Origin of the sequence: Nitrospira japonica, from assembly GCF_900169565.1 — a bacterium.
GTDB lineage: Bacteria > Nitrospirota > Nitrospiria > Nitrospirales > Nitrospiraceae > Nitrospira_C > Nitrospira_C japonica_A.
In genome coordinates, this window is record NZ_LT828648.1 from 2,507,844 (window position 1) to 2,736,689 (window position 228,846).

216 protein-coding genes, 2 tRNA genes and 1 pseudogene (2 of these 219 running past the window's edge) are annotated in these 228,846 nt (G+C 59.6%); 108 read left to right on the forward strand and 111 right to left on the reverse strand.

Annotation, left to right across the window (positions count from 1 at the left end; all coding sequences use genetic code 11):
- The 7 genes from NSJP_RS12030 to NSJP_RS12060 form a co-directional block, all read right to left on the reverse strand.
- Positions 1-3 carry the start of a uracil-DNA glycosylase gene (locus NSJP_RS12030; RefSeq protein ID WP_080887128.1) on the reverse strand. The gene continues 642 nt to the left of window position 1, outside the view, so only the first 3 of its 645 coding nucleotides appear in the window; it begins with the start codon at positions 1-3; its stop codon lies beyond the left edge, outside the window.
- A 55-nt stretch (positions 4-58) separates the two neighbouring features.
- Entirely contained in the window at positions 59-1,375 is a 1,317-nt protein-coding gene (locus NSJP_RS12035) for a hydroxysqualene dehydroxylase (protein ID WP_172834307.1), read from the reverse strand.
- The gene (hpnD, locus tag NSJP_RS12040) at positions 1,372-2,238 is read right to left on the reverse strand and encodes a presqualene diphosphate synthase HpnD (RefSeq protein WP_080887130.1); all 867 of its coding nucleotides are present in this window, start codon (positions 2,236-2,238) and stop codon (positions 1,372-1,374) included. The genes NSJP_RS12035 and hpnD overlap by 4 nt, the downstream gene beginning before the upstream one ends.
- Positions 2,235-3,170, reverse strand: a complete 936-nt coding sequence (locus tag NSJP_RS12045; RefSeq protein ID WP_080887131.1) for a TroA family protein — start codon at positions 3,168-3,170, stop codon at positions 2,235-2,237. Before NSJP_RS12045 ends, hpnD begins: the two co-directional genes overlap by 4 nt.
- 13 nt (positions 3,171-3,183) lie before the next feature.
- A complete protein-coding gene (locus tag NSJP_RS12050) occupies positions 3,184-3,876 on the reverse strand; it encodes an HAD family hydrolase (RefSeq protein WP_080887132.1) in 693 nt (230 codons plus the stop codon).
- A gap of 114 nt (positions 3,877-3,990) precedes the next feature.
- The gene (locus NSJP_RS12055; protein ID WP_080887133.1) at positions 3,991-4,731 is read right to left on the reverse strand and encodes an SH3 domain-containing protein; all 741 of its coding nucleotides are present in this window, start codon (positions 4,729-4,731) and stop codon (positions 3,991-3,993) included.
- Between the two features lie 117 nt (positions 4,732-4,848).
- Entirely contained in the window at positions 4,849-6,609 is a 1,761-nt protein-coding gene (locus tag NSJP_RS12060) for an adenosylcobalamin-dependent ribonucleoside-diphosphate reductase (RefSeq protein ID WP_080887134.1), read from the reverse strand.
- 105 nt (positions 6,610-6,714) lie between these two features.
- On the opposite strand from NSJP_RS12060, the gene NSJP_RS12065 reads away from it, so the two are divergent.
- The 3 genes from NSJP_RS12065 to NSJP_RS12075 all read left to right on the forward strand — a co-directional run bounded on the left by NSJP_RS12065 (position 6,715) and on the right by NSJP_RS12075 (position 9,067).
- The gene (locus NSJP_RS12065) at positions 6,715-7,128 is read left to right on the forward strand and encodes a secondary thiamine-phosphate synthase enzyme YjbQ (protein WP_080887135.1); all 414 of its coding nucleotides are present in this window, start codon (positions 6,715-6,717) and stop codon (positions 7,126-7,128) included.
- 121 nt (positions 7,129-7,249) lie between these two features.
- Entirely contained in the window at positions 7,250-8,263 is a 1,014-nt protein-coding gene (locus NSJP_RS12070) for a hypothetical protein (protein ID WP_080887136.1), read from the forward strand.
- Positions 8,264-8,440: 177 nt separating this feature from the next.
- Complete coding sequence (locus NSJP_RS12075) at positions 8,441-9,067, forward strand: cysteine rich repeat-containing protein (RefSeq protein ID WP_080887137.1); 627 nt, start codon at positions 8,441-8,443, stop codon at positions 9,065-9,067.
- A gap of 12 nt (positions 9,068-9,079) precedes the next feature.
- Here NSJP_RS12075 and NSJP_RS12080 read toward each other — a convergent pair whose 3' ends face one another.
- Genes NSJP_RS12080 through folB form a run of 5 tightly spaced genes read right to left on the reverse strand, consistent with a single transcriptional unit; the run spans position 9,080 to position 13,885 of the window.
- A complete protein-coding gene (locus tag NSJP_RS12080; protein WP_080887138.1) occupies positions 9,080-9,784 on the reverse strand; it encodes an FHA domain-containing protein in 705 nt (234 codons plus the stop codon).
- 21 nt (positions 9,785-9,805) lie between these two features.
- A complete protein-coding gene (locus tag NSJP_RS12085) occupies positions 9,806-10,618 on the reverse strand; it encodes a Stp1/IreP family PP2C-type Ser/Thr phosphatase (RefSeq protein WP_172834308.1) in 813 nt (270 codons plus the stop codon).
- Between the two features lie 17 nt (positions 10,619-10,635).
- Complete coding sequence (locus NSJP_RS12090) at positions 10,636-12,036, reverse strand: serine/threonine-protein kinase (RefSeq protein WP_080887140.1); 1,401 nt, start codon at positions 12,034-12,036, stop codon at positions 10,636-10,638.
- 56 nt (positions 12,037-12,092) lie between these two features.
- Positions 12,093-12,938 (reverse strand): PHP domain-containing protein, encoded by an 846-nt coding sequence (locus NSJP_RS12095; protein ID WP_080887141.1) that lies wholly within the window; start codon positions 12,936-12,938, stop codon positions 12,093-12,095.
- The gene (gene folB, locus NSJP_RS12100) at positions 12,935-13,885 is read right to left on the reverse strand and encodes a dihydroneopterin aldolase (RefSeq protein ID WP_172834309.1); all 951 of its coding nucleotides are present in this window, start codon (positions 13,883-13,885) and stop codon (positions 12,935-12,937) included. The genes NSJP_RS12095 and folB overlap by 4 nt, the downstream gene beginning before the upstream one ends.
- A gap of 121 nt (positions 13,886-14,006) precedes the next feature.
- Between folB and moaC the strand changes: the two genes are divergently transcribed.
- From moaC to recN, 10 genes are all read left to right on the forward strand, one after another.
- A complete protein-coding gene (gene moaC / locus NSJP_RS12105; protein ID WP_080887143.1) occupies positions 14,007-14,528 on the forward strand; it encodes a cyclic pyranopterin monophosphate synthase MoaC in 522 nt (173 codons plus the stop codon).
- Positions 14,525-15,220: a molybdenum cofactor biosynthesis protein gene (locus NSJP_RS12110; protein ID WP_080887144.1), complete on the forward strand. Its 696-nt coding sequence runs from the start codon at positions 14,525-14,527 to the stop codon at positions 15,218-15,220. Before moaC ends, NSJP_RS12110 begins: the two co-directional genes overlap by 4 nt.
- 120 nt (positions 15,221-15,340) lie before the next feature.
- Entirely contained in the window at positions 15,341-16,408 is a 1,068-nt protein-coding gene (gene moaA, locus NSJP_RS12115; protein WP_080887145.1) for a GTP 3',8-cyclase MoaA, read from the forward strand.
- Positions 16,409-16,573: 165 nt separating this feature from the next.
- Positions 16,574-17,281: a HoxN/HupN/NixA family nickel/cobalt transporter gene (locus NSJP_RS12120; protein WP_080887146.1), complete on the forward strand. Its 708-nt coding sequence runs from the start codon at positions 16,574-16,576 to the stop codon at positions 17,279-17,281.
- A gap of 206 nt (positions 17,282-17,487) precedes the next feature.
- A complete protein-coding gene (gene accD / locus NSJP_RS12125) occupies positions 17,488-18,324 on the forward strand; it encodes an acetyl-CoA carboxylase, carboxyltransferase subunit beta (protein WP_080887147.1) in 837 nt (278 codons plus the stop codon).
- Positions 18,325-18,351: 27 nt separating this feature from the next.
- Positions 18,352-19,641: a bifunctional folylpolyglutamate synthase/dihydrofolate synthase gene (locus NSJP_RS12130; protein ID WP_080887148.1), complete on the forward strand. Its 1,290-nt coding sequence runs from the start codon at positions 18,352-18,354 to the stop codon at positions 19,639-19,641.
- A 1-nt stretch (position 19,642) separates the two neighbouring features.
- Positions 19,643-22,093 carry an LPS-assembly protein LptD gene (locus NSJP_RS12135; protein ID WP_080887149.1) on the forward strand — a complete coding sequence of 817 codons (2,451 nt, stop codon included), beginning with the start codon at positions 19,643-19,645 and terminating at the stop codon, positions 22,091-22,093.
- 26 nt (positions 22,094-22,119) lie between these two features.
- Positions 22,120-22,668: a hypothetical protein gene (locus tag NSJP_RS12140; RefSeq protein ID WP_080887150.1), complete on the forward strand. Its 549-nt coding sequence runs from the start codon at positions 22,120-22,122 to the stop codon at positions 22,666-22,668.
- A gap of 96 nt (positions 22,669-22,764) precedes the next feature.
- On the forward strand, positions 22,765-23,112 hold the full coding sequence (trxA, locus tag NSJP_RS12145; RefSeq protein ID WP_080887151.1) for a thioredoxin: 348 nt from the start codon (positions 22,765-22,767) through the stop codon (positions 23,110-23,112).
- 160 nt (positions 23,113-23,272) lie between these two features.
- Complete coding sequence (recN, locus tag NSJP_RS12150) at positions 23,273-24,979, forward strand: DNA repair protein RecN (protein WP_080887152.1); 1,707 nt, start codon at positions 23,273-23,275, stop codon at positions 24,977-24,979.
- Here the strand turns inward: recN and NSJP_RS12155 are convergent.
- From NSJP_RS12155 to NSJP_RS12190, 8 genes are all read right to left on the reverse strand, one after another.
- The gene (locus tag NSJP_RS12155; protein ID WP_172834310.1) at positions 24,970-26,124 is read right to left on the reverse strand and encodes an HD domain-containing phosphohydrolase; all 1,155 of its coding nucleotides are present in this window, start codon (positions 26,122-26,124) and stop codon (positions 24,970-24,972) included. The two genes, recN and NSJP_RS12155, sit on opposite strands and share 10 nt — an antisense overlap.
- Positions 26,125-26,340: 216 nt before the next feature.
- Positions 26,341-27,759: a sigma-54-dependent transcriptional regulator gene (locus tag NSJP_RS12160; RefSeq protein WP_080887154.1), complete on the reverse strand. Its 1,419-nt coding sequence runs from the start codon at positions 27,757-27,759 to the stop codon at positions 26,341-26,343.
- 27 nt (positions 27,760-27,786) lie between these two features.
- On the reverse strand, positions 27,787-29,064 hold the full coding sequence (locus NSJP_RS12165; protein ID WP_080887155.1) for a two-component system sensor histidine kinase NtrB: 1,278 nt from the start codon (positions 29,062-29,064) through the stop codon (positions 27,787-27,789).
- A 96-nt stretch (positions 29,065-29,160) separates the two neighbouring features.
- The gene (locus tag NSJP_RS12170; RefSeq protein WP_080887156.1) at positions 29,161-33,354 is read right to left on the reverse strand and encodes a PilZ domain-containing protein; all 4,194 of its coding nucleotides are present in this window, start codon (positions 33,352-33,354) and stop codon (positions 29,161-29,163) included.
- 330 nt (positions 33,355-33,684) lie between these two features.
- Positions 33,685-34,692: a hypothetical protein gene (locus NSJP_RS12175; protein ID WP_080887157.1), complete on the reverse strand. Its 1,008-nt coding sequence runs from the start codon at positions 34,690-34,692 to the stop codon at positions 33,685-33,687.
- 69 nt (positions 34,693-34,761) lie between these two features.
- Positions 34,762-35,658, reverse strand: coding sequence for a YybH family protein (locus NSJP_RS12180; protein WP_172834311.1), 897 nt, complete (start codon positions 35,656-35,658; stop codon positions 34,762-34,764).
- A gap of 57 nt (positions 35,659-35,715) precedes the next feature.
- Positions 35,716-36,522 carry a Stp1/IreP family PP2C-type Ser/Thr phosphatase gene (locus tag NSJP_RS12185; RefSeq protein WP_080887159.1) on the reverse strand — a complete coding sequence of 269 codons (807 nt, stop codon included), beginning with the start codon at positions 36,520-36,522 and terminating at the stop codon, positions 35,716-35,718.
- Positions 36,519-37,325: a ribonuclease H-like domain-containing protein gene (locus NSJP_RS12190; protein WP_080887160.1), complete on the reverse strand. Its 807-nt coding sequence runs from the start codon at positions 37,323-37,325 to the stop codon at positions 36,519-36,521. Before NSJP_RS12190 ends, NSJP_RS12185 begins: the two co-directional genes overlap by 4 nt.
- A 98-nt stretch (positions 37,326-37,423) precedes the next feature.
- Here NSJP_RS12190 and NSJP_RS12195 point away from each other — a divergent pair, with 98 nt between their 5' ends.
- The 6 genes from NSJP_RS12195 to NSJP_RS12220 are packed head-to-tail and all read left to right on the forward strand — an operon-like array spanning position 37,424 to position 40,237.
- Positions 37,424-37,813 carry a cyclophilin-like fold protein gene (locus NSJP_RS12195; RefSeq protein ID WP_080887161.1) on the forward strand — a complete coding sequence of 130 codons (390 nt, stop codon included), beginning with the start codon at positions 37,424-37,426 and terminating at the stop codon, positions 37,811-37,813.
- A 3-nt stretch (positions 37,814-37,816) separates the two neighbouring features.
- The gene (locus NSJP_RS19865) at positions 37,817-38,098 is read left to right on the forward strand and encodes a DUF507 family protein (RefSeq protein WP_080887162.1); all 282 of its coding nucleotides are present in this window, start codon (positions 37,817-37,819) and stop codon (positions 38,096-38,098) included.
- 50 nt (positions 38,099-38,148) lie between these two features.
- Positions 38,149-38,424 (forward strand): DUF507 family protein, encoded by a 276-nt coding sequence (locus NSJP_RS19870; RefSeq protein WP_080887163.1) that lies wholly within the window; start codon positions 38,149-38,151, stop codon positions 38,422-38,424.
- Positions 38,425-38,431: 7 nt separating this feature from the next.
- Positions 38,432-38,887: a tetratricopeptide repeat protein gene (locus NSJP_RS12210; protein ID WP_172834313.1), complete on the forward strand. Its 456-nt coding sequence runs from the start codon at positions 38,432-38,434 to the stop codon at positions 38,885-38,887.
- Positions 38,888-38,926: 39 nt separating this feature from the next.
- Positions 38,927-39,394, forward strand: coding sequence for a thioredoxin-dependent thiol peroxidase (gene bcp / locus NSJP_RS12215; protein WP_080887165.1), 468 nt, complete (start codon positions 38,927-38,929; stop codon positions 39,392-39,394).
- A gap of 12 nt (positions 39,395-39,406) precedes the next feature.
- On the forward strand, positions 39,407-40,237 hold the full coding sequence (locus NSJP_RS12220; RefSeq protein WP_155970141.1) for a hypothetical protein: 831 nt from the start codon (positions 39,407-39,409) through the stop codon (positions 40,235-40,237).
- Positions 40,238-40,264: 27 nt separating this feature from the next.
- On the opposite strand, the gene NSJP_RS12225 is transcribed toward NSJP_RS12220, so the two are convergent.
- A complete protein-coding gene (locus tag NSJP_RS12225) occupies positions 40,265-40,666 on the reverse strand; it encodes a hypothetical protein (protein WP_155970143.1) in 402 nt (133 codons plus the stop codon).
- A gap of 191 nt (positions 40,667-40,857) precedes the next feature.
- On the opposite strand from NSJP_RS12225, the gene NSJP_RS12230 reads away from it, so the two are divergent.
- Positions 40,858-41,274 (forward strand): DUF423 domain-containing protein, encoded by a 417-nt coding sequence (locus tag NSJP_RS12230; RefSeq protein ID WP_231989374.1) that lies wholly within the window; start codon positions 40,858-40,860, stop codon positions 41,272-41,274.
- An 11-nt stretch (positions 41,275-41,285) separates the two neighbouring features.
- Here NSJP_RS12230 and NSJP_RS12235 read toward each other — a convergent pair whose 3' ends face one another.
- On the reverse strand, positions 41,286-42,248 hold the full coding sequence (locus NSJP_RS12235) for a hypothetical protein (protein WP_155970145.1): 963 nt from the start codon (positions 42,246-42,248) through the stop codon (positions 41,286-41,288).
- Between the two features lie 56 nt (positions 42,249-42,304).
- Positions 42,305-43,105, reverse strand: coding sequence for a dienelactone hydrolase family protein (locus tag NSJP_RS12240; RefSeq protein WP_172834314.1), 801 nt, complete (start codon positions 43,103-43,105; stop codon positions 42,305-42,307).
- A 358-nt stretch (positions 43,106-43,463) separates the two neighbouring features.
- On the opposite strand from NSJP_RS12240, the gene NSJP_RS12245 reads away from it, so the two are divergent.
- Positions 43,464-44,450, forward strand: a complete 987-nt coding sequence (locus NSJP_RS12245; RefSeq protein WP_172834315.1) for a Gfo/Idh/MocA family protein — start codon at positions 43,464-43,466, stop codon at positions 44,448-44,450.
- 27 nt (positions 44,451-44,477) lie between these two features.
- Here the strand turns inward: NSJP_RS12245 and NSJP_RS12250 are convergent, their stop codons facing one another.
- Positions 44,478-44,714 carry an Lrp/AsnC family transcriptional regulator gene (locus NSJP_RS12250; RefSeq protein WP_080887170.1) on the reverse strand — a complete coding sequence of 79 codons (237 nt, stop codon included), beginning with the start codon at positions 44,712-44,714 and terminating at the stop codon, positions 44,478-44,480.
- 22 nt (positions 44,715-44,736) lie between these two features.
- Complete coding sequence (locus tag NSJP_RS12255) at positions 44,737-45,291, reverse strand: hypothetical protein (protein ID WP_080887171.1); 555 nt, start codon at positions 45,289-45,291, stop codon at positions 44,737-44,739.
- A 186-nt stretch (positions 45,292-45,477) separates the two neighbouring features.
- Here NSJP_RS12255 and NSJP_RS12260 point away from each other — a divergent pair, with 186 nt between their 5' ends.
- Genes NSJP_RS12260 through NSJP_RS12270 form a run of 3 tightly spaced genes read left to right on the forward strand, consistent with a single transcriptional unit; the run spans position 45,478 to position 47,698 of the window.
- Positions 45,478-47,007 (forward strand): YifB family Mg chelatase-like AAA ATPase, encoded by a 1,530-nt coding sequence (locus NSJP_RS12260; RefSeq protein WP_080887172.1) that lies wholly within the window; start codon positions 45,478-45,480, stop codon positions 47,005-47,007.
- A gap of 9 nt (positions 47,008-47,016) precedes the next feature.
- The gene (locus NSJP_RS12265; RefSeq protein ID WP_080887173.1) at positions 47,017-47,232 is read left to right on the forward strand and encodes a hypothetical protein; all 216 of its coding nucleotides are present in this window, start codon (positions 47,017-47,019) and stop codon (positions 47,230-47,232) included.
- 37 nt (positions 47,233-47,269) lie between these two features.
- On the forward strand, positions 47,270-47,698 hold the full coding sequence (locus tag NSJP_RS12270; protein WP_080887174.1) for a hypothetical protein: 429 nt from the start codon (positions 47,270-47,272) through the stop codon (positions 47,696-47,698).
- Here the strand turns inward: NSJP_RS12270 and clpB are convergent.
- The gene (clpB, locus tag NSJP_RS12275) at positions 47,685-50,300 is read right to left on the reverse strand and encodes an ATP-dependent chaperone ClpB (RefSeq protein WP_080887175.1); all 2,616 of its coding nucleotides are present in this window, start codon (positions 50,298-50,300) and stop codon (positions 47,685-47,687) included. The two genes, NSJP_RS12270 and clpB, sit on opposite strands and share 14 nt — an antisense overlap.
- Positions 50,301-50,532: 232 nt before the next feature.
- Here clpB and NSJP_RS12280 point away from each other — a divergent pair, with 232 nt between their 5' ends.
- The 4 genes from NSJP_RS12280 to NSJP_RS12295 all read left to right on the forward strand — a co-directional run bounded on the left by NSJP_RS12280 (position 50,533) and on the right by NSJP_RS12295 (position 55,217).
- On the forward strand, positions 50,533-51,363 hold the full coding sequence (locus NSJP_RS12280) for a hypothetical protein (protein ID WP_080887176.1): 831 nt from the start codon (positions 50,533-50,535) through the stop codon (positions 51,361-51,363).
- A gap of 184 nt (positions 51,364-51,547) precedes the next feature.
- The gene (locus NSJP_RS12285) at positions 51,548-53,020 is read left to right on the forward strand and encodes a sensor histidine kinase (RefSeq protein WP_080887177.1); all 1,473 of its coding nucleotides are present in this window, start codon (positions 51,548-51,550) and stop codon (positions 53,018-53,020) included.
- Positions 53,017-53,790 carry a tol-pal system YbgF family protein gene (locus NSJP_RS12290; RefSeq protein ID WP_080887178.1) on the forward strand — a complete coding sequence of 258 codons (774 nt, stop codon included), beginning with the start codon at positions 53,017-53,019 and terminating at the stop codon, positions 53,788-53,790. Before NSJP_RS12285 ends, NSJP_RS12290 begins: the two co-directional genes overlap by 4 nt.
- 8 nt (positions 53,791-53,798) lie before the next feature.
- On the forward strand, positions 53,799-55,217 hold the full coding sequence (locus NSJP_RS12295) for a sigma-54-dependent transcriptional regulator (protein ID WP_080887179.1): 1,419 nt from the start codon (positions 53,799-53,801) through the stop codon (positions 55,215-55,217).
- Between the two features lie 78 nt (positions 55,218-55,295).
- On the opposite strand, the gene NSJP_RS12300 is transcribed toward NSJP_RS12295, so the two are convergent.
- Entirely contained in the window at positions 55,296-56,750 is a 1,455-nt protein-coding gene (locus NSJP_RS12300; protein WP_080887180.1) for a TolB family protein, read from the reverse strand.
- A 214-nt stretch (positions 56,751-56,964) separates the two neighbouring features.
- On the opposite strand from NSJP_RS12300, the gene NSJP_RS12305 reads away from it, so the two are divergent.
- A complete protein-coding gene (locus NSJP_RS12305; protein ID WP_155970147.1) occupies positions 56,965-57,540 on the forward strand; it encodes a hypothetical protein in 576 nt (191 codons plus the stop codon).
- 71 nt (positions 57,541-57,611) lie between these two features.
- On the opposite strand, the gene NSJP_RS12310 is transcribed toward NSJP_RS12305, so the two are convergent.
- Positions 57,612-59,162: a DUF748 domain-containing protein gene (locus NSJP_RS12310; protein ID WP_231989375.1), complete on the reverse strand. Its 1,551-nt coding sequence runs from the start codon at positions 59,160-59,162 to the stop codon at positions 57,612-57,614.
- 55 nt (positions 59,163-59,217) lie between these two features.
- Positions 59,218-60,093, reverse strand: a pseudogene (locus NSJP_RS12315) (YihY/virulence factor BrkB family protein); the annotation flags it as partial.
- 341 nt (positions 60,094-60,434) lie between these two features.
- Between NSJP_RS12315 and NSJP_RS12320 the strand changes: the two are divergent.
- From NSJP_RS12320 to NSJP_RS12350, 7 genes are all read left to right on the forward strand, one after another.
- Positions 60,435-60,749 (forward strand): ArsR/SmtB family transcription factor, encoded by a 315-nt coding sequence (locus NSJP_RS12320; RefSeq protein ID WP_080887183.1) that lies wholly within the window; start codon positions 60,435-60,437, stop codon positions 60,747-60,749.
- Between the two features lie 49 nt (positions 60,750-60,798).
- Positions 60,799-61,659, forward strand: coding sequence for an arsenite methyltransferase (locus NSJP_RS12325; RefSeq protein WP_080887184.1), 861 nt, complete (start codon positions 60,799-60,801; stop codon positions 61,657-61,659).
- Complete coding sequence (gene arsB, locus NSJP_RS12330) at positions 61,656-62,771, forward strand: ACR3 family arsenite efflux transporter (RefSeq protein ID WP_231989376.1); 1,116 nt, start codon at positions 61,656-61,658, stop codon at positions 62,769-62,771. The genes NSJP_RS12325 and arsB overlap by 4 nt, the downstream gene beginning before the upstream one ends.
- Positions 62,768-63,241 (forward strand): arsenate reductase ArsC, encoded by a 474-nt coding sequence (locus NSJP_RS12335; RefSeq protein ID WP_080887186.1) that lies wholly within the window; start codon positions 62,768-62,770, stop codon positions 63,239-63,241. Before arsB ends, NSJP_RS12335 begins: the two co-directional genes overlap by 4 nt.
- 193 nt (positions 63,242-63,434) lie before the next feature.
- Positions 63,435-63,509 (forward strand) — tRNA-Thr (locus NSJP_RS12340).
- A gap of 498 nt (positions 63,510-64,007) precedes the next feature.
- A complete protein-coding gene (locus NSJP_RS12345; protein WP_080887187.1) occupies positions 64,008-64,205 on the forward strand; it encodes a hypothetical protein in 198 nt (65 codons plus the stop codon).
- 175 nt (positions 64,206-64,380) lie between these two features.
- Positions 64,381-64,752 carry a DUF3015 family protein gene (locus tag NSJP_RS12350; RefSeq protein WP_080887188.1) on the forward strand — a complete coding sequence of 124 codons (372 nt, stop codon included), beginning with the start codon at positions 64,381-64,383 and terminating at the stop codon, positions 64,750-64,752.
- A 42-nt stretch (positions 64,753-64,794) separates the two neighbouring features.
- Here the strand turns inward: NSJP_RS12350 and cysC are convergent, their stop codons facing one another.
- The 14 genes from cysC to NSJP_RS12420 all read right to left on the reverse strand — a co-directional run bounded on the left by cysC (position 64,795) and on the right by NSJP_RS12420 (position 86,541).
- On the reverse strand, positions 64,795-65,334 hold the full coding sequence (gene cysC, locus NSJP_RS12355; RefSeq protein WP_080887189.1) for an adenylyl-sulfate kinase: 540 nt from the start codon (positions 65,332-65,334) through the stop codon (positions 64,795-64,797).
- 6 nt (positions 65,335-65,340) lie between these two features.
- Positions 65,341-66,603 carry a PepSY-associated TM helix domain-containing protein gene (locus NSJP_RS12360; protein WP_080887190.1) on the reverse strand — a complete coding sequence of 421 codons (1,263 nt, stop codon included), beginning with the start codon at positions 66,601-66,603 and terminating at the stop codon, positions 65,341-65,343.
- Positions 66,604-66,765: 162 nt separating this feature from the next.
- Positions 66,766-68,577, reverse strand: a complete 1,812-nt coding sequence (locus NSJP_RS12365; protein ID WP_172834316.1) for a tetratricopeptide repeat-containing sulfotransferase family protein — start codon at positions 68,575-68,577, stop codon at positions 66,766-66,768.
- 50 nt (positions 68,578-68,627) lie between these two features.
- Complete coding sequence (locus NSJP_RS12370) at positions 68,628-71,339, reverse strand: TonB-dependent siderophore receptor (protein WP_172834317.1); 2,712 nt, start codon at positions 71,337-71,339, stop codon at positions 68,628-68,630.
- Positions 71,340-71,511: 172 nt separating this feature from the next.
- The gene (locus NSJP_RS12375; RefSeq protein WP_080887193.1) at positions 71,512-72,513 is read right to left on the reverse strand and encodes a FecR family protein; all 1,002 of its coding nucleotides are present in this window, start codon (positions 72,511-72,513) and stop codon (positions 71,512-71,514) included.
- Between the two features lie 130 nt (positions 72,514-72,643).
- A complete protein-coding gene (locus NSJP_RS12380; RefSeq protein ID WP_080887194.1) occupies positions 72,644-73,141 on the reverse strand; it encodes an RNA polymerase sigma factor in 498 nt (165 codons plus the stop codon).
- A 242-nt stretch (positions 73,142-73,383) separates the two neighbouring features.
- Positions 73,384-75,147: a tetratricopeptide repeat-containing sulfotransferase family protein gene (locus tag NSJP_RS12385; protein WP_080887195.1), complete on the reverse strand. Its 1,764-nt coding sequence runs from the start codon at positions 75,145-75,147 to the stop codon at positions 73,384-73,386.
- A 62-nt stretch (positions 75,148-75,209) separates the two neighbouring features.
- Positions 75,210-77,984, reverse strand: coding sequence for a TonB-dependent siderophore receptor (locus tag NSJP_RS12390; protein ID WP_172834318.1), 2,775 nt, complete (start codon positions 77,982-77,984; stop codon positions 75,210-75,212).
- A gap of 284 nt (positions 77,985-78,268) precedes the next feature.
- Complete coding sequence (locus NSJP_RS12395; RefSeq protein WP_155970151.1) at positions 78,269-79,363, reverse strand: FecR family protein; 1,095 nt, start codon at positions 79,361-79,363, stop codon at positions 78,269-78,271.
- A 58-nt stretch (positions 79,364-79,421) separates the two neighbouring features.
- Complete coding sequence (locus NSJP_RS12400; RefSeq protein WP_080887198.1) at positions 79,422-79,934, reverse strand: sigma-70 family RNA polymerase sigma factor; 513 nt, start codon at positions 79,932-79,934, stop codon at positions 79,422-79,424.
- Between the two features lie 237 nt (positions 79,935-80,171).
- The gene (locus NSJP_RS12405) at positions 80,172-81,983 is read right to left on the reverse strand and encodes a tetratricopeptide repeat-containing sulfotransferase family protein (RefSeq protein WP_080887199.1); all 1,812 of its coding nucleotides are present in this window, start codon (positions 81,981-81,983) and stop codon (positions 80,172-80,174) included.
- A 55-nt stretch (positions 81,984-82,038) separates the two neighbouring features.
- A complete protein-coding gene (locus NSJP_RS12410; protein WP_080887200.1) occupies positions 82,039-84,759 on the reverse strand; it encodes a TonB-dependent siderophore receptor in 2,721 nt (906 codons plus the stop codon).
- Between the two features lie 152 nt (positions 84,760-84,911).
- The gene (locus NSJP_RS12415; protein WP_080887201.1) at positions 84,912-85,913 is read right to left on the reverse strand and encodes a FecR family protein; all 1,002 of its coding nucleotides are present in this window, start codon (positions 85,911-85,913) and stop codon (positions 84,912-84,914) included.
- Between the two features lie 130 nt (positions 85,914-86,043).
- The gene (locus tag NSJP_RS12420) at positions 86,044-86,541 is read right to left on the reverse strand and encodes an RNA polymerase sigma factor (protein WP_080887202.1); all 498 of its coding nucleotides are present in this window, start codon (positions 86,539-86,541) and stop codon (positions 86,044-86,046) included.
- Positions 86,542-86,748: 207 nt separating this feature from the next.
- Here NSJP_RS12420 and NSJP_RS12425 point away from each other — a divergent pair, with 207 nt between their 5' ends.
- Positions 86,749-86,979 (forward strand): hypothetical protein, encoded by a 231-nt coding sequence (locus tag NSJP_RS12425; protein WP_080887203.1) that lies wholly within the window; start codon positions 86,749-86,751, stop codon positions 86,977-86,979.
- 276 nt (positions 86,980-87,255) lie between these two features.
- Entirely contained in the window at positions 87,256-87,504 is a 249-nt protein-coding gene (locus tag NSJP_RS12430; protein WP_080887204.1) for a hypothetical protein, read from the forward strand.
- Positions 87,505-87,547: 43 nt separating this feature from the next.
- On the opposite strand, the gene phoU is transcribed toward NSJP_RS12430, so the two are convergent.
- Genes phoU through NSJP_RS12455 form a run of 5 tightly spaced genes read right to left on the reverse strand, consistent with a single transcriptional unit; the run spans position 87,548 to position 91,932 of the window.
- Positions 87,548-88,228, reverse strand: coding sequence for a phosphate signaling complex protein PhoU (phoU, locus tag NSJP_RS12435; RefSeq protein ID WP_080888585.1), 681 nt, complete (start codon positions 88,226-88,228; stop codon positions 87,548-87,550).
- Between the two features lie 19 nt (positions 88,229-88,247).
- Positions 88,248-89,033 (reverse strand): phosphate ABC transporter ATP-binding protein PstB, encoded by a 786-nt coding sequence (pstB, locus tag NSJP_RS12440; RefSeq protein WP_080887205.1) that lies wholly within the window; start codon positions 89,031-89,033, stop codon positions 88,248-88,250.
- Between the two features lie 4 nt (positions 89,034-89,037).
- On the reverse strand, positions 89,038-89,982 hold the full coding sequence (pstA, locus tag NSJP_RS12445; protein ID WP_080887206.1) for a phosphate ABC transporter permease PstA: 945 nt from the start codon (positions 89,980-89,982) through the stop codon (positions 89,038-89,040).
- The gene (gene pstC / locus NSJP_RS12450) at positions 89,948-90,892 is read right to left on the reverse strand and encodes a phosphate ABC transporter permease subunit PstC (protein WP_080887207.1); all 945 of its coding nucleotides are present in this window, start codon (positions 90,890-90,892) and stop codon (positions 89,948-89,950) included. Before pstC ends, pstA begins: the two co-directional genes overlap by 35 nt.
- Before the next feature lie 26 nt (positions 90,893-90,918).
- Positions 90,919-91,932 carry a PstS family phosphate ABC transporter substrate-binding protein gene (locus NSJP_RS12455; protein ID WP_080887208.1) on the reverse strand — a complete coding sequence of 338 codons (1,014 nt, stop codon included), beginning with the start codon at positions 91,930-91,932 and terminating at the stop codon, positions 90,919-90,921.
- Positions 91,933-92,216: 284 nt separating this feature from the next.
- Here NSJP_RS12455 and NSJP_RS12460 point away from each other — a divergent pair, with 284 nt between their 5' ends.
- The 4 genes from NSJP_RS12460 (at position 92,217) to NSJP_RS12475 (ending at position 95,703) form a co-directional block, all read left to right on the forward strand.
- Positions 92,217-93,782, forward strand: a complete 1,566-nt coding sequence (locus NSJP_RS12460; RefSeq protein ID WP_155970153.1) for a hypothetical protein — start codon at positions 92,217-92,219, stop codon at positions 93,780-93,782.
- A gap of 72 nt (positions 93,783-93,854) precedes the next feature.
- Positions 93,855-94,388, forward strand: coding sequence for a Slp family lipoprotein (locus NSJP_RS12465; RefSeq protein ID WP_172834320.1), 534 nt, complete (start codon positions 93,855-93,857; stop codon positions 94,386-94,388).
- Positions 94,389-94,447: 59 nt separating this feature from the next.
- Positions 94,448-94,774 carry a hypothetical protein gene (locus NSJP_RS12470; protein WP_080887211.1) on the forward strand — a complete coding sequence of 109 codons (327 nt, stop codon included), beginning with the start codon at positions 94,448-94,450 and terminating at the stop codon, positions 94,772-94,774.
- Positions 94,762-95,703, forward strand: a complete 942-nt coding sequence (locus NSJP_RS12475; protein ID WP_155970155.1) for a hypothetical protein — start codon at positions 94,762-94,764, stop codon at positions 95,701-95,703. Before NSJP_RS12470 ends, NSJP_RS12475 begins: the two co-directional genes overlap by 13 nt.
- Positions 95,704-95,711: 8 nt before the next feature.
- Here NSJP_RS12475 and NSJP_RS12480 read toward each other — a convergent pair whose 3' ends face one another.
- From NSJP_RS12480 to NSJP_RS12535, 12 genes are all read right to left on the reverse strand, one after another.
- Complete coding sequence (locus NSJP_RS12480; protein WP_080887213.1) at positions 95,712-96,794, reverse strand: PstS family phosphate ABC transporter substrate-binding protein; 1,083 nt, start codon at positions 96,792-96,794, stop codon at positions 95,712-95,714.
- 170 nt (positions 96,795-96,964) lie between these two features.
- Positions 96,965-97,912 (reverse strand): type II secretion system minor pseudopilin GspK, encoded by a 948-nt coding sequence (gene gspK, locus NSJP_RS12485; RefSeq protein ID WP_080887214.1) that lies wholly within the window; start codon positions 97,910-97,912, stop codon positions 96,965-96,967.
- Positions 97,899-98,450 (reverse strand): type II secretion system protein GspM, encoded by a 552-nt coding sequence (gene gspM / locus NSJP_RS12490; RefSeq protein WP_080887215.1) that lies wholly within the window; start codon positions 98,448-98,450, stop codon positions 97,899-97,901. Before gspM ends, gspK begins: the two co-directional genes overlap by 14 nt.
- Positions 98,447-100,021, reverse strand: coding sequence for a pilus assembly protein PilM (pilM, locus tag NSJP_RS12495; protein ID WP_080887216.1), 1,575 nt, complete (start codon positions 100,019-100,021; stop codon positions 98,447-98,449). The genes gspM and pilM overlap by 4 nt, the downstream gene beginning before the upstream one ends.
- A gap of 72 nt (positions 100,022-100,093) precedes the next feature.
- Positions 100,094-100,996, reverse strand: coding sequence for a type II secretion system protein GspN (gene gspN / locus NSJP_RS12500; RefSeq protein ID WP_172834321.1), 903 nt, complete (start codon positions 100,994-100,996; stop codon positions 100,094-100,096).
- The gene (locus NSJP_RS12505) at positions 100,993-101,610 is read right to left on the reverse strand and encodes a type II secretion system protein GspJ (RefSeq protein ID WP_080887218.1); all 618 of its coding nucleotides are present in this window, start codon (positions 101,608-101,610) and stop codon (positions 100,993-100,995) included. The genes gspN and NSJP_RS12505 overlap by 4 nt, the downstream gene beginning before the upstream one ends.
- The gene (locus NSJP_RS12510) at positions 101,585-102,019 is read right to left on the reverse strand and encodes a prepilin-type N-terminal cleavage/methylation domain-containing protein (protein WP_155970157.1); all 435 of its coding nucleotides are present in this window, start codon (positions 102,017-102,019) and stop codon (positions 101,585-101,587) included. Before NSJP_RS12510 ends, NSJP_RS12505 begins: the two co-directional genes overlap by 26 nt.
- Positions 101,997-102,659, reverse strand: coding sequence for a hypothetical protein (locus tag NSJP_RS12515; RefSeq protein WP_080887220.1), 663 nt, complete (start codon positions 102,657-102,659; stop codon positions 101,997-101,999). The genes NSJP_RS12510 and NSJP_RS12515 overlap by 23 nt, the downstream gene beginning before the upstream one ends.
- A gap of 71 nt (positions 102,660-102,730) precedes the next feature.
- Positions 102,731-103,285, reverse strand: a complete 555-nt coding sequence (gene gspG / locus NSJP_RS12520; RefSeq protein WP_269457670.1) for a type II secretion system major pseudopilin GspG — start codon at positions 103,283-103,285, stop codon at positions 102,731-102,733.
- A 46-nt stretch (positions 103,286-103,331) separates the two neighbouring features.
- Positions 103,332-104,573: a type II secretion system inner membrane protein GspF gene (gene gspF / locus NSJP_RS12525; RefSeq protein WP_080887222.1), complete on the reverse strand. Its 1,242-nt coding sequence runs from the start codon at positions 104,571-104,573 to the stop codon at positions 103,332-103,334.
- Complete coding sequence (gene gspE, locus NSJP_RS12530; protein WP_155970159.1) at positions 104,573-106,303, reverse strand: type II secretion system ATPase GspE; 1,731 nt, start codon at positions 106,301-106,303, stop codon at positions 104,573-104,575. Before gspE ends, gspF begins: the two co-directional genes overlap by 1 nt.
- A gap of 163 nt (positions 106,304-106,466) precedes the next feature.
- Positions 106,467-107,333, reverse strand: a complete 867-nt coding sequence (locus NSJP_RS12535) for a type II secretion system protein N (RefSeq protein ID WP_080887223.1) — start codon at positions 107,331-107,333, stop codon at positions 106,467-106,469.
- Between the two features lie 87 nt (positions 107,334-107,420).
- Here NSJP_RS12535 and NSJP_RS12540 point away from each other — a divergent pair, with 87 nt between their 5' ends.
- The 4 genes from NSJP_RS12540 to NSJP_RS12555 all read left to right on the forward strand — a co-directional run bounded on the left by NSJP_RS12540 (position 107,421) and on the right by NSJP_RS12555 (position 112,116).
- Positions 107,421-110,252: an FAD-binding and (Fe-S)-binding domain-containing protein gene (locus tag NSJP_RS12540; protein WP_080887224.1), complete on the forward strand. Its 2,832-nt coding sequence runs from the start codon at positions 107,421-107,423 to the stop codon at positions 110,250-110,252.
- Complete coding sequence (locus NSJP_RS12545; protein ID WP_080887225.1) at positions 110,249-110,488, forward strand: cytochrome c3 family protein; 240 nt, start codon at positions 110,249-110,251, stop codon at positions 110,486-110,488. The genes NSJP_RS12540 and NSJP_RS12545 overlap by 4 nt, the downstream gene beginning before the upstream one ends.
- An 87-nt stretch (positions 110,489-110,575) precedes the next feature.
- On the forward strand, positions 110,576-110,854 hold the full coding sequence (locus NSJP_RS12550) for a MoaD/ThiS family protein (protein ID WP_080887226.1): 279 nt from the start codon (positions 110,576-110,578) through the stop codon (positions 110,852-110,854).
- 32 nt (positions 110,855-110,886) lie between these two features.
- Positions 110,887-112,116 carry a TCR/Tet family MFS transporter gene (locus NSJP_RS12555; RefSeq protein WP_080887227.1) on the forward strand — a complete coding sequence of 410 codons (1,230 nt, stop codon included), beginning with the start codon at positions 110,887-110,889 and terminating at the stop codon, positions 112,114-112,116.
- Between the two features lie 1,741 nt (positions 112,117-113,857).
- On the opposite strand, the gene NSJP_RS12565 is transcribed toward NSJP_RS12555, so the two are convergent.
- Together NSJP_RS12565 and NSJP_RS12570 are read right to left on the reverse strand one after the other, a co-directional pair.
- Positions 113,858-114,820, reverse strand: a complete 963-nt coding sequence (locus NSJP_RS12565) for a tetratricopeptide repeat protein (protein ID WP_080887229.1) — start codon at positions 114,818-114,820, stop codon at positions 113,858-113,860.
- 96 nt (positions 114,821-114,916) lie between these two features.
- The gene (locus NSJP_RS12570) at positions 114,917-115,831 is read right to left on the reverse strand and encodes a transglycosylase SLT domain-containing protein (protein WP_231989378.1); all 915 of its coding nucleotides are present in this window, start codon (positions 115,829-115,831) and stop codon (positions 114,917-114,919) included.
- A gap of 114 nt (positions 115,832-115,945) precedes the next feature.
- Between NSJP_RS12570 and NSJP_RS12575 the strand changes: the two genes are divergently transcribed.
- Positions 115,946-117,787: a glycoside hydrolase family 15 protein gene (locus NSJP_RS12575; protein WP_080887230.1), complete on the forward strand. Its 1,842-nt coding sequence runs from the start codon at positions 115,946-115,948 to the stop codon at positions 117,785-117,787.
- A 61-nt stretch (positions 117,788-117,848) separates the two neighbouring features.
- Here the strand turns inward: NSJP_RS12575 and NSJP_RS12580 are convergent, their stop codons facing one another.
- Entirely contained in the window at positions 117,849-118,340 is a 492-nt protein-coding gene (locus NSJP_RS12580; RefSeq protein ID WP_080887231.1) for a PH domain-containing protein, read from the reverse strand.
- Between the two features lie 86 nt (positions 118,341-118,426).
- Positions 118,427-119,734 carry a hypothetical protein gene (locus NSJP_RS12585; RefSeq protein ID WP_080887232.1) on the reverse strand — a complete coding sequence of 436 codons (1,308 nt, stop codon included), beginning with the start codon at positions 119,732-119,734 and terminating at the stop codon, positions 118,427-118,429.
- A 275-nt stretch (positions 119,735-120,009) separates the two neighbouring features.
- Here NSJP_RS12585 and NSJP_RS12595 point away from each other — a divergent pair, with 275 nt between their 5' ends.
- Positions 120,010-120,606 carry a YqgE/AlgH family protein gene (locus NSJP_RS12595; protein ID WP_231989379.1) on the forward strand — a complete coding sequence of 199 codons (597 nt, stop codon included), beginning with the start codon at positions 120,010-120,012 and terminating at the stop codon, positions 120,604-120,606.
- A gap of 15 nt (positions 120,607-120,621) precedes the next feature.
- On the opposite strand, the gene NSJP_RS12600 is transcribed toward NSJP_RS12595, so the two are convergent.
- Positions 120,622-120,948 (reverse strand): PilZ domain-containing protein, encoded by a 327-nt coding sequence (locus tag NSJP_RS12600; RefSeq protein WP_172834322.1) that lies wholly within the window; start codon positions 120,946-120,948, stop codon positions 120,622-120,624.
- A 431-nt stretch (positions 120,949-121,379) separates the two neighbouring features.
- Here NSJP_RS12600 and NSJP_RS12605 point away from each other — a divergent pair, with 431 nt between their 5' ends.
- On the forward strand, positions 121,380-122,045 hold the full coding sequence (locus NSJP_RS12605) for a hypothetical protein (protein ID WP_172834323.1): 666 nt from the start codon (positions 121,380-121,382) through the stop codon (positions 122,043-122,045).
- 89 nt (positions 122,046-122,134) lie between these two features.
- On the opposite strand, the gene NSJP_RS12610 is transcribed toward NSJP_RS12605, so the two are convergent.
- The gene (locus tag NSJP_RS12610) at positions 122,135-122,632 is read right to left on the reverse strand and encodes an FKBP-type peptidyl-prolyl cis-trans isomerase (RefSeq protein ID WP_080887237.1); all 498 of its coding nucleotides are present in this window, start codon (positions 122,630-122,632) and stop codon (positions 122,135-122,137) included.
- Between the two features lie 332 nt (positions 122,633-122,964).
- Positions 122,965-123,321, reverse strand: coding sequence for a PilZ domain-containing protein (locus NSJP_RS12615; RefSeq protein ID WP_080887238.1), 357 nt, complete (start codon positions 123,319-123,321; stop codon positions 122,965-122,967).
- A gap of 422 nt (positions 123,322-123,743) precedes the next feature.
- Between NSJP_RS12615 and NSJP_RS12620 the strand changes: the two genes are divergently transcribed.
- From NSJP_RS12620 to NSJP_RS12630, 3 genes are read left to right on the forward strand one after another with little or no spacing between them, the layout of a single operon-like run.
- Positions 123,744-124,190: a cupin domain-containing protein gene (locus tag NSJP_RS12620; RefSeq protein WP_155970161.1), complete on the forward strand. Its 447-nt coding sequence runs from the start codon at positions 123,744-123,746 to the stop codon at positions 124,188-124,190.
- 25 nt (positions 124,191-124,215) lie between these two features.
- Complete coding sequence (locus tag NSJP_RS12625) at positions 124,216-124,809, forward strand: DedA family protein (RefSeq protein ID WP_172834324.1); 594 nt, start codon at positions 124,216-124,218, stop codon at positions 124,807-124,809.
- 34 nt (positions 124,810-124,843) lie between these two features.
- On the forward strand, positions 124,844-125,116 hold the full coding sequence (locus NSJP_RS12630) for a hypothetical protein (RefSeq protein ID WP_080887240.1): 273 nt from the start codon (positions 124,844-124,846) through the stop codon (positions 125,114-125,116).
- A gap of 86 nt (positions 125,117-125,202) precedes the next feature.
- On the opposite strand, the gene NSJP_RS12635 is transcribed toward NSJP_RS12630, so the two are convergent.
- On the reverse strand, positions 125,203-126,363 hold the full coding sequence (locus tag NSJP_RS12635; RefSeq protein WP_080887241.1) for a RuBisCO large subunit C-terminal-like domain-containing protein: 1,161 nt from the start codon (positions 126,361-126,363) through the stop codon (positions 125,203-125,205).
- A gap of 117 nt (positions 126,364-126,480) precedes the next feature.
- Between NSJP_RS12635 and NSJP_RS12640 the strand changes: the two genes are divergently transcribed.
- A complete protein-coding gene (locus NSJP_RS12640) occupies positions 126,481-127,128 on the forward strand; it encodes a DUF7002 family protein (protein ID WP_080887242.1) in 648 nt (215 codons plus the stop codon).
- A gap of 44 nt (positions 127,129-127,172) precedes the next feature.
- On the opposite strand, the gene NSJP_RS12645 is transcribed toward NSJP_RS12640, so the two are convergent.
- The 3 genes from NSJP_RS12645 to NSJP_RS12655 all read right to left on the reverse strand — a co-directional run bounded on the left by NSJP_RS12645 (position 127,173) and on the right by NSJP_RS12655 (position 129,194).
- Positions 127,173-128,192, reverse strand: a complete 1,020-nt coding sequence (locus tag NSJP_RS12645; protein ID WP_080888588.1) for a glycoside hydrolase family 3 N-terminal domain-containing protein — start codon at positions 128,190-128,192, stop codon at positions 127,173-127,175.
- Positions 128,193-128,215: 23 nt separating this feature from the next.
- Complete coding sequence (locus NSJP_RS12650) at positions 128,216-128,812, reverse strand: hypothetical protein (protein WP_080887243.1); 597 nt, start codon at positions 128,810-128,812, stop codon at positions 128,216-128,218.
- 106 nt (positions 128,813-128,918) lie between these two features.
- Entirely contained in the window at positions 128,919-129,194 is a 276-nt protein-coding gene (locus NSJP_RS12655; RefSeq protein ID WP_080887244.1) for a hypothetical protein, read from the reverse strand.
- A gap of 408 nt (positions 129,195-129,602) precedes the next feature.
- On the opposite strand from NSJP_RS12655, the gene NSJP_RS12665 reads away from it, so the two are divergent.
- The 3 genes from NSJP_RS12665 (at position 129,603) to NSJP_RS12675 (ending at position 131,736) form a co-directional block, all read left to right on the forward strand.
- Positions 129,603-129,920 (forward strand): hypothetical protein, encoded by a 318-nt coding sequence (locus NSJP_RS12665; RefSeq protein WP_080887246.1) that lies wholly within the window; start codon positions 129,603-129,605, stop codon positions 129,918-129,920.
- Between the two features lie 56 nt (positions 129,921-129,976).
- Positions 129,977-130,324, forward strand: coding sequence for a c-type cytochrome (locus NSJP_RS12670; protein WP_080887247.1), 348 nt, complete (start codon positions 129,977-129,979; stop codon positions 130,322-130,324).
- A 116-nt stretch (positions 130,325-130,440) separates the two neighbouring features.
- A complete protein-coding gene (locus tag NSJP_RS12675) occupies positions 130,441-131,736 on the forward strand; it encodes a glycoside hydrolase family 15 protein (RefSeq protein WP_080887248.1) in 1,296 nt (431 codons plus the stop codon).
- Positions 131,737-131,746: 10 nt separating this feature from the next.
- On the opposite strand, the gene NSJP_RS12680 is transcribed toward NSJP_RS12675, so the two are convergent.
- The 3 genes from NSJP_RS12680 to NSJP_RS12690 form a co-directional block, all read right to left on the reverse strand.
- Positions 131,747-132,328, reverse strand: a complete 582-nt coding sequence (locus NSJP_RS12680) for a DUF4136 domain-containing protein (protein WP_080887249.1) — start codon at positions 132,326-132,328, stop codon at positions 131,747-131,749.
- A gap of 15 nt (positions 132,329-132,343) precedes the next feature.
- Positions 132,344-133,015: a DUF4136 domain-containing protein gene (locus NSJP_RS12685; RefSeq protein ID WP_172834325.1), complete on the reverse strand. Its 672-nt coding sequence runs from the start codon at positions 133,013-133,015 to the stop codon at positions 132,344-132,346.
- 125 nt (positions 133,016-133,140) lie between these two features.
- Positions 133,141-134,442 (reverse strand): alpha/beta hydrolase, encoded by a 1,302-nt coding sequence (locus tag NSJP_RS12690; protein WP_080887251.1) that lies wholly within the window; start codon positions 134,440-134,442, stop codon positions 133,141-133,143.
- Positions 134,443-134,749: 307 nt separating this feature from the next.
- On the opposite strand from NSJP_RS12690, the gene NSJP_RS12695 reads away from it, so the two are divergent.
- Positions 134,750-135,268 carry a hypothetical protein gene (locus NSJP_RS12695; RefSeq protein ID WP_080887252.1) on the forward strand — a complete coding sequence of 173 codons (519 nt, stop codon included), beginning with the start codon at positions 134,750-134,752 and terminating at the stop codon, positions 135,266-135,268.
- Between the two features lie 34 nt (positions 135,269-135,302).
- On the opposite strand, the gene NSJP_RS19310 is transcribed toward NSJP_RS12695, so the two are convergent.
- Entirely contained in the window at positions 135,303-136,328 is a 1,026-nt protein-coding gene (locus tag NSJP_RS19310; protein WP_172834326.1) for an META domain-containing protein, read from the reverse strand.
- Between the two features lie 235 nt (positions 136,329-136,563).
- Here NSJP_RS19310 and NSJP_RS12710 point away from each other — a divergent pair, with 235 nt between their 5' ends.
- Positions 136,564-137,901, forward strand: coding sequence for a PrsW family glutamic-type intramembrane protease (locus NSJP_RS12710; RefSeq protein ID WP_197685414.1), 1,338 nt, complete (start codon positions 136,564-136,566; stop codon positions 137,899-137,901).
- A gap of 15 nt (positions 137,902-137,916) precedes the next feature.
- Here the strand turns inward: NSJP_RS12710 and NSJP_RS12715 are convergent, their stop codons facing one another.
- From NSJP_RS12715 to hrpB, 4 genes are all read right to left on the reverse strand, one after another.
- Positions 137,917-138,297, reverse strand: coding sequence for a cupredoxin domain-containing protein (locus NSJP_RS12715; protein ID WP_080887253.1), 381 nt, complete (start codon positions 138,295-138,297; stop codon positions 137,917-137,919).
- Between the two features lie 39 nt (positions 138,298-138,336).
- Positions 138,337-138,915 carry a thioredoxin family protein gene (locus NSJP_RS12720; protein ID WP_080888591.1) on the reverse strand — a complete coding sequence of 193 codons (579 nt, stop codon included), beginning with the start codon at positions 138,913-138,915 and terminating at the stop codon, positions 138,337-138,339.
- A gap of 109 nt (positions 138,916-139,024) precedes the next feature.
- Positions 139,025-139,654 (reverse strand): hypothetical protein, encoded by a 630-nt coding sequence (locus tag NSJP_RS12725; RefSeq protein WP_155970167.1) that lies wholly within the window; start codon positions 139,652-139,654, stop codon positions 139,025-139,027.
- 86 nt (positions 139,655-139,740) lie between these two features.
- Positions 139,741-142,266 (reverse strand): ATP-dependent helicase HrpB, encoded by a 2,526-nt coding sequence (gene hrpB / locus NSJP_RS12730; RefSeq protein WP_080887255.1) that lies wholly within the window; start codon positions 142,264-142,266, stop codon positions 139,741-139,743.
- Between the two features lie 61 nt (positions 142,267-142,327).
- Between hrpB and NSJP_RS12735 the strand changes: the two genes are divergently transcribed.
- The 8 genes from NSJP_RS12735 (at position 142,328) to NSJP_RS12770 (ending at position 149,670) form a co-directional block, all read left to right on the forward strand.
- Positions 142,328-142,525 (forward strand): hypothetical protein, encoded by a 198-nt coding sequence (locus tag NSJP_RS12735; RefSeq protein WP_080887256.1) that lies wholly within the window; start codon positions 142,328-142,330, stop codon positions 142,523-142,525.
- Between the two features lie 291 nt (positions 142,526-142,816).
- Complete coding sequence (locus NSJP_RS12740) at positions 142,817-143,500, forward strand: inorganic pyrophosphatase (RefSeq protein ID WP_080887257.1); 684 nt, start codon at positions 142,817-142,819, stop codon at positions 143,498-143,500.
- A gap of 106 nt (positions 143,501-143,606) precedes the next feature.
- Positions 143,607-145,343: a DEAD/DEAH box helicase gene (locus NSJP_RS12745; RefSeq protein WP_080887258.1), complete on the forward strand. Its 1,737-nt coding sequence runs from the start codon at positions 143,607-143,609 to the stop codon at positions 145,341-145,343.
- A 65-nt stretch (positions 145,344-145,408) separates the two neighbouring features.
- Entirely contained in the window at positions 145,409-145,741 is a 333-nt protein-coding gene (locus NSJP_RS12750; RefSeq protein WP_155970169.1) for a hypothetical protein, read from the forward strand.
- A gap of 112 nt (positions 145,742-145,853) precedes the next feature.
- On the forward strand, positions 145,854-146,225 hold the full coding sequence (locus NSJP_RS12755; RefSeq protein ID WP_172834328.1) for a response regulator transcription factor: 372 nt from the start codon (positions 145,854-145,856) through the stop codon (positions 146,223-146,225).
- Between the two features lie 21 nt (positions 146,226-146,246).
- The gene (locus NSJP_RS12760) at positions 146,247-146,585 is read left to right on the forward strand and encodes a PilZ domain-containing protein (RefSeq protein ID WP_080887261.1); all 339 of its coding nucleotides are present in this window, start codon (positions 146,247-146,249) and stop codon (positions 146,583-146,585) included.
- Positions 146,586-146,757: 172 nt separating this feature from the next.
- Positions 146,758-148,227 (forward strand): glucose-6-phosphate dehydrogenase, encoded by a 1,470-nt coding sequence (zwf, locus tag NSJP_RS12765; protein WP_172834329.1) that lies wholly within the window; start codon positions 146,758-146,760, stop codon positions 148,225-148,227.
- Positions 148,228-148,233: 6 nt separating this feature from the next.
- On the forward strand, positions 148,234-149,670 hold the full coding sequence (locus tag NSJP_RS12770; protein WP_080887263.1) for an MFS transporter: 1,437 nt from the start codon (positions 148,234-148,236) through the stop codon (positions 149,668-149,670).
- Between the two features lie 89 nt (positions 149,671-149,759).
- Here the strand turns inward: NSJP_RS12770 and NSJP_RS19315 are convergent, their stop codons facing one another.
- Positions 149,760-149,897 carry a hypothetical protein gene (locus tag NSJP_RS19315; protein ID WP_155970171.1) on the reverse strand — a complete coding sequence of 46 codons (138 nt, stop codon included), beginning with the start codon at positions 149,895-149,897 and terminating at the stop codon, positions 149,760-149,762.
- Between the two features lie 277 nt (positions 149,898-150,174).
- Between NSJP_RS19315 and NSJP_RS12775 the strand changes: the two genes are divergently transcribed.
- From NSJP_RS12775 to NSJP_RS12815, 9 genes are all read left to right on the forward strand, one after another.
- Entirely contained in the window at positions 150,175-150,942 is a 768-nt protein-coding gene (locus tag NSJP_RS12775) for a CBS domain-containing protein (protein WP_080887264.1), read from the forward strand.
- Positions 150,943-151,058: 116 nt separating this feature from the next.
- Entirely contained in the window at positions 151,059-151,418 is a 360-nt protein-coding gene (locus NSJP_RS12780; RefSeq protein WP_080887265.1) for a hypothetical protein, read from the forward strand.
- 160 nt (positions 151,419-151,578) lie between these two features.
- Positions 151,579-152,634: an aldo/keto reductase gene (locus tag NSJP_RS12785; RefSeq protein ID WP_080887266.1), complete on the forward strand. Its 1,056-nt coding sequence runs from the start codon at positions 151,579-151,581 to the stop codon at positions 152,632-152,634.
- A 105-nt stretch (positions 152,635-152,739) separates the two neighbouring features.
- On the forward strand, positions 152,740-153,753 hold the full coding sequence (locus tag NSJP_RS12790) for a methyltransferase (RefSeq protein ID WP_080887267.1): 1,014 nt from the start codon (positions 152,740-152,742) through the stop codon (positions 153,751-153,753).
- Positions 153,754-153,756: 3 nt separating this feature from the next.
- Positions 153,757-154,476 (forward strand): SDR family NAD(P)-dependent oxidoreductase, encoded by a 720-nt coding sequence (locus NSJP_RS12795; RefSeq protein ID WP_080887268.1) that lies wholly within the window; start codon positions 153,757-153,759, stop codon positions 154,474-154,476.
- Positions 154,477-154,496: 20 nt separating this feature from the next.
- A complete protein-coding gene (locus NSJP_RS12800; protein ID WP_080887269.1) occupies positions 154,497-154,769 on the forward strand; it encodes a hypothetical protein in 273 nt (90 codons plus the stop codon).
- Positions 154,770-154,793: 24 nt separating this feature from the next.
- The gene (locus tag NSJP_RS12805) at positions 154,794-155,201 is read left to right on the forward strand and encodes a secondary thiamine-phosphate synthase enzyme YjbQ (RefSeq protein ID WP_080887270.1); all 408 of its coding nucleotides are present in this window, start codon (positions 154,794-154,796) and stop codon (positions 155,199-155,201) included.
- A complete protein-coding gene (locus NSJP_RS12810) occupies positions 155,198-155,686 on the forward strand; it encodes an NUDIX domain-containing protein (protein ID WP_080887271.1) in 489 nt (162 codons plus the stop codon). The genes NSJP_RS12805 and NSJP_RS12810 overlap by 4 nt, the downstream gene beginning before the upstream one ends.
- 165 nt (positions 155,687-155,851) lie before the next feature.
- Positions 155,852-156,736: a HEAT repeat domain-containing protein gene (locus NSJP_RS12815; protein WP_080887272.1), complete on the forward strand. Its 885-nt coding sequence runs from the start codon at positions 155,852-155,854 to the stop codon at positions 156,734-156,736.
- A gap of 86 nt (positions 156,737-156,822) precedes the next feature.
- Here the strand turns inward: NSJP_RS12815 and NSJP_RS12820 are convergent, their stop codons facing one another.
- The gene (locus NSJP_RS12820; RefSeq protein ID WP_231989380.1) at positions 156,823-157,674 is read right to left on the reverse strand and encodes a DUF6279 family lipoprotein; all 852 of its coding nucleotides are present in this window, start codon (positions 157,672-157,674) and stop codon (positions 156,823-156,825) included.
- A gap of 219 nt (positions 157,675-157,893) precedes the next feature.
- Between NSJP_RS12820 and NSJP_RS12825 the strand changes: the two genes are divergently transcribed.
- The 3 genes from NSJP_RS12825 (at position 157,894) to NSJP_RS12835 (ending at position 161,668) form a co-directional block, all read left to right on the forward strand.
- Positions 157,894-158,280 carry a DoxX family protein gene (locus NSJP_RS12825; RefSeq protein WP_080887274.1) on the forward strand — a complete coding sequence of 129 codons (387 nt, stop codon included), beginning with the start codon at positions 157,894-157,896 and terminating at the stop codon, positions 158,278-158,280.
- Between the two features lie 110 nt (positions 158,281-158,390).
- Positions 158,391-160,034, forward strand: coding sequence for an acetolactate synthase large subunit (locus tag NSJP_RS12830; RefSeq protein ID WP_080887275.1), 1,644 nt, complete (start codon positions 158,391-158,393; stop codon positions 160,032-160,034).
- Between the two features lie 302 nt (positions 160,035-160,336).
- Complete coding sequence (locus NSJP_RS12835; RefSeq protein WP_172834330.1) at positions 160,337-161,668, forward strand: CotH kinase family protein; 1,332 nt, start codon at positions 160,337-160,339, stop codon at positions 161,666-161,668.
- A 140-nt stretch (positions 161,669-161,808) separates the two neighbouring features.
- Here the strand turns inward: NSJP_RS12835 and NSJP_RS12840 are convergent, their stop codons facing one another.
- Entirely contained in the window at positions 161,809-163,251 is a 1,443-nt protein-coding gene (locus tag NSJP_RS12840; RefSeq protein WP_080887277.1) for a hypothetical protein, read from the reverse strand.
- Between the two features lie 788 nt (positions 163,252-164,039).
- On the opposite strand from NSJP_RS12840, the gene NSJP_RS12845 reads away from it, so the two are divergent.
- Complete coding sequence (locus tag NSJP_RS12845) at positions 164,040-165,248, forward strand: tetratricopeptide repeat protein (RefSeq protein WP_231989541.1); 1,209 nt, start codon at positions 164,040-164,042, stop codon at positions 165,246-165,248.
- 161 nt (positions 165,249-165,409) lie between these two features.
- Here the strand turns inward: NSJP_RS12845 and NSJP_RS12850 are convergent, their stop codons facing one another.
- From NSJP_RS12850 to NSJP_RS12865, 4 genes are all read right to left on the reverse strand, one after another.
- Positions 165,410-166,462, reverse strand: a complete 1,053-nt coding sequence (locus NSJP_RS12850; RefSeq protein ID WP_155970175.1) for a hypothetical protein — start codon at positions 166,460-166,462, stop codon at positions 165,410-165,412.
- Between the two features lie 544 nt (positions 166,463-167,006).
- Positions 167,007-168,257: a tetratricopeptide repeat protein gene (locus NSJP_RS12855; protein ID WP_080887280.1), complete on the reverse strand. Its 1,251-nt coding sequence runs from the start codon at positions 168,255-168,257 to the stop codon at positions 167,007-167,009.
- 152 nt (positions 168,258-168,409) lie between these two features.
- A complete protein-coding gene (locus NSJP_RS12860; protein WP_080887281.1) occupies positions 168,410-169,573 on the reverse strand; it encodes a hypothetical protein in 1,164 nt (387 codons plus the stop codon).
- A complete protein-coding gene (locus tag NSJP_RS12865; protein WP_080887282.1) occupies positions 169,570-172,782 on the reverse strand; it encodes a tetratricopeptide repeat protein in 3,213 nt (1,070 codons plus the stop codon). The genes NSJP_RS12860 and NSJP_RS12865 overlap by 4 nt, the downstream gene beginning before the upstream one ends.
- Before the next feature lie 163 nt (positions 172,783-172,945).
- Between NSJP_RS12865 and NSJP_RS12870 the strand changes: the two genes are divergently transcribed.
- Complete coding sequence (locus NSJP_RS12870) at positions 172,946-174,208, forward strand: hypothetical protein (RefSeq protein WP_080887283.1); 1,263 nt, start codon at positions 172,946-172,948, stop codon at positions 174,206-174,208.
- Positions 174,209-174,295: 87 nt separating this feature from the next.
- On the opposite strand, the gene NSJP_RS12875 is transcribed toward NSJP_RS12870, so the two are convergent.
- Together NSJP_RS12875 and NSJP_RS12880 are read right to left on the reverse strand one after the other, a co-directional pair.
- Positions 174,296-175,648 (reverse strand): sigma-54-dependent transcriptional regulator, encoded by a 1,353-nt coding sequence (locus NSJP_RS12875; protein ID WP_080887284.1) that lies wholly within the window; start codon positions 175,646-175,648, stop codon positions 174,296-174,298.
- 33 nt (positions 175,649-175,681) lie between these two features.
- Positions 175,682-177,214: a sensor histidine kinase gene (locus NSJP_RS12880; protein ID WP_080887285.1), complete on the reverse strand. Its 1,533-nt coding sequence runs from the start codon at positions 177,212-177,214 to the stop codon at positions 175,682-175,684.
- 223 nt (positions 177,215-177,437) lie between these two features.
- Between NSJP_RS12880 and NSJP_RS12885 the strand changes: the two genes are divergently transcribed.
- From NSJP_RS12885 to NSJP_RS19320, 3 genes are all read left to right on the forward strand, one after another.
- The gene (locus NSJP_RS12885; protein WP_080887286.1) at positions 177,438-177,725 is read left to right on the forward strand and encodes a hypothetical protein; all 288 of its coding nucleotides are present in this window, start codon (positions 177,438-177,440) and stop codon (positions 177,723-177,725) included.
- Positions 177,683-178,222 carry a redoxin domain-containing protein gene (locus NSJP_RS12890; RefSeq protein ID WP_155970177.1) on the forward strand — a complete coding sequence of 180 codons (540 nt, stop codon included), beginning with the start codon at positions 177,683-177,685 and terminating at the stop codon, positions 178,220-178,222. The genes NSJP_RS12885 and NSJP_RS12890 overlap by 43 nt, the downstream gene beginning before the upstream one ends.
- A gap of 95 nt (positions 178,223-178,317) precedes the next feature.
- Positions 178,318-178,539 carry a hypothetical protein gene (locus NSJP_RS19320; RefSeq protein ID WP_155970179.1) on the forward strand — a complete coding sequence of 74 codons (222 nt, stop codon included), beginning with the start codon at positions 178,318-178,320 and terminating at the stop codon, positions 178,537-178,539.
- 456 nt (positions 178,540-178,995) lie between these two features.
- Here NSJP_RS19320 and epsC read toward each other — a convergent pair whose 3' ends face one another.
- The 17 genes from epsC to NSJP_RS12980 all read right to left on the reverse strand — a co-directional run bounded on the left by epsC (position 178,996) and on the right by NSJP_RS12980 (position 195,043).
- Positions 178,996-179,970, reverse strand: coding sequence for a serine O-acetyltransferase EpsC (epsC, locus tag NSJP_RS12900; protein WP_080887289.1), 975 nt, complete (start codon positions 179,968-179,970; stop codon positions 178,996-178,998).
- A gap of 5 nt (positions 179,971-179,975) precedes the next feature.
- On the reverse strand, positions 179,976-181,805 hold the full coding sequence (locus tag NSJP_RS12905; RefSeq protein ID WP_080887290.1) for a cysteine desulfurase: 1,830 nt from the start codon (positions 181,803-181,805) through the stop codon (positions 179,976-179,978).
- 5 nt (positions 181,806-181,810) lie between these two features.
- The gene (locus NSJP_RS12910) at positions 181,811-182,785 is read right to left on the reverse strand and encodes a family 2A encapsulin nanocompartment shell protein (RefSeq protein ID WP_080887291.1); all 975 of its coding nucleotides are present in this window, start codon (positions 182,783-182,785) and stop codon (positions 181,811-181,813) included.
- 119 nt (positions 182,786-182,904) lie between these two features.
- Positions 182,905-183,834: a cysteine synthase A gene (gene cysK, locus NSJP_RS12915; protein WP_080887292.1), complete on the reverse strand. Its 930-nt coding sequence runs from the start codon at positions 183,832-183,834 to the stop codon at positions 182,905-182,907.
- The gene (gene thiS, locus NSJP_RS12920) at positions 183,831-184,031 is read right to left on the reverse strand and encodes a sulfur carrier protein ThiS (protein WP_080887293.1); all 201 of its coding nucleotides are present in this window, start codon (positions 184,029-184,031) and stop codon (positions 183,831-183,833) included. Before thiS ends, cysK begins: the two co-directional genes overlap by 4 nt.
- 31 nt (positions 184,032-184,062) lie before the next feature.
- Positions 184,063-184,482: a hypothetical protein gene (locus NSJP_RS12925; RefSeq protein ID WP_080887294.1), complete on the reverse strand. Its 420-nt coding sequence runs from the start codon at positions 184,480-184,482 to the stop codon at positions 184,063-184,065.
- The gene (locus NSJP_RS12930) at positions 184,479-185,546 is read right to left on the reverse strand and encodes a sigma-54 interaction domain-containing protein (RefSeq protein ID WP_155970641.1); all 1,068 of its coding nucleotides are present in this window, start codon (positions 185,544-185,546) and stop codon (positions 184,479-184,481) included. Before NSJP_RS12930 ends, NSJP_RS12925 begins: the two co-directional genes overlap by 4 nt.
- Before the next feature lie 38 nt (positions 185,547-185,584).
- Positions 185,585-186,664, reverse strand: coding sequence for a sulfate/molybdate ABC transporter ATP-binding protein (locus NSJP_RS12935; RefSeq protein ID WP_080887296.1), 1,080 nt, complete (start codon positions 186,662-186,664; stop codon positions 185,585-185,587).
- Positions 186,661-187,575: a sulfate ABC transporter permease subunit CysW gene (gene cysW, locus NSJP_RS12940; RefSeq protein WP_155970181.1), complete on the reverse strand. Its 915-nt coding sequence runs from the start codon at positions 187,573-187,575 to the stop codon at positions 186,661-186,663. The genes NSJP_RS12935 and cysW overlap by 4 nt, the downstream gene beginning before the upstream one ends.
- Before the next feature lie 11 nt (positions 187,576-187,586).
- A complete protein-coding gene (gene cysT / locus NSJP_RS12945; protein WP_080888592.1) occupies positions 187,587-188,414 on the reverse strand; it encodes a sulfate ABC transporter permease subunit CysT in 828 nt (275 codons plus the stop codon).
- 21 nt (positions 188,415-188,435) lie between these two features.
- On the reverse strand, positions 188,436-189,506 hold the full coding sequence (locus NSJP_RS12950) for a sulfate ABC transporter substrate-binding protein (RefSeq protein ID WP_080887298.1): 1,071 nt from the start codon (positions 189,504-189,506) through the stop codon (positions 188,436-188,438).
- Positions 189,503-190,504: a sulfate ABC transporter substrate-binding protein gene (locus NSJP_RS12955; RefSeq protein WP_407938656.1), complete on the reverse strand. Its 1,002-nt coding sequence runs from the start codon at positions 190,502-190,504 to the stop codon at positions 189,503-189,505. Before NSJP_RS12955 ends, NSJP_RS12950 begins: the two co-directional genes overlap by 4 nt.
- 49 nt (positions 190,505-190,553) lie before the next feature.
- The gene (locus NSJP_RS12960; protein ID WP_197685418.1) at positions 190,554-191,354 is read right to left on the reverse strand and encodes an aspartate/glutamate racemase family protein; all 801 of its coding nucleotides are present in this window, start codon (positions 191,352-191,354) and stop codon (positions 190,554-190,556) included.
- Positions 191,355-191,437: 83 nt separating this feature from the next.
- Positions 191,438-192,169, reverse strand: coding sequence for a hypothetical protein (locus tag NSJP_RS12965; RefSeq protein WP_080887300.1), 732 nt, complete (start codon positions 192,167-192,169; stop codon positions 191,438-191,440).
- Positions 192,166-192,993: a molybdate ABC transporter substrate-binding protein gene (gene modA, locus NSJP_RS12970; RefSeq protein WP_080887301.1), complete on the reverse strand. Its 828-nt coding sequence runs from the start codon at positions 192,991-192,993 to the stop codon at positions 192,166-192,168. The genes NSJP_RS12965 and modA (NSJP_RS12970) overlap by 4 nt, the downstream gene beginning before the upstream one ends.
- A 42-nt stretch (positions 192,994-193,035) precedes the next feature.
- On the reverse strand, positions 193,036-194,694 hold the full coding sequence (locus NSJP_RS12975; RefSeq protein ID WP_080887302.1) for a hypothetical protein: 1,659 nt from the start codon (positions 194,692-194,694) through the stop codon (positions 193,036-193,038).
- 163 nt (positions 194,695-194,857) lie between these two features.
- Positions 194,858-195,043 carry a YezD family protein gene (locus NSJP_RS12980; protein ID WP_080887303.1) on the reverse strand — a complete coding sequence of 62 codons (186 nt, stop codon included), beginning with the start codon at positions 195,041-195,043 and terminating at the stop codon, positions 194,858-194,860.
- Positions 195,044-195,290: 247 nt separating this feature from the next.
- On the opposite strand from NSJP_RS12980, the gene NSJP_RS12985 reads away from it, so the two are divergent.
- The 12 genes from NSJP_RS12985 to NSJP_RS13045 all read left to right on the forward strand — a co-directional run bounded on the left by NSJP_RS12985 (position 195,291) and on the right by NSJP_RS13045 (position 206,660).
- On the forward strand, positions 195,291-196,466 hold the full coding sequence (locus NSJP_RS12985; protein ID WP_080887304.1) for a substrate-binding domain-containing protein: 1,176 nt from the start codon (positions 195,291-195,293) through the stop codon (positions 196,464-196,466).
- Positions 196,467-196,492: 26 nt separating this feature from the next.
- A complete protein-coding gene (gene modA / locus NSJP_RS12990; RefSeq protein ID WP_080887305.1) occupies positions 196,493-197,320 on the forward strand; it encodes a molybdate ABC transporter substrate-binding protein in 828 nt (275 codons plus the stop codon).
- Between the two features lie 48 nt (positions 197,321-197,368).
- Positions 197,369-198,031: a hypothetical protein gene (locus NSJP_RS12995; RefSeq protein ID WP_155970183.1), complete on the forward strand. Its 663-nt coding sequence runs from the start codon at positions 197,369-197,371 to the stop codon at positions 198,029-198,031.
- A gap of 66 nt (positions 198,032-198,097) precedes the next feature.
- Positions 198,098-199,879: a porin gene (locus NSJP_RS13000; RefSeq protein WP_080887307.1), complete on the forward strand. Its 1,782-nt coding sequence runs from the start codon at positions 198,098-198,100 to the stop codon at positions 199,877-199,879.
- 34 nt (positions 199,880-199,913) lie between these two features.
- Positions 199,914-200,708, forward strand: coding sequence for a molybdate ABC transporter substrate-binding protein (modA, locus tag NSJP_RS13005; protein ID WP_080887308.1), 795 nt, complete (start codon positions 199,914-199,916; stop codon positions 200,706-200,708).
- Positions 200,709-201,062: 354 nt separating this feature from the next.
- Positions 201,063-201,266: a TOBE domain-containing protein gene (locus NSJP_RS13015; protein WP_080887310.1), complete on the forward strand. Its 204-nt coding sequence runs from the start codon at positions 201,063-201,065 to the stop codon at positions 201,264-201,266.
- A 72-nt stretch (positions 201,267-201,338) separates the two neighbouring features.
- Positions 201,339-202,013, forward strand: a complete 675-nt coding sequence (modB, locus tag NSJP_RS13020) for a molybdate ABC transporter permease subunit (protein ID WP_080887311.1) — start codon at positions 201,339-201,341, stop codon at positions 202,011-202,013.
- Positions 201,998-203,095, forward strand: coding sequence for an ABC transporter ATP-binding protein (locus NSJP_RS13025; RefSeq protein WP_080887312.1), 1,098 nt, complete (start codon positions 201,998-202,000; stop codon positions 203,093-203,095). The genes modB and NSJP_RS13025 overlap by 16 nt, the downstream gene beginning before the upstream one ends.
- A gap of 451 nt (positions 203,096-203,546) precedes the next feature.
- Entirely contained in the window at positions 203,547-204,092 is a 546-nt protein-coding gene (gene lexA / locus NSJP_RS13030) for a transcriptional repressor LexA (RefSeq protein ID WP_172834332.1), read from the forward strand.
- Between the two features lie 23 nt (positions 204,093-204,115).
- Positions 204,116-204,364, forward strand: a complete 249-nt coding sequence (locus tag NSJP_RS13035) for a hypothetical protein (protein ID WP_080887313.1) — start codon at positions 204,116-204,118, stop codon at positions 204,362-204,364.
- Between the two features lie 171 nt (positions 204,365-204,535).
- Positions 204,536-205,258, forward strand: a complete 723-nt coding sequence (locus tag NSJP_RS13040; RefSeq protein WP_080887314.1) for a hypothetical protein — start codon at positions 204,536-204,538, stop codon at positions 205,256-205,258.
- A 463-nt stretch (positions 205,259-205,721) separates the two neighbouring features.
- The gene (locus NSJP_RS13045; RefSeq protein ID WP_172834333.1) at positions 205,722-206,660 is read left to right on the forward strand and encodes an ATP-grasp fold amidoligase family protein; all 939 of its coding nucleotides are present in this window, start codon (positions 205,722-205,724) and stop codon (positions 206,658-206,660) included.
- A gap of 422 nt (positions 206,661-207,082) precedes the next feature.
- Here the strand turns inward: NSJP_RS13045 and NSJP_RS13050 are convergent.
- Positions 207,083-207,158: transfer RNA gene (locus tag NSJP_RS13050), tRNA-Met, on the reverse strand.
- 82 nt (positions 207,159-207,240) lie between these two features.
- Entirely contained in the window at positions 207,241-207,939 is a 699-nt protein-coding gene (locus tag NSJP_RS13055) for a lipid-binding SYLF domain-containing protein (protein ID WP_080887316.1), read from the reverse strand.
- A 219-nt stretch (positions 207,940-208,158) separates the two neighbouring features.
- On the opposite strand from NSJP_RS13055, the gene NSJP_RS13060 reads away from it, so the two are divergent.
- Positions 208,159-209,658: a M48 family metalloprotease gene (locus NSJP_RS13060; protein WP_080887317.1), complete on the forward strand. Its 1,500-nt coding sequence runs from the start codon at positions 208,159-208,161 to the stop codon at positions 209,656-209,658.
- Positions 209,659-209,672: 14 nt separating this feature from the next.
- Here the strand turns inward: NSJP_RS13060 and NSJP_RS13065 are convergent, their stop codons facing one another.
- The 3 genes from NSJP_RS13065 to NSJP_RS13075 form a co-directional block, all read right to left on the reverse strand.
- Positions 209,673-210,119 carry a response regulator gene (locus tag NSJP_RS13065; RefSeq protein WP_080887318.1) on the reverse strand — a complete coding sequence of 149 codons (447 nt, stop codon included), beginning with the start codon at positions 210,117-210,119 and terminating at the stop codon, positions 209,673-209,675.
- 86 nt (positions 210,120-210,205) lie between these two features.
- Complete coding sequence (locus tag NSJP_RS13070) at positions 210,206-210,856, reverse strand: response regulator (RefSeq protein WP_080887319.1); 651 nt, start codon at positions 210,854-210,856, stop codon at positions 210,206-210,208.
- Between the two features lie 34 nt (positions 210,857-210,890).
- Complete coding sequence (locus NSJP_RS13075) at positions 210,891-212,381, reverse strand: PAS domain-containing sensor histidine kinase (protein ID WP_080887320.1); 1,491 nt, start codon at positions 212,379-212,381, stop codon at positions 210,891-210,893.
- Between the two features lie 454 nt (positions 212,382-212,835).
- Here NSJP_RS13075 and NSJP_RS13080 point away from each other — a divergent pair, with 454 nt between their 5' ends.
- The 12 genes from NSJP_RS13080 to NSJP_RS13135 all read left to right on the forward strand — a co-directional run bounded on the left by NSJP_RS13080 (position 212,836) and on the right by NSJP_RS13135 (position 228,443).
- The gene (locus tag NSJP_RS13080; protein ID WP_155970185.1) at positions 212,836-214,230 is read left to right on the forward strand and encodes a DUF4403 family protein; all 1,395 of its coding nucleotides are present in this window, start codon (positions 212,836-212,838) and stop codon (positions 214,228-214,230) included.
- A 59-nt stretch (positions 214,231-214,289) separates the two neighbouring features.
- Positions 214,290-214,688 carry a SemiSWEET family sugar transporter gene (locus NSJP_RS13085; RefSeq protein WP_172834334.1) on the forward strand — a complete coding sequence of 133 codons (399 nt, stop codon included), beginning with the start codon at positions 214,290-214,292 and terminating at the stop codon, positions 214,686-214,688.
- 9 nt (positions 214,689-214,697) lie between these two features.
- Complete coding sequence (gene pgm / locus NSJP_RS13090; RefSeq protein ID WP_080887323.1) at positions 214,698-216,344, forward strand: phosphoglucomutase (alpha-D-glucose-1,6-bisphosphate-dependent); 1,647 nt, start codon at positions 214,698-214,700, stop codon at positions 216,342-216,344.
- A 68-nt stretch (positions 216,345-216,412) separates the two neighbouring features.
- Complete coding sequence (pgi, locus tag NSJP_RS13095) at positions 216,413-218,053, forward strand: glucose-6-phosphate isomerase (RefSeq protein ID WP_080887324.1); 1,641 nt, start codon at positions 216,413-216,415, stop codon at positions 218,051-218,053.
- 13 nt (positions 218,054-218,066) lie between these two features.
- Complete coding sequence (locus NSJP_RS13100) at positions 218,067-219,038, forward strand: SMP-30/gluconolactonase/LRE family protein (protein ID WP_080887325.1); 972 nt, start codon at positions 218,067-218,069, stop codon at positions 219,036-219,038.
- 51 nt (positions 219,039-219,089) lie between these two features.
- Positions 219,090-220,139, forward strand: coding sequence for a glucose 1-dehydrogenase (locus NSJP_RS13105; protein ID WP_080887326.1), 1,050 nt, complete (start codon positions 219,090-219,092; stop codon positions 220,137-220,139).
- Between the two features lie 161 nt (positions 220,140-220,300).
- Entirely contained in the window at positions 220,301-223,054 is a 2,754-nt protein-coding gene (locus tag NSJP_RS13110; RefSeq protein WP_080887327.1) for an MGH1-like glycoside hydrolase domain-containing protein, read from the forward strand.
- Between the two features lie 40 nt (positions 223,055-223,094).
- Positions 223,095-224,567 carry an alpha-amylase family glycosyl hydrolase gene (locus NSJP_RS13115; protein ID WP_080887328.1) on the forward strand — a complete coding sequence of 491 codons (1,473 nt, stop codon included), beginning with the start codon at positions 223,095-223,097 and terminating at the stop codon, positions 224,565-224,567.
- Between the two features lie 15 nt (positions 224,568-224,582).
- A complete protein-coding gene (locus NSJP_RS13120; RefSeq protein ID WP_080887329.1) occupies positions 224,583-225,782 on the forward strand; it encodes a hypothetical protein in 1,200 nt (399 codons plus the stop codon).
- A gap of 17 nt (positions 225,783-225,799) precedes the next feature.
- Positions 225,800-226,591, forward strand: a complete 792-nt coding sequence (locus NSJP_RS13125) for a hypothetical protein (RefSeq protein ID WP_080887330.1) — start codon at positions 225,800-225,802, stop codon at positions 226,589-226,591.
- A 135-nt stretch (positions 226,592-226,726) separates the two neighbouring features.
- Entirely contained in the window at positions 226,727-227,443 is a 717-nt protein-coding gene (locus tag NSJP_RS13130; RefSeq protein ID WP_197685420.1) for a lipid-binding SYLF domain-containing protein, read from the forward strand.
- 58 nt (positions 227,444-227,501) lie between these two features.
- A complete protein-coding gene (locus tag NSJP_RS13135) occupies positions 227,502-228,443 on the forward strand; it encodes a hypothetical protein (RefSeq protein ID WP_155970189.1) in 942 nt (313 codons plus the stop codon).
- A gap of 80 nt (positions 228,444-228,523) precedes the next feature.
- Here NSJP_RS13135 and atpG read toward each other — a convergent pair whose 3' ends face one another.
- Positions 228,524-228,846, reverse strand: partial view of an ATP synthase F1 subunit gamma gene (gene atpG / locus NSJP_RS13140; protein WP_080887333.1) — the end only. Its footprint extends 574 nt past the window's final position; only the last 323 of its 897 coding nucleotides appear in the window; the start codon falls outside the window, past its right edge — the gene reads right to left on this strand; it ends in the stop codon at positions 228,524-228,526.

A 228,846-nucleotide genomic window follows, 5' to 3' on the forward strand; every position in this document is an offset into this window, starting at 1 on the left:
CATGCTTCTCAGCTGGAAAAGAAAAGCGATGGCATACTAGGAGGCGACAGGCGGATTGTCAATAAGCCGTGAGCGGCGTACCGGAAATGATCGAGGCGCAACGTTCCCCGCTGACGATCGCACTCTCCAGATTCGCCGGCCAGCCTGTATCGGTCCAACTTCCCGCGACCAGCAGGTTGGCGATGGGGCTGGTTTGGATGGGGCGGCGCACTTTGGTTCCCGGCGCCAGCGACAAGACGGAATCAGCGTCCTCGTCATTCCCGATCAGCGAGACCTCGGTGGACGGTCGGATCAGACCCGTGGCTTGAAGGAGTTGCGTGGCCTGTTCTCCCATATCCGCCTGCCGGCGCTGTCCATCGGTCGTGATCAGAGTGAAGAGATTCTGTCCATCCTCCTTGGGGTGAACCTGTACGCGTTGAAACGGTCCTTCGCGCAACAGCATGAGTCGTGGCGCCTGCGTAACCTGTCGAGCGACAAGGCGCACGACGCCCCGCGGCACAGGAGTCAGCTCGCTGATCTGTTGGAAATAGGCGAAGCGCGTCAGCCACCGTTCAGGCAGGAGGGCGGTGAGGTGACGGTAGGAGACAGCGGATACATACCAGTCGGCTTCCAGGACCGTGCCGTCCCGGAGGCGAACCCCTGTGACGTGCTCCTGGCGATAGAGGAGTTGCATGGCCTGCGTCTCCGGGCGCACGTCTGCTCCGGACCGGCGCAGACGGTCGAGGATCGGCTCGACGAAAAAGACGTTAGGCGAGCGGAGCGGGATCATGATTCGGCTATCGGAGGATCGCCGCAGAAAAACCGGAGCCAGGGCGCCGGCCAGCGCATCGGCGGACAGCATCCGCAGCCCGTTGCCGGTGAGCCATTGAGCGAGCGGGTTCCAAATGGCTTGTTGAAGCGAGACATCGTGTCCGAGGGACGTCAGCCATTCCTGCGCGGTCCGGTATTCGAGGTCTGTTCCCAGTTCGGACGACCCCTCCCAGAGTTCCTCCAGCCATGAGAGCAGTCGCCAGCGTGCGGACCAGGAGAGTCCCGCAAAGCGGCCGATGGTGAACAGGCTGTGCAGCGGAGTGGGAAACCGGCTGTGCGGATATCGGACGATACGTTCGTCGGGCAGCCGGAATTCGAGACCGGTTTGCTGAAACTCCGGTGATCTGGGGGGGAATTCCAGCGCCGTCAACAGCCGCCACGTAGCGTGGTGGCATCCGAGGAGAGTCGGCGGCGGTTGTCGCTCGTCGCCGAATCCGCCGCCCAGGCTCGCGGCCCGGTCGAGCAACGTGACGCGCAAACCCCTTTGGACGAGAGCGTACGCGGCTGAGAGCCCGGCCGGTCCGCCGCCGAGGACGAGAACGGTCTGAGCGCCCGGACCGGTCACGAGAATCGGCTTCGGAGCCAGACGCCGGCGGCCAACCGGAGGCGCTCCGAGGTGGTGAGTTTCACCCGGGGGCCGAAAACGACGTGGTCCGCGCGCTCGATGCGGAGGAGGATCTCGGAGTATACGGCGCGCATGATTTCCGCGACGGTCAACGCGCGGCGATCCGAAGACGGCAAGCTGTCCAGCGACGCCCGGGCCTTCGCGTAATAGGCGCGCGCGCGGCCCACTTCAAAGTCAACGAGGTCGCGGAGTTTCTGGGCGGGCTTGCGTTCCAGGATGTCGGATTCCGTCAAGCCGAAACGGGCGAGATCTTCCTGTGGGAGGTAAATCCGGCCTTGTTCCGCGTCCGTGCCCAGATCACGCAGGATGTTGGTGAGTTGAAATGCCATGCCGAGATCGACCGCATAGTCCTGGGCATGGGGCGAAGTCGGCCCGAATACGTGCAGACAGATCAAGCCGACCACCGACGCGACCCGATAACAATAAAGGGATAGCTCGTCAAACGTGGCATAGCGCGACGCGCTAAGATCCATTTCGACGCCCTTGATGAGTTCTTCGAAATACGCCTTGGGAATCGACAACTCCCTCACATGGTGCGCGAGGCTGATCATCAGCGGCCAGATCGGAGTGCCCTCGTAGGCGGCGTCGAGTTCGGACCGCCAGCGCCGCAGTTCTTCCTTGGGATCGCTGCCGGCCGGAGGTTCGTCGACCGCGCTGTCGACTCCTTTGCAGAACGCGTAAATCGTATACATCGCGTTGCGCCGGGCCTTGGGGAGGAAGAGGAAGGAGTAATAGAAGTTGCTCCCGCTTTTCTTCGTCAGCTCGGTGCAGTAGGCCTGAGCGTCTTTGACGGTCATCGTCATAAGGGTGAGGCCAATAGCGGGGAGGAGCAGGGTACGGCTCGAGCTGCCGTATCGTCCAGCTTCCCGGCGGACCCGGTCGCGAATATGGACGCGAGCAATTCTACTCCGTCCACCAGACGTGGACCGGGGCGGCTGAAATAGGACGCCGCATCCACGACGAAGGTCAGCGGCCAGGAGGCGATCGCGGAGGACCATCGACGGTCCGTGTGCTGCAAGGCGGCGAGTTCGCGCCATGCCCGGTCGACCGAAAAACCGCAGGGCATCAGGATCACGATGTCCGGTCGGGCCGACTCGACCTGCTCCCATGTCACCGGCCTGGACGGATGATGGGCTAGACCAAGCGCGTCCGAACCTCCGGCCAGTTCCACCATTTCAGGAACCCAGTGGCCTCCTGCATATAATGGAGACAGCCATTCCAAGCATGCGACCCGGGGTCTCTTGGACCGGTGACCGTGTTGGACGGACGCAAGACGCGTACGGAGCGATGCGGCAAGCACTTTACCCTCCGATGGCCGATCGATGGCCGCTCCGATCCGCTCGACGTCCGAGATGACGTCAGCGAGCGTCGTTGGATTCAGCGTGAGCCACGTGGGATGGATGGGCAGAGCGGCGACGGCCCGAGTCAGTTGATCGGGCGTGATCGCGCAGACATGACACAGATCCTGAGTCAGGATGACGTCCGGCTTGGAAGTGGCGAATGCTCGTTCGTTCAGGCGATACAGAGGCCGTCCCGAGGACACCAACGCTCTGACCTCCCGGTCGATGGCCGCGCTGTCCGTCGTGGTGGCCTCGATGCAAGGTTCGACCAATACGGGGGCATGACGGACGGAGAGGGGGAAGTCGCATTCGTGACTGATGCCGACCAGTCTGGATGCCTGGCCGAGCGCGGCGACGACTTCGGTCGCTCCTGGGACTAGCGAACAGATTCTCATGCGGCAGCCGTACTCATCGTGAGGGCCACAAACGGGCGTGAAGCTCCGATAGGTTCACCTGTTTGAGATTCGAGGTCATGGCATCGGCTTCGTGCAAATCTTGAAAGCTATGCGTATTCGCGACGGCCAGGACCTTCATGCCCGCAGCCTTGGCACCGCGGATTCCCGGCAGGGAATCTTCAATCACCAAACAGGAATTTGGTGTCAACGCGGGGTCGCGTAGCCGGCGCAGGGCTTCCATTGCCAACAGAAACGGCTGCGGATCCGGTTTGCCTCTGGTCACGTCCTCCGCGCTGGTGACGTGGCTGAACTCCTTTCGAAGTCCCGCCTGCTCCAGAATGTATTCGATCTCGTGACGAAGCGCACCCGACGCGATCGCCAACGGATGGCGCCCTGCGGCTTCCCGGACGAGTTCGGCGACTCCTGGGAAGATGACGGAGTGGTCCTTGACGGATTCCAAGTAGGCCGCCGCCTTTCGCTCCATGAGTTGTCTGAGCGTCGTGGGGTCGATCGGCCGTGCGTGAGCCGTCAATGCGGCGAGAAAACAGCCTCGGTCGTCGTAGCCCAAGTAATTGGCGAAATAGTCGGATTCGGTCAGGTCGATGCCGATCTCGCGGAGGGTCTTCTGCAAACCGGCAAAGTGCAGAGGCTCGGTATCGGCGATCACGCCGTCGAAATCGAAAATGAGGGCACGAAGCTGAGTCATGAACAAGGCCGTACTGCCGGAAGCGCGGGGTTGACGCGGGGGATTATAGCATAGCGCGGTCGGAAAGAAGGTCGTGCCTTCTGCCGGATCCTTGGCCCAACGGCGTGAAACCTTTTAGAATTTCATCCGGAGCCGCTTCTCGGAAACCCATCCCTTTACACCGTCGTCCGAACGAACGGAATAGACCCATCCGCTCGGTTGAAGGTCTCCGTCGAGAATGCTGAGCGTGGCTCCGGGGCGAATCGCCGGACCGGCTTTGGCTCCGGCCGGATCGAGCGTCAACTGGACCATTTCTCCCGGCGCGGTCGGATTGCCCATGACGGTGACGCGCTGTCCTTCTCCGAAGAGCGGAGAGGCAGTGGCCCGTCCCGGCGAAACTGAGGCCGGTGCATCCATCGGCGGAACCTGATGGGAGGCAGCCTGCGGCATCGTGGAGGAAGGCGGCATGGATGCCGGGTCTGCCGGAGCCGCGGGGGCCATGTCGGTGGTCGCCGGAGCCGGCGGTGGCGGTATGGGAAGATCCTCTTGCTGCGGACGAGGAGCGGTCGCGACCGGAGGCACAGTCTGTTTGGGAGTGCTGTCGCCGAGCAGCGGAGCGAGCCATACCGTCAATTGCTCCGGCTCCATGGCGACGTAGCCGATGCCCCCGATCAAGAGGAGGAGCAGCACCCACAGGAGCGGCCGGCCCCCTCCGCTCTTCTTGGGCTGTTTTGTCGGAGTCGCCGGTTTGGTGGCGGCGGTTTGATCCAACTCTTCCTCCGTGAACTCCAAATCCGGTTCCGGCTGGCGGGCGAAGAAGAGTGAACAATCAAGAGAATTCCCGACGGCGGTCAGGTTCCCTGCAAGCGAGGCCATCCAAACACCTCCAGGCTGAACGATCGAATGCGGTCGAATTGCGTGGGGAAATACTTATCACCAACGTCAAACCCTGTCAATTTATGCGGCAATTTCACCGCGCTGGAACCGCGTCTCTCAGCAGGTCTGAGTGACCGCGCAGGAAAGAACCTGTTGCGCGCGGCTGCCGGTTCGAAAGACGGTAAGCCCCTTGCATCCCAAGCGATAGGCGAGAAGGAAGGCATCGGCGACTTGGGCTGTGGTGGCGGCGTTGGGAAGATTGACGGTCTTGGACACCCCGCTGTCGCTGTAGTGTTGGAAAATCGCTTGCATTCTTACGTGATGCGCGGGATCAACGTCATGGGCCGTGACGAACAGGCGACGAAGGTGCGGCGGGACTCCAAAGTGATGCCGGATCGAAGGCGACTCGTTCAGGTGCGGCAGCAAACGGCTCACGTCGAGGCCGGCCGCCCGTGCCATCCTGCGGAATGCCGGATGGAGCGTGACCAGTCGAGTTCCGTCCATGATGGTCCGGACGGTTTGGACGGCATAGAGCGGCTCAATGCCGGGAGTACATCCCGCAAGGATACTGATCGTGCCGGTGGGGGCGATCGTGGTGACGGTGGCATGACGTCGCGGATCGCGCCGCCGAGCGAAGCGGCTGCCCTCGTAGCCTGGAAACGGTCCGCGTTCCTCGGCGAGCCGTCGGGACGCGTCATGAGCATGTGATTGTACGAAAGCCATCAATCGCGACGCGGTGCGGAGCGCCTCTTCCGTATCATAGGGAATGTCCAATGCAATCAGCAGATCGGCGAAGCCCATGATCCCCAGCCCGATTTTCCTCGTCCGCAGCGTCGCCGCTTCGATCTCGGGCAACGGATAACGATTGCGGTCGAGGACATCGTCCAGGAAGCGGACGGCAAGCGGGATGGTCTCGGCCAAACGCGAGTAGTCGATCTCGGTCCGGCCGTGTTGCCGCAAGAGATACCGGGCTACGTTGATGGATCCCAGCGTGCAGGATTCGTAAGGCAGCAAGGGTTGTTCTCCGCAGGGATTCGTGGCTTCGATCGCGCCCAAGTGAGCGACCGGATTCGCCCGGTTGATGGTGTCCAAATACAGGACGCCGGGCTCGCCGGAAGTCCAAGCCGCCGCCACCAGGCGGTCGAACACCGTACGGGCCGGGATCCGTCCGACGGGTCGACCGGTTCGCGGATTCAACAAGGGGTAGCGCTCGTTGCGGCGACGGGCCTCCATGAACGCGTCCGTCAGACCCACCGATAGGTTGAAATTGGTCATTTCGTGCGGGTTCGTTTTTAGTGCGATGAAATCGAGGATATCGGGATGATCGACGCGAAGCACGCCCATGTTCGCGCCGCGCCTCATCCCTCCTTGCTTGATGACGTCGGTGGTGAGGTTGAAGATACGCATGAAGGACAGGGGACCAGACGCGACGCCGCTGGTGGAGGCGACAAAATCGTCCTGCGGGCGAAGTCGACTGAAAGAGAAACCGGTCCCTCCGCCCGATTGATGGATGAGCGCCTGGTTCCTCACGCTCTCGAGAATCTCGGACAGCGAGTCTTCCACCGGCAGGACGAAGCAGGCGGACAGTTGTTGGAGAGGGCGGCCGGCGTTCATCAACGTCGGTGAATTAGGGAGGAAGTCGAGACTCGCCATCATCTCGTAGAAGCGCATGGCGGCCCGGGGAAGGCGCGTCTTGTCGGGATAGCGTCGTTCCGCGCGGGCCACGTCAGCGGCGATGCGCTTGAACATTTGACGGGGGGTTTCGATGACCCGCCCGTTTCCGTTCCGTGCGAGGTATCGCTGACGCAACACCATGCGGGCCCCGCGCGAGAGCGAGCGCTCATGACTCGGAAGGACTGACGAAGAGGTGTTCTTCATGCCGACTATTATATCGCCCGAGCCGCGGGTTCGCCGACAACCTTCCGGCTTGCATCCATCCCGGCCGTTTGAGGACAATGTCCGACCATACGGGGAGAATACCGCATGAAGTCCTATCGCGAAGAGCTGTGGTTCGAAACCAAGACGCGCCGGGAATACATCAATATTACCCGACACGTGGAAGCCGTCGTGCGGAAGAGCGGCGTTGCTGAAGGATTGGTGCTGGTGAACGCGATGCACATTACCGCCAGCGTGTACATCAATGACGATGAGGCGGGACTCCTGCAGGACTATGATCGGTTTCTTGAAGCCGTGGCTCCCCAGGATGCGGCCTATCGCCACAACGAAACCGGCGAAGACAACGGGGATGCTCATATCAAACGTCAATTGATGGGACGCGAAGTCGTGGTGGCAATCACCGGCGGCCGGCTCGATTTCGGTCCATGGGAACAGATCTTCTACGGAGAGTTCGACGGGCGGCGGCGCAAGCGCGTCCTGGTCAAGGTCATCGGCGAGTAGCGGCGCGTGGTTGACAGCGCTCGGGGGCGCGTTGCCGAACCGCTCCGACGCTTGCTCCCTGCGCAAAAGTTTGGCAACATGGTTCACTGTGAGTGAGCCACAACATCCCGAGGAAGCTGCCATGCTCGGTTGGTCCCGTCCCGATCCGTTGACCAGAGATCTCATCCACCTGATCAATGCCCGCCGTCACGATCACGGCGATACCGATGCCGCGATCGATACCTTGCAGGCATTTCTCGAGCAGGGGCGCGAACATGACCTGTTGACGGTACTGGCGGCGCTCGACGAAGACATGGCGGAATGGCTCTTCGACCTGGTCGCAGAGGCATCGTGCGCCATTCTGATGGACGGTCCGGCGGATGAAAAGCTGTCCTATGCCGTCATGGCTGCGTTGGAGCTGCCGCTTCAGGCGAATCTCACTCATCCGTTGAAGCTGAAAATCGATCCCGTGGCGACGGCCGAGCTGCTGCACCGCCACCTTCGGCTCCCGTCCGCAAGCGTCGTGCGCGTCGAAGCCAGGCTCCTCACGGATTCCACGCTGGAGCCGTTGAGCCTGCAGTCGCTCAACGAACATTTGAGCACCGTGGCCGATTCCCAACGCGTCCATTCCATCGCCGCCCGGCTGTACCCGCCGGTCGAGAACACGGCGTTCCTCCTCTTCGAACTGATCGGCGTTCCCGACGCAGGGCTGCCCGATTCACTCGAAGATCCTCATCGGCGGGCCCTGCTGGAGGGCCTGGTGGAGCAGTGTCCTGAGCTTGCGCATGCACCGGATTCGATCGAAGCTCCCGTCTACGCCGCCTATGCGATGTTCGACGCACAGAACGCCGTCCGGCTCCACCGGTTGGCGGATGAGACGGCGGCTGTCTGGCGGGACCTCGATCCTTTGGTTCGGGCGAGAACGATCGTCCATCTCCATACCCAGTGCGGCAACGGGGTCTATATGCCGGTCTGGACGGATTTGTTCGATCCTGAACTGCCGGAGGAGCACGGGCCGGTCTGGACTTCACCCGACGTGTGGGTCTTTACGGCCGATTTGCCGATCGAATGGCCCGGCGAAATGCTCACCAATCGTCTGCTCGCGGAAGGGTGCACCCGATTCGAGAACCATATCGTCGAAGCCCCGGAAAACTAGCCGATCCGCCTCACGACTCCGTACGTCCATTCCACCACACATGCTTCGATGAATCGACGCCCGCCTATCGTGTGACGGCTGTCTCGCCGGGCGCGAACGCATGCGGAATCATGACATTTCATCGATTTTTGAGAATCTCTATCTTATGCTGACCCGTAGCACGGCTTGGAGAGAATCGTGGCGCAACTGGATGCTTGGAGCAGGATCGCGGCCGGGGCGGTCACCGTGGTTGGACTGACGGCGGTGTGGCTTGCCGTCGTCACGAGTCTTCCGACGCAGGAGGAGCTGGCCGGCAACGCGTTGCGACCGGTTCGGGTTGCCACCGCGGCTTCGCCGGTTCGGGCCGAGCCGAGTCTGGATCTGTCCATTCCCGGTGTGGTTTCATCCGTCCCGTCCGCGGCGCAACCGGCCGCACCGGCGCCCTCCGAACCGTCCGGCGAATTTCGACGCGGTGCTCCGATGGTTGATGCCCGCGCCGCGCAGATCACACGGTTGAAGTGCGAGGCGGAGATCGAGCAGATATGTCCCGAGGGAATGGACGGGGGCGGTTTCCGCTGCGTGGAGCGGCGCATGAAAGATCTGCCGCCGTCTTGCCAGGGAATGGTTCGGGAGCGCTTCGTGAAATGGAAGGAAGATCGGAACCGTACCCTGGTTGCCTGTCGGGACGACGTGAGACGGCTGTGCGCGACGATGAGGCCAGGAGACGGCCGTGTGATGCAGTGTCTACAGGATCATGCGCAAGACGTATCCGACGGCTGCTACCAAACGCTGCCCAAAGGCGTGTTGCTGTTCCGCCAGCAGTAATCGTGCTCGCATCTATTTGCGGGAGCCGAGCCAGTAGAACGTCAGGCTGACGCCTGCAACCTGGATGTGGTCGCCGTTCCTGAGCTGTTGCTGTCCCGTCACGTCCCGTCCGTTGACCAGCAGCGTCTTTCCTCCCTGGGCCAAGCTCACGAAATAGGCTCCTCCCCGTTGGATGATCTGAGCGGCGAATTTCGGTGCAAACCAGCCGGTCAGGCGGATCGCCGCGCCTTGCTGGGAGCCGATGGAACTCACGGGCTTGTTCAGGAGATATTCCGGCCGTTCCGTACTGCCGTCGGTCACGACGACTTTGGCCGACAGGGATGCGGCCGGAATGCCCGACTCTCCGCCGCTGATCGCCATGGTCTCGTCAACGAAGGAGGACGGCGACGGGGGTGCTGCGGCCGGCGCGGCCGGTTCCTGAAAAATGATCCGATGCTGGCCGATCGTGATCACATCGGAGTCACGCAGCTGGTGCCGATCCACACGCATGCCGTTGACGGAGGACCCATTCGTGCTGTTGAGATCCTCGAGAAAGTAGACGGCCTGAACTTTCACAATGCGGGCATGGTGTCCCGATACGGTGTGATCGTCGATCGACAGGTCGTTCCCGGTTTTCCGGCCGATAGTGTAGACGTCGTGCATGATCTCGATCGTGCGGGAGCCTTGTCCGTGCAATTTCACGAGCAGTTTGGCCGGTGCGTCCGTCGTGTGAGCCATGGAAATTCTCCTCGTGCCGGATTAGGAAGCCATGGGGAACCATCGTTGTGTCAAGCGGCGCCAGAACGGACTCGATGCCTCGTCGAAGAGACTCAACAGCAGCACGGTGGTGTTGTCGTCGCCCCCTGCGTCGTTGGCCATGGCGAGAAGCCGGTCGGCGGAGTCTTCCACGTCCGATGCCGCTTCGACGGCACGAAGGATATCGGGAGTCCGGACGCCACGGGTGAGACCGTCCGAGCAGAGGAGGAACCGGTCTCCGTGCCGAACCGGAATCTCGCCGAGTTCGACGTCGACGACCCGCTCGACGCCGAGCGCTCGCGTGACGATGTTACGTTTGGAGGACCGCTCGGCCTCGCCTTCGGTCATCAAACCCCGCCTGACCTGTTCGGCGACCCAGGAGTGGTCCGCCGTCAAGGCGTCGATCTTGCCGTTACGGATCAGGTAGAGGCGGCTGTCACCGACGTGGGCGATGGAGAGGAGGTCGTTGGACAGATGGACCGCTACGATAGTCGTGCCCATGCCGGCATAGGACGGATTGGTCCAGGAAGCCTCGTGGATCGATTCGTTGGCGGCGCGGATCGCTCCAGCCAGTCGATGGGTATTGGGGGAAAGATTGGCGTCCGAACCCATCGACACGCGGTCGTCCTGTCGACCGGTCCGGAGATGAGCATGAATGGTCTCAACGGCTAGGGCGCTGGCGACTTCCCCCGCATTGCCACCCCCCATGCCGTCACAGACGGCGTAGACTCCGATCGCCGGGTCGGCCAGAAAACGGTCTTCGTTGTGCGTCCGCTTCAACCCCACGTCCGATCTGACACTATGGAGAGTTCTCATGGGCATGGGCTTCCCCATCAAGCCGCGAGGCTCTGGAGGCAGGCCCGGAGGTCGCGTGCAAACTCTCCGGCGCGGCGATATCGCTGAGGGAGTTCCTTCTGCAGCGCCCTGTCGAGTACTTCCTGGAACATCGGGGGAAGGTCCTTTCGCAGTGCATTCAAGGGCGGGTGCGGCTGGTGGGCAATGGCAAAGAGCAGCGCCGACAGGTTGTCCGCGATGAAGGGAGGCCGGCCGGTCAGCAGTTCGAACAAGACCACTCCCAGCGAAAAAATATCGGACCGGCCGTCCACTTTCTTTCCCGCGATCTGTTCGGGCGACATATAGGTCGGCGTGCCCAGTACGAGGTCGGTCTGGGTCTTGCTGCTCGAGGCCATCTTGGCGATGCCGAAGTCCATCACCTTCACGATCCGGTCCTTGGTCAGCATGACGTTGGCCGGCTTGACGTCCCGATGGACTACTCCCTGTTGGTGCGCATGGTCCAAGGCCTCCGCCACGGTGGTCAAGGCATGCACGACGTCCGCGACGGACATCAAGTTCGGCGGCCGCGACCATTGTTTGAGCGAGCTGCCTTCCAAGACTTCCATTGCGATGTATCCGAGTTCATCCTGTTCGCCTGCGTCGTAGATCGTGACGATATTGGGATGGGACAGCCGGCCGGCCGATTCCGCTTCGCGGAAAAATCGCGCCTTGACCTCCTGCAATTTTGTGCCGTCGTCGATCTGGTCCAAGCGCATGGTCTTGATCGCCACGAATCGTTGGATCGTCGGATCCTTGCCGAGATAGACGATGCCCATGGCGCCTCGTCCCAGCTCCTTTAGGACTTTGTACCGACCGAGCATGGAGGGAGGCGTTCCCGTCAGTAGCATAGTAGCCGAACCGTCCTGCGGCTCCTCCTCTTGAACGCCGTCCAGGTTCGTCTCGCCCGATTCGTCGTCGGCCGAGGCGTGCTGACCGGGGCGTTTGACGTGCCGCGCGGGACAGAAGGCCTCCCGCAGTGAGCCGAGATGACTCAGCCATGCCACGGTGAGCCATAGTCCGGAGGCGATGATCCCGGAGGTATAAGCCCAGAGATAGCGGACGGATCCGAAGCGTTCGACGAGAGGTAACCCGACTCCGCGAAATGCCTTGTCTCCATAGACGATGGCGGTCAACACCGCAAGCGGAATGACGATATGTCGGAGAAAACTCGAGCCCCGGCCGTTGTCGGGGATTTCCCGATAGGCGTTCAAGGCCAGAGACAGGAGGAGCGCCAGCGCGACGACGTCGGCGCCAAGGCGAACGGCCGCGTTTCCACTCAAGGAGAGAGCGGGGATGGAAAAGGCATGAACCGAGGCCAAACGGCCGAGAATCGGTCCGGCAAGGAGCGCCGCCAGAATTCCGAACATATGCGGAACGATCCAGTTCCAGGCCTTGGACATCGGATACGGTCTCGTGGTGGTGAATCGGATTCAGTGTAGCGAAACGGGTCGGGGAGTCAACGAATTGCGGCTTCTTTCATCGCCGCCAGGAGGTCCGGTTTGACCTTCAAATCGCCGCGTCCCGTTCCGACTTCGATATCGGGTTTGGTGACGCCGTGAAAATCGCTTCCCCCGGTGACAAGAAGGTTGAACTGGCGGCTGAGATTCAGGTAGGCGGTCGTCTGCGCTTTCGTATGGGTGCTGTAGTGGACCTCGATGCCGGCAAGGCCCTGGTCCTTCAGGGTCGCAACGCAGGAGGCCAGCTCGGAGCCGGCTGTTCTAACCCAGGTGGGATGAGCCAGGACCGCCAAGCCCTTGGCTTCGCGGATCCAGCTGATCGCCTCTGCCGGGTGCGGGAGTTCCCGGGCCACGTACGCCGGCCGGCCTTCCGCCAGATACCGGTCGAACGCTTCTTTCGCCGAAGTCACGTACCCTTTGCTCATGAGGAGTTGAGCGATGTGCGGTCTGCCGACGGCATCGGTGCCGGCGAGGGCTTGGACTTCTTCGTACGTCACGTCCAGTCCTGCGGCCCGTAAGCGCTCCACGATGAGGGGATTGCGGCGATGGCGGCTCGCGCGCAACGATGCCAGCCGGTCGTTGAAAAGCGGGTTCTGCCAATCGATGTAGTAGCCCAGAATGTGCAGTTCGCTCTTGCCGTCGAACGAGCTGATCTCGACTCCCGGGACGACCTCGATGCCGAGCTGCTCGCCGGTGGTCATCGCCTCGGGGAGCCCTGAGGTTATATCGTGATCCGTGATGGCCAAGGCGGTTACGGAGGCGGCCTTCGCCCGCGTGAGGACTTCGGAAGGGCGGTAGCTTCCGTCCGAGTGGGTGGTATGCAGGTGCAGATCGATGCGACTCATGCCGGCTCCCTGTCCGGCTCGGGGAGGGCCGCTTTGCGCGCCAGCAGTTGCGCGGTGAAAACCGTGTCCACTCCGGAATTCGTCGCATGCTCCCCCTCGTCGTACGAGAGGACCTGCAGAGCGGAGGTCAGCCGGAGCAGTTCGTTGTGTGCGAGGCAAAATTCCCAGCGGCGCGGATGGCGATGGCGCCGGTAGTTGTCGATGGTGAAGGTTTCATAGAGCAGGACGCCGTTGGGCTTGAGGGCATCGACGAGCCAGGAAAAGAGAGGCCGATGCAGATAAAAGCAGACGACGATCGCATCGTAGCGGTTTGCAGGAAATTCCGGCCGATCGTCGGTCGCACGTTCCAGATCGACGGTCTGCACGGTGAGATTCGGCAGATTCCGTTGCTTGGCGGTCGATGCCAGATCGAACACGGCCTCGGCGTCCCGATCGATCGCCTCGACGTCGAATCCCAGGTTCGCCAGGTAGAGGGCATGGCGGCCCTTTCCGCACGCCACATCCAAGACGCGGCCCTTCGGCACACGATGGATGTTCTGCAGCAGAAAACGGGAAGGAGTCAGGGGCTGCGAGCCAATCAGGTAGGCCGGTCGTATCCGATCAATTCTCAGGCCGACCGATGCGGTGGTTTGCGCGACCGGGGGCGCCAGCTTTCTCAGCCAGAGCCTGACCCGTTCGATCGGAAATTCTTCAAACAGCACGGCCAAAATGCGTTCCGCCAGCCGCTCCAGCAGCGCGCAATCCTCCGTGTGGCCGAGTGCCTCTACTCGCTCCAGCACCTTGGCATAGTCGACCGTATCGGCCAGCTTCTCCGAAGCGGCGGCCGAGCTCATATCGCAATCCAGCTCCAGGTCCAGGGCCAGCGGTTGGGGCCTGTGACGCTCCTCGCGTGTGACGCCGCAGCGTCCTTGGAATTCCAACCGTTCGATGACGATCTTGCCGACCATGCATGTCATTGTCCTGGATTAGATTTCGGAGTGTCAACCGGTGCATCTCTTGACTCCCTTTTTGACAGGCTCTTATAATGACCGACTGGCGCGATCGTAACCGGCTGATTCCACGAGGAAAATGGCTGAGTTAACACATTTCAACGAAGCAGGCCGCGCGCGAATGGTCGATGTGAGCGCCAAGGCTCAGACCGAACGTCTTGCCACGGCTCAAGCCAAAGTCTTTCTCCGACCGGAAACTCTTGAAAAAATTCAACAAGGCAAGATCGCCAAGGGCGATGTTCTCGCAGTCGCCCAAATAGCCGGGGTGATGGGGGCCAAGAAGACCCCGGACCTCATTCCGATGTGCCATCCGATTTTCCTCTCCAGTGTGGACATATCCTTTGCGGAAGACGCGCGGCCCAATCGGGACGGTCGATGTTCGATCACCGTGACCGCGACGGCCAAGACCACCGGCCAGACCGGGGTGGAAATGGAAGCGATGACGGCGGTATCGGTGGCGGCGTTGACGATCTATGACATGTGCAAGGCGATCGATCGGGACATGAGCTTCAGTGACATGTGCCTCCTCACGAAATCGGGCGGCAAGTCCGGATCGTACAAGCGCGACGGGACGGACTCGGTCGGCACAGAGGACACATGATTACGGTCAAACTGTTCGGCATGACGAAATCGCTGGCGGGCAATCAGTCTTCCCTGTCGCTGGAATTGCCGGCCGGGCGGAGCGTGAAGGACTTGGTCGAGCTGGTCAATAAGGGCTATCCGATGATCGGGGAATTGATCCAGAAGAAAAAGGTGCTCGTGTCCGTGAATCAGGAGATCGCCCACGAACACACCGCGATCGGCGACGGAGACGAGATTGCCCTGCTGCCGCCGTTTGCCGGAGGGGCGACGGAATCGCGCGTGGATGAGGCTCAATTCGTCCGCGTTCAGCGCGAGGATTTCTCTATCGACGCGGAGATCAACCGTGTCCGGAGCCGCTCGACGCGCATCGGAGGCATTGCCCTGTTCCTCGGCACGGCCCGCGATCGCTCCAAGGGACGGGACGTCGACGGCATCACGTTCGAACATTACGAAGGCATGGCGCAAAAGAAGCTGCGGGAGATCCGCGAACGTGCCATGGCCGACTTCGACATTCTTGAGCTGCTGATTGTGCACCGCTACGGCCCGATCACGATCGGCGAGAACATCGTGCTGATCATTGCGGGAGCGGAACACCGGGCCGACGCATTTCGCGCCTGCAAGTGGGCGATCGATGAACTCAAGCAGATCACGCCGATCTGGAAACTGGAACATACGCCGAGCGGCGAAGTGTGGGTGGAGGAACACCCGTGACGGGGTGTGCGCCCATTCCGCACGGACGCCGCCGCGGCCGGCGTGATGTCTCGGTGGTTCAGGTTTCAGTCATGTTCGTTTCCTTTCAGTCATGTAACGATAGAGGGTAACGCGACTGCGATGGAATCGGAAACGATGCAGCCAGATCCCCATCCGGCAATTGTCGACACATTCGGCCGGCCGTTGCGCAACCTGCGGTTGTCGGTGACCGATCGCTGCAATCTCCGTTGCGCCTACTGTATGCCGGAAGAGGAGTACGTGTGGCTGCCGCGGGAGAATCTCCTTTCGTTCGAAGAAATGGCCGTGCTGACGGCGTTGTTCACGGACGTGGGCGTGAACAAGGTCCGGTTGACCGGAGGGGAGCCGCTGCTCCGGCGGGATCTGCCGCGGTTGATCCGGCTGTTGCTTCAGAATCGCCGGATCGGCGAGATCGCATTGACGACGAACGGCATTCTCTTGGCGGATCAGATCCAGTCGTTGTACGAAGCGGGATTGCACCGCATCACCATCAGTCTGGATACCTTGCGGCCGGAGAGATTCCGTCAATTGACCCGTCGCGACGAACATGCCCGGGTGCTGGAAGGCATCGAGTCCGTCGGGCCGGCCGGCTTCGCGGGGCTGAAGCTCGACACTGTCGTCATTCGTGGTTTCAATGACGATGAGTTGGTCCCCCTCATCGAATTCGGACGTCATTACCGGGCGGAGGTACGATTCATCGAGTACATGGACGTGGGCGGCGCGAACGAGTGGTCGCCTGCCAAGGTCTTGTCCCGCGACGCCATCCTGGCGGCGCTCGGGAAACACTACGGCGTTGTTGAACCGATCGCAGAGCGGGGTTCCGCTCCGGCCCAGCGGTTCCGCCTTCCTGATGGCACGACGTTCGGCGTCATTCCTTCGACGACCACCCCGTTTTGTTCGTCCTGCGACCGCAGCAGAGTGACCGCGGACGGGATGTGGTATCGCTGTCTCTATGCCACCGCGGGGACCGATTTGCGCAAGCCGCTCCGAGACGGTCTTTCGGGGGAGGACATGCGCGCGCTCATCCGCGCCGGATGGGAGTTGAGAAAGGACCGTGGCGCGGAAGAACGAAAGGCCCTCGAACGGGTTGGTCTGCGCGAGGGCGGTTTGATCGGGATCGAGCAACTGCGCGCGGATCCTCATTTGGAGATGCATGCCCGCGGAGGCTGAGCACGGTCGGCCGTGCAAACGGTCGCTCCCTCCGTCCGCTTCTCGGTCCACGACACGGCGGATTTGCATCAGGCTCCCGCCCGTCCTCGGCTGTCCGGGACGAACGGGGTCCGGGATCCGGCCCGTCCACGTCCCGCACCTGCCCCTCGCTGATTCCTGTGCGTCATGATGGATCCGTCGTATCTCACGATTCTCGGTTTCGGCTTCGTCCTCGGATTGCGGCATGCCCTCGATGCCGACCACATTGCCGCGGTTTCGACCGTGCTTGCGACCAGACCCTCGTGGCGGGCATCCGGTCTCATCGGATTCAGTTGGGGGCTTGGACATACGCTGGTGCTGCTCTTGGTGGGCACGGTCGCGCTGGCGCTCCAGATCAGTATTCCGGAGTCGGTCGCGAACGCGGCCGAGTTCGCAGTCGGGCTCATGTTGATCGCCCTGGGCGGCGTTCTGGCCCTTCGCGTCTTCCGCGAACGCTGGCATTCACACAGCCATGATCATGAAGGGCGACGGCACGACCATGTGCACAGCCATGCCGCGACCTCCGGCCACGGACACGCGCATTGGTGGAGTGACTCCGTCAAGCCGTTGTGCATCGGCATGGCGCACGGGCTGGCCGGCTCCGCGGCCATTCTGATCGTCGTCGTGACCGCGTCCCGCACGTTTCTGGAAGGGCTCGCCTACATCGCGCTGTTCGGCCTGGGTTCGATCATCGGCATGATGCTGATCGGATTGGTGCTGAGTCTTCCGGTGATCTGGTCTTTGTCCTTCGGGCGGCATGCGCTCCTCGTGGTGCAAGGAGTCGCGGGCCTCGGCAGCATCGGCTTGGGCCTGTCCATGCTCGTCCGTATCGCTACGGGGGAGCATCTGTTCTAGCCGGACCGTCGCGACCCGAGACGCTGTTCCCGTGCGTCATGCGACGAGGACCGATTCCATTGCGGATCGTCGCGCCTCGTCGAGGGGGGAAACTGCGTGCGTCATCGGGCCGGCTATGGTATTCTCCGCTCCCATCGGCCGGTGCAGTAGCCGGCAGGGCGCCGGGAGGATCCGATTCCGTCGGGTGCCGCAGGAGACAGACGCGCATGGCGTGGTTTAAGAAGCAAAAATCTTCCGATTCGGACAGCCCAAAGCGATCGAAGATCGCCGAAGGAATGTGGCTCAAGTGCAACCATTGCCGGGAAATTGTCTATCGCAAAGAGGTTGACCGCAACAACAAGGTGTGTCCGAAGTGCGATTATCATTTTCCCATTTCCGTCACGGAGCGCATCACGCTGCTCGTCGATTTTGGGACCTTCAAGGAGTGGGACGCTGATCTGGCCCCGCAGGATCCGCTGAGCTTCGAGGACACCAAATCATATAAGGACCGCATTAAAGCCCAGCAGGAAAAAACCGGTCGAAAAGACGCAATGGTCATCGGTGAAGGCACGATGAACGGCCGTCGCGTCGCATTGTGCGTGTTTGATTTCGGCTTTATGGGCGGCAGCATGGGTTCGGTGGTGGGCGAAAAGATCTGCCGCGCCATCGACCGCGCCTTGGAGGCAAGACTTCCGGTCATTCTCGTCACGACCTCGGGGGGGGCCCGCATGCAGGAAGGCATCCTGTCGCTCATGCAAATGGCCAAGACCTCCGCGGCGGTCGCCAAATTGGGGGAAGCCAAGCTGCCGTTCATTTGCCTGTTGGCCGATCCGACCTTTGGCGGAGTCACCGCCAGCGTGGCAATGTTGGGCGACGTCATTCTGGCCGAACCCAAGGCATTGATCGGATTCGCGGGGCCGCGGGTCATCGAGCAGACCATCAAGCAGCAATTACCCGATCAGTTTCAGCGCGCGGAATTTCTGTTGGAGCACGGCATGATCGACATGATCGTCGAGCGCAAGCACCTGAAAGAAACATTGAGCACCCTCGTCGCGCATTTCTAGGCGAGTTCCTTCTCCTCGGCGCGCATCATGACCTATTCCGCTGCGGTCGCCTACCTTCTCGGACTCCAGAAGCACGGCATCAAATTGGGGTTGGAGACGATGACCGCCCTCGCGCGGCGCCTGGGGGAGCCCCAGCGACGGTATCGGTCGCTTCATATCGGAGGAACCAACGGCAAAGGATCGACGGCGGCCATGGTCGCCGGCATTCTCCAGTCCGCCGGCTATCGCGTGGGGCTGTACACCTCTCCGCATCTGGTGGAATTCCGCGAGCGCATTCGCGTGGACGGCGCGATGATTTCGGAGGATGCGGTGGCTCGATGCACCGCGGCGGCGCAGGTGGCGGCGGGCACGGATCTGCAGCCGACGTTTTTTGAAAGTACCACGGCGATGGCCTTTCAGTATTTCGCTGAGGCGCAAGTGGACGTGGCCGTTCTCGAAGTGGGGCTCGGCGGCCGGTTCGATGCGACCAACATCGTGCAGCCTGAGGCCTGCGCCATTACGACCGTGGCCCTGGATCATCAGGAATACCTCGGCTCGACGGTGTCCGCGATCGCCTTCGAAAAAGCGGGGATCGTCAAAGAAGCGATTCCGCTCGTCGTCGGCCGGATGACCGACGAAGCCATGCGGACCATCGAGGGTATCGCGCGGGAGCGAAACTCCCCTCTCTCGGCCTTGGATCGGGAATTCCGCATCGAGGGCGTCGTCGGACGGTTTACCTACGTGAGCCGACGGACTCGATATGCCGACTTGCGTTGCGCGCTTCCCGGCGCACACCAGGTAGACAACGCCGCCTGTGCGATTGCCGTGATCGAAGCCGCCGGCGGGCTTCAGGTGGGCGAACGCGCGGTTCGCGACGGGGTGGGCGGCGTGCAGTGGGAAGGCAGGCTCGAAACCCTCGAAGCCCGTCCGGACGTTCTGCTCGACGGCGCCCACAACCCGGCCGGAGCGGAGGCCCTGGCGGCGTACCTGCGATCCGCGAAGCAGGCTCGTCCGGGGTCGCGCGTCATCGTGGTGGTGGGAATGATGCGCGACAAGGATCACAAGGGCTTCATGAAATCGTTGAACAGCGTGGCGGATCACATAGTACTGACCCGCGCATCGATCGCCAGATCCGCGACGGCCGAGGAGCTTCGGGATGAATTGGCCGGAATGATCACCGCACCCTTCTCGGTGACGGCCGGTCCGGCCGAGGCCCTGGCTTTGGCGAGGCGGTTGGCGGCTTCGGAGGATGTGATCTGCGTCACGGGGTCCCTCATGCTGATCGGAGAGGTGAAAGCATCATGGCGTGGCTGTGGGCTGTCGCCTCTTCGGGGTTGAAATGGGGGAGACTCTCGCTGGGGCCGGCAAGCGCCTGGTATACGCCGTCCTGGTACTCTTGGTGCTGTCCGGCACCGCCCTGGCTGCCGACGGACCGGCCGGGACGACACTGGCGTCTTCGGGCTCCAACCCGCTTGATCTCACCGCCGACCGCATCGACTATCTAAAAGACGAAGAAATTTACGAAGCCGAAGGATCGGTGCTGGTTCGTCAGGGCGGACTGCGTCTCACGGCGGATCATATGACGATACAGGCCCTTCCGGGGGTGCTGATTGCAACCGGCCATGTCCGGCTGCTCGATCCGAGAGGCGACCTCTCCGCGGACAGGCTCGAGCTGAACATCAATACCGAAGCGGGCATCGTCACCCACGGTCAACTGTATCTGAAGTCCTCCAATACCCAACTCGAGGGACGCTTGATGCAGCGGTTCTCGGAAGATCACTACCGGGTGAAGGAGGGCCGGTTCACGAATTGCGATGCGGAACCGGACGAGACGCCGGCCTGGCGGTTCCAGTTCAAGGATCTCGATCTCAATGCCGGAGACGCGCTGGCGTTCAAAGGCGGGTGGCTGTGCGTCCTCGACGCCCGCGTCCTTCCGATGCCGACGATGACCTATCCGCTGTCGCCGAGGAAGACCGGATTTCTCATTCCCACGATCGGCTACGACAATCGATTCGGCTGGCATGCGCAAGAAAGCCTGTTTTGGGCGATCAATCCCAGTCAGGATCTCACGGTGTCGCCCTTCTATTACACGAAGCTCGGCTACGGGAGCGATTTCGAGTATCGGTATGTTCTGGACCGTCTGTCACGTGGACAGTGGTTCGTCAGTGCGCTCCAGCAGACGCAATTGCCCAACGTCTCGGGCGCGGCCGAATCGGGAACGCAGGCCCGGGAAGGCCGCGCCTTGATCACCGGGACGCATACCCAACAGTTCACGCCGAATACCTTGCTTCGCGTCCAGGCGAATCTCGTGACCGACCCACAGTATCTCCAACAGTTGAGCAACTCCGGCGCCCAGCGGGCGTTGCCGAGCAATGAGAGCAATTTGCTGGGAACGCACCGGCTGCCGTACGGAAACATGTACCTTTGGAGTCAATATCTCCAGCCGTTGCAAGCCGGCGGCAGCGACACATTCCAACGGCTGCCTGAGATCGGCTACAGCCTCCCTGATACGACCCTGTTCGGTTCTCCCTTCCTGCTCAATACGGATACGAATTTTGTGTATTTCTATCGCGAACAGGGTTTCACGGAGAACCGCATCGACTTCATGCCCGGGATCTCCACCGAGATCATCGATGTGGGCCATGTATTGGGCCTCCGGCCGCAGGCCAAGGTCCGGGAGGTCTACTATTCGCGCGGGATCGATAGTGCCAGCAGTCTGAACCGCCAGACGTTCTGGGCGGCGCTTGACGCCAGCTCCAAACTCAGCCGACGGTTCATATCGGGCGACGGTCAGGCGGTATTGCACACTCTTGAGCCCAGCGTGATGTACGAGTATGTCCCGCAGACCAATCAATCCCAGATTGCGCAGATCGACCAGGTCGACGACCTTCCGATGAAGAATCTGTTGACGTATATGCTCCGGAGCCGCGTGCTGGAGCAGGGTGGGACGACCAGTTTCAACTGGCTCGATCTGACGCTCGCGCAGAGTTATCACGTCGGGGGCGTACAGACCAACGCGATGAATTTCACGCCGGGCGTCGTGCCGCCGGTCGGTACGATCACGCAGCCGCTGCAGCCTGCCACCGTCGCGATCAACGGGAAGAAGTTCTCGGATTTCTGGATGCATGCCGTCATCGGAAACAACCTGCCGCAGTACACGGTGGGACAACTCGCCATGTCCGGGTTTGACAAGGGCGGTATGGGACCCCAACAGAAGCCGGTGATCAACCAATACCTGACGGTCGACGCGTTCTTGGATCCGTACCGCGGCACCTTCAGTCAATTCAACACGGACTTTCGCGTCCAGGAGTCCAATAACTGGTACCTCGAGGTCGGACAGCGGTACGCGCAGAATGGAAACATCGTGCGCCGTGGGGACGTCTGGAACCCGATTTCATTCAATCAAGTCTTTGTTCCGACCCAGGAAATCCAGTTTGTCACCGCCGGGGGCGCATTCCGGACGCCATGGGGCTGGACCCTGGGTGCCAAAGGCTACTACGATATCCTCAACGGAAAGAGTCCTGAGTACGACATCGTCGGTCTGTATCAGAATCCCTGCAAGTGCTGGTCGTTGGGCTTGTACTACCTGCAATTTCCGGATCGCGCCCAGTATAATTTCATGTTCAGCCTCACCGGAATCGGATGGACGGAAAACTTCGGCACCACGGTCGTCCGCAGCATCCTGAGTCCGTTGCTCTACGGTGAAAAAGGCTTGCCGTGGGCGGCACCGGGCGGGCATTACGGCCGTCCGCAGTCCGTGATACCGTCCACCGATGCGGGGTTGCGTTGACGGTCGGCCGTCGACGAAGGGACGCCATGAAACAGGGGCTTCTTTCAAGAGTGGAATGCAAACGACCGGTCGCTGGCTTATGCCTCGCGCTGCTGTTGTGTTGGAGCGGAGCGAACGGTGCGTGGGGTGGGCAGGACGGTCCTCTCCCTCATCTTCATCGGGCGAAGATTTATTTAGCTGCAGGGGACTTTCGTCGCGCGATCGAGGCGTGCCGGCACGAGGTCGACGCCCGTCCTTCCGTAGAAGCCTACTTGTATCTCACATACGTCTACCAGGCACTCGACGCCTATGTGGAATCTCTTGCAAAGGCGGATCAGTGGGTGCCCTTGGAACACCTATATTTGAGTCTGGTGACGGGAAAGCCGGAAGACCTTGTGGATGCTCCCGACGTACTCTCGCGCATTGCCAAGGAGTTGATGCAGTCCGGCGCAAGACAGCAGGCCGACATCGCCGCGGAGTTGGCGACGAGACTCGATTCGGCCGCCGTCGCTCGCATCTGGCCCCAGCAGACGGCCTGGCGGAAGTCCAAGCCGGACGGTTGGTGGTTCGGCATTCCGCCCGAGTGGTCCTGGTGACCGGCCGGCGCCTGAATTGACTCGCCGAAGATCGCTGGTATACGATGTGCAGATCAAAAAAAATAGTGCTTGCAACCATGCGAAGGAGGGTGTGACGTGGCAGGTGACGCGCTCAAAGTCGAAGATGCAACGTGGGAAGCCGATGTCATCAAGGCTTCGGAACTGGTCATGGTCGATTTCTGGGCCGTGTGGTGCGGGCCATGCCAAATGGTTGCACCCATCGTCGATGAACTCGCCAAGGAATATTCCGGAAAAATCAAAGTTCGCAAGCTGAATACCGATGAGAATCCGGAAGTTGCGGGGCGTTACCAGGTCATGAGCATTCCGACGATCCTGTTTTTCAAGAACGGACAGGTCGTAGAGAAGCTGGTCGGTGCAAGGCCCAAGCGTCAATTCAAGGAAATGATCGACTCGCTGCTGGCGCAGCACGCCGGCTCCGCATAACGCAAAACCTGGCCCGCTGCACTCGGGTTTGTTTGCGCCTGGCATTCCTGCCGTCCTGTGCTGATTGGTCTGTCGTCCGTGTTGTCCGCGTTTCAGTGTCATCCGGTCTCTCGGACGTCTGAAGACGTCGAGGGTTCAGGGAGATCAGTCGCTCGCCACCATGCTCGCCGAGTTGCGGATCAAGAACTTTGCGCTCATTGACGAGCTGCACCTGTCATTCCAACCGGGCTTTACCGTGCTTACCGGCGAAACCGGAGCCGGCAAGTCCCTGCTGATCGACGCCATCAGTCTTCTCGTCGGCGGCCGCGGTTCTTCCGAGCAGATTCGTTCTGGAGCGGAAGAGGCGCAGCTGGAAGCCTCATTTCACCTCTTGCATGAACATCCTGTCTTGCGACGCCTCCGGACGTCCGGTGTGATTGCAGACGGAGATTCCGACCTGGTCCTGAAGCGGGTACTCTCCCGAACGGGGCGGCACCGCATCTATCTCAACGGCAGCCTCTGTCCGCTGCGCACGCTGGAGGATCTCGGCGGAACGTTGGTCGATATTCACGGTCAACATGAACAACAATCGCTATTGTCCCCTGCCTCGCAAATCGAGGCCGTCGACGCATTCGGCTCGCTTGAACGATTACGGGACGAGTATGAAAGTGCCTACCGGCAATGGAAATCTCGGCTTGCCGAATTGGAGTCGATCACGCGTGCGGCGGCCGACCGAGGGCAGCGCGAGGACTTTCTCCGTTTTCAGCTTCAAGAGATCGAACAGGCGGGCTTGAATCCCGACGAGGACGCGGGGCTTCATGCGGAACGCCAACGGCTGCTCCATGCCCATCGGCTGCGCGAACTGGCGGAGGAGGCGCATGGCGAGCTGCAGGGGGATGAGCAGGGTGTTCTGTCGCGGCTGGGCCGGCTAGGCCGCCTTCTCGCCGATCTGACGAAGACGGATCCGAGCATGGCAGACAGTGTGGATCCAGTGACGGGCGCCGCGATTCAGCTCAAGGAATTGGCCGGACGCCTTCGACTGTATGCGGATCGGATGGATGCGGATCCGGCTCGGCAGAACGAAGTGGAAGGCCGCCTGGATCTGATTCAACGCCTCAAGAAAAAATACGGCGGAACGATCGAAGCCATTCTTGCGGCGGGAGACCGAGCCAAGACGGAAGTGCGCGCGATCGAAGAATCGGATTCACGATCGGCGGAGGGGGCCGCCGCCGTCCGCGAAGCCTTTCAACGCGTCCAAGAATTTGCTCAGCGGCTCTCCAAGAAGCGCAAAGATGCGGCCAAACGTCTGTCGGAATCGGTCGGGGCGGAATTGGCGGCCTTGAAGATGGAGCAAGCGCTGTTCGAGGTGTTGGTCTCCAAGGAAGGGGAACCGGAAGAGTTTGGGCCCACCGGCGCGGATCGGGTGGAATTCATGTTGGCCGGCAATGCCGGAGAGCCACCGAAGCCGCTGGCGCGCGTGGCGTCGGGCGGGGAGTTGTCCAGAATCATGCTGGCATTGAAAACGGTGCTGGCCGAACGGGATCAGGTTCCCGTCTTGGTGTTCGATGAAATCGATACGGGTGTAGGCGGGGCGGCGGCCGCGACGATGGGTATGAGATTGCGAAAACTGGGATCGTACCATCAGGTCTTCTGCATCACCCATCTCGCCCAAGTCGCTTCCCAGGCGGAGCATCATTTTCTGGTCTCTAAGGGCACGGACAATCGGCGGACGTCGACATGGGCGGCCCCGCTTGATGGAAAAGGGCGTGAAGACGAGATCGCCAGGATGCTCGGGGGAACGACGCTGACGAAAAAGATCCGTGAAACGGCGGCCGAACTGCTTGCAGGGGCGGGTCGCGGAGTCCGGGATATCCGCCGTCAGGCGTGAGGAGGTCTCGAGGGATTGGTGGCGATGGCCATCGCTGGGAGCGAGGCTTTGCACTCCTGCACCACTCTGACGAACAGCGTGGTCAAGGTCGGGTCGAAGTAGTCCCCGGTGTGTCCGGTGATGAAGTCGCAGGCTTCGTCGAGAGAGAGAGAATTGCGGTCGGGCAGTTCGGCGGTCAAGTGGTCGAAGGCCTGTGCGAGGCATACGATGCGGGCCAGAAGCGGAATCCCTTCGCCCTGCAATCCATGGGGATAGCCGGTTCCATCCCACCGTTCATGATGGTATCCGATAATCTGCCCCACTTCGGCCGGTAAGCCCAGCGGCTCGATCATCCGCACGCCGAGTTCGGTATGGCGTTTGTGGTCCTGCGTTCCCCCGAGGCTGCGAATCGCATCGTCGGCGAAATGACAGGGGCCGGCGACGATCCTTCCGATGTCGTGAAGAAAGGCTCCGAGCGCCAGGGATTTTTGCTCTCCTTCGGTCAGATCCATGCGATTGGCCAGGAGCGTGGCATAGAAGCTCACCCGGCTGCAATGGTTGAGCAACTCCCGTTCTTTGGCTTCAAGGAGGTCGGAAAGCAATGGAAGCAGGAATCTGAACTCCGCCGCTTCGGTCGCGGTCATCACGTCAGGTTGAGCGCTGATCGCGGCATAGCCGGACCGGATTTCGTTCCACGTCGCTGCACAGGATGCTTCCGATTCCCACATGGCTTCGGGGTAGTGGACGAAGCGCCGGAGATAGTCCAGCCGTTGCTTCTTGTGAAGTGTCTGGTTCACCAAGGTGACCAGCTCGGTCACATTGAACGGCTTGAGGAGATAGCCGGCGGCCCCGTGACGGATCCCGTCCATCGCGGCTTTGAGGCTGCCGTAGCCGGTAATGATGATGACTTCGACGTCGGCATGGTCGTGTTTGATCTCTTGGAGCAGGTCGAGACCTTGGCGATCAGGCAGTTTCTGGTCGAGGGTAATGAGGTCGATCTGTTGCGAGTTGAGGACATCGATCGCGGCCCGAGCCGATCCGGCCGCTTGGATGTTGAAGAACGGCCGGAGGATGACTTTCAGCGCATCCCGCGGCCCCGCTTCGTCGTCCACGACAAGAACCGTCGGCTTGGCTTGGGATCTTTTCTCTGAAAGAGCAACGTGCATCGGTTGTCTCATTTCCAAGGGTTTTGCATGATCATAAAGCAATTCCTATTCCTTTTCAGTTATTTACGGAGAATACTTGAAGGGCTTCGAGCACATGGGGTCAGGAAAAACCAAAACGCTATATGTGGGTTCATATTCCGAACAGTGCGCAATCGGACAGAGAGCAATTCTGCACGAATGCTGCAAAAACCACTCACTTTTTAAGGGGAATGTGTGCTATTCCTGCACTGGAGGGTCTGTTTCACTGCCGCCGTTTTCACTGTCCGGCCTGCCGATTCCCAGCGTGTCCATTCGATATTTCAGCATGCGGCGGCTGATGCCCAGTTGGTTCGCCGCGTGAGTTTGGATGTAGTTGTTCTTTTTCAAGGCATCCAGAATAATCTCACGCTCGAACTCTGCGACGGCCTTTTCAAGGGAGAGACGGCCTGCCAGGGTATCGTCGCGTAACGACGAGGAACGGCTGTCATTACGGACGATCGTGGGGAGATGTTCCAGCGTGACGCTATCCGATCCCTTCGACCATATAAAGGCCTGTTCGATGATGTTTTCCATCTCCCGTACGTTGCCGGGCCACGGATAGCGCGTCAAGAGGTCGACGGCGTCCTTGGAGAATTCCTGGTGCGGCCGGTTCTCTTCTTCGATTCGCTTTGAGAGAAAATGTCTGGCGAGCAGGGGAATGTCTTCGCCTCGATCCCGCAGCGGAGGAAGATAGAGGGCGATAACGTTGATCCGGTAGTACAGATCTTCCCGGAACAGTCCCTTCCGGACGAGCTCCTCGAGGTTTTTGTTGGTCGCCGCGACGATCCTGACGTCGACCTTGATTGCCTGGACCCCGCCGATCCTGGTGAATTCCCGCTCTTGCAGGACGCGAAGCAACTTGGCTTGCGTCATGGCGCTCAGGTCCCCGATCTCATCCAGGAACAGAGTGCCGCTGTTCGCGAGATCGAACTGGCCCACGCGCCTGGCCGTGGCGTCTGTGAAAGACCCCTTCTCATGCCCGAACAATTCGCTTTCGATAAGGGTTTCGGGGAGTGCGGCGCAGTTCAGCGCGACAAACGGACGGTCTCGTCTTCCGCTGTTGAAGTGGAGTGCCTTGGCGACCAGCTCTTTGCCTGTCCCGCTCTCGCCGGTGATGAGCACCGTCGTCCGGCTGTCGGCGACCTGCTCGATTTTGGTGTAGATTTCCTGCATCGGGCGGCTTTTCCCGATGAGATTATGAAATGCGTAGCGCTGCGTGACCTGCGCCCGGAGGCTCTTGACTTCGCGTTCGAGTTCCTTCGAATTGAGCGCCCGGTCCACGACGATGCGGAGCTCCTCCGCGTCGAAGGGCTTCGAAAGATAGTCCGCCGCACCCAGTTTCATGGCGTCCACGGCCGTCTTCACCGATTTTGTGCCGGTCAGCATGATGATGGGGGCGGGGCAGTCTTCGGACCGCAGCGACTGGAGCACCGACAGGCCGTCCGTGCCGGGTAAAATCACGTCCAGGAGAATCAGATGGGGAGCTTCCTTATGATAGAGATCGAGCCCCTCCTGCGCATCCGCGGCCTGGATGACCTCGTAGGTCGGTTCGAGGATGACCTTCAGGGAGGCGCGGACACGGGATTCGTCGTCGATCAAAAGGACTCGCTTTTTCACGCTGGCAATTACTCCGTTTCTCGCTGGTTATAACGACAAGGCAGGCAGGTTCACAAGAAACGTCGTCCCTTTTCCCGGCACGCTCCGGACTTCGATCTCCCCCCGATGTTCCTGGACGATCTGGTGGACGATCGTCAATCCGAGCCCGGTGCCTTCGTGTTCGCCGCTTTCGTGTTTGGTCGTGAAAAACGGATCGAAGATATGCTCCAGATTGCCCTCCGGAATGCCTTCTCCGGTATCCTCTGTCTCCACTTGCACCCAAACTCTTCCGCCCGGTCTGTTCAAAAGTTTCGTGCGGACCCGCAGGAAGCCGCCCGCTTTCCCCATGGCGTCCAGCGCGTTCAGGAACAGATTCAGAAAGACTTGCTTGACCTGCTGACGGTCCAGCATGACACGAGGCAGGTTTGTCGCCAACTCTTTTTCAATCCTGATCCCCTTGGTGTCGGCCTTGACGTCGATGAAATAGAGGCAAGACGACACGATGTCGTTGATGTCTTCTTCCGTCAGTTTCGGCTCCATGTATCGCGCGTAATCGAGAATCTCGTCGATGAGCCGTTCGATCCGGTAGACGTCGTCGAGCACGATGCGGCTGAAGTCCCGAATGAAATCCGGGTCATCTTTGCGTTCGGGAGCCAGTTGGATGAACGTCTTGATGGACGTCAGCGGATTGCGAATCTCGTGGGCAAACCCCCCGGCGATCGTTTCCAGTGATTTGAGACGGTCCGTTCGTTTCATCAGCAGGTGCGAGCGGTGCAAGTCTTCATAGAGCATCAGGCGATCGACCGCATTGGTCGCCGTTTGCGCCAGCACGGCCAACAGGGCATGGACGGAGGCCGCATGCTGACCGCGAGGCTGAGCTGCGTCCAGCAGGGAGAATGCGATCAGTTGGCCGCGGCTGATATGCGGCAGGGCCAATGCCATGCCAAGAGCCGCCAGTGCCGGTTCGTCGGACACGTCGAGGGCGAACGATCCGCCGAAGGATGCCGTGTGATGCGAGGCGATCTCCGATTGCGGCGAAGACAGTCGATGCGGAACCGGATGGTCCAAGGCTATGGATTCGGGAAGCTTGGTTTTAGCCGGCGATCCCGTCGTCGCCGCGCGGCGGTAATACTCATGCTCCCGATCGAGAAGGTAGAGCGCTCCGTGCGTTGCGCCCCCGACGCGGGAGAGTTCTTGCAGGGCGCGCTCGCTCAAGGGGCCCAGATCGGTCATGGCCCCCAAGTCGATGGAAAACCGCGTCAGCTGGTCGAAAAATTCAGTTGTCGGGGAGCTGTCGGATGCAGGATTCGCAGGTCGTGTCGACATGTCACCTGGGGAACAGAGGTGCTGACTAACGCCTGACCGACTATCCTAATTCAGCCCGGTCGGCGTTCAAAGATGTACGGAGTATACACTGAGGAATTAAAACGAGCTAGAGGAAATCCGTTTCCCAACGACGGCGACCAGAGCGTGACCATTAAAGACGGTGTTGATGCGAAACGGATGGGCGCCGGACTGACGGAGCAAGGAGGCCAGCGCGTGGTGATCGAAGGTATGGAGGATCCCATGGCGGATGGCTTCGTGCAGCCGTCCGAGATAGTGGAGAACCCCTTGAGGCTGGGGGCCGAATTCATCCACATTGGCCATCCGGAGATGTCGTCGGTAGAGGGTGGAAAGATCCGTGTCGGCATGAAACACGGTGAAGACGAGACGCCCTTGCGGATGGAGGATCCTGACCCATTCGCGAAGCGTGGCTTGCGGGGAGTTGACGAAAGACAGCGAGAGATTGCAGATGATTCGATGCAGAGATCGGGAACGGAACGGAAGCGTCTGCGCCCACTCCGTTCGCACCCAGGCGCATCTCATGGCGGGAATCGACGTGAGGCCGCCGGTTCGCCCGCCGGCAAGTTCGCGCTGAAGGATATCCGTGTGGTCCTGCACCTGCCGTAATGGATCCGCCGAACGTCCCAGTCCGATGAGGAGCGGGGCCTGTTCCGGCGACTGTCCCCGCTGTCTCGTCCAATAGGAATGGTTGACCAATATTGTCCGGGTCATGTCGCTCTGTCCAATACCGGCATCCACGACGATCGTTTCCAGGGACAGCGGGGTCAGAAAGGCATGCAGATCGTCCAGGAGCTTTCGGTATTCGTGAAGGGTGGCCAAGTGAGGGAGTTGTTGTAGATGGGCCAGTTCCAGTGCGTCGCGGTTGATTTGGGATAAATTGCGATGGAGGCGCGTCTGCTCCAACTCCAAACAGAGCTGGCGCGCGAGCATCTCAGAGGCCGCCGGACGCAGTTCGGTGGAGTTCGGCTGCCACGACAGTGCGACCGTGATGTGGTCGAGAATCTTCCGGAATGCCGAGGATTCCGTCTCATCGACATGGAACCGGCCCGCGATGGAAGAGGGAATGCTGATGATCATGGTCTGGCTGCTGAGCGCGCTGAGAAAGTCATGCGGCAGATCCGAGGGAGGAAGCGGGCTCGTTTCATTCCGGGGGCCGGTGACGATCGCGAGCGGTGAATGCAGGAGCCGGATGTCCTCCAGGGTGGATCCGAGGTCCGTCATGCGGCCGGCTATGGTGTCGGCGACGAACTGGTCAAGATTGACGTTGAGGCCTAGTACGTTTGTGATTCCGCGCCGCAATCCGTAGCGATAATCCGCAATCAGATCGTGTCCATGGACGGCCATCAACGCGGATCCGACGTCGACGACGGGATTCAGCAGCATCAACAGGTCGAGCGGATGCGTCTGAACCGTCATCTTTAACGCGGCCCGCGCACTCAGATCGCTGGCCAAGACCACGACGCGGGCCGACGGCCAGGTGTGCTGGACAAACTCGACGACTTTGGCAAGGTCTGCTTGCATGCCCCGCAGCGTCGTGTTTTGCGGTTCCCCGTCGCTCAGGCCGAGGTGATTGGAATGATCGTAACGCAGTACTCGAAGTCCATGGCTCAGCAAAAAATACGACAGCCCGGCGTAGTCGCGGGACGTTTGACCGTAGCCCGGTGCGATGATCAGTACCGGCGTGTCCGGCGCCATCGGCCGTCCGAGATGATCGTCGACGATGACGATGGTTTGTCCCCGCGCGGTCCGGCATTCCCGTTGGATGCTGAGGACCGATGTCTCCCCGTGCACTTTCATGCTGGTGGGTGCCCAAAGGTGTTGCCGAACGAGACGAGCCAATTCGCGCTCGGCATAGGGACTGAGCGGCAGGAAGCTGACGCCGACACGCACGGCGGGAGCGGCTTGGGCCAGTCGAAGCTCGCTCGAAGCGGCCGTCTCGGGAACTGACCAGACGACCCTGACCGGCAGCGAGAAGTCGGGGGTTCCAGGTTCGTGAAGGCCCGAATGGGCGGAGAGTTTTCCCGAAGCGAAGTGGAGCAGCATGAGGTCACGGAGGCGGTCGTGGCCGGCGTTGACGATCAGGCACGCTCCCTGCCGGCTGATGTCCGTTACCCGTGCGATCAAACGGTCCTGGCCGTTCTGCGGTTCCGCCTCCAGTCGAGCGGGAAGAGCCAACGGAACCCGTACGGTTTCCCGCCGGTCATCGCCATAGGGCGCGGATGGTGCGCGATCCGCCGCCGTCGACGTGATATGGACATCGAGGGAAAAGCTCAGCGATTGTTCCCGCGCGGCTTCGACGAAGGACCCAAGAACGGAAGAGTCGGAATCGCTCGGAGTGTCGAAGACGAGAATCAGGCGAACGGGCTGTGCTCCCTGGGGTTTCGGCGTATCGATAGTCTGCCGGGGGACGGCGGCGGCGGTCAGTTCCAATGCGCCGACCGAGGTTCGCAGTACGGCTCGAACCGTTTGCTGATCGAAGGCCGGAAAGTCCTGGGCCAGAGTGATACAGGCACCCCCCTGACCCAGGTTGACGAGAGTGCCGTGCCAAACCGCAGATCCGATGGTCACGCGAGAGGGCAGTATGGTGGTGACACGTGAAGCGCCTCTGCGATCTCGTGCATCGCCCTGGTGAGGCGCCGAAGGGAAGTGCGTCGGGGTCTGCGGAGGCGGGGAGGGTCGGGTCTCCTCGATTTTCAAGGGCGTGGCCGGAACGGCCTCGACGGTTTCCGTCACCGGAGTGTCCGGGATGACGGGAAGCCGCAGGACAGCACGAAGCGGCCCCGACGCGGGAAGGGAGAAATCCAACCGGCCGTTCAATGCAGAAGCCAGGGTGTAGAGTCCCGGCCAGTCCACGATGTTCGATGTGTCCGGCGGTAACGCTCTGCCCACACGGTCCACAGACGAGATGTCAGACTCCAGACATTCGATCTCGATTTCGCTCGGCGGCGGCAAAGGGAATAGGACAGCACCGGCTGCGTCCGCCTCCCGACCCGCCGGGGCCGTCCGGATACGCAGAGAGTGCTGTCTCCCGACGGCGGTCAACATAGTTCGCATGGCCAAGAGCAGTTGACGCATGCACTCAATGGCTTGCGCACGGTCTCCCGAAAACAGCGGCAACCGGGACGCATAGTCAGTTGTGACGGGGAAGGGCCACGTACTGTGAACGGACAAGGATGCCATCGCTTCGTCGATCAGGTCGTTGATCGTGCGTTCGGCTGCGGCCTGGTCGGCCGTGGCGTGCATCAATCCGACGAACCGCTCTCGCAGGGTGTCGGCGACAATCGATTGTTCGACGATGGCGGCGAGTTTGTCTTCCAAGTTGACGGCGCGCATGGTGTCCAGCAGGGCCTGTGCTTCCCGACGCAGAGTCTCCAACGGGCGGGCGATCTCCTCGGACAGCGTGATGAACTGGTCGATGACGGTTCGAGTGAGGTGACCTCCCGTGGGCGCTGCCACCGAGCTTCGAGCCGGCGTCCGTCCCAGCGCGTCGGAGGACAGGTTTCGAATCACCCCGATGGTGCCCAAGAAGCGTCGGTGCGGATCGTACAATCCGCGGGCACGCACTTCCGCCGGCACGGCCTTGTCCGGCTGGTCCGTCGAGGGTTTTCCGCGGAAGGTCAGCTCGATGCCTCGAGTGTTTCGAGAGCCGGAACGCCGTTCGTTGAACCGAAACGCCGCCGCCGCATGGTCTTTCGGAGAGAACACCGTTGTGTAGGGTGCGCCGACCAGCTCCTCGGGTGCATAGCCGAGTAACAGTGAGACGTTCGGTCCAAGCGATACGAAGTGGCCATCGGCATTCAGTTCATAGAAAATATCCGGTATCGAGGCGAGGAGATGCTGATAGCGCGACTCGGCTCGCGCCGCCGCGGCTCTGAGCTCCTGTTTTTCCAGTGCTTGCCTGGCGCAGAAAAGAAGCTCGGCGAGAAACGCGGGAGATTGCTTGGACAATAGAAAGTCCGCGCCGGTCCGCATGGCATGGGCGGCCACGGCAGTATCGGGTTGATTGCTTTGCAGGATCACCGACGCGTGGTCGGCCTGGCGCTTGAGGTCTTCGATCAGTCCCTGATCATGTTCGGACAGACACCCCTCGTCGATGAGGATCAGTGTCCATTCCACGGCGTATGCGCGGGAGAGGGCCCTGGCTTCTTGCGCGGAATAGGCGATGTCGACGCGGCAATCCGAAAAAAATCCTCGGAAACCGACTGTGATGAGCTTGATCTCTTGGGGATGACTGTTGACGATCAGGATCGAAACCGGCATGCGCTGCGCCATCGAGAAATTTCCTGGCGTGCCGAGTCGTCCGGATCGTTCCGATCGGCGTCGGCAGAACGCGCGATCGTACCGGCTGTTTCGAGACCGGCCGGCCCGGTCATGTCAGAGATCGTCGTCAACCGCTCGTGTAGGGTTGGTATGTGAATATCATACGAGGTCGACGGAAACACAGTCCAGATGGGGTGGAACTCGCTCCCGCTTTGGTAGGGGGCGGGCGGACAGAATTGAGAACCTGCACAAAAAAGGACGGTGGTCGGGAACGGGCGGAAGCGATGGGACGGTGACCGGCGGGTTCGCGGGACGCCGGCGGGGCGAAAAATGGGAGGAAGGTTATCGGACCTGTGCCGTACTAGGCCCGGGGCAGGCGCCCGGAGTCATGTACAACAGATAGTTTCCCATGCCGTGCTGGTCCTCTTTCTTCTGCAGCGGATGGTGATGGACCATCACCATCTCATAATCGTCGCTCTTGGTGACCGCAAACCCCTGGCCGTTCTTGTATACCTGATGCGGAGGGAACTCCAAAAAGGTGCCGTCCATGGAGACGTCGGGAACGGTTCGCAGCAGGGTCTCCTTGCGAGTCTTGTTCTCCAAGGCGATCAACAGTAGCTCGTCGTGCCCGTGGGGGTAGGCGAACTTCACGCAGCCATCCATCGAAAACTTCAGCGGCGCGGCATGGACCTGGACGCCCGGCTTGATTTCGATGCCTTCATCGGTCTGATCGGCCCCGCGCTGGGAAAACTTGCTGTAACACACCACGTTCACGCCCACTTGGTACACGTCCATTTCCTTCACCGAAGCGCCATCACGGGCCATGTACATCGTAAAGCTGGCCATCACGTCGCGTGTCGGCGGGGCTTTGTGATAGAAGGCGACGACCGACATGAGATTCTGGCCTTTGGCCAGTTTCACCCCGTACCCGTCCGGAAACTTCGCCTCCGTCATTTCGAGACCGGCGCCGCCGAAAAACAGCGGTTCGCCCGGACACGACACGCTCGGCTTGTCGTTGTTGAGCATCAGGATATGGTGCAGGTAGTTGCGGGGCAGCTGAGTGCCGTCCTTGGTGAACACTTCGGATTTGAATCCGACCATGTACATGTCCTTGGGGAGTTGAAAGACATGCTTGGGCATGGATGCGGCCAAATCGCCGTCGTGCGCCGATGGCAGGTCGATCGGCCCGAACGTCAATCTGACGAGATCGTCTTCTATCGTAACCGTCGTCGTGACCTGATTGGCCAGCGTGGGAACCGCATGATGATCGTGCGCGTTATGTCCGCCGGATGCCCAGGCCGGCGACAGCATGCAGAGGCTGACAAACAGCACGATGAAGGCTGACGACATGGAACCTCCTCAGGCGGTATCTCCTCAAGCTCTCTCGACCCGGGAGCGCTTGCGGAGTTCGAATCGAAACTATTTGGTCACACCCGGCGCTGGTTCACCGATCGGCGGGGCCGGTGCGATCCGCTTCCATATATATGTACCGCCCCATTGCCGGGGAGGGATATTCTTCTTGTCACCTACGCGTGTATACCACCAGACACCCTTGGCTTGCGCGCCATCCTCGGACAATAAGACCTCGAAGCCCCCTTCACGGTCGTTTCCCGTCTGATGCCATGTGCCGTGCCAGGCCCGATCCTCAAGCTTCGTCGTGATGAAGCGGCCTCCTTGCTGGCTGTACGGCCCATTGCCGGCCTTGTCCAGGGTCGCCTTGTAGGTCTTGTTGTCTTCGACTTCGAGAATAGTCCATTCACCGCTCAGGTCCGTTTCTCCGTTTTGTGAGACGACGGTGGGCCGCACGGAAGCATCATGTGAGGTTTCGTCGGCCAGCTGAACGGCACCGCCGGAATTCCGGAACGATTCGTGCCAGGACAAGAGCACCCATTGCCCGTCGCGGCGTTCCAGTACACCGGTTTCCCGAAGCGGCAGCAAGGCCCGCTGTGATTTCTGGTCCTGAACGACGGTGCGGATGTAATCCAGTTCCATCGTGTACCAGGCAAGGTCTCCCTTGGTCCAGACCTTCAGTTCCCGAATCGGAAGATCGAGTTCGGCGGCCGAGCCGAACTCCTCGAGCATGTCGCGTTCGATGTCGGGCCAGCCGACGTATTTTCTTCCTCCGATGGTGTAGCTGATGATATCGGAGTCGTGGGCCATCAGTCGCGACAGGGCGGCCATGTCCTTCTCAGCGTTGGCGCGAACCATCGCCCGGATCGCGGCCTCGGGGCTGTGCTCTTCGGCGGCCGCGTGCCGTCCGGATGAGTGTACGAGAATTGCGCCAATGGTCAGAGCCCATGCCGTTCGATGAACCACATGCCGCATCCCCATGCCGGATAGACCTCTCAGTGTGGCGCGCACCGTAAATCGAGGCTACATGCCCGATACGGTGTTGTCAATGGCTCGGTGACCGCCGGTGGCCTCTACACGCATACAGACGATGACTGTCACGTTGTCCTCACCTCCCCGGTCAAGCGCCTGGTCGATGAGGGCGTCGCGGAGCCGGGAAGGATCGGCTTCGGCGTCGGAGAGACGCGCAGCAATCTCACGGTCGTCCAGCATTTTGGTGAGGCCGTCCGTACAGAGCAGCAGCCGGTCCTCAGGCTGGAGCGGGATCGTCGTCGTGGTCGGCGTGACGTGCCGTTCGATACCGACGGCTTGGGTGAGGACGTGCCGTTCAGGATGGATCTTGCTCTGAGCTTCGTCGATCAGCCCGCTCCGAAGGTATTTCTCGATCAACGTATGGTCGCGCGTCAACTGGCGTAGCGTTCCGGCCCGGTAAAGGTAGGCACGGCTGTCGCCGAGATGCGCGATGGAGACGACCGGCGTCGGAACGCCGGTGATCGTCATCGTCACGATCGTGGTGCCCATGCCGGTCAGTCCGGGCTGCGCCTGGGCCTGCTCGTGAATCTCCCGGTTGGCGGCGATGAGCCATTCGCTCAGCATTCGGCAAGAATCGTCGGTCGTGCGATGTTCGGAGAGCAGGGAGGATTCGGCGGCTTGCAGAATGGAGGCGACGGCCATGCGTGCCGCCACGTCACCCGCCGGATGTCCCCCCATCCCGTCGGCAACAACCCAGACCATGCGGTCGTTCAGGACGGCGAACGCATCCTGATTGGTCGTGCGAACGTATCCCGTTTCGGTGCGGCCCGCGCCGAACCAGCGATCCGGCGGCGTCATGAGCGTTCTATTCCGTTCATCGAGCCGGACCGGCGGATCTCAGCAACCGAGCCCGGTCCATAACGGGCGGCCAAACCCTCGAAGACCCAGTGGGCCAGTTGCTCCAGGTTTTGAGTGTCGGCGGCGTTGTATTTCAACAGGAGGTCCAGGGCCGACTCGCTGCCGGCCCGCCAGTGCTGCCACAGCCGGACGGCATCCCAGCCATCCAATCCCGCGAGATCGTCGTCTCGGTGAATCTGGACTTCCCGTTCGATGCTCTTGAGTCCTCCGCGCAATCCCAGCCTCCGGGCAGCCGGACAGAGATCGAAGTGAGGCTTGCGGAAGTCCAGTCTCGGAAAGGTCGCCTGCAGGTAAGGAATGTCGAAGCCGCTGCCGAAAAACGTGACCAGTAGGTCGGTCTGGGACAGTTCGTCATGCAGGCGATCTTCCGTGAGGTTGTCGCCATGCACGAGGCTGCTCATCCGACCATTGCGGTAGAGTCCGACGACGGTGACATGTCCGAGGCCATGCGGCAATCCGGTGGTTTCGATGTCGAGATAGAGGGTCCGGTGCCGAAAGGTCTCGAACAGGCGCCAGTGATCGCGACGTTTCAGGGCGGTGGCGAAGAAATCCGCTCGCCCCGCTTCCAGGCGCGACACGGCCTCGGCAAGGTCCCGATCGTACCAGGCCTTCCTTGCCTGTGAGATACCGGAGACCGTCGGCCGCTTCAAGAACTCGGACCAATCGCCGATTCCGTCCTGCCAGAACCGCCGTTCGGTGCCTGGTCCCACGCCTTTGAGCAACACGAACGTCGAGGTGAGCATGCGGGGGGATTGTAGCCTTGATTTCACCTGATAAACAAGCTAGAGTCCGCTATAGATGCGGGTTTTCAAGCAGGACCGTCTGCGTCGACCGGTTGGAAATGACCTCTGAACCACCGAAGAAAATTCGCATCACCGTCGGACCGGTCCAGGTCGAGGCGGAGCTAAAATCCACCAGAACGGCCCGGGAAGTCTACGCAGCTTTACCGGTCGAAGCGCCCGTCAATGTCTGGGGGGAGGAGTTTTACTTCAAGCTGGGGGGCGTCAAGGATCACCGAGAGACCGCGACGACGCAAGTCAAGGTAGGCGACGTCGCGTTCTGGGGAGCGGGGCAGGTACTGGCGGTATTTTTCGGCCGAACGCCGATGAGTATGGGATCGGACCCCGTTCCGGCTGACAGAGTCAATGTTATCGGCCGGATCGTCGGGGATGCGACGGTGCTGCGGCGCGTCATGGAAGACGCTCGGACCATCAGAGTGGAGCAACTGTAGGCGATGCGTCTGTCGAAGGAGCGAATCAGGCATATGGCCGAAGCGTTGGCGGTTCGGCTCGAAACCGAGGGCGATGTCACGCTCAATGCGCCTCGGAAATCGTTTGCTCAGGCGCTTGAGACGGTCATCACCGACGAATTGTCGATTGAAGATCGGTTGAATACCGAGGTTCGGCAGATGCTGAAGGCCCATGAACAGGAAATCGAGCGAGGCCGCGTGGACTACCAGAAGATGTTCATGATGCTCAAGCAAAAGCTGGCTCGGGAGCGCGGCCTCATCCTGTAACGGACGACCAGGCCCGTCCGCCGGGCGGCTCGTCGTCAAAGCGGACATCCATGTTGAGCGACGACAAGGTCAACCATCTTTCGCACGTGATTCTGCAAGCCGTCAAGAAGAGCTCTTTGGCCGCCGTGACGGCCGACGACGGACGGCTGTTGAAGCAGATCAAGCGGACGCTGGCCGCCGAACTGGAAGCCGAGGAAGAAATCGATCGGAAGATACGGGCCAAGCTGACGTCGTATTCCAGGGGCATCGTCGAGGGCAGTCCGGAGTGGGACGTGCTCTATCGAAAGACCTTTGAGGAAGAAACCAAGAAATATGCAAAGGGATGAGTGGTACATGGAACCGAAATACAGAACCCACGTGCTGATGGTTGTTTTCAGCGTGCTGGCATTGGTCGGAATGATCGCCTGCTCGAAGCAGAAGCCCAAACCACTGGTTCCGTTGACGTTGGAAACCGGGGCGCCGGCGCAGGCCGTCTCGCTGACCGAGCAGGGCATCCAAGCTTATCATGGGAGACAATTCGAGGAGGCGAAGGGATATTTCACGCAGGCGGTCGCGGCGGCGCCGCAATCCGGCCCTGCGCACTACAACTATGCGCTGGCGCTCTATTCGCTGGGGGACGCGGAAGAGGCCAGGAAGCATTTCATGGAGGCGGCGAACCTGGCCCCGGGTGACAAAGTGATCTGGGATTCGCCGGCGCTGCATCAGTTTGGAAATCCCGAATCGCCGAAAGCGATGAAGGAGCATCAGACCACGACGAGTCGGCCCACCTTCGGCGGCGGACCGCGCTAGGGCTGGGAGTGATCATCACGAGAAGGAGGAGCCGGGACCATGGGGAGTACATTGGAAATCGGGGACAAGGCGCCGGAATTTGCTCTGCCGGACCAGCACGGCAAGACGGTCTCGCTGAAAAATTTCAAGGGAAAGCAAATCGTTCTGTATTTCTATCCGAAGGATGACACGCCAGGATGCACCAAGGAGTCGTGCGATTTTCGCGACGTCGAATCGCAGATCGTTCGGGCCGGGGCGGTGATCGTCGGCGTGAGCATGGATGGGCAGGATTCTCATCAGAAATTCATCAAGAAGTACGGGTTGCCGTTTCCGTTGCTCAGCGATGAAGACGCGTCGATCTCGAAAAGCTACGGCGTATATAAGGAAAAGAACATGTACGGCCGGAAGTCTTGGGGGATCGAGCGGAGTACCTTCGTGATCGATCCCGCCGGCACGCTCAAAGCCGTCTTCCGGAAGGTCAAGGTGGACGGTCACGCGGACGAGGTCCTGACGGCGCTCAAATCCTGACCCCTCTCACACATGGCAGCGCGGCGCGCATGGTCTGCAGCGGTGGTGTCGAGCGTGGCGATGCTGTGGTGTCTCGCGGCTCCGCCGTCGGGCGTCTCCCTGGCGGCGGACGTATCCAGCGCCACCCTCTCGGCGCACGACGTGTTGGTCTCTCCGAATCTTCCGGCGGTGGTCGAAGCCGGCCTGACGGTGGAGCGGCGAGGAAAGCAACTGCCGGCCCCGGGGACCTCTCTCGAATTGGTACAGGACATGCGGGTTCTGGCGACAGCCGTCACGGACGAACGCGGAATGGCGGCCTTGCGGTTCGTGCCGACTCGAAGAGGAAGCCAGCAACTCATTGTTCGCACGCTGTCGGGATCGGCCGTGACCGCGACGGCGGCGGTGACCGTTGCGGTGTGGGAGCGGCGAACGCCGATCCTGACGGTCGAAGCCGCGGCTCTGCGTGATCCCGTCTCCGGTGAACCGTCTCCCGACGCGGCGGAGGAACTCCGCAGGATGACGCAGTTCTATTACAACGTCGTGTATGTGGTGGCCGAAGCGGGCGATTCCGGGCGGCGGCTTGCCGCCGGCAGTCGTATGAGACAGTGGCTGGCCGATCACGGATTTCCCGTCGGCTACGTGCTGGTGTCGGCGTCCCCCGAAGCGTTTGGGCCGAAATTGGATGAGCTGCGTTCGGCTGGATGGACGACGATCAAGGTCGGGGTCGGCCGAACGAAGGAGTTTGCCGAGGTGTTCGTGCAGCGTCGTTTGGAAGCCGTGGTGGTTCCCGAGCCGGCCAAGGGAGAGGCGCCGCGCAAGGCCAAAGTGGCTAAGAATTGGAAGGACGTGCGCAGGCAATTATAGGACAGTGCGGTTCGAGTGCGGCCGGGCTTACCATTTGCCGAGCCACTGGCGTGTACCGGCGTAGTATGCGAAGACCGCCACGCCAAGGACGACCACGGCCTGAACGATATGCTGCATGTGGATGTCGGGCGCAATCCACCGCGTCAGATAGAGCAAGCCGGCAGCCACCACGGTAACGCCCAGCGTCGTGCGCCTGGGACACGGACGAAGGCGCCGTCCTTCGTAGGCGAGAATGACCCAGACGACCGCCCATCCGAGCGCGCCGATGATGAGGGCGCCCGCCATGTCGGTGAGGCTGAGCATCATGCTGTCGGTCAGCAGATTGAAGGTCTTTCGCGTCTTGAGTTCCGGCCGTATCCTGCTCCATTCTCCGAAGATGAGCAGGAACCACACGATGAAGACACCCAGCAGAAACCCCTCTTTGGACATGCCATACTCGGAGCCTCCTCGGATGCCTCCCTCGGAGCGTGGCCCTCTGTGCATCTGCGACACGAGGTCATACCCGCACTCACAAATATAGGTCGTGTCAGGATTGTTCAGCAGGCAGCGTGGGCATTCAATCGGCATGTCGGACGCACCGTACTCTGATGATATCCTGTGTTGTGTAGCTGAAGAAAGGGATGATGTCCATGATTTCAGGGGCCAGGCCGTCGCCGTTCTTGTTGTTCGGAAGCGTCGCCGCGGGACTGGCGGTCGCGGCCGGCGCGTTCGGATCCCATCTGTTGAAGAGTCTGTTGGACGCTCCCATGCTGACCGCCTTCGAAACGGCCGTTCGGTATCACATGTACCATGCGCTGGCACTGTGCATGCTTGGATGGGCCGGCCGGCAGAAACACGCGAAATATTGCTCCGCCGCCGGCTGGTGTTTCGTCGCCGGAATCGTACTGTTCTCAGGGAGTTTGTACGGTATGGCGCTGACGGGTGCTCGCTGGCTCGGTGCGCTGACCCCTGTGGGCGGGACGGCGTTTCTTGTCGGCTGGAGCTTGTTGGCCCGGCATGCGTGGCACGAAATCATGCGGCCCTCCGGAGAAGGCTAGGGCTAAGAGACTCAGGGCGTACAGCCGGCGGTCCGTTTGCCGGTGATCGAACCCCATCCCCCTTGATTGTTCACAAAGGAGCCCTCCAGTCGTTGGGATTCCTTGCTGAACAGGAGACTGTCTTCCTGGACTCGTCCGTCGATTTCCCACCGAAGATACACGGTATCTCCGAGGACGATGGTTTCGGCGAGACCGGCGAGACCGCTGCCGTCTTTTCCCGCGGGAGGAAACATCAGGGAGAGCTTTTGCTCCTGGTGGTGTTGTTGATGATTGTGAATCACCCACTGCCATGTTCCACAGAGCCGGGTTTGTCCTCGCAATGCGCGGACCCGTTCCTTCCAGGATTTCAACCGCCACCATTCTGACCAGGCTTGCTGACTGGCTTCCATGGCGGTCTGACCTGCGGCCAGTGCCAGCTTCGTATGATCCAGCGGCGGTTCGGCGGCCGGCGAAGAATCCTGGCCCGGGCCCGGTACGGCCGGTTGGATTTTTGCCAAGGACGGAAACGGACCGTTGGCTTTCAGCCACTCGATGCGTCGGGACGCCGGATCGGGCAAAGCGGAAATGGACTCTCCGGCCTGCTGCAGGGACGTGCTGACGCTGTCGGCGAGCTGCCAGGCAGCCAACGCGGCGACGAGTCGCTGAGCCGATTGGGTGATCTCACCGAGCAGCAGGTCCTTTGACATTTTGGCGGGAAGGGCCTTCGCGCCGATGGTAGCCGCGACCTCAGACAGATTGACGGCGGGTCCGATGGTCGTCGCGAAGATCTCCTTCGCCGCCTGGTCCGAATCCACGGCCGCCAGCTTGTTGCCATGCGTCGTCAGGTTCAGCGGCCAGTCCGGAAAGCCGGCGGGTCGAGAGGCGGTTGAGTCAGCCCCGGCGGTCCCGATCGCTCCGAACAAATACAGGACCGAACACGCGAGAATGGTCAGCGCACGAGCGAGGGTTCCCGCGGCGGGATCGGACTTCTTCACGATGTCACACGACAAATCCAACTAGCACCGACTGTTGCCGTCGATTGAACCGGCAACTATGTCCCTTGGAAACAGGTTTTCAAGAATGAGGTGGTGGTGCTCCAAGCCTCGGCGGTGGCGTCTGGGCGATAGCCGTCCGGACGAGTCTCATTACTGAAAGCGTGGCCCGCACCGGGATAGGTTCGGACTTGGACGCGCTTTCCGTGCTCCTGCGCGGAGGCGGTGAGCCGGTCTACATCCTGTTGGGATACCCAGGTATCCTTGTCCCCTCGATGGTAGAGAAGAGGACAATATAGATCCTTCAACGCCGAATCCGTTGCCGGGATACGTCCATAATAAGAGACGGCGGCCCGGAGCCGCTTTCTCTGACCGGCGAATCGGATTGCAAAGGTCCCGCCCATTCCGAATCCTACGACGCCGTGGATATTCCGCTTGATGTAGTCTCGCGTGTTCAAATATTCACAACAGGAATTGACGTCCTGCAGAATTAACGAATCATTCAATTTCCCCATGAGGGCGTCGGCGACCTCCGCACTTGCGGTCACCGTGCCTCCCAGACGGCCGTAGAGGTTCGGAATGATGACGCCGTACCCTTCGCAGGCGAGCTGGGCCCCCAGGTCCTTGATCTGGGAATTCAGGCCCCACCATTCGTGGAGCAGTACTATCCCCGGATAGGTCCCTTTCTCCTGAGGCCAGAACAGGATGCATTCGACTTGCACATCTTTAGTCGTCCTGGTGCGGATGTAGGGATCGACCGATGCGTCCGTGGAGGTCGGAATGGCCACTCCGCTCGGAAATCTGGCGGTGCCGGTTCCGATTTGTTGCAGGGTAAACGGGGCTGATGCTGATGTCGTCACGGCGTGCCCTACTCCTTCATGCCTGATGATTCCAGCGGCCGTCCAGCGGCCGAAAATCTACTATAGGGATCGGTCCTCCGGCTTGTCAATGCAGCCTGGCAGCGTGCCACGGTGGGGCAAGGATCAGTTTGCCATCAGACGCGCTGAAGTTTGCTGGTCGCGCAGAAGCGCAAGAGGAGACTTGATCCACCCCGTCACGGTGCATGACGATGGCCTGCGTCGTCATACGGCGACCGCGTTCTCGATGTCGCACATTGGGTTTGGCGCGCGGGATCAGTCGGGGCTGGCCCGAGCTTTCCGCGCAGGCCGAAATCCTCCACGATTGAACTTGCCATCCCCGCACGCGTACAGTCTGTTCATGAGCGTGTCGAATCAACAGATCGGAATCGGATTGATCGGGGTGGGGCGGCACGGACGCCGGTATTTGGATCATCTGCGGACCGATGTGCCGGGAGCCGGTGTGGTAGCGGTCTGTCGGAAGCGGACGGGCCTGCCGGCAACCGGGGCATTGGCCGGCCTTTCCCTCTATGCCGACTATCGAGAATTGATCGCCGACCCGCTGGTGCAGGCGGTCGTGGTGGTGACGGCACCTGCGTTATGCCCCGAGATCTGCCTCGCGGCCGCGGCGGCCGGGAAACCGATACTCATCGAAAAGCCCCTGGCGAACTCCGGCGCAGAAGCCCGGGCCATGGTGGCCGCCGCCGAGCGGGCCGGCGTCCTGCTGATGACCGCTCAAACCATGCGGTTCGACGCCACGGTGCTCTCGGCCAAGGCGCAGTTACCGGCCATCGGCCGGCTCAGGCTGGTCGATCTGGTCAATCACGTGGATTCGGCGGCGAGCATTGCGAGCCGCTCTTCCGGGACGGCCGTCCCGGGAGCGCTTCTCGAAATCGGCGTGCACCTCTTGGATCTCGTGCGGTTCTTCACCGGAGAGGAAGTGGCGCAGGTGGAGTGCCGGTTGGATCGGCCGGATGGCGCGGTCGAGGCCGCCGCACGTGCGGTGCTGCATACCGCCGATGGCGCGGTCTGTTCGATCGACGCCGCCCGCGTGGACACGGGACGAATCGGCACCATGCAATGGGAGGGAACGGAAGGCACGGTGACCGCGGATTGGGTCAGGCGAACCGTGACCTGCCGCATCGGAGGGGGGCGTCCACGCCAGTGGACGGTCGAGCCGGCGCCGACCATCGTGGCCGTTCTGCGCGCCTTTCTCTATGCGATCCGGACGAACACCCAGCCGCCGGTGAGCGGAGTAGACGGTTGCCGCGCCGTCGAATTGGCGGACGCCTGCTATCGGTCGGCGGCATTGGGTGGGACGGCCGTGTCTGTGCAGGAATTCCCCTGACGCCGTCGTGGCGCGGCGCGGACGAGTTTAGGTATCGGCCACGATGTGGGTGTCCGTTTCCTCGACGCCGTCAATCTGGTGAATTTTTGTGATGACCACGTCGGACAGCGCGCGCTCGTCGTTGACGCTGATGAATACGAAGATGTCCGGTTGTCCGAAACAGGAGTGAGCCTGTTCCACGCCGGTCAATCGTTTGAGGGATTGGAGCACGTCCTTGGTTCGCCCCGCTTTTACCTTGATCAGAATGTAGGCCTTGGTTGCCATAGTCCTCCTCCTTGTCTGGTCGTCATGACCGCCCTCCCGGCATGTCCCGGCGTCGCTCGGCGAACACCTCCTCGATCTCCCGCCCTCGATTCCGATATTCACGGCGAGCCTGATCGAACAATCCGGTCAAAAACTCGAAATCCTGCAGCGTAAGGTTGAACGCGGAAAATCCCGCGGCGAGTTTCTCCAAATCGCCGGGATCGGCTGAACGCCGGCGCTCCGCGAGTGCCGCCAGCACCGTCCCCGTCCATCCGGTCTTGGCAAAGGCGGCTTGCTCCGGTGCGGCTTGCGCTTCGCCGACGTGCGTGACCAATGCCTGATGGAAAAATTCATGAACCGCCGGATTGGTGCTCTTTGCGAAGACCGATTGGAATTGAATGACGACCCTGATGACATGGTTGGCCTCCGGCGTGCCTTCAGGCGGCAGGATCCGGGCGTCTTCCAGCGTAGCGAGCAGGGCCATGGCCGATCCGACATGTTGTGAAGGGGCTCGCCCTTCTGCTCCCGCGGAGACGGCGGAGAGCACCATCGTCGAGGTGGCGACGGCGAGAAGGAGGAGTAGGGACCGGATCAACATGGGCGGATTATACAGAAGTCCATAGCTTCTGGAAGGAGTGGAAGAGAGCCCCAAGATTCGGCATATCATGGTAGGGATAAATGGAACCATTTTCCTGTATTTACAAGATGTTATGGTTGCACGGCTTGAGTCGGATTTCTATAATCCTCCCCGTGTCGATGTGATTCGGGGAGGACAATCGAACTGATGTTGGCCAAGGTGCTGAGCGTCGCACTTGTCGGACTCGATGCGCATTTGATTGAGGTGGAAGTCGATATTGCCGGCGGGCTCCCGCAATTTTCCGTCGTCGGTCTTCCTGATGCGACGGTCCGTGAGAGCCGCGATCGGGTGCGCTCTGCGCTCAAGAACACGGGTTTTCACTTTCCGGCCAAGAAGATCACCGTCAATCTGGCCCCGGCGGACGTGAAGAAAGAGGGAGCCGGTCTGGACCTGGCCATCGCCATTGGAATCCTTGTTGCCGAGGAACTCGTGCCGGCCGACCGCGTCCTCCGACGCGTACTGGTCGGAGAGCTGTCGCTGGACGGTCACATCAAGCCGGTGCCCGGGGCGCTCTCCATCGGAATCGCCTGCGGCCGTGAGTACGGTCTTCTTCTGCCGGCGCGCAACGCCGATGAGGCTGCTCTGGTGGACGGGGTCGTCGCCTATCCGGTTCACACGCTTCCTGAAGCGGTGGGATTCTTGCGCGAGACTCAGACGATCGAGCCGGTGGTGACCGATCGGGTCGGGTTTGGAGTGGTTCGACCCGCCGCCGATGAGGACTACGGTGACGTCAAGGGGCAGGCTCATGCGAAACGCGCCTTGGAAATTGCGGCAGCCGGCGAGCACAACGTGCTGATGGTCGGACCGCCCGGCTCAGGCAAGACGATGCTGGCCAAGCGGCTGCCGACGATTCTGCCGTTGATGAAGCCTGACGAAGCAATCGAGACCACCCGCATTCACAGCGTGGCGGCACAATTGACGGCGGGAAGTGCGTTGTTGACCGTTCGGCCGTTCCGGGCGCCGCATCACAGCATTTCGGACGCGGGATTGATCGGGGGTGGAACGATTCCACGCCCCGGAGAGGTATCCCTGGCCCACAACGGCGTCCTGTTCCTTGACGAATCGCCGGAATTCAGGCGGCCGGTACTCGATGCGTTGCGCCAGCCCCTGGAGGACGGACATGTGACGCTGACCAGGGTCAGCGGATCGTTGCGGTATCCCGCCCGATTCATGCTGGTGGCGGCCATGAATCCTTGCCCTTGCGGATACTATGGCGACCGGTCGAAAGAATGCGTGTGTACTCCCCACCAGATCCGGCGATATCGAGCCAGGCTTTCGGGGCCGTTGCAGGATCGGATCGACATTCATATCGAAGTTCCTCCGGTACCGGTGCGCGAATTTCATGACCGCGGCGCCGAACCCGAATCTTCTTCCGCCATCCGCACCCGGGTGCTGGAGGCGCGGGACCGGCAATCCGCGCGGTACCGGGACGACGGGATTCATACCAATGCCCAGTTGAAGCCGAGGCTGGTGAAGCGGTATTGTGGCCTGGATCATTCGGGGCGGGAACTGCTGGAGCGCGCCATGTCCAAGCTCGGTTTGTCGGCAAGGGCGCACGGCCGGATTCTCCGGGTCGCCCGGACAATCGCGGATCTGGCCGGCTGCGAACGGATCGACCCCGTGCACGTAGCCGAAGCGATCCAGTATCGAAGTCTGGATCGTCGTCTGGAGCTTTGAACGACCGTCATGGTGTCGGCACTCAAAGTCTTTCTGTGGTGGTTCGTGATCGGCGCGACGATGGCCTTGGCGGTCATCATGCTGCAGGGAGGCATCCGTGAAGTCATGCAAGCCCAAGGCTCCGTGTGGGAGTTGAAGCTGGTTGAATTGATGACGACGATCATGGGCGGCGGGCTTCTCGGAGGCTGCATCGCCCTGATTCTCGATCGGATCAAGAAATCTTAATGAGCGCGGGTAATTAAGGACAAGGGCATGTGAGGGTATGATGGATATGGAAATCGGTTCGAATGTGTACCGCAATACCAATGGCACGGTGGAGATCGAGGGAATTCCGCAGGTTCAAATCGAATTGAAGGAGCCGTCCAAGGCCGTGCTGGTCAGTTTTGCGCTCTTCGACGCCAACGGCAAGATGATCGCCAAATTGGTGGACAGCACCCTGACCTTCAACGAGCGGCGCGCGTATGAACTCGACAAGACCCCCACGCGTCTGACTCTGATGCATTCGGAGTCCAAGAACGTCGTGCTGCAAATCGACGTAAAATCCCCGAATCAGGTCGTCTTCAGCAAAGCGGGGTTCCATTCGATCAAGGGGCACCTGTTGGAGGTCTCCGAGAAAGAATGGAAGATCGATCGGCAAAAGAGCAGCGGAGCCATGGAGGACGTCAACGGCGGCTCCGTCAAGATCGGCTAGCCGGCGCCTCCGAACCGGCCAACGGCACAATCACGATCCGATCGCCTTTGAGATCCACCGCCGCGGTGTCGCCGTCCCGTAATTCTCCTTTGACCAATTGCCGCGCAATCGGGGTTTCGATCTCCTGCTGAATCAGCCGCTTGAGCGGGCGTGCGCCGTAGACCGGGTCATAACCCCGCTTCCCCAACTGTCCAAGCGCTTCCGGCGTGATCGTCAGCGTGATGCGCCGTTCCGCCAGTCTCAGCCGCAGCCGCTCCAGCTGAATGTCCACGATCCTGGTGAGCTGATCGGTTTCCAAGGCGTGGAAGACCACGGTCTCGTCGATCCGGTTCAAAAACTCCGGACGGAAGTGCCGCCGGAGTTCGCCCATGACCACGTCACGCACCTCTTCATAGGTCGATCGCTTTCGCTGGGCTTCCAGAATTTGTGGACTGCCGATATTGGACGTCATGATGAGCACGGTGTTCTTGAAATCGACCGTCCTGCCCTGCGAGTCGGTCAACCGCCCGTCGTCCAAGACTTGAAGGAGCACGTTGAAGACGTCGTGATGCGCTTTCTCGATCTCGTCGAAGAGAATCACCGAGAACGGGTGGCGGCGCACGGCTTCCGTGAGCTGGCCGCCCTCTTCGTACCCGACGTAGCCGGGCGGCGCGCCGATCAATCTGGCGACCGTGTGCTTTTCCATGTATTCCGACATGTCGATCCGGATCAGATTGGCTTCGTCGTCGAACAACGTCGCGGCCAGGGCCCGTGCGAGCTCCGTCTTGCCGACGCCGGTGGGACCCAGGAACAAGAACGAACCGATCGGCCGGTTGGGATCCTTGATGCCCGAACGCGCGCGCAGCACGGCGTCGGCGACGGCCTGAACCGCCTCGTCCTGGCCGACGACCCGTTGATGGAGCAGTTCTTCGAGCTTCATCAGCTTTTCGAGCTCGCCTTCCATCAGTCGGGACACCGGAATGCCGGTCCAACGGCTGACGATCGCCGCGATGTCGTCCTCGTCGACTTCCTCCTTCAACAGACGGCTCTCACCCTGTTTCTTGCCGAGCTGTTGCTGCTCGATGGCCAACTCCCGCTCGAGTCGCGGCAGTTCGCCGTAGCGTAATTCGGCCACGCGATTGAGATCGTACGCCCGTTCCGCTTTTTCGATGGCGAGCTTGATCTCTTCGATCGCTTCCCTGGTTTTGCGCAGGCGAGAGACCGAGGTCTTTTCGGAGTCCCACCTGGTTTTCAGCGCCTGAAAGTCCCGTTGTTTCTCCTGGAGCTCCTGCTCCAGCGTCGCCAAGCGGGCCTGACTGGCCTGATCCTTTTCCCGGCGCAGCGCTTCGCGTTCGATTTCCAACTGGAGGACCTTACGGGAGACCTCGTCCAGTTCGGCCGGGAGGCTGTCGATTTCGGTCCGCAGGCGGGCGGCAGCCTCGTCGACGAGATCGATGGCCTTGTCCGGAAGGAAACGATCCGCGATATAGCGATGCGAGAGCTTGGCCGCCGCCACCAGCGCGGCATCCTTGATGCGGACGCCGTGATGCACCTCGTACCGCTCTTTCAATCCGCGAAGGATGGAAATCGTGTCCTCGACGGTGGGTTGATCGACCAGCACGGTTTGAAAACGGCGTTCCAGGGCCGCGTCTTTCTCGATGTGCTTGCGGTATTCGGTCAGCGTCGTGGCGCCGATCAGATGGAGCTCGCCGCGGGCCAGCATCGGCTTCAGCAGGTTGGCCGCATCCATTGCCCCTTCCGCCGCTCCCGCACCGACCACCGTGTGCAACTCGTCGATGAACAGTAAAATTTGTCCCTGCGACGCCTGGATCTCCTTGAGCACCGCCTTGATGCGCTCTTCGAACTCGCCGCGAAACTTGGCGCCGGCCACCAGGGCGCCCATGTCGAGCGATACGACACGTTTGTGTTTGAGTCCCTCGGGGACGTCGCCCTTGACGATACGGATGGCCAAGCCTTCGACGATGGCGGTCTTGCCGACCCCCGGTTCTCCGATGAGCACGGGATTGTTTTTGGTACGACGGGACAGGATTTGGATGACGCGGCGTATCTCTTCGTCTCGACCGATGACGGGGTCCAATTTGCCCTGCGTAGCGAGCTTGGTCAGGTCCCGGCCGTATTTTTCGAGCGACTGATAGGTGCCTTCCGGATCTTGACTGGTCACGCGTTGATTACCCCGCACCTGTTGGAGTGCGCCCAGCAACCGGTCGCGCGACAGTCCCAGCTTCCTGAGAACGCCGCCCTCCTGCATCATGGCCAAAAGTACGTGCTCCACGCTGAGATAGTCGTCCTTCAACGTCCGCTGTTCGTCTTCGGCTTTGGTCAGAACCTGATTGAGCCGGGGGGTGATGTGCAACTGTCCGGGACCGCCGCTGGCTCCCTGGACCTGGGGCATCTTCGACAGCGCCTGCTCCGCCGCCTGCTTGACGGCTTGAACGGAGACGCCTGCCTGTTCACAGAGGGTCGGGACGATGCCGCCGTCCTGTTCCAGCAGGGCCAGCAGCAGGTGTTCGACTTCCATGCCCTGATGATTCCGCTTCATGGCCTGGGCGGACGCGGATTGTAAGGCTTCCTGGAGCTTGACCGTGGCGCGATTCATATCCATAGGGGGCGTCTCCTCCGTCGGAATGTCACTCTGGCTTCACATAATCATGTGGCTTGCCCAAGTCAATGCCTTAGCGCACAGAGTCGTGGGCCGGTTTGCCGCCCGGAACACTGACGGTTGTCATTCCGGCTGAAGCGGGAATCCAGTCACAGCCTGCTTTTCAACATTGTGCCCACCGGCAAGCGCAGCGCGCGCTTGACCAGCCGGCCTTGGCCTCGCTATTGTCGCCGTCATGGCTGAAATCGTGACGGCGACCGTCAATTTGTACCGGCAGGCCCTTCGGAAGACCTGGCAATCGCTCGTCCGGGGCTGGATCATCATGGTGGCCCTCATCGGATTCATGCTGATCCTGGCTGTGACCACTCAGCTGGCGGGGCCGTTGGGTATCGCCGGAGGGTTCCTCCTCGGAGCGGTCAACGCCTTGCTCGTGGGGGCGGTTCTCAGTTTGATCGAGCAATCGATCTCCTATGGTCGCACGCTCACCCTGCGCGATGTGTTCGATAGTTTCGGCCGGTACTTTTGGGACGTGATCGGAGTCGGATTCGTTCTCTGGCTGCCGCTGTTGGCCTTGGAAATGGGAACCCAAACCAATCCGTACGGCCCCTTCCTGTCCTATGCCGTCCTGGTACTATTGTTCCTGCTGCTGAATCCCGCCCCCGAAGTCATCTATCAGGTTCACCACGATTCTCCGCTCGACGTCATGAAGACATCCTACGAGTTCGTCTTGGAAAATTGGATGGAGTGGTTCCTCCCCATTGCCGTGCTCCTGATCCCGATCGTCCTGTCTCCTGCCGGTGTTCGGGAGGTGTTCTCGCTATCGAGCCGGGCGGGACGGGGGGCGGGCCTGGATTTTTTTCAGTTGCTCGTGCTGCCGTTCACGATCTTGGGCGGATGGCTCGGCTATCTCGGTATCCCTTCGGCCATGAGCTGGTATCTGCTATTGCTACTGACGCCTCCCATGGCCGTCGCCATGCTGCTGTTTCGTGGCCATCTTTTTGCATTGTTGTCAGGGTCCTCCCGTCGTCAACGGCGTTTCGCTTCCCAGCACTATCGGGGCGAGTAAATTTCACCAGCATCGGGACGGCCCGGCGAAGAGGAATCTGCCTCGTTCGGCAGCATTCTGACCTCCATCAAGGGATGTGGATGGAAGCCGAATTTTTCCATTTGCCTTGAGGTAGGCAAACAGGTAGTGTATGGATTTACCTACACGCCCTGCATCTCGCTAGGTCTTCTAAAGGAAGAGGTTGGTGCGCCTATCGATCTTCTGGCGGATCGTTCTTACCTCCTTGCTCATCATTGTGGTGATGGGAGGGGTGAATCTGTATGCGTTGTTTCAACTGCGCCAGCTCTCCGCCTTGAGCACCAGTATGGCGGTCCAGCATTATCCGGCGATTGAATCGGCAAAGCGGTTGCTGACCCTGGCATACGTCCAGCTCAACAGTGAGAAGAAATACCTGGCTGTACGCGATGATACGTTCCTCAAGCATTTCGACGAGGAAGTGGAGGAGTTCCGTCGAGGTATGACCGGGCTGGCGGCGCAGGAAGTTTCTCCGGAGGGGCTGCAACTCTTGGAGCACGTTCAACGGCTCCAGCAGGAACGCCTGGGCATGTTGAACGTCGAACTGGAGCAGCCGGTTCAGGGCAAGGGGGGAGCATCTCCGGATTATGAAGGCCGCCGCGATCTCGTCATGGATCAAATGACCACGACGCTCCAACATTATGTGGATTTTCACGAGTCCGGCATCAGTGCCGGAGTCCGGCGCTCCCTGGAAAGCTCCGCACAGGCGGAGGCCGTCACGGAACAATTGGTCCTGCTCGCGCTGCTGTTCGGGATCGGCCTCGCAGGCATCGCCAGCTATACGATCCTGCAGCCTCTGCGCCAGCTTCAGAGTCACATCAAGCAGATCGGACAAGGAAATTTTCGAGAATCGTTGAACATCCGCGCGCCCAGCGAACTCCGCAGTCTGGTCGACACGGTCAACTGGATGGGAGGCAAGCTTCAGGAACTTGACGATATGAAAGGGGAATTCCTGGCTCACGTGTCCCACGAGTTGAGGACACCCATGGCCTCGATCCAGGAGGGGACGCACCTGCTCCTGGACGAGATTCCGGGACCGCTCCAGCCGGAACAGCGCACGACCTTACGGATCATGGCCGACAGCAGCCGCCGCCTGATCCATCTGATCTCGACCATCCTCGATCTCTCCAAGATGGATGCCGGCATGATGGAATATCGGATCGTCTCCTCGGATCTCCGGCGCATCGCCGACATTTCGGTGAATAAGATTCGCTTGCTGGCGGATGCCAAGCACGTTCAACTGGTGGTGGAGTCGCCCGCACAGCGGGTCTGGGTGAAGGCGGACGCCATTCGTATTGAGCAGGTCTTGGACAATCTGCTATCAAATGCCTTGAAGTTCAGTCCGGAAGGAGGCATTGTGAAGATTCACATGCGGCCGGACATGAAGGCCGGGGTTCTCGAGGTTTCCGTATCCGACGTGGGTCCCGGCGTCCCGCCAGACGAATTACCGCATATCTTCGAGCGATTCTATCAGGGACGTCAGAAAGGCAGGCAGACACTGCCAGGGAGCGGTCTGGGCCTGGCCCTCGCCAAGAAAGTGGTCGAAGCGCACGGAGGACGGATTTGGATCGAAAGCGAGTTGAAGAAGGGAACAACTGTACGGTTTATCCTACGCCTCACCAAGCGCGGAGGGGCGGCATGAAGGCCTTACGGCTCTGCGCGATCACCGGCTTGATCTTGTCCGGCTGCGCATCGTGGGCGCCGGAGCCGTCACGGACCCAACCTTATTTCACAGTGGATCAGGCGGATGCGAAGAGCATTCATAATTTGGTCAAGAAGCAGGATGCGATGATTGCAAAGTGCTCGGATCATAACAGCTGCGATCATGCGTACTTCACTCGCGCTCTGATGAGTCTGTACGAGAGCCACGACGCTGCAGTAAAGAACTTCGAGAAGGTGATTGCGGTGGCTCCCCGCAGTCAATGGGCGTCCTCGAGCCGGTTGTGGCTCCAGTTGTTGCAGCAATATCCCACGCCGATCGAACGTTCTTGGTTGTCATCCGTTGCAGGTGCTCCGGCCGTATCCGAAGGACAAGTTGTCCTGGGTCAGGCCTCCGATCGGCTGGTGCGGGACTTGCTTGATCGGGAGTTGATCATTCAGCAATTGCGAACCACCCGGGACGCCGACGCCCAAGTTCTGGACCAACTGCAGCGGGATCTGGCCGATCGAGATCGGAAGGCCGATGCATTGATCGGCAACAAGAAGGAATCGCAGAAAACGCCGGTCGAGAGCGGCACCATCCAATCGCTGCAGAAGCAGTTGGCGGAGCGGGAGAAGAAGATCGACGAACTGTACAATCAACTCGAAGCCCTCAAGCGTATCGATCAGGAAACACGAGAGAAGATTCGACCAATTCGTCCACCCTCAACGGTGGCGCCGCTGCCGACACCCGAGTCGACGACACCCCAGTAAAGGACACCATGGAACAGGAACACATTCTCGTAGTGGATGATGAAGAAGGCCTGCTGCAGCTGGTCAAGATGCGGCTGCAAGCGATGGGCTTCGCGGTAACCGCCTGTACGACGGGCCGTGACGCCGTCTCGGCGGCCAAGGTCAATCGGTTCGATCTGGCGATCACCGACCTGCGATTGGGCGGGGAGGACGGCTTGGACGTGACGGAAGAACTCCTCCGCATCCATCCGGGACTTCCGGTCATCATTCTGACCGCGCATGGCAGCATTCCCAATGCGGTTGAAGCCGTCCAGCGCGGCGCCTTCGGCTATTTGACCAAGCCCTTCGACGACAAGGAACTCAAGGCGAAGATCGAAGAGGGGTTGTCTCCGCAGCGAATGAGCCGTGAGATTCAGCGTCTGAAATCGCTCGTCAACGAGCTCTATGGAATGGAAAACGTCGTGGCCCGCAGCCCGGCGATGCAGCGGTTGCTGCAGCAAGTCGTGCAGGTGGCGGATTCCGATGCGACGATGCTCCTGTTCGGAGAGACCGGCACCGGCAAAGAGGTGTTCGCCCGGGTGACTCATGCGAACAGCCGGCGGAGCAAGGGACCGTTCGTGGCGCTGAACTGTGCGGCGATTCCGGAGACCCTCTTCGAATCCGAGCTCTTCGGACACGTCAAGGGAGCCTTCACGAGTGCGCACGGCCCCAAGAAGGGACTCTTTCAGAGCGCGCACGGCGGCACCCTGTTCCTGGATGAAATCGGTGAGATGCCGCTGTCGATGCAAGTCAAGTTGCTGCGCGCCGTTCAGGAGCGGGAAGTCCGCGAGGTCGGCGCCGAGCACGCGACCAAAGTGGACGTGCGGATCATCGCCGCCACGAACAAGGACTTGGACGAAGCCGTGAAGAACGGGACGTTTCGCAACGATCTCTATTACCGTATTTCGGTCGTCCCGTTGTTCATTCCCCCGTTGCGGGACCGGCGTGAGGATATTCCCATCATGGCCCAGCAGTTTCTTGCCCTCAGCGCCAAACGCGCCAACAAGGACATGCGGGGGTTTACCCCGGCGGCGTTGCATCGCCTGGTCACAAATTTATGGCCCGGTAACGTGCGTGAACTCGAAAACGCGATTGAAAAGGCCGTCGTTATGGCGCGCCAGGACATGGTCACCCCGGACCTGCTGCCCTCGACCGGCAGCGCGCCTGATGCGCAATTGAAGCCGCTCACCGAAGCGAAGGAAGAGTTCGAAAAGACCTATCTGAAGAACGTGCTGCAGTTGACGGGGGGAAATATTTCGCGGGCCGCGCAATTCGCCGGCCGCTACCGCGCCGACTTCTACAAGATGCTCAAGAAATACGGACTCCATCCATCGATGACCAAGGGGAAAGCCGCGCCCGAAGTCGAGGAATTGGAAGAAGAAAGCGATCTCACGGAAGCCGAACGCTAGAATCGGCCTCGCTCCGCTGCTTGCAACAGACCCCCCGGGCCTCCTGTGGTCCGGGGATCTCCGATCCATACCACGCGATTACAAGCCGGTGATAAAGTATTCGTCCGCGGACGTCGCTGCGATCGGCACGGCAGGGCTGCTGCCGTCGGCCGGCACGCATAGCAGATCGCGCTGGCCCGACTGTGTCCGTTCGAAGCAAGCGAACCCTCCGGCCGCTCCCGCAAATTCATCCAGCGACGTCCCCGGCGTCAGTTGCTCCAATCCCGTGCCGTCCGACAGCACGCTGTAGAGCGCTCGCGGACTGCTCATGACGTTCGAGCCCATGATCCGTTCAAAGATCACTCTGGAGCCGACCACCCCGCCGAAGGAGTCGTCTTCGGAGAACGTCGCCAACGGAATTTCACCGCCGGTGCCGTCGGCCTGGATGCTGTACAAATTGTCGTTTCCGTTGCTATCGGTGCGGCGGAAGATGACTCTGGAACCCACTTTTCCCTCGACGCCTTCGTTGGCAGGCGAGGTGGCGAGGGGAACCGGGTTCGTACCGTCTGCGTTCACGCTGTAGATGTCCGTTTGGCCGTTGACCGACCGGGTATAGACGATGCGCCCACCGACCATTTCTTCCAAAAATTCGTTCCCCGGGTCGGTGGAAAGGGGAACCGTGCCGCTTCCGTCGCTTGCGACGCTGTAGAGATCGCAAGGGCCGCTACAGCGGTGATAGACGACACGGTTGCCGTTCACGCCCCCGAGGAAGTCATTATCCGGATCGGAGGCCAAGGGCACGATCGCTCCGCTGTTGACCGGAACGTCGTAGAGATCGGGAAGCGGTGGTGACGAGGGCCTGGCGGAGAAAATCACCGACGAACCGACCGATCCCTGCATGCCCGTGAAGGTGTATTGGCCGCTGGGACTGCCCGGAGCATTTACGAGCGGACGAAGATCGCTGCCGTCTGGCAAGAGGCTGTACAGCCCGCTGTTCCGGCTATAGACGACTTTCCCGGCAACGCTGCCTTCATAATTCGCGATGGATTCGCTTCCCGGAGTCCTTACGGCGGCGGCAATGACCGCTCGTCCGCTGCCGTCCGTCACCACGCTGGTCAGGTCGTTCAGTCGGACACCGCTCGGCAAGGAGATGATCTGATCGTAGATGACGCGGGATCCCACCACGTCCCGGACGATCTCGTCGTCCGTGGCATTCGCCAGCGCTTGCCGGCCAACGCCCGACGTGGATACCTTCCAGATGTCACGCTGGTCGCCGCCGGAAAATGGGACGGCCTGCGTCTGATAGATCACGAGCGATCCGGCGAGTTTGGCAAACGTGGCGCGGATCCCTTGTTCGTCCACCAGCGTAACTTGACCGCTTCCGTCGCTTTGACTGCGAAAGAGGGATTCTTGGGAACCGGCGGTTCGTCCCCAGATCAGGCCGGCCGGTGAAGCGGGAGCGGAACTGATCGGTGTGGCGTCCGAGGTGCCTCCTCCTCCGCCGCTGCTGCATCCGACGAGCATCACTAGAAGCGCAACAATGATTGCCCACATAGTTGACCTCCTCAGCGCGTCGTTTCGTGCGTGGGGCCGCTGGTGCTCCGGGCGGGCCCCTGGTTGGTCATCTCAGGGCATTGTAGGAAAATGGCGAATCCGGGAGCAAGAATATAAATGGGTGAAGGGAAAGACGGACGGTTGTGTTGACGGATAGAGCCGAGTGGCCCTGATCCTTTTGCTTCGAAGCAGAAACGAGGGTATTCTTGCCGACATGAAATGGTTGTATCCGGGACTCGTCGCAATATTGGGAGCGTTGGTGTTGACCGCGTATCTGACTGCTGCGTGGAGTCCGTCGTTCAAGCTGTCCGCCCTCTGGAGTCAGAGCAGCCGGCCTGCCGATTCGCGCGGCGAAGCCGAAAAGGTGGCGAAGGGTAAGACCGTGCTTCAGGACGTTCTGCTGGAAGAGTTGCGGCGAACGCACCATCTCCGTCCCTTGACCGAACAGGAAAGCGGCATGAAAATTCAGAACCTCCCGGTGGGCGTATTTGGTTTTTCCGAATGCAGCGAGTCGCTGGAATCGAAACGAGGAGGAAAGCCGTCGTTAGAGGTGCAGAAGCGCCGTGACGGGATTTCGTACTATGTCGGCTATGCGTCCGACGAGGACATCGAAAAATATTTCGCCAGACTCAAGAATTTTCACATCCTGACATTCAATCAGGCCACCGGGAAGGCCCCATCCTTACTGGAAATCCCGATCGATTTCGTGGCGAAGTGTGAAGCCCGCCAACTCATGGAAGGGCCCATGTTCGACCTGTTCGTGAGAGATATCCCGGAATTGCAGTCCTGATCAGCCTCAGTGAAGGGCACCACAGAAAGTGCCCTCCTCTGGTCGTGGCTTAGCGCCCAATGCCGACCAACCTATGACGCCTTTGGCAGTTTCTCAAAGCCCGGTAGGACGGCCTCAAAGAAGGCATTTTGAATTAGTTTTACGACCAGTTCCCATGTACTGGCTTGCGGATTCTTCACAGGTCCCGACAGCTCGGTCTTGGTTGCGACTTCCTTCCGAGGCGTATTCCTCAAAAGCGCGGCGGCGGCATCCACAATCTTTTGGTAGATCTTCGTCCACGTTCCTTTGTCGCGATCCTGCGCCGGGTCATAGGCTTGGATATCTTTGAATAATGGCTTGAGATAGCCGCGAATCGTCCCGTTTCTGACGTGCATCTCGGCAAATACAGAAAAGACGCCAGTCACGACGTCGAGGTTGCCATGTGCTCGGAGCAAGTCATTCATGGACTTCACATGCGTTTTCCAGATCCTCAGATTGAGATCAAAATCCGGAGATTGAGTTTCCGGCCGAAAGGCGCCCTGAATATCTGTCTCGCCGTTCCCCATGAACATCCCCTTGAGTTTTACCGTCGCGACGCCCTCGGTCAATTGATTGCTCCAGTTTTCAAGATCGATCGTCGTTCCTGATATAAAGACGCGATAGCGTGGATTGGCCTCCCGATTCACAAAACCGAATTCACCGTTGGCGATCGTCCCACGGTTGATGCGAAGCAACAATCGTGGATGATTGGCGGCTTCGTCGGCAGCATCTGCCACCGTGGCACCCGTCTGCTTTTCTGTTTCTTTTGTCCGTGCTGAGTGCACAAAATCCACCTTCGCATCGCGGAGCGTGAACTGCTGGCATTCCACGAATTCCTTCTTTGGCGAGAATTCCACGTGACCCTTCATGGACAGCTGCCCTTGCGTCAGGTGGATTTGGCGCTCAGCCGTGACCGGCAGCCAGTCAACCAGAGGCATGTCGTCCATGTCGATGTCTACGTTCACGCCCATGAACGGCTCCGAGAGAAAGTCGGCATGCCCGTCTATGGCGAGACGCCCCTTATCGAAGACAATCGCGTCGAGGTGGACGGTGGACGGATACTCGGCTTCCTGTGACCGAACATTGCGAATATTGCCCGCCTGAAAATTCGCATGGCTGACGTGCAGAGGTTTGGCGTTGTTATGCTGACTGTAGGTAATGTCCGCGTCGGTGATCTGTAATTCATTGATGTTCAGCGGGTAGATGGCCAGCACTGCGTCTTGCCAACCACGGTCTGACACGGCCTTGCCTTCCTTGGCCTCCGTGACGGCTTGGACACGCACGACGTGCAGGACAGGATGATCGATCTTATGGTCACTGACCAAGGTCCCGGACAGGAGTTCCCGCCAGTGCTCACTTGCATGCCACTTGGGAATCTTGGCAATGGGCGGATCGGGATGGGCCGATTGTCTGACCGTGATATCTGTGAGATCGATAGAAAAGCCCAAGAGATGAAAGCTCAGGCCGCCGATCTTGAAGGTGTATCCTTCGACGTGCTCATTGAGTTGCCGTTCAGCATAGGCTCGTAGAGGCTCATCGACGAAGACGAGAATCCCCCCAACGAGAACCAGGAATACGGCGAGAATAATGGCGAAGAGTTTCATGCGGCCCATTGATGCATACTAGTTAGGTGCTGTAGGGGAGAGAATAGAGAATCCCTCACGCCGCCGGCTGGCGATGGCGCGAGCGATCCTTGCTCTCCGGCAATCGAACCGATACCTGAGGATCCTGTGTGGACGTGGCATTCTCAGAAGGCATGATGCGACCGCCGTAAGTATTGGCGTACACCTTGGTGAACTCGGCGCCAAAGAGAAAGATTTGCGCGGAGTAATAGACCCAGAGCAGGACAATGACCAGAGAGGCCGCCGATCCGTACGCCGATCCGATGTCACTTTTGCCCAGATAAAGCCCAATCGCAAACTTCCCAATCGTGAAAAGCACGGCGGTCATCAGGGATCCGATCCACACATCGCTCCATGCAACCCTGGCATCCGGCAGGACTTTGAACATCATGGCGAACAATCCGGTGATCACGATCACCGACACGAGCAGGTTCAGCGCGTGCAGGAGGAACTCGGGTAAGGGCAGCCATCCTTCAAACCATTTTCCCGTGGCTGCCAGGCCGGCACTCATGACGAGCGACACGAGTAAGAGAAAGCCAGTTCCTAATATTGTCAGGAAGGAAAGAAACCGGTCTCGGATAAGTCCCGTCATTCCTCGTCCCTCCTTCAGTTCCACACCCCAAATGGTATTGAGTGAATCCTGAAGCTCGCCGAAGAGGCCCGACGCGCCAAACAAGAGCGTCGCCAAGGCGATCATCGTCGCGAGAATACCGGTCGTCGGCTTTGTGGCCCGTTGAATCATGTCCTTGATGGCGTCGGCACTCTGTTCGCCAATCAACACCGAAATCTGCTGCAGGATGTAGCTTTGCGCCGCTTCTTGTCCGAAGACGAGACCAATCATCGCAATGATGACGACCAGCAAGGGGACAATGGAAAAGACGGTGTAGTACGCCAAGGCGGCCCCCTGTTTGGGTGCCTTGTCTTTCGTCTATTCGGAGAAGGTGTTTTTCAATAATTGCCAGACGATCACGTGTTGAATCTCCTCACTGGTCTTGGGTCGTGGCTATCTTTCCTGCCTTGGCGATTGGGACTCGTACGCTAGAGCTGGAGAGAATATAGGATCGACGGGTAACGGACGCAGCTGGGCTATTCCCGTGGCCGATTGATATAGGACTCCTGAGGCATTCGACGGCAGCCGAGGATCTCTGTCTTGATTGCTGGCTTCCTGTTCACGTGGGCTAGGAGACGCTTCATGAACATTAGACGCATTCTTCCCGAATTGACACATCAAAATATATTGATGTATGGTATTTCATGCCGCACACAGGAAGTGTCAACGCCGTCTCGCTCTTTCACGCATTATCCGACGAGACGCGCCTAGCAGTATTGGAAGAGTTGAAGGAGGGCGAGCGGTGCGTCTGCGAACTCACTGAGGCGATGAAGGCGGGTCAGTCGCGGCTGTCGTTCCATCTCAAGGTGCTCAAGGAGGCGGGCCTGATTCTGGATCGTCGGGAAGGACGCTGGATGTACTACGCGATCAATCCCGAGGCGATTGAGAGCTTGGAGGAACTGGTGAAGACATTAAAGCGGGCGGCGAAGTCTGGGGGGGCTGGGCGCCGGTGCTGTTGACTCTTTTTTTGGCTCCGATGAATCAATATTTCTTGATGTGAGGTGCTCGATGAACCGTCCTGCCGATATCAAAGCGCACGTACGAGACGAATATGGCCAGGCGGCGCGCCAGGCCCAGAGCGATAAACCGTCCTGTTGCGGAACCGGTCACGTGCTCCAAGGGGACGCCTTGGATCCGATTACCGGCAACCTGTACGGAGCCGAGGAGACCGCAGAACTACCAGCCGAGGCGCTGCGTGCCTCCTTCGGCTGCGGTAATCCCACGGTCTTGGCCAGCATTCAACCAGGCGAGACGGTGCTGGACCTGGGATCAGGCGGCGGGATCGACGTGCTCCTTTCGGCTCGGCGGGTTGGACCGACTGGGAAAGTCTACGGGCTGGACATGACCGATGAGATGCTAGTGTTGGCGCGAGAGAATCAGCGGAAAGTCGGGATGACCAACGTGGAGTTTCTCAAGGGCGACATTGAGCAGATTCCGCTCCCGGATCAGTCTGTTGACCTGATTCTCTCCAATTGTGTCATCAACCTGGCGCCCGATAAAGACCGCGTGGCGACTGAGGCGTTTCGCGTGCTCAAGCCCGGCGGCCGCCTCGCGGTCTCCGACATTGTGATCCGCGGCGAGATGCCGGTGGAAATCCGCCATAGCGTGGAGCTGTGGGCGGGATGTGTCGCGGGGGCGTTGGAGGAGTCGGTCTATCGCGAGACCTTACGCCGGGCCGGGTTTGAACAGATCACTATTGAACCCACTCGGGTCTATTCGGCAGCCGACGCGCGAGGCTTCCTCCTCGGTGCGGGGCTCGACGTTGAGACGGTGGCCCATAGCATCGATGGGAAGTTCATGAGCGGATTCGTCCGGGCCATCAAACCCGCATCGGCGAAGACCTGTTGCGGTCCAAGCTGCTGCGCATGAAGCAGCCAGGAAACTCGACCATGGATGTCGCGTTGACGGTTCCGGTCCCGCAGGCAGCCAAACGACTAAATCTCTTCGAACGCTATCTCAGCCTGTGGGTGGTCGGCTGCATGCTCATGGGCGTGGGGCTCGGCCGGGCGTTTCCGGGGATCGTTCAGCATCTCCGGAGCCTGGAAGTAGGCGAGGGCAGCCACATCAATCTGCCCATGGCGCTGCTCATCTGGCTGATGATCGTGCCGATGATGATGAAGGTCGACCTGGCCTCGCTGCGTCTGGTCGGGCAGCGGCCAACGGGCCTATTCGTCACGCTCGTGGTGAACTGGCTGGTAAAACCCTTTTCGATGGCGCTGTTCGCTTGGGTGTTCTTTCGCTACCTCTTTGCCGCGTGGATGACGCCCAGTGAAGCCGAGCAGTATATCGCCGGATGCATCATCCTGGCCGCCGCCCCCTGTACGGCCATGGTCTTCGTCTGGAGCTACCTCACGGACGGTGATCCGGCCTATACGCTGGTTCAGGTCACGGTGAATGACCTGCTGATGCCGGTGCTGTTTGTTCCCATCATTGGTCTGTTGATCAGTGGGGCGTCGTCGCTTTCGGTGCCCTATGCCGTCCTGTGGTATTCGGTGCTGGCCTTCGTCGTGATTCCACTGACCATAGGGACACTCCTCCGGGCATGGCTCATGCGTCAGTATGGAGCGCGATGGTTCACCGACGACTTCTTGCCACGATTTGCACCCGTCACCATTGCGGCCTTGTTGCTTACACTGGTGCTGATCTTCGCGTTTCAGGCCGACAACATCCTCACCAATCCATGGCACGTGGCGCTCATCGCGGTACCGATCGTGCTGCAGGTATATCTGAATGCCGCATTGGCCTATGGCCTGATGCAGCGGCTGGGCGTGCCCTATGCGGTTGCGGCCCCAGGGTCGTTGATTGGGGCGAGTAACTTCTTCGAGCTAGCCGTGGCAACAGCCATTGCCCTCTTTGGTCCGGAATCTGGCGCCGCTCTGGCAACGGTCGTCGGCGTGTTGGTCGAGGTTCCAGTGATGCTTTCCGTCTGCGGCATCTGTACCCGCACTCGCCACTGGTTTCCTTTGAAGCAGGTCGCATGAAGCCGCGCATCCTCTTTCTCTGTACGGGAAACTCAGCCCGGAGCCAAATGGCCGAGGCGCTGCTGACCCTGATTGCCGGAGACCACTTCGACGTGGCTAGCGCTGGCACGCATCCCGTGGGCGTGCATCCCATGACAGTCGCGGTGATGAAGGAACTTGGCGTCGAGAGGAGCGGTTACCGATCCAAGTCCGTCCAAGAGTTCATCGGCCAGCAGTTCGACTACGTCATTACCGTGTGCGATCGGGCCAAGGAGACGTGCCCGATATTTCCCTCAGCCTCCCGCTTGCTCCACTGGAGCTTCGACGATCCGGCCTCCGTCACGGAAGCGGTGCGGCGGGAGGCGTTCGTACGAGTCCGTGACGAGATCGCCGATCGCATTTGTCGGTTTTGCCTGCAGGAGATGCGGCTGTCTCCTGCGGCGTTGACGTGCTACTGCTGTGTCACCGACACTACTGATCGCGGGCGATGACGGGAGTGGACCTTTTGATCGCAAGAGATTGGCGAAGGGAGACGATCGCCATGGTAGAAACGATACGCGGATCTGTCACCGGCGTATAAGGCTCAGACGGTTGAAAAGCTGGCGGGATTCCACTACGCTATCCACTGCACCGCATCCGAGCCCCTTCGCGGCCGTGCGAAAAGTACTCGCCAAATAAACGGAAGCTGGCGTAGCTCAATGGCAGAGCAGTGGTTTTGTAAACCACCGGTTGGAGGTTCAATTCCTCTCGCCAGCTCCATTCCTCATGGACCTCCATGATAAAACTCCAACCGTCAAAGCTTCGAAGAGGGTAGGTCATGCCCTGCTCGCCCCGATTCGGAGCCGTACTATTGTTCTTGGCGGCACAATAAAACTCTGAAGTAATTTGGTTGTGGCAGATTGAGTATTGTCACGAGCAAGAGTTCCATCTCACGGTTGCTAATTGGAGGTCGTCGGTTCAATCGGATCCTCCAATTTCAGTCCAAGCACAGATAATTGATATCACCCACCACGGTTCAGTGTTCCTTTTCACAGTTCCGCCGAACAGCTGACCCACCTCACTTTCAGTATCCGAATCAGGATTGCGGGACATCTTGTCCTCACCCATGACAAGGTGTGTGATGGCGCAACAAGTCTGATAGCCTGACATCATTTATCCCCTTATTTCTTAATAGCTTGTTCATCCCCTTGGCCTCTCTGGCACAAGGCCTAACGTTTGCACTAGTGCACCAACAGAAAAATTGAGGAGGAGGACCCCATGAAGAAATATATGTTCGTGCTGATATTAGGTCTGCCCGTCAGCTTGGTTGCGGGCTGTACGACTGAAAAGCATTATCCACCTCCAGCTCCGACGATCATTCATGAGGAAAGGCCATCGGCGGCGGAATCGCGCTCGGATGCACGGGAAGCAGCCCGTGAGGGAGCACGCGAAGGCGCCCGCGACGCCTACCGTTAGTCGCGCCTTTCTCACGAATCCCCCCTTCCTGCTCCACAGATGAGGAAGGGGGGAGAGCTCTGAGAAGGGTTCTGAGGAGGAGTCTGAGAAACGATCGATCAGCGTAAGTCTGAAAAGAGCAACAGAATTCTGTTCGCCTGCGGGTGGGCATGCAGCTGATTAAAATGAGGACCGCATGCGACGCATGTACACACACTCGTTATGCATGAGTCTCCTGCTCGTCTCCATGACCGGCTGCTCCTTTGCTCCGAGCTTCTTTGATGTAACCCCTGATACCGCCTCCGATTCGACGCATGCTTGGTGGACCGAGGATGGACTGGTGAAACCTGATTACAAGCTTGTGGCCTTTGCCGCATACGGTTGGCTCGATCTCGAACAAGACTTTGCTCGGGGCGAGGGAGAACATCTGGCCTCGCTGGCATCTGTGTTAGGCGTGGAAGAAGACTCCCGGCTGACGTTTGAGGCAGCGGCCCAGCAGCGGTTTGAAGCCGTGGTGCCACCCGACCGCACGATTCACATGCAGCAGCTTCGCGCCCTCGTGAAATGAAGGAATCTTAGTAAATAGTCCAGGCAGAGGGGAATAAGAGACTTAGGGAACGAGCTTCATGACCCGGAGTTGATGCAGGATTTTCTTGAGGCTTTGCGCGGGGAGTTCCTGATCGGTATCCACGATCACTTCGGGATTGACCGGTGCCTCATAAGGGGCCGATACGCCGGTCATCTGAGCAATCTCGCCTCGGTAGGCCTTGGCATACAGTCCTTTCACATCGCGTTGCACGCAGACCTCAAGCGGACATCGAACGAAGACTTCCACGAACGTGCCGATCTCCGTTCTGGCTGAGCGTCGTGCCTCGGCATAGGGAGCGATCGCGGCGACGATGGCGACGCCGCCGATTCGTGACAGCAGTTTGGCGACATAGGCGATACGGCGGACGTTCTCCATGCGGTCTTCCTTGGAGAACCCCAGGTCCTTGGTGAGATGTTGCCGGACTTCGTCTCCGTCGAGCCGTTCGACCGCCAGGCCGAACCCTCGAAGCTCCGATTCCAACAAGCGAGCCAATGTGCTCTTGCCCGCTCCAGGCAGGCCGGTCAGCCAGACGACGAATCCGTTCGCGGTCTGCTCGGTCACGGCGCGTTATCCCGTGGGAATGAGATTGAGATGGTCCGCCTGGCGCTGGGCTCGCCGGCTATAGGCCCCGTGCTTGCGCCACCAGATGATGACGCCGGTCACGGAGAGGACGGCGGTTCCCAGTCCGAGGAACGACACGAGGATGCGGCCCGGCAGACCGAGGATTCGGCCGGAGTGCATGGGGAACTGGGCTTGGACGAAAATGTCTGCCGCCGTGCCTTTCCACGGTCGGCGATCGCCGAGGTAGCGGCCGTCGCTTCCGTCGAAATACAACGCGCTGGGACCCACGCCCGCCGCGCCGTGATCATCCCCGGGATGGAAGAAGCTGACTCCGTATATGCCGAATTCCTGGTTGTAGAAGATCTCGCCAAGCGGCTCTTCCCAGCCTCGTTGGAGTCCTTCCTGCCTGGCCCGGTCGAGAATCGACTCGTAGCCGACCACCGGCACAATGGGATGATGTTTATCGCTCGGCTCCCGCACGTCGAATGGAGACGGCGTCACCTCACTGACCAGCGACATGAGCGGATAGAACATTTCCCGGTAGAGATTGAGCGAGAATGCCGTGAAGGCCAGCATGAACAACAGGCCCCACGCCCAGAGACCGAACGCGCGATGGAGGTCGAAATTGATTCGTCTGAGCGTGCCCGACAGTTTGACCATCCAGGACGGTTTCCATCTCATCCACCAGCTTGGATGGGCATGAACGGTTTCTTTCGACATGCGGTTCGGAAGGGTCAGGTACAAACCCACGAAGCAATCCAGCGCCCATAAGATGGCGATACCGCCCATCAGCCAGATGCCCCACCGGTCGATACCCCACAGCTCGGGAAGGTGCAGCGTGTAATGCAGCCGGTAGAGAAACGAGACGAACGTCTCCTTTGTGACCGGCCAGACTGCGCCCCACTCCCGCCGGCCCAGCTCCCGCCCCGTGACCGGGTCGATGAACACTTGATTGTAGCCAAGTTCGTACAGCCGGCCCGTCTGGGGATCGACGCGGGAATCGACGCCAAAAACTAAAGAGTCACCCGCCTCGTGCGCCAGCGGAATGAACGTGACTTGTGCCCGGGGATCACGCGACTCGATGGTCTTCACGAGGTCGAGGATCGGGATGGTCGGTCCCTGGCTCGTGACGTGCGTGAGATGTGGATTGAGGAAATCGTCCAGCTCGTGATCCCAGGAGATCACCGCACCGGTCAGTCCGGACATGACGAGAAATCCCGCCATGACCAACCCCGCCCATCGATGCATGAGCAGCATGAGGTGATTCATAGATATCTAGCCGAGGGATGGGCCTATGCTCATACAGCACGGGCTCCAAACGCAAGGGTAGCCCGGATGAGCATCCATCCATTGAGTAAGACGAATGAGAAGACCAAAATCCCGATATGCTTGGCGAATTAGTTTCCGTTTGGACGTGAAGGAGGTGGGATCTCACTGAGGAATGGCAGAAGAGTCAGGGGACTGTTGCGAAAAAGCCTCAGTCAGCTCGGGCAAGTAAGGGGCGTAGTGTTTCCAGCGGCCGACGGATTTCGTATAGATCGGCTGGCGGACCTGCCAGCGGCTGGGCGTCTGGACGGCGCGCTCCTGCTGATGGAAATTCAAACAGCGGTCGTCCCAGGGTGCACCGAGAAAGGTCATCAATCTCCGTGCTTGCCCTTCGAGATCCGCCACGACGTCCTCGTATTGGACGTCGAGGATCGTGAGCGGCAGGGCCGCATGCCAGTGCGCCATCAGCCGCTCATATTGCGTGCGGAAGAAGGCCAGATCGGCAAAGTCCGTGGCGTAGCGTTGATCCGGGTTGAAGTTCTCCATCCAGATCGACAGGGCATTGTCCTTGGCATCACGCCGGCAATGGATCACACGGGCATTGGGAAACAACAGCGCGGCAAAGGTCAAGTGGAAAAAGTTGAGGGGCTGCTTGTCGCTGATGCGGGGACAGTCCGGCGGGGCATTGCGGCGCAGCGCCTGCAGATATTCATGCGCCAGCAGGCGGCTGGTCATCTCATCCTGTAAGCATGCGGCGGCTTTCCAAGGCGCCTGCTTCTGTCCGGCTATCGATTGCACGGCCAGACGGGCGAGATCGGGTAATTCCCCGGCTCCATGCATAGCCGGATGCGCGGAGAGGACTTGTTCAATCAGTGTGGTGCCAGACCGAGGCAGTCCGACAATGAACACGGGTTGATCCGTACCGATGCCGAACGAGCGTCGGTCGGTAAAGAAGTCCGCCGTGTAGGTCCCGCTGATCCCGTCCACACGTGCCTGCAACGCCTGCCGATCCAAGGCGCCCGCTGTTCGCCTGCGCGCGGCATTGGCCGCCTGTCCTGATTGGGCGGCCTGTTCATACTGGGCGCGCCGATCATGATACTTCGCGAGGCCATAGCCCACGAGTGCTATGGCTTCATCCGGGGCATCGCGCCTGGTGAGTGCCAGTTGGGCCTGCGCGGCCCACGGAGCCGCTTCTTCTTCATTCTTTGTCACCATCAGATACTGGCTCAGCGCCAAGCTGTGGCTTGGCTGCTGCGTCAATATGTTTAGGTAGCACGTCGGAGCCAGGTCGGCACGGCCGAGATCCTCCATGGCCTGGCCCAAGCCGAACCAGGCGTCGAGATCGCGAGGGTTGCAGCTGAGCGAATGTCGAAACAAGAGATCGGCCTGGTTCACTTGACCAAAATCGGAGAGTTCCTGGGCCAGACGGTTTCGCGCGCGCGACGAATCCGGGGCATGGGCTGCGGCCCGCTCAAAGCACCAGAGCGCTTCGTCGAGTTGCCCGTCTTCGACCAAGAGGCCTCCCATCGCCAGATAGGTCTCGGCGCGGGTGGGTTCGAGGGCCAGTGCCCGCTGGAGACAAACCAACGACCGCTCCTGTTCGCCGACCTGCTTGAGAGCTGTCCCGAGATTGTGCCAGCCATCGGCATAGTCGGCTTGAAGACTCACAGCCTGTCGGAAACAGCGGACGGCGGCCGGCCAGTCATGGGATAGACCCCACACGCGGCCCAGGTCAGACCAGGCGCGCGGATCGTTCGGTGCCAGTTCCGTGGCGTGCCGCGCTGCAGCACGGGCTGCTTCGAAGTCGCCCTGCCAAGCATAGATCTGGCCACGATACCGCTGCGCCTCAGCATCGTCCGGTAGGAGTGCAAGACGCTCGTCGCACAGGCCCAGGGCAGAGGTGGAGTCGTCGCGCCTCAGCGCGGCGTTGATCAGATCGAGCAATGTCGGGGGTGTGCTCGGAGTCTGCTGCGTCATGAGGGCCTCATCGTCAGAAGTCTCTGTTTGGGCTGAGGCGTAGACGCCTACTAGAACGTCAGCCGCAGCATGCCGATCACGTGCCGCGGCGCGCCGAATTGATTGAATGCCGCATAGCTGACGGGGGCTTCGATATAGTGCGTATTGAAGACGTTGTTGACGTTCAGTTGGAGGCTCAGCCATTTCAGCGGAGCATAGATGGCAAAGACGTCCGCTCTGCTGTACCCCGCGAATGTCTCATCTTGATTCACCCCCGGGGTTCCTGAGACTTCGCTCCGGTAATAGACGACCGCACCGAGCTTCAATCCCTTGGTGAGCAGCTCGGACAAATCATAACTGCCGAAGGCGCTGACCGTGTGCTTGGGAACGTTGTATGCGCGTGTGCCGACCACGCCGGGAGTCGGACTCTTCGTGATTTCGGCTTCGAGAAAGGTGTAGGCCAGATTGACCTGCAATCGCGGAATCAGCGCACCCTGTGCTTCGAATTCAAACCCTTGATTGCGCTGCCCCTGCCCACCGATGGAGAAAAGCAGATTATTCGGGTCAGGGGTAGACACGTTGTCCAAGTTCGTTCGGAACAGCGCCGCGGTGACTCGGATCCGTTGTGCAAGCGGCTCCCACTTGCTCCCGATTTCGAACGACTTGCCCGTCATGGGAGCCAAGAGCGAGCCGTTTGAGGTAATGGCGAAATTCGCTTGGATGCTTTCGCCGTACGACGCATAGACGTTCAACCCCTCGATGACGCGCTGGGAGATGCCCAGTTGCGGCGTGAGCTTGGATTGATTCATCCCGACTTCAGAGTTGTTCGCGAAGTTGGCCTCTCCCTGTTGGTTGATCCAATTGCCCCGTAGGGCCAGCATCACCGTTGTCCCGGCAAGAGGGCGCAGCAACCCCTGTGCGAAGAGACCGGTTTGCTGAATCGTGAGATCCTGATCGACATTAGTGGCCGGGCCGCTCAGTGCGGGAGGGAAGGGAATATTGTTGTTGGGGTTCGAGAGGTTTCCCGTGCCAAGGAACAGGAAGTCCGTGCTGAGAGAGCGTTGCCGCGCGTTGGAATAATCCATGCCGAATGCCACGGAACTGAGGTTGCCCAAGAGCGAGAAGTCCTTCGTCAGGCTGATTTCACCTGCCAGTGAGTCTCGTTTGAGGTCCCGGCCAAATCCGTAGACGTCGAAGTTTCCGCTCGCACCGATGCCCCCCGGTTGATAGCTGGCTCCATAGCGATAGTTGCTGTCGCTGTGGCTGTATTGGCCCTTGGCCTTTAAGCGAAAGCCCTGGGCAAATCTCTTCTCGGCTTCGATATGGGCGCTTTGGTAGTCGTTTGAGAAAGTATTGTCGCTGGCCAGAAGGCTGTCGAAGAGAGAGGCGGGAATCCCTCCCTCGGTGTTGGTCGACGTCCCTATGTAACCTTTCCCCCTCAAGCGTTGAACATTGCCGATGATGGTAATGTCGAAGTCATCGCTTGGGCTGAAACGGACGGAAGGGAGAAACGAGAAACGCTGATTGCCGCTGTTGCGGAAAAATTCCGGATCCTGGTTTTGCGCGAACACGAAGCGGCCGGCGATCGGCAGGGTCGGCAGAACCCCGTTGGCGTCCAGCGTCGTTCTGTAGTGGCCGGCGGAACCGGCTCCGGCCTCCGCGATGACAAAATTCTCCTTCTGCGGCGCCTTCAGAAGACGGTTGACGAAGCCGCCCGCGCCGACCAGGCCACTGGTAAAGGACGCGGGTCCTTTGATGACTTCAATGCGTTCGTAGAGTGTGGGGTCGGAGAAATAGCTGTTGAAGGCCGAGAGGCCGTTGTCGCGGGTAAAGCCCGGCGTGCGTTGATCCGTCGCAAAACCGCGGATGAAATAGTCGTCCGCCGCCAGCGCGGATTGAGAGGTTTTTCCCACACCGGCGATCCCTTCCAAGGCCTGCTGTTGAGTCACAGCCCGGCGCTCGCGAATGCTGTCCTTGGTCACAACGCCGACGGATTGCGGGAGTTCTTGAATCGGCGCGGGAAAGCGAAGGACGGCCTCCGACGAGACGTCGGCCTTGTAGCTGTCCGGCGAATCGACGACCGGCGCCCGTTCGACCACGTCCTTGACGACCACCTCGGGAAGTTTCACGGGCTTCGATTGTGTTCCGCTTGTCGGCGAATCGGAGATATCCCCGTCAGCTTGGGCATAGACCGCTCCGGCCGTCCCTGCCGCAGCCGCGCCTACAGCCAGTCCGGTTCCAAGGCCGCTCTGGTTGCTCTGGCGTTCCAACGTGACGATATTGGCTTCCGTGATGCGATAGACCAATCCGGTATCGACTAACAGCAGACGCAAGGCATCTTCTGCGGTGCGCCGGCCGGACACGCCGGCCGTGCGCACGTGCTCGACATCTTCCGTTGCATAGGCAAATTGCAGGTCGGCTTGTTCTCCGAAGCGATGCAGGGCAGAGGTCAGCGGCTGTGGCGGGATGTCAAAGTCGAATTCCTTCGGTGTATCGGCGGGGGATTGCGCGACGAGATTCTGCTGGCCTGTTGCGCGAGACCTCTTGGACGGTGGGTCTGATTGTCTCCACCAGTCTTCACGGCCAGGGGTATGGGGATCTCGGTCCTTTCGATCGGGCATACCCAATCGCTTCCTGTTGAACTCCTCCTCATTGTTTGGTTCTTTTGCAACCGCAGTCTCAGGCGCGCACAGACCGAAGTGGACCATGGCCGTCGTGGCCATGATCCAAGCCAGGCCTGGTTGCCAGATCCGTGTGCTCGCTTGCTTGCGCCGAATCCTCATCGACTTCTCCTTGTGTTCCGGAGATGGGTGAACGGCGCGTTGAGCGCTCACGAATGTCATCACACCATTGGGGAATCGCTGTCATTGTTCAGGCTTCACTACTATGACGAGTGAAACAAAGAACCGCGTGGTCCGCGTCACGAATTTGCCGAAGCATGGCAGCAGGTGGAATCTACAGAATAAAGACGAAGTAGCCGGCGACATGCACAACCTGGAGTCCTTGGAGCTTCGCGAGCGCACTGATCGCGTCGTCCACTTTCTGAATCTTGAATCGTCCGCTCACGGGCTTCGTACGGGAGCGATCGGCCAGAACGACAATGCGGCCGGGCCGATAGCGATCGAGTTCAGCCATCGCCTGTGCGAACGGTTGTCCCTCGATCGCGATAATGCCCTGTGACCAGGCCTTGGCCGATCCTCCGTCGGCTGGTCGAGCGTCCTGAGGCGTTTCTCCGGGACGATAGACCGTGTGTTGATCTTTGCGGACGATGACCTGTTGCCCGGTTTGCACGTCAGTACCGGCAAACACACCGACCGTCCCTTCCACCACCGTAATGCGAGTCTGCTGCGGGTCTGCGCGTACGACGAACGCCGTCCCGACGGCCTGCGTGACCCCATCCTGGGCCGCGACCCGAAAGGGTCTCTGTGGATTGGACACGACTTCGAACAGCGCTTCGCCTCGCAAGAGATCGACGCGTCGCTCGTGGTCCGTATATGACACGGCGATGGCAGTGTCGCTGTTGAGGTGCGCCAAGCCTCCATCCGGCAAAGTCACGACCTGCACGTGACCGACACCGGTGTGATGGTCGGCGAGAAGAAACGCTCGAATATCCTGATACAGCACGATGAACGCCAGGCAGGCCGCAGCAAGCCCTCCGACGAGGGCATATCGGCGGCCATGCCGGCGCAGCCTGGCCGGTGGCTCGGGAGTTCGGCGATCTTCCTCCAGTAGCGCTGCACTCACATGTTGGAGCTGATCCAGCTGCTGCCAGACCGTCCGCTCGCGATCGAACGCGCGCTGGTGAGAAGGTTGTTCGGCAAGCCAGGCCTTCAGAAGCCGGAGTTCTTCCGCCGTAATCCGGCCGGAGACGAGACGCACGATCCACTCTTGGGCGATGTCCGACACTCCTGATGCGTGCGTGTCGCCGGTATTGTCCTGATCGATCTGGTCAGCCATGGTGCGTCGGAACCGGGATTAGTATTGGGATGCCGATTGGAGATCGTGCCTCTGACAGGAACAACACAGCCTTATATTTAGAAGACGAGTGGGAGGTGAAAGCCCGTGCAGGGAATTGTGAAGCCCGGTCTCAGAGATTTCGGACTTTGGATAATTGCCTGAGCGCGGTCCGAATGTGGTGTTCCACCGTGGAGGGCGACAGGTTCAGCTCGTTCGCGATCTCGGGGTAGGACTTGCCCTCGAACCGATTGAGGTGGAAGATTTTTCGACTCAAGAGCGGAAGCTGTGCCAGGACCCGCTCCGACCGGGCCAATTCTTCCCGGGCGATCGATATGCGTTCCGGGTCCCGGCCGTCCGTGTCCCCCCATAACAATTCGTTGGTCTCAGCCAGAATGTGTGCGCGATTCTGCTCGACCCGCAAATAGTCCGTGGCGAGATTGGCGGCCATGCGGAACAGATAGGCCTTTTGGTTCTGGATGTGGGCGGTTTCGCCCTGAGCGGAGATTTTCAGAAAGAGATCATGCGTCATATCCCGGGCAGTGAAGACGCACTTGATCCGGCGGAGAAGAAAGCGAAAGAGGTCTTCTTCGTGTTCCAGAAAGACCTGCGACAGCTGTGTCTGCGACATGCCCTGTTCCTCTTCAGGACGGAATGATCAGGATTCTGAGCCGAGGCAACCGGAATCTTTGACGATTGGACGGGCTTATAACATTCACGGAAAATATGCGTCAATGTCTGGATTCCGGAAAATGAAATAATGAGCGCGGCTCATTTCGTGCAGAAGCTTCGAGGCAATTCCATGCCCTACGAGTGATGAACTGCAGAATATTCCCTGAGGATTGGCCAACTTGAGAGGTGCAGGGGCATTGATCAGGCGGAATGATCGGATCGGGCGAACGCCTTCTCCAGCTCGGGTAGATGGGGCGCGTAGTGTTTCCAGCGGCCGACGGATTTCGTATAGATCGGCTGGCGGACCTGCCAGCGGCTGGGCGTCTGGACGGCGCGCTCCTGCTGATGGAAATTCAAACAGCGGTCGTCCCAAGGTGCACCGAGAAAGCTCATCAATCTCCGTGCTTGACCTTCGAGATCCGCCACGACGTCCTCGTATTGGACGTCGTGGATCGTGAGCGGCAGGGCTGTATGCCAGTGCGCCATCAGCCGCTCATATTGCGAACGGAAAAACGCCAGATCGGCGAAGTCCGTGGCGTAGCGTTGATCCGGGTTGAAGTTCTCCATCCAGATCGACAGGGCATTGTCCTTGGCATCACGCCGGCAATGGATCACACGGGCATTGGGAAACAACAGCGCGGCAAAGGCCAAGTGGAAAAAGTTGAGGGGCTGCTTGTCGCTGATGCGGGGACAGTCCGGCGGGGCATTGCGGCGCAGCGCCCGCAGATATTCATGCGCCAGCAGCCGGCTGGTCATCTCATCTGTTAATTGATAAGCCGCCTGCCAGGGAGCGATGTCCTGGCCGGCCACGGACTGGCCGGCGAGTCTGGCCAAGTCGGGCAGCTCGCCGGCGCCATGCATCAACGGATGGGCGGCGAGAATCTGCTCGACCAAGGTCGTCCCGGAACGAGGCAGGCCGACGATGAACACCGGCTGATCCGTGCCGATGCCGAACGAGCGCCGTTCGGCGAAGAAGTCCGTCTGGTAGGTCTCGACGATTCCGTCCACGCGCGTTCGTAAAGCCTCTCGATGAAATCGACCGGCTGCTTGTTGCCGGCCGGCATTGGCCCGTGTGGCCGCACGGGCAGCATCGGAGAACCGGCCTCGGCGATCATAGAACTTGGCCAGACCGTAGCCGACCAACGCTTGGGCTTCCGGGGATCTCTGCGTGCCATCGAGTGCGGTCTCTACTTGTGCGGCCCAGGCCAGTCCTTCATCTCCTTTGATCAAGGCCAGGTATTGGCCGAGCGCCACCGCATGGCCCGGCTGACGATGCAAGACGTTTCGATAGCAGCTGAGCGCCGCTTCTGCCTGACCCAGATCCTCCAGCGTCCGTGCCAGGTCGGACCAACTCGCCGCATCGTTCTGATCCAGCGAAAGTGTATGACGAAATAGCGCTTCAGCCCGTTCCGGCTCCCCACGTTGGAGCAACTCTTGTCCCAACCGGCTGTGGGCTCGCGCGAGATGAGGATCGTGCGCCACGGCCCGTTCATAACAGGCGATAGCATCCTCTAACTGCTCCGCCTCGACCAAGAGATTGCCCAGGGAGAGATAGGTTTCGGCGCGGGTCGGATCGATCAGGAGCGCCTGCTTCAGTGCATCGAGGGCCTGTTCGTGGTTCCCCGTTTGTTTGAGCGCGATTCCAAGATTGTGCCAACCGTCGGTGTACGTGGGGTCGACGGCGACGGCCTTTTGAAAGCACGCGATCGCTTCCGGCAGGTTTCGTAACAACACATGCACTCGTCCGAGATCGGACCAGGTGCGCGGATCGTCCGGCGTCAGTTCCGTCGCGCGTACAGCCAGATTGATGGCACGTTCTTGTCCGCCGAGCACCAAACAGAGCTGGGCAAGATACCGGTGAGCATCGGCATCGTTTGGCACAAGGCGCAAGTGTTCCTCGCAGAGTCCTTGGGCGGTGGATGGATCACCGACCTTGAGAGAGGCATTGAGGGACTCAAGTAGCATTCGTCAATTCCTTCGGCTCAATCACGTTGAACCCATTCACCCGACTCCAGCGAAACCTTCCTCTAGAAATACACGCGCACGGTCCCGAAGGCGCTGATCGGCGCGCCGAAGGAGTTGGCCCAATTGATCGTGCCAGGATTTTCAATATATTTGGCGTTCAACAAATTGCGGAGATTAAAGGAGACGTCCCATTTCTTGCTGCCACGATAGAACAGCACGCCGTCGACCCGCTCGTACGGATTGACGAGGATGCGGTTGGGCAGCTGCGTATCATAGTCGCCCACGAAGTAGACGCCGCCGCCGAAGCCGAATCCTCGGAGCGGTCCCGATTGAAGCTCATAGGTGCCGAAGACGCGACCGACATACTGGGGTGCCGCGGAACGTTGGCCAACCAATGCCGGATCGTTGTCCTCGGTGATTTTCGCATTGATGTACGCGAAGTTGGCGTTTAGGTTCAGCCCCGGAATCGGCTGTCCATTGACGTCGAACTCCGCGCCTTGGTTGCGCTGTTGGCCGATGGCTATCACGAACCGATTATTGTTGGGATCTGGGTTGGCGACATTGTTGAGATAGGTGCGAAACAGTGCGGTCGTGAAGCGAAGGCGGTCGTTGAGCAGATTCAACTTGGCGCCGACTTCATAGCTCAGGCCCCTCGTAGGCTCTATGACGCTGCCGTCGCTTGTGACGCCCAATTGCGGTTCAAAGGATTGCTGGATGCCACCGTAGACATTGGCCCCGGTCGCGACCTTGAATGTCGCGCCGAATCGGCCCGTCCAGGCGGATTTCATTGCGTCTTGCTGCTCCAGGGTGAATTTATTGGTGAATTGCTGATCCGCGCGGTCATGCCGACCTGCGACGACGAGAGTCAACCGTTCAATAGGACGAATGATTGCTTGCGCAAAGATGCCGAGCTGCTTGAGTTTCTGCTTGGTATTATTGTTTTGCAAATTTGCAGCTTCGGTGTACACCGAGTCGGCTGCCGTCTGTACGAGGTTCTGCGGATTGAAGACGTTGTCGAGGACCGGTGCCGCATTGCTGGGCAGGTAGATATATCCAACGGAATAGTTCTGAGTCATGTCCCGGTAGTCCACGCCAGCCAGGATTTCATGTTTCTGCCCACCGAGTTCAAACTCCTTGCTCAGATTGAGCTCTCCTGCGTAGGTGTCGAACCGATTCTGTTGCAATGCAGAATTGAAGTATGAATCGCCATTGAGGGGAATGCCGCCTGGCGTGTAACTGTAGATCGTCTTTTGTGAGAGGTATGAATTGGAATATTTACCCTTGACCGACAGTTTGATGTCATGAATGAATTTGTGATCGTAGTGCACTTCCCCGTTGTATCCCGTGTACTGGGTTCGAGCTCCGTTGGGGGCGCCGCCGCCAAAATTGCGCGTGCGCGGGATGTTGAGCATGGTTCCATCGTTCAAGAGCGGATAGCCGGGATAGATTGCGCCATCGAAGTTCTGATACATGCCGACGATGAGCAGTTTTCCTGCGCCTTTGAACAAATCGAACTCCACGGAGGGGGCGACGGTGTATTGCCTGACCGGGGAGTTGTCGACGAAGTTTCCGCCGTCTTCGACCGCGAAGACGAGGCGGCCCCGAACGTCTTCATGGCCCGGCATCACACCGTTGGCGTCGACCATTCCCCTGAGAAATCCATAGGAGCCGGCTTGGAATTCGGTCGTGGAAAAATTCTGCCGCTGCGGCGTCTTCGTAATGCGATTGATGAGGCCACCGGGGCTGGATGCGCCACCGACGATCGAAGTAGGCCCTTTGACGATTTCGTACCGTTCAACCACGCCAAAATCCGGAGCCCATACACCGTCGACGGGAAGTCCATTACTTCGCATCGCATTGAAGCTGCCGTTGCGATTGTTCGACTGAAACCCTCGAATGTCGAAGGTTTCCCCTCGTCCATAGTTCGTGCTTCGGGTGACTCCGCTAACGCCTTCGAAGGCGTCCATCTGTGTACGGGAAAAGGTATCCCGGATGACATCCCGCGTGACGATGCCGATCGAGGTGGGGTTCTCGTCGATCGACATGGGGGTCCGCGTGACCGCTGACGAATAGTCCGCCTTGTAGCCGTCGACCGCTTCCTCCCAAGATTTGGGCCGTTCCATCGTTTCCTTAATGACCACTTCCGGAACTTTGACCGGTTTCGCCTGATCGCCCGATGCAGCTTGAGCGGGAGTGGCCATCGCCGGCATGCCTGAGAGCTGTAAGGTGACGGTTCCCGAGGCGGCAAAAACCGCCGCCAGCCCAGTCCCGGCAAGCAAACCAGTTAAGCCTTCCTCCGGTGTGAAATCCCCTTGCAGACCTTCGGTCTGGCGGCCGGCAACGAGATCGGAGGGATACAGCGATTCAATGCCGGTTTGCTTGGAAAAGGTGATGAGCGCGGGCTCCAAATCTCCGGCGGGAATGTCAAACCGTTGCTTCGATCCGCCTTCCGATCCCTCATTCGCGGCCAATCGAATGGGAGGAACAGGATTCCGGTAAAGATCCGTCTTCCAGTTCTGCCGCCCACGCGTTCGTTGGTCAGATCCCGATCCAAAGGGATTCCGAGGGTCGGCATCTCGTTCAGGTTCGCGCGGGACCGGCTTCCAATCGTCTGCAAGGGCCTCTTGCGGAAGAGCCGGGTGATAAATGCTCAATACCAGCGCGGAAAGACTTGCCAGGAATCTCAGGACAAATCGCCTCAGGGGCACTGACTCCGTTGTCTGAAACGGTGCCAGTCCAGGTTTGGATGGCGACAGATACAACGCATTCTGCACCCGAGCTGCAGCCGCCCGATTTGCCGACGTGACGTGGTAAGGGACGCGCACCTTGTAAGCCATCGGAGCCCCGTTTCCTTTATTGCCGGTGTGGAGAAATATTGAGCTTGAGGTGGCTCTCATTGGTCATGCCGCCCCATCTGACGGTAGGACGACGGCGGAAGACGATACCCTCACGTCGTGATGAAAGTTTTTGGTGGGCTCTGGCGGCGCTGGTGTCGATCCAGGCGTTTGGACGGGGACAGACCGCACGCGACAGCCTGCCGAGGTCATGCGGTGGGCAGGCAGACGGGGGAAGGGAGTCAGTTCCCCGAACAGTCGGTAATCGGAAGGACAACAGTCCTTGGTTAACGATGAGACAACACTGAAGGGTTCGATGAAACCGGGGCCGGCTCGATCACGATGAGGGTGCCATGAACCCGGTGTGCGCGCACCGGAAGGCTGTCCTGGAGGGTCTGGATGAAACGGTCTAAATCTCTGATGTGAAAGACACCGCTCACGGGAATCGATGCCAGTGCCGGATGGAGCAATCGAATTTCTTCCGACCGATAGCGGGCGACTTCCGCCAAGACCCGTTCGAGGGCTTGCGATCGGAAGATCAACGTGCCTTCTCTCCAGCTGCCGAGACTGTCACGGTCGAAGGCACTCGCATGGGCAATGCTGCCGTCAGTGCCGTACGAAGTCTGTTGACCGGCCTGCAAGATGACGGGGGCAGCTGCCGATGATGACTCTCCGGTCGGTCGGATGCCCACTTCCACGGAACCTTCCCAGACAGAGACATTCACGGCATCTGCTGCCTTATTCACCAAAAACTGGGTGCCGATATCGCGGATCGAGCCATTGCCCGCCTGCACGGTAAACGGCCGTCGTTCATGTTCCACGGTGAACCAGGCCTCGCCACGATCCAATGTGATGATCCGCTCGCTGCGGGAGATCTGCACCGTCAGCTGTGTGTCCGTATTCAACAGCACGGTAGAACCGTCTGCCAACCGCACTTGTTGCTGCGCGCCTTTCGCCGTCTCATACCGGATGGTGTCGGGAAGTCCCGTCCACCACCAGGTGGTGAGGAGTACGAGGCTCAAGGCTGCGCCCACGGCGGCCGTTTGACGGACCGACCACCAGGACCATGTGGATGTCGTCCCGGGAGCGGAATCGTGGCGCTTCCAAAGATCTTCCGCCTTGGCGATTTCCGCCTCGAGGAGAGGTTGCGTATCGTCCAAGGTCGTCCACATCCGTGAAATTTGCTCAAATTCCCGCCGATGGTCCTGCCTGATGGCCAGCCATGCATCGAAAGCGCGGCGGTCGTCGTCTGTTGCGAGACCGGAGTGGAGTCGCACGAACCAGTGGACGGCGTGCTCCCGTACGGAGTCTGGTGGTGGTGTGGGCGGCTGTTCGGTCATGCGCGACAGGTGATCATAGCTCTCTGGGGATGAGACGAACAAGGCATCCTCCACCCGCAGGTACACCGCGGTCTTTCAAGGAAAGAGTGCTGATGGAGGGCTAGGAGAGGTCCTTAAAGCGTTCCCGACAGAAGGCCGTGGCCTTAAGTACATGCTTCTCCACCATGCTGATGGAGATTCCGAGACGCGAGGCAATCTCGGCCTGGGAATAGTCTTTAAATTTATGGAGGAGAAAGACTTGCCGGCATCGCGTGGGGAGTTCCATGACGGCCTCGTACAACAAACGGACTTGCTCCTTGGCTTCGGTGTGCGCTTCCTGCTCGGCCGGCACAATGAGGGCGGCCTCGATGCTCTCTTCGTCCAAGGGTTCTTCCACGTGACGCTGCTGCCGGCGGAAGAGATCAACCGTCAGATTGAGCGCCGTCCGGTAGAGAAACGCCCTTGGCTTGTTGATGGGAAGTGATGGTTCATGAGTCAGGACGCGAAGAAACGTTTCCTGCGCGACATCCATGGCCTGATCGCGGGAACGCAATCTCACCGTCAGATAGCGGACGAGTTCGTCGTAATACTCGCGAAAAAGAGCAAACCGTTCCGCTGCGAGCTGGTTGTCCATGACTCGATTCCCAAAAGAGGCGATGCGGCCGACTAAACTAGCAGGATTACCGTCAGGAGGGAATGTTTACTTTCTGGATTCTTGAGGAGACACTTGGCTGGCAGCCACCCATCGATCCAGACTCTACGAGAAGGGGTCGCCTGGATTCCGCTTCCGCGGGGAATGACCCCCCTAGCGTGCCTGATGGCAAACTGACCCCCTGCCGTCTGACATCTTGAAGCGAGTCCAACGGAAAGATCATGAAAGAGCGGGGTGGCCAGATTCTTCATTGTAAGCAAACACTTCGCTCAGTTCAGGCAGATAGGGGGCATAGTGGCGCCAGCGGCCGACTGATTTGGTATAGATCGGCTGGCGCACCTGGCCACGGCTAGGCGTTTGCACGGCGCGGTCTTGTTGGTGAAAGTTGAGACAGCGCTCACTCCAGGGTGCGTTCAAAAAGTCGATAAGCCTGCGGCATTGCCCTTCGAGGTCTCCCACCACGTCCTCATACTGGACGTCAAGGATCTGAAGCGGCAGCGCCGTCTGCCAGTGATTCATGATCCGCTCATACTGTGCGCGGAAGAAGGCCAAGTCGGCAAAGTCCGTCGCATAGCGCTGATCGGCATTGAAATTCTCCATCCAGATCGACAGGACATTGTCCTTGGCCTCGCGCCGGCAGTGGATCACGCGGGCGTTGGGGAACAGCAACGCCGCGAAGGCTAAATGGAAAAAGTTCAACGGCTGTTTATCGCTGATTCGGGGGCAATCCGGCGGCGCATTGCGGCGCAGCGCCTGCAGATACTCATGGGCCAGCAACCGGCTGGTCATCACATCTCCCAACCTGGACGCGGCTTTCCAAGGCGCCTGCTTCTGTCCGGCCATCGATTGGGCGGCAAGCCGGGAGAGATCAGGTAATTCCCCGGCCCCATGCATCAACGGATGAGCGGCAAGAATCTGCTCGATCAAGGTCGTTCCCGATCGGGGAAGTCCGACGATGAAGACGGGCTGATCTGTACCGATGCCGAACGAGCGCCGTTCTGTGAAAAACTCTGCCTGGTAGGTCTCAATGATGCCATCGACGCGCGTCTGCAGCGCCGTACGATTTAATGGGCCGGCCTTCCGACGCCGTGCCACATTAGCGGCTTGTCCTGCCTGCGCCGCCTGGTCATACCGGCCGCGGCGATCATGATATTTCGCTAACCCATAGCCGACGAGCGCTTTGGCCTCGTCCGGAGTCTCCGGTCTGGTTAATGCTCCCTGAGCCTGCGCGATCCACGGAGCCGCCTCCGCCTCGTCTTTTACAACCGCCAGATACTGTCCCAGGGCCAAGCCATGGGCCGGTTGCTGTTCGAGAATCCGGAGATAACAGGCCGGGGCGAGCTGTGCACGACCAAGATCCTCCATGGCCTGACCCAGGCCGAACCACGCGTCGAGATCCTCAGGGCGCTGAGCCAGCGAGCGGCGGAACAGCGCTTCGGCCTCATCCACCTGACCACAACCAGAGAGTTCTTGCGCCAGACGGTTGCGTGCCCTGGACGAGCCTGGCGCATGGGCGGCCGCCCGGTCAAAGCACCAGAGGGCTTCGTCAAGTTGCCCGTCTTCGATTAAGAGTCCCCCCATTGCCAGATAGCTCTCGGCGCGCGTGGGTTCGATCGCAAGTGCGCGCTGCAGACAAGACAAGGCGTGCTCTTGCTCGCCGATCTGTTTGAGCGCGGCGCCGAGATTGTGCCAGCCATCGGCATAGTCGATGTCGAGACTGACGGCTTGTCGGAAGCAGCGCACGGCGGCCGGCCAATCCTGCGACAGCGCCCAAACCCGTCCGAGATCGGACCAAGTGCGCGGATCGTCCGGTGCCAATTCGGTCGCACGGCGTGCGGCCTGACGAGCTGTATCCAGATTGCCCTGACGTGCGTAAATCTGTCCGAGATAGCGATGGGCGTCTGGATCCTCCGGCAGAGTGGCGAGCCGTTCCTGGCAGTGCCGCAGGGCCGAAGCGGGATCGTCGGTGCCAAGCGCTGCGTTGATCGCCTCTAACAATGAAGGTGGTGCGCTCGAGGTTTGCTGGGTCACATGGGGCTCATAGTCGTCCTGGTATTGTCTGCGTTTGCCCGAGATCGAGGATGCTCTAGTATGTCAGGCGCAACATGCCGATCACATGCCGCGGGGCCCCAAAATGGTTAAATGCCGAGTAAGAAAATGGTCCTTCAACATACCGCGCGTCAAAGAGATTGTTTAGATTCAACTGCAAGCTGAGCCACTTGAGAGGTTCGTAGATGGCAAAGACATCGGCTCTCGTATAGCCCTCATAGGTTTGATTTGATGATCCTGGGAAGGAGGAGACTTGGCTTCGATAGTAGACAACGGCACCAAGCTTCAGCCCTTTTGTCAGCAGCTCGGAGAAATCGTAGCTACCGAAGGCACTGACCGTATTCTTTGGGGCATTGTAGGCTCGTGACCCGACGACATTTGAGATAGTGCTCTTTGTGATTTCAGTGTTCAGGTAGGTGTAGGCCAGGTTGACTTGGAGTTGTGGCGTGAGCGCTCCACGGGCTTCGAACTCAAAACCCTGATTCCGTTGGCTCTGGCCGCCGATACTGAAGGTCGGATTACCCGGATTGGGACTACTCACATTGTCCAATTCCGTATTAAACAGGGCGGCGGTCAGCATGATCCGCTTCCCCAATGGTTCCCATTTGCTTCCGATCTCGAATGTCTGACCAGTCATGGGAGCCAAGAGTGATCCATCCTCCGTAATCGCAAAGTTCGGCTGAATGCTTTCTCCGTAGGACGCATAGACATTGAGCCCCTCGATGAGCCGCTGGGACAGGCCGATCTGCGGCGTCAACCGGCTGACATTAAGCCCTTCATGGGACCCATTTGGGTTGAAGGATGTCTGGGTAATCCAATTCCCGCGTAGCGCGGCCATCAGGGTCGTGCCTGCGAACGGCCGAAGCAGGCCCTGCGCAAAGGCACCGGTTTGATTAAAGTGCAGGTCTTGTATGAAGTTGGGGGCCGGATCGGTAAACCCTGGGGGAAACGGAAAATTGTTCTGAGGGCTAGAAATATTCACTGTGCCCTGGGGCAGGAAGCCCGTACCCTTGGTATTCACAGTTCCGGTGGAATAATCCATCCCCGCCGCCACGGAGCTGAAATTGCCGAAAAAGGAGAATTCTTTGGTCAGATTGACCTCACCCGCATAGGACTCCCTCTTCCAATCGCGGCCAAGTGCGTAGATGCTCACGTTCCCGCTTGGTCCGATGCCAGGATACTGGTACCCGAACCCATAGCGATAACTCGAACTGTCATGGCTATATTGGCCTTTTGCTTTTAGTCGAAAGCCTTGGGCGAACTTTTTTTCGGCTTCCACATGGGCGCTCTGGTAATCGATCTTGAGCTGGTTGTCAGGTCCCAGAAAACTATCCTTGATCCCGGCCGGGATTAGACCCTCCGTTGTCGTCGGCGTACCGAAATAGCCCTTGCCCCTCAGGTGCTGCACATTCCCGGTCACAGTCAGCGTGAAATCGTTCTCTGTAGCGAATCGGACGGAGGGGAGGAACGAAAACCGTTGATTGCCGCTATTCTGAAAAAATTCGGGGTCTTGGTTCTGGGTAAACACGAAGCGGCCCGACAGTTGTGGGATCGTCGGTAGGACGCCGTTGGCATCGAGCGTGGTTCGATAGTGTCCGTCTGAACCGCCGCCGGCCTCGGCGATGATGAAGTTTTCCTTCTGCGGCGCCTTCAAGAGCCGATTCACAAAGCCTCCTGCGGGCGCCAGGCCGCTAGTGAAGGAGGCAGAGCCCTTGATGACTTCAATGCGTTCGTACAGGGTGGGGTCAGCCACGTAATTGTTGAAGGCGGACAAGCCATTGTCTCGAGACGTACCAATGTTCGCCCGCGGGTCGGCTTGAAACCCGCGAATAACGTAATCTTCAGTCCTAGCTGCCCCTCCCACAGGTGCCTTTGCTATGCCCGCGATACCTTCGATCGCCTGCGTTTGCGTAACGGCCCGACGCTCGCGGATGCTGTCCTTCGTCACGACACCGACGGACATTGGCAGCTCTTGAATCTCGGCCGGAAAGCGAAGAACGGCTTCGGATGAGACATCTGCTTTATAGCCGTCAGGCAAATCAACAACCGGCGTCCGTTCTTTGACGTCTTTCACGACGACTTCAGGAACTTTCACGGGTTTCGCTTGCGTGCCATTGACAGGTGTGTCGGAGGCCCCGTTTTCGCCCTGAGCGACCGCTGCTCCGGCCACGCCCGCCCCAACGGCGCCTACCGCGATGCCTGTTCCAACGGCGGCGGCCCCAGTTCCGGTACGTTTTTCGAGCGTGATCGTTTTTGTTCCTGTCACGCGGTAGTTCAATCCCGTATCAACGAGTAACAATCGCAAGGCATCCTCCGACGTACGGCGCCCGGACACGCCACCGGTCCTGACGTTTTCGACGTCTTCGGTTGAATAGGCAAATTGGACCCCGGTCTGCTCGCCAAACCGGTTGAGAGCCGATGCGAGCGGTTGGGGAGGAATGTCAAAGTCATACTCCGGCTGCTGGTCATTGCCGTGCTGCGCCATGAGGCGTTGTCTCGCGAGAGATGGAGGTCGAGTGAGAGGAGGGTCTGCCGAATGCCACCGCTCATCCGGGATACCGGATCCATTTGGTTCTTCGCCGGATCGATTGGGAAGTCCCGGCTTCTTCCTCTTGATGCCTTCCTCGTTGTCCGATTCCTTGCCTCGCGCCGGTTCGGGAGCAGAGATGCTGAAGTGCACCATGGCGGTGGCCGCCATGAACCAAGCCAAACGTGGGGTCACTGATTCGGAGGCAGACTTCTTTTGGCGTATCCGCATTGCATGCTCCTGGCGTCTACAACAGAGAGGTGAGCGTGGTCCGTGTTGAGAAGGGTTCTCATCGGGCCGTATCACCTGTATGACGAACGAAAAAGCGGAGCCCTTGGCGACCGAGAAAAATTAATTTTCGACCAGTGGAATATCGAGGCGGACTATAAGATCAGTACGAGGTAAGGCGTGAGCCGGACCACCGTCAGGCCTTGCGTCTTGGCGAGAGCAGTCACCGCGTCGTCGAGTCCTTGAAGAATAAATCGCCCGCTTACGAGTTTCGTCCGGGCTGGGTCCGCGAGCACGACGATTCGGCCCGGTCGATACCGATTGAGTTCGGCCATCGCTTCTGCAAACGGTTTCTTGTCGATCACGATGCCGCCGCGTATCCAGGAGAGGGCTGAACGGCCGTCGATCGCCATGGCCGCGCGCGGTGCCTCTCCGACGCGATAGAGGGTCTCCTGATCCTTGTGCACGGTCACTGAGGCGGGCTGATCCTTGCCCGTGACTTTCGTGGCGACGTCAACAGTCCCTTCCGTCACCGTGACGGTCGCTTGGCGATCTTGGGCATGGACGGCGAACGCCGTACCGACCGCCTGTGTGATGCCTCCCTGCGTCAGCACGCGAAATGGTGCCTGCCTGTTGGGGACGACTTCAAAAAACGCTTCTCCCTTCAGGATTTCGATCCGCCGCTCGTGTTCCGTATACGATACCGCAATGGCCGTATCGGTGTTCAAATGGGCCAGACCTCCGTCCGGTAGCTGCACGATCTGCTGTTGCCCGGTCGCCGTGCGGTGGTCGGCGGAGAGGAAGAGCCGGATGTCTTGATAGAAGAGGAGACCTGCAAGCCCAGCCGCAACCGCTCCAGTGATCACGACTCGCCAATGGGGCCGCAACCGTTGCTTCCGACTTATCGATAGTTGTTCGGTCTTGTGATTCGCAGGGATGACGGTCTTGAGGGGTTCGAGTTGTTGCCAGAAGACCCGTTCGTCGTCGAAGACCCGTTGATGAGACGGGTGTTCCGCAAGCCACTGTTTGAACCGGCGCAGCTCTGCCTCACTCATATGGCCCGAGGCGAGCCGGATGACCCAGTCTCGCGCGATGCGAGACAACCGCTCGTCGGGAGTGCCTAAATTTTTCAATTGAGGTTCCTGGGGTTCACTCATGATGTGCTTCGACTCGACGACGACAAAGGATTGTGCCGGGCCAGTCGGTTATGGGCGGACCGGTCACACGACCCCATGATGAGAAGACGAGTGAAAACGGTGAACCCTTGGCGGGAACGATTGTGAGGGGTCAGCGATCACGGACGGACGACAGATGGTCGAGCACCTTCCGCATGTGCGCTTCGACCGTCGAGATGGAGATGCCGAATTCCTTGGCGATTTCCTGCTGCGTCTTGTGGCCGAATCGGTTGAGCTGAAAGATGTTTTGGCTCAGACTTGGAAGCTCGTTCAGAGCCTGTTCGAGGCGAGCCAATTCCTGCCTGGCGATCATGACGCGTTCCGCATGGCGGTGTTCCGTCCCTCCCCATAGGATGTCGTTGGCTTCCGCCAGGATTTCCGCGCGGTTCTGTTCCACCCGCAGGTGGTCGGTCGCCAGGTTGGCTGCCATGCGGAAGAGGTAGGCCTTTTGATTGTGGATATGCTGCGTATCTTCTTGAGCCGAGATCTTGAGGAAGAGTTCCTGGGTGAGGTCCCTCGCGGTGAACGTGCACTTCAGCCGTTTGAGTAGGAAGCGGAACAGACCTTCTTCGTGCTCGAAAAAGACTTCCGAGAGTTCTGTGTGCGACATCGCCTGTTCCCTTCAGAGGAAGGAGCCGGTGCGAAAACGGGAACGATAGCCTGTGCGTAATGTCGTCTTATAGCATTCACGGAAAATGTGCGTCAATCTTGCTCGGCCCCGCAGAGGCCCTAGGGATACGCACGCCGTCCCCTTTCTTGACCTGACAGGCGCGGCGGGTTTATCTTCCTGGGGATTTTATCCGAGCAAGGAGGTCTTATGCGAAACCGGCATCTGGCTGTGGCTCTAGCGGGATTCGCCCTGGCGGCGTGCAGTACGACGGAATGGGTCAATGCGAACAAGCCGCCGGAGCAATACACGACCGATTACAACAAGTGCGAGAACTCGGCGCTCAGCGACCCCAAGCTGCAACAGGGCAGCAAGATCCTTGTCCAGACTGCGACCGAACGCTGCATGCAGAGAGAAGGCTGGCGTCTCATCGAGCATTGAGGGTTATACGCCCTTCCCCGGACTCCGCCGTCGTGGTGCTGATCTCCGTTCGCTCCTGCCGGTAGATAGGATTCTCTCTCCCCTCCGGTTAACAGAAAATTTACTCATCGGTGACAGATCCGGAACGCTCGACGGGTACGTTGGGGCCATGATCAATCGTCGTCATGGTGATCAACGACACCGAAGGCGTCCGGCTGTCCTGTCCGCACAACGATGTGGACGGTTCCCGGCGCCCATGCGCGACCGCGTCCGTCCATGCGGTCGCAGGAGGACGTCATGACCGGACATGTCCTGCTCGAATCGTCGGTCGGCATCGGCCATTCCCCGGATAGCCTCGTCAGGGAGATTTTGGATCGGGTCGAAGAAGAGGCGGTGCTCAGCCTGGACTCTCTCGTGATGTCCCTGCCTCACTACAGCTGGAATCAGATTCTGATCGCCGTCGACCGTCTGGCGCGGGACGGACGACTCATTCTTCGCCGCCATCGATTCGACTACACGCTGTTTTCCAAACACTACCCCGCCTAGGCTGGCCGGATATCTCCCCGCCGTTGCCCCTGCGAGGCGAACCTCAGGCTCCGTTATCCGCTCGCACTGGTTGGCTGGTATGGCGGATGATCTTGCCCTCGACCATGTAGATCACCAATTCTCCGACGTTGGTGGCATGGTCGGCGATGCGTTCAAGATACTTGCCGATGAACGTGAGACGGATGGCCCGGGTGATCGTGCCGGGGTTTTCAAGCATGAAAGACAGCAATTCCCTGAACAACTGATGCGTCAGATCGTCGACGAAATCGTCGTCGGCGCAGACCTTTCTGGCCAGCGTGGCGTCCGAGCGGACGAAGGCCTCCAGGCATTCCCGTACCATCCGCATGGTCCAGCTCGACATGCGGGGAATGTCGATATAGGGTTTGAGCTGCGGTTCTTCGTTCAGTTCGATGACGCGTTCGCTGATGTTCTCAGCCAGGTCGCTCATGCGCTCCAGTTCGGTTGAGATTTTCATCGCCGTCGTGATGAATCGAAGGTCACCGGCGGCCGGCGCCTGCAATGCAAGCAGGCGAATGCAGGTCTCGTCGATCTCCACGTCGAGTCCATTGACCAGAGCGTCACGCTCGATGATCCGGGAAGCGAGATGAACGTCCCGGTCCACGAGCGCTTGGATCGAGCCCTCGATCTGCTGTTCCACCAGCGAGCCCATGCGCAGAATCTGCGTCTTCAGGTCCGCCAGTTCTTGGTCGAAGTGTCGGTGCATCATTTCCCGCCTCCGATGACTAACCGAATCGGCCGGTCACGTATTCCTCAGTCAGCTTATTCGATGGATTGGTGAAGATCCTGTCCGTTCGATCGCACTCGATCAGACGGCCTTCGTACATGAACGCGGTGTAATCGGACACACGCGCCGCCTGCTGCATGTTGTGGGTGACAATCACGATCGTCACTTTCTGCTTGAGATCGGTGACCAGTTCCTCGATGCGCGCGGTCGCGGTAGGATCCAGGGCCGACGTCGGTTCGTCGAACAGGAGGATTTCCGGTCTCGTGGCCAGCGCTCGGGCGATGCAGAGGCGCTGCTGTTGCCCCCCCGAGAGGTTCAAGGCCTGATCGTGGAGGCGGTCTTGGACCTCGGGCCAGAGGGCCGCGTCGCGGAGCGCCCGCTCGACGGCGTGATCCAGGTCGGTCCGTTTCATGCCTCCGCGGATGCGCAATCCGTAGGCGACGTTTTCATAAATGGACTTGGGAAACGGATTCGGCCGCTGGAAGACCATGCCGATGCGCATCCGGATTTCAATCGGGTCGATCTCGGCCGCCACCAGATTGATGCCGTCCGGATACAGCAGCAGCTCGCCCTCATACCGGTTGCCAGGATACAGGTCATGCATCCTGTTGAGACAGCGGAGGTAGGTCGTCTTGCCGCATCCGGACGGTCCGATCAGCGCCGTGGCATGGCGGTCAGGCAGGCCGAGGGAAATGGCATTTAACGCCTGGACGTTGCCGTAGAAGAAGCTCAGGCCCTTCGATTCCGCTTTCAGTGCGCCGTTGGGTGGGGTGCTTAGGGACATGAGGCTACCAACGGATTCGTTTCCGGAAATGCGCGCGAACCGCGATCGCGAGCGCGTTCATCGCCAGCGTCATGACCAGGAGGACGAGTCCTGCCGCCGCGGCGTTGACATGAAAATCCTCTTGAGGCCGGGAAACCCAGTTGAACATCTGGATCGGCATGACCGTAAAGGGATCGAACATCCATTGAAAGGAGACGTACGGCGGCTCGTCCTGCCAGGGAGGATGGGGAAGAAACGCGATGAACGACAGCGCGCCGACGGTGATCAAGGGAGCGGTTTCCCCCACTGCGCGGGACAGCGCCAGAATCAGACCCGTCATGATGCCTCCCATCGAGCAGGGCAGGACATGGTGCTGGACGGTCTGCCACTTGGTGGCGCCGAGCGCATAGGCGGCCTCTCGGATCTGCGGCGGTACGGCGCGAATCGCTTCGCGAGCGGCGATGATGACCATCGGCAAGACCAGCAGGGCCAGCGTCAAGCCGGCGGTCAGGAAGCTTTGCCCCAGGCGGAATTCATAGACGAAGAGCGCCAGCGCCATCAGGCCGTAGACGATCGACGGCACACCGGCCAGATTGGCGATGTTGATGTCGATCAGCGTGGTGAGCCGATTTTTTGGTGCATATTCTTCCAGATAGACGGCCGCTCCGAGTCCCACGGGGACGGCGACGAGCGCGGTGAGCAGCATGACGAGGATCGTGCCGATCCATGCGCTCAGAATACCCGCCTGTGCGGCAAACCGCGATGGGTAGGACGTCAGAAACTGCCAGGATAGGCGGCCGACTCCTTCCGCGGCTAACTGGCCGATCAATGCCAGCAGGACGCTGAGGACCGCCAGGGTGACAAGGAAACCGGTTCGCGCAAACACCGCATCCATCCGCTTTCGGCGGACCAGCTGTTTGCGGTCGAAGCCGGAGCTAATAGGCTTGGCGATAGCGTTTTCTAAGGACATGGCCTGCCAGATTGAAGACGAATGTCATGAGCAACAGCGTGAGACCCGTGGCGAAAATAGTCCGGTATCCGATACTGCCGTGAGGCAGGTCACCCAGACTGACTTGAACGATGTACGCGGTCATCGTGGCGGCCGGCTCCAGCGGGTTCCAAGTCAGGGTCGGCTGCATGCCGGCGGCGATAGCGACCACCATGGTTTCTCCGATCGCCCGGGATACGCCGAGGACGTATGCGGCGGCGATGCCGGACAGGGCGGACGGAAAGACCACCCGCCACGCCGTCTGCATGCGTGTAGCGCCGAGCGCATAGGCGCCTTCACGCAAGGCGAGCGGCACGGCCCGCATGGCGTCTTCGCTCACCGAGCTGACGTAAGGCACGATCATGATGCCGATGACGAATCCGGCGCTCAGCATATTGAAGCCGGGAAGGTCCGGCCAGATCCGCTGCAGCGCGGGCGTGACGAAGAGCAGCGCGAAATAACCGTACACCACGGTCGGCACGGCGCTCAGCAGCTCCAATGCCGGCTTGACCGCTTCGCGCAACGCGCGGGACGCATACTCGCTCAAGTAGACGGCGACGATACTGCCGGCGGGGATGGCCACGACCAGCGCGACGGTGGTGGTCACCACGGTGCCGGACACCAGGGGGAGAATGCCATAGTGCGGCTCGGAAAAGAGCGGCGTCCATTGGCTGTCGGTCAGAAACTCGAGGAGCGATACCTGTCGAAAGAACAGGAAGGATTCATACGAGAGGACGCCGACGATCCCGATCGTGATGGCGACCGAGGCGAGCGCGGTGAGCATCAAGACCAGTTCGATTGCCTTCTCCTTGAATCTCGGAACCAGGACCGGGGGAACCTGGAACTCCCGCGCCTGTTTCAGTAACCCGGGTTTGGCGGTATCGGCGTCCATAACGGCGATCCTTTCTCCGGCGCGGCCTAGAGCGTGGCTTCCCGGCGGAGCAATTCTTCGATCTTGATGCCGATCGTGGACGTGCCCTGGAAGGCGGTGCCGACCTTTCCGTTCCGGAAGTGCGCGAGCGCCAGTTCGTAGGCCTGCGCGGGAAGGGGAACGTACTTGACCTGCGGCGCCAGGGTCGCCGTCTGAGCCAGATAGAACTCGACGAACCGCTTGACCTCAGAACGCTCGGCCGCTTTGGCGTTGACGTAGATGAACAACGGGCGTGACAGCGGCTGGTACGTGCCGTTTTCGACGGTCACGCGGGAAGGCAATACAGGCCCTTTCCCGCCGTCGATCGCGATCGCCTTGAGGCGTTGTTGATTGGGTTCGAAGTAGGCGTACGGAACGTATCCCAGCGCCTGCTTGTCGTGGGAGATTCCCTGCACCAACGTGTTGTCGTCTTCGCTGGCCGTATAATCTCCGCGGCTGGCTTTGGCTTTGCCGACCACCGCTTCCGTGAAGTAGTCGAAGGTTCCCGAGTCGGCTCCGGCGCCGAAGAGCTTAAGCGGAAGGTCTGGCCAGGTCGGACGAACCTGGCTCCATTTCATGACGCGGCCTTGAGCGGACGGTTCCCAGATCCGCTTCAACTCGTCCAAGGTGAAGTGATCGACCCACGTCGCCTGGGGACTCACCGCGATGGTCAACGCATCGAAGGCGATGGGCAGTTCGATATATGACACACCGTTGGTCCGGCAGACTTCCATTTCACCGGATTGTATGGGCCTGGAAGCGTCCTGAATGTCCGTTTCGCCGCGGCAGAATTTCTTGAATCCTCCGCCTGTTCCGGAAATGCCCACCGTCACACGAACCGCTCCGCGCGCGGTTTTCTGAAACTCTTCCGCCACGGCTTCGGTAATCGGGAATACGGTGCTCGATCCGTCCACCTTGACCAGCGCCGTGGTCTGAGGCCAGGTCGGGGCGGCGCACCACACAAGCAGTCCTGCCAGACCAAGGCTCGCGACGACACTTCCTGGACGCTGCATTCTTCGCATGAACGGGCTCCTTTCCTTCAACTACTCCAACGAGGCACGTGTGCTCCGAAGACGCCCAGCATGCAGGCGGAAACTTTCGGTTCGATTACGTCCTTGTTAACGCCGCGTTAATTTTTCTTTTCTATCTGCCGCAGGGTGCGGAACCACCACGAAACCGTAGGACAAGCATTTGTTAACAATCCTGTAACCGCGCGGCAATTGCCTTGTGATTCGTTGGAGCTACACCCGTAGTGTCAGCATCGTCATCGAAGATCCGGTCTCATACCAACCAAGGGGGAGTCGATATGACGTGGGTTCGAGTACTGATGTGTTCAATAGTGGGAGTTCTGGCGTTGACGGCGGGTTTGCAGGCGCCGCCGGCCCTCGCCGGTACGGCCAAGAACCAGCCCTCCACTGCGTCGCCGGTCGTCGTTGCGCAGAAGACCGACGAGCCGATGCCGACGCAAGGCCCGGCCCCAGTGAGGGACCTGCCGCCCGGCGGCACGGCGATCGAAGATCTGCTGCTGCAAAAGGGCGCAATTACGATGGACGAGTGGATTCAGATCCGCGCAGAGCAGGAGTATCGCGTGGCGGACCAATCGCGGCGCATCGATTCGCTCGAAGAATGGAAAAATAAGACAGAACTGCTCCCGATCCTCAGAGACAAGGTCAATTTCGGACTCAACGCGTTGCAATTTCTCTACGGTCACCTCGACACGCAGGTTCCGGAAGGCCGCAGCCAGGACAGTTTTTCCATCCGGCGGTCGGAAATGCTGTTTTGGGGCAAGATCAGCGAAACGATTCCGCGGTGGCACATTCTCATGGAGTTTCAGAGTATCAATCTGACGAGCAACACGCCGGCTGCTGCCAATCAGGTCGGAACTCCCACCTCCGCCACGTTCTTCCGGGAAAGCTACATCGACGTCAGACCGGTTCAGTCTTGGGCGCCCAATCTGAATCTTATTCGAATGGGTATTTTCCGAATGCCGTTCGGTATCTTCACCGAACAGTCGGGCGGCTTGCGCGACGTCATCAGCTCCCCCTACCTCACCCAGGTCGGCGGCGGCGGCGGACCGGGACAGAACCAAAACGGGACGGGCGGATCGATTGAATTCGTCCAAGAGCGTGACTACTTCATCGATGTGCGCGGCAAGATCGCCAACCGGCTCGAATATGTGACCGGTATCATGAACAACAATAATTTTCAGGCCAATGGCTTGGTCAATACGACGTCCGGCCTGGGAGGAGCTAACGCTCCAAAGGCGTGGTACGGACGCGTGCGTCTGTTCGGAAACGACGTGTCGTTCATCAGTTTCACGACAATCCAAGGTACATCCAACAACGCGGGAACATTGATCAATGGCCGCGGAAAGGGAGCATTCGATCGCTACGCAGTCGATTTCCGTTACACGTCCAAGATCGTGCCAGGCTTAATGATCCAGGGCGAATACTGGCAAGGACACGACGGAGCCAATGCCACGACCGTCGGCGTCGGGGCCAACGGCACTTGTCAAGTCACGGCGGTTTGCGGTGGGTCGGGAGCGCCCGGCGAGATGAGAAGAACCTATTATGTGCTGGGCAAGTATCTCTTCACCGACGGGCCATTGGAGAATTTCGAGCCGACCGTCATGTGGGAGCAGTTCGATCCCAATACCAGCATGGGGAATGACTTGTATGAACGAACCATCGTGGGCCTGACCTATTATTTCGAGAATTTTCCGCCGAAGGTTCAATCGAAAATCCAATTGAACTACGAATTCCGGCATCACCAAGGGCTGGGTACCGGACCGAACACGCCGGCATACAATTCGGCGACCGATCCGTTTGCCAACAATGCGTTCTTCATCCAGTTTCAAGTCCGATTCATGTAGCAATCTGAGTAAATGTCTCGATGGACATTTTGTCATTGCATCGGAAACCGGCTAGGGAGTAAGGAGGATAATATGAAAGGTGTTTCGGTGGCTGCGTTGTTGTTGGCATCGCTGGCGTGCGTCGCCTGCTCGCCGTCTCAAGTGTTCGCACCGGACGTCATGGAAGGGGTGGACCAGGAGTTCGATTTTTCGAGATGGCGGGCGTTGCCGAACCAGGATGAAGGCAAGAAAGTTGAGCTCGGCGGCGCGATTCTTCAGTCCGATGTGAAGGGCGACACGGTGACGTTCGTGCTGAGGCAACTCCCGATCGTCAAACATCCCGCCTACGGTCCCAAAGACACCGGAAAACGGAGCGGCGAGTTCGCGGCCACCTTTTCAGGAACGCTCGAACCCAAGTTTCTTCAACGAGGAAACAGGGTGGTCGTCATCGGCACGACCAAATTGGCCAAAGTCGTCGTCGTGGACGATATTCCGCGGAGCCTCCCGAATCTGGAAGTCAAATGTTTGCACATCTGGAATACCGGTGGGCGTGATATTGCCGACTTCCCCTCGTTCGGAGCGGGATACGAGACGCTCGAGAATCAGACGTGGTGCGCATCCAAATAGGACGGTCGCACCGACAATGGTCATGTGAGAATGGATTGAAAGAACATCGGCGAGTCAGCATGCGGCAATGGTTCCGGGCGATCTGTCCGGTTCTCCTGCTGTGCGTGGCGGGGGCCGTGGCGGCCGGCTGTGGCCACGAGGCGTCGCTTACCCGTGAGACGGAAACGGGGGGAGTCGTCACGTTTCCGATCGAGAGCGAGGGGGACGTATTGTCTTCTGCTGGCCGCCGGGATGCGCTTCGTTTGATCGCTAATAAGTGTCCGAACGGCTCGCGCATCGTCAAGGAAGGTGAAATTCCCAAAGTTAGCAAATCCGCCGATCGCAATTGGCGCGGGCAAATGGGGACCGAACGTATCTGGGGGATTCAATTCACATGCGGACAATGATCACGGTGCCGTTCATGGGCACGCGATGGATTCTCGGGATAGGGCTTGTCATTGCGGCGGCGGGACTGCCCGGCTGCGCGGCCTTGATGGGGGAGAAGACGACGTTCAACCAGGGAGGGGCGAAGGTCGGCCTCGAGCGCGATCCGACGATCGCCCGCGCAAAGACCGACGTTCATAATGCCCATCCCGCCAATCTGACGGGGGCCGAGGTGCGGACGCTGCTCGGTGCGGTCGAAGTGAGCGGCTGGACCGGGACGATCGTCGGAATCTTCGAGAACCCACGGCCCGTGCCGTTATTGACCGAAGAACAGCTCAACGCGTATGCGGGCCCGATATCGGATGCCTTTCGACAGGCCGGACCGGCGGAACGCGTGACGTTTTCATTTCCGAAACCCGACGTGAAATACAGCGACAACCGAACGATCGGCTTCTTGTTCGTGCGCGACAAATATCTGCACATCGTGCTGACGGATCATGCCTCATTGACCCGCGCCGATACGGGCGGCGATGAGCTGAAAGATCCGCGGGATACCAAGGGGATGAAGCTTTGGGTGGCTCTTCCGGCCCGTGCGGCCGTCGTGCCGGATATCCAGGAGCCCACTTGGGCGGCGTTCGAGACGGTTCACGTCTCGTTGAACATGCAGGAAGTCATCGCGCTGCGCTCGGCAAAACCTCCGGTACTGGTTGGCCGGGAATCCGCGGTTCCGCCTTCTCCTGTTGCGAGCGACGCCGGGCCGTCGAAACAGGATTTGCAAAACCAAGTCCGCGAGCTGACGAATTCCAACCTCGAATTACGCGGCCGGCTGGACGATCAGGCCAAACAAATGAAGACCTTGAACGACGAGATGAATCGTCTTCGCCTTGAGATGGATCAGGCCAAGCCCCCGAAGAGTCCTCCCCGCAAGAGCCCGGCCCCGTTCACCCCTTAAGGGGCGCCCTAGCGACGAACCGGTGCGGACCCCGTCGTTCTATCCAACGCAACCGCACTCTTGTTGATCTGCTGCGCAGGCAGGGGAAAGAAGCCCGCTTTGACGACTGCCTGCTGGCCGTCCTGGCTCATCAGGAAAGCCAGGAATTCCTTTACGGCCGGGGGAAGCGACGTCTTGGGGGTTTTGTCCAGATACAGATAGAGCATGCGTCGCAGCGGATAGGATTGATCGGCGACGGTGGCCGGTGAAGGAGTGATGAAGGGCGTGCCGGCGGCTTCGGCTAAAGGCACGGCGCGCACCATCGAGGATTCCAGGCCGAGCCCGCTGTATCCGATGCCGAGTTGATCCCGGCTGAGGCTGAGTATCACCGAAGCGGCTCCCGGATTCTCATGCACTGACGGGATGAATTCTCCTCCTCCGAGGCAGTGTTCCTGGAAAAAGGCCCTCGTCCCGGATTTTCTATCCCGGCCATACAGCTGAATCGGGGCGTCGGTCCAGCCTTCTGATAGTCCGAGCTGACCCCACTGTGTGATCGGGGTCTTATGTCCGCGAAGCCGTGTGCTCGAGAACATCGCATCCACCTGTTCGAGGGTCAGGGCGTTCAAAGGATTGTCCTTATGGACGTAGATGGCCACGGCATCGACCGCGACCGGCACGGCCATCGGTTCGTAATCGTGCTGCGCGACGAATTCCTTGAGCTCCGAATCGAAGAGCTCGCGCGAGGTCGCAACCAGGGAGAAATGCTGGGATCGCTCCTCCAGCAGCATCACCTTTCCGGTCTTCTGTAACGGAGGCTGGAGAAATTCCTCGATCGCTTTGGAGGATCCACCGCCGCGCACTTCGATACGGACGTTCGGCTGTCGGCGCTGAAATTCAAGGCTCAGGCGTGACAGCAACGGGTACATGGTTTCCGAACCCTGAATCTTGAGGCTGCCCTTGATCTGGGCCTGCGGGGCATAGCGTGCGAGTTCGTTGTCCGGCGTGACCGAGGCGAACGGCCCCCCCTGTTCGGCGGCAGCAGGATCGACCGTTACGGCGAGGGCGAAGATACCGACGAGCCACGCACCTCGTTTGAGCATTGTGTGCAACATTCTGGGATCCTTTCTTCGTATTGTCGTCGGGTCCCTACCCAATTTTATCGTCCGAATGTACTGAGATAGAGTTTCCGGCGGGTAACCTGAATGTTACAAGCGTGTTAACTCTCGCCGGGAGCCGGCAAGCGCATTGAGGCTGTAGTCTCGAGATCGAAGAGAGTTATGGGCTAGAGGACACGGTAATACAGGACGGCGCTGGTTCCGGTGTTGGCGTCCCGGCGGAGGGTCACGATCGCGTGCTTGACGACCTCATTGACTGTCAGGGTCATGCGGGCCGAAAACACCTCGCTTTTGATGTCATACACGTTCTGAAGACGCAATTCCTTGCCGACCGCTTCGAAGCTGCTGACGCGGTCGAGTTCTTGAAGCGTCTTGTAGGGCCGCCCTTGAATGATCTCGCCGGCGACGGCCTGGCTGACCCTTGGGTCCAAGGACTGCAGCACGATCGACTCGGCGGTATTGAGATTCAGCCGCCCCTCGCCCTCCTGCGGAAAGACGGTGACGTAGCGTGAAATCTTGTCGAAGCTTTCCGCGGTCATTCCCTTGACCAACCGAAGTTCTCCAAGGGTTTGCAGCGGGGCGTTGGCGGCCCGGTAGGGCGGATGCAGAGATTGATAGTAGAGGGTCTCGGCTCCGGCGGGTTCCGGCGTATCGTCGGCGTCGATCCAGTCGACGATCGCATCGACGATTTCCGGGCTGATCTGCATCAGATCGAACAGGCGTTTGACCCGGGTGACCTTGCTTTTTCTGGCGTTGGGATCCCCGCCTGCCGCGAGGTCGTTGAGATTCAGCTTGCCCCGCTCGTCTTCGATCTGTGCGGTGAGTATGCCGTCGCCGATGGGATATTGCTGAATCGGAAACGCCCACAGGTCCGTCGGCGCGTCGTAGAATTGTCCGGCCTGCCGGTCCTTGAGGAAATCCTGTTGAAGCACGGCCTTGGCCGCCTGCACGGCGGCACGGGTCAGCACGGTGGCCTTGAAACCGTCCCGGAAGGCCGCGGCGTCCCGATATTCGCGTCGCGCCTCGGAATCGAATTCCAGGATCAAGGCGACCAGCAGTGTGAGGACCAGCAGGGCGAGAAGGAGGGCGACGCCTCGCTCGTCAGACCTTGACATAGGTGACGATTCTCAGCGAGGCATCCAGATTGACGGGGTTGTCGTATTTCGGCTTGATCTGGATGTGTCGCACCTGAACGTCGTAAGGGGCCTGTTCCAGCACGACGAGGAGTGCCAGAAGTTGGGGAAGCTCCACGCCGTCGAGGCGGAGATCGACGGCGGTTTCCTGATAGCCCTGCACGGTAGTGGGCTGCTGCGGCTGCATGCCGACGATGCGGTCCCTGAGCTGGGCGGACGTGGCCGCTTCCTCCATGAAGGCCAACAGGGAGAAGTTGCTCTCGGCCGGCGGGAGCCGTTGCTCGCGCTGGGCCAGTCTGGCCTGCTTCGCGGCGTATTCAGCGGCCAGGAGCGTCAGTTCCGATCGCTCCTTCTGCTTGCGGAGGGTTTTTCTCTCCAGGGTGTCCATCTTGGTGAGGAGCGGGTCGATCAGCGCCAGGAACAGCACGCAGCCCAGGACGACCGCGCCGCCGATGCTCAGAATCATCCGTTCGCGGGGCGCGAGATGACGCCAGCGCTCTTTGAGGACCTGCATCATCATAATTGGGGCACCACGTAGGTCAGGCGGAAGACGACTTGATTGGCGGTCGATCCGACTCTCGTGTCCGAGACCGAGACGTCCTGGAACTTGCCGCTCCCGGAGAACGCCTGTTTGATTTTTTCCACCGCGTCGAACGAGGCGGTTTCGCCTTCGAGATGCACGGTCGAGCCGTCGATCGTCAGGTCCCGGATGGTCAAGGGGACGCCGGTCGGCAGTTGTTTCGCGAGACTCGAGAGATGGGCCAGCATGTTTGACCGGCTGCCGTCGATGACGGCGAGGTTCTTCTCGATCTGTCCGACACGGTATCGTGCCACGTCGATTTCCTCGCCGGATCCGGATCCTTCACCGAAGCTGCGGACAAAGTCGGCATGCAGCGCCTGCTTGGCGTCGGTAAAAGCGCGGTCCTTCACGTAGACCCGCACCGACAGATCGATCAGCGCCAAAATGCCCAGGATCAGAGCCCCCCAGACGGCCAGACGGCGGTCCTGGCGCAATGCCTCGGTTTGCGCGGACGCCGCCGCCGTTCCCGCGTTTAAATCGACGGCGAGGTCGGAGCCGATGGCTTTGGTCTTCCATCGCGGGCGGACGATCTTGGGATGAATGGCCAGGCCGAAGGCGATCGAGAAAGCCCTGGGGCAGGATGCGCCGAATCCCTGTCGCGGACCGACGGGGATCAATCCCAACTCTTGGGCCACGTGCCCGCTCAACTCGCGCAGTTTGGAGCCTCCGCCCGATACCCAACAATGTGAGAGGCGCTGGCGGCCGTTCCCCTCGTAACCATGGAGAGTGACCCGCAATTCCTTTAACAGGGGTTCCAGCCAGGTGTTGACCTCGTGAACGGCCATGGTCCGCTTGCGTCGCTCGGCTTCCGCAAAGCTGCAGGCGTAGCGAACGGCCAGGGCATGGGTGAGGTGATTGCTGCCCCACAGCACGGTACGAAGCAGAGTCGGACGCCCTTCCCGGATGAGGCATAACGTCGTCTTTGTCGCGCCCACGTCGATGATTGCCAGATCGCCCGGTACGCGGGCACCTTCCTCCTGCAGAAACTGAGTGACGGAATAGAGAGCCATGCCGTCCACGCCGATGGCGGAAGGCTTCAAGTCCGCGGAGGCCAAGAATTGAAGGTGCTCCGCGACTTTCTCTTTCGGGGCCGCCGTCACAAGGACTTCGGCCGTCTTGGGTTTCTGCGAGGCGTCCGGCGATTCTCTTGCGGGCAGCACCATGCTTCCCATCGCCACGTCGTCCAAGGACATGGGAATGAGGTTTTCCACTTCGAACGGCACGACTTGAGCCAGCTTTGCGGTATCGCGGAATGGAAAGGACAGGGTGCGGATGAACAGGTCCTGGCAAGGCAGGGCTGTCACAATGTCGCCACTACCATACAGTCCGTGCTGCCAGAGAAAGCCTCTGAGTTGCCCGGCTCGCTTGGCCGGTTCGGCGGCTTCCGGACGCCCGAACGGGAGTGGAAGATGGAAATATTCGACCGATTCACGGCCAGTCAGGCGGCGGCGGAAGCGCACGGCCTTGAATGCCGTCAATCCGATATCAAGGCCGACACATTCAGCTACCATGTGGGAGATTCACCGTGACCACGAGATATAAGCATAAACCAGGCCAGTTTCCTGTGTCCGAACCTCCTAATACTACACTGACAGCTTGGGATTTGCGACAGTCCCGAGTACTTTGAACGTCAGGGAAGTACCAGGGGGGAGGGGAGGCAGGGGTAGACCGGCTGATTTTTGAGCCCAGCCGGCTCCCGCCTGGACGGTGAGGGTCAACTCCAACTCGGTCTGCTGGATCGGTTGTGTCAGGCGGAATTTGCCTTGTCCCGAAATCGATCCGTCCGGCCCTTCTCCGTTGAATTCCTTCACGTCGCAATGGTCGTTATGACAGAGAAGCGTGAGCATGACGCGGTTGAACGCCAGCGAGGGGAGCCGGCTCGTGCCCGCCGGTATCTGTTCCAGGGTCAGGTCCGCCACTTCGACCCGCCATGTGCCATCGCCCTTGAACGAGACGGTTCCGTCCGAGTTGCCGATCCAGGCGTGATCCACATCGGCCCGTAACAGTCCTTTCGCGACGTGCGGCCTCAGAAAGAGCGACAGATCGATTTGCTGGAGGTGGGCCTTCACGGTTGTCGGCCCTTGAAAGGACCAGGACGACGCCGTGACGGTGCCCGTGGCTCTCGCTGCGCCGGGCTGTGCCGAACCGGGAAAATGCACCAGCGCGTCGAGGACGCGATGCCCCATGAGTTGGCCCCAAAGCCCGACCGTCATGCTCATCGATTCGATCGGAAACGAGGCAGTCGTCGATTGCGACACCGTCACGTCCCGCCAGGCCACACCCAGCGGTAATTCGACCGACCAGTCGGCCGCCCGGACGTTCCATCCGGTGGCCCGCGTGATTTCGGACAGGATTCGGGCCTGCAAGGCCTGGAACGGAAAGGTGAGAAACAGGAAGCCCACGAAGCACAGGATTCCCGCGACCGTCCAGAGCAACGGCTCCTTCGCCGAATTGGCCAGGCCGGACCAGGACAGACGCAGGGTCATGACGGGGCTCCGACGGACACCCATTGGCGGATGATCCGCGGTTCCGGCGTGTCCTGCTCGAGCGTCAGTTCGATCAAGACCGCCATCGGAACGCCGGATCTGGCCCGTCCGTCCCATTCATCCGTCCAGATGTTGCCGGTCCGGTTGTAGTAGCGGACATTGAACCCGCGCACCTTTTTCGCCATTTCCATTTGCTCCAGCGATTCGTCGTTGATACCGAAGAGATTGCGCCGGACGATCCGCATCAGGCTCGCTTCGTTCCTGGTGTAGACGACGCGGACCATTTCCGTATCGGTCGTGGCGCTCACCGGACGAAACGGTCCCACCGTCAGAAACGCGATCGTATCGGCCGGTTCGCCTCCCTGCTGCGCATTGATACCGAGCCAGGGACTCGCAGGGTGTTGGAGGCTCATGGCCAATTCTTCCGCCATGACGCGCAACGTGCTCCGGAGCAGCTGCTCCTCCGTCGCAGAGGTGCGGGTCCGGTCGATGGCGCTGGCAGTGAGATACAGCGCGCTGAACACCATCGTGGCGATGACGGCCACCAGGGCGACGGCCAGCAGCACCTCGACCAGCGTGAAGCCCTGTTCAGAGCGAGGCGGACGAAAAGACATAGGTGCTGACCTCGACCATCTCCTCCGTAGCACCCTGCGGCCAGATGATTTGAATCTTCACCTCGCGGACGTTCGGCAACATCGTGGTCATCACGAAGCGTTTCCAGCGGTATTTCTCGGCGCGATGCTGGAAGTCGATTAGAGATTGCGCTCCCGGAGGGGGAGTCTGAAAATCACCGCCCGTTTCGCCCAGTGGGAAGGCGGTCGCGGCCTCGGCTTCCATCAGCTTTTCCTGGGCGAGCATGGTGGCGGCCGCGATGTCCTCCGCCCGCGAATACAGGCTCAAATCGAAGTTGCGCAATCCAAGAAGGATCGGCAGCGCCATGGCCAGGATGGCCAGCGCGATCAGCACCTCCAGCAGGGTGAAGCCTCGAGCGTCGTGCATCTTACGATTGCCCGGCCGGTGCAACGGGCGCGACCGGCGCGACGGGTTTGAGACCGGGAAGCGACTGTTGAATCTGCAGCAACTGGCGAATACGTTCCGGCAAGATCCAGGGGCGCGGAGGTTCGATTCGTTGGTCGCTGACGCGGATGGTGGCCGTCACCGGCTCGACCTGGATTCCGAGCAGATTGTTGCTGTCATCGATCAGGTGCATCACGACCGGGTCGATCTTGCCGTTGGGATAGAACAGCACCGCGATACGCCCGGCCGTGCTCTTTTTCTGGCCGATCTGAATATCCGTAATATGAATCGATTCGGGCAGATTGATCGGAACCTGCCAGGCTTCATTGAACGGCAGCCGTTCCTCGCCGTCCTGGAGGATCATCGGCCAATACTGGCCTCGTTCGAGGTCGATGTGCAACCGCACGGGCTTCTGTCCGGCGACGGCCATCTCCTGAAACGTCCGGAACGTACTGACCCACTTGCGTCCATTGGACGCGAGGGTTTCACCGATTCCGATGCGCGGGATGAGAATGGTCAGCAATCCGGTCAAGAGGAAGAGCACGATGATGATTTCGAGGATGGTAAAGCCGTCCTTCCCGAGGAGGCGTTCCAAAGGCCTGTCGGAGAGGTTCCGATCGGCTGGTAGAGAGAAAAAGGCCGTCATGGACACGCTCTTGGCTGATCACCGGAGGCGGCAGAGGGGTTTGCGACAATCGGGATTCCCGGCCGGCCTGCTCAGTCCTTGTCGAGATTCCAGTTCGTGATGTCGGCGTTGACGCCTTCTCCGCCGGACTCTCCGTCGGTCCCGAACGACGTGATTTCGTAATCGCCCTTGATCTGGCCGTACTGGCCTTGTTGCACCGGGGCCGGACTCACATACTTGTACGGATTGCCCCACGGATCTTCCGGAAGGTTCGGGATGTACCCGCCCAGTTTCCACTTTTTCGGCACGACGCCGACCGAGGGCTTTTCGACCAGGGCCTTCAAACCCTGCTCTGTCGTGGGATACACGCCGTTGTCCAGCTTGTACAGTTGGAGTGCGCCCTCGAGGTTTCGGATCTGCACCTTGGCGGCCGTCCGCTTCGCATCGTCCGTCCGTCCCATGATCCGCGGGACAACCAGCGCGGCGAGAATGGCCAGGATCGCCACCACCACCATGATCTCGATGAACGTGAACCCGCGCTGTCCCAGCAGCAGGGGGTGGGGAAGCGACCCTCTCGATGCCGTGCGGAAGTCGAGAGCAGTCTGCCGTGCCGTCTGTCCGTCGTTCGGTTCCATCCTGTCACTCACCTCGCACCTCCGTTGACGTAATCGTTGTTGGGACCTTCGTTCGGTCTCACCGTACCATTTGACCCATCTCGAAGATCGGAAGCAAGATGGCGACGACGATGAAAAACACGAGAATGCCCATGACCAGGATCATGACCGGTTCCAGCAGCGAGGTAAAGCGCGTAATCACGCGATCCACCTCGCCGTCGTAGATCTGTCCGATTCGCCGCAGCATCTCCTCCATCTCACCGCTTCGTTCGCCGACGGCGATCATGTGGGTGACGAGCGATGGAAATTCTCCGCTGCGCTTCAACGGCTCGGCGATGGTCTCTCCCTCCCGGATGTTCTGCCGCGCTTCTTCGACGGCGTGTTCGAGCACGCGATTGTTCATGACCCTCCGGGACACGTCCATGGCCTCCAGCAGCTGGACGCCGCTCCCCAACATCGTTGCGAGCGTGCTGGACAACCGGGAAATCGACACCATCCTTGCCACGTCGCCGATGAGCGGCAGCTTGAGGATGAGACGGTCCGCCAGGATCCGGCCGCTCTCCGTTCGGATGATGCGGCGCACGGTCCAAATGAGGACCACCGCGCCGCCGGCAAGGACGGGCCAGTAATCCGAGCACCAGCGGCTGAGCGTCATGAGGACCACCGTCGGCCAGGGCAGCGTCTGTTTCAAGTTTGCGAAGACGGCCGTAATTTTCGGAACGACGAACGTCATCAGGAAAAACAGGACACCCACGCCGACCAGCAGCATTAGAGCCGGATAGAGGATGGCGTTGGTCACCTTGTGTTTGAGCGCGAGCTGTTTCTCCAGGAACTCCGCGAGCCGGAACAGGATCTGGTCCAGCGCACCGCTGGCCTCGCCGGCTCTGACCATGTGGACGTAAATCTGGGAAAACTCCCGTGGATAGCGTTCGAGCGCGACGCTGTAGGATTTGCCGCCGCGGATTTCCTCGCGAATGTCGGCCAGAATCGATTTGACGGATTTCTTGTCGGTTTGTTCGAGGAGCACGCCGAGGGCATCGACGAGAGGCAGGCCTGCCACCAACAGCGTGGCCAGCTGCCGCGTCATCATGGCGATGTCGCCCTGACCCAGTGCGGATCGGCCGCTTATTGCGGGCGGGCCCGCGGATGGCCGGGAGGCCGCTGCGGGCGATTGCCCGGCGTTGCCCTGCTCCAGCATTTCAGTGGGGAAGACGCCGTCTTTCCTGAGTTTGAGCCGGGCGACTTTTGGACTTTCGGCGTCGATGATGCCGGTGGCCGAGCCCCCGTCCTGTTTGAATCCCCGGTACTGATAGACCGGCATTACACTTCCACTTCCTGCTGCGTCATGCGCAACACTTCTTCGGTGGTAGTAATGCCTTGAAAGATCCGGTCCGCGGCTTCGTCCTTGAGCAGGACCATGCCCTTCGCGAGCGAGGCTTGCCGGATCGCCGCAGCGTCCGCCTTGCTGCCGATGAGACGGCGAACGTCATCGTCCATCACCAGCAGTTCGTGGATGCCGGTCCGGCCGCGGTAGCCCGTCTGCGAACAGGCGGGACAACCGCTGCCTCGGAAGAACGTCGGCCGCTTTTTCCCCGGAACCACCCCGAGGCGGATGAGCTCTTCGTCGTCCGGTTCGTAGGACTTCTTGCAGTCAGGGCAGATCTTGCGGATCAATCGCTGAGCCAGCACGGCCACCACCGACGACGCCACCAAAAACGGCTCGATGCCCATGTCGATCAGGCGGGTGGCGGCGCTGGCTGCGTCGTTGGTATGGAGCGTGGAAAAGACGAGGTGGCCCGTCAAGGACGCATGAATGGCGATTTCCGCCGTCTCACGGTCCCGGATTTCCCCGATCATGATCACGTCGGGGTCCTGCCGCAGGATGGATCGGAGTCCGGCGGCGAACGTCAGATTGATCTTCGGGTTGACCTGCATCTGTCCGATGCCGACGAGCTGATACTCCACCGGATCCTCGACCGTGATGATGTTCTTGTCCGGCGCGTTGATTTCACTCAAAGCGGCATAGAGCGTGGTGGTCTTGCCGCTGCCTGTCGGCCCGGTGACGAGGATGATGCCGTGCGTCAGTTGAATAAGTTGTTGAATGGTGCGGAGCCGTTCCTGAGAAAATCCCATTTCGGAGAGATTCAGGAGACGATTCTCTTTTTCCAACAACCGCAGCACGACCCGCTCGCCGTGCGACGTCGGGAGGACCGAGACGCGCAGATCGATGTCCTTGCCCGATGTGCGGATGGCGAACCGCCCGTCCTGGGGCAGCCGCTTTTCGGCGATGTTCAGTCCGGCCATGATCTTGAGCCGCGCGATAATGCTCGACTGGAGATGTTTCGGGGGGGTCAGGACCGGATAGAGCACGCCGTCGATTCGGTAACGGACGACCAAGCCGCGCTCAAAGGATTCGAAGTGAATGTCGCTCGCTCGCTGTCGTGCCGCCTGGAAGAGCACCGAATTGACCAGACGGATGATCGGTGCCTCATCGGTGGCATCGAGGAGGTCCTTTGGCTCGTCGAGCGCGTGGGCGAGCTGATCCAAATTTTCGTTGGCGGCCATGTCCTCCATGACCTGCTCGGCGCCGGTCGGACTGGCGATTTCGTCATAGACGCGGTTGAGGCATCCCATCAGAGCGATGGCGGTGGTCAGCACCGGTTTGACCGGCCGGCCCAAAAGGAGGCGCAAATCGTCGAGGGCCGCGGTCTCCAGCGGATCCGTGGTCGCGACCAGAATGGCGCCCTCCTCGGCCTTGATCGGAAGCACGCGGTAACGTCTGGCAAAATGGATCGGGACTTTTTTGATCCAGTCATGCTCGATCTGGGTGGTGTCGAGGTGGGGCAGCCACGGCAGGCCGAATTGGAGCGCAAGCGCCTGGAGCAGTTGATCTTCTTCGATGGCGCGCAGGCGGATCAGCAGTTCACCGAGGCGGCCGCCCTTGGTTTGCTGCAGGTTCAACGCCTCCAGCAGCTTCGATTCCGGCACCCCGAACTTGCCTTCCAGGATGCTCCCCAACAGCGGGGGCCCGTTTGAATCAGAATAGGTCACAATTCCTCAGTGCCGCGCGCCGGTTCGGCCGGTTGGCGCATGCGTACGTGAGCAGTCAGTCCGTGGGACACAGCCCATCCGCCAACATACTCAATGAAATGCCGATACGAAAGGGGCGCCCGGCGGACCGGATGGATCGGACGGACGGGCCGTCGCCGTCCTGTCAGCGGATGTCGTATAGCAACGTCGCACGCTGATTATTGCGCAGGACGTCCAGCTTGACCGTGCGTTCGTTGCGCAGCTGCTGAAAGAGCGTGAGCATGGTCGAGGGATCGCGGATCTCCACTCCGTTGACCTGCTTCAGCACGTCCCCCTGATGCAGGCCGATTTTCTCATAAAAGCTCGATGGGGCAATATAGTCCATGCGAAATCCGCTCATGGCGCCGTTGGCCATGACCGGAACCGCGCGCGCCTGCGAGAGCAATTTCGGTAAATCGCCGATGGCCTGGTCGACCTCGCGACGGTCGAGCGTCTTCTTGATGGGAGCGCCCGGAACGGCCGCGGTCGGCGTCGCCTGCGGCCTGGGCATCATCGGGGGCTGGTCATCGCCCATGCTGAGCCCGAGAAATTCCTGTTGACCGCCCTGGCGGATCAGCACCCCGTCGCGCCGAATTTCCGCGACTTCCCCCACGTCGGGGACGTGGTCATGCAACCTGAAGAACAGCTGTTGCTTGCTGGCGATCATTTCGACAATGGCCGAAACGCCGCCCTGATCGCCGATCACGACGCCCAGCAGTTTCAGTTTCGTCGCCAAATTGAGCGGTTGTTGTATCACCGCCGCGACCGGCGTGCCGTCCGGCGACGTCGCGACCGGGTCCGGCGGCAACGGGAACAACCCGCTGGTCCTGACTTGATAGGCAAGAGACGCGGCGGATTGATTGGTCGATGGATCCACGGCATCGGCTGTTCGGGGCGCGGTGACACCGGCCGGCACAAGCAGCGCTTCGGCGACGACCGCATTGATGGTGTGAGCGATCAAGAAGCTCGCTCCGATCAGATAGAGTCCGATCAATGTTCGACGTACGGACATCGGGTAATTCAGTTCGTTTCGCCGCGAGAGGGCTGCCGGTCGCTCTTACTGGCGGTCATTTTCCACATCCTGTTACAATGCGCCGCCATGTCGTTGATCTTGCCTGAAAAATCCAGCGCTGTCGCCGAGGACCTGCGCCGTCTTCTGGGATCGTCTGCCGTGAAGGACGACGCGGCCACCAAGACGGCGTACGCCGTGGACGCCAGCATGTACCGGATGATACCACAGGCCGTTGCGCTGGTGGAAACCGAATCCCATATCGAGTCTGTCGTTCGCTATGCCGTCCCGCGGGGCATTCCGGTGACCGCGCGGGCTGCGGGCACCAATTTGACCGGCTCCGCCATCGGGTCCGGCATCATCCTCGACGTCTCGCGGATGCACGGCATTCTCGAGATCAACCGCGAGGAGCGCTGGGCCAGGGTACAGCCGGGCATCGTTCTGGCGGAACTCAACAAGCAGCTGGCGCGGCACGGGCTGCTGTTCGGTCCCGATCCGTCGAGCGGAGACATGTGCAAACTCGGGGGGATGCTCGCGAACAACTCGGCCGGTCCGCATACGCTCCGCTACGGCGCGGTCAAAGACAATGTGCGGGCGCTGCGCGTCTGTCTCCAGTCCGGAGAATGGCTCGATGCGCGCGATTATGCCGTCGACGACCCTGCCCTTTCCGGTCTACTGGCGGCGCACCATGCGGTCGGCGACGCGTGGTCGCTAGTCCGGAGCCATGCCGACCTGCTGGCGCGGTCGCGTCCGGAAGTCAGCAAGAACAGTTGCGGCTATAACCTCTTCGGGGTTGCGGACGGGCTGGCCCGCGGGCGATTCGACCTGCCGAAACTCTTTGTCGGGAGCGAGGGCACGTTGGGCGTATTCAGCGAGGCCACGATCGACCTGGTCGACAAGCCGCGCGCAACCCTCACGGCGCTCATCCACTTCAAGCGGCTGGAGGACGTGGGAGATGCGGTTCCGAAACTGCTCGAACTCGGTCCCAGTGCCTTGGAAGTCATGGATGCCAATACGCTCGATTTGATCGGGCGCTCGAAACACGGCATTCCCCCCGACGCGGCCGCCACATTGTTGGCGGAGCTCGACGCGCGGGACGATGCGGCCGATTTGCGTGACCGGGCGGAGCGCATGGCGGCGGTGTGCCACAACTACCCTCTGGCCTCCACGATCGCCATTGCCTATGACCAGGAGCGCCGGGACGAGTTATGGAAGGCGCGCAAGGCCCTGTATCCGACGCTCTATCGATTCGATCCGCACAAGAAGCCGATCAATTTCGTGGACGACGTCGTGGTCCGGGCGGAGCGTATCAGCGAATTGATCCGCTACCTCGAGGACTTTTTTCACGGCCAGCGCGTCCCGGTGGCGATCTTCGGGCATATCGGCAACGGCAACGCCCACATCGTGCCCCTCCTGAACGTGAACGACGGGGGGGATTTCGAGAAGATGGTGCGGGGTTATCATGAGATTCATCAGACCGTCCTGGACCGGTTCAACGGCTCGATCTGCGGCGAGCACGGCGACGGGAGGGTGCGGGCCGAGTTCGTCCGCACGATGTTCGGACCGGAACTCTACGATCTGTTCGTGCGGCTGAAACGGAGCTTCGATCCGGCCGGCGTGTTCAATCCCGGCGTCAAGATCAGCGACCGGCCCTTTACGGACCATATCGATTACACCAGGCTGTCGAAGTCATGCGCCACCTGCGCCAAGTGCAACGCCGTGTGTCCGGTCTACGACGTGTTTCGCTCCGAGGACATGAGCTCGCGGGGCTGGTTCGAAATCCTGACGGACAAGAATTATTCCTACGACGAGTCGAAGCGGGTCGTCGAGGCCTGTCTCAACTGCAAGTCCTGTCGTACGGCCTGCCCGGCCGGAGTGGACGTGTCGCAGTTGATCCTCGACCGGCGTGCCGAACGTCCGAACAGGCTGGCGGGACGAATCTTTGCGTTGCAGGCGCAGCCGGAGAAGTTTGCCCGGTATCTGAAAATTCTGGCCAGGCTGCAGCCGCTCTGGGACCGGCCGATTGTCCGTAAAATTTTGGATGCCGCGACCAGACCGATCATGCGCCGGCTCGCGGACCATGCCAGGCTTTCGGCGGACGTGGTGCTGCCCAAGCTCGCGACCCGACAGTTGCGTGATCGCCACGCCGACCGTATTCCGAAGCCGGGAAGCGCCAGGTCCTCTGTGGCCTACTTTCACGGTTGCGCCGCCAATTATTTCGACGACGGAGTCGGGGACGCCGTCATCTCCGTGCTGCGGCGGCACGGCGTCAACCCGGATCTGCCGCCTCAACGCTGTTCGGGAACGCCGATCGAAACCTACGGTCACCGCGAACTCGCCAAAGAAGGCGCACGAGTGAATCTGCAATCGTTCGCCGGATATGAAACCGTCGTCACCGGCTGCGCGTCCTGCACATTGATGCTCAAGGATTATCCCAAATGGTTCGCCGGTGAAGCGGAGCAGGGCGCGGCCGAGGCGCTGGCCCGACGCGTGAGGCACATTTCAGAGTTCGTGGCGCAGTCACCGGTCAAGCCGGCGGTTGCGGCAGTGAGTCAGGACAGGCGGCGGGTGGGCTATCACTCATCCTGTCATCTGCGAGCGGCCGGGGTGACGAAAGAACCGCGCACGGTGATGGCGGCGCTGCCCGGTGTGGACTACGTCGAGATGCCCGATGCCGACCGATGTGCCGGGGGAGCGGGAACCTATGTGGTGAAGGACTTCGAGACGTCGCAACGCATCGTGGAGCGAAAGCAGCGTGCCGTTGAACAGAGCGGAATCGAGGTGGTGGCGACGAGCTGTCCGGCCTGCATGATCCAGTTGCGCACCGGACTTCGCGGGGCGGCGGAGGTCAAACACGTGGCCCAAGTTCTTGAGGACGCTTATGAAGCCGGCGAACGCTCTTCACAGCGGAGCGGTTCATGAGGCTTCGAAAGGTGGACTGGCTCTTCGTGGTCGCGGCGCTGGCGGTCGTCATCGGGGTGTCACTGCTGCCGGCGCCGAGGGACCGGAACCCGCGGATTCCCGCGAATGGGGAACACCAAGCCATCGTGGTCGAAAAGGACTGCGTGAGCTGTCATCGGGCGGATGGAGGCAAACCGGTTCCTGCGCGCCATCCCAAACGACAGGACTGCTTCCGCTGTCATGCGCGCGGCGCATGAGATGGAAACGGCAGAGAGCGAGGTCGCCGGTCCGGGTCGCCGGGCTGGCGGGAGACAGGCGAAGGAATCGAGACGAGGTCGAACGACATGGTGAAAGTATTGGTATTCGGATTGACGCTGCGCGACGCGCTCGGCGAGCATGAGATCGAAGTAGACTGCCCCGGGCCGACCACGGTGAAGAAGCTCGTCGAGGCCAATCTGGACAGGCTCGGGCCCGTGGCCGAATTCATAGCCAGCCGCGAAGTGTTGATCGCCGTCAACAAGAAGGTCAGCACGGAAGACAGTGCGGTCAAAGACGGGGACATCGTGAAACTATCCCATCAATCCAGAACCTCCTACGACGGGACGAGGGACATCCCGACCTGATCCGGCCCGTCCTCTCGACGCCGGCCCGCGCCATGCCATCGCCATCCATGACGACAGGGGCCAGACCCGCCGCAGTAGTCTTTATCCTCATCACCGTTCTGCTGGATGTTCTTTCATTCGGCGTCATCATTCCGGTGCTGCCCGTGCTGGTGGAACGATTCATGTCGGGTGATACGGCCCGCGCGGCGGAGATCTTCGGATTGATGGCGACGGCATGGGCATTCATGCAGTTTGTCTGTTCGCCGATTCAAGGCGCGCTCTCCGATCGATTTGGGCGGCGTCCGGTGGTTCTCCTGTCGAACGCCGGCTTGGGGCTGGACTACGTTCTGATGGCGCTGGCGCCCGATATCACATGGCTCTTCGTCGGTCGGGTCCTATCGGGTATGGCCTCGTCCAGCTTCAGTACCGCGGGGGCCTATATCGCGGATGTCACCGGAGCCGAACAACGGGCAGCCGCTTTCGGCAAGATGGGAGTGGCGTTCGGTCTTGGATTCGTCCTGGGTCCCGCGGTCGGCGGACTCCTGGGCGCCGTCGATCCGCGTCTGCCGTTCTGGGGAGCGGCGGCGACGAGTCTCCTCAATGCCTGCTATGGGTATTTCGTCCTGCCCGAATCGCTGGCCCCGGAGCATCGCCGCGCATTTTCCTGGTCGAGGGCGAATCCGATCGGTGCACTGGTACTGCTCCGATCTCACCGTGAACTCTTCGGACTTGCGATAGCCGAGTTCCTGATGAGCCTCGCGCACGTCGTGCTGCCGAGCGTCACGGTTCTGTATCTGGGCTACAAGTTCGGATGGGACAGTACCGCGGTAGGGCTGACGCTTGCCGCCGTCGGAATTTCCGCCATGATCGTGCAGGGCGTTCTCGTGGGGCCGGTTACGCGGGCATATGGTGAGCCGAGGACCGTCCGCACCGGGTTATTCTGCGGAGCACTGGGATTTTCCATCTATGCATTGGCGCCGCACGGCTGGGTGTACTGTCTCGGCATTCCGATCATGTCGTTCTGGGGACTGGCCGGCCCCGCGATGCAGTCTCTCATGACCCGGAGAGTCAGTCACATGGAACAGGGACGGCTGCAAGGGGCCATTGCGAGCTTGATCGGCATCGCCGGCCTGATCGGGCCAAGCTTGTTCACGCAAACGTTCGCGTACTTCATCAATCCGGCGGCGCGTTGGCATTTTCCCGGGGCGCCGTTCGTCCTTGCCTCATGCCTGTTGTTGCTGGCCATGACGATTGCCTGGAGAGTCACAAGATTTCAGGACTGATAACCGACATGCCTGTACCGATTGTAGTTCACACCTGAATCCTCTTTGAGTAGGGCCAAGAAGCCGCGTCGTGCTCCTATCTCTGAATTCGTTATTTCAGCTTTTCCATTCAATCATCAAGAAATGATGAGGTTGTGCTGTAGCAGCAATCCACGGCAGTGGCAAATGTGTTCCGTGGTATATGGCTTGCTTGACAGTCTGGCTAAGCTAAATCTCCTTCGAGGTGCAGCTGAGGTCTGCCATGCAATGTTCCGACGACATAAGCCTCGCTCGGTCGCGTAACCACAACTTCGGAAGTGGAACTGTCTGTGAAGTTGCCGGTCGGAGGTCTGGATTCTGGACAACGAATAGGAACGCAGTATTGGCTTCGTTGGCGAATGGTATGCGATTGGCTGTCGTGTGCTTATGCTTCCCCGCATGCTCCCACCCGCAGCTGATTCAAAATTCCAAGCTTAATGAGTACCGAATTCACGACGCCATCGAGCGTTCGAGCTATGCATCAGGATTGTCCGTCAGCCGTCCGCTGTCAGTCGAGGTCGTTGATCGTCATGCTTTGCGGGAGATATTTGGACGAGCCGCCATCGAGACGAAACAGTCGCAGATATGGGCGGCGAAGCAAGACGGGTATAGCGCCATGGGATTTGACATCGGGGAAGCGGAGGACCCATACGAACACATTGACCTTCTGTCTCGTTCAGTCGGAGGCCTGTACCTGCCTCGAACGCAAACATTGTATGTAGTCAATGAGCCGGCTCGATCTGCAGCCGGAGGCATTTATCTCAACGCCCAGGGTGATCTTAGCCATGACGTGACGCTGGCTCACGAAATCATCCATGCGCTCCAGCATCAGCACTACCCTGGCGTCTTCGAACCAAAGGAACAGATATGGCAGGAGCAAGAGGACGCTGCTGTTGCGCTCCAAGCGGCCACAGAGGGCGATGCCAATCTTTGGTCGGCACAGTCCGTGGGGTTCATGGGACGCCCTAGAGATCCGGATGATGTGATTCGTCTCTCGAAGGAGAGTGAGGCGGAACCACTGAGTGATGCACACTTTCTGGTTCGAGAGCGCATTATGTTTCCTTACACGTATGGATACCGATTCGCTCATCATGAGGGTCGAAATGGGATGAAGTCGCCACCGGCATCGACGGAACAAGTCATCCATATTGGAACAAGTGGGAGGAGCCCATTTGAGGCGATCGATCTATCCAGTTTCGCGGAAGCCCTCGCCACACGGGGCTGTCGACTGAGCTTTCAAGACACAATGGGCGAGCTCACGCTCTCCTTGTGGCTACGGAGCTTCGATCCAACAACTGACCAACAGACTTGGGAAGGATGGGACGGGGACCGCTGGATTGCGGCGACGTGTGGAAACTCCCGAGAGGTGGCCTGGTTAACGAGTTGGGATACGGAGCAAGACGCCGTGGAATTTGCTCGAGTGGTCAGTGAGCTAGTCGGAGCGTGGCGGCAACGTGCCAGGTTGACCTCGGGAGTGAGAGTTGAACGGATGGGAAGAGATGTTTTCGTTGTAAGCGACGGCATACGGATGGACGTCGGTCAGGTGCAAGCGCTTGCCCATAGGGCGCGAGTGGCTACCCGCGATGAACTTCTGGCGCATTTCAAAAGGACCGGCGTGAATGTCGATCGATCAGTGCAGACTAAATAGCCTGACGCGAGGAAAGGAGCTCAGGAAGCTACCCGCTTGGGTTCCGGAAGAATGGTCCAGCTCGTGAGCTGAATGTTACTTGGCCCCGTGCACGAAGAGCTGGCGGTGACGGTAGATCGACAGGGCACGCTGTTCGGCCGCGTCCGCTTCCGCCGATTCTCCCGTTTGACGATAGAGCCCGCTCAGGAGCGACAGGGCTTTCGCTTCCGTGAGCGGATCGCGGAGGGTCTGAGACAGAAAAATCGCCTGCTTGCTCGATTCGATCGCCTCTTTCACCCGGCCGCTCGCGTCATCCATGTAGGCAAGTTTGAGGCGAAGGGAGGCTTCCATGGCCATGTCGCGCTCCGTTCGCGCCAATTCGAGGCCCGCTTCGTACTGGGATCTGGCTTCCGATTCCTGATCGAGGAGCCATCGGGCGTCGCCCAGCGCGACGGTTGCCGAAAGTTGCTGGGATGAATCCTGCCTGGCATGTGCATCCGCCAATGCGCGCCGCAACAGCGCCAATCCCGGTTCTACCTGGCCGTCGGCCACTTCCAGCAGGCCCAGCCGAATCGCGGCGTCGGTTGTTCCTCGACGGTCTTTTGCACGGTCGAAGAGTGCGGCCGCCTGTCGCAGAGCATCCCGGGCGACATCGGTCTGGCCCAGTCCGGCGGCGATCCGCCCCATGGCGAGCCAGGCGCTGGCCTGGGCCGGACGATCGGCCGTCCGCGCATAGAGAGAGGTGGCCTCCTGGAGTTCGGCATAGGCTTCCTGCAACTTGCCTTGTCGCTCATGCACCAATGCAATCTTGACCAATGATGCCGCGATGCCCCCGGGCTGCTTGGCTTTTCGGAATTGCGCCAGGGCAAGGTGGTAATACGTCAGCGTTTCGCGGAAATGATGCTGATGGTCGTGGATTTCTCCGATCCGCAGCAGCTCGTCTCCGGTGAGTTGGCCGGTTGAAGACGCAGGGTGAACGGGCGGAGACGAAGCCGGCTCCCATCCGGAAAATCCGGCGGACAGGAGAACACCCACTAAAGGCCAGCCGGCAAGCTGCATGCGTTGAGCATGCGCCCCTAGCAGTGCAAGATCAAGCGGTTGAGCCTGGAGTCGGGGTCCTGCGGTTCGCGGCGGCGGGGAATCTTCTTACGGACTTCATGCGGCCGTGCCGGCCGCGAGCTTTGCGAACTCGCGCATCAAGATCGAAACGCGAGCCACGTAGTGGCGAACGTCATGATCGCCGCACCGCTGTCTGGACGTCAACCGGAATCCTCGAGCGACGAATTCGCGGCCCGCTCCGGCTCCGCAGAGATGGATCACCGCGGCCAGTTCCTGCTTTCTCCGCAACGATACCGCGGCGAAGCGTCTGGCGCCGAGAATTTGAGTCACGCGACGGTCCAGGAGCGCCGCGGTCATCTCGACCGCGTGAGTCGGCCATACGCGCATGTAGAACTCGTTGAACCAGCACGAACGGAGATCGTGCCATGGCCCTTCTTCGACGACCTGGTGGTTGTGGATGCAATAGCGTTTCGCCTCCTGGAACGTTCCGTCGGTGATCTGATAGAGCCCGACGGCGCTCGATGCCGGCCGATACACGCCCAGCGGATTCCATGTCAGACGCCATCGCCAGTACGTGCGGGCCACGGGGTTGCCCCCGCTCTCCAATTGCGCCAGGGCTGCAAGAAGTTCCGGCGTGATGATGGACGTGGAATGTTTGACGAAGAGGGACTTGTATTGCCGCCACGTATCGGCGGGATTCTTATCCAGGGTATCGTCCAGCGGAAAGAACAGTTCGGTCGGTTTGTGGATCGCGTGGTAGGTCCAATTTACCGTGGACCAGATCAAGAGGAGCAGGAGTCCTCCCACGATCAGCCGGAACGGGAACGGGGCGGCCGCCAGGGCCGCCCGCATCAACTGAAACTCGTTCCATCGCGCCTGTAGGAAGCGCCGGATCCGTGCGAGCCTCCTTCGAAGACCGGTTCGTCTCCCCTGAGCTTTATGAAAGGAGCGCCGGTTCGGTCTGGCGGCCATGGCCCCACTATACCCCGAATCGCCGGAGAGGGAATCCATGCCTCGCTTCCCGCCTCCGACGAGAATCCGGGCTTGCTATTGCGTTTCCCGGCAGTCCACGATGGGTACGGAGACGAACGAATCGATCGAACGCACAAGGAGTCGAATCGTCACATGGCCTATTTACCGATCGAGCACTACGGCATTATCGGAAACATGCGTACGGCGGCTCTCATCAGCCTGAACGGATCCATCGATTGGCTCTGTATTCCGGCATTCGATTCGCCAAGCGTGTTTGCCGCCCTCTTGGACGACGGAAAGGGTGGACGGTTCGAGATTGCCCCGAATGATCCGGCCGCGCGGACCAAGCAGTTTTATTGGTCGGAAACCAACGTCCTGGTCACCCGCTTTCTCTCGCCCGACGGCGTCGGAGAGATCGAAGATTTCATGCCGACCGGCTTGCCGACGGAATCACCCTGGCATGATCAGTTGGTCCGTCGCGTGAAAGTGACGCGCGGGTCGCTGGCTTTCAAGATGACGTGTCAACCTGCGCTGGACTATGCGCGCGCGGCTCACCGAACGGCGATCGGGACACACGGCGCCGTCTTCGAGGGAGCGCCGCTCTCCCTCGGCTTGTCGAGCAGCGTGCCCCTTCAGGCGGTCGGCGACGCGGCGGTTTCGACGTTCGTTCTCCAAGAAGGACAGGAAGCGGTCTTCGTGCTGCATCGGCTGCAAGCCGGCGAAGCCTGCCGGCGAGGCCCTTCCGCCGCCGAAACACAGCAGATCTTCGACCATACGGTGGACTACTGGCATGGGTGGCTTTCAAAGTGTACCTATACCGGACGCTGGCGCGAAATGGTCTATCGCTCCGCGTTGACGCTCAAGTTGATGACCTACGAACCGACGGGAGCGATCGTGGCGGCGCCGACGTGCAGCCTGCCCGAATCGATCGGCGGAGGGCGGAACTGGGACTACCGCTATACCTGGATGCGCGACGCCGCCTTCACGCTCTATGGATTGCTCCGGATCGGGTTCACCGAGGAAGCTCATGCCTTCATGCGATGGCTCGAAGCCAGGGCTGGCGAGGTCGAAGCCGACGGGTCGCTCCAAATCGTCTACGGCATCGACGGACGACATGATCTCAAGGAGGAGGTCCTGGGTCACCTCGACGGCTATCGGGGTTCGCGGCCCGTGAGGATCGGCAACGGGGCCTACCAGCAGCTGCAGTTGGATATCTACGGCGAGCTGTTCGACTGTCTCTATCTGTACAACAAGTACGTCATGCCGATCGGTTTCGATGCCTGGCTGCGCATTCGTCGGCGTCTCAATTGGCTCTGTGACAACTGGCAGCAACCCGACGAGGGGATTTGGGAAGTCCGCGGCGGCCGGCGGCATTTCGTCTATTCGAAGCTGATGTGCTGGGTGGCCATGGATCGAGGCCTGCGACTGGCCGGCAAACGGTCGTTTCCCGCAGACCAGGAACGGTGGATGCAGGCTCGAGACCAGATCTACGAAGAAATCATGTCGAAAGGCTGGAGCCGAAAACGCGAGGCATTCGTCCAGCATTATGACGGCGAGGCACTCGATGCGTCGAATCTCATCATGCCGCTGGTGTTTTTCATGGCGCCCAACGATCCCCGCATGCTGAGCACGTTGAAGGCGATCAATCGTTCTCCGAAAGACGGAGGGCTGGTCTCCGACGGTCTCGTGTATCGGTATGACAGCGAGACGGGAAGCGACGGCCTCCAAGGACGGGAAGGAACCTTCACCATGTGTTCGTTCTGGCTCGTGGAGGCGCTGACCAGGGCCGGACGTTTCGATCCATGTAAACTGGCGGAGGCCAGGCAGCTATTCGAACGGATGCTGGGGCACGCGAACCATGTCGGCCTGTATGCCGAAGAAATCGGCGAGAGCGGAGAGGCACTCGGCAATTTTCCTCAAGCCTTCACGCACATCGCCTTGATCAGCGCCGCGTTCAATTTGGATCGGGCACTGGACGGCGGTCGCCCAGGTTGATCATGCTAGTGGGAAGGGCGGCGCGGTCCGAAATCGCCTGTGGCGATGATCTGTAAGCTGGTCAGGCCTGGGGTCGCCCGCCGGGCCGCCGTTCCTCAAAGGCGACGGCCGCCGCTTCGATGGCTTTGCGGAATTCGAGCGGTGCGTGGATTCCGGCGAAGGTTTCCCTCGTGGATCCGGTGCCCGTCACGTAGATCGTGCCGAAATTGAAAAGGCGGCCCCAGAGCGTTTGCTCGACGCCGATGTTCTCGACTTTGGTGAGAAGCGTTTCGAGGGTGTGACGCCCCACGATGCCGGTTTTGATCAAGACGCGCTTGTCGCTCACGGCAAATTCGGAGCAGCGCCAGGTCAGGTAGGCTGAAAGCACGGTGCCGGCGGGAATGACCAGGATGAGGAGCGACCAGTAAGGGTCGAATCCCTGATTGATCGCCAGCCCGACGAAGGCGAGGCCGAGGATCGTCAGCAGGACGGGACCGACGAAGAGTTTCCAATGCAGACGCGCGCGGTAATGCACTCGCTCGCCCGGCAGGAGATTGTCATCAACGTATCCCATGGCGATCTTCTTAGCAGAGCTGCTGTGCGATTGCCAATAACGTTCGGCAGGTGACCGCCTCGATCCGCCACGACATCCGGCCTGGGCTAACGATGTCCCCCGCTGTGACCGCCGCCGCCGCCGGCCCGCCCGAACGCGCGTCCCCCCTGATGGTGTTGGTGAGGGACGGTGTACGGAGCACGGAGGATCGGAGGATTGGGTTGCGCCATATGCGGAGGGTGAATTTGCTGGAGCGTGGGAGGCAACGGGGACGGCAACGGCGGCAAGGGAGCAAGCGACGGCCCCCGATGCATTTGGGCATTGGTCACGGCATTGGAAGAGGCAGGAGGAAGCGCTTGTGTCGGGATCGGAGGCCGCATGGCGTTCGTGCCGGCCGCCGCCGAGGGAAAGGATGGAGAAGTCGGTGCGGGTGTGGGCGCCGGGGGAACGAGCAATGAGCCGGAGGACGGTGCCGAAAAAGTCGCAGCAGGAGGTGCGGGGGGCAAGCCGGCCGATTGAGCTGCGATCACCTGTTGCACCGTGGGAAGGTGGCGATTGTGCGGTTGAAGGCGTTGTGCTTGCACCAGCAGTCCGCGGACCTGCTGCAGGCCGATCGACGGAGACGGATAGACTCCCGGCGTCACATACACCCAATCAGTCCAAGCTTGAGACACCAGCGCATTGGCCTGGATTTGGTTCAACAGGTCCTCCCGTTGACGGCTTACCTGCTGCACTTCTTCGGGTGAGACGGCCGCGGCCAGGATCTGATTCGCGGCGTCCAGTTGCTGGCGCAACTGGTCCGTTTCCGACCGCAGCGCAAGGAGTTCGGTCTTCGCGCTCTCATTTTCGTGAAGGGCCATGATGGCTTGCGCCACTTCATCCGGGTCGACTTGGGCGGTCAAATCGGCTCGGATGACAATGGTGTCTCCATCGAGAGCGGTGCTGATCTTTTGATCGACGACCATGACGATTCCGGCTGTGTACGTGCGGATTTCGTCCCTGGTGAGTTCCATCCCCGTCACCTCGGTGATGCTTTCCAGATAGGTCGCCACCTGTTCAAGCGCCTGCCGCTTGGCCGCTTCGACCGCCAGGCGGGTTGCGTCACTTTTTGTATCGTGATCTCCCATGCGGTATTCACCGCTTGCCGTCACCACGCGGACATTCTCGGAAGGGGGCCGTTGCGCGGCCGGTACGACCGGCGGATTTGAGACGGAGCCGAGATCGAGCTGGGTGACCCGGCTCTGGTACTTTTCCGGAATCGAGCTCGACTCGGTGGTGAAGTTCTGCGTGCCGGAATCGTCGGTATAGGTGTAGATCGTCGTGGCGGCGGAAACGGGCGATTCGAGGGCGACAAGGGCGGCGATGACAGGACAGAGCCAGAACTGGAATCCAAGTCGGCCGTACCAGGTCAACATCCCTGTCCTCTTATACGATCATGACCAGCTTAACACAGAGGCAGGGTCTTGAGCCGATCAAGGCCGTGCGCGTCGTAGCGTCTATGCCGGTCATGGAATCGTGGCGAACCATTCCCTTCGCGAGTTGACAGCCGCATTCCGTGCATCGTAGCCTGAGCCCGTCGCATCCCTTCCAGGCACTTTCGACATCAGGGGTCGTGATCATGCCCCTCTCCATTTCAACACTTCGGTCGTCGGTAGCTCTCGCTCTCACGCGGGGAGCGACCGCTGGGGGAATGGTCGCCTGGGCGCTGTCGGCCGTTCTGTTTGCGGCGCAGGCCGATGCGGACGGGACTTTTGGTCCGTCGTCCGTCAAGAGGGGCGTTCTCCTGGTAGCCAGTCCGACGCTCGGGGATCCGAATTTTCGGGAGTCGGTCGTCCTCATCGTCGAACATGGTGAAGAAGGGACGCTGGGAGTCATTCTGAACCGTCCGACCGAAGTTCTGCTCTCCGAAGTCCTGCCCGACATCGCGGCTCTCAAGGGAACGCGCTACCAGTTGTTTGCAGGCGGTCCGGTGCAACCGGCTCAACTGCTCATGCTGTTTCGTCTGAAAGAGCCTCAGGCCTATGCGCGGTCAGTATTCGACGGGGTATATGTAGGAGGCACGCCTGAGATACTGGAGCGTGTCATCAGGCAGCCCAAACCGACCGAGACGTTCAAGGCTTTTGCCGGATCCGCCGGATGGGCTCCGGGGCAATTGGCTTATGAAATGCATCAAGGGGCATGGGCCGTACTCGCCCCCGACGCGGCCGGTATTTTCGATCGCAAACCCTCTACCCTCTGGCGCGATTGTCTCGATCGACTTCAAGCTCCCAGGGCGATCGGCTACTGAACCGGCGCACAGGGCTTAACTGGCTCTCCTCGTCAGCCGCTGCAAGGTGCGGTTCAACTTCGTTTGATAAGTCGTCGAGACCGCCTGAAATTCGACGCCGATTTGGCGTGCGTGACACCACCTGACCACGGCCTGTTCGATCAAAATCAGGGTGCTGCCCTCCAAGAAGCACAGAAGGAGGTTCACTTTCATCCCGGCAGAGAGCTGTAATGGGCTTTCAAGACGGCAGCCCGCACGGGAAAGGTCCAATGATTTGGTGATGAGGTGGGGGTAGTCCTGGTAGGAAACCGTTCCGGTAAACGCGACAGGGAATCGAGGTTCTATTCTCAAGGTGCGACACATGCCTTTCTGCAGCGGCAGCTGCATAATACCGTATTAATTATTGTCATGATGATGACGATTCAATGAATCGGCTGCCGATGCAGAGCTGATGCCAGTGATTAAGGGCAAACTATACATATGTTTCCTAATGATTTCGTACTTTCACCGTTGGAAAGTGGAAAGACCGGGTCATTCATGCCACAGAGGTGAAGGGAATTGAGAACGGTTGCAGGCTTGAGAGAGTCTTGACGCTCATTGATCCCGAGCGTAGGTTTTTACCAGGAACGGAACAGCGGCTCGGCAGGAGGGATGCCGGCCAGACGGAAACTTCGCATCGTGTAAGCCCGTTCATCATGACGGATATATCCATGGGGACTCTGAAAACTCGGTCAAGGAGCGATGTCGGGCAACCGGTCCGAAGACTGAACCGTGTGCCGGGAGGGCGGCCTGCCGTGGCCGCCAGCATCGGCCTTTTGATGATCGCTCCCTGTTCCCTTTATGCGGAGATTCCCTTGGACCACATGGCTGGATCCGTGGATGCGATGGTTCCCCATCAGCGGCATCTTGGTCCCCATATGAGATGGACGTCCCTACGGCCGGTCGAATCCGGGGATGAGCGACGTGCCGATCAGATCGTACAAGTGTTGCGTAGTGCGATCGAAAAATACCGGGACTACCGGGTGGCCGAGAGCGACGGCTTTGTGCTCCTGCACCCCGAGCGAACGGCGAAGCATTACCATTTTGCCAATAGGGATCATCGCCAACGGGCCAGAAGCGCCTTTGATGCAGCCGAACCGACAGCGCTTCTCTATAAAAAGAACGGGGAGGGGTATGAGTTGGAGGGTGCGATGTATACCGCGCCAAAGGATATGGACGAAGATCAGTTGAACCGGCGAATCCCGCTGAGCATTGCCCAATGGCACGCCCATATCAATATATGCCTGGCTCCGGACGGCAGCAGGAACCGCATGAGCCGCCGTTCATTCGGCTTCAAGGGAACGATTGTTCTGGAATCGGAATGCCGTGAGGCCGGCGGGCAATTCGTCTCTCAGGCGGGTGGATGGATGATTCATGTTTACCCATTTGAATCCACCCGAGGCAGGATCTGGACTCATTGATGATCTAACGCGTATTGGTTTTGGGCGGGGAGTGCCGCCGGAATGCCGGTTTCACGCACGCACTCCGGCGGTTTGATTCTCGGTCCACCTCACGACGGATTGTCGACCTCCAAGACCGTCAGTGTGACGTTCAGCGGCTTGCCGGCTAGCGGATGGTTGAAATCGACCACCGCCCCAGACTCGGACAGCTGTGTCACCGTAGCATGTCGTCCCGACTGATCTTCCAGGACGTCGCCTGGTTTCGTGCCTTCCGGTAGCTCGTTGGCTGATACGACGGTTTTCTTCCGCGGATCATACTGCCCAAACCCCTGATCAGGTGTCAGGTCGATTTGCGCTTTGTCCCCGCGCTTCATGCCGGCCATGGCTTTTTCCAGTGCCGGCAACATTTGATGCCGTCCCTGGACAAATTGGCTCAGGTCTCTGACCTCAAACTCCTCATTGCCCGGTACTGTGATTTGATACAGCAGCGTGACGGTCGATCCCTCCCTGATGGGGAGAGACTCACCGGCTCCGGCTTGAGGCAAGCCGGTCATATTGACTGCCACCGCTGCGATGGCCGCAATCATCACATAGAACAACCTATTCATTGTGTCCTCCTCGGTTCATAGTGTGCGCCATTGTTTGACTATTCCCGCAAGTCGTTTGCCAGCCAGGAGAATGGCAAAAACGCACGAGCCAGTGAGGAGTTAGCTCAAGTGTTTTCCGGCTGACTCAGGCACGGATGGAGAAAGGAAGGTCGAGCTGCTGCATCGTGATCGCTAAGAACGCCCTATTCTTGCGGGGTTGCAAAGCGTGACAGTCTGTTCTGTCCAGAAACAGAATGCGCAAGCATGGAGCCTCTCCCTGACGGCGGTTCCTGCTCAAGGTCGTTGTTTATGTATGGATGGGAGAGGCGGCGAGACCGGCAGCATCGAGTCGATCACATGGTGTTGGTGGAGGGAGGACAGGGGTACTCGTTACCCACGGTGGTTTCGAAGCGCTGGAGAGTCCGGTCCAACCGCTCACGGTGAGGCGAGGAGAGTGACTGAAATTCGAGCCCCATGTCGCGGACGCCACACCACCGCACGACCGCTTGCTCAATGAGGATCGGAGAATCGCCTTCCGGAAGCGACAGCAGGAGATTGACCTTCATTCCGGCATACGCTTCAAAAGGACTTTCGAGCCGGCAGCCTTTTCGTGACAGATCGAAGGACTTGGTAATTTGGTGCAGGCGGTTTTGATATCCGAGTGTGCCGAAAAAGGAAACCGGGAAGCGGGGTTGTTGGCGGATGACCATAATGATTCCTCTCTGGCGATCGACTGCGGAATTGCAATGACCTCACAGAGCCAGCATGCAGAGCCGATGCCCGAAAGGTCATGCTGTCTTGCTTGATTTTTCTACGATTCCCCTTTCCAGGCCAAGTTGTCCCGTCCATTCGTGGCCACTGGTGAAGGCCATGGAGAACGTTCTCATAGGCCGTCTCCGCCGGATCTTCGTGTTCGACCAATGCCTGCCGGTTGTTGACACAGGACATCGCACAAAGTAGCCTGCCCGCTCGTTCTGTCGGTCGATTACCCAGACCCCATGGAGGGTCGCGACAGCCGTAAGCTCAACCAAGAGCGATGACCGTAGAGGGCAGGCCGGGATCTACACCGCAATCGTTACGGCTCCCATCGGAGCCATGCACATGCCAACCTTCAGCTCTATGAGGACGACATATGATGATCACTGTTGAGTCAACTCCTGAACGTCCGGTCCCCGGGGTCACGATTCTGGCGGTTCTCGTTTTGGCACTGGTAATCCCGTCGGCCCTGTTTGCAGGAAGTCCCACATCGATGCTCATTCGGCAAGACCTGCCGGACCTACCGGGAAAGGTGGCGACGGTGTTGACCGTCCAGTACGCACCGGGAACGGCATCCGATGCGCATCAACATCCAGGTTCAGTGTTCGCATATGTCCTGGAGGGGGCGGTGGTGAGTCAATTGGAAGGAGAAAAGCCGGTGACGTACACAGCCGGGCAAAGCTGGTATGAACCTCCGGGGCAAGCTCACGTGGTGCTGAGGAATGCCAGCCGGGAGGAGACGGCCAAGATTCTCGTCTTTATTCTGACGCAGGAGGGGGAGGAGCTGAAATCACCGGTGAAATTGTCCGATGTCGGGAAATAGAATCCCGGGAGAAGCATCCTGCGCCATGGAAACCGGGCTTCATTGGATTGAGCAGTACGGATACGGAGGTCTGTTCATTCTACTGATGCTGGGTGTGCTGGGTCTTCCGGTGTCGGATGAAACGCTCTTGGTGTTCGCCGGTTATTTGAGTGCGAAGGGTACCTTGCGGATCGAACCCGCCTTCATTGCGGCGTTCCTCGGCAGTGTGGCAGGAATCAGTCTCAGTTATGCGATCGGGCGGTTCGTCGGTCTTCCGGCCATCGAAAAGTTCGGCCATCTGATCCATATGAAGCCGGAGCACCTGACCGCTTCCCGGCGATGGGTCGAACGTTGGGGAAAGTATTCCCTCCTCGTTGCCTATTTCATTCCCGGCATCCGGCATCTGGCCGCCCTCCTGTTCGGTGCCGCAAAGCTTTCTCCAGGCGTGTTCGCCAGGTTCGCCTATGCGGGGGCATTGGTATGGTCTGCCAGTTTCATCGGTCTCGGATACGCCGCGGGAGAGGAGTGGACCAAGTTCTCCCCGCTGATTCATCGGACGTTGACGGTCGTCGTCCTGTTGATGTTGTTCGCTCTGTCGATCACCTTGTCGGTCTGTCTCATACGACGGGTGAACCGATAACCTGCCGTCCAATGTATTACGAGAGGAAACGGTCATGAAACGATTGGCGTTGCCGGCAGTTCTCCTGCTGGTCAGTGTTTCCACCGGTCATGCGGAAAGTCTGTGCCGGCAATGCTTCGATGCCGCCAAGCAAGAACTGAAAAAATGCATGGAGGCGGCCATCAGCGCGGAGGACAAGGCCACGTGTCACCAGAAACATGATGCCAAGTCCACAACCTGCGAAGAAGGAGAATGCAAACTGGAGCAGGCGGCCAAACCAAGCTTGAAGGACAAACCGGCTTCCGAACCGCTTCCGGAGCGAAAATAATCGGGCACCCGGGGGGCATGCTGCCGTCAGCAAGGAGAGGGTTGGCCTCCATACTTCGACATCGGAGACGCGCGGGAGCCGATCCGTCACGCGTCAGCGCATCGATGGAGCTCTCGAACGAATCGCTCCGTTGCGGCCGCGAGACCGAGAGGGTCGGCTTGAATCCGGCTGCCGAGAATAAATACGACGTCCCGGCCGTAGAACGTCGTGAATTCAGCGATGTCCGGCGTGCCGATCCGTCCGGCCGCCGTCGGAGCCATGGGACGCACGTGTTCCCAGGCTGTCCGGCACGCCCGCGCCAACGCTGCACAGTCGTCTCTCGTCATCGCATAGCCGGTACGATAACCGGGATAGATGGACAGATCCGCGCCGGCGAGACGAGGGAGCTGACCATAGAGGGCTGCAGGGGCGATTCCGTGATCCCGATGGATCGTGTAACTGCCCAGCAGCGCGGGGTGGCTCGCGATGGGCAGCGCAAGCGTCTCATCCTCAGCCAGGAAGCGGAGCGCGTCGAATCCGGTCAGCCCCGGCGCCACCAGCAGCCCTCCGGCGCCCCGTTTTTTGGCAAGCGCGGCGCGCGTTCTCATGACGTCGAGAGGACCGCTGACGTGGACCAAATAGGGACACGGCCGGCCTCGTTTCGCCGCGGCGGTGGACACCGCATCGGCGCATCGTGCGACGCGCTCGTCGAACGGACAGAACGGTTGATCGACCAGACCCTGGTCGTCTTTGATCAAGTCTGCGCCGCCCAGCACGAATTCCGTTGCCAGATCCGCCAACTCCCGCGGTGAGCGACCGAGCGGTTTCAGCACGGCGCAGACCAGTGAACGGTCCCGAATCCCGGTCAGTTCCCTGAGGCCCGCCATACCGAATCGTGGGCCTCGCCATTGCGGCAGGATGGAATCGGGAAGCTCCCACGAGATCAGCCGCACGCCGGGGCGCAGGCTGCTTGTGCCGAACAAGAGATTTAGCAGATCAGTGAGATGCCGTCCGATCAGGTCGGCGGCGTAACTGATCCGGACTTCATAGCCGCCGGTCGGTCGAGGTTGGAAGTCTTCGAGCCGGCCCACGATCCGATGCCGTAATTCAGCCGTCAGGATTTCGTCACTGGCTTCGACGGTCTGATCCAGGCAAATCAGTTCGGCCGTGGCCCGAGCCTCGGTCTCCGAACCGCCGGCGTGATACAGGGCGGTGACGCGTGCATTTGGAGACGGTGGTTTCGATTCAGCGGAGAGTCGTACGCTCATGAGCGATGTTCGCGCGAGCTGTCAGGGTACGCCGAAGGAAATGGAATTGCCAGCCCGTCTTGAAACTGCCGGGGCGAGCGGGTTCTCGGAATCGTGTGCCGCGTGAAGAGTAGAACGATGGCCAGGAGGCTCCCTCGCCATGTCTACCACCTGGCCGAAGCTGCGAATTGGCCCTCAATCCAGCGATACGGCCTGCTTCCCGCCCAGGTATTGGTCGACCGTTCAGGGATCAAGGGGCGGGAGCGAGCGCACCTGCTCGGAGAACAGCGGAAGCGGCACGTCGTCCTTGCGGGAGGCTATGAACTCCGGGATCAACGGCCGATGCCCCCAGAGGCATTGGCCAGATGTCTTGTTGGAATGACTCCCGCCGACTGGTACAGGCTGATCAATGCACATGTCTATTTTTGGCCGGACCATGCGCGGCTGAATCGGCAACGGACCGCTTGCGGTGTACGACCGCAGGTGGTGCTGGTGGTCGATGCCGAGTCCCTGGTCGCACGATACGGTAGCCGCACGGTCCTGACTCCCATCAATAGCGGACATGCCCGGCGCCGGCCGGCTGTGCGGGGAGCCGCGACTTTCGTACCCTACGAAGCATGGTTGGCAGACGGGTGGGCAAGCGAGGCAGCGGCTTTACAGCAAAAAACCAGGTCCTCTTCGCATCGGCCGGCCGAGCTTGCGGTAGAGGGACCGATCCTCGACATGACCCGCTATCTCGTCCGCGTTGTGGAACTGGCGGGCGACAGGCCGTTCGTCCCGGCGTGACTGCCGCGCGTTTCAGCGTTTGGGCGAAGAAGGTCTCAGGACAATCAGGTTCGGTTGAACCGTCTCTTTGCCTTGGCAACGCGCGCGACGGCCAGCCGAACTTGATCTGCGAGGAATGCGTCGGTTCGCATTTGCCGGCAGATCGCTTTGGCATAGGACAAGACCAACTCGTCTTCCGGCATCAAATTGTTTCCGATACAGAGCATGTCTAATCCGGCTCTCAATCCCACGGCGCAGGCTTCCCCGGTCTGGTACTTCTTTTGGAGGCCCTGCATGTGAAGATCGTCCGAGATAAGGAGGGCGCGCGGCAGACGTTGACGAAGCTTGGCTATGGCGATCGGAGACATGGAGACGGGGGTGCCTTCCTCCCACTGTCGGACGATGCCGTGACTGACCACGATACTTTCTCCAGATATGGACTCACCGAATTGATAGAAGAGCTCCAGTTGGTCATCGGAAATCGTGTCTGAGAGGTCGGTGAGTTCGCGATGGCTGTTGACGGTCGCTCCTCCCAAGCCGGGGAAATGCTTGAGGCTCAGGCCGATTCCTGCCGCCTTTGCGGCGGCATCGAGAATTCGTACGTTGTCGCGAACGATGGCAGGTTCGATGGAATAGGACCGTTCGACGGCTCCGATGTCCGGATTCAACGGATTGAAGTTCAAATCGATGACTGGTGCCAGGTTGTAATGAAATCCGAGGCGGGCCAGCTCCTGGAAACTGTCGCCGATCAACCGGCGTTTCTCTTCCGGAGGCAGCCGGCTGAACGTCTGCTGGCTGGGAAGCGGAGCGAAGCCTTGTTCATCCTTCAGGCGACGTACCCGGCCGCCTTCCTGATCGACGAAGAGCAGCGGTCCTGATGGCAGGGCGGAGATTTCGGCGCACAGATCCCGGACCTGCTCGGGATTGCGGATGTTATTGTCGTAGGTTTTGGTTTGACAGTTGAAGTCGAAAAGGATGACTCCACCGAGTCCGTGCGTGCCGGCAAACTGCCTGAGCCATGGCGGAATTTCCGTGCCTCGAAAGCCAAGAAGGAAGCAGTGACCGATCGCAGGCCGATCGTCCATGGAAGGAGGCACCGGCTCGGTCATCAGTAAGTCGCGCCGCCGAGGTCCTGTTCCGGAGCCATCTGTCCCTCGGAAAACTTCAAGGCAGAGGGGCGGTGCTCGAAGAAAATGATGCCGCGGTCCTTCATGCCCTCATACGTGAGGATGATCTCGCTGTCGTCCCCCTGCCAGTTGAGCTGCTGGACCGGGCCTTTTGAAATTTGACCGGGCGTCCGATCCAACGGTCCATAGAGGGATTGAAAGTACGAGACGATCCGTTCATGAGTTTCTTGTCCGTGATAGCGAATGACAACCCGAGCGAACTGCCCGTCGAAGGTCAGAAACCGCATGGAGTCCACTTTCGCGGTGCCGAGGTCCGGTGGGCCCTGCTGGAGCTCGTAACCCTTGATGTGTGCGCCGTTCTCGACAAGGAGAAATTCAGGCGTCTCGGAAAAGGCCGCTCCCCAGGGAATGCCTTCAAAGCCTTTGGGGTCGTTCACCATCGGGACGGCACAGGCAGGGAAAGGCAAGCAGGCGGTCCATACGGATAGCAGACACGCAATCAGAAACCCTGGAGTAAACAGCGACCGGCCAGCGCGGAACATGTCTGCCGCCGGGCCTTTCAACCAATGAACGATCATGAGACTCATCGGGCGCATACGGGGTGTGCGTGGAGTGACGAATCGCCGGGAACTGTAATAAAACAATAGGAGGTTCCCGGCGATAACGGCGATTGCGTGACGATGGCTACTTCGACTTTTCCTTCATCGCGTTGGCCTCGCCCTTGGCCCGTTCCATGCTGCCTTTGGCGTTGCCCTTGGCCCGTTCCGCTTCCGCACTCATCTTGTTGCCTTTGGCGTCCTCCACGGCGCCTTTCGTTTGTCCCTTGACCTCCTCGGTCGTCGCCTTGGCCTCGCCCTTCATCTTTTCCATTGTGGCGGATGTCTCTCCCGCGAGTGCGGGCGAGGCGAATGCGACCAATCCCAACAGAGCTGCCGCGATTCCCAATCCGGTATGTCTCATGACTCGGCCTCCTTTGGATGTTGGCGGACGATGGATAGCGGCGGTTCCTCCTGCTTGGTACGCCGCAATGAGGGAATATCGAGACACTGCACAAGCGGGGGGTGAACAGGAGAACTCGCAGGGGAGCATTGCGCGAGATCTGCAGACCGATCTGAGGAAATGAGGAATCCCACGCGAACGCCTCTTCAGGTTTCAGTGAAAAGTCTAAGCCATTGGGTGAAGCAAAAGCAAAACCAAAAAACGGATGCTTCGCCGGCGCACGTTGACGGGATGTTCGGCCCGCAATCCTGCGTCTTGCTGAAATCGTCCATCGTAATGGCCGTGTCCAGGGGGGTGGTTGTAGGCACAATTGACAAGGAGAGGAGGTGGTTTTAGTCTGTGAGCATAGACAGGATCGATGGGGACACTATGCCTATAGTCTATGCATTCCTGCTTCTGCTTGCGGCCGTGACGACGGTACAGGCACAACCCGTTTCTCAAACGACGATCAACGACGTCGTGAAAGGAGATGTGCTGTATTGGGAAGGGGAAGAATTGGTCGTTCGAGAAATATCCGGGCATGAAGTACGGATGCGTGTCACGGCGGACACAAAAATCGAGGGTGCGGCGGCGCGGCTCAAGACCGGCGACAAGATTGCCGCCCAGCTCGCAGCCGACGGGCACGCGACCACCATTACACTGCAGATTCCAGACGGCGATGCATCTACTGCCCCGCGGGCGCGGTAGTCGATACATGCCATAGCCAGAGACCTCACGAGCCTGTGAGGCATGAGGCCCCCACGATGAAAGATCGGATGGCTGTCTATGGCTTCCTCGCTGCTTGGATCTGGTGGGTGCTTCCCCCGGCGACGGCGCAATCCGGCGCCGGTCATGGGGACGTAGCGAAGGGCAAAGTCCTTTTCGAGCGCAATTGCGCCGGCTGCCATGGAGCCGAAGGAAAGGGAAACGGCTACAAGCTGCTCGGCCCTGATCCGGCGGATCTCACGTCCAGGCGGACAGCGGCCAAGTCGGACGGAGAACTGCTCAAGACCATTCATGACGGAAAACCCAACATGCCCGCCTGGAAGAATCTCCTCTCCGACGAGCAGGCGCGGGACGTTCTTGTGTACGTGAGGACATTGACCAAGTAACGGCAGTCTCTCTCCTTTTCATCGCCGGTTCACGCGCATTCCTGCATCTTGATGTCGGTTCGGACTCACGGTAGATTCCGAGGCATTCGATTGCCTCATTCATTTGGAGATGAATCATGCCCCCGATCGTCGTGCAGAACGGCACGCTGCTGCGGTACATGCTCGATCGATATGACCCGTCAAGCTTGAAGCGACTCCGACGGTTTCTGGAACGGCAGGGGGTCTTCACCTTCAAGCCCCTGCGCACGCACCTGTTTCCCGCAGCCATCGTGGATCGCTCGAACCGACACAGCGGTTATCATCACGTCTGGGTGAGGGACAACGTTCATGTGAGTCACGCGCTGTACGTGCATGGCGACGCACGGGCCGCCGCCCGCTGTCTCTCGGCTCTCATGGAATTCTTTTCGCGGCACCGGCACCGCTTTGAGGACGTCATCGACGGCGATGCCGCACCGGCCGACATCATGTCCCAACCACATGTGCGATTCGATGGAGCCACGTTGCGCGAGTCGCGGGAAATTTGGGCCCACGCGCAGAACGACGCACTGGGTTACTTCGTGTGGATGTATTGTCTGTTGGCCTGCCGGGGACTGCTGAAACCGACTTCCTCGGACGTGAGCGTGCTCGGAATGTTTGCCCGCTACTTCCGTGCCATCCGCTACTGGACGGACGAGGACTGCGGTCATTGGGAAGAGGAACGAAAAATCGAAGCGTCCAGCATCGGCACGGTGGTTGCGGGGTTGGCCAAGCTTCGGGAGTTGCTGGCGACCGGCCCGAACCGGCGCGAGGCGGCGGGGTTATCGGATGCCGAGCTTCGGGTGCTCGAAGACCGCGGACGAACGCAGCTACGAAGGATCTTGCCGCACGAATGTATTCAGAAGACCAAGAAGCGTCGTACCGACGCGGCGCTTCTGTTTCTCGTGTATCCGCTCGACGTCGTCGGGCAGGCGATGGGTAAGCGAATTCTTGCCGACATCGCCGAACGTCTCGAAGGCCCCTACGGTATCAAACGGTACGCCGGAGATTCCTATTGGGCCGCTGACTACAAAGAAAAGTTGAGTCCTTCTGAACGCACGGTCGATTTTAGCGACACGGTCGAAGCGCGGAACGCCCTGCTGTCGCCGGGCGAAGAGGCCCAGTGGTGTCTGTTCGACTCCATCATGTCCGCCGTCTACGGACGGCGCTTCCAGCGCACGCGAAAGCCGGCAGATTTTGTGGCTCAGACGCACTATTTCAATCGGGCTCTGGGGCAACTGACCGAACCATTGCCGGGTATTCCGGCGTTTCGGTGTCCGGAAGCATACTATCTTTCGCGCGGTCGCTACGTCCCCAACGATCACACTCCGCTGGTGTGGGCGCATGCGAATCTCCTGGTCGCCATGAAACTGATGGAGACCAGCTTGGCCGAGTGACTGTGGCTGTTCATTTCTTGGGAGGAAAGTTCGACAGCACGTCTCGAAGGATTATTCGGATCCGTTCGTCCCGCTCCTGGGAACTCAAACTCGGGTCGACCGTGCCGGCCGCCGTTCCCCGCCACGCGAGTTTCTTCGATGAGGCGTCGATAATATCCACCAGCAGCGTGCCTGCTGCATAGGATGGTGCCTCAGGCTCGGCCTTCGGCTTCCCGCTCGGGTTTCTGGTGTCGACCGAATGGACGAAGGGTTTGCCCGCCATGCCGTCCGAAAAATACTGCTGCGACTGATCCGCGGGGCCTTCCTTCACTTGAATATAGTAGGCGACAAGAAAATCCGGGCGGCCGGCGGTGGAGGCCGCATAGCCCTTCAGGCCGAGTTGCGCGGCAATCGCCGTGCGAACCCGGATGTCGGTGCTCGAACTGTCCACGCGGCGGTCGCCGGTCTTCTCCTGTTGGTCCCGCATCCACTCGTAGGTCCGATACGAGTGGAAATCCACGGAGCGGTCATAGTCGTACCCGACCTTGTAGGATGCGCACCCCGATAGCGACCATATGATCAGACAATAGTGAAGAAAATTCCTTCGAGCCACGCGGTCCTCCGGTCATTAGGGTGGAAAGTGATCGAACATGGCTTTGACCACGCGGGCGATCCGCTCATCCCGCTCCCTCGCCGTCAATGCCGGATCAATCTCGGCTGACGCGGTACCTTGCCAGACCAACTTTTGCGTTGCTCCGTCGACGATGTCGACCAGGAGCGCTCCGTCTTTGTAGGGATGAACGTCGCTGACGGTGGTATAGAGGCCGGATGCCCGGTCGCCGATATAGCGTTGAGTCGATGCCCCCTTCATCATGTCCGTTACGGCCGCCTGATACGACACGTAAAAATCCGGCCGCCCGGCCGCCGGGTTGGTATAACCCTTCTGCCGCAGCTGCCCGTCGACGGCGGCGCGAATACGGGCATCGACCAAGTCATTGTCGATCCGTTTGTCTCCCGCCGGGCTGCGGGAATCCGGCATCCATTCGTAGGTTCGGTAGGCGGTGAAATCGGCGCCGCGATCGTAGTCATAGCCCACCTTCGGTGACGCGCAGGCGGACACGAGCGCGGCCAGCAGTCCTACGCATACGGCTGTAATCCGCAATACGAGGCGATTGCCGCGTGAACTGCGCTCATGTCTCTTTAATGTTGAATGGTTACCATGATTCATCTCTGAGGGGTGATGTCGGAGCAATATCATGCCGTATTCAAACATGCGGATATACCTGGCGGCGCTGGCCATGTGTGTGTCCTCACTCATTGCGCGCTTCATAGCGGCGCGTAGCCGGAAGATGTCTCGTCACGACACGGCCCCGTGAGCCTGATGCCGTAGAATTCTTGGACTCAGCCGTTTCGTCGGGCATGTTCTCATGGCGGAGAAGCCGGCCTGAGAACCGGGTACGTTTCGAGCAGGCGCTTGACCAGGCAGTCCTGATAGTCGTCAGGCAGCAGCCAGACATTGTGTCCTGAACCCGGTTTCAGACACCGATGTTGTGCGGGGACCGGATACCGCATCGAAATCGTGACGTCGCTGGAGACCCAGTCATTGGCAAACCAATAGCCGTGTCCCTTCATGCCGTGGAGTTCGTGGGCGCCGTTCACATCCGTCACATCGATGACCTCAAACGTCGAATCTGCTGCAAAAGCATCGAGTTCCTCTCGCGTGAGTTCTTTGACGTCGGGCCGTCCCACGCGCGACGTTCTGGCCAGGAACGCCGAAAAGGCCAGGGCTTCGTCATTCCGCGATACATAGACGATGATCTGGGTCGCCAACTGCCTGATGGAGGGAAAGCCGTCGCGAGCGAAGGTTTTCACGTCAAGGTCTGATGCCGCGAAGATCACGTTGCCGATGCGGAAGCGTCTCTGCAATTCATTCTGACCCTCGTCCGGATACCGGCCTCGCAGACGCACGAGCGCCTCGGCCAGCATCGGGGAGCCGCAACTGTAGGCCACCAGGTTCAGCCGCACCGCCCGCGTGTGCGTCGCCAGCTCGATCAATCGTTCGATGTGGGGAATGTACTTGAGGGCGCGGGGGCAGTCGGTGAGATAGTTCCAGAAATACAGATTGGTGGGCCACTGGAACGATATTGTCGCAGAATGGCCGAGATATCTGGCGAACGACGCCATCAGGACGGAAACCTCATCGAAGGTGACACGGTATCCGTGGACGTACAGCGTCAGGTCTTGGTTTCTGGTCAGCGCCAGATGCTCGTCGATGGCCGCCACGAACGCCCGTTCGGATTCCGTGAGTTCGCCATCCCCGCGCAGCGATCCGAACTCCCGCACTTGGTGCACGCGTGCCGGACGGGGCTTGTCGATCCGGTCGGTCAGGTCTGATGCGACCAACTGATTCCAATCCCAACCCGGCTTGCCCAGCTTCACGTCGGCAACCCCCAGCGTGACGGTCTCACTTTCTGTCGCGGAGTAGTGTCCGGCCGATCCCGCTGACACCGGCTTGCGATTGGTCGCATAGAACACCGGCAGTTCAGGCGAACGAAGGGCCAGGGGCACAAGGTGAGAGAGTTCGATGCGGGGGTCCTTGTACAGCATCGGCGTGGGCATCATATGCTGGTCGGCCGCCGTGCATCCGGCCACGAGCGCCGCGGCCGTAAGAGGCACCGCGGCCAGCAGGTTGTGGAACCGCCCTCCCGCGCGGAACCGATTCATCATCAGTCTTCGTCGGAGAATGGTCGTGATTTCGGTGCGTTCGGCACGGTTGGATGTAGCTCGAATCCGGTTCACTGTCAAGGTGACATCTTCCCCTCGATCTGTCGCGGTGGAATACGTACAATGCGGCTCTGAAGAAAGAGGGGAAATGCACAGAGACCCGTAAGGTCAGCTGTCTGTATTGGTTGCGTCCGCAATATCGGAAGATTTGACGATGTCCGTTCTATTCACAAGCAGGCGACGACCACTATGGATACAAACGGCAATCGGCATACTCCTGCTGGCCGGCTGCTCGACGACCTCCCTCGACATGACGGACAAACCAATCCAACCGCCGGCGCCGGGGTGGGGCGTCGTGGTCGGGTCCGTGCTGGTGGAAGCCGAGGATGATCCGCCGGATTCCTGGTGGAACCGCTCGTTCGGTCGCAACGCGGAGGGCTTCACCTATGAATTCCAGATCGTACGGGTTGAATTGACGGACCTGGAGGGCACATCACATCCCTATGCCAGGCGGTATCAACTGGATGCCAAGCCGAGGGTAGAGCGCACCTTTGTCGCCCGCCTTCCCGTTGGGACCTATCTCGTCAAGACGTTCCGGCACGAAGGGTTGTCCGCGATCGGAGGAGATCTGGATGTCAGGTTTTCCGTGGAGGCCGGCCGTATCCAGTATCTCGGCCGGTTGGTTCTTACCGTACCCCGGCGCGTGAGTTTTGGGGCGCCGTACACGTTTCGGATCGTTGATGCCCGCGACAGCACGCTGACGAAGCTTCAGCAGCGACACCCCGTCCTTGCCGGAGAGGTCGTGAACAGTCCGATGCAGGTGCAATAGGAATCAGCCGCATCGTCTGCCGGCTGTGAGGCGTTCATCGCAAGTGAGTGGCTTCGAACCGCGCCAGCGTCGTTCCCTGATCATCGTACAGCTCGAGATGCTCTCCGGCGATCTTCCAGGTGGCCGTGTTGTTGAGGGCGTCGAGGAATGCCTGTTCCTGTTGCATGCCTTCCGGGCAAGCCATCTTCGTCGAGGCCATGTGATTGAAGTGAAGCGTCCGGCCTTCAACCACATAACTTCCCATGAGGCGATTGCAGCCGCCTGATCCTGCCACGCGGTGATTGTCGGCGTGCAGGACGAGACTTGGTTCCCGCTGATGCTCGGTGACGACCACCGGGACGGTACCCAGCCGGGTGAGCTTCCAATAGGTATTCTCGAGCGGATCGGTCGCGAAGCGCGCTCCGCACGTTTCCCTGGGCCTCAATTCGATGATTCGCTCCACCACGAGCGTCTCGCCGGCGGCGGTTTCCTCCATGGCGGGACGCATGACGACCGAACCCTCCAGCACGACCAGCAGTTCCTCGTTCGGTTGCCGCCGCTCGTTGGAATAGGCGCGTTCCAGGTCGGCATTGTTCCTTTCCTGCGACACCGGCCACCGGCGGCCGGTCAGGCATTCTTTAAAAGTGCCCGCGTCGGCCATGTAACGGTACATCCCGCGCATGACCGTCCGCGGCTCGATCGGTTCCACGCGCGGTGACCTGATGAGCGTGTAGTGAAGTTGGGATTCGATGTCTCGCCCGTCCAGGCCGCGCAGATGCAACTCCTCCTCGCCTGACACGGTGAATCTGAAGATCTGTTCCCGTTCTCCCGTCAGGGTGAGAACCTTCCGATTGTCCGATAGTGTCCAGTTGCCGATGTCATACACGACCGGACTCGCGTCTTTTCCCAAGTAAGTTCTCGAGAGGAAATAGACTTGATCCGGAAACAGGGTGAGTTTGTACCGTAGACTGGCACAGTCGGCGCAGGGGAGATCGCCTGCATAGGTGGCGGGTAACGATCCCAGCGGGCCGGTGGGGCGATCGGGCCCGCGACGGCGCATCCCGCCAAGAAGACGAGGCACAACAGGAGCATCACACCGCAGAACCGAAACTTCGTCCAAGAGTCCCTTTTGTTGACCGGCGCATTCTTTGAACGCATTGTTTCTGCGGCATCCTAACATCGGGACTGGAGGAATCCTATGGGAGGATTTTCGGGGAGTGACGCGGTCCGTGCGGCAATCATTGAAGCAAGAGGGGAAGGTCGTGTATGCTTCCTCCGCCCCGACCGGCGTCTTACAACGTAAGCAAGGTTGGTCCATGTCCCAGCCCACCGTTTCTCCATCGGAAGTCCTGTTCATTTGTATTTCCGGTCCCGATCTCGGCAAACGCGTCTCGTTACGGGACGGCGAAGTGGTGATCGGCCGCTCCAGCCTCTGCGACGTATTGAGCGACGATCCGGAGGTCGCGGAACGACATGTCACGCTCCTGCTGAAGGAAGGGCGGGTGGCCTGCTGCTCGGTGGAAGGCGCTCTGTTTCTCGATGGGCACCGCGTTACCGACACGGTGGTCATTCCGAAACAGCAACTTCGCATCGGTCGTTCGCTCTGGCAGTTGATGGTCCAGGATTCACCGGGCACGTCACGATGGATCGGAGACCTGAGCGATCGGATCAGTTCAGTGGCCGGCGTGGAAAAACTCCAGGGGTTCGATGCGCGGGACATGTTTTCCGAAGTGTTGCGCTCCCGGACCGATGACGAGATCGAGGAGTATTTCACGGTCGGCACGCCCTCGACGACGCCTGCGCTGGAGGCGGTGAACACGGCATGGCCGAAACCCTGGGTGTTCTTCAAGACCTTTACCCTGTCGGCGGTTGCCTATCTGGGATTCGTCTTCGCCTATCACGAGTTTCAGAATGCGAATCTGGTGCCGGGCCTGATCATGACCGGCACGTTCCTGATTCCCGTCTCGCTTCTGATTTTCTTCTACGAGATGAACGTGCTGCGCAATGTGTCGCTGTATCAGGTGGTGAAGTTGTTTTTGTTCGGCGGAATCACGTCGCTGATCCTTTCTCTGTTCCTGTTCAGATGGGCCCATCTCGATTCGTGGCTGGGCGCGATGGACGCGGGATTGATCGAAGAGACTGGAAAAGCCGCCGCGCTATTTCTCGTCGTCAACAAGTTGAAGTACCGCTATACCTTGAACGGGCTGCTGTTCGGCGCGGCGATCGGTGCCGGATTTTCTGCTTTCGAGTCGGCGGGCTATGCGCTCCGGCTGGGCATGCAAAGTGGACCTGACGCGATGCTCGACAACATCACATTGCGGGGTGTGTTGAGCATGGTAGGGGGGCATATCCTGTGGACGGCCATGGTCGGCGCGGCCTTGTGGCGTGTGCGAGGCGATCGGTCGTTCAGTATTGAGATGCTCCGCGATCCCCGCTTCCTCCGTATTTTCGGGCTGGCGGTGGGACTGCATATGCTCTGGAATTCTCCGCTCGCTCTGCCGTTCTATTTCAAACAACTGGTGTTGGGATTTGTATCGTGGGTCGTAAATCTGGCCATGATACAGGCGGGCCTCCAAGAAGTTCGCGAACGGCAGCAGGCCCAGGCGTCCAGGGTTTCCGATCCACCCCGGGATCCGCGACTGCGGAGCGTCTGAAGCCCGTTTCTCCCACTATTCGATGATCAAGGTTCCCGTCATGTTCGCATGGCCTTTGCGCCGGCAGGAATAGAGATATGTCCCCGGCGGCGCCGAAACCTGGAAACGGAGCGAACGTCCCGGCTTGAGAAGGCCCGGCGCAGCCGTGTCGAGCGTCATCGTCTCTCCGGATTTTTCGGTGCCGTATGCCAGGACCGGACTGACGAATTCGTGGTCCTCCCGACCGGCATTATAGAGCGCGAGTATAAAAGGCGATCCGGCTTTCACCCGCAGGACGTTCGGCACAAACCGGTAATCTTCCGTGGTCACCGAAACGGTCTCCGACGGACCATCGCAGGCTGCACAGCAGAGAAGCGCTGTTCCGCAGACCAGTGGCAAAAAGCGACCCGCCGCCATATTCGTACTTCGTAGAGGATCAGGCGGATGCGCGGCTCGTCACGCATAGCCCGTCGGCTCATTGCCCGGTTTCCACTTGATGCTGCAACCGATGCTGGGCTTTTGAGAGCCCGCAACCGGTCGTCCCGACAAGACTGCTTCGATTGCCGCGCGAAGATCCCCTCCGTCCACCTGCCTGCCGTTACCAGGCCGGCTATCGTCAAGCTGTCCTCGATAGCTCAGTCTGCGGTCGCGATCGAACAGACAAAAATCCGGGGTGCAGACGGCTTTGTACGCTTTGGCCGTGTCCTGAGTCTCGTCGAAACAGAAGGGAAACGTGAACCCCAACCGATCGGCCATTTCCCTGAGACGCGGGGGAGCGTCGTCCGGATATCGATTGGAATCGTTGCTGCTGACAGCGAGGATGCCGAGACTGCGGTCCCGGTAGTCGTGGCCGATACGCGCCAACTCTCTTTCCACATGTTGGACGTAGGGACAATGGCGGCAGATGAACATGATCAATAGCGCATCCTTTCCCTCAAACGATTCCAGTGTCCACCACCGTCCGGAGGCGACGTCCTGGAGCCGGAAGTCGGGAGCAGGCGTTCCCAGCGGCAGCATGATTGATTCGACGGCCATGAATCCCCCTTTGACCAATCGTGATCTGATCAAGATGCCCAACTGCATGAGCCGGGTCAAGAGGTGGCACACAGGAGAAGACTGCGGGGACGTCGGACTCTTCAATGAGTCAGGTGAGCGCGCCCGCATCGCGAATGCGGTAATCCACGGAGAGGCGGCTGTGCCGGGCGCCCGTGAGTTCGAGAGTCACGGTCCCGTCGGGGGTATTCCAGGTTGCATGGTAGCGGAGATGGCCGATCATCACTGCGACGCCCCAATAATCGGGCAGCGGCTGGTACAGGTCGTTGTCCCACACGACGTGATCATCCGTCGGCGCTCCATAGGTGTCCGTCAGCGTTCGTTTCAGCGCCAGGTAGTAACCGATGAATTCGTTGAGGCCGTTGAGCGGGCGCTGCAGGAGTACGTATTGGCCGTGCGCCAACGTGTCCCGACTGAATTCGTAGCCTTCCAAGACGCCGTGGTCGCCGATGTTGCGTAGATAGATGAGCTTGCTCTGGTCGTCCTCGCGGACGTCCCCGACCACGGAGGTTCGCAGCGCTGCCCGATCTTTTCCCAGATGAGCGTGAACGGTTTGGAGAAAGGCTGTGACCTGGCCGGAGACTTCTGCTTGGAGTTCGGCCTCGTCGATCTCGTCGAAAGGAATGGTGAAGGTCGGTGACGGCAAGGGTTCCTGGATTTGGGCCATCGATGGGCCGGAACAACACATGATGAACGCGGTCGTTGTCAGGAAGGTACGCATGATCGCACCATATGACGGAAGCAAGATCGGGGTCTAGCCCTACCAAAGTGTTGGCGGTGGCAAGCGGGTGCGGCTCCGGTCGCGCCTCATTGGCCTCGGGGCTTCGCTTTGGCGGTCGGAGCGGCAATGAGCGGATTGTCAGGCCAGTGGTGCTTTGGGTAGCGGCCACGCAGGTCCTTGCGCACGTCCCGATAGGTGTTGGCCCAGAATCCGGCGAGGTCTTTTGTGACCTGGACCGGTCGCTTGGCCGGCGAAAGCAGATGCAACAGAACGGGAATTTTCCCATCCGCGACTTTCGGCGTATCGGTGCAGCCGAACATTTCTTGCAGCCGTACCGCCAGCACCGGTCCCTCGGGCTGGTCATAGTCAACACGCAGCCTCGATCCGCTGGGAACCATCAGGTGCGTGGGGGCGCGCCGGTCTAATTGCTGTTGTTGATCCCGGCTGAGTCTGGCCTGCAACACCGGAGCGAGATCCATCCGCTTGACCCGCTCCAATGTCGTGATTCCCGCCAGAAACGGTTCGAGCCATTCGTCCATGGTCTTGAGCAAGGCGTCGTCTGAAAGATTCGGCCAGTGAGAATCCGGGCCGTCCACCGCCTTGAGAAACCGAACTCGAGCCTGCCACTGCCGCAACTCCGGCGTCCACGCCAGCGTCGACAGCCCGGCCCGGCGAAGGCCCACAGACAGCGCGCGGGCGATCAGGGACGGGTTGGGATTCGATAAAGCGTGTTCCGAGAGCGCCAACGCCCCGAACCTGCGCCGCCTGACGGCGCGGACGCTTCCGGTCCGTTCATCCCAATCCACGTCTTCCATCTCTTCGATCCGGCCGGCGAAGAGCATTTCGATGCCGCTCTGCGTCACGGGAGCGGCCAGATCAATTCTTGCCCACTGCGTGCCGGCGTCGAGTCCGGCGACCACGAGATAAAGGTCGGAGGCCAGCGGATCGGGATTCGGGAACAATGCGCCGCGGCCGTTGGCAAGCAGATAGCGCGCTTCGCCTTCGTGCGGTTGCCGTTGGGCGATCCGGTCCGGATAGGCGAGCGCGAGCAACAGGCCGGCGGAGCCAGGGTCACGAGGGGTGCCGTGAGGTCTCATCGTGGTCTTGGGATAGCGGCGCCGGTAGAGGTCGGCCGTATGTCTGACCCGTCGGCACGCGGCCTGATCGACCGTCGTTTCACCGATCGATCTGTCATGACCCCACAGGATATCGAGTCGGAGTCGCAGGTCCGCTTGGCGTCTGCCGGCCGGTGCCCGCACGATGTCGCGCTCACCCAGCAAGGCGGCGATGTCGCAGGCCAAATCGCTCAGCCCAAGCGGATCGGCCTTGATCAGCATGTGAGCGAGGCGTGGATGCATCGCCAGTCCGGCCATGTTCCGGCCGTGGGTGGTGATGGACCCTGCCGTATTCAGAGCTTCCAGGCGCATTAGAAGGTCCCTGGCTTGAGCGACGGCTGCCCGAGGCGGGTCCGTCAGCCAGCGCAACTCGGATGCATCGTTCACACCCCATTCGGCCAATTCCAGAATCAACGGCGCGAGGTCCGCGTCAAGGACCTCCGGCGGCCTTCGCGCGGCCAGCGTTCCTTGTTCCCTTTCGGACCAGAGGCGATAGCAGACGCCCGGCTCGAGCCTGCCTGCCCGGCCCCGGCGTTGATCCGCCGAGTCCTGTGTCACCCGCACCGTATCGAGTCCGGTCAACCCCGTGCGCGGATCGAAGCGGGGGACACGAGACAAACCGGCGTCGATCACCACGCGCACGCCGTCGATCGTCAGGCTGGTCTCCGCGATGGAGGTGGCGAGTACGACTTTCCTCGTGCCCGGCTCCGACGGAGCGATGGCTTCATCCTGTGCCGCCTGCGGCAAATCGCCGTGCAGTGGAGTGATGCGGATGCTCGCATCGAGATGCGAGTCCTGCAACAAACGCTCGACCCGTCGAATCTCGGCCATGCCGGGAAGGAAGACAAGGAGGCTGCCTCGGTCCTGTGAGAGTGAGCGGCGGATCGTCTGGACGACGGTGGTCTCGAGCCGGCCGGTGAGCGGCAGATCAAGATAGCGGGTGTCCACCGGAAAGAGCCGGCTTTCACAGACCAAAACCGGTGCGTTGCCGAGCAACTCGCTGATCGGTCCGCATTCCAGCGTGGCCGACATGACTAACAGTCTGAGATCGGGACGGAAGAGCCGCTGCGCTTCCAGACAGAGGGCCAGGCCGGCATCGGCCTGCAGGCTCCGTTCATGAAACTCGTCGAAAATGACGATTCCGTAGTCGGCGAGCGACGGGTCCTGTAAGAGCAGCCTGGATACGATGCCTTCCGTGACGACTTCGATACGGGTCATTGGACCGACCTTGGTGTCGAGGCGTGTGCGATAGCCGATGGTATGGCCGACCGCTTGTCCCAGCGATAGGGCCATGCGATGGGCTGCGGCACGGGCGGCGAGCCGGCGGGGCTCCATCAGCAGCAGCTTTTTGCCGGTCAACCACGGCGCCGCGAGCAGGGACGGCGGGACCCCCGTCGTTTTCCCGGCCCCGGGGGAGGCAGTCAACAGCGCGTTGACGCCGGACGCGAGGGTATCGCGCAGCGCAGGCAGGACGTCTTCTATTGGGAGTCGAGTCATGATAGGGTCAGCCCTCGTACGGGCGGGAATGTATCAGAAGCGGAGACTATACAGGAGAGGCATGACGCAATATCACTGGAGCGAGGTGAAGCCGACGAAAGCCGGCTGGTACTGGTTCCGAGGGCAGATTCATGAAGCCGATCCGTTCATCGTGCTCGTGGACGACGTGGGACAATTCCAATGGCCGGACGGAGGATATCAGGAAGTGACGCTGGCCAAAGGCGAGTGGGCGGGCCCGATTGAGGAGCCGGAAGAATAGTACGATGCGGGTCCTGTCATCGATCCAGCCCATGCATCCTCGCTCCACCCATCCCCCAGCGGGGCCCTTCCGCTGCGGGTGCATGGGCTGAATCGATGCCACCCGCAATGAAGAGCACGAGTCGGTCTGAGAGAAGAGAAGGAAAGGAACGTGTGTGTACACGTGAATGGGCGGGGCCGATCGAGGAGCCGGAAGAATAATGAGCGGTGCGGGATCTGTTACGGGCCATAACGATGGTCTTCACGTGACCATGAAAGGAACGAGAGAAGCAATGGACAGGAGGCATGAGAGATGAAGCGTGTGGGAGGAGATCCGATACAACGGCTGATGAGTCTGATGTTCAAGGCGCATCCCTGGCACGGGGTTTCTATCGGGGAGCGGGCGCCGGAGGTCGTGACCGCCTATATTGAAATCGTGCCGACGGACACGGTGAAGTATGAGGTGGATAAGGACAGCGGATTCCTGAAAGTCGACCGTCCGCAGCGGTTCTCCAACTTCTGTCCCGTCTATTACGGGCTCGTTCCCCAAACCTACTGCAGCGACAAGGTCGCCGGCCTCTTCTCGAAGCGGGCGCGGAGGAAAGGCATGGTCGGAGACCGGGACCCGCTCGATATTTGCGTGCTGACGGAGAAGACGATCCCCCATAGCGACATTCTGTTGACGGCGATTCCCATCGGAGGATTCAGCCTTGCGGACGGCGGAGAGGCCGATGACAAAATCATCGCCGTCATGAAGGAGGACGCCGCCTACGGGAGCTTCAAGGATATCGGGGATGTGCCGGTGGCATTGATCGATCGTCTGCAGCACTATTTTCTCACCTACAAGCAAGCCCCCGGGTCTGTGCAGCATAAGGTGGAAATCACCAGCGTCTATGACCGGGATGAAGCGCTTAAAGTCATTCGGGCGAGTCATGCCGACTATCGCGCGAAGTTTCCCGAGCTGGAGTCGCTCTGGCCGACCGGGATGGCCGGGTGACGATGGTTTGTCGCCGGGGAGGCCTGCGCGGACGGATGACGCGAAGATAACAAATGGCATGAGTGCCATGTCCAAGGTATGAACCAGAAAGGCTTGATCGGATTTCATGAAGATTGACCAAACCCATCCTCCCGCAGCCCATACGGCCACGGGGTTTTCACCGGGCTTCGCCGCGCTCGGCCTCGAAGCCTCCCTGCTAGCCTCCCTCGAAACCTTGGGGTACGAAGAGCCCACGCCCATTCAGCGCGAGGCGATTCCTCCATTGCTCGCGGGACGTGATCTCCTCGGACAGGCTGCGACCGGAACGGGTAAGACGGCTGCGTTCACGCTGCCGGTCTTGCAACGAATCGCCCACGGCGGCGGGCCTCGCCCTGCCGCGCTGGTGCTCGTGCCGACACGGGAATTGGCCATTCAGGTCGGCCAGGCCGTGCAGCGTTACGGTCGCGAGCTGCGCACGACGGTCTTGCCGGTGTACGGAGGGCAGGCCATCGGGGCACAGCTTCACGCGCTCAGGCGCGGCGTCGATGTCGTGGTGGCCACTCCGGGACGGATGCTCGATCACCTTCGCCGGCAGCCGCAATTATTGGCGAATGTGCGGGTCGTGGTCCTGGACGAAGCGGACGAGATGCTCGACATGGGTTTTGCCGACGACCTTGAGGCCATCTTCGGACATCTTCCTGAGACCAAGCAGACGGCGCTATTTTCGGCGACCATGCCTCCACGTATCAAGGCGATCGCACACCGGCATCTTCGGAATCCCGTCGAAATTGCGATCGCCAAAGAGCCGGTCAAGCCGGGGAGCGCTCCCCGCGTTCAACAGACGGCCTATGTCGTGGCCAGGCCGCACCGGAATGCGGCGCTTGCGCGGGTGCTGGATGTCACGGGGCCGACCTCAGCCCTGGTGTTCTGCCGCACCAGGCTCGAAGTCGACGAAGTCACGTCGATGTTGAACGCACGTGGCTATCGGGCGGAGGCGATTCACGGCGGAATGAGTCAGGTCCAACGCGACCGGGTGATGCAGGCGTTCCGGGCTGGTCAAACGGAGCTGCTGGTCGCGACCGATGTCGCTGCGCGCGGTTTGGATATCCCGCACGTCTCTCACGTCGTCAACGTCGATCTGCCGTCGTCCGCGGAAGTGTACGTCCACCGCATTGGCCGGACCGGTCGCGCCGGACGTGAAGGCGCGGCCATCACGATCCTGGATCCTCGCGAGCAACGGCTCTTGCGGAGCATCGAGCAGCATACGAAAGGTCAGGTCGTCGTCCTGCCGATTCCGACCGCCGCCGCGCTCCGCGCGAAACGAATGGAACGGGCCAAGACCGCCGTCCTCGAAGTTCTGAAGGCGGGAGATTTGGACCAGTTCCATACCGTCGTCGAGGACCTGGCTGCGGCAAGCGATCCGGCGAAAGTCGCGGCCGCCGCCTTGCGATTGGTGTTCAGGGCGCAGGGTGGCGAGCGGCCGGAACAGGACATTCCCGCTCCGGTGCTTCCGAATGCGAGAATGCGAGATCGGGAAGGGCGTCCCGGCGGTCGAGGGCATCACGAGCCGCAACACGGAGCCGAGCCTCGCCGAGGTCCGAGAGCCGGTCATCCGGTCCGACAGCCGGGTCTGTCCCGGGTATACATTGGAGCCGGCCGTGAGGTTGGGATCAGACCGGGAGACTTGGTCGGCGCGATCGCCAATGAAGCGAAGGTGAATGCCAAGGTCATCGGCGCGATCGAGATCGAGGACCGCTTTTCAATCGTGGACGTGCCCGAATCGATCGTGCGGGACGTGGTGGAGGCGTTGAACCGAACCCGAATCAAAGGGCGCAAGGTGTCGGTTCGGTTGTTTCGGGAGTGAGCTGCCTCGGGCAGTCCTCCCGTGAAGTCCTTGCCTTTTATTGCACGTATTTTTAGAATAGCTCCATGTCTGGCCGGAGACTGTTTCCTCAGCATAGGATGTTGACCTGGCTCAGTTCCGGTGTACTGGCGTTGGGCTTGCTCTCCTTTGTCCTCGGTCTCACCTTCTCCAGTGAGAGTGCCTCGATATCCTGGGCCCAGCCGGTGGTGGTGGACGGCGAGGAAGCCGATCCGTTGGAAGACGCCATCGGTTCGACCGTTTCGGATCATCAGGCCGCTAGTCGTATTGTCCTCGCCGGGTCTCGAATAGGACACCACGCTCCGCCCTGGGTCACGCGCGGTCTCGTGCATGACATCGTGTTTTTCGATCTCGCCTCTCGTCCGCCTCCCGTCCTGTAATTCTCCGACATCGGCCGTGCCGACTCATTGCGCCCGAACCATTTCGGCGCGCAGGGGTACGTCGAGGGCCGTGGTCCGCTGCCGCGAGTTCCGGGAATCAAGGAGCAGGAACGTGGAACAGAAGATTCTGATTATCGACGACCATCTCGAGACGTGGCAAATCCTCAGCGCGATCGTGCGCTCCCAGGGGTTCCGTCCGGTTTGGGCTGCGGACGGGGTCAATGCGATGAGCGAGGCCCGCAAGCAGCGCCCGCAGGTGGTCCTTCTGGACTTGGGTTTGCCCGGCGGGGACGGGTTCGTAGTCTTGGAGCGCCTCAAGGCCAACAAACTTCTCTCGGACATCCCCGTCATCGTGGTGACGGCGCTGGAGGCGAAGACGACGGAGAGCAAGGCCCTCGAGCACGGGGCGGCTGCCTTTCTGCAGAAGCCGGTGAAACCGGACGAATTGGTTGCCACGATCCACGCGGTCGTCAAGAGGAACTGATTCGCAACGAAAGGACGAACGGTGGCGGGTTTCGGATTGCGAAAGCATCAACGGTTCAAAGACTCGGTGCCGGTGCAGTTCCGAGGCAAAGGCGTGGTGGGAGAAGGCCGATTGAAGGACCTGTCGCTGACCGGCGCCTCCATTTCAGGCGACGTGCATGTGTCGACCGGCATGACGCTCGGCCTGCAGCTGTTTTTTCCCGGCGACCGTGAGCCGTTGCTGATCGATCGGGCCATCGTGCAGTGGGTCAAGGGCGTGGAATTCGGCGTCGAACTAGCGGCGAACCCGCAGATTGCGGAACGTCTCACCACACTCATCTCCGAAAAGGTCAAGAAAAGGCACGGGCCATCCAAGAGCTAAGGCGTTACGCTCGCTCGAGTTCCGTGATTCGGCGGACTTTTCCGCCTCTCGCTTCCTGTCCGGCATCTTTCATCTTCCAATAAATGGTGAAGGGTTGACGCCTGCCGTAGGCGGATCGTAGTGTCATACAACGCGGGGTTGCGTATGATCCCGGATGGATGCAGGGAGGTCCATGATGGCGGAAAAGTCGGTCGAACCGCATATCTTTGTGATTCTCGGGGCGACCGGAGACCTGACCCGCCGGAAATTGATGCCAGCCTTGTTTCATCTGCGTACGTTGGGAGAATTGCACAAGCAGAATACGCTCATCGTCGGCGCCGCCACGCCGGAGATGAGCGAGGAAGCCTTTCGCCTGTGGGTCTACGAAGGTCTCCGGAACTCCGGCGCGCCCGACTCACCGGATCTGCGACGATGGTGCGACGACCATCTGCACTATCTGACCGTGCACGGAGGCGCGCTGGAGGACTATGAGGCCTTGGCGGTTCTGCTGACCAGGCTGGAAGGCACGGGCCGCAAGCCGGCGAACCGGATCTTTTACCTGGCGCTACCACCCACGATCGTACCGTTCACCGTCGAACGGTTGGATCAGACGGGCCTGCTCAAAAGCGACGGGTGGGTGCGCGTCGTGTTCGAAAAACCCTTCGGTCACGATTATGCTTCGGCGCGAGCTCTGAACGCGCTGCTGCATCGCCATTTGGACGAATCGCAAATTTACCGGATCGACCACTATCTCGGGAAAGAAACCGTTCAAAACCTGCTGGCCTTTCGATTCGCCAATCCGATCTTCGAAACGCTGTGGAATCGTGACATGGTCGAAAGCGTGCAGATCACGGTTGCCGAAGACCTCGGGGTCGAGCACCGCGGGAGTTACTATCAGGAGGCCGGAGCCCTGCGCGACATGGTGCAAAATCACCTGACGCAGCTGATGACCGTCGTGGCGATGGAGGTACCGGTCTCGTTCGATGCGGCCGCGATTCAAACCGAAAAGCTGAAAGTCCTCCAGTCCATCGATCCGATCGATCCGCGGGACGTCGCGTTCGGCCAATACACCGCCTGGAGCGTGGCGGACCGCGTGATTCCCGGTTATCGGCAGGAACAAGGCGTGTCGCCGGACTCGATGACGGAAACGTTCGTGGCGATGAAAATGGACGTCCATAACTGGCGATGGCGGGGTGTGCCGTTTTATCTACGGACTGGCAAGCGGCTGCCACGCAAGCTCACGCAAGTGGCCGTCACCTTCCGTCCCGCACCTTTTCAGGTCTTCCGTTCGCTCGAGCCTGAAAGCCTGGATCCCAACCGGCTGCTGATCACGCTGCAGCCCAACGAGGGATTCGCCTTGTGCTTCTCGGTGAAGACGCCGGCCAGGCCGCTGAGTTTCACGTCCCAGTCCCTGCAATTCGACTATGGCAGGGCGTTCGGGGGCGAATTGCCGGACGCCTATGAAACGCTGCTCCGCGACGTGATGATCGGCGATCAGACCCTGTTCGTGAGCGCGGATTTCACGGAAACCGCCTGGCGGCTGTATGACCCGTTGCTGGCCGGTCGACACGACGTGCATTTCTATACCGCCGGCTCCTGGGGGCCGAAGGAGGCCGATGCGGTCGTGGAGCGCAACGGACATCGCTGGCAGCTGGGGTGGTAGCAGGTTATGCCGGCCGAACCAGCCCCCCTCTCCACTAACATTCCGCAGCGGCTGGATCGTCTGCCGTGGTCGCGCTGGCATTGGCTGGTGGTCACCGCGCTGGGCGTGACCTGGCTTCTCGACGGGCTGGAAGTCTCGATCGTCGCCTCGCTCGGGCCGATGTTGATGAGCGCGACGACGTTATACCTCACTGAATCCCAAGTCGGATTGACGGCCTCCGCCTATCTGTTCGGATCCGTGCTCGGGGCGCTTCTCTTCGCCTATCTCACGGACCGACAAGGGCGAAAAAAATGGTTCATGATTACGCTGACGCTGTATCTGGGCGCCACCGTGCTGACCGCCTTGTCCTGGAACCTGCCGAGCTTCATGGTGTTTCGCTTTCTGACCGGCGCCGCCATCGGGGGCGAGTATGCGGCGATCAATTCGGCCATCGACGAGCTGATTCCGGCGGCACGCCGGGGCCATACGGACCTGGCGATCAATGGCAGTTGGTGGCTGGGATCGGCCGGAGGCGCGCTCTTGACCCTCGTTTTCCTGGATCCCGCCCTGTTTCCTGAATATTTGGGCTGGCGTCTCTGCTTTCTCTTCGGCGGCGTGATCGGGGTGGGGGTGGCGCTGGTCCGCCGGATGATTCCAGAAAGCCCCCGTTGGCTGATGACTCACGGACGGGTGCCGGAAGCCGAGTCGGTCGTCTCCGGCATCGAGAAACAGGTGGCGCAGGAGCGGGGACCGCTGGCGGATCCTCAGGGAACGCTCACCGTGCATCCGAGGCCTCACGCCACTCCGGCGACCGTGGCGCGGGAACTCTTCGGGACCTATCCCAAACGCACGACGCTCGGGATCGCCCTGATGGTGACGCAATCCTTCATGTACAACGCGGTCTCGTTCACCTATCCGCTCCTTCTCACAAAGCACTATGCCGTGCCGGCCAACCGGGTCGGCTGGTATGTGCTGCCCTTCGCGCTCGGTAATTTCCTGGGGCCTCTCTTGCTCGGGCGGTTTTTCGACACGATCGGCCGAAAACCCATGATCACCATGACGTATGCAGTGGCCGGTGTGCTCCTGGCGTTGACCGGGTATTGGTTTGAACAGGGAGCGTTCACGCTGTCGACGCACATGCTGGTCTGGTCGTTGATCTTTTTCTTTGCGTCGGCGGGCGCCAGCGCTGCCTACTTGACGGTCAGTGAGATCTTTCCGATGGAGATCCGCGCCATGGCGATCGCCTTTTTCTTCATGATCGCCCAGGGGGCCGGCGTACTGGCGCCATGGATGTACGGCAAAATGATCGAATCCTCGGTCACCAGTGTCTATTACGGTTACCTATTGGGAGCAGGCATGATGCTCGCGGGTGCGGCGGCAGAATTGTGGTTGGGAGTAGCGGCCGAAGGGCGCCCGCTGGAAGAGCTTGCCGCTCCGTTGTCGTCCAGAACCACGATGGAGTAAGAGCAGGGTGCCCGGACTTTTGCGATCAGGCTATGAGAAAGGACGGTATAAGTGCCGCCCCTGGCGCCAAGGATAGACACTCATCAAGCCTATGACGGTTTCAAAAGGCCTGTCCGCCGGCCTGATCGGCGGTGGACCACCTGCTCACGGACCAGCGAGGCGACGATGAACAGGGGAACTGCCAAAAGAAAGAGATACCATGCTGCCCATACGGTGACGTCGCGCATATGGCCTCCTTTGCCCGATAACCTACGCAATCACCGTACCCGAATGGTTGGTATGGGTCGCATAGAGCTTTTGTGCGAAGTTTCCAGCGGTTTACTCTTTTCCCATCGTTGACGTGTCGCATGATTGTACCTGCCGTTGCGGTTGGCAGTCCACGAACGTCGCATAAATGCCACGTGCCGTGACCATTCTCTGACAGATAGGCGAGGCATTGCACTGCTTGCCTGAGAATTCCTGCGAGCGTAATATCGGTCCCCTCACCTACTTGGAGGAGGTGCTATGGCCGTCCGCACCATGTCCAGAAAACCCCGCATTTCAATCGATCGCGGCATTGAACGCATGCGAAAGCAATTGGCGGATCTTGCACAACATGTGAAGAAAAGAACGCCGAGCCGGCCCTTGGAGGAATTTGATCTGGAAACCGTTCATCTCATTGCCGATTCACTCGGAGAAACCTCTCCATTGGTGGACGCGTATGAGTATGCACAGTTGGGTGAGGCCGCGGGGCTTGTGAACATGACAGAAGAAGCTCCGGAAAGCGTCGGTCTGGATAGCGAAAGACAAAGTCTTATGCAGCGCGGCAGAGTGCTGGAAAGTTGCATATCAGAAATGGAAGCACGACGAGCAGCCGTGCCTAAGAAACAGTCTGGACGGCAGATCCTCACCGGGCCGCAGGTGGCGGAACACATGTCTGCGGAATTGAGGAGTATTCCTCAATCCGCAACCCTACGCGAAGCAGGTCAATTGATGCAGAAATGGAAAACCGGTTCCTTATTGGTGACCAACAGCCGGACTTACGTTGGGTTCATTACGGATTCTGCTCTCGCTCGGGATGTCGTCGCCAATGGCCTTGACCCAACCAAGACTTCGGTGCAGACATGCGCGAGGACGCCAATCGTTGCCATTCGCGGCGATCGCCCTCTGATTGAAGCAGTGCGGTTGATGAAAGAACAGGCTACAAGACATCTGGCAGTAGCGCAAGACGGGGAGATTATCGGGGTCATCTCCGTTTCGAATATTCTGCGGTATTACTCTGGCGTCGTGTAACACAAGAATGGAGCTCGCGGCGTATAGCCTATATGCCCGAACGAGGAAATCTTGAGGGTTCGTGCTGTGCACATCATCTATCTGACCCAAACATTTCTGAAGGGAGAGGAGGGACCATGGGACCGACGAAAGCGATCATCAAGGATCAAGCCCTCTATGAAGCCTCTACGGGCAAATTCATCAAGGACGGCTTCGCAAGCCGGCACGAAATCGATGACTATGTCAAACATCATTATCTTGCCTTGCCGGTGATCGACAATGCGGGCAATGCCTGGCAGCTCGACGGCAAACCGATCTATTGCTATCGAGGCAGTCAATACGAAACGGTGGACGATCGACGTGTCCATCTGGCCCGTTGCCCGGACTGCGGAGGGATGGGAATCAGAGCCGACGAATTCGTCGTCGAGTCGGACTGTATTCGATGCACCCAGTGCGGACATGAATTTGATGCGCGATTGGAGATGATGGAAACCTAATAGATTCTGTTTTTCTCGAGACGGCCGCGCTTTCCTCGAACGTAACATCTGCTCCGCCTTCCATGAGCGCGGCTGCGCCCATTGCCTGAGTATGGTCAGTACAGGTATAGGCTCGTTTGCCACCCGTAGCCTTGACACAGATACACGGCGGGAGGTCGAGATGAAATTCAGATCGCATTCGTCCAAAGGCCTGTCAGCAGGTCTCAACCGCCGACAGATGCTGAAGGTTCTCGGCGCGGCTGGATCGGCCTTGGCCTTGAATGGCACGAGCGGGATGGAGACGCTGTTCGCCTCGAACTCGCCAACGACCGCTACGGGAGATCTTCCCCGGCGTGCGCTGGGTAAGACGGGGCTAGAGGTATCGGCTATTTGCTTTGGAGGCGCGCATTGGGGCCGTCTGAAGGATGATACGGAGGCCATCCGCTTGATGCATGAAGCTATCGACGCAGGAATCAATTTCTGCGACAACGCCTGGGAATACAATAATGGGCGGTCTGAAGAATTGATGGGTAGAGCGCTCGTTGAGCGCCGGCAACGAGTCATCCTCATGACGAAAGTTTGTTCGCACGGTCGCGGCAAGAAAGTAGCGATGCAGCAACTCGAGGAGTCGCTCAGACGGCTGAAGACCGACTATCTGGATCTCTGGCAGATTCATGAAGTGATCCATGAAGACGACCCCGACCGACACTTCATGGCCGGCGGTGAAGTTGAAGCGCTCGTGGAGGCCAAGCGCCAGGGGAAAGTTCGATTCGTGGGGTTCACCGGCCATAAGGAACCCAGGATTCTTCTCAAGATGCTCTCGCACGACTTTCCCTTCGACACCTGTCAGATACCGCTCAACGTGTTCGACGGGACCTACCGCAGTTTCGAACGGGAGGTATTGCCGGTCCTCAACGAACGGGGGATTGCGCCCTTGGGAATGAAGAGTCTCACTGGGAACGGGGAGCCCATCAAACAGGGAATTGTGAATCCCGAGGAAGCGATCCGTTACGTCCTGAGTCTTCCCATCGCATCGCTCGTCAGCGGCATCGATTCTCCCGCGGTGCTCAAGCAGAATCTGGACATTGTCCGCCGTTTTACGCCGATGACGGCCGCCGAGATGAATGGGTTGCGCGTGAAAGTTTCGCGCTATGCGATGGATGGGCGGTTTGAAAAGTTCAAGCGCAGTATCCACCATGACGGCTGGGTCGGCCGTGAACAGCACGGATTAGCGTGACGATCGAGGCACAGCTGCTGTGCCGGCCTCGGTGCTTCGATCCATAGCGGCGATCGGAAGGTTTCCTACGTCGGTTCGTCTCTTCTGAGGAAGAAAGGGAGGGGTATGGCGACTCAACGGGTCAGTCCTGTGAGGATCATGGAGATCGGGATGGGGTTTTTGCCCTCGAAGGCGCTGCTGAGCGCCGTGGAACTGGGACTTTTTACCGAGCTTCGTAAAGGTCCATTGGAAGGAGAGGCATTGCGGAAAAAGTTGGGTCTCCACCAACGAAGCGCCAGGGATTTTTTCGACGCGTTGGTGGCGCTGGGCCTGCTCAAACGTTCGGGGACTCGGTATGCCAACACGGCGGAGACGGCGATGTTTCTCGACCGGACGAAGGCGTCGTATGTCGGCGGCATCCTTGAAATGGCCAATGAGCGGCTGTACCGGTTCTGGGGATCCTTGACCGAAGGGCTGCGCTCCGGCCAACCGCAGAATGAAGCGAGGACGGGGGAAGACTTTTTCGGAACGCTCTATGCCGATCCGCACCGGCTTGAGAATTTTCTCAAGGCCATGACCGGTCTCAGCCTCGGAACCGCCAAGGTCATCGCGGGCAAATTTCCCTGGAAGCGGTACCGCACGTTCGTCGACGTCGGCTGCGCGCAGGGCGGCGTCGCCGGAGAGATCGCCCTGGCTCACAAGCATCTCACCGGTGCGGGGATGGACCTACCGGTCGTGCAGCCGGTGTTCGATGCCTACGTGAAGGGCAAGGGCCTCGATCGGAGACTGCGCTTCCACGCAGGAGATTTTTTCAAAGATCCGCTGCCACGGACCGACGTGCTGATCATGGGGCATATCCTGCACGACTGGAATCTGGACGAGAAAATGATGCTGTTGCGGAAGGCCTACGAGGCCTTGCCGCAAGGCGGCGCGTTGATCGTGCACGAAGCCCTGATCGACGACGCACGGAAAACGAATGCCTTCGGTTTGCTGATGAGCTTGAACATGCTGATCGAGACTCCCGGAGGTTTCGACTTCACCGGTGCGGACTGCCGCGCGTGGATGAAGGAAGTCGGATTTAAACGGACGAAGGTCGAGCGTCTGGCCGGTCCGGACGGCATGGTCGTGGGAGTAAAATGAACCGTGTCGCGGCTTGACGGCAAGGTGGCGATCGTCACGGGCAGCAGCAGCGGGATCGGCAAGGCCATTGCGCTGCGGTTCGGCCGCGAAGGCGCCAGGGTCGTGGTGGCGGCAAGACGGTTGGCGCATTGCGAGGAGACTGTGGCGTCGATTGTTCGTTCGGGCGGGGAAGCCTGTGCGATTCAAACCGACGTGTCCGAAGAGTCCCAAGTCGAGGCGCTGTTGGCCGAAACAGTGAAGCGGTGGGGCCGTGTCGACCTGCTGGTCAACAACGCGGGAATTGGGGGCGGTGGACGGCTGGCCGATACGACGACGAAAGCTTTTGACGAGATCATCAACGTCAATCTCAGGGGCACCTTCTTCTGTTGCCGGGCCGGCTTCAATCGGATGAGGCAGCAGGGCGGAGGGGTCATCATCAATGTCTCCAGCGTCGCGGGACTGCAAGCCTGGTCTGGCACCGGCGTGTACAGTGCCTCGAAACATGGCGTCATGGCCCTGACCAAGGCTCTCGCGGATGAGGGCCGCCCCTACGGCATCAAAGTCAGCGCGATCTGTCCCGGCGGGGTTGCGGACGAATTGGTGGATGCGTCGCCTGAGGAGATCCTGCGCAGCGAAAAGATCGACCCTTTCGACGTAGCGGAGACGGCCCTTTACCTGGCATCGCTCGGTCCGTATGCGACCGTGCATCAGATCGTCATCGATCGTCTTGGTGCCGACTGGTAGAGGAAAAGGAGACGCGCACAATGCGGGAGATGATGCGATGCGGAGGCATCGTCGGCATTCATACGCCGGTGATCTTGTCCATTTTGTTGTCCGGCTGCGGACTGATGATGATCGGGCCTCCGGCCGAGAAGATTGATGTGGACTCGGGAAGCAATGAGCAAAAAAACCTTGAGGCGGTGCGGGCCATGCAGGCCGATCAAGCGGGGCATGCGGCGTCCGGCGCATCCACCGGACAGGAGTCGTCCCCCTGTGCTCCGGACGGTGTCGGCAAGAACCGCTGCGCCGATCGATAGGCAAGGGAGTCGGGAGTCTGGAAGATGGGAGAACTCCTTCATGTTCGCACGACGGCGACAAAAGAGGTCGTCGATCTGACCGACCGAGTGCAGACGATTGTCCGCCAGGCCAAGATGAAGGAGGGGCTATGTTGTCTCTTTGTCAGCCATACCACCGCGGGGTTGACGACCGGAGAGATCGGCGAGGGCACTGAAGAAGATTTCCTCCAGATCGTCGAGCAGATAATCCCCCGCATTCGTTTTCGCCACGCCCATGACCCGTCGCATGCGTGGTCGCACATGGCCGCCTCGCTGCTCGGGCCGTCGCTCGCCATTCCCGTGTCGTCGGGCAAGCTCGCGCTCGGAACCTGGCAATCGGTGATGCTGGTCGAATTGGACGGACCGAGAGAGCGCACGATCCACTGTATGCTGTATCCAGAGCGGCAATTGTGACGCGCCGGGCCACGGCGGCCAAGACCAGCGCCGGGATTCTCTTGTACCGAAATCGTCCCGGGGGGATTCAGGTTTTTCTCGCGCATCCTGGGGGGCCGTTTTGGGCCCGCAAAGACGACGGAGCCTGGTCAATTCCCAAAGGGGAGTACGATCCGGCGGAAGATCCGCTTGCCGCGGCGCGCCGGGAATTCACCGAGGAAACCGGCCTTGCGCTGCAAGGTCCGTTTGAGGCCTTGGGTCAGCTGAAGCAGCCGGGAGGGAAGGTGATTACCGCTTACGCCGTGGAGGGGGACGTCGACGCCGTGTCGGTTGTGAGCAATACCTTCGAACTGGAATGGCCGCCTCGGTCAGGCAAGATGTGCCGATTTCCCGAGGTCGATCGCGCCGCATGGTTCGAGTTCGAGACCGCCTGCCGGAAGGTATTGCCTGGGCAACGCCCGTTTCTTGACCGTCTGATGAAGTCGATGATGGGCGAGTCAGAGTGAAAGCGGGGTCGGCTCAATGTCGGCGACGAACTGCAGGATTGCTCATGGTTTGTGCACAGGGGATGGGTCGTATCGTGGAGCTTCTTGGCTGGGCTCCCAGCTTGACGGCCGGAGGCTCTGCGCGTACCATCATTTTTGCCGCCAACTGTTCCACGGTGTTACCCAATGACACGAGTCTTCCTGCTCGCCCTCATCTGCTTCGTTGAACTTTCCGTGGCTTTCTCCGCGCGAGCGGATGCTCCCGCGTCCGGGGAAGGATCCTTAACCGCGGCGTCCCGCCCTCTCATCGTCTATCTGGATGTCGCCTCAAGCACCTGGCGATCGCGGGGGAGAGTTTCGTTCGGTATTGTGCCCACGCTGAGAATGAAGCTGGTGTCAGCGGGATTCGACGTGACGCAGGACCCTGAGCGTCCCCGCGATCTGATACTTCGGATCGACTATCGAGAGGAACGGGGCCGTCCGATCACGATCGATCTCGCCGGAACGGAGATCCATTGCACGATGGTTCTCGACCAACCCTCAAAAGGGCCGGTATGGACAATCCGCATTCATGAGTCGCCTTCGTATGCGGAACTGGTAAGCGCTCCATACGTGGAAGTGGTGGAAAAGTTTCAAGCCAATCCGTATTTCTATTTCATCGGGGATCTCATACGGGGATGGTCCGATTTCAGTTTTGACCCGACGGAGGCGTTGATACAGGCCCTGGCCAGGCAGGTTGAACAGAAGCGCAACTCCCGGGGCACGACCGAGTTGGATACACTCCTGTCTCCCGCTGAAACCTTCCCCGATCTCGATCTGCATTTTGCCGATACCGCGCAGGAGAACACGGTCGAGGAGTTAGGGCGCCTCAGGGACATGCGGGCCCTCGACGTGCTCCAACAGCTGCTGTCCGATGCCGATCGCCGAACTAGGCTCCGTGCGGTTCGGGCTATCGGTGAATTCGACGCGCCGTCGGTCGAGCCGGCTGTCATGCGGGTCGCGCAGGCGGACGTCGATGCGGAAGTGCGTGAGGCCGCCTCCGCAGTTCTCGCCAAACGGGTTGCCCGCTGAAGGGGCCTGCGAAGTCGGCCGGGGCCAGGCCTACGCAAGCCTCTATTGCCATGTTGATCGAGAGCTGGAGTTAATCGAGGGAAGCACTATGTGTGGCTGAGACCGTGCACGGTTTTGGCGAGATCGTCGAGCTTGGCAATGACGTGGCGCCGCTGCTCCGGGGTCGCAAGCCGGTCTATGGTCAGGAGCAGCTCGCCAATGCGCCCTTTGAACTGGCGCAGCATGTCACGAAACTCCGGATCGGCCGTCTTGTCCTGGTTGACCAACCACTCCTTCAATCTTCCGGGCGTATCACCCTGTTGCCTCGCTTCCACCAATTCGACCAGTTGCCGATTGCGCTCCATTTGATGCGTATACCAGGACGGCAGGATATCCGGCAAATTCATGGCGGCCCTTGAGATGTCCTGCTCCTGAGCTGGCGAAAGATTTCCGAGCCACTCGCGTGTCAACGACAGGATCCGCTCTGTTCGTTTCGTGAGTCTCGTGCGGCGATCATCATGGAGAAGCCCCTCTTCTTTGGAGAGGCGCGTCTGAAGGGATTGCTTGAGGTAAGGAATCTGCCGATCGTTCACCAGCCGGATGAAGTCGGCTCCGTCCGTCGAGAATCGGCCGAAGAGATCGGCTCTCAGCCGATCGTATTCCGTAGCTGCCCAATCGACATCGGCTTCCGTCAATCCACGCTGCACCCTCATGGCTGCCTCATGCAGCACCGTTTCGTATTGTGGAAGGGCCTCCCGTCGATGGCCATCCAAGATGCCGTTCAATCGGGATGTAACGAACGAGCGCTGCGAGCGGTTGAGATCGAAGTAGCCGTCGATCTGACGGGTAATCAGCCAATCTGCATGGTTGTACAGGAGCGAGGTGGCGCAGCCGGTAAAGATCACCGGCGCGAGCAGGACGCTCGTCAGGACGAAAATGAGGATTCGGGATGTCTTCACGCGGTTAGCCATCTGGCAGGGTCGTTCAACCAGAATAAGACTTCAGTTACCCTAACACAGGCCGCCGCTGTCTTCCAGGCAGGGGGTAGGGGTTTCGCGATACGCGCAGTCGGTGATCCGGGTCGCTGCAGGACGCGTTGACAGATCCCCATCAACTGGGTAGCCTGAGGCCTCCTCCGTGTCGTGATCGATAGCTCCTGCTCTATCAAGGAGGTGCTTATGCCCCCGTTCCCGCAAGCGTATGCGCAGCAGACTTACGCCCTCATGCGCATCGTCACCGGATTTCTGTTCTTGTGGCATGGGACGCAGAAACTATTCGGCGTCCCGATGCCTCCTCCACAAGTCCCGTCCTTTGTCATCGCCGTCGCCGGTCCTATCGAGCTGATCGGGGGGACGTTGGTCATGATCGGACTGTTCACCCGCTGGGCCGCCTTTCTCTGCAGCGGGCTCATGGCCTTCGCCTATTGGATGGTTCACGGCTTCCAGGCGCCGCTGCCGATTCAAAATATGGGCGAGTTGGCCGCCCTCTACTGCTTCGTGTTTCTCTACATCTCAGCACACGGCTCGGGGATCTGGAGCGTCGACGCCGCTCGGTCGGCCGCCTGATTCCGGCGGACTGTTCCTGATCAGGCGCACGCCACCGGAGCGAGGCGGCCAGTTGCCGCTCAAGCTGTGACGATGCGCCGGATGTACGCTGCAAAGGAGCATCGTAACGGATGACTGCTGCGGAATTACTGGTCCGTTGCCTGGAGAATGAAGGGGTTCGACTCGTCTTCTCGCTTCCGGGCGAGGAAACGTTGGGATTGAGCGATGCGTTGCTCGATTCGGGCATCCGCGTCGTCCATACCAGGCACGAGCAAGGCGCCGCCTTCATGGCGGACGTGTACGGCCGCTTGTCTGGAAAGGCAGGCGTCTGTCTCTCGACGCTGGGGCCCGGCGCGACGAATCTCATGACCGGAATCGTGGATGCTTTCCTGGACAGGGCGCCGCTCGTCGCCATTACTGGTCAGGTTTCGCTCAATCGCCGGCACAAAGAGTCCCACCAGTATATCGACGTCATTTCCATGCTGAAGCCGGTCACCAAGTGGAATACGTCGATCCCGAAGAGCGAAGTCATTCCGGAGGCGATCCGCAAAGCGTTCAAGGTCGCGCAGATGGAAAAGCCGGGAGCAACGCACCTCGAACTGCCGGAGGACGTGGCGGACCAATCGATCGGAGAGGCGGAGCAAATCGCGGAGCCCCTGTTCGTACAGGCGCCTGCCGCTCCGGAACCGTCGCCTTCGCAGATCGCCCGCGCCGTCGAGTCGATTCGGCGGGCGCGGCGTCCGGTGATCCTCGCGGGCAACGGAGTCATTCGCGGTCGCGCGCATGAGGAAGTCCGACGGTTCGCCCGTCAGTTGGAAATTCCGGTCCTGCACACCTTCATGGCCAAGGGCGTCATGCCGGACAGCGATCCGCTGTCGCTCTATACGCTCGGACTCCAAGCCAGAGATTATTCGGCTTCAGTGATGGAGCGGGCTGACCTGGTCATCGCCCTCGGCTACGATTTTGTCGAGTATGCGCCTTGTTTTTGGAATCCGGATCGGGACAAACACATCGTGCACGTCGATCCGTCGCCGGCGGAGGTGGACGAGCATTACATCGTGGACGTGGGATTGCTTGGCGACATCCGTTTGGCCTTGGGACAGATTGCGCCGCACCTCGTGCCATTCGGCTCGGATTGGGCTCGCGAGGCCCGCTCGACGATCGTCGAGGGATTTGCCTCTGAGTTGCAAGGCACATCCGCCGGGCCGATACGGCCGCAGTGGGTTATGAAGGAGTTGCGCGCTGCACTGGCGCCGGACGATCTCGTCATCTGCGATGTCGGCGCACACAAGCTCTGGATGGCGAGGATGTTTCCCTGTGAGGTTCCCAATTCCTGCATTATTTCGAACGGCTTTGCCGCCATGGGGATCGCCGTACCCGGCGCCATTTCGGCGAAGTTGTTGCATCCCGATCGGCGGGTCGTCGCCGTGACGGGAGACGGCGGGTTTCTGATGAATTCTCAGGAACTGGAAACCGCCGTACGACTTCGTCTGCCGCTGGTCATTCTGATCTGGCGTGATAACGGATATGGGGTGATCCGCTGGAAGCAGATGGTGCGCTTCGGCCGTAGCGCATCGGTGGATTTCGGAAATCCCGATCTCGTTCGCTACGCGGAGAGTTTTGGAGCGAAAGGTTACAGAGTCTCTGACGTAGCCGAGTTGAATTCCGTGGTGACTGAGGCACTCCAAAGCGCAATGCCGGTCGTCATCGACTGCGCCGTGGATTATGAAGAGAATCTCCGATTGACCGAGCGCCTGACGATGTTTCGATCCTAACCTGCCCGGGTTCGCATAGCGATTCCATCGTCATACAGTATTGCCGGAGAGGACGATCTTGAGGGATGTGCTGGCTTGCAGCGCCAGGAAACGGCGAGGGCGATCAATATGCCTGTCTCCGCTGCGCACTGTCCACTGGTGGATTCCCTAGTTCTGTAAAAGGATGTTCTCAGCCCTTTTGCGTATTGCCTGACATGAGGGGCAATGCTATTGCTACGTCAATACGTTGTTGTGTCTTCACAATTCCGAACGGAGGTGTCATGACCCCACCGCACTGCAGAGGTTCGATACGTTTACTCGGTATGTCTCTCAACTATGCTCGATTCATTTCTCCCTATATCCATATCGTATTCATACTCGCCGTTCTGGCCGGCTGCAGTGGCGGGGGCGACAATCAATCGGGCGGTACCGGTAATAGCGGAACGCAGGGACAATCGACGCCGGCTCCTGCCTCGGCGCTTCCCGTCTTGAGTGTCGCGACCGACAATGGCGCGGAGATCTCCTCGAAAGAGGACTATGCGTCGGCCAAATATACGATGAAAAGCGATGCGGGTCAGATCATCAACGACAGCACGCTGGACATCAGAGGTAGAGGAAATTCAACGTGGGAAATGCCCAAGAAGCCGTATCGTGTTCGGCTGACCGACAGCGCGCCCTTGATGGGGATGCCCGCCAACCGGCATTGGGTGCTTCTCGCCAATTATTCGGACAAGACGCTCATCCGCAATGATGTCGCGTTCGAGATGAGCCGACGGCTGGGCCTGGCATATACACCCAGGAGTACCTTCGTCGAGTTGTGGGTCAATGGGACCGATCGCGGCATTTATCAACTGACCGAACACATCCGCATCGCGGACGAACGGGTGAACATTCCTCAACTGGATGAGGGCGACACCGCTCCGGATAAGATCACCGGCGGCTATTTGATCGAGATTGATGCGCGTCGCGGTGAAGATTTTTGCTATGAATCACCGAAGACCGGAGTCGTCTTCTGCTTGAGCGACCCGGAGGATTTATTGGAGCCCGGCTGGGAGAACCAGCGCGCGTACATTGAGGCCTACATCAATCAAACCGAGGACGCACTCTTTTCAGACCACTTCACCGATCCTGCCACGGGGTATGCCGCCTACATCGACGTAGACTCCGCGGTGAATTATTATTTGGTCAACGAATGGGTGAAAAATGTCGACTCTCCGCAGTTTTCCAGCGTCTACCTCTACAAGAAGCGAGACGGAAAGCTGACGTTCGGACCTGTCTGGGATTTCGACCTTGCCATTGGGAATGTCGACTACACCAATAATTTCGGGGACCCGGGCGATCCTGCCGGTTGGTATGTCCGTAAAGCACCATGGTTCGCACGGCTGTTTCAAGATCCCGCGTTCGAGGCCAAGGTCAAGGCTCGCTGGGCGCAGTTGGAGGCCTCAGGTGCGGTGGAGGGCATCTTTACCTATATCGACAATCGGGCAAGCCGGCTCAGTGGAGTCCAGACCAACAATTTTCAGATTTGGGACATTCTCAATACGAAGGTCTGGCCGAATCGGGTCGTGACCGGGTCCTACGAGGGTGAGGTCAATGCCATGAAAACCTGGTTAAGGACGCGAACGAACTGGATCGATAGTCAATTGAGCCAGTGAGCCGGCTCGCGGTGGTGTGAGTCGGCAAGGATGTCGGGGGCGATCGGGAGCGATCCGACCGGTCGCCCCCTCATTCTTTTCTGGCCTGTCGACTTATAGTCCTCCAAGTCTCGGCCGTTGTCGACCGTTCCCTTCATCCGTCAGCGCGTGACGTTCAACGTGAGCGGCGCGCTGCTGTTTCCCGAGGCGGACGAGGCCGTCACCGTGACGTTCGAGGAGCCGGCCGGGGTGCCGGTGGCCGGGGCGCCGCCGGTTGAGTTGTCGGGAGGGGGCGAGGAGGAATCGCTGCCGCCGCAACCGGCCGTCGCGATCACGACGAGCAGCAGCAATCCCGTCCACAGACGGTGACGATCGACAGTCGGCCGGTACAGGAGCAGCCCCACCAGCATCAGCGCGAATGGAGGCAGGAGGACTGCCGACATCGTCGATGGAATGCCTGGCGAGACCATCGCCACGGGCCCGCCGTTCGTGGTGATCGTCAAGGTCGTGTTGATCGGACCGCCTGCCGGAGTCACGGTGGACGGATTGAAACTGCAACTCGCGCCGATCGGCAACCCGCCGCACCCGAATGTGACCGGTTGCGTGAATCCTGTGTCGGGGGTGACGGTAATGGTCGTCGAGCCGCTCTGACCGGCGGCCACGGAAAGTTGATTGGGAGCCGCGCCGAGTTTGAAGGGGGCTGCGCCGTTCGTCTTGCATGGCCCGCCGATGTCGTCGTCGCAGACTTGCGCGATGAAAGCGACGGTCTCGTTTGGCCCCGTTTGGGCCGTGGTTGCGGCGCCTTGAATCCATTGCCCGTCCGGCGAGATACCGGTGACGGAAACGAGACTGATACCGGTCATATCTACGCCGCTGTCGCTGAGAATCTGCTGCAACTCCTTCGTGCCGCTTGCCTGAGTCCAGCGAAAGGCTGTGCCGTGGGTCCAGCCCGAGACCGGACCACCATTTTGCATCAGCGTCGCGTTCGACATGCCGACCACAATCTTTCCGTTATCGCTCACCGCCGTGGCGGCTCCTTGGGTATGTCCAGGGAGCGAAGCAATGGGCTGCATGACCGGCTGCGCAGGAGGAGTCGGAAGCACCCATCGAAAGGCGCTCGAGCCGCTGTTCGTGCTCGCCTGGCCAACCACCACTGTGCCATCACCGGTCACGGCGGAAGCGATCGAGAGCCCGGCCGGTTGCAAATCGCCTAAACTCTGAAATCCACCGGCTTGAGTCCAGCGGAAGGCTTTGCGGCTTTTTCCGCTGACGAGGTTGCTGGGATCGGAGAACTCCGCATCGCCCACGATCACGGTGCCGTTACTGCTCACGCCAAAGGCACGAGAGTTGGGCCCACCGTTCGGAGGCGTGCCGAGATCAATCATGCCGGAGAGTGTCCATCGGAACGCATGCTGCGTTACGCCGTTTGCGGTTACGTCCGACAAACCGACGATCACGGAGCAGTCCTGATTCGTATCCGTTGCAAACGAAGTCCGGCTGGCGTTATTAGGTGAGTCGAGCGTGCCGAGATCGAGCGGCCCCGTGGTTTGCGTCCAGCGAAGTGCATGGAACGGCGTGAAGAAGCCGGCATCCTGATAACCCACGGCGCAAGAACCGTCACGGCTTAGGTTTGTGCCACTCCCGCTCGCGGTTGGTACGTTGGGCGGTTGCAGTGAAATACGATTGGTGGGAGTCGGCTTACTGCCACGTAAATGAAAACGCTCCAGAGCTGCGTCAAGCAACTGGGTTTGTTGATAGGACACTTCTGACCGTTCAGTAGTGTTCAGTTCATCGTTTAGGATGATCAATCTGCCGAAGAAGCTGGTAGTTGGGTCGCTGAGATAGGGATCAAAGCGCGCTGCCGCTTCCCCAATCCAACAGAACGGCAGAACAGTTATTGCGATCAGGGAAGTCAAAAGTCGTGGGCAGTCCATGATTCTCGCCTCGTAGGGCGTTTCTTTGCTGTTCGTCATCCAGGCGTCCATTGGGATCTGAAATACCGCAAGAACCATTCAACTTGGATTGAGGGGACCCCGGTGAGACTTCCTCGCGTCGATCGATCGAGGAAATGCAGGAGGTGAAGATTCATGCGCAATATCTTGTCTAATTGTCAGGGTGGACACCGATACCATGGAAATAATCGGGGAGACAACGTACCCCCTCCAAAGAGGGGGACAAACTGCACAGCCGGATGATCGTCCCTGTCTATGTTGTGTCTGTTGATCCCTGTCATGTCCTTCGCTAGAATCACGCCCCCATCTGCCCGCGATGCTTCTCCTGTGCTGGAGGTTCCATGCCCGTCTCCTTCGCGTACCACACTGCATGGTTTGCCGTCCTTCCCGTAAGACAAGGCCTGAGACAACCGGGGCAATTTCGAGGAGGGTGCGTGAAAATGATATGGATGCGCTCGACCCTATTGTTCCTATTCGTCATGTCGGGAGTGGTGTTCGGGGACCGGCCAGTCCATGCAGCCGGTTGCGACGGCGTCGTTGGTAAATGGGCCTGGTTCGTCGGCGGCGAGGTGACCATCAATGCGGACGGAACATTTACGCAACAATCCGGGAACTCGGGAACGTGGGAATGCACGGATGCGTCCAAGGGCGCGGTCGCGCTCAAATGGAAGCAAGGCGGATACCTCAACCGGCTCGCTCTCGCCGAAGGGGGAGCGAAGCTCGTGAGTACGGATCCTTCCCAATCATTCGTGAAGGCAACGAGGATGAATCAAGAACAGGCGCTCGCCGACATACTGACGCGTCAGGACACGGGCAGCCCATCGTCTTCGCGCCGGCCCACTGGACAACCTGGCGGGACCGTGCCGATTAAACCTTCCACGCCCGTTACACAACCAAAGGCCCCAATTTCATATGATTCTCCCCAAGGTCTTGTCAGTTCCGATCCGAAGGTCGAAGCGCGATTCAAGCAGGGCTACGATCTGTACATGAAAAAGAGCTATGCGGCGGCCTTTCCGATTCTGATGGAGACCGCACAAGCCGGCCATCCTCGCGCCCAAGCGGTATTGGGCATCATCTATAGTCAAGGTCGTGGTCAACCGGTGGATAACAAGCAGGCCGCGGTGTGGTACGGCAAGGCGGCGGCGCAGGGCCATCGCGCCGCTCAGTTTTCGCTTGGAAATTTGTATTTCGAAGGCGACGGCGTGCCAAAAGATCAAGTGAAAGCCGTCCAGTTGTATCGCCAAAGCGCCGACCAAGGTTTTCCCCATGCGGAGTTCCATCTTGGGCTGGCGTATGAATTCGGATGGGGCGGACTCCCCAGAGACCGGCGGATGGCGATCAAGTGGTTGGATCGAGCAAGCCGCCACAAGCATGGGCAAGCCGGCTGGATCCTGACCTGGCTAGAAGATCCTAAGACGCCGCATTTCAAGGATGTTGAACAATTGGGAAACTATATCGGCGGCATCATCGATCGACGGGCGGCCGCGGCCTTTGGCAGCGGCGGTGGTGACGGCGGCGGCGGAAATCCCTGCAGCATCTATTCAGGTCCTGCGGCGGGTGCTTGCAGGGAGGGGAACAAGTCAGCGGTGGACCGGTACTTGGACCATCAAGAAACCCAGGAGGACAAGCGAAAATATGGCGTCCAGTAATCGTCTCTTCTATGACCCTGCCATGCCAACCAATGCTGGGACCGGCTCCGTCGTCCTCGACAGGGCCGTTCCGGGTTCGGACGGGTCCTGACACTACGAGTAGAAGAGATGGGCAAGAACGCTACGGTACAACTCGCGCTCGCCAATCCAATGAATAATGCCTAATAGATGGGGAAGAACAACCAATTCTCCACCTCTGAGACATCCTTCCGCAGATGAGTCCGGTCGATGACAGCGACCTTTCCGTCTGGATTCTGGAAGTTGATCACGTGCCCGGACACGTTGCCTTGTGGCCGTTTGTATTCCGCGATCACTAGTCCCTGGCTGCCAATACCCTCGCGCTCCAGAAGCTTCGCGATGTGTTCAGGTCCTTCCATTGGGATTGGCCTACCGTTCCAAATCATGTCGAGTTGCTCCGGATTGTAGGTGCCCGGTCTCTTTGGCGCGAAGTTGTCGCCGTAAGGCTTCAATTTGGCGTAAAGCTGATCGGGAGTGTGTCGCAAATCGAGCAGCGGTTGATTCGGATCGTAGGGCATCCCCTTAGGCCAATTTGGCGAGTCGGGTGTCAGTGGCGGCCTTCCGCTCGGTGCATCCGGGAACTTCGGCGTCTCGAGTCCGCGTACACCCGTGATCTTCCAGGGCGTTCCGTCACCGATGGGTCCTCCGGTCTTGAACAACTGTGCTTCAGCCAACGCTTCATCCACGCACGAGTTAATTGCGAAACACGCATGTTCCTGGACTTTCGTTCCGTAGCCCTCGGCAGGTGGGCCGACCTTCTTGTAGAACCCCTCCAGCTTTTTCTCGGAGGCCGCCATGCGCTTGATGCGGCCCGCGCCTTTCTCAACCTGCGAAATGCGTTGAAGTGCGCGGGCCTTGTTGGTGGCGCTCCCTGGAGTGGGCAGCAGGTCTGGCAGATTCTTGCCAAGAAAGCGCGCCGGATTCTTCTTGAAATCGCGCACGGCCTCTTCGGCGGCGGAGCGAAGCGCGCGATGGTTGGCGGCGTTGTCATTGGTGAGGTAGTCCATGATACCCTTGGCTGTCTGCTCTACCGGCGCGCCGGGCTTCTGCGCCAGAAACTGAATGGTTTCGCCGGCCCAGTCAGCCAATCCCCCTAGGAATTCACTGCCGGCGTCACTGTGGCCGCCTTGCTCTTTGGCGATCTCATTCATCTCGGCACCCAGCTGAAACAGGAGCTTTCTGCCTTGCGGGGTCAAAATCTCCTCGGCCCGAACCGTGTCCCCTCCTGGCGAGTCCCTAGTGGCGACCCCTTCCCGATCAGGCGCAGAAGGCGATAGGGTGGATTCCTTGCCGCCTGACGCACGAATACAGGCGAAGATCTGTCGTTGAACTTGAGTTCGCTGATGGCTGAGATCATTGATCTGTTGAACGATTTGCTTTCGTTGCGGCTCGACCGATCGTTTGGCTTCGGCGTCGAGTCGGTATAACTCCTGGGTCATTGACTCATGTTGATCGACGAGGCCGGCGCAGTCCGGATAGTCCCTGCGCTTGACATCCCACCAGGTCTTGCCGTTCCCGCTGTCGCTGGAAAATACATCGCCCCCCGTGGGCTGGGCGTGGGCATGGTCGAGAGCGAGTACCATCAAGACCAGTTGAAGACATTTAGCCCAAAACGAATAGTGGCGTCGGTTCATATCATTCGGCGGGTGTTGGTGGCGTCATATGGATCGTACCGGTTTTGTGGGCGAGTCGTCCGCAAACCAAACCGATAGTGTTGAGATAGAGCCGCGATAGTCTGCCTCACGGGGTTGGTCCGGGGTCGAAACAAGGCGACCGCTTTGCACGCAGACAATCGTCGTACTCTTTCTTCTTGATATTCCACATCGTCTTGGCTTCGTTTTGGTCCACCCGACCCCGCAGCTTGGTGAGATACGCCAGCCGTTCGGATGAGTTGCGAAAGGTCACGCCGACCGGTTCATCGAGCAGTTCCAAGGAGAATCTCAATTTTCCCGCGATGACCTGGGCATGCTCGGCTTCGTTCCGAAATCCGATCGACGTCCCTTGATAACTGAGATGTTTTGCGAAGTAATCGGCCTGCGAATTGCCCTGGGCCGCCGCCCGCTTGTACCATTCAATTGCCTCACGCCGGCTCTGTGGCACCCCGATGCCGAATTGATACGCTCGTCCCAAGGCATTTTGTCCTTTGTCGTAATTCTGATCGGCGCTTTTTCGATACCACTTGGCGGCTTCCAGCCAGTTTTCTGTCACGCCTGTCCCGTCCTCATACATCTGGCCCAGATTTTTCTGCGAGACCGCGTTGCCCTGATCGGCCGCCTTGGCGTACCACTTCACGGCCTCGCCATAGTTCTTCGGCAGGCCTTCGCCGAATTCATATTGTGAGCCGATTTGTAGTTGGGCCAAGACATGCCCCATCTCTGCTGCTTTGAAAAATGGCTTCGCTGCGGCCGCATAGTCGTTGGCGAGATAGAGTCTTTTCCCTTCCTGAAAGTAGTGTTCGCCGGGACTTACGGCTTGTACTGATCGCGGTTGTGCCAATGCCTGTAGGTTATTCCTGGCGGTTGGATCCCCGCGGTCGGCAGCCATACGGTACCATTTAACGGCTTCGTTGACATCCTTGCCAACGCCGTTGCCTTGCTCATAAAGCTTCCCGATTGCTGTCATCGCATCCAAGTTTCCTTGGTCTGCAGCCTTCCTGTACCATTTCATTGCTTCGGCATAGTTCTGCGTGACGCCGTGGCCCATTTGGAAAAAGAATCCCAACATGGCTTGGGCGGCCGGATGGTTTTGATTGGACGCCTTTTGGAGCCATTGAGCGGAGACGGGATAATTCTTCTGGGCAAGCGGGCCGATCCAGTTGAAGATCGCCAGGCAGTATTGATCACCTGGAGCAGTGGCCGATTCGAGCAATCGATTGGTCTGCAGCCTCGGCAGCACTTGGTACTCGCATACTTTACGATCGTCCGCAAAACCGGCGAAGGTCACCTGCGCGCCAAGGACTATCAGGACGATGGTCAAGAACACGATGTTCATCGTATCCCCTTGCCAGCTGAGCGGTCGAAAGAAGGAGTAGAGCTTACCGTCGAATGAATGAGGTCTTCAAGTGCCTAGCGAGGGAAGTGAAGTTACCTGGAGTTCATTCCTCACGGTACCCGGGCCAAGCGATGTCCTCGTTCTCCTGTTTATCAGGGCATATTGGCCCTCGGCGTTGTCGGCAATGATCCGCTACTGGAGGTAGTCGATGAATCGTGATCCCGAAAGGGCGGGATGGATGGATAAAGCCGACCTCCATAGCCAAATTGTTCGAACCGCTCGGTGATGCGTTTCTTGTTTATATTGAGTGGGTCATGACCTTCCATGTATCGCCGGTAGAGAATGCGCGGTTCTTGTCTTGGTAGGACCTTCCGATCCATCAGACAGTTCGTGAGCCACCCAATAAGATAGTCCGGAGTCAGTTCACGATCCGATTCGTTTCCATAGCGCGCTTGAACAAAACTGATGACCTGGTCCGCGGCAATCCCGGAGAGGTAGAACGATCGTTGCAACGCCTCCGATGATTTGACACCAGCCGATTCAGGAGTGAGGCGATCCCAATCTGTGTCGTAGAACGGAAGATATTCTTGCAAGCAGCCGTCAATTGCTTTCTTGAGCGTAGAGTCGTTTGCCTTCGCGGTTATCCCATCCGGCGGCCTTGGCGTCCGTTTGATCGACTTCTCGTCTGAAGGCGATTGGGTCTGTAGTTCATCGGACGGTGTCTTGTCACCGGTGGTTGAGAAAATATCGGAAGGTGTTTCCTGACCGCGGTGATCGGTTCTTGGAATGGAGGCAGATGCCTGCTTCTGTCCTTGGTCTCTGCGCGTCTCGGAAGGATGAGAAGATTTCTCGCCGGGCTGTTTCTTGCCACCGGTGGGGGATGGAGGCTCACCGCTGGTTGCAAACTGATCCGATCGTGGGCTCTTCTGGCGGTTCGCTTGATTGAAGCAGTCGATGAACGCGCGGATGTCCTTGTCTCTGAGCGCGAATTGTTCGTTCGCCTGTTTGCGGAGTGCCGTGGCCTGGCGACTGTCTATCCCGGGCTGTCTCGCTTCTTTGTCGAGCGCCAAGGCTGTTTCCTGGATGGCCTTGGCCTCGTCCAAAATCGAAAGGCAGTGGCTCGACTTCTGTTTGGCGTCGGCGGAGTGCTTGTCGTACCAGCGATGTGCGCCGCCGACGGCGAAATTGTCGTATGCCCCCTGCGAGCTGAAGACATCTCCCTGTGGTTGGGCCGACGCCAGCGTAGGACGGAATACTTGAAAAAGAACGAGGAGGTAAGTCGCTGTCAGCAGAGAACGGAGAAATGTCTTCATCATTCTCGTGTCGTCGTGTATCTCGTGCCGCTGGCTCCGGTCAATTGCACGGCACCGTCACCGGTCAGTTCGAACCACATCGAGCCGACCTGTCCCGACTGGTCGTCATAGAGCAAGATCTGGCCGTTCGACGGGTCGGTAGTGTTGCGGCGTCCCTGCCGCTTACCTTGGAGATAGGCCGTGCCGCTTCTCGTCGAACCATCGCCGGGAGTGACCAATGTGTAGCGGGAATCCCGTCCGATCGTGAGGCGACGTTCCTGAGCCGACGGATTGTCAGGCACCATCTTCCACCGGCCGACCAGGCTTGGAACGACGGTCGCAAGAGGGGGGAGCCCTGCCACGGCTCGGCGGGCAAGGGTGCGGTCCCGTTGCGCTTGCTGTTGCGTATTGCGTTCGGTCTGCTCGCGGAGTCGTCGTTCTTGTTGCGACTTCAATTCCTCGATGCGGACCTGTTCCTCCTTCGTGTCGGCGTAGGGATCATGATAGGGAGGCGGAGGCAGGCGGAGCATTGCCATATTGATGTCGTTGATCTCCTTGCGCAGGTGATCGGGCGCGCCGTTGCCGGCCTCGAACAAGACCGCTCGGGCTCCTTGAGCATCGCCCTTCGCGATCAATTCCTTTGCCAACAGTATTTGTGCTTCTTGTGCAGGGACACCGGCGACTCCGCCGAAGTTGGTATGGCCATACCCGTCGCCGAGTTTCGGCCTATCGGCCATCTTGAGGGGGCCGAACATCGCGGCGGTGCGAAGATGTTCGATCGACTCGTCATGCTTTCCCATCGCCGAAAGAATCTTGCCGGTTTGCAGGTGAGCCTCGGCGACCAGGGTGGCGGCATTGGTCGGTCCGACGACTAACGCTCCTCCTTCCGGCTGCTGGTCGGGCCAGAGAGCATTGAACATCTCACGGGATTCGAAACCGGAGCTCATCCGTTTTTCGTAGTCGAGCACGGCTTGATAGTGGGTCAGCGCCTCCTGAAGAGAGCCTGTTTTCTGGAGTCGCCTGGCCAGATGAAACCGGGCCTGCGTCGCCAGGCCGAATTCAAATGCGTCCCGGCCGAGCACCCGGCCGGCCTCAGGCTTCTGTTCGTCCAATTGCAGGCGCGCTTCTTCCAAGGCGAGAGCTGCTCGATAGTGGGCGACCGCTTCTTCCGTCTTCCCCTCGGCTTCGGCGATCACTCCGAGGTAGGCGGGGATGCGGGCATCTTCGGGGTCGGTCCGGGTAGCCCGGGCGAGAGAGCCCTTGCCTGCCTGCCAGAGGGCTTTCTCCGTATTCCTCCATGTCAGCCGCAATAAGGGCGCGGCAGTCGTCTGGAAGAGATTGGCGAAGATCAATTGCTGCTCTTCGGCCTGTTGCAGTTGCCCTGTTCGGGCGTAGTGCTGAACCAAGCGCTGTTGGGCCACAAGGGATTTGGGATTGAGTTTCACGGCCTGCTCGAACGCGCCCTGTGCCTGATCGGTCTTTCCGTCCCACAAGGCCAGATCGGCCTGCAGCAGTAATCCCTCGACCGTTCCTTTGGTGACGCTGATAGCCTTCTCCATGGCGGCTCTCGCCCGCCGGCGGAATTCCGCCGCAGCCGCGTCGAGCTGATCTGCCCGCTGGAGATCCGCCTGCGAGGGCTGAATGCATGACGTCTTCTTCACCACTTCAGTGATGCCGTCGCTTCGGCGATTTTCGCTGGTCGAGCTCGTACACCGTTCCTGGCGGAGGTTCCAGGCTTCATTCGACATCTGATTGGCCCGCATGGCGCGGAACCTGGCATAGAGACTCAAGGCGTCGGGATTGCTGCCTGACACATTCAAGGCCTGATCCGCCAGTTGGTCCGCTTGGTTGAGCTCTCCCAACCCCGTGAGGGCAATCGCCTTCTGCATCATGGCCCCGACATGTTTCGGGTTCATTGCCAGTGCCTGCTCAGCGATACGGATGCCCCGTTGCAGTTCCTGTTTGCGCGATACCTGGAATCGATAAGGCTCGAGCGCACGCCGAGGCTCCACCTTCTCGCCGCGGACTTCGGCTTCTTCGATGAAATATGTGGCCAGGTCAACAAGTTTGTCGGGATTCTTTGGATTCTCCCGTACGGCATCGTCAAGGATGCGGAGACGGTCCTGATAGAGTTCGTCGTAGCGAAGCCGTTGTGGTCCCTTGGCGCGGTGGACGCTCGTCGCGATGGCCACCAGGTGCTCCAGCGGCTTGCCGGATGCCGCAGCGTCCTGTAATTCATTCACATATTTGTCTGCGGAGCCCCTGACTGCATGGGTGCTAAGCTCGCTCTCGACTGCCGATCTGGCTGAACGCGTCGCGAACCAGCCTCCCAGTTTCTTATAGATGTCGAGGTCCGCGGCCATTCGTTGTTCATCGCCCATGCGGGCCGCAGCCGTGGCTCGACCCAGATAGGCGTCCGACAGATCAGTCTTGAACGTCAACGCGATCGTGAATTCCTTCCGAGCCGAGACAGGTCGGCCTGCTTCCAACCAGAGCTTGCCGGCCTGGTAATGGGTGTCGGGATCCCCCGGGGCTCCCGCAAGCGCTCGTGCGACATGAGCCATGCTGTTCTTCGGTGTTGCGTTCCCATCCGACGCCTGCTTGGCGCGCGCCGTGCTGATGGAAGCCAGTTCGGGCCTGCGATAATTGTTCTCCGCGAACAATTGTCCCGCCTTTAGCATGGCTTGCCGCATCTCCGGACTCTTGGTCCCGCCCTTGTCTGCTGCTACACGATGATCTTGATAGGCCTGGCCGAGCTCATAGAGGATGAATGATCCATATTCCGTGGTGTACTCGTCCTGGCCTTGCGCCAAGTGGCCGGGAAGCAAGACGACCACTGGACCGGATGGAACGCCTCGAGGTCCGCCGCCCAACGCATGGTCCGGTGATATGACCGTTCCGCTCATGGCTTCCGCGACGGAGAGCCATAGCTCGGGTTCACGCCCACGGTAGCCGAGGCGTTGGGCCCGCTGCAGATCATTGAGGGCGTTCGAAAAATCTTCCGCGAGTGTGGCAGCGACGCCACGGGCGAGGAGGCTATCCGGATTGTCGGCGGCCGTCTCGAGGGCTTTGGTAAAGGCGCTCGCGGCGTCACGCCAGCGGCCTTCGTTCAACGCGTCGAGTCCATCGACGTAGGACCCTGCGGCGGTGGGCTGGATGCCGGATTCTGCCGGTATGGCAGCAAGGACAATAGCTGCCATGCAGAGAAGGGACGCCGGAAGGGGAGAGGCCATGGGACCTCCTTGGTCCTCTAGAGGGGGCTCAGCTTACAGGTCGCCAGGCGCGCCAATCAATAGGCCGACGTCCGAAACGTCGGGCGATGTTGATGAAAGCGGATTCAGAGAAGTGATATAGTGCGCCTCCCGATCGGTGTTGCCTCGGCCACAGGTGCGGTCCATGGCCCATCGTCAAGCGGCCCATTCCGAATATCCCGACAGCATCCCTTTTTCCCTGTTCGAGGGCGACTTCCTGACCCGGTTCTTTCAACGAATCGGGATGGGCAGTTATCGCACCGGCGATCTCGTCAAACGAGCGCTCTTTCTCATGACATTGACGTGGGGTGTGCTCGCGGCTCTCGCCGTGTGGTCCGGACTCCACTGGACGCAACCACGGGGACAGAATTTCTTTTTCGATTTCGCCGCCTATGGCCAATTGATCGCCGGCCTCCCCATGTTTCTGGTCGCGGAACGGGTGATCGATCGGCAGACCAAGGAAGTGGCCCGATGTTTTGTGACGACCGGCGTCGTGGAACCGGGAGATGCCATCCGATTGGTGCGGGTCAATTGGCAGCTGAAGCAATCACGGCACAAGGCATGGCCGGACCTGCTCTGCATTCTGTTGGGATATGCCATCACGGCGGCCTGGATGATTCCGGAGATGAACAATGGCCGGCTGACGTGGCATGCGACGGATCTCGACAGTCATCTGCAGCCGATGACGTGGTACGGTTTTCGCGAGATGCTGCAGACGTTGACGTGGCCCGGTGCGTGGGAGTTCATCTTCGTCGGCCCCCTGACGACGTACTGGTGGCTGCGCTGGTCGGTAAAGGTCTTGTTGTGGACCTGGTATTTGTATCAAGTGTCGAATTTGCGGCTGAATCTGGTCCCCTCGCATCCGGACAGTACGGGAGGGATTGGATTTCTCAGCGACGCACAGACGAAGTTCGGGTGGATCATCCTGGCGTACGGCATCAGCTACGTGGCGCCGACTATTCTCTACAAGCTGACTTTCGAGGGGGCGACGATCCTGGTGCTGTCCGTCTGGGGCTATGCGGCGAGCTTCGTCATAGGGGCTCCGGTGCTCTTTACGCTGCCGCTGTTCATGTTCACGCAACAGCTCTCTCAGGCGAAGTCACGGGCTCTGGAAGTTCTCCAGGAGCGGTCAATGGAACGGGCACAAGCATTCGAGGAGAAATGGTTGAAAGCTTGCACCAGCGGTCACTACGAACTCATGAGCGGAAGCGATCTGACCGGATTGGACGCGCTCAATCGGGTCTACGACCATATCCATAAGATGCGGGTGGTGCCGTTCGATCTGCGATCGTTTTCGGAACTCGTGGGATCCGCCCTCGGCCCGATGGTGCCCCTCCTGCCGTATATCGTCGACATTCCCGAGCCCTTCTTGAAGGCGATTGAAGAGGGAAAGAAACTCTTGCATTGATGCCGGCGAAGGGACGGACCGTCCGGCGATGGTGAATATGACGCCGCTGCCGGTGCGTCTCGACACGGATGCGGACATTCCGAGTGGCTACGGCGTCGACTCGTACTTCTTTAGTTTGCTGAGGAGGGTCTTATAGTCGATGCCAAGTATTTTGGCTGCTTGAGTTTTATTCCCGTCGCAGGCGTCGAGCACGAGCGTGATGTGCCGCCGTTCGATTTCTTCCAAGGAAATACGGGACAGGTCTTCCGCTTGGATCGAGCCGTGGTGTTTTGGCAGAACCTGCCTGATCTCGTCGTCGGTGAAGACGTCCCGGTCCGTGCCCAGCATGACGAGACGTTCGATGACATTGCGCAGTTCTCGGATATTGCCCGGCCACTGATAGGAAGCCAAACAGTCGAGCCCCTCTGTGGACAACCGTCGATTGGAGGATCCCGGCGTACGGACATTGCGTAGGAGATGTTCCGCAAGGAGGACGATGTCTTCCCTCCGTTCACGAAGCGGTGGAACGTGCAACGTGACGGTATTGATGCGATAGAGAAGATCCTCGCGGAATCGTCCTTGGTCGACCAGCGTTCGTACGTCCTGGTTTGTCGCGCCGACGAGGCGCACGTCGGCATGCAGGGTTCTGGTGCTTCCGACCGGACGGTATTCGCCTTGATCGAGAAACCGCAGGAGACTTACCTGCATGGGGCCCGGCATTTCGCCGATCTCGTCAAGAAACAGCGTGCCGCCTTCCGCGGCTTCGACGAGGCCGAGCTTGGCGGAGGTCGCGCCGGTAAAGGCTCCTCGTTCGTGGCCGAACAGTTCGCTCTCCAGCAATTCCCGGCTCACGGCGCCGCAGTTAACGGACAGGAACGGTCCGCTCGATCTGGCGCTGAGATCGTGCAGGAGCCGTGCAACCACTTCCTTGCCTGATCCGGTTTCGCCTTGAACGAGCACCGGCGCGCTTGAAGGAGCAACTTTTGTAATCTGGCTTCTCAGCTGTCGCCAGGCCGGGCTCGTTCCCTCGACGATCACGTCGCGGGTGAATCCTCCGTGGCGGGCCGCGACGTTTTCTTTTCGCAATGCGCGTATGGTCCGCAGCTTGGACAGGGCGGACTTGACGATGGCGGCATCGAACGGCGTGTCCTTGATCAGAAAGTCCCACGCGCCCTGTTTCATGGCTTCGACGGCATCCTTGACGTCTCCGTGTCCGGTCAGCATGACCACATCGACCTCGGGTTGATGCTCTCTGACCCATTTCAAGACGGCTTTGCCGTCTGTCCCCGGCATGCGGAGGTCGGTGATCACGAAATCGAACGTGGTCGATTGGAGCAGTTCGATGCCGTGCTTGCCATTTTTGGCCGCGGTCACCTCACAACCTTCCTGACGAAGCGCCTGTTCCAGCACCAGGCGGACATATTCCTCGTCGTCAACGATGAGTGCATGCACGATCGTCACTCACATCCGGTTAAAATGGCTATCTGACGACAATCAGAGCTTGGGGAACGCGAGATAAAACGCGCTGCCCGCGCCTGGCGTGGATTCGGCCCAGGCCTGGCCTTGATGCTTCTCCATGACCAGTTTCACAATCGCCAGTCCGACCCCCGTTCCCTCGTACTCCTGGGGGCCGTGGAGCCGCTCGAACAATCCGAATATTTTTCCGACCTGATCCGCTTCGATACCGATGCCGTTGTCCGTGATGCGGATCACCCGCTGCGCGGGTTCGTCCGTTCCCTCGATGCGAATGGAGGGGTCCGGACTGCCGCGGGAAAACTTGACCGCATTATCGAACAGATTGACGAGCGCCTGCCGGACACTGACGGGTTCACCATACAGCTCGCTGAACGGAAGCGCGATGTGAACCGAGTTTGGGGAGATCACGCCGGAAGCCACCCGGTCGTTGACCACATTGTCGATCATGTCCCGAACGTTGAATCGCTGCTTCGGCAACTCCTGTTGCTCGAGCCTTGAATACTTCAGCAGCGCGTCGATCATGTGTGTCAATCGGATGGCGGAGGACCTGATCACGCCGATGTGGTGATTGGCCTGCTCGTCGGACGAATCGGCGAACTGCTTCTCCAGCAACGACGAAAACCCTTCGATCTCGCGCAAGGGCCCTTTGAGGTCGTGCGCGATCGAATAGGTAAAGGCTTCGAGCTCCTTGGTCTTGCGCATGAGCGCGGCGCTCTGTTCCCGTAAGCTCGCCAGCATGGTGGTGAGGGAACCGGCAAGCGTGCCGACTTCATCGCGGCTCGGCCAGGGCGCGAACCGCGCCGTGAGATCGTGGTGGGCGACCTGATCGGCGGTAGCGGCCAGCGTCGTGAGCGGCCGGGCAATGTATCTGGTGGCGAGGACATAGGTGGCGGCGATGACCAGGCCCAACAGCAGCGCCAATGCCAAGGCGATGAACCGCGCGCGGCCGAGCAGACGGTCACCTTCGTGCTTCATCTCGATGTCGATCTGCGTATGGGCTTCGACGAGCTGGTCTAAGCCGCCGAGCACGGTTGTCATAAGGCGATCGGTCAATGCCATATCCGGTCTGGTAGGGGGCGGTTGTGCCGGCAGACGTTTCCATGCGTCGGTCAGTTCGGCCAGTGACTCGGCGATGTTCTCGATCGCGCGGTCCTCGCGGTCGGCGAGGTCGATCCGCTGATGCTCCTCCAACATGCCGTAGAGGATCGGGTGCGTGCGTGCCGCGTGTGTGCGTTTGTAGAGATTCAGCGCGTTCCGGATATCCGTGGTATGCCGATCGACCTCGACGAGCGTGTCGGCCAGAGAATCGACCGAGTTCCGTTCCACATGGAGGTGCAAGACCAGCTTCAAATCATAGGCATCCCGTTGCATGGCGGCGGCGGTAACGATGGCGGGGACGGTGATCCGCTTATGCCGGTCGACGTAGCTGTTGATACGGGAGAGATAGAACAACAGGGCCGTCAGACTCAACGCCAGAAGGGAAAGGATCAGCCCGAAAGAGAGGAGAAATTTTTGACCGATCGAGAGGCGTCCGATCCATCGATGTTGCATGGCGTAGCGTAGCACAGCAGTGGGTATGTGTCAGCCTTGTGCTGATTGAGTTCGTATTCTGGACGGGAAGATGCTGCCCCGGCAGCACTCCTCCATCAGACATTGTTGGGCTAGAAGCAGGTCATACTTGGCGCAAAATCATTTCTTGAGGAAATGCAAGGGCATGATTTCTGCAATTCCGAAAAGCAAATCGTAATGATCGTGATCGAAGATGGAAGTCAACATGATATCCCAAACCGTAGGGCTCAAGGAATCGGCACCGGAGATCCAATCTGTTGAAGCGAACGTGCTTGATGTGTTGCGGCGGCGCAGAGCCAAAACCCTGGATCAACTGGAAGGCGAATTGGTTCACATTGGAAGTGCGCAGTTGTTGTTCGCCATCGATCGCCTCAGCCGCGCGGGAAGAATCGGGATCGGACCACCCGTCAAGGGCGACTATCTCGTCTGGGTCATGCCGGAACCGGCGGTATGGGCCGGTCAGGCGGAATCTGTTTCTCGGTCCGGTTTCTGATGAGAGAGGCGTACAAGGTGGAAGAGACGATACGACGAATAGGGCAAAAGGCGCTGACGTTTCGATTTCCGGCGGTCATGGGCGGACGGATGACCTACCTCGTTCCGGAGGAGTTTCGAGGACGCTGGCTCGTCCTCAGCTTTGTTCCGGGTCTTGGAGAACGAGAGAGCCGCCTTTGGAATCGCCAAGGAAAGGTATTGGCTGAGCTTGGAGCGGTGCTGCTCCTGGTCCCTTCCGAAATGCGAGCGCTGTATTGGAAACGATTGAGTGGGATCGGACCCTTGCACTTCGCAGTCGCCGGAGATCCATTGAAGCGACTTCAGCGCCTCTATGGTGGCGCGGCAGAACTGTCTGTCGGACGAGCCAGGACCTTCTTGGTCGATCCTGAGGGAACGCTGCGGTTTCACCTCATGCACACATTGACGACGCAGGGGATGGACGTCCTCAAGGAGCTTCTGTGTGCCCATCAGGACGCGGAGTTTGCCGCATCGGCGTGACGGTGATCCGGTAGTGCGGCACTCGATCTCCTGCAGTTCTTCAGCAATAAGAGACAGGTGCTCAATTAGATGAAGAAGGAGGTTCAATAAGATCCATGGCTGTCATTCTGCTGCGTCATGACCATTCATCGTCTGCTGTTGATCTCGGTTGCGAAGCCTGTCGGCCGGCTCTGCCGGCCTTGGCAATGTTGCCGAAATCAACGGCAATAGGGATGGATCTGTCGTCAAGCAGGAGGATCGAACATGACCGTGTTTCTCATTGGGGTATTGACCGTGACCGCGTTGGTGAGCTTGATCGTCGTGACATTGGGGAATGAGTCCGACGCCCGAAGGCGTCAGATTGTGCGCGACAAGAGTAATGCATCATCGGAAGAAAGACGTGTCGATTATGTCGAGTCTCGACAAGCGGCATAGGATAGAGCGGGAGCGTCCTTTTATCTTGTGAGGGCTACTGGATGGCTGTCAGGCGAAGGTGTGACCCTCAATGCCCGCGCTGTGGCAGGCAAGGCCTGGCACAGACCGGGAGTTATTAGTTCTGTGCGGCCTGTCAGTTTGCCATCACGCACATGGCTCTTCTCAGTGAGTGCAAAGACGCAGTGAGGTATGTTGGACAGTCGTCATCTCTGCGGGGTGCATGCGTTGTTTCGAAATGGCCGTCGTCAAGATGGCCCAGGCTCTGACGGCAAAGAAGATCAAAGAGTTGGCTGCCGGTCAGGTTGTGGAGGTGGTTTCCGATGACGAAGGGATTAAGAAAGACATGCCGGCCTGGTGGGTCAGATACTCCACTGACCAATTCGCTCCGAAAGGGATTTCGGTTGAATGGTGGTGGAGGTGCGCATCTGCGCCTGCATGACATGACTGCCCGCCGGGACGCTTTGCGTGAGCCAGACGTTTCCGCCGATTACCGAACCCCGGCCGATCGTGATGCGCCCGAGAATCGTGGCTCCGGCGTAAATGACGACGTCGTCCTCCACGATGGGATGGCGCGGTTCGCCTTTGACGAGAACGCCGTTCTCGCCCTCTGTAAATCGCTTGGCTCCAAGCGTCACAGCCTGATAGAGGCGAACACGCTGGCCGATGACGGTGGTCTCGCCGATGACGACGCCCGTTCCGTGATCGATGAAGAAGTGACTGCCGATGTCGGCGGCCGGGTGGATATCAATTCCGGTGGAGGAATGCGCGATGTCCGACGTCAGACGTGCCACGAGCGTCGAGCCGAGTTCGTGCAAGGCATGAGCGATCCGATAGTAAATCACGGCGGTCATGCCGGGATAACACAGCAGAATTTCAGACGTGCTGGTGGCCGCCGGATCTCCCTGATAGGCGGCTTGTAAGTCGGTATAGAGCAATCCCCTGATGATCGGGAGCCGGCTTGCGAAGTCGCTCGTGATTCGACTCGCTCTCTGAGCGAGCGAACGCTCATCCGAATCGTCGGTGTCGGAGGCGAAGAGCAATCCTTTTCGGACTTGATCCTGTAACAGAGGCAAGGTTTGGTTTAAGGTATGGCCTACAAAATAATCGATGTTCGCCTCATTCAAGTCCGCTCGGCCGTAGTGAGTTGGAAACAATGCGGCGCACAGACCTTCCACGATGCCGAGCAGGGCTTTCCTCGACGGTAATTCACGGATCTGTCCCTGATGTCTGATGTTGTGGGTCAGCTCGCGCGAGGCGCGGAGCTCAGTCACAATTTGATCCAGATTCCAAGAGGCGGTCTCGGCTTCTTGTTGTCGCATCGTGTCGTCATCCATGATGTTCAGGGGCGCGCCAGTCCATGTAAGGCTCGCACTAATATATCAATTTCTTCCCGCGTATTGTAGAAGGCCAGTGATGGGCGGACGGTTCCCTCCAAGCCGAACCGTCGCACGGTCGGCTGAGCACAATGATGTCCGGATCGCACGGCGATGCCGTACCGGTCCAAATGTCGGCCAACTTGTTCATTTTGAAGGCCATTCATGACGAATGACAATACGCTGGCCTTGGTGGAAGCCGTCCCGATCGGGCGTAGGCCGCGTACAGATGAAAGGGCCCGTGTCGCATACTCGAGCAACTCGTGTTCATATGCGGCAATGGCAGGCATGCCGAGGGTGGTGAGGTAGTCGATGGCTGCGCCAAGGCCGACGACCCCGGCGATGTCCTGGGTACCAGCCTCGAACTTTTGCGGAATCCCATGGTAGGTCGTCTTTTCGAACGTAACGTCTTTGATCATGTTCCCGCCGCCTTGATACGGCGGCATTCTCTCCAATAATGGGGCCTTACCGTACAACACGCCGATGCCGGTCGGCCCGAAAATCTTATGACCTGAAAATACGAAGAAGTCGCAGTCCATTGCTTGCACGTTGATCGGGAAATGCGGTGCAGACTGTGCGCCATCGACCAGAACCGGTATCCCCTGTGCGTGCGCCATGCCGATGATTGCTTCCACTGGGTTGATGGTGCCAAGTGCATTGGAAACATGCGTCACCGCAACCAGCTTGGTGCGGGAGCTGAGCAAGGCGGCAAATTGTTCGAGGATCAGCTCGCCGGCGTCGTTGATCGGCGCGACCCTCAGAACGGCGCCGCTCCGTTCTGCCAGCATTTGCCAGGGCACGATGTTGGCGTGATGCTCCATCGTAGTCAAAAGGATTTCATCGCCTCGTCCGATATTCGCGCGCCCATAGGTCTGGGCGACCAAATTGACGGCCTCGGTGGTGCCGCGGAGGAAGACGATCTCCTTCGCGTCGGCGGCTCCGATGAACTGGCGGACCTTTTCGCGGCCGCCTTCGTAAAGCTCCGTCGCGCGGGCCGCCAGGGCGTGCGCTGCACGATGGATGTTCGAGTTGTCGCGGCTGTAAAAACGCGAGGTGGCGTCGATGACGCTCTGCGGTTTGTGTGTCGTGGCGGCATTGTCGAGCCAGATCAGCGGATGGCCGTTGACCCGCTGCTGCAGGGCTGGAAAATCTCCCCGAATCGACTCGACCTCGAGAACGGACAGCGACGGGCGGGAGACATACTCGTTCCTCACGGGATTTGCGGTAGTGACCGCTGAGTCGGTTCCGCGAAGAAAGTAGAAATCCGGTGTGGCGATGGCAGTATCGACCGTTGGAAAAGACGAAACGGCTTTAGGGTAAGGACTATTGAGGGAAGGTTGAGTGTTTCGTGCGCTGAAGACCTCCCCGTTGCAGCGTGGCTCGCCGAACGGATAGGCCTCTCTGGAATCCGCCGTATGTTCCCCCGATGGGAGACTACGCCCTGCTGGTAATGCAGTCTGGGCGGAGGTTTGTCCGGCATGGACCGGCGGATGGACGTCCGCGGTCGCCAGCGGATAGCCGCCGGACAGTCCGGGATTCTGCGGCTTATCGACGGGAAAATCCGGAAATGCAACCGGGAGCGTCGGAATCATGCCGAGTCCATTGGGCACGCTTCCCGGAACGCCGGCGATCGTGGTCGGAGCGGTAGGAATTGAGGAGGATGTTCCGGGAAGTGACGACGGATCTTGCGCCGCACGCCCGGACTCCGAGTAGAATTCCTTGGCCAGCTTGGTGATCAATGCCGTATCGAATGGATCATCGCCATGGGGGATTTGATCTGGTATCTGTGAGTCCATGGGTCTCAGCCTTTCGGATAGACATAGTCGTGATAGAACTTGACTGACACGTTATCGAGGCGTGCGATGGCGTCTTCTGTCGATACCGCGACTGAGAAATAGCGTGTAACGAGATGCGAGGCAATGCCGTGCTCGTTCGTTCCCATGTATCGGACCGAGAGTCCCGGTTCCAGCTCGCCCGCTACTCCCGCCTTTTGCAGACCGACGACACCTTGGTGTGTTTCGCCGACGCGCAGTAAGAGAATGGTCGTCTTTCCCGCCCTGTCGATGTCCAGTTTGTTGGTCGGGATGAGAGGAATACCGCGCCAGGTGATGAATGGTGAGCCGAACAGATGCACCGTTGGGGGAGGAACCCCTCGTCTGGTCGCTTCACGACCGAAGGCCGCGATCGCTTTAGGATGGGCCAGGAAGAAGGCCGGCTTTTTCCAGACCAAGGTCAACAGTTCATCGAGATCGTCGGGCGTCGGAGTGCCCTTCCGGGTCTCGATACGCTGTCCCGCGGACACTTCTTTCAAGAGGCCGAATTGCCCGTGGTTCAGAAGCTCCCATTCCTCGCGTTCCTTGACCGCTTCGATCGTCAAGCGCACTTGTTCGCGCAATTGATCGACGCGATTGCTGTACAGATCGGTCACGCGGGTATGCGTGTGCACGATCGTTTGGATGGTGCTCAGGTGGTATTCCCTGGGATGCAGCTCATAATCGACAAACGTGGCCGGCAACCGCGGTTCGCCGCTGTCGACGGTCAATAAATCCACTTTCACTTCGCCGAATTCGTTGGCCGGTCTGCCTTTGGGGGCCTTGGCCACACGGTTCAAGCGGTATACGCCTCCGTCGACGTCGACCCAGGGCAATAATTTATGGAGCCACCGGGGGGTGATCTCGGTCATTTGTGGAACGGTGACGGTGGCGGTGGCGAGATTGCGCGCCGCTTGGGCGCTCAAGCTGGTTCTGGAATCGTGTGCGGTGCGGCTATCACTCATGACCATATCCTTTCTAAGGTTATGGGCTCGCGTCCAAAATGAAAGAGCGTTCTATGCAGAGCCCTACGAATTATCGTCCATCCAGCCCGAAGCGTTGGAACATGACGATCTGGTCACACCTACTGGAGAAAATACTTCTCCGCGCTGATGTAGCGCTCGCCTGTATCGCAGAGCATCGTGACCACTCGCTTGCCCGGTCCCAGTTCCCGAGCGATCTGTTGTGCGGCAAAGACGTTGGCGCCCGAGGAAATACCGGCCAACAGGCCCTCGCGTTTTGCCAGCAGCTTGCTCGTCTGATACGCCTGGTCGTCCGTGACGGTGATGATGCGATTCAGGATCGTCTGATTCAGGACGGTGGGCACGAACCCTGCCCCAATGCCCTGAATCTTGTGCGGGCCGCAGATCTTGCCGGACAGTACTGCCGAGGACGCCGGCTCGACGGCCACGATCTTGATGGCCGGATTGCGCTCCTTGAAGACTTCGCCGCAGCCGGTAATGGTCCCTCCCGTGCCGACTCCGGCGACGAAGGCATCGAAAGTGCCGTTCAGGGCCTCCCAAATTTCGGGTGCCGTCGTCGTCCGGTGGATCGCCGGATTCGCCGGGTTCGAAAATTGGTCCGGCATGAACGAAGAAGCCTGTCTGGCGACGAGCCGTTCAGCTTCTCTGATGGATCCGCGCATGCCTTCCCACCCCGCGGTCTGTACCAGTTCCGCGCCGTACGACGTGAGCAGGCTGGCTCGCTCCAGGCTCATGGTTTCCGGCATGACCAGGATCAGCTTGTAGCCGCGAACCGCCGCAATCAGCGCGAGGCCGATGCCCGTGTTGCCGCTGGTCGGCTCGACGATGGTATCGCCGGGCTTCAGCCTGCCGCTTCGCTCCGCCTCGTTGATCATGTTGAGGCAAATCCGGTCCTTGACACTGCCGCCCGGATTGACGAATTCCACCTTGGCATAGATGTCCGCGCCGCCTTCAGGAGAAAGCCGGTTCAACCGAACCAGCGGGGTCTTGCCGATCAACTCCGTACTGTCCCGATGAAGGATCGCGCTCATAGGCCGCCCCCCATGTAGAACAAGAATTCGACGCGATCTCCTTCCTTCAAGGGCGTCGTGGCCAGCGAGTTTCGCTCAACCATCCGGTCGTTCAATTCCACGGCAACCATCTGTGGCTCGATCTTCTTGACGTTCAGCAGATCCAATAACGCGAAGGCCTGTACGACTTCGGATTTTCCATTCACCGTGATGATCATTACGTCTCTTCCTCCGTCGTGCTGTTGTTCGCTAGATGAACAGCGTCGTTTCTGCCCCCGCCGTCAATGTCAGGATAGCCGGCAGTCCCATCACGTCATCGACGCGCGTCGTGACGGCTTCCGCGTCCACGCCCATATATTCCAATCCGGCGCTACAGGCGACCAGCTTGAAGCTCCCAAACAATCTGGCGTCTTGGAACATTTCCGAGATGGTGGGGATCTTCTTCCCCTTTAAAAGGCTGCGGACCTGGTCCCCGACGATTCCGTGTTCCGGAGAAAAATCCATCTCATCGATGCGCCCTTCGGCCAGCTTTCGAATCGTCCAGAACAGGAGGACGATCGTGACGTCCTTGCCCATGGCCGCGGCCGTCAAGCCTAAGGTTGCGACCTGATGGAGGTTGTCGTACATGGCGTTGTGGGCGAAAATGACAAATCGGGGTTTCTGGGTCATGGCCGGTCCTTTTGCGACGTGAGGAGTCCGTAACGGAAAAGACGGTCGCGCACGATGTTGCGGCTGATGCCTAAAAGACGGGCGGTCCTGAGTTGGTTCTTCTCGCAGTAGTCGTACGCCGTCCTGATGACCGTTTCGTCGATCAAGCGATAGAGTTGGTGCGTGTCACGTTCGAAGAGATCTTGGAGAGCCGCTTCCAGAGAGAGCGCCCCCGGCGCAGCTGTCGGCGACGTTGCGTGGGATCGCGGGGTCGGCAGTCGCAGATCGTCGGCTCCGACGGTCGTCCCGGAGCAGATGAGGAGAGCATGATGGATCGTGTTCTCCAGTTCTCTGATGTTGCCCGGCCATGGATAGGCGAGCACGGCACGCAATGCATCGGGGGCCAGATCAACGGTCGAGTATCCCAGCTTGGTTCCGTATTGCGATAGAAAGTGACGGACCAGCGGCAGGATATCGCCGGGCCGTTCCCGCAACGGGGGAAGCGAAACGGTCGCAACGTTCAGGCGGTAGTAGAGGTCCTCGCGGAACCGACCCGCAGCCACCGCTTCATCGAGTTTCACGTTCGTGGCGGCAATCAGCCGCACGTCGACCGGGACGGATTGTCGGGATCCGACACGCACGACCTCCCGCTCCTGGACGACCCGCAACAGCTTGGCCTGTAACGGGAGGGGAAGATCGCCGATTTCATCAAGGAACAACGACCCCCCCTGCGAGGCCTCGAACCATCCCGTCTTCGGCGCGATGGCGCCGGTAAAGGCGCCGCGCTCGTGACCGAAGAGTTCGCTTTCCATGAGGGATTCGCTGATGGCCGCGCAATTGACCGCGATGAAGGGGCCGCTGCGACGCTCGCTCAAATCATGAATGTGTCTGGCGATCAATTCCTTGCCGGTACCGGTTTCTCCGATGATGAGCACGGTCGCGTCGCTGGGAGCAATGAGTCGGACACGTTCCAGGAGCGCCTGTGAAGCGGCGTCTTCGAACACGAGGCAACTGGCCCGTATCGACAAGGCGAGCTTGTGAGGATCGCTTGCCGCGACAATATGGGTCGGTTCATGAACGCTCATGGTAGACATGGTTCGTCTCGATTTCCGTGCCCGTCGACTCAAGGAGACAGAGGGTCCGGCACCCTGAAGACCTGGAGTTGTCTCGGATGGATGAACACGACGTCGCCCTGCTGCAACTTCAACTCGCGATAGCGATCCTTTGTCAGTTCCACCTCGATATGCTGTCCCGAATCCGTGGTGCTCAATTCCAAGAGCACGCGTGCTCCGGCATTGATGACCAATCGAACGGTGGTTTCAAGCTGCGCGTTCGTCGTCCGTTCCAGGCTCAATTCCAGATCGTGCGGCCGCACGAAGGCGACCTCATGGTCTCCCCCGGCCTCCGTCCATGAAGAAAGGTGGTGTCCTTCCAATGAATCGTGCGCGACTCGCTCATGCGGAGCCCGGCCGTGGAACACGTTGACGTCCCCCAGAAATCTATAGACAAATGGCGTGGCCGGCTGTTCATACACCTCGTCGGGTGTTCCGATCTGTTCGATGTGCCCCTGATTCAGCACCACGATGCGATCGGCCGACTCAAGCGCCTCTTCCTGATCGTGCGTGACGAGGATGCTCGTGATATGCAATTCGTCGTGGAGCCGCCGAAGCCACCGGCGCAACTCCTTGCGGACCTTGGCGTCAAGCGCGCCGAACGGCTCGTCGAGAAGGAGCAGCTTCGGTTCCACCGCCAATGCCCGCGCGAGCGCGACGCGCTGACGCTGTCCTCCGGAGAGTTGACTGGGATACCGGTCGGCCATGGCGCGCAGCTGGACGAGGGACAGGAGTTCTTCCACCTTGTTGCGGATATAGTCGGGAGAAGGGCGTTTGGCTCGCGGCAGGACTTTCAACCCAAAGGCGACGTTTTCCGCCACGCTCAGGTGCCGGAACAAGGCATAGTGTTGAAACACAAATCCAACGCGCCGTTCGGTGATGCGCTGATCGGTGACCTCGTGGCCATGCAGGAGGATTCGTCCTTCATCCGGCCGTTCCAATCCGGCGAGGATGCGCAAGAGTGTCGTCTTTCCGCATCCGGATGGGCCGAGGAGGGCGACCAGTTCTCCGCTCTGAACGTGCAGACTGACGTCGCTCAGAACGGTGAACGTGCCGAAACGCTTGGTGACATGGTCGACTTGGATGCTCATGACAGACTCCCTGCTCTCTGTGGTTGCGGGCGATCGGGTGTCGATCGTGACAGTGGTGCAATGGATCGCCGTTCAATGAGTGTTTTTGCGACGAGCGTGACGAGGGCCAGCAATGTGAGGAGTGAGGCCACGGCGAAGGCCGCAACGGCGTTGTACTCGTTGTAGAGGATTTCCACATGCAGCGGCATCGTGTTGGTCAGTCCTCGAATGTGACCCGACACGACCGACACCGCTCCGAATTCACCCATCGCACGCGCATTGCAGAGAATCACTCCGTAAAGCAGGCTCCACTTGATGTTAGGAATCGTGACGCGCAGGAACGTCTGCCAGCCGGACGCGCCCAACGTCAGGGCGGCTTCCTCCTCCTCCCGGCCTTGCGACTGCATCAACGGGATGAGTTCCCGCGCAATGAACGGGACGGTGACGAAAATCGTGGCCAGCACGATTCCCGGTAGGGCGAAAATGATCTTGATATCGTGTTCGGCCAGCCACGGACCCAACCAGCCTTGGGCTCCGAACAGCAACACATAGATCAACCCTGAGATGACCGGAGACACAGCCAGGGGAACGTCGATGAGGGTGATGATCAACTGTTTCCCGACGAACTCGAATTTTGCGATCGCCCAGGCGGCCGCCATTCCGAACAGGGCATTCAGCGGAACCGCGATGGACGCGGCGATGAGCGTCAGTCGAATGGCGGCCAGGGCGTCCGGGTCTTGAAACGAGGCGAGGTAGGTCAACACTCCGCCCTTGAATGCTTCCGTAAATACCGCCGCGAGCGGAATGAAGAGAAAAAGCGTCAGATAGCCGAGGGCTGCGGCAATGAGCGCCAAGCGGACGAGCGTGCCCTCGGTGGTGAGCGAGGCGGTCCACTCTTCATTGCTGATTTTCGCGGCGGTTCTTGTGGTCATCGTGGGTCTCTTTATGCGCTGGTGTGACGAGCCGTACTCCACCATTGAAGGAGATTCACGGCCAATGAAAGTAGAAAGGCCGTGACCAGCATGACGACTCCCAGGGATGTCGCTCCGGCATAGTCGTACTGCTCCAGCTTGGTCATGATCAACAACGGCGTAATTTCCGATATCAGCGGCATGTTACCGGCGATAAAGATGACGGAACCGTATTCGCCGACGGCGCGAGCGAAGGCCATGGCCATCCCGGTGAGGAGGGCGGGCCACAACTCGGGCGCGATCACGGCGCGGAATGTTTGCCAGCGGCTCGCTCCCAGCGTCGTGGCGGCTTCCTCCACTTCTTTGTCGAGATCCTGCAACACGGGCTGGACGGTTCTCACCACGAACGGCAATCCGATGAAGGTGAGCGCGACGAGGACGCCGAGCGGAGTAAAGGCGATCTTGATGCCCAACGGATCGAGGAGATGGCCGATCCAGCCATTGGGCGCATAGATGGCGGTCAAGGCGATACCCGCGACCGCGGTCGGGAGCGCGAACGGAAGGTCGACCAGCGCGTCGACGACCGCCCGACCCGGAAAACGGTACCGGACCAGCACCCAGGCGACGACCGAACCGAAGAGCCCGTTGATGAGCGCGCCCAACAGGGATGCGCCGAATGTCAGTTGATACGACGCCATCGCGCGCGGCTCCGTCACGGTGCTCCAGAATTGTTCCCAGGTCAGTGTGCTGGTCTTGATAAAGAGCCCGCTCAAGGGAATCAAGACGATCAGGCTGAAGTAGAACGTCGCGAGGCCCAGGGTGAGACCGAACCCCGGAAGCACGCTGGGCTGTTTCAGTATTAACGGCAAGGGAGGGTCTCCTTATCGGCTCTGTTCGCGATGACCGTCGCTCGGTGCCGCCGTCGGTTGATACATCTGATCGAACACGCCGCCGGATGAAAAATGGGTGGCGATTGCGTTCTGCCATCCTCCGAAAACGTCGTCGGCGGAAAAGACATTCAGTGCCGGGAATTGGGAAGCATGCTTGCGCATTACAGCAGCCGAGCTGGGACGATAGTGGTGCCGCGCCGCCAACTCCTGGCCTTCCTCGGAGTATAAATAGTCGAGATAGGCTTCCGCGAGCACCCGGGTCCCGTGTTTGTCCGCGACCCGGTCGACCACGGCGACCGGAGATTCAGCGAGAATGCTCACAGTCGGGTAGACGATCTCAAACCGGCCTGTGCCCGCTTCCTTCTGAATCAGCGACACTTCATGCTCGAACGTCAGCAGCACGTCGCCGATATCACGCTGCAGGAACGTGGTCGTGGCGCCGCGGCCGCCGGAAGCAAAAACCGGGACGTGTTGGAGCAGGTCGTGCACGAATTGCCGCGCCTTGTCGTGGCTTCCCGTCTGTTTCACTAGTTGGCCCCATGCGGCCAGGTAACTATATCGTCCGTTGCCGGATGTCTTGGGGTTGGGCATGATGACCGCGACGCCCGGCCTGATGAGATCAGGCCAATCGTGAAGGCGCTTGGGATTTCCGCTTCTGACCAAAAAGACGATCGTGGACGTAAACGGAACGCTATGGTTTGGAAGACGTTCACGCCAGTTCTTGGCGATCGGTCCTCCCTGTTCGGCCAGAATGGCGATGTCGCTTTCCTGATTCATCGTCACGACGTCGGCTTCCAATCCGGCAAGCACCGCTCTCGCCTGTGCGGTCGAGCCTCCATGGGATTGCCTGAGCACTGCCGACCGGCCGGTTTTCTCCAGCCAGTGCCGGGCGAACGCGGCATTGTACGCTTTGTAGAATTCTCGCGATACGTCATAGGAGACATTCAAAAGTTCCTGGCTGTCGGCCATCGCATTGGTCGAGTGCCCTATCGAGCAGACCGCGAGAATGGTCCAGATGACAAGGACGCCAGCCGACCAGGAATGCCGGAAGCACTCGTTCATCGCCGTTCCTTGGTGATCTGAAGATAGATTTGGTCGAATGTGCCGCCGTCGGAGAAGTGTGTCTTGTTGGCGTGTTTCCAATCGCCAAAAAACTCCTGGAGCGTGAACAGTTCGACCTTGGGAAACTTGGTTTGCTTGGCCGCAACCGACTGGAGTCGGGGGCGGTAATAGTGTCGGGCGGCGATCTCCTGTCCTTCTTCGGAGTACAGATATTCAAGATATGCTTGCGCGATCTGTCTGGTTCCCCGCTTGTCCACGATCTTATCCACCACGCTGACCGTCGGTTCGGCCAAAATGCTCTGCGGAGGCACGACGATGTCGAACCGGTCTTTTCCCAGTTCACCGCCGCCCAACAAGATCTCGTTTTCCCAATTGATCAAGACGTCGCCGATACCCCGCTCCACAAAGGTCGTCGTCGCGCCCCGGGCTCCGGAATCGAGCACCGGGACATTTTTGTAGAGTTTTGCAATGAACTCCTTGGCTTTGGTCTCATCCCCGCCCGATTGCTTCAGGGCATAACCCCACGCAGCGAGGTAGTTCCACCGGGCGACGCCCGAAGTCTTGGGATTCGGCGTAATGATGGACACGCCTGGTTTCACCAGGTCACTCCAATCCTTGATGTTCTTTGGGTTGCCCTTGCGCACCAGAAAGGCAATCGTCGAGACATAGGGCGCGCTATTCTGCGGCAAGCGACCCTGCCAATTGGCGGGAAGCAACGAAGCCTTCTCGGCTATGGCGTCGATGTCATAGGCCAGGGCCAGTGTCACGACGTCGGCCTCGAGTCCGTCGATCACTGCTCGTGCTTGTTTGCTGGACCCTCCATGCGATTGCTTGATCGAGACCGGCTGGCCGGTCTTGGCGAGCCAATGTTTGGCGAACGCCGCATTGAATTCTTGGTATAGCTCCCTGGTGGGATCGTACGACACGTTGAGGAGGGTCACCGTTTGGTTGCCGGCATGCGCGATAGAAGAAAGCCCCACCGCTCCGCTCAGACTCAACAGGACAAGGAGAAACAATGATGTGAATGCCACAGTATGATCCTTTCGTTCAGGAATGATCGGATGAAACCAAGTGAAAACGGCCGGTCGCCATGCCGACCATGTTCCTGTGTTCCGATGTTTCGATGTGGTCATCGGGAGTCTGGCGGCATTCCACTTGTTCAAGCGCGGCGCGCGCCAGGAGACGCGTCGAGTCGAGCAAGGGGAGGGGCGAACCCTCGGAAGAAACGATCAATGGGAGTTCGGTGCAACCAAGAATGACTGCATCGCATCCGGATGTACGGAAACGGTTGATGACAGCGCGCAGAACATTACGGGTATGGGACGTGAACCGGCCCGCGATAAGTTCGTGTCTGATGATGCGCTGGATATTGTCCCGTTCGTCCGCCAGCGGAATAATGAGTTCGATTCCTTCTTTGTTGAGATGGCGGGAATACATCGAATCTTCCATGACGGCCCGCGTACCGAGCAGGCCGACTCGATGGAAGCCGCGGCGTGCCGCTTCCGCGGCGACGGTGGCGGCGATGTGCAGCCAGGGCACCGGTGATTGGACCAGGTCGTAAGCGCGGTGCAGCGTATTGTTGGGGCAGATAATAAAGTCTGCCCCGGCGTGCGCGAGTTTATTCGCCGATCGGGATAAGAGATCCGCCACACCGGGCCAATCATCCCCATCGATGAGGTCGAAGTACGAGCGAAGCGAGAACGTGTGTATGGTGATTTCCGGATGAGCATGCCTGCCCATGAACCTCTCCGCCTCGTGGCACAATGTCCGATAGCAGAGGGCCGCGCCTTCAGCCGTACCGGCGACGATGCCGATGTGTGGGATTGCTTCAAAGGGTAGGTAAGTCATGAGGCCTCCTGATATCTTCTCCATCAATTCCGGCAGTGACCGGGAGATCGACGACAGTTCGCCGCCGGTCTCCCGGTCACAGTCTACGGCTGCGACGGTTTGCCCGATTGGTGCGGCTCGAGCCCCGGGTAAACGGGCAGGGCTGCCAGCGCGTCGCGATATCGTATCTGAAGTTCTTCGCGTTGATCCGGCGAAAACAGTCTGCCTCCCGAACGGACCTTGATCAGGTAATCTTCTGGTTCGAAGGTCACGTTAAAGGCCGCGGACCGTTCCGGAACGTTCGGCATCTGCCGGTCGTACTTGCTGATGTCCGGGCCTGGACCGTGGAGATCATGAACTTCGCTGAGCGAGAGATAGAGGGTCCCGTTACGGATCGACAGCCATCCCGTCGTGCTCTCTTCCTCTCCGTGTTCGGTGGCATGGCTCAGGTGAAAGAATACCCGCTGTGCAGGCGAAGCCTGAGCCAGTCCTTTCGAAAGCGCCGGAGCCAGGATTTGAACCTCTTCATGACGAAAGGCGCGTGTGCGATCCGCTTCACCGGAAAACAGCCGATGGATGAAATTACGCTGCTCCCATGCACGCACGTTGCCGAGAATGGTTCCGATCTCGGTCGCAGAAAGTGTGGCAGGATGCGCGTTCGACGTCGAGTCCGGATCGGTCTCCAGGCGCACCGTATTAAGACCCGATTCATAAATCGTTTTCGTCGGCTCGGGCGATGTTCCTGCGCAACCAATGAAGGTCGTTCCCAGCAAGGCGATAAGCGGCAGGCTCAACCGGAGTGCAGTGTGATGAATGTGCCTTGAGACCTGGTTCATGATTTCACCTCCCGTCGCTTCGCTAATGTCGCCCCCGGCGTCGCCTGATCAAACCCGAACTGTTTCAACTGCTCCTGGACCGGAGCCGACAGCAGGAATTCGATGAAATCCCCCGCAGCCGAGATGTTCTTGGCCGTCCATACGGCTGCGACACCGTATTGCACCGGTGTATGAGAATCTTCCGGAGCCGTGTCCAGAATCTTGACTTGAGATTCAGCCACGGCATCGGTTCGATAGACGATGCCGATTTCGGCTTCGCCTTTCGCAACAAGGTCGAGGACGGCTCGCGAATGTTGGCCAAAAACATATTGGGACTTCAGTTGCGGTTCCAGTTTGGCGTGTTTGAGAAATTGAATCGCCACCTTGCCGACCGACGACGTTTTGGGATCCCCGATTGCGATGCGTCTGACCGGAACCGTACGAAGCTCTTGAAGGGAGCCGACTGGGGCAGGGAAGGTCTTGCCCGTGATGACCACCAGCGATGTGCCGGCATAGACACGCTTGGTCCCCTGAATCACCAGGCTTTTCTTCTCAAGGGAATCGATTTCTTCGAGCAGCGATGGAAGGAATACGTCGACCGGGGCTCCCTCTTCGATCTGCTTGCGCAGATTTTGAGAGGGGCCGTAAATCACGCGGACCACGACTTCCGGATGTTGAGCCTCAAACAGGGGCAGCACTTTTCGGAACACGTCTCGCAGGCTGTTGGCGGCCGCGATGGTGACCGTTTCCGGTTGTGCATACGTATCGGTCGCAATCCCAGGTCCAAATACCACGATGCCGAGGAATAGGGACAAGGTGGAAACGCGTTGGTAGAAGTTGTTCATGGAAGTCCTCTTTCCAATAGATGAGCCATATGCAGATATGTCTTAGAAGTAGAACTGGTACTGTACGTTGATGCGGTTCTCAATGAGATCGCTCCCGAATCCCGGCTGATACTCCCATGGATAGCGATCCGGAGCTCGTCCTCCGCTGCCCGATGTAATGTTCGAGTAATCGATAACCAGCCTGTTGTTATAGGTGCCGTCGAAGCTATAGTTGATGGCCACGCCCAATTCCTTCGTAAGATCGTCCTTTTGCTTCGTGGATGGATCGAAGACTCCGTATCGGACCGCTAATTCCAGCTTGCGTGGAATCAGATACTTTCCTGCCTGGACGTACCAGCCCCAGGCATCACCGAGCTCCACCGGTTGAGGTCCTATGACGAGCGCGTTCTGCGTCGGATTGTTGGGGTTCGGAACGGTCGTGAGGTCGAAAGGAAGCGTTCCCGCGAAGGCATCTCGAAGATGCTGCTGACGGTAATATCCTTCCGACTGCAACGACCAGCCTTGGTACTTTCCGATGAAATCAACTTCATAGGTCTGGAAATCGTAGATGCCGCCGCCGAGCAGCCGCCCGTTGTTGTTTTTTGCCACTCCTTGGCGATACGCGCGGTCGACAATGTCTGAGCGGATCGAGCTGAGATAGTTCTGGCCTGGATTATAGGCATAGCCGACTGCGATAGCCGCTTGTGGAACCCGTGAATTGAGAATGTCGCCTTGACCGTACCCTGGATTTCCGGAGATCTTAAACAAGGCCCGAGCGGTATACATCATCTCGCCGCCCAAAAAGCGGGTATTGTAGTTGTAAGTCCGCGTGATGCCGGAGGGCTGGGCGCCGGGTGTGCCGGTGGGTGCGAGGACCGTCTGGCTGACCGATGTCCCGTCGCGGGCGAGGTTGGCACCAGCTCCGTTCCAAATACCGACGGCATAGTTGAATCGGTATTGATCTTCATCGCTGAGGATCGAAATACCGACATCGCGATTGCTGATGAGATTGGCGGCGAACATGTTTTGCACAATCATATTGTCCGCGAATGTCGAGGTCGCAATGGAGGCGATCTGCGATCGATTGAACCAGACGCGCTGTTGGCCGACCTGTGCCGTCAGCCAAGGGATGTGCCATGACGCAATATAGGCATCCAGCAGTTTGGCCCGTCCGCTTCCCCCCTCTTGATCCGAGGTGAATTGATCGAGTCCCCAGGAGAAGTTGTAGCGAAGGTCCGGATCGAACGCGTAACCGAGGAATTGCAGGCGTGCGCGGGGAACACTGAACGCACTTCTATCGCTCTGATGCCGGACGGCCCGATATTCAACCTGCCCTCCGAGAATTTCCGGGTTCCGGGAATCGCCCACCGTGCCCCAGGCAGAATTGTACGTGCTATAGCTATATCGCACTTGGGTCAAGAGCCGGAGCTTCAGGAAAAACTTCTCTCCGACTCGAATGTTGAGACCGTTATTGACATCGATGCTATAATTGGGTTTCGAGAGGCGTTCCTTGTTTTCGATTACCCGTAGGCCCTTGTCGTACTCCTCTTGGGTGATCAACCCCTTTTGATACAGGTACTTGAGGCCTGGATCTTCGCCGGAGTAGTACTCCCACTTGCCGTCCTTCTTCACCAACTGACCTTCCTCCACCGCCGTTGCCGGTTGCGGACTCACCAGCCAGAGCAGGCTGATGATAAAAAGGACCAAACCAGAAAGTCTCATGTCGTTTCCTCCGTGACATGGGAACTTCCGGTGGTCCGGTCAGCCCGCCGTTAAAATTGATCAGCTGTTACGTTCAAAACGTCCGGTTGTCCGGACGTTGTTTACTCCTTGAGTTCAGTACAGATGGAAACGTCTGCGCCGGCGACCGTTGTGCGGATGCCTTTCATCGGGAAAGGTCGGCATCGAAGCGCGTTTTTTCTTTGCGCTCGATCTGGACCACTTTGGAGTCGTGAACGATAATCTCCACTGAGCCGAAGCGGATTCCCTTCAGCGCATGAATGATCGCTTGCTCGACCTGCCGATGTACATTGTGGTCCGATAGTTCAGTGCTGTTGCTGAGCGACCGCATATACCCTCCATCTAGATTCACTGACGTGCAATACGTAATCTAATTCCTATGAATCCGATCGGGATTAAGTTTTCATAGGTATAAATTAACTTGGTCTATTTTGTCAACAATTAATTTTATGATCTGATCTACGAGGCAATTCGGCTATGTGGAACTATTCATCTGCCGTGATGAAGTATCAAAAAACTGGTGATTTGTATCCAGTATACTTGACACTAATAAAGTATTATTGCTATATCGCCCCGGCATGGGGATCAAACACCGAGCTGAGTCTGTCGACCATTTTCGAAATGAGCTAAAAAACCTGCGGAACGCGCGTGGCCTGTCGCAGGGTGAGCTGGCCTCGAGAGCCGGCATCACGCGTCAAGCTGTTTCATCGATCGAATCCAACCTCTACTTACCCACCACCGCTGTCGCTCTTCGGCTTGCCGCGGCTCTTTCCTGTCGGGTTGAAGAGCTGTTTTCCTTGATCCGACCGGTCGAACGAATCCAAGGCACCCTGGTGGGAAGAGTTCCAGAACGAGATCCCTCACGTCCGCCGGTTCGCGTCAAGGTTGCCCAGGTAGGTTCTCGCATCGTCGTGCGTCCGGTCATGGGACTGGGCGACGTGCTCTCGTGTGCCGTGGGGGCAGATGGGTATCTGACGGAGCCGGCTTCCTACAGCGATGGGTCAACTGTAGAGGTGATGCTCTCCCGGGACCGCCAGGCCGTCGAGCAGGAAATTTCGGTCGCCGGCTGCGATCCCGCAATCTTTCTGGCGGGCGAACATATGAGGAGGCGGAAGGATCAGACCTCGGTCGTCGGCTGGACGATGGGCAGTATGGCGGCGCTTCGGTCGTTGCAACGAGGGGAAGTTCACGTCGCCGGTCTACATCTGTTTGATCCCGCGACCGGAGAATCCAATCTTCCTTTCGTCAGGCGAGCATTGAAGGGCTCCGCCTACGATGTCGTGACTTTCGCGACATGGGAGGAAGGTTTGCTGGTTCGCAAAGGAAATCCCAAGTCGATCCGCACGGCGGCGGACCTTGCCGAGCCGACCGTGACCCTTTTGAATCGGGAAGAGGGAGCGGGGGCTCGTCTGCTGCTCGATCGGCAATTGCGTGAGGCGGGGATAGATCCTGCACGCGTGCGTGGTTACGACCGGATCGCGTCCTCTCACTTCGAAGTCGCTCGGGCGATTGCCGGACAGCAGGCTGACGTCGGGATTGGTATTCGAGCGGCGGCGCAATATTTCGAACTGGATTTCGTGCCGCTCCAATCGGCGCGCTACGACCTGGTGGTCCCCAAAGCGTATCTCACGTCCCATCCGACTCTGGCCCATCTTTTCGAGACCATCGTGAGTCGTCAGTTCCGAAACGAGATCGAAGCGCTCGGCGGCTATGACACGACCCAAACCGGAACGATGCATGTCTTGCGAGGATAAATGACGTCAATGTGGGAGATCGTGAGATGAATTTGAAACACATCATAGTCCTTGCCGGCGTGCTCGCCTCGGGTTTTGCGACATCAGGGCATACATTTGAACAATTTGTGATAGCCGCATCGCCGAGTATGCGTCTTCCCGTGGAAGCCCTTGGGCGGCAGTTTGAAGCGGCGCATCCAGACGTACGCGTGCGGCTGCATCTGGATTCCGGTCTTGATCTTCGCCGGACCATTGCCGGGATGGAGAACAGCACGAAAGGAAAATACTTCATCGGTTCGGGGCCTATTCACCTCGTGGCGCCCGGAGGCGATGAATTGATCACCCGGTTGGAGCAAAAGTACTACGTGCTGCCAGGCACCCGGCGAGTTTACGCCGAAGAACGGCTTGTCATGGTTGTGCCGGAATCTTTGGTCGATGCTCCGGCGTCCTTTGAGGCTTTGAAAACCGCCGGCAGGCTGCGAATCGCCGTGGGAGATTCAGAAAAAACGACGCTTGGCCAAAAGACCCAGCAATTACTGACGGCACTGGGCGTCTGGGACGACGTCAAGGAACGGCTCGATGAAGCAGCCGATACGCGTGCCGTCATCGACCACGTGCTGAACGGCCAGGCCGATGTCGGAATTGTGTTCGGTCCGGACGCAGCCCGAGAGAATCAACGATTGCGAGTCGTCGCCGAAGCCGAACGCAACCTTGTTGCTCCGGTGCTCCATTCCATGGCGATGGAACGCTATTGCCCCAATCGGGCGCTGTGCGGTGAATTCCTCGAATTCATTCAGTCGCCCCAGGCGCAGGACACGCTCAAAGGTCTGGGTTACGTCTCGCCTGTCCGAGTACCGTCAAGTCACGCCCGTTAATAATCCAAAGTTAGAGAAGTCGCTATGTTGACTCAGGAGGAGGACGTCATGTCACCGGAGAATCGGGGAAAGCATCTCAAACGTTGGAGCGGTGTGGTCGCCTGGGCGCTGTTTGTCGCGATCGTTGCAACAGGGTGTGCGCGGCTTCCGTACACGACGAAGGTCGTGCAGGAGAACCGGCGCGTTTTCGTCTCTTTGCAGCGTGAGCCAAAACCCGAAGGTTACAGCCACCCGGTTCAATTCACTGTCGAAGAGTTGACTGCCATCCTGTCCGGGTTTTCCTTTCGTGAAAAGCAGAGATTGCCGTTGCGCTGGTTTGCGGAGGAGGTTCCGCCGAGAGAAATTTTCCGGAGGGATGAACTGGAAGCGATTGTGCCTCCCTTGGTCGATGCGCTGCAGAAGGCATCCCCCGAAGAGCGTGTGTATTTCCAGGTTTTGGCGCCAGGAATGAATCCGGCGTACGAGCGGGATACGACCGCAGGCTGGATCGCCATTCACGAGCCGTATTTTCACCTCACGCTCGAACATTACCACGCCATGTTTCCCACCAGAAAATCGGAACAGTGGGATCTTCGATATCCCGCTCTGCCGCCCGATCCCAAGACGTTCCTGCTGTACTTCGAGCCGGGACGGTTTTGGGAAACCGATCCCGTGACTCATCGCCCATCCGTGCAGTACCGCGAATTCTTGAAGGCAGTGCCGACCAAGTAACGCCGTCGAAGGTCGGCAACTCGAATTATTTCCACACTCATATCCAATCATTTTCGGAGGTCGGTCATGATGTTGCGGAGATGGTTTTCCCAAATGGGCTTCGGACCTCGAGCCGCCAAGGCGATCGTTGCAATGAATGCTGCAGTCCTGTTGAGCCTAGTCCCCGATCTCGGGCAAGCAGTAGATTCGGGAAAATTAGTCGAGAAGAACGGCGAATACGTCTTCGTCGAAAGCATGGACCCCGCCACGCGCTTGCTGTTGGAGCGGTCCTACGAAAAAGGCATCATCACACAAGAAGAGCGTGATAAGGCCATCAAGGAGTCCGAATCCCGCGCCTATCTGATGCAGCCGAGCTTCAAGCTTTGGTACGACCGGGGATTCAATTTCTCGATGAACGACAACGCCTTTCTTCTCAAGATCAGGGGACGCCTGCAAATGCGGGAAACGACCAGGTGGAGAAACGACGCGTGGAGAAATCCGGGAGATGCAAAGAATTATCCGGAATTGCTCGGAGTTTTCGGAGACTATCGCGCCAATCGATCGGACGATTTCTACACGCAATTCAACATACGCCGGGCCCGGCTGCTGTTCCTCGGCCACCTCATCAATCCCGATTTCAAGTATTTCGTTCAGCTGGGATTCGAAACTGCGGAGAACGCCCAGACGCCCGGAGCCGCAAATTTGCTCGACTTCTATTTTCTGAGCACGCACTTTTCGTTGTTCAACGTGCAAGCCGGTCAATACAAGGTGTTCTTCAACCGGTCCCAGATCAATAACACCGCGTCCATGCAGTTTGCCGAACGCTCCTTGGTTCAGGATGCCTTCACCGCCAGCGGTCTCAATCGTCGGGACGTCGGCATTACGATCATGAATGACGACGAAGTCTATCCGGTGAACTATTATCTCGGCGTCTATAACGGAGCCGGGCCATTGTTCAACCGTTACGGGACTTATGATAGCGAAGAAGCGACCGTCGGATGTCCGGGCGGACAGACAGGCGGCAATCCCTTTCCTTCGCCGGCCGGTTGCCCGACGAACTCTCGAAATCTGAACGCCAATTTCCGCAACGAGATGGACAAACTGATGTATGCCGGTCGTCTGCAATGGAATATCATGGGCCGGCCCGGCTACGGTGAAGGCGATCTGGCCTACTCGGAAAAGCCGCAAATGGCGGTCGGCGGAGGCCTCGCGTACAATCCGGGAATCAACACGAGTACCGACAATGCCTTCGTCGGCATCGATCTGGCCAACCTGAATTTCCGGCGGCAGCTGGCGACGTTCGGTAACGGGCGGCAACTGGGCTGGGGTGTCGTGAACTATTTAACGCATGCGTTCGACGGCGTGTTCAAGTATCGAGGGTTCTCCTTACAGGGCGAATATTATTTCAAGAACGTCGAACGGACCTTCAAGGGGGCCCCTTGTCTCCAGACGGCCGGGAGCGGCGGACCTTGTACGGCGCAGGCTCCGGGTCTCCTCGGCAACTCCACGGGTTTCTATGTGCAGAGTGGATATTATTTGATCCCGAGGAAGGTCGAGGTGGCGGCGCGCTACTCCTATTGGGATCCGGATACGAATGCATCGGGCGACTTGATCAAGCAGCTCGACGCTTCGATCAATTGGTTTCCGTTCGGGACCTACGATTACCAGGTTATGCTGACGTATACGAACTTGGCTATGGGAACCGGCGGGTATGCCATCGGCCGGAGCAGCCCATTGCCAAGTACGGGTGGCTCACAAAGTACCGTCCCCTGTCCGGCTACCTTTCCGTCAGGCTGTGTGCCCTTGGATGCTCGCGGCGGCACCTTGATAGAAAATGCCATCCGACTCCAGTTTCAGATCTTTTTCTAGTTCGTCATAATACGGTCATCTAGGAGGTCGAACCATGAATCATCGTCGGTGCGGGATATTCGTAACCAGACTGACGACCCTCGCGCTCTTTCTGATCGTGCTTGTCTCTTCCGCTGGCGTGACTCTGGCCGAAGAACTTACGATCGCCGCCGCGTCGGACCTGAGTTTTGCGTTCAAAGAGCTTGCGGGAGAATTTGAGAAGAGCTCGGGGCATCATGTCAAACTATCGTTGGGATCGTCCGGGAACTTCTATTCGCAGATTCAGAACGGTGCTCCATTTGATCTCTATTTTTCGGCCGACATCGGCTATCCTCGGAAACTGGAAGAGGCGGGTCTGACGGTACCCGGTTCTCTTTATCGATACGCAATCGGGCGAATCGTCGTGTGGGCGGGGCATGGATCGCGTCTCGATATGACGAAGGGGATGGAAGTACTGCGCGAGTCAAGCATCAAGAAGATTGCCATCGCCAATCCCAAACATGCCCCCTATGGACGGGCCGCCGTGTCCTCCATGGAGCACTTTAACCTCTACCAGCAGGTCAAGGATCGGCTGGTTCTGGGAGAAAACATCTCCCAGGCCGCCCAATTCGTCGAGTCGGGTGCCTGTGAGGTTGGAATCATCGCCCTTTCACTGGCTCTGGCGCCGACGATGAAAGCCAAGGGTGCATATTGGGAGGTGCCGGCCGAGACCCATCCCGCGCTGGAACAGGGCGCGGTCATTCTGAAGTCGTCCCAACGCCGGGAAGCGGCGCAGGAATTTCTCGAGTTCATAAAAGGTCAGACAGGACAGGAGATCATGAAACGCTATGGTTTCACCATTCCGGCATAACCGACGATTCATTGGGTTATTAGCCGTGACGCTTATGCTTCTTACGTGCGCGGCCTGTTCCGACGCCGTGCAACTCGTGGGAGAAACTGAGACGGGGGGCGTCGTCACCTATTTATATAAGGAGGACCGGGGGGGGCCGATGGGGTCACCGCATCGGAAGGAGGCATTGGCAGTCATCGAAAAGAAATGCCCATCCGGTTATATGGTCGTGCGGGATGGAGAAGTGAGAGGCTATTCCGGGATGTCGAGCACGGATGGGCATGAAGGTGAGGTGACGGGCCAGCGATGGGGCATTCGATTTCGATGTAAATAGCCACGATAGGTACCACGTCATCACTAAATGGGGGATTCACCATGAAACTCAGCGCGCGGAATCAATTTCAAGGGACTGTGGTTCGGATCACGGACGGACAGGCCATGGCAGAAGTCGTCGTCAAGGTCGGCCAACTTGAATTCGTTGCGGCCATCACCGAAGGCTCGGTCAAGAGCATGGGGCTTAAGGTCAACGATACCGTAACGGTGGCCGTGAAGGCCACGGAAGTCATGATTGGTAAGTAGAATTCGACGGTTCTTTCCGCGGCGTATCGCGGGGAGAACGCCTCGGACGCCGACGAAGGGTAGGGCGGGATCGTGAATTGGACGGCAATTTGGGTTACTTTCAAGCTGGCGTCCCTGACGTCTCTCGCCCTATTGGTTCTCGGACTGCCCATCGCCTACTGGCTGGCCTATTCGAGACGACGATGGAAATTTCTCGTCGAATCGGTCGTGGCCCTTCCGCTGGTGCTCCCCCCCACTGTATTGGGATTTTATATCCTGGTGGCCATCGGTCCGCACAGTCCCGTCGGGCGGTTGTACACCGACATCGTCGGAGAACCATTGCCGTTCAGTTTTCAAGGGCTCCTGCTGGCGTCGATCCTTTACAGCCTGCCGTTTGCCGTCCAGCCCTTTGCGTCGGCGTTCGGTCAAGTCGACCGCAAGTTGATCGAGGCGTCGTGGACGTTGGGCTTGTCTCGATTCAAGACCTTCTTCAAGCTGATCGTGCCCCTCTCCTTGGCGGGGCTCGTGACGGGAGTCGTATTGAGTTTCGCTCATACGCTGGGTGAATTCGGCGTCGTGCTCATGGTGGGCGGAAACATCGAAGGCGTGACGCGCACCATTTCCATCGACATCTACGATGAGGTGCAGGCTCTGAACTATGCTCAGGCTTCAAAGACGGCTGCGTTCCTGCTGGTCATTTCATATCTTGTATTGCTCCTCGTCTATGCCGTCAATCGGAACATGTGGACTGCATGGCCGCGGAAATAGCCATCGATATCCATAAGACCTTTCCTGGACGCGCGACGATCCGCGCCCGTATTCGGTATCCGGTTGAGGCTTCGACGGTCTTGATTCTCTTCGGTCCGTCCGGATCCGGAAAGACTACGGTCCTCCGGTCGGTCGCGGGGCTTGAATGTCCGGAGCAGGGGACGATCCGCTTTATCTCGCGGACCTGGCTGGATACGGCGGCCGGCGTCAACATTTCGCCGCAAGATCGCCGCATCGGATATATGGCTCAAGAATACGCGCTGTTTCCCACCTATACGGTTGCGGGCAATATCGCCTATGGCTTAGGCCATCTCAGTGTCTCGGATCGAAAGCGGCGGGTGAGCGAAGTCTTGGAACTCTTTCAATTGGGTGGCCTGGAATCGGTCAAGCCTCGGGAGCTTTCCGGCGGGCAGCAGCAGCGGGTGGCTCTTGCGCGAGCGGTCGCGCCGAGACCCCAGTTGTTGCTGCTCGACGAGCCTCTCTCGGCGCTGGATGCGCCGACCAGGATTCGTCTTCGCGGGGAGCTCAGAAGCCTTCTGAAGCAACTGGCGCTGCCGTCGATCATTGTGACGCATGACCGCGAGGAAGCATTGGCGTTGGGTGATGTGATGGCGGCGATGAGCGACGGGGCGGTCCTCCAAGTCGGTACGCCGCAGGATGTCTTCAGCAGGCCGGCGAATGCGGAGGTTGCCAAGATCGTCGGCGTGGAGACCGTGGTGCAGGGGCGCGTTCTTCAAGCTGCCGACAGCCTCGTCACGATTGAAGTGGGAGAACAGACGCTCACGGCCTTGGATGGACCCGAACTCGGCTCCGCAGTCTTCGTGTGTATCCGTGCGGAGGATGTGATGCTTGAGAAGATCGGCACCGCGCCGACGAGCGCGCGCAATCATGTGAAAGGAATTGTCCGCGACATTGCATCTGCGGGACCATTGGTCAAGGTGAGTCTGGATTGCGGATTTCCTCTGGGAGTATTGGTTACGAGATCCGCTTTGGAAGAGTTGGGGCTTGAGCCGGGCTCGCCCGTACGGGCGGCGATCAAAGCCGGATCGGTACATGTCGTGCCCCGTCAGGAGGGAAACTGACGGGGTCAATGAGTCCCTATTCGCAGAAATGCATCGACTTCCTCCTGCCGCTGACCGCATAAAAGCCGGTAGTCTTACCAGCTGAAAAATTCAAGGTTCGCCTCTCCCCAGCTTCTGTGGATAACCCTGTGCGTAACGATGGAATCCAAGAAAGAAGGCGTGCATTCGGCTGTACCGGGCACCTGTTTGCCTATTTTTTGGGCATTGGGTTGTAGGGGTGACAACCCACCATATCTTGTGGGTATTCCTGTAAAACGCGGATAAATGGTTATGCGCTGATTACGAGCGGTGTTTTCACGCAATGCTTGCGTATCGGCTTGGCAGGCGCAGAGTTTCACCGAAAGTTATTCACAGAGCCTCTGCGAAAGAGGCATTCCGTCTCCATTAATATAAGAACGGTTGAAATTGGGCTTGACAGGCGTTGTCCCAGTATGTAACCATCGGTTACATCATGAAACCATCCGAGCTGAAACACATGCGGGAGCAGCTGGGACTTACGCAGCAGCAACTGGCTGATGCGCTGCAGACGACACGAGTTTCGGTCGCACGGTATGAGGCAGGTATGCGCCGTATTCCCGGGATGGTGAAGGTGGCAATCGAGCGACTGAACCGCTCCTCGGAAATTCCCATGGCCGGGATGGTCGCCGCAGGAGCACCGATCGAACCGGTGCCTCAAGCCGAGTTGATCGAAGTCCCGTTGAGCATGTTGCGGGGAGGCGATACCTTCGCGTTGCGCGTCAAGGGAGAATCGATGAAGGACGACGGTATTCTTCCCGGTGACATCGTTGTCGTGCACAAACAGGAAACGGCGAAAAACGGACAGACTGTGGTGGCGTTGGTCAATCATGAGGCCACAATCAAAACGTACTACAAAAAAGACACTCACATCGAATTGCATCCGGCCAATAGCGCCATGGAGCCGATCTTTGTTCAACCGTCCGATGCGTTTCATATTGAAGGCATCGTGATCGGCGTCATTCGACATTGTTCAGCATAGAAGCAGAAGCAAGGAGGACTGTGATGATGGAGCGAACCATGAGAGCCAACGATCGACTGATGGATCTGGAGCGAACGGTGAGCGTACTCAACGGGCGTCTTCTGAATTTGCAATGGGAGTTGCAGCGGGCAAAAGCCTATTCCTTGCCGGAGCGCATTTGGCGAAATATCGTCAACGGTCGTCAGGGAAACAGGTTCATGTCGACGGTCTGCAGCAGACATATACGTCCGAATATGAAAGTGAGGGACTATGCCGGTACAACCGGACACTGACACGCAGGCAGTCGGACGCTGTGCCGACTGCGGTAAGTGGAACACTCATTTGGTCGGATATGTGGATACGCTCGCGCCAATCAGACTGGAGCTGTGTGATCTCTGTTGGCACGCCCGCCAGCATCGACAAAATTTTTCCGGAGGATGCTGCGGGTAACGGAGAGGTGGAACATGCGTGCGACCGTTGAATCAACGACATTGCCACTTCTCGATCGTCCGGGCGACGAGTACGCGGCAGAGACGAAACACGGCGCATCGGGAGACTGGTCCCTTGCGTTACGCTATGCCCAGGTGCCGTTTTATCCCGACGACAAGCTGCTCCTTCTCCATGGGCATGCCCTCGTGTTTCGATTGGGCCTCCATATCGCGACGGAGCGGGTCTTGGGCGGAGAGCCGGTTCTTTATGTCGATGGAGCCAATACGTTCGATCCGTTTGCGGTGGGTCGATTGGCCCGTGCCAGACGGCGCCAACCCCGTCAGGTTCTGGCCGGGATTCATGTGGCCAGGGCATTCAGTTCCCATCAGATAGAACGATTGATATCGGACTGTCTTGGCGCTGCGCTCGATCGATATCACTCCCGTATTGCCATGCTGGCCGGATTGTTTGAGACCTTTTATGATCAGGCGGTTTCCGATCATAGCGCCGAGAAGTTGTTCGGTCGCATGATGAACGCGATCATTCGATTGACACGGCAAGGCTATACGATCGTCTGTCTCTGTCCTTCCGTTCCCATACTTACACAGGCGGGCCGGCAGCGGTTCGATCAACTCCGCGTTCACGCCGACCGTGTTCTTCGCGTGCAGGAAGGGCAAGGTGTCGTACGGCTTCACGACGATGGGTTGAACGACGGCCGATCATGGGAGATTCCCCGTACTCTGCTTACCGAACGATGAAAGGATCTTCTTTCTCACTTGCCCTGATTCCGATCGACAGGATTTCAGTTACCTCGGTGGGAATCATCAGTTAAATGAGCGAATTCGCACAAGACATAAAGATTCTTGGAAGGTTTCGGTAAGAATGGAGGTGTAGGAGTGACTGTTTTACCCTTCACACTTGAATGTTTGAGGGTACTCTCGATTTATCATTAATGATCGCTAGTGTTTTCCCCGGTTGTGCCTCCGTCAGCTCTTCCGTAACCTGCAGTCAAACGAGAACACATCCTGGAAAGTCGACTCAGGTTCAAGCCAGTCGCACGGTAAATTCACTGAGCTGTTTCTTGCATGTCTGGTCAACAGACGGATCAATTCGTCTTGGAAGCAATTCAGAAACATAGGAAACCAGCCCGACGTACCGTGGAGAACTTGTAAGAATATGATCAAGCCCCTTGTCAGGCGCCTGCTTACCCCGGATGTTCGTATGAAGGTCTGGGAAGCGAGGCAGCGATTGAACCAATGGTCCCATCATGATCTGCCGCGATGGTGGGAAGCCTGTTTGCCCGATGTGTATGTACAGAAATCACAATTTCGACGTGTTTTTGGGCGATCCCTCAATCTGGCGTCGCCCGCGACTTTTAATGAAAAGCTGCACTGGCTGTCCCGCCATTATCGTGATCCGGTCATGACCGAACTCGCGGATAAGTACTCCGTCCGCGCTTTTGTCGAGAAGCGGGCCGGCTCCGAGTATCTGAATGAACTGTACGGCGTGTGGGAAGATCCCTCAGTCATCCCCTTTGACCGATTGCCCGGCGCATTCGCGTTGAAAGTGACATCCGGGAGCGGGCAAAACATTTTATGTCGCGACCGATTGGCCCTTGATCGAGACGCGACGATACGGCAACTCGCCAAATGGATGAAGCACAGCGAATACTGGGTTTCACGGGAGTGGGCGTACAAGGATATTCGCGCACGGGTCATTGCGGAATCATTACTCCTCGATGAAAGCGGAGACGTGCCGCAGGACTATAAATTCTTCTGCTTCGACGGCGTCCCGCGGTTCATTCAAGTCGATACGGGTCGCTTCACCGACCACCGCCGTGATCTATTTGATCTGGACTGGCAGAAGCTGCCGGTCACGTATACCTATCCATGCAGCGACGCCCCCCTTCTCCGGCCACGGATGTTGGATGCAATGCTGGATCTGGCCGCCAAGTTGTCGCAGGGATTCCCGTTTGTGCGGGTCGATCTCTACAACATCGGCGATTCCATCAAATTCGGTGAGATGACGTGGTATCCAGGAGGCGGACTGGAACGGTTTTCTCCAAGCGAATATGACTTCGTGTTTGGGGAGGCCGTCACATTGCCGCAGCGCAGACGACCACGCGGTTTCGGAATGTTCGGACTCGGAATGTTCGGATGAGACTGACGGTCAGCAGAGCCATGCGATAGTTCAATCGACGCATGCGCTTACCCCTCAATTCCCGCGTGTGCTCTAGCACCTTCTCCCAATAGAGTCACTAACCGGCCACTAACTGACAGATATCGACTACCTCCCGCTTGCCAGATCACCGTCAACAGTCCGGCAGATCGCGATATACAGGAGCTTAATCGTGAGGGCAGAATCCCCGCTTGATGAGCCGCCGGCACGAGCAAGCTGGTTGATACCAACAAGAACCACTAAAGGGGTCTATCCGCCGGCCCAAGGAAGAGAGGCTACGCCTGAATAGCCGGGCGGCTCTCACGAAGTGCGGTATCAAATCGGAACAGCCAAGGGGTTTATCCGGCGGCATCAATAGGGGAGAAGCTTCGCTTGATGAGCCGCCGGCACGAGCAAGCTTGGTTTGGTGGCGGTGACCCGGATTGAACGGGTGACCCGCGGCTTATGAGTCCGCTGCTCTACCAACTGAGCTACACCGCCAGTGTAAGCACAAAGAAAGCGGAAAAATAACGACTTGGTTATACCACCTGCATGAGGATTTCGTAAAGGCGGGGCTCCGGTGTCACGGAATCAATCTGGCGAGCGCGGCGCGAAGTCTGTCCGCGCCGGGATTGGTCACGGTCTTGTTCGCGAGAATCTCTTCTGGGTTGACCGGGGCGCCGTAATAGGTCTGATTATCTTTGGCTGAGGCCGTGATGGCGAATCCCTGCAGAGAGAAGCCCACGAATACGCCCTTCGACCAGGCGAAGGAGATCAAATCAAGCGCGGTCGTGCCTCCTTCTCCGAATGCACCGACCGTAAAACCCCCGTCGACGCCGAGTCGTTTCGTTCCCTTCCCGGAGAAACGTTCAAGCGCGGCAAAGCTCTGGACGATGAGGATCAGTTCCGACGAATCTACTCCGATTTGGGGGCCGAAACTCGTGGAGCTCATCGTATAGAAGGCGGGAGGCGACCATCCGCCCTTCAAGAGATCCCGAGCCACCAGCACGCCACGCCCACCGGATCCGCCGACAACCACGGCACCGCGCCACAGTTTGGGGACGATGAACACGGCCTTCATGCTGTCGGGCTTCAGACGATATCCCGCGGCAAGGCCCGGTTCGGCCAGGAATCGTTCGAACGTCGAGATGGCCTGATCGATCAGCTGCTGTTGCTCGGTGGTCTCATCGGCCGAGGCAAAGGAGGCGTTTCCTGCCTGTAGGATGATGCCGAAGAGAAGCATCATCGCTGCAGCAACTGGAAGAGAGACGCATTTCATCATGGGGTCAATCCTACGCAACGTCTTGCTTCATCAAGCTGGGCAAGACTACCAAACGATTATCGTGCCCGCAAGGGACGACTGGGGACGTGAGACCGGGACCGGGAGGAGGAACGTGACGCGTCGAAGACGGCGAGGACGCTTCGTTGTGAACAATGGGCAGCAGCTGTGCTAGACTGCGGTCCGCTTCGAAGATCGGTCCAATTTGGAAGGTGACGGAATATGACGACGACTTCATTATCGCACTCGGTTCGTGGAATCTGTTCCGGCGGCTTGGCTGTTGTCGTCCTGTTGATCGGGTCGAGCGCCTGCACGATCAATCCGGTGAGCGGGTGGCCGGAGTTTACCCTCGTCACGACCGGGCAGGAGAAACAGATCGGAGCGGAGGAAGCCAAGAAGGTCGAAGAGGAAATGGGGCTCCTCGATAACCAGGCTCTGGCCGGGTATCTGGATCAGCTCGGACAGCGATTGGCGAAGGAATCCCCGCGTCAGAATGTCGATTACCACTTTTATGCCGTGGATATGATCGAACCCAATGCGTTTGCCCTGCCAGGAGGCTATATCTACGTCTCGCGCGGCTTGTTGGCGCTGGTCAACTCGGAGGATGAGCTGGCCGGAGTCGTCGGCCATGAAATCGGTCACGTTGCAGCCCGGCATAGCGTTCAAAAGATCTCTCGCCAGGGGCCGTTCGCGTTGATCACCAACTTCGTGTCCGGCATCACCGGATTTTTCGTGCCGTTCGTCGGTAATGTGCTCGGAGGGATCGGCAACTTTGCGCAAAGCCTGGTGTTTTCGCCATACAGCCGGTCGCAGGAATCCGAAGCGGATAAGGTCGGACAGGAAATGGCTGCCAAGGCCGGGTGGAACCCCGAAGGATTGGCGACCTTTCTGAACACACTGGGGAGGGAAGAGTCGCTATTGAACGACGGACCCCGTAGACCCAGCTTCTTTGATTCGCACCCGGCCACGCCCGACCGCGTTGAGAAAACGGTTAAGTGGGCGAAAGAATTCAAACAGGTCCAGCGGGATCCGATCACACCGACTCCTGAAGCCTTCCTGAAACGATTCGACGGCCTGGTCGTCGGACAACGCGCGGCCAACGGTGTGATAGAAGGCCGTGAGTTCCGTCATCCGGACCTGAATTTCTTCGTCGAATTTCCGGATCAATGGCAGGTGGAGAATACGCCGGTGCAGTTGGCCTCGGCTCCGAAAGAGGGCAACATGGGCGTTCTCGTTCGGGCGGTCGGAGAGGGGACTGATCCGATGGACGGCGCCCGTGCATTGGAAAAGGCCGTCAAATCTCCTGTGGTGGAGAAGACACACCCGACCACGGTGAACGGTTTGCCGGCGGCCAAGGCGAAAATCGGGGATTCGAAGGTCACCGCGGACATCACCTGGATTGCGCACGGAGGGCTGATCTATCAGCTTGTCGGCATCACGGAGACGAAGAACTATGAGGCAATCCATCCCGTTTTTCAGGCGGTGACGAACAGCTTCCGGCCGCTGCGGCCGAGTGAACGGGCGGGCATCCGTGAAAAGCGGTTGCGTCTCGTCGAAGCGCATGCGGGCGAGAAGCTGGAAGCGCTGGTCGATCGATCACGATCCCGATGGACGACGAAGCAGGTGGCGGTTGCCAACAATCTCAAGGAAACCGACCTGCTTCGCGCCGGTCAACTTGTTAAGGTCACCATGGAAGAACCGTATGTTGGAAAGACGAAGTAAGAACGCGTTCCGACTTAGTCGGAACCGACGTGCGACGACGGCCGCATCGGCGATACGAAGGTACGCCCCATCAAGGCTTCACGAACGGCGACCGGAAGATCGGTCGCCAGCCTCGGTTTGACCACATAACCCACCGCTCCCGCCACCAAAGATTCTTCGACGAACTCCCGCTCCTCATGCACGGTCAGGATGACGATCTTTGCGGCAGTACGCTCGCCGGCGAGTTGACGCGCGGCCTCCAAGCCGTTGAGTGTCGGCATCGAAATATCCACGATCAGGACGTCCGGGTGCAGTTCCGCCGCGGCCTGGATCAGGTCGCGGCCGTTGTCCACCGTCCCGACGATCTGGAATTCGGGCTCGAGCACTCGGGACACCATGTCCAGCATGGCTGGATTATCTTCGGCCAATACGATTCGAGGGGAGGTATTCTCGGTGTTGGCGTGTTGAGGCAACAGAGCCATTTGGGTGGACCCACTCTACGGTGGATAGATGTCTATCACCGATGGGCAAGAGAGGAAACTGGCAAAACTGACAGCTAGGGGGGATGCTAATGACGCCGCGGCGACGCGGGGATCAAGCTTTGCTTGACGGCGAATTGGTACAATTCGGCGTTGTTCTTGACCTGAAACTGCTCCATGATCCGATACTTGTGGAAGGCGACGGTTCGGGGAGTGACGTCCAGAATGTTTGCCGCTTCCTTCATGGAATAACCCTCGGCAAGAAGCTGCAGGACTTCACGTTGACGCAGAGTCAAGCGGCTCGGCATCGAACGGCGGCCGGGCTCGATGTAGGCTTGGACGATCTTGCCGGTCATACGGGACCCGATGTACGTCTTGTCTTCCATCGCCGCGCGGATGGCGCCGGATAATTCCGAGGCGGCCGAGCTCTTCAGCAGATACCCCGAGGCGCCGATGCGGAACGCCTCCGCCGTCAGGTCCGCATCCTCATTCATGGTAAGGAAGACGAGCTTGATCTCCGGCATCATGGCTTTTAACTGCCGCCCGGCGTCCAGGCCGTTGAGCAACGGCATGCCGATGTCGAGCACCACCACGTCCGGACGAAGTCCTCGCGCCATGAGCAGCAGGGTGCGGCCGTCGGCCGCCGACCCTACGACGTCACACTCCGCTTCCAGCAATTTGGTGCAGGCCTCGACGAGGAGGCGGTGATCGTCGGCGAAGAGAACTCGTGGCCGCTGCATGGCCCGTTCCTTTCCCTCAACTGCCGCTGAACGGTTAAATCGTGATCTGGACCACGATTCTGGTTCCCCGGGACGGGAAGGACTCGATCGAAATCCGGCCGCCGATCGTCCTCACCCGCTCCTGCATGCTGATCAGTCCCAATCGTCCCTTGGCCGACGCTGCCCGAAGATCGAATCCTGCTCCGGCGTCCGACACACACAGGTGCAAGGCGCCCCGGTCCCCGATCAACTCCAGCTTGCCGCTCTCCACTCCGCTATGCTTCACGAGATTGCTCAGCGCCTCCTGCGCGACCCGGAAGAGACAGAGCGCAGCTTCCTTGGGAATCGCGCGGGGAACGTCCCGGTGCAGACAGTCGATCCGCACGGCATGCTGTTCGGACAGCTCGCGGCAGAGGCCGTTGATGGCCGCCACCAGGCCCAGGTGCTCGAGCTTGGCCGGATGGAGGCGGTGCGACAGACGATGAATGTCCGAGGCGAGTTCCTGTGTCAACGTGTGGAGGCTTTCGACCTGCGCTTCCGGCTCGGCGCCGGGCGAAAAATCAAGCCGTTGCAGGCCGATGGCCAGCAGCGCCAACCGCTGGTTCAAATTATCATGCAATTCCCTGGCGATGCGTCGGCGCTCCTCCTCCTGGACGCCCAGAAGCCGACCGGTCATCTCCTTGAGCGATGTTTCGGCCCGCTTGTAATCCGTGATGTCGATCATGATGCCGATCAATTCCTTCGTATGGCCGCCCTCTGTGATCACGTGAATCGAGCTATGCAGCCAAACGGTGTCCCCTGCGGCCGTCAGCATTCGATAATCCAAGGTCCGATGCCGTTTCCCCTCTACCGAGCGACGGCAAGAAGCCAGGACTCGTAACTGATCGTCGGGATGCAGATGGGAAGCCAGGAAGTTCTGCCGATACCATTGTTCGCGAGGATACCCGAGGATGGCTTCCGTCTGCTTACTGACGAAAGTGAACCGAAGCGAGGCCGGCTCGGCTTTCCAGACGATCGCTCCCAAGGACTCGATCAGCGATCCGTATTGTCTGTCCGTTAATTTTTGCGACGTGACGTCGAGATGGGTGATCACCGCTCCGCCTTCCTTGCGCCGGAGCGGCACGGCGGTCAACAAGAACCATTGCGGCCCGGTGGGTGAAGACCACATGTACTCGAATTCGAACGAGGGCGAGATTCCCGAGAGGACGTTCCTGACGCCGGCAAGGATCTGCGCGTCCTGGTGTGAGCCTGCCTGCGCGGCTTCGTGCCACCGATCAAGGCAATTGATCCCTGTTTCTGCGGCGGCATGGGAGCAGTCTGCATTGGAGCGGCTGAATTCCCGCCAGGCGTCGTTGGACGCGACGATGGTGCCCCGGCTGTCCAAGACGGCCAGGCGTTGCCCGAGACTGTCGAGGATCGTCGAAGCCCATTCGTTCTGATTGTCGCGACAGGTATCGGGCTGCGGACCTGATTGAGCGGGAGAAAAGCCCGCCGCACGATTTGCAGACAGGTCTGCCTGTTGTCGGCGATATGCGGTGACACCCATGGATCAACCCCGTTCCCTCGCCGAAGCCTCCTGTGGACGGAGGCGTGATATCAGGGAACTGTGGTGCCAAGCATGACCAACTCGTCTAGGGCAGTCAATAGTGAACCGGCGGGCGGCATTCTTTTAACAGAAACGTAACGACGGCAGGATTTGTGCCAGGAGTCGTTCCGTATTATCATACCTGTCAGATTTGACAGTAGGCCGCCGCCGGATGCCCCTGTATAAGTAGTCAAATAATGTTATAAATTTGGCTCTTGTCGTCTCTGACACAGGAACAATTTGAGCGTTCAGTGGCGGACAGGCTGTTGATCCAGCGAATTGACATGGTTCTAATGGATTGAGTGGAGGGCGGGACTTGACACTACAGGAGAATTTTACCGACATCGTGCGTCTCTGTCGGCGACGAAAAGATATCGCATGCGGCTGGCCACTGGCCGTAACGGCTGCCGTGCTCATGACGATTGTATGTGTGCAGCCGGCCGGCGCCGACGACTACCTCGACATTCCGAAGCCGACGGATCGGCTTGCACCGCCCCCGGCGCCGCCGAATGTCGAGCCGTCGGTCCTGTCCATCCCCGCCAAAGTTTCGCTTCAAGAATTGCTCGTCATTGCGGCGGACTCCTTCCCCGAGGTCATGGAAAACGAAGGGGCATGGCACGAGGGGCCGCCGATCGCAGGACAACCCCCATTCCAGTGGCAATACCGGCTCCATCGCGGACCGGTGCAGGTACAGATCAACAACAATCATTTAGAAGCCGTGTTTCCCGACATCCGCTATCGGGTGGCGGTGCGGGCCGTCAAACCGGGCGGAGAGATCGAAGACTCCATCTGCGGATACAAACCGGATGAACCCCGACACATGAGCATCACGGTTCGGTCGAACCTGCAATGGGCCGACGATTGGACGGTGCGTTCGACGACCGCGTTCGATGAGCCGGTCTTTCCCGACCCCTGTGCGTCGACGGCTGCGGGCGCCGACGTCAGTACAATCGTCAAGGCGGCGGTGCATTCGCGGCTTCCGGTATTGGGCAAAAAGATCGATGAGCGGATCCAGGAAGGCAGCCAGCGGCGCCGTGGGGTGGAAAAGGCCTGGCGAACGCTCTTGACGCCGACCGAGCTGGCGCCTGAGCTGTGGCTGAATCTTCGACCGGGAACGATCCAGGCCGGACCGATCATGGGAAACAACGAACAGCAGGTCGTGGCTTCGCTCAACCTGCTGCTGGAGCCGGTCGTGACGACCGGGTCGATGCCGCCCGTTCAGGAGCGGCCCCTGCCTCCGCTCCAATTGACTTCCGGCGGGCAGGACGGGTTCCATCTGGCGATCCCGGTGATGGTGGACTATGACTGGATCAATGTCAGGCTGCGCCGGCAGCTCGTGGGGCAGGAGATACCGATGTCCATCGGCGATCCGATCTTCATCACGTCTGCTCGGCTGTACGGGAGCGGCTCGCAGCTGATTCTCGCCATGGGCGTGAGGGGAAGCGTGAAGGGCACGTTGTACGCCGGTGGGAAACCCGTGATCGATCCCGTGACGCACATCCTCAGATTCGACGGCTTCGACTTCACCATGGATACGCGGAACATCCTGGTCCGCACCGCCAATTGGTTATTGCGGGACAACATCCTCGACACCATCGAACCGCAGACTAGGATCGATCTCTCAGGGCAGATGGCCTCGATGCGTCAGGCATTGGACAAGGCCTTGCATCGGGAAGTGCTGCCCGGTGCCTGGATCAACGGAGCCGTCTCCAAACTCGAGCCGAAAGGCATTTATCCGATCGAAGGAGGCGTGGAAGCACAGGTCGTTGCCGATGGAACGATCGAACTCCTGTTGCCGCCGGCTCGATGAGCCGTTGTGGCAATAGCGGAGGTCTGGTACTCTTCGCCTCTCACGCAGGAGGCTTCTCCGTGAACGTCTCGAACCTCTTCTCTGTCCTCTTGGCAACGGCGTACGTCTTCTCGGCGTCGACGGGTTTGGCCGGTGAGGATCTGGAAGCGGAGGTCGAGGCCCTGGCCACTTCGGCGATCACGATGAAGGAAGTGATCGGTTTCGTCGCGGGATTCGGCACCACCTTTGCGGCGGTCCCGGATCTGGTCGTGATGTTCAAACGCCGCTCGACGGTCGGAATGAATCCGACCATGGCGGCCATCATGGGGACGTTTCAGTTCGTCTGGGTATATTACGGGTTCCTGATCGCCTCGAGACCGGTCATCATCTGGAACGTGGTCGCGGTTGTGATCAATTTCATCATGGTCGGAGCCTATTACCATTTTCTCCGGGGCGAACGGGCTCAAGCCAAACAGTGACGGACGCGCATGGGACTCTCTCCATTGGCCGGCAAGCCGGCCCCGGGCGACATGTTGATCGACATGGCCGCCCTACAACGGGACTATGAAACGCGAAGACCCGAGGTCGACGACGGCAACCAACTGGTAAGTTTCGGTACCAGCGGCCATCGCGGCTCGCCTTTGCGAGGGTCCTTCACCGAAGCCCACATTCTCGCCATCACCCAAGCCATTTGCGAATACCGGCTGCGGCAGGGAACGGACGGGCCGCTCTTCATGGGGAAGGACACCCACGCCCTGTCGCGACCTGCCGAACGCACCGCGTTGGAGGTCCTGGCGGCCAATGGGATCGATACCATCATTCAGTCGAAGGACGGAGTGACCCCGACTCCGGTCGTGTCGCGGGCTATTCTCTCCTATAACCGGAACCGCTCGGCTGGTTTCGCCGACGGGATCGTCGTCACGCCGTCGCACAATCCGCCGGAGGACGGCGGATTCAAATACAATCCTCCCACCGGCGGTCCCGCCGACACGGACGTCACGGCGTGGATTCAGAACCGCGCCAATGCCTTGCTTCGGGCCGGCAACGCGGAGGTGAAGCGTATTTCCTACGAGCGGGCGATCAAGGCGCCGACGACGCATCAGGAGGATTTCATTCTCCCGTATGTCAGAGATCTGACCCACGTCCTCGACATGGAGGCGATCCGTGGAGCCGGAATCCGCATCGGTGTGGATCCTCTCGGTGGGGCTGGGGCTCCGTATTGGGAACCGATCGGTGCGCTCTACAAGTTGGACCTGAGTATCGTGAACCCGACGATCGACCCGACGTTCGGCTTCATGAGGGTGGATCATGACGGCAGGATCAGAATGGACTGTTCGAGTCCGTATGCGATGGCGGGTCTGGTCGGTCTGAAAGATCGCTACGGCATCGCATTCGCGAATGATCCGGACTCGGACCGTCATGGAATCGTGACGCCGACGGCCGGCTTGCTGAATCCCAATCATTACCTGGCGGTGGCGATTCAATATCTGCTGACCCATCGACCTCTCTGGAACCCGCAGGCCGGCGTGGGCAAGACGCTGGTCAGCAGCAGCCTGATCGACCGGGTGACCAAACGGTTGGGCCGGCGTCTGTATGAAACACCGGTCGGCTTCAAATGGTTCGTCGCGGGGTTGTTCGACGGATCCTGCTGTTTCGGAGGCGAAGAAAGCGCCGGCGCGAGCTTCCTCAGGAAAGACGGGACCGTGTGGACGACGGACAAGGACGGCCTCATCATGAATTTGCTCGCCGCCGAAATGACGGCGCGTGCCGGCCGGGATCCGGGGGAACTCTACCGGGAGTTGACGAACGAATGTGGGGCTCCGAGCTATACGAGGATCGATGCGCCGGCGACACCGGAACAGAAGAACAGGCTGGGCAGGCTCTCGCCGGATGCGGTGACGGCGACGACCTTGGCCGGTGAACCGATCATCGCGAAGCTGACGAGGGCGCCGGGCAACGACGCTCCGATCGGAGGGCTCAAGGTCGTTGCCGAGAACGGATGGTTCGCCGCTCGCCCGTCGGGAACCGAGCACATCTACAAAATCTACGCCGAAAGTTTTCTCGACGACCGTCATCTCGGCAGAATCGTGACCGAAGCCCAACAAATCGTGAACGAGGCGTTGGCAGCGGCCTGATTCGGACGAAGGGCCGAATGGGATGGATTCGGCGAAATCATCATGGATAGAGAGGGAGAATCGGCGTCATGGCGAACACGATTCCATCGTTGACTTCCCGTCCGGCTTGGAAGGCACTCGAGGCGCATTATCAGACGCTCCGCGATGTTCATCTCCGGAGGTTGTTTGCGGATGATCCCGGACGGGGCGAGAGTCTGACGGCCGAGGCGGTCGGGGTAGTGCTCGACTATTCGAAGAACCGTATCACCGGCGATACCCTTGATCTGCTGGTCCGGCTGGCGGAGGACTGCGGGTTGCGCGGGAGAATCGACGCCATGTTCCGCGGCGAACGGATCAACGAAACCGAAGGCCGCGCCGTCCTGCATGTCGCCTTGCGCATGCCGAAAGGCTCCTCCGTCGAGTTGGACGGAGTGAACGTCGTGACACAGGTTCATACCGTGCTGGATCGGATGGCCGAGTTTTGCACCAAGGTCCGGAGCGGCGCGTGGAAGGGGCATACGGGAAAACGCATCCGCGCCGTCGTCAACGTCGGCATCGGCGGCTCAGACCTGGGCCCGGTAATGGCCTATGAGGCGCTCCGGCACTACAGCGACCGGAACATGATCTTCCGCTTCGTCTCCAATATCGACGGCACGGACTTCGTCGAGGCCGTGCGTGATTTGAATCCCGCCGAGACGCTCTTCATCATTTCCTCCAAGACCTTCACCACGTTGGAAACCATGACCAACGGGCACAGCGCGCGCGAGTGGTTGCTGGCCGGCTTGGGCGGCGACGTGAAAGCCGTCGCGAAACATTGCGTCGCCGTATCGACCAATGCGTCGGAGGTGGCGAAATTTGGCATCGATCCGGCCAACATGTTCGAATTCTGGGATTGGGTCGGAGGACGGTACTCGATGGACTCGGCGATCGGTCTTTCGACGATGCTGGCCGTCGGTCCCGAGCAGTTTCGTTCCATGCTCTCCGGTTTTCATCAAATGGACGAGCATTTCCGCACCGCGCCCTTCCGCCGAAATCTGCCCGCGTTGATGGGTCTCCTGGCGGTCTGGAATGGTGATTTCTTCGGCGCGGACACGGCGGCGGTGCTGCCGTACGATCAGTATTTGAAACGCTTTCCCGCATATCTTCAACAGTTGACGATGGAGAGCAACGGGAAGCACGTGACTCTCGAGGGGGCCAAGACCACGTATCAAACCGGGGCCGTCTTCTGGGGAGAGCCCGGCACCAACGGACAACATTCGTTCTATCAATTGATCCATCAGGGGACGAAGCTGATCCCCTGTGATTTCATTGCGTGCATGAAGCCGCTCAATCCGCTGGGCCGACACCACGATCTCCTGATCGCAAATGTCTTTGCACAGAGCGAGGCGTTGGCATTCGGCAAGACGGCGGAGGAAGTCAGGGGGGAGGGCACGGCCGAGCGGCTCGTGCCTCATCGGGTATTCGAGGGAAACCGGCCGTCCAATACGATTCTGTTGGAGCGGTTGACGCCGGAGGCTCTCGGAAAGCTCGTGGCCCTGTACGAGCACTCCGTCTTCACGCAGGGAGCCGTGTGGGGGATCAATTGCTTCGATCAGTGGGGCGTCGAACTCGGCAAGGCATTGGCCCAGCGCATCGTTCCCGAACTGGAACGGGCGGAGGCGCCGGCGCCCGCCCACGACAGCTCGACCAATCATCTTATCCGGCGCTATCGCGCCGCGAAGACATCATAAGTAGTTCGGAGACATGACGTTTTCGATTCGACCGAACAGTGAGGGGCCGACCGGACGCTTGAATTACCGTGCCGGACGACTCCGAGGCATCACCGCCATCATTTGCGGCTTGGTCCTCTTGGTCGCTCAGGGTGCACTGCGGGCGGAGGACACTGTCCTGGCGCCGGGGGCTACGCTGCAGAAACTGGCCGGCGAGTTCGAATTCACCGAAGGACCGACCTGCGACGCCGAGGGCAGCGTCTTTTTCACCGATCAGCCCAATGATCGAATCATGCGATGGAGCGCGGACGGCGGACTCTCCACCTTTTTGCAGCCGTCCGGCCGAGCCAACGGCATGTATTTCGACTACAAGGGGAACCTCATCGCCTGTGCCGACGAAAGAAATGCGCTCTGGTCCATTGCGCCGGACCGTCAGGTCACGGTCCTCCTCGGCGAGTATCAGGGGAAGCCCCTCAACGGCCCCAACGACGTCTGGGTCCGCGCCGACGGGGCGCTCTATTTTACCGATCCGTTCTATCGCCGCCGCTGGTGGAAGCACGACAAGATGCCGCAGGACGGCCAGCACGTCTACTTTCTCTCCGCCGACCGTCGCCAACTGGTGCGGGTGGCGGACGATCTGCAGCAACCCAACGGCCTCATCGGCACGCCTGACGGAAACACGCTGTATGTCGCGGATATCGGTGCAGGCAAGATCTATCGATACGACATCGCGCCGGATGGGCAGCTCGGCGGCAGGAAGCTGTTCGCCGAGTATGGTTCGGACGGCATGACGTTGGACGAGGAGGGCCATCTCTATCTGACCGGTGAAGGGGTTCGGGTTCTCGACCGCGACGGCCGGCAGATCGAGTACATCGATGTGCCGGGAGAAGCCTGGACGGCGAACGTCAGCTTCTGCGGCAGGAACAGGCGCACCCTGTTCATCACGGCCAGCAAGGGACTCTATGGGATCAAACTGCGGGTCGGTGGGGCGAACGGGGCGAAGTGACGGGAGGGCGACGGTGAGCCGCGGGAACGGTCATGGTAACAGGGAGCGGAGATGAAGGCGGTCACCGTCGAACCATCGAAACCGGATTCCGCCCGGTTGCAGGACGTGCCGGAACCGGATGCGGGGACCGGCTCCGTGCTGGTGGAAGCCATTGCGGTGGGAATATGCGGCACCGATCAGGAAATCGTCCAGGGACACTATGGCTGGGCGCCAAGCGGCGAGCGCCATTTGATTCTGGGCCACGAATCGCTGGGACGGGTCTTGGATCCCGGGCCGATCGGATCGTTGAAGGAGGGCGACTTGGTGGTCGGGATCGTTCGCCGGCCCGACCCTGTGCCTTGTCCCAACTGCGCCGCGGGAGAATGGGACATGTGCCGCAACGGCCGATACACCGAGCGCGGGATCAAAGAGATGCACGGGTTCATGTCCGAGCGCTGGAGAATCGAGCCGGATTTTGCCATGAAGATCGATCAATCGCTGGGCCTCCTCGGGGTCCTGCTCGAACCGACCACAGTCGTCACCAAGGCTTGGGAACAGGTGATGGCGGTGGGGAGCCGGGCGTTCTGGGAGCCCTGGTGCGTACTGGTGACCGGAGCCGGTCCGATCGGCTTGCTGGCCGCATTGCTCGGCAAGCAGCACGGATTTGAAGTCCACGTCCTGGACCGCGCGACATCGGGACCCAAGCCGGATCTGGTCCAGAGCCTCGGTGCCGGGTATCACACGGGAAGCGTCCTCGAGTTGGACTTCGAACCGGACATCATCATCGAGTGCACGGGCGACGGCCGGATCGTGTCCGATTCCATCCGCGCGGTGAAAGCCGGCGGAGTGCTCGGACTGACCGGCGTCGGTGGGGGCGAACAGATGGACGGTTCCTTCGGGGCCGACCTCGCCACCGAGGCGGTGTTGGGCAACAAGGTGATCGTCGGCTGCGTGAATGCCAACAAGCGTCATTGGTACAAGGCCAGCCGTGCGCTCGCCCGGGCGGATCGGTCCTGGCTCGCGCGGCTGGTTACGAGGCGCGAGGCGCCGGAGAATTTTTCCCGCGCACTGGAAAAAGAATCGACCGACGTGAAGGTCGTGGTGCAATTTGCGGACATCTAATCGTGATTGTCCTGTCCGGTCCGTCTGCAGTCCTGCGGCGGCACCGGAGGCAATCGAGGTCGACGGAGGACCATTGGAACATGAGTGAGACTAAATCACGGGGCGCTGCAAAGAAAAGTGCCGTACAAAAGGATGTCCCGCAATCGGAAGAGCAGAAGTCCATGACGCGCGAGCATGAACGGCTCGAAGAGGCGCGCATGCACAAGCTGGCCTGGAAGAAGTGGGGGCCCTATTTGAGCGAACGGCAATGGGGCACGGTACGGGAGGACTACAGCGAGTCTGGCAATGCCTGGGATTATTTTACGCATGATCAGGCCCGGTCGCGTGCGTATCGATGGGGTGAAGACGGACTGGCTGGAATCTCCGACGACAAGCAGCAGCTCTGCTTCGCGTTGGCGCTCTGGAACGGAGAAGATCCGATCCTCAAGGAGCGCTTGTTCGGCCTGACCAACAGCGAAGGAAACCACGGTGAGGACGTCAAGGAATACTATTTCTATCTCGACAGCACCCCGACGCATTCCTATATGAAGTATCTCTACAAATATCCCCAAGCGGCCTATCCCTATGCTGATTTGGTTCAGACCAACAAGTCCCGTACCCGCCATGAAATGGAGTATGAACTGATCGACACCGGGGTTTTCGACGACGACCGGTACTTCGACGTATTGGTGGAGTATGCCAAGGAAACTCCCGACGATATCCTGATCAAGATCAGCGTCAGCAATCGGGGCAAAGAGGCGGCGAGCCTGCACGTGCTGCCGACCCTTTGGTTCCGCAACACCTGGTCATGGTCCAAGGGAGCGGTGAAGCCGGGCATCGAGCAGGTCACCGGGGCCAAGGGCCTGACTGTCGCCATGGCGTCGCACGAGGGCCTGAGTAAGCGCTATCTGACCTGCGAAGGGGATATCCCGCTGCTGTTCACCGAAAACGAAAGCAACATGCAGCGCCTGTTCAATAAATCCAGCGCGAGCGCGTATGTGAAGGATGGGATCGGCGAATATGTCGTGAACGGCCAGCAGGCGGCGGTCAATCCATATCGAACCGGGACCAAAACGGCCGCGGACTATCAACTGCGTGTCAAAGGCGGAGAAACCAAGGTCGTTCGCCTGCGGCTCAGCCACGCCGCCCCTCCGGAGGACAGCGCTTCCGTGAGATCTTTTGCAACCGGATTTGAGAAAGTGATGGGGGAGCGCCTGCGGGAGGCGGACGAGTTCTATGCATCCATTACTCCTCCCTCGCTCAACAAGGAAGAAGCTCTGGTGATGCGCCAATCCTTGGCGGGCATGCTCTGGACCAAGCAATACTATTACTTTGATCTGGACAAATGGCTTGAAGAGCACGGTGCCGACCCCTTGTCACCGGCCAAATCGCCCAATCTCAGAAATCGGCATTGGTATCACATGCTCAACGACGATGTGATCTCGATGCCGGACAAGTGGGAATACCCGTGGTATGCCGCGTGGGATCTGGCCTTTCACTGCGTCGCCCTCACCGCCGTGGATCCGGATTTCGCCAAAGAGCAGCTCGAGTTGATGCTCCATGACATGTACATCCATCCGAATGGACAGGTGCCCGCGTATGAATGGAATTTCGGCGATGTCAATCCGCCGGTGCATGCCTGGGCCACGTGGTTCGTCTATCAGGCCGACAAACAACGACACGGCGAAGGAGACGTGGAGTTCTTGAAAAATGGATTCCAAAAGCTCCTTCTGAATTTTACCTGGTGGGTCAACCGGAAAGATCCTACCGGACGAAACGTGTTCGAGGGAGGCTTTCTCGGATTGGACAACATCGGTGTGTTTGACAGAAGCGCGCCGTTGCCCACCGGGGGTTGCCTGGAACAGGCCGATGGCACGGCCTGGATGGCCCTTTTTTCACAGAACATGCTGGATATCGCGGTGGAGTTGGCCAAACACGATCCCGTGTACGAGGAAATGGCACTCAAGTTTCTGCAGCACTTTCTGTGGATCGCCGCCGCCATGGATCGGATCGGCGAGCATCACGACGAGATGTGGGATGAGGAGGACGGCTTCTTCTATGACCTCCTTCGGCTTCCCGACGGCCATGCAACCAGGTTGAAAGTGCGTTCGATGGTGGGATTGCTTCCGCTGTGCGCTTCGACGGTGTTCGAGATGGATATCGAAGAGAGGCATCCGGATCTTTTGGGGCGAGCCCGGGAGTTTCTGCGCCGTCATCCTGAGCTCATGGCCACCATCGCTCCCCCGAACAAACCCGGCGCTCACAATCGCAGGCTCCTATCCATTCTGGACGAAACCAAGTTGCGGCGAGTGCTGTCGACGATGCTGGACGAGAGCGAGTTCCTCAGTCCGTTCGGCATCCGCTCGCTTTCGCGTTACCACCTCGACCAGCCCTATATCTTCAAGGTTCACGGCGAGGAGTATCGCGTCTCGTATCTTCCGGCCGAGTCCGATACCGGGATGTTCGGAGGCAACTCCAACTGGCGCGGGCCCGTGTGGATGCCGGTCAATGTCCTGATTATCAGGGCGCTGCTGAATCTGTATGCGTATTACGGAAATGATTTTACGGTGGAATGTCCGACCGGTTCCGGCAAGCGAATGAATTTGTTCGAAGTGAGCCGAGAAATTACACTCCGGTTGAGCCGCATCTTTGTGCCCGATGAGACGGGCCGGAGGCCGGTATTCGGCGGCAACGAGAAATTTCAGAGCGACCCATTCTGGCGCGATTGTATCCCGTTCTATGAGTATTTCCACGGCGACGACGGCGCGGGTCTTGGCGCAAGCCATCAGACGGGATGGACCGGCCTGATCGGACGCTTGCTCCAAATCCATGGAGCGGTCAACGCGGAAAGCATCCTCGAGCACGGAAAATTTGGCACCTCCAAACGGATCGGCGGTTTGGCCCAGGGGCGGAAGAAATCCGGTTCGAAGACATGATCAGACCGGCGACCTCACTCGTGATCGAAGGGAGACGACGATGAAAGGCGGCTGGCCGAAGCGACCGGTCATCTATGAAATCAACACCTGGGTGTGGCTCTACGAACTCAGCCGAAAGTACGGCAAGACCGTGACGCTGGCGACGGTGCCCGATGCGGAATGGGACGCCATCGGGGCCTATGGGTTCGATGCGGTGTGGTTCATGGGCGTATGGGAACGCAGTCCGGCGGGAATCGCAATCTCCATGAAGAATAACGGGCTCCTGGAGGATTTCCGCCGAGCCCTGCCTGATTTTGCCCCGCAAGACAACGTCGGGTCACCCTATTGTGTGCGTCGCTACGTCGTGGATGCCCAGCTGGGAGGACCGCAGGGACTGGCTTCCGCCAGAAAGAAACTGGCCGCCCGCGGCCTTCGGCTGATTCTGGACTTCGTGCCGAATCATGTGGCGCCGGATCATCCGTGGGTGAACGACCATCCGGAGTATTTCATCCAGGGGACGGACGACGATGCAGCCCGGCAGCCCGACGACTTCATCCGCGTCGGGGGCAGAGTGCTGGCCTGCGGGCGGGATCCTTACTTCCCCGCCTGGCCGGACGTGTTGCAACTGAATGCCTTCGCCCCCGGCTTGCGCACGGCCGCCATCGACACCGTCGATTCGATCGCCGATCAATGCGACGGTATGCGATGCGACATGGCCATGCTCCTCATGAATCCGATCTTCGAACGGACCTGGGGCGCGCGGGCCGGGGTCAAGCCGGCGACGGACTATTGGCCCGAAGTGATCTCGGCGGTCCGGAAGCGTCATGCACAGGTCCTCTTCATCGCCGAAGCCTATTGGGATTTGGAGTGGGACCTCCAACAGCAGGGGTTCGACTACTGCTACGACAAGCGGCTCTATGATCGATTGGAGCACAACGCGGCCGAGACGGTGCGGTTGCATCTCTGCGCCGATCTGCCCTATCAGGAGCGGCTCGTCCGCTTCATCGAGAATCACGATGAGCCGAGGGCATCGGCGGCGTTCGAGGCCGGCAGGGTGGCGGCGGCTGCCTTGACGGCGGCCGCCCTGCCTGGAGCCAAGCTCTTTCACGAAGGACAGTTCGAGGGCCGTCGGGTGAGGCTGCCGGTATTTCTGCGCCGCCGGCTGGACGAGCCGGCCGACGAAAGGTTGCGGAGCTTTTACCGGACGCTCTTGCGATTTCTGGGGACGGACGATCTGAGGAGCGGGGAGTGGTCACTGTGCGAGCGCCGGGGATGGCCGGACAACCAGACGTTCATGAATCTCCTGGCCTGGTGCTGGCGTAAAGGCGACAAGCGGCACCTGATCGCCGCCAATCTTTCGCCGGCCGATGCGCAGGCAGAAGTGATGCTGCCGTGGAACGATCTCGGGGGACGCTCCTGGAGACTCGCCGACGTCATCAGCGGAGAGGTGTTCGATCGTCAGGGCGATCAGTTGACCAAGAGCGGACTGTATGTCGATCTGGATCCATGGAAATTTCACGTGTTGAAATTCTGAGGAATTCGCCGCCCGATGCCGCGCGTTGAGTCTTCCAGCCCTGATTCATGTCCCCCGTACACCTTGTTCGACGACGGGCCGGCCTACCGAATCGAAGAAAAGCTCGGCCTGCTCCAGGATGGTCGGCGGCGGATGGGGCGTCGCGTGCTCTTTGCCCTGCTCGTCGCGTGGCTGCCGATGCTGCTGTTGGCGGCCGTGCAGGGTTTGGCCATGGGACCGACGCGCCTGGAATCGTTTCTGATGGACTTCATCATCAACGTGCGGTTTCTGATCACCGTGCCGGTCTTGCTCGTCGGAGAATCGATTTGCGAGGAACAGCTTCGAACCGTGGTCCGGCAGTTTCTCGACGCCCATCTCGTGAAAGTAGAGATCCGAGCCCGGTTCGACGCGATCGTTCGCAAGGCCGTCGACGTGAGCCGTTCCGGCCTCACGGATGGTCTGCTGGTCGGGGTCGCCTACCTGCACAGTCTCGCCGCCGTCATCGTGTATCTCTATGGTCTTCATCATCCGACGTGGCGCGCTCCAAGCATCGACGGGCATATCACACTCTCGCTTGCGGGATACTGGTATATTCTGGTGGCGTTCCCACTGTATGCGTTTCTCCTGTGGCGATGGCTGTTTCGGATCGGCATGTGGTGGTGGTTTCTTCGGCAGGTGTCGAAGCTGAATGTGCAGATTACGCCGTCCCATCGCGATGGGGTAGGCGGGTTGGGATTCTTGAGCGATTCCGTTCAGGCGTTCGTGCCGTTCGCCTTCGCCGAAGGAGCCCTCGTCGCCGGAACGATGGCGGATTTCGTCATGTACGAGGGGGATTCGCCTTTTCAATACCAATGGCATGTGGTGGGATTCGTCGTCATCATCCTCATCTTGATCGTGGGCCCGCTGTGGGTATTCATGCGTCCTCTATACAAGGCGAAGGAGGAAGCGGCGTTTCGGTACGGAGCATTGGCATCGCGTCAGATTCAACTCGTCGAAGAGCGATGGATTCACGCGGCTCCGAAGCGGGAGGATCTCGACGCGAGCATGCCGGATTTCCGTTCCGTCACCCACTTGGGCCACTCGGTCGCCGCGGTCCGGAACATGTCGATCTTTCCGCTGCAAAAGGACGACGTGATCAAGCTCATCGTCATGGCGTTGCTGCCACTCCTGCCCGTGGCCGTGACCCAGATTCCGATGGGAGAAGTGTTTTCCTTGCTGCTGAAGGTGGTGATCTGATGCATCGGACGACTTCAATGACGATGAACCATTCCGCCTGGCATGCCGGCTTGATAATCCTTCTCCTTTGTCTTACAGGTTGTCCGGGATCGGTCTATCTGTGGGAGGTCAGGACCGAGTCGACGAGGAAGCCTCCTGAGTTCAGTGTCGCGATGTTGAAGCATGAACGGGTCGGCATACTCGAGGCCCTGACGTCGCCCGGGTTGCACGGGAACGAGGTTGGCTTGGCCTTGTCCCTCAAACGCGTCGTCGAGCGAGTCTCTCCCACCATGGTGCTGGTTCCTCCTCTGGAAGCTGCGTCACGCATCAATCGGGCGGGGCTGACCCCCGAATACACCCGCATGAGGATGGATTACGAGCAAAGCAACATTCTCGATCGTGACCCGCTCAAGAAGGTTGGGCAGGCATTGGGTGTGCGCTACGTTCTCCAACCCCGCCTGGCCGCCTTTACGCAGACTCTGTACGATCGTTGGAAGGTGCCGGCCTTGGAGATCAATGTCATTCGTATCCGATCCAGCATCCTCAGACTTAGCCTGCAGATTTGGGATACAGAAACGGGCGATTTGGTTTGGGCTTCGACTGCTGAGGGATCGTTTCAGGAGGAAGCCCTGACCGAGGATCCGGTGTACTTGCGGGAAGCCGGTCGGATCACGTGGGGCAGCATCGTGTCGGACTTCGCGCGCGACCGAACGTCCTCACGCTATTCCCCGACGAATAATCTCGTGGATTCGTTGATCGGGCCTGATGAAATCGATGAAGAACCGCCCAACGAACCGACCGGGACGCCCGCGGCTCCGGCGAAAAAATAGATGGTCTGGCAGCAGTGACATTCCGTTTCATCGATCAATACCGGCTTTACTTTTGTCGGTCGTTCTATTAGGGTTTTGCGCGCTCCGGAAGGGACAGGCAAGAAGGCGATGCGTTTTACCAACAGGAGGTTCGACATGATCACAGATTTACGGAGACTTGGGATGCGGTTCAGAGCGGCGGCGGTTGGAATGGCCGTTTGCGCGGTCCTCGGAGGATATGCCGCGTCTCCGGCCTTGTCAGCGGACGCCCCGGATCAGCAGCAGGTGGTGGACAAAGCCAAAATGACATTGGACTCGTTTGGCGAGGACGAAGGCATGAAGGCCGCTCTCAAAGAGCTGGGGAAGGAGTCCAAGGCACTGTTCATCATTCCACAGTTCATGCGGGGAGCCTTCATTTTCGGCGGTGCCGGCGGCAGCGGCGTATTGATCGTCCGCGACGAAAAGTCCGGCAAGTGGAGCGATCCGGTGTTCTACAACATCGGGTCGGCCAGTTTCGGCCTGCAGATCGGCGCTGATGTATCTGAAATGGTATTGGTCGTGAGAACGCAAAAGGGCTTGGAAGAGTTTTATACAAACGACTTCAAGCTCGGAGCGAACGCCGGTATGGCCGTCGGACCGGTCGGCGCGGGGATCGCCGCCAAGGGGATCAGCGCGGATATCGTCTCGTATGCCAAGAAGAAGGGTGCGTTTGCGGGGATCGCGCTGGATGGCTCGGGGGTGACCGTTTCCAATGATTCGAACAAGGCCTATTATGGACGAGAGGTTCGTCCGACGGATGTGATCGTGAAAAAAGAAGTCGGCAATCCGAAGTCGCTCAAGCTTCGCGAGAGCGCAGAGAAGCTGATGAAATAGGGTGGTGTGCCGCGCGAAGCATCACGGATCGAGAACCCGAGCAGCGATAATCGCGTTTGTGGTGCTGCTCGGGCACCATCCGTCGATCGCCGAAACCGGGATTTCCGATCCCGTATCGGAAACCGAGACGGTCGAGGAACAGTCGGTAGAGAGTGAAGACGAACCGGGCTCCGAACAGGGACCGGTCGATCCCAATGCCCCCGACGGTACGAAACGCAGAACCCGCCTGTTCAAGCGGATCGCCCCCAAAAATCTGACGCCCCAAGAGGAAGAAGAGGCGGAACGGCTGAGAAAGCTGGCTGCCAGGTACGGAACTGATCCCACCGCCATCGTGGGGCGGCTCCAACTATCGAGCCAATATCTTGATCTTCCCCAGAGCACGCATGCGACTGCCACGGTGGCGCGAGTCGATCTCCCGTTTCGGGGCAACTACCTGCTGCGCTTCGACCTGCCTTTTCTGAAGACGGTCGATCCCAGTAGGCCGGGAGCGACCAACCTGCACGGCATGAGCGATCTGGCTATTACGGCGGGCTGGCGCGCATACAATACGCCCGAATATGCCGTGCTGATCGGCGCGGTCACGACCATGCCTACGGCAGCCGAACCGGGATTGGGATTTGGCAAATATACGGTCGGTCCCGCACTTGCCACCGCTCGGTTTCTTCCCCGATGGGACTCATTTCTCATCGGCCTGGTGCAATATCAGACCTCGGTCGGCGGCGATCCGTCCCGGCAAAACGTATCCTTCCTGAATACCACCGCCCAGCTGAATTCATTCTGGGGCAGACATTGGTGGACCATTCTCAACGCCGTGTTGCAGGTCAACTTTGAGCAGAATGCGAAGAGCAGTATGACGGTGGAGTTTGAGGGGGGGCGAAACCTGGTCGGCACGCTCGGGGCCTATGTGCGTCCGGGTGTCGGGATCTGGGGGCGTGACTTGCCGGGAGCCTACATCTGGAATATCGAGATGGGAGTACGCTACATGTTCAAGACGTTCTAGCAGGTTGCTGAAATTGTCCTCCAGCGGTATCTCGCGTCGCTCGCACGCTCGACGTACAGCGGGAGTACGAGTCCTCTTTGCTACTTCAGGGCTTCCGCTCCTCCGACGATGTCCATCAGCTCCTTCGTGATGGCCGCCTGCCTGGTCTTGTTGTAGTAGACGGTCAGTTTCTTGATCAATTCGCCGGCGTTGCGTGTGGCGCCGTCCATCGCCGCCATGCGAGCGCCTTGTTCGGCCGCCGACGATTCCAGCAGCATGCGATAGGCCTGAATATGAAAGTTCCGGTGCAGCAGCTGCTCGAGCAATTCGTCCTCGCTCGGCTCGTACAGATACCCGCCCGGTACTTGTTCGGTTCCCCGGTCAGCCTCCTTCAGGTCCGAGATCTCGACGACCCAGTCGAGCG

What these genes read in the sequence shown, in the direction of transcription:
- hpnD (WP_080887130.1), bottom strand. Translation starts at nt 2,238, where the DNA reads ATGACGATGACCGTCAAAGACGCTCAGGCCTACTGCACCGAGCTGACG.
- NSJP_RS12045 (WP_080887131.1), bottom strand. Translation starts at nt 3,170, where the DNA reads ATGAGAATCTGTTCGCTAGTCCCAGGAGCGACCGAAGTCGTCGCCGCG.
- NSJP_RS12050 (WP_080887132.1), bottom strand. Translation starts at nt 3,876, where the DNA reads ATGACTCAGCTTCGTGCCCTCATTTTCGATTTCGACGGCGTGATCGCC.
- NSJP_RS12055 (WP_080887133.1), bottom strand. Translation starts at nt 4,731, where the DNA reads ATGGCCTCGCTTGCAGGGAACCTGACCGCCGTCGGGAATTCTCTTGAT.
- NSJP_RS12060 (WP_080887134.1), bottom strand. Translation starts at nt 6,609, where the DNA reads ATGAAGAACACCTCTTCGTCAGTCCTTCCGAGTCATGAGCGCTCGCTC.
- NSJP_RS12065 (WP_080887135.1), top strand. Translation starts at nt 6,715, where the DNA reads ATGAAGTCCTATCGCGAAGAGCTGTGGTTCGAAACCAAGACGCGCCGG.
- NSJP_RS12070 (WP_080887136.1), top strand. Translation starts at nt 7,250, where the DNA reads ATGCTCGGTTGGTCCCGTCCCGATCCGTTGACCAGAGATCTCATCCAC.
- NSJP_RS12080 (WP_080887138.1), bottom strand. Translation starts at nt 9,784, where the DNA reads ATGGCTCACACGACGGACGCACCGGCCAAACTGCTCGTGAAATTGCAC.
- NSJP_RS12085 (WP_172834308.1), bottom strand. Translation starts at nt 10,618, where the DNA reads ATGAGAACTCTCCATAGTGTCAGATCGGACGTGGGGTTGAAGCGGACG.
- NSJP_RS12090 (WP_080887140.1), bottom strand. Translation starts at nt 12,036, where the DNA reads ATGTCCAAGGCCTGGAACTGGATCGTTCCGCATATGTTCGGAATTCTG.
- NSJP_RS12095 (WP_080887141.1), bottom strand. Translation starts at nt 12,938, where the DNA reads ATGAGTCGCATCGATCTGCACCTGCATACCACCCACTCGGACGGAAGC.
- folB (WP_172834309.1), bottom strand. Translation starts at nt 13,885, where the DNA reads ATGGTCGGCAAGATCGTCATCGAACGGTTGGAATTCCAAGGACGCTGC.
- moaC (WP_080887143.1), top strand. Translation starts at nt 14,007, where the DNA reads ATGGCTGAGTTAACACATTTCAACGAAGCAGGCCGCGCGCGAATGGTC.
- NSJP_RS12110 (WP_080887144.1), top strand. Translation starts at nt 14,525, where the DNA reads ATGATTACGGTCAAACTGTTCGGCATGACGAAATCGCTGGCGGGCAAT.
- moaA (WP_080887145.1), top strand. Translation starts at nt 15,341, where the DNA reads ATGGAATCGGAAACGATGCAGCCAGATCCCCATCCGGCAATTGTCGAC.
- NSJP_RS12120 (WP_080887146.1), top strand. Translation starts at nt 16,574, where the DNA reads ATGATGGATCCGTCGTATCTCACGATTCTCGGTTTCGGCTTCGTCCTC.
- accD (WP_080887147.1), top strand. Translation starts at nt 17,488, where the DNA reads ATGGCGTGGTTTAAGAAGCAAAAATCTTCCGATTCGGACAGCCCAAAG.
- NSJP_RS12130 (WP_080887148.1), top strand. Translation starts at nt 18,352, where the DNA reads ATGACCTATTCCGCTGCGGTCGCCTACCTTCTCGGACTCCAGAAGCAC.
- NSJP_RS12135 (WP_080887149.1), top strand. Translation starts at nt 19,643, where the DNA reads ATGGGGGAGACTCTCGCTGGGGCCGGCAAGCGCCTGGTATACGCCGTC.
- NSJP_RS12140 (WP_080887150.1), top strand. Translation starts at nt 22,120, where the DNA reads ATGAAACAGGGGCTTCTTTCAAGAGTGGAATGCAAACGACCGGTCGCT.
- recN (WP_080887152.1), top strand. Translation starts at nt 23,273, where the DNA reads ATGCTCGCCGAGTTGCGGATCAAGAACTTTGCGCTCATTGACGAGCTG.
- NSJP_RS12155 (WP_172834310.1), bottom strand. Translation starts at nt 26,124, where the DNA reads ATGCACGTTGCTCTTTCAGAGAAAAGATCCCAAGCCAAGCCGACGGTT.
- NSJP_RS12165 (WP_080887155.1), bottom strand. Translation starts at nt 29,064, where the DNA reads ATGTCGACACGACCTGCGAATCCTGCATCCGACAGCTCCCCGACAACT.
- NSJP_RS12170 (WP_080887156.1), bottom strand. Translation starts at nt 33,354, where the DNA reads ATGGCGCAGCGCATGCCGGTTTCGATCCTGATCGTCAACAGTCATCCC.
- NSJP_RS12175 (WP_080887157.1), bottom strand. Translation starts at nt 34,692, where the DNA reads ATGTCGTCAGCCTTCATCGTGCTGTTTGTCAGCCTCTGCATGCTGTCG.
- NSJP_RS12185 (WP_080887159.1), bottom strand. Translation starts at nt 36,522, where the DNA reads ATGACGCCGCCGGATCGCTGGTTCGGCGCGGGCCGCACCGAAACGGGA.
- NSJP_RS12190 (WP_080887160.1), bottom strand. Translation starts at nt 37,325, where the DNA reads ATGCTCACCTCGACGTTCGTGTTGCTCAAAGGCGTGGGACCAGGCACC.
- NSJP_RS12195 (WP_080887161.1), top strand. Translation starts at nt 37,424, where the DNA reads ATGACCTCTGAACCACCGAAGAAAATTCGCATCACCGTCGGACCGGTC.
- NSJP_RS19865 (WP_080887162.1), top strand. Translation starts at nt 37,817, where the DNA reads ATGCGTCTGTCGAAGGAGCGAATCAGGCATATGGCCGAAGCGTTGGCG.
- NSJP_RS19870 (WP_080887163.1), top strand. Translation starts at nt 38,149, where the DNA reads ATGTTGAGCGACGACAAGGTCAACCATCTTTCGCACGTGATTCTGCAA.
- NSJP_RS12210 (WP_172834313.1), top strand. Translation starts at nt 38,432, where the DNA reads ATGGAACCGAAATACAGAACCCACGTGCTGATGGTTGTTTTCAGCGTG.
- bcp (WP_080887165.1), top strand. Translation starts at nt 38,927, where the DNA reads ATGGGGAGTACATTGGAAATCGGGGACAAGGCGCCGGAATTTGCTCTG.
- NSJP_RS12220 (WP_155970141.1), top strand. Translation starts at nt 39,407, where the DNA reads ATGGCAGCGCGGCGCGCATGGTCTGCAGCGGTGGTGTCGAGCGTGGCG.
- NSJP_RS12225 (WP_155970143.1), bottom strand. Translation starts at nt 40,666, where the DNA reads ATGTCCAAAGAGGGGTTTCTGCTGGGTGTCTTCATCGTGTGGTTCCTG.
- NSJP_RS12230 (WP_231989374.1), top strand. Translation starts at nt 40,858, where the DNA reads ATGATGTCCATGATTTCAGGGGCCAGGCCGTCGCCGTTCTTGTTGTTC.
- NSJP_RS12245 (WP_172834315.1), top strand. Translation starts at nt 43,464, where the DNA reads ATGAGCGTGTCGAATCAACAGATCGGAATCGGATTGATCGGGGTGGGG.
- NSJP_RS12250 (WP_080887170.1), bottom strand. Translation starts at nt 44,714, where the DNA reads ATGGCAACCAAGGCCTACATTCTGATCAAGGTAAAAGCGGGGCGAACC.
- NSJP_RS12255 (WP_080887171.1), bottom strand. Translation starts at nt 45,291, where the DNA reads ATGTTGATCCGGTCCCTACTCCTCCTTCTCGCCGTCGCCACCTCGACG.
- NSJP_RS12260 (WP_080887172.1), top strand. Translation starts at nt 45,478, where the DNA reads ATGTTGGCCAAGGTGCTGAGCGTCGCACTTGTCGGACTCGATGCGCAT.
- NSJP_RS12265 (WP_080887173.1), top strand. Translation starts at nt 47,017, where the DNA reads ATGGTGTCGGCACTCAAAGTCTTTCTGTGGTGGTTCGTGATCGGCGCG.
- NSJP_RS12270 (WP_080887174.1), top strand. Translation starts at nt 47,270, where the DNA reads ATGATGGATATGGAAATCGGTTCGAATGTGTACCGCAATACCAATGGC.
- clpB (WP_080887175.1), bottom strand. Translation starts at nt 50,300, where the DNA reads ATGGATATGAATCGCGCCACGGTCAAGCTCCAGGAAGCCTTACAATCC.
- NSJP_RS12280 (WP_080887176.1), top strand. Translation starts at nt 50,533, where the DNA reads ATGGCTGAAATCGTGACGGCGACCGTCAATTTGTACCGGCAGGCCCTT.
- NSJP_RS12290 (WP_080887178.1), top strand. Translation starts at nt 53,017, where the DNA reads ATGAAGGCCTTACGGCTCTGCGCGATCACCGGCTTGATCTTGTCCGGC.
- NSJP_RS12295 (WP_080887179.1), top strand. Translation starts at nt 53,799, where the DNA reads ATGGAACAGGAACACATTCTCGTAGTGGATGATGAAGAAGGCCTGCTG.
- NSJP_RS12300 (WP_080887180.1), bottom strand. Translation starts at nt 56,750, where the DNA reads ATGTGGGCAATCATTGTTGCGCTTCTAGTGATGCTCGTCGGATGCAGC.
- NSJP_RS12305 (WP_155970147.1), top strand. Translation starts at nt 56,965, where the DNA reads ATGAAATGGTTGTATCCGGGACTCGTCGCAATATTGGGAGCGTTGGTG.
- NSJP_RS12310 (WP_231989375.1), bottom strand. Translation starts at nt 59,162, where the DNA reads ATGAAACTCTTCGCCATTATTCTCGCCGTATTCCTGGTTCTCGTTGGG.
- NSJP_RS12320 (WP_080887183.1), top strand. Translation starts at nt 60,435, where the DNA reads ATGCCGCACACAGGAAGTGTCAACGCCGTCTCGCTCTTTCACGCATTA.
- NSJP_RS12325 (WP_080887184.1), top strand. Translation starts at nt 60,799, where the DNA reads ATGAACCGTCCTGCCGATATCAAAGCGCACGTACGAGACGAATATGGC.
- arsB (WP_231989376.1), top strand. Translation starts at nt 61,656, where the DNA reads ATGAAGCAGCCAGGAAACTCGACCATGGATGTCGCGTTGACGGTTCCG.
- NSJP_RS12335 (WP_080887186.1), top strand. Translation starts at nt 62,768, where the DNA reads ATGAAGCCGCGCATCCTCTTTCTCTGTACGGGAAACTCAGCCCGGAGC.
- NSJP_RS12345 (WP_080887187.1), top strand. Translation starts at nt 64,008, where the DNA reads ATGAAGAAATATATGTTCGTGCTGATATTAGGTCTGCCCGTCAGCTTG.
- NSJP_RS12350 (WP_080887188.1), top strand. Translation starts at nt 64,381, where the DNA reads ATGCGACGCATGTACACACACTCGTTATGCATGAGTCTCCTGCTCGTC.
- NSJP_RS12360 (WP_080887190.1), bottom strand. Translation starts at nt 66,603, where the DNA reads ATGAATCACCTCATGCTGCTCATGCATCGATGGGCGGGGTTGGTCATG.
- NSJP_RS12365 (WP_172834316.1), bottom strand. Translation starts at nt 68,577, where the DNA reads ATGACGCAGCAGACTCCGAGCACACCCCCGACATTGCTCGATCTGATC.
- NSJP_RS12370 (WP_172834317.1), bottom strand. Translation starts at nt 71,339, where the DNA reads ATGAGGATTCGGCGCAAGCAAGCGAGCACACGGATCTGGCAACCAGGC.
- NSJP_RS12375 (WP_080887193.1), bottom strand. Translation starts at nt 72,513, where the DNA reads ATGGCTGACCAGATCGATCAGGACAATACCGGCGACACGCACGCATCA.
- NSJP_RS12380 (WP_080887194.1), bottom strand. Translation starts at nt 73,141, where the DNA reads ATGTCGCAGACACAGCTGTCGCAGGTCTTTCTGGAACACGAAGAAGAC.
- NSJP_RS12385 (WP_080887195.1), bottom strand. Translation starts at nt 75,147, where the DNA reads ATGCTACTTGAGTCCCTCAATGCCTCTCTCAAGGTCGGTGATCCATCC.
- NSJP_RS12390 (WP_172834318.1), bottom strand. Translation starts at nt 77,984, where the DNA reads ATGGCTTACAAGGTGCGCGTCCCTTACCACGTCACGTCGGCAAATCGG.
- NSJP_RS12400 (WP_080887198.1), bottom strand. Translation starts at nt 79,934, where the DNA reads ATGGACAACCAGCTCGCAGCGGAACGGTTTGCTCTTTTTCGCGAGTAT.
- NSJP_RS12410 (WP_080887200.1), bottom strand. Translation starts at nt 84,759, where the DNA reads ATGCGGATACGCCAAAAGAAGTCTGCCTCCGAATCAGTGACCCCACGT.
- NSJP_RS12415 (WP_080887201.1), bottom strand. Translation starts at nt 85,913, where the DNA reads ATGAGTGAACCCCAGGAACCTCAATTGAAAAATTTAGGCACTCCCGAC.
- NSJP_RS12420 (WP_080887202.1), bottom strand. Translation starts at nt 86,541, where the DNA reads ATGTCGCACACAGAACTCTCGGAAGTCTTTTTCGAGCACGAAGAAGGT.
- NSJP_RS12425 (WP_080887203.1), top strand. Translation starts at nt 86,749, where the DNA reads ATGCGAAACCGGCATCTGGCTGTGGCTCTAGCGGGATTCGCCCTGGCG.
- NSJP_RS12430 (WP_080887204.1), top strand. Translation starts at nt 87,256, where the DNA reads ATGACCGGACATGTCCTGCTCGAATCGTCGGTCGGCATCGGCCATTCC.
- phoU (WP_080888585.1), bottom strand. Translation starts at nt 88,228, where the DNA reads ATGCACCGACACTTCGACCAAGAACTGGCGGACCTGAAGACGCAGATT.
- pstB (WP_080887205.1), bottom strand. Translation starts at nt 89,033, where the DNA reads ATGTCCCTAAGCACCCCACCCAACGGCGCACTGAAAGCGGAATCGAAG.
- pstA (WP_080887206.1), bottom strand. Translation starts at nt 89,982, where the DNA reads ATGTCCTTAGAAAACGCTATCGCCAAGCCTATTAGCTCCGGCTTCGAC.
- pstC (WP_080887207.1), bottom strand. Translation starts at nt 90,892, where the DNA reads ATGGACGCCGATACCGCCAAACCCGGGTTACTGAAACAGGCGCGGGAG.
- NSJP_RS12455 (WP_080887208.1), bottom strand. Translation starts at nt 91,932, where the DNA reads ATGCGAAGAATGCAGCGTCCAGGAAGTGTCGTCGCGAGCCTTGGTCTG.
- NSJP_RS12460 (WP_155970153.1), top strand. Translation starts at nt 92,217, where the DNA reads ATGACGTGGGTTCGAGTACTGATGTGTTCAATAGTGGGAGTTCTGGCG.
- NSJP_RS12465 (WP_172834320.1), top strand. Translation starts at nt 93,855, where the DNA reads ATGAAAGGTGTTTCGGTGGCTGCGTTGTTGTTGGCATCGCTGGCGTGC.
- NSJP_RS12470 (WP_080887211.1), top strand. Translation starts at nt 94,448, where the DNA reads ATGCGGCAATGGTTCCGGGCGATCTGTCCGGTTCTCCTGCTGTGCGTG.
- NSJP_RS12475 (WP_155970155.1), top strand. Translation starts at nt 94,762, where the DNA reads ATGCGGACAATGATCACGGTGCCGTTCATGGGCACGCGATGGATTCTC.
- NSJP_RS12480 (WP_080887213.1), bottom strand. Translation starts at nt 96,794, where the DNA reads ATGTTGCACACAATGCTCAAACGAGGTGCGTGGCTCGTCGGTATCTTC.
- gspK (WP_080887214.1), bottom strand. Translation starts at nt 97,912, where the DNA reads ATGTCAAGGTCTGACGAGCGAGGCGTCGCCCTCCTTCTCGCCCTGCTG.
- gspM (WP_080887215.1), bottom strand. Translation starts at nt 98,450, where the DNA reads ATGATGATGCAGGTCCTCAAAGAGCGCTGGCGTCATCTCGCGCCCCGC.
- pilM (WP_080887216.1), bottom strand. Translation starts at nt 100,021, where the DNA reads ATGGTAGCTGAATGTGTCGGCCTTGATATCGGATTGACGGCATTCAAG.
- gspN (WP_172834321.1), bottom strand. Translation starts at nt 100,996, where the DNA reads ATGACCCTGCGTCTGTCCTGGTCCGGCCTGGCCAATTCGGCGAAGGAG.
- NSJP_RS12505 (WP_080887218.1), bottom strand. Translation starts at nt 101,610, where the DNA reads ATGTCTTTTCGTCCGCCTCGCTCTGAACAGGGCTTCACGCTGGTCGAG.
- NSJP_RS12515 (WP_080887220.1), bottom strand. Translation starts at nt 102,659, where the DNA reads ATGACGGCCTTTTTCTCTCTACCAGCCGATCGGAACCTCTCCGACAGG.
- gspF (WP_080887222.1), bottom strand. Translation starts at nt 104,573, where the DNA reads ATGCCGGTCTATCAGTACCGGGGATTCAAACAGGACGGGGGCTCGGCC.
- NSJP_RS12535 (WP_080887223.1), bottom strand. Translation starts at nt 107,333, where the DNA reads ATGTCCGTACGTCGAACATTGATCGGACTCTATCTGATCGGAGCGAGC.
- NSJP_RS12540 (WP_080887224.1), top strand. Translation starts at nt 107,421, where the DNA reads ATGTCGTTGATCTTGCCTGAAAAATCCAGCGCTGTCGCCGAGGACCTG.
- NSJP_RS12545 (WP_080887225.1), top strand. Translation starts at nt 110,249, where the DNA reads ATGAGGCTTCGAAAGGTGGACTGGCTCTTCGTGGTCGCGGCGCTGGCG.
- NSJP_RS12550 (WP_080887226.1), top strand. Translation starts at nt 110,576, where the DNA reads ATGGTGAAAGTATTGGTATTCGGATTGACGCTGCGCGACGCGCTCGGC.
- NSJP_RS12555 (WP_080887227.1), top strand. Translation starts at nt 110,887, where the DNA reads ATGCCATCGCCATCCATGACGACAGGGGCCAGACCCGCCGCAGTAGTC.
- NSJP_RS12565 (WP_080887229.1), bottom strand. Translation starts at nt 114,820, where the DNA reads ATGCAGCTTGCCGGCTGGCCTTTAGTGGGTGTTCTCCTGTCCGCCGGA.
- NSJP_RS12570 (WP_231989378.1), bottom strand. Translation starts at nt 115,831, where the DNA reads ATGGATTCCCTCTCCGGCGATTCGGGGTATAGTGGGGCCATGGCCGCC.
- NSJP_RS12575 (WP_080887230.1), top strand. Translation starts at nt 115,946, where the DNA reads ATGGCCTATTTACCGATCGAGCACTACGGCATTATCGGAAACATGCGT.
- NSJP_RS12580 (WP_080887231.1), bottom strand. Translation starts at nt 118,340, where the DNA reads ATGGGATACGTTGATGACAATCTCCTGCCGGGCGAGCGAGTGCATTAC.
- NSJP_RS12585 (WP_080887232.1), bottom strand. Translation starts at nt 119,734, where the DNA reads ATGTTGACCTGGTACGGCCGACTTGGATTCCAGTTCTGGCTCTGTCCT.
- NSJP_RS12595 (WP_231989379.1), top strand. Translation starts at nt 120,010, where the DNA reads ATGGTCGCCTGGGCGCTGTCGGCCGTTCTGTTTGCGGCGCAGGCCGAT.
- NSJP_RS12600 (WP_172834322.1), bottom strand. Translation starts at nt 120,948, where the DNA reads ATGTGTCGCACCTTGAGAATAGAACCTCGATTCCCTGTCGCGTTTACC.
- NSJP_RS12610 (WP_080887237.1), bottom strand. Translation starts at nt 122,632, where the DNA reads ATGAATAGGTTGTTCTATGTGATGATTGCGGCCATCGCAGCGGTGGCA.
- NSJP_RS12615 (WP_080887238.1), bottom strand. Translation starts at nt 123,321, where the DNA reads ATGGTCATCCGCCAACAACCCCGCTTCCCGGTTTCCTTTTTCGGCACA.
- NSJP_RS12620 (WP_155970161.1), top strand. Translation starts at nt 123,744, where the DNA reads ATGATGATCACTGTTGAGTCAACTCCTGAACGTCCGGTCCCCGGGGTC.
- NSJP_RS12625 (WP_172834324.1), top strand. Translation starts at nt 124,216, where the DNA reads ATGGAAACCGGGCTTCATTGGATTGAGCAGTACGGATACGGAGGTCTG.
- NSJP_RS12630 (WP_080887240.1), top strand. Translation starts at nt 124,844, where the DNA reads ATGAAACGATTGGCGTTGCCGGCAGTTCTCCTGCTGGTCAGTGTTTCC.
- NSJP_RS12635 (WP_080887241.1), bottom strand. Translation starts at nt 126,363, where the DNA reads ATGAGCGTACGACTCTCCGCTGAATCGAAACCACCGTCTCCAAATGCA.
- NSJP_RS12640 (WP_080887242.1), top strand. Translation starts at nt 126,481, where the DNA reads ATGGCCAGGAGGCTCCCTCGCCATGTCTACCACCTGGCCGAAGCTGCG.
- NSJP_RS12645 (WP_080888588.1), bottom strand. Translation starts at nt 128,192, where the DNA reads ATGGACGATCGGCCTGCGATCGGTCACTGCTTCCTTCTTGGCTTTCGA.
- NSJP_RS12650 (WP_080887243.1), bottom strand. Translation starts at nt 128,812, where the DNA reads ATGATCGTTCATTGGTTGAAAGGCCCGGCGGCAGACATGTTCCGCGCT.
- NSJP_RS12655 (WP_080887244.1), bottom strand. Translation starts at nt 129,194, where the DNA reads ATGAGACATACCGGATTGGGAATCGCGGCAGCTCTGTTGGGATTGGTC.
- NSJP_RS12665 (WP_080887246.1), top strand. Translation starts at nt 129,603, where the DNA reads ATGCCTATAGTCTATGCATTCCTGCTTCTGCTTGCGGCCGTGACGACG.
- NSJP_RS12670 (WP_080887247.1), top strand. Translation starts at nt 129,977, where the DNA reads ATGAAAGATCGGATGGCTGTCTATGGCTTCCTCGCTGCTTGGATCTGG.
- NSJP_RS12675 (WP_080887248.1), top strand. Translation starts at nt 130,441, where the DNA reads ATGCCCCCGATCGTCGTGCAGAACGGCACGCTGCTGCGGTACATGCTC.
- NSJP_RS12685 (WP_172834325.1), bottom strand. Translation starts at nt 133,015, where the DNA reads ATGGCCAGCGCCGCCAGGTATATCCGCATGTTTGAATACGGCATGATA.
- NSJP_RS12690 (WP_080887251.1), bottom strand. Translation starts at nt 134,442, where the DNA reads ATGATGAATCGGTTCCGCGCGGGAGGGCGGTTCCACAACCTGCTGGCC.
- NSJP_RS12695 (WP_080887252.1), top strand. Translation starts at nt 134,750, where the DNA reads ATGACGGACAAACCAATCCAACCGCCGGCGCCGGGGTGGGGCGTCGTG.
- NSJP_RS12710 (WP_197685414.1), top strand. Translation starts at nt 136,564, where the DNA reads ATGTCCCAGCCCACCGTTTCTCCATCGGAAGTCCTGTTCATTTGTATT.
- NSJP_RS12715 (WP_080887253.1), bottom strand. Translation starts at nt 138,297, where the DNA reads ATGGCGGCGGGTCGCTTTTTGCCACTGGTCTGCGGAACAGCGCTTCTC.
- NSJP_RS12720 (WP_080888591.1), bottom strand. Translation starts at nt 138,915, where the DNA reads ATGGCCGTCGAATCAATCATGCTGCCGCTGGGAACGCCTGCTCCCGAC.
- NSJP_RS12725 (WP_155970167.1), bottom strand. Translation starts at nt 139,654, where the DNA reads ATGCGTACCTTCCTGACAACGACCGCGTTCATCATGTGTTGTTCCGGC.
- hrpB (WP_080887255.1), bottom strand. Translation starts at nt 142,266, where the DNA reads ATGACTCGACTCCCAATAGAAGACGTCCTGCCTGCGCTGCGCGATACC.
- NSJP_RS12735 (WP_080887256.1), top strand. Translation starts at nt 142,328, where the DNA reads ATGACGCAATATCACTGGAGCGAGGTGAAGCCGACGAAAGCCGGCTGG.
- NSJP_RS12740 (WP_080887257.1), top strand. Translation starts at nt 142,817, where the DNA reads ATGAAGCGTGTGGGAGGAGATCCGATACAACGGCTGATGAGTCTGATG.
- NSJP_RS12745 (WP_080887258.1), top strand. Translation starts at nt 143,607, where the DNA reads ATGAAGATTGACCAAACCCATCCTCCCGCAGCCCATACGGCCACGGGG.
- NSJP_RS12750 (WP_155970169.1), top strand. Translation starts at nt 145,409, where the DNA reads ATGTCTGGCCGGAGACTGTTTCCTCAGCATAGGATGTTGACCTGGCTC.
- zwf (WP_172834329.1), top strand. Translation starts at nt 146,758, where the DNA reads ATGATGGCGGAAAAGTCGGTCGAACCGCATATCTTTGTGATTCTCGGG.
- NSJP_RS12770 (WP_080887263.1), top strand. Translation starts at nt 148,234, where the DNA reads ATGCCGGCCGAACCAGCCCCCCTCTCCACTAACATTCCGCAGCGGCTG.
- NSJP_RS19315 (WP_155970171.1), bottom strand. Translation starts at nt 149,897, where the DNA reads ATGCGCGACGTCACCGTATGGGCAGCATGGTATCTCTTTCTTTTGGCA.
- NSJP_RS12775 (WP_080887264.1), top strand. Translation starts at nt 150,175, where the DNA reads ATGGCCGTCCGCACCATGTCCAGAAAACCCCGCATTTCAATCGATCGC.
- NSJP_RS12780 (WP_080887265.1), top strand. Translation starts at nt 151,059, where the DNA reads ATGGGACCGACGAAAGCGATCATCAAGGATCAAGCCCTCTATGAAGCC.
- NSJP_RS12785 (WP_080887266.1), top strand. Translation starts at nt 151,579, where the DNA reads ATGAAATTCAGATCGCATTCGTCCAAAGGCCTGTCAGCAGGTCTCAAC.
- NSJP_RS12790 (WP_080887267.1), top strand. Translation starts at nt 152,740, where the DNA reads ATGGCGACTCAACGGGTCAGTCCTGTGAGGATCATGGAGATCGGGATG.
- NSJP_RS12800 (WP_080887269.1), top strand. Translation starts at nt 154,497, where the DNA reads ATGCGGGAGATGATGCGATGCGGAGGCATCGTCGGCATTCATACGCCG.
- NSJP_RS12805 (WP_080887270.1), top strand. Translation starts at nt 154,794, where the DNA reads ATGGGAGAACTCCTTCATGTTCGCACGACGGCGACAAAAGAGGTCGTC.
- NSJP_RS12815 (WP_080887272.1), top strand. Translation starts at nt 155,852, where the DNA reads ATGACACGAGTCTTCCTGCTCGCCCTCATCTGCTTCGTTGAACTTTCC.
- NSJP_RS12825 (WP_080887274.1), top strand. Translation starts at nt 157,894, where the DNA reads ATGCCCCCGTTCCCGCAAGCGTATGCGCAGCAGACTTACGCCCTCATG.
- NSJP_RS12830 (WP_080887275.1), top strand. Translation starts at nt 158,391, where the DNA reads ATGACTGCTGCGGAATTACTGGTCCGTTGCCTGGAGAATGAAGGGGTT.
- NSJP_RS12835 (WP_172834330.1), top strand. Translation starts at nt 160,337, where the DNA reads ATGTCTCTCAACTATGCTCGATTCATTTCTCCCTATATCCATATCGTA.
- NSJP_RS12845 (WP_231989541.1), top strand. Translation starts at nt 164,040, where the DNA reads ATGATATGGATGCGCTCGACCCTATTGTTCCTATTCGTCATGTCGGGA.
- NSJP_RS12855 (WP_080887280.1), bottom strand. Translation starts at nt 168,257, where the DNA reads ATGAACATCGTGTTCTTGACCATCGTCCTGATAGTCCTTGGCGCGCAG.
- NSJP_RS12860 (WP_080887281.1), bottom strand. Translation starts at nt 169,573, where the DNA reads ATGATGAAGACATTTCTCCGTTCTCTGCTGACAGCGACTTACCTCCTC.
- NSJP_RS12865 (WP_080887282.1), bottom strand. Translation starts at nt 172,782, where the DNA reads ATGGCCTCTCCCCTTCCGGCGTCCCTTCTCTGCATGGCAGCTATTGTC.
- NSJP_RS12870 (WP_080887283.1), top strand. Translation starts at nt 172,946, where the DNA reads ATGGCCCATCGTCAAGCGGCCCATTCCGAATATCCCGACAGCATCCCT.
- NSJP_RS12880 (WP_080887285.1), bottom strand. Translation starts at nt 177,214, where the DNA reads ATGCAACATCGATGGATCGGACGCCTCTCGATCGGTCAAAAATTTCTC.
- NSJP_RS12885 (WP_080887286.1), top strand. Translation starts at nt 177,438, where the DNA reads ATGATATCCCAAACCGTAGGGCTCAAGGAATCGGCACCGGAGATCCAA.
- NSJP_RS12890 (WP_155970177.1), top strand. Translation starts at nt 177,683, where the DNA reads ATGGGCCGGTCAGGCGGAATCTGTTTCTCGGTCCGGTTTCTGATGAGA.
- NSJP_RS19320 (WP_155970179.1), top strand. Translation starts at nt 178,318, where the DNA reads ATGGCTGTCATTCTGCTGCGTCATGACCATTCATCGTCTGCTGTTGAT.
- epsC (WP_080887289.1), bottom strand. Translation starts at nt 179,970, where the DNA reads ATGGATGACGACACGATGCGACAACAAGAAGCCGAGACCGCCTCTTGG.
- NSJP_RS12905 (WP_080887290.1), bottom strand. Translation starts at nt 181,805, where the DNA reads ATGGACTCACAGATACCAGATCAAATCCCCCATGGCGATGATCCATTC.
- NSJP_RS12910 (WP_080887291.1), bottom strand. Translation starts at nt 182,785, where the DNA reads ATGAGTGATAGCCGCACCGCACACGATTCCAGAACCAGCTTGAGCGCC.
- cysK (WP_080887292.1), bottom strand. Translation starts at nt 183,834, where the DNA reads ATGAGCGCGATCCTTCATCGGGACAGTACGGAGTTGATCGGCAAGACC.
- thiS (WP_080887293.1), bottom strand. Translation starts at nt 184,031, where the DNA reads ATGATCATCACGGTGAATGGAAAATCCGAAGTCGTACAGGCCTTCGCG.
- NSJP_RS12925 (WP_080887294.1), bottom strand. Translation starts at nt 184,482, where the DNA reads ATGACCCAGAAACCCCGATTTGTCATTTTCGCCCACAACGCCATGTAC.
- NSJP_RS12930 (WP_155970641.1), bottom strand. Translation starts at nt 185,546, where the DNA reads ATGAGCGTTCATGAACCGACCCATATTGTCGCGGCAAGCGATCCTCAC.
- NSJP_RS12935 (WP_080887296.1), bottom strand. Translation starts at nt 186,664, where the DNA reads ATGAGCATCCAAGTCGACCATGTCACCAAGCGTTTCGGCACGTTCACC.
- cysW (WP_155970181.1), bottom strand. Translation starts at nt 187,575, where the DNA reads ATGACCACAAGAACCGCCGCGAAAATCAGCAATGAAGAGTGGACCGCC.
- NSJP_RS12950 (WP_080887298.1), bottom strand. Translation starts at nt 189,506, where the DNA reads ATGAACGAGTGCTTCCGGCATTCCTGGTCGGCTGGCGTCCTTGTCATC.
- NSJP_RS12960 (WP_197685418.1), bottom strand. Translation starts at nt 191,354, where the DNA reads ATGACTTACCTACCCTTTGAAGCAATCCCACACATCGGCATCGTCGCC.
- NSJP_RS12965 (WP_080887300.1), bottom strand. Translation starts at nt 192,169, where the DNA reads ATGAACCAGGTCTCAAGGCACATTCATCACACTGCACTCCGGTTGAGC.
- modA (WP_080887301.1), bottom strand. Translation starts at nt 192,993, where the DNA reads ATGAACAACTTCTACCAACGCGTTTCCACCTTGTCCCTATTCCTCGGC.
- NSJP_RS12975 (WP_080887302.1), bottom strand. Translation starts at nt 194,694, where the DNA reads ATGAGACTTTCTGGTTTGGTCCTTTTTATCATCAGCCTGCTCTGGCTG.
- NSJP_RS12980 (WP_080887303.1), bottom strand. Translation starts at nt 195,043, where the DNA reads ATGCGGTCGCTCAGCAACAGCACTGAACTATCGGACCACAATGTACAT.
- NSJP_RS12985 (WP_080887304.1), top strand. Translation starts at nt 195,291, where the DNA reads ATGGGGATCAAACACCGAGCTGAGTCTGTCGACCATTTTCGAAATGAG.
- modA (WP_080887305.1), top strand. Translation starts at nt 196,493, where the DNA reads ATGAATTTGAAACACATCATAGTCCTTGCCGGCGTGCTCGCCTCGGGT.
- NSJP_RS12995 (WP_155970183.1), top strand. Translation starts at nt 197,369, where the DNA reads ATGTCACCGGAGAATCGGGGAAAGCATCTCAAACGTTGGAGCGGTGTG.
- NSJP_RS13000 (WP_080887307.1), top strand. Translation starts at nt 198,098, where the DNA reads ATGATGTTGCGGAGATGGTTTTCCCAAATGGGCTTCGGACCTCGAGCC.
- modA (WP_080887308.1), top strand. Translation starts at nt 199,914, where the DNA reads ATGAATCATCGTCGGTGCGGGATATTCGTAACCAGACTGACGACCCTC.
- NSJP_RS13015 (WP_080887310.1), top strand. Translation starts at nt 201,063, where the DNA reads ATGAAACTCAGCGCGCGGAATCAATTTCAAGGGACTGTGGTTCGGATC.
- NSJP_RS13025 (WP_080887312.1), top strand. Translation starts at nt 201,998, where the DNA reads ATGGCCGCGGAAATAGCCATCGATATCCATAAGACCTTTCCTGGACGC.
- lexA (WP_172834332.1), top strand. Translation starts at nt 203,547, where the DNA reads ATGAAACCATCCGAGCTGAAACACATGCGGGAGCAGCTGGGACTTACG.
- NSJP_RS13035 (WP_080887313.1), top strand. Translation starts at nt 204,116, where the DNA reads ATGATGGAGCGAACCATGAGAGCCAACGATCGACTGATGGATCTGGAG.
- NSJP_RS13040 (WP_080887314.1), top strand. Translation starts at nt 204,536, where the DNA reads ATGCGTGCGACCGTTGAATCAACGACATTGCCACTTCTCGATCGTCCG.
- NSJP_RS13045 (WP_172834333.1), top strand. Translation starts at nt 205,722, where the DNA reads ATGAAGGTCTGGGAAGCGAGGCAGCGATTGAACCAATGGTCCCATCAT.
- NSJP_RS13055 (WP_080887316.1), bottom strand. Translation starts at nt 207,939, where the DNA reads ATGATGAAATGCGTCTCTCTTCCAGTTGCTGCAGCGATGATGCTTCTC.
- NSJP_RS13060 (WP_080887317.1), top strand. Translation starts at nt 208,159, where the DNA reads ATGACGACGACTTCATTATCGCACTCGGTTCGTGGAATCTGTTCCGGC.
- NSJP_RS13065 (WP_080887318.1), bottom strand. Translation starts at nt 210,119, where the DNA reads ATGGCTCTGTTGCCTCAACACGCCAACACCGAGAATACCTCCCCTCGA.
- NSJP_RS13070 (WP_080887319.1), bottom strand. Translation starts at nt 210,856, where the DNA reads ATGCAGCGGCCACGAGTTCTCTTCGCCGACGATCACCGCCTCCTCGTC.
- NSJP_RS13075 (WP_080887320.1), bottom strand. Translation starts at nt 212,381, where the DNA reads ATGGGTGTCACCGCATATCGCCGACAACAGGCAGACCTGTCTGCAAAT.
- NSJP_RS13080 (WP_155970185.1), top strand. Translation starts at nt 212,836, where the DNA reads ATGACGATTGTATGTGTGCAGCCGGCCGGCGCCGACGACTACCTCGAC.
- pgm (WP_080887323.1), top strand. Translation starts at nt 214,698, where the DNA reads ATGGGACTCTCTCCATTGGCCGGCAAGCCGGCCCCGGGCGACATGTTG.
- pgi (WP_080887324.1), top strand. Translation starts at nt 216,413, where the DNA reads ATGGCGAACACGATTCCATCGTTGACTTCCCGTCCGGCTTGGAAGGCA.
- NSJP_RS13100 (WP_080887325.1), top strand. Translation starts at nt 218,067, where the DNA reads ATGACGTTTTCGATTCGACCGAACAGTGAGGGGCCGACCGGACGCTTG.
- NSJP_RS13105 (WP_080887326.1), top strand. Translation starts at nt 219,090, where the DNA reads ATGAAGGCGGTCACCGTCGAACCATCGAAACCGGATTCCGCCCGGTTG.
- NSJP_RS13110 (WP_080887327.1), top strand. Translation starts at nt 220,301, where the DNA reads ATGACGCGCGAGCATGAACGGCTCGAAGAGGCGCGCATGCACAAGCTG.
- NSJP_RS13115 (WP_080887328.1), top strand. Translation starts at nt 223,095, where the DNA reads ATGAAAGGCGGCTGGCCGAAGCGACCGGTCATCTATGAAATCAACACC.
- NSJP_RS13120 (WP_080887329.1), top strand. Translation starts at nt 224,583, where the DNA reads ATGCCGCGCGTTGAGTCTTCCAGCCCTGATTCATGTCCCCCGTACACC.
- NSJP_RS13125 (WP_080887330.1), top strand. Translation starts at nt 225,800, where the DNA reads ATGACGATGAACCATTCCGCCTGGCATGCCGGCTTGATAATCCTTCTC.
- NSJP_RS13130 (WP_197685420.1), top strand. Translation starts at nt 226,727, where the DNA reads ATGATCACAGATTTACGGAGACTTGGGATGCGGTTCAGAGCGGCGGCG.